The following is a 230,686-nucleotide window of genomic DNA, read 5'->3' as shown; positions in this document are numbered from 1 at the left end:
TTGTGCTCCAGCAGATCGTAGGTAAAAAAACCGATTGGCGCATCTGTAAGCTGCGTTTTGCCTATCTTTTTTCTGTTTAACCTTTGTTGCAGTATACTGAAAGCCTGCACTGTTCCATCTTTTACAGAGAGTATTTCGCCATCCAGTACCGTTCCATCCTCCAGCTCGTCCCTTAAAAAATGAAGTTCAGGAAACTGCTCGGTTACCAGTTCTTCACCTCGCGACCATATGAACAATTCACCGTTTCTTTTTACAATTTGCCCGCGTATGCCGTCCCATTTCCATTCGGCTTGCCAGTCGCCGGTCGGTCCCAATGCTGCAGGTTCTGCTTCCAGGGCATAGGCCAGGCAAAAAGGATAGGGCCAGGAGTTGTCGGTATTTACATGTGCACCTGCCATCAAATCATGGTATGAGATCTGTCCAGGCTCCCATTTGCCCATAATACTGTGCATAACCTTGCTGCTTTCCGTTCCGCTTAATTTGGCCAGTGCATTTACCAGCATCTTACCGGATACCCCAATGCGGAAATTCCCTGAAATCAGCTTATTGAAAATGAAGCGTTCAGGTATTTCCAAGCTGCTCCAGGCATGAAGGATAAATGTCTTTTTATCATTGTCATCCTGTTCATTGAGCAAAGCAAGGTCTCGGATCCATTCATGCAGGTTGCGATTGTTTGAGGTGATGGGAGCGGGCAGTACCAATGCAATGGTTTCGCTTAAATCGCCCACATTGTGGTAACACTCTGTAAAAAGCCAATCCGGAATGCCACTTAGTTCAATGGCCCATTGTTTAAGAAGTACAGTGTTTACAGGCCTTCTGGGGCGCTTTCCTGTAAACATGGCAATTACATAAGGTTTATCCAGATCGTCGGCCTCTTCAAAATAAGCGGTAAGGGCTGCAATTTTATCGTTGGTCTTATTGCTCAGTTCCAGTTGCTGTATCAGTTCTGCAAAACGTTTCAAAGCTGTTCCTCCTCTTCCGCTTCATCACCATATTGTGTTTTTACCTCATGGGCTGTTATACCGATCTCATTCAGGTACCTGGAAAACACGGCACTGTACCCATGTGTAACAAATACTGTTTCGGCTGCTGTAGCCTTGATTGCTGACAACAGGCCCGGCCAGTCTGCATGGTCGCTCAGGGCGAAACCTGCATCGGCACTTTGCCATCTTCGGCCTGCTCTAACCTGCATCCAGCCGGAACAAATTCCTGTCGCAGCATTTGTCAGCGATTTTATCCATTTTCCATCGGCAAGGGCGGGAGGCACAATTACAATTCCCCGCTGGAGTTCTTCTTTTTTGAGGTCGGTGTTAATCCGGATCGTTTCGGGCAAATTCACACCTGTGGCTATAAGCGTTTCGTTCAGGTTGGCAATGGAATTGTGTACATAAATAGGCGCATGGCCACTCAGGCCTTTAATGAGACGTTGTGCTTTGCCCAGGCTATAGGCAATCAATACGCTGGTTTTGTGCTTTTCCTGGTTGGCTGAAACCCAATTTTTAATCTGATCGAATAAGACCTGCTGCGGCTGCCATTTGTAAATGGGCAGTCCAAAAGTGCTTTCTGATACAAAAGTATGGCATTTTACGGGTTCAAATTCAGTGCTGATACCATCGTATACCGTTTTGTAATCGCCAGAGACCACACAAACCTCTCCCTTATATTCCAGCCTTACCTGGGCCGATCCGATGACATGCCCTGCCGGAAAAAGACTCAGTTTGACGCCATTGATACTGATCTCCTTACCGTAGGGAAGTATTTCTATTTTTAAGCCAGGGCCCAACCTTTGATCAAGGATGGGCCTGGTCAGTTCATGGCAGAGGTAAGCCTGGTTGCCCCATTTTACATGGTCTGAGTGCCCGTGGGTTGTTACGGCCAGGTTAACAGGTTTCCAGGGGTCTATATAAAAATTGCCCTGTTTACAGTAAATGCCTTTATGGGTAAAGCTGATCAGTGTCATCTGGTGATTAACACGATTTAAGTCTATATAGTTTTAAATCTGATTACCTATTCGGCTTTCGCTCCAGCTTTTGCTTCGAATTCTTTTTGTTTGTTGATGTTGAATTTGAAAAGTTCCTCAGTTGATACGAGTTTTCGACTGCATTTTTCTATGTCCATACCGCCCTCTGTCCATAAATACGGACGGAAGCTATAAGACTTGTTTCCATCCAGGTTAGTTATAAACTGGTTCCAGGTAGACCACCTCAGTCCCTTATAGAAATCGGTCAGGTTCCCATCAAAACAAAACCGGATAAATTCTGTGTAGCCAAGCTCAAGCGCCTCCCATTTCAGGCTGTTGGGGCCCAGGTAATAAATAGACTTCAGGTCCTGACCAAAGGCGCCGTAGTTAATCGCAAAAAAACCGCCCACAGCATCGTCGGCAACCAGCAGGTAAGCTGGCTGATCACCATATTCTTTAATGGTTTTTCCTTTGTTCCAGCCCGGAACTGAGCGATTGAGCTTTGTACTGCCAGAACCCAGTATCCTTAACCAGCCCTGGTCTACCATAATCCCGCCGGTATTGTAAATTACCGCCCCAAGCGTGGTATAAGTCGAAACCTGGGTGTTAAACAATGCCTCTTTTGCCTGAGCTGAATCAACTGTCAGGACTTCGACTTTGTTTTTTGCGGAATCTATCCATTTCAAAACAAGGGGCCACGCAGGATCGGTGGTATTGATCAGTTCATCCAGACGCTGCATTTTTTGCTGGGCAAGGCATGTTAAGGTTAAAAAATTGAGGAACAGTATAAAACTATATTTGATGGTGCATTTCATAGATTTGCAGGTTTAGCTGTTACAAATTACAGATATCTGCCAAATATAAGGGACAATAGCGTAAAATTTCTATTTTTACAATTCACGTTGTAATTATGCCAAAGCTTACGGGGATTGTTCTGATGCTCTTCTTTTTAATAGGTCAATATGAATTTATAAGTGCCCAAACTAAAAAAACACTCAATGGAAATGTAACAGATGCCAGAACAGGTGAAACATTAATAGGCGCAAGTATTAAACTTACAGGCAGTATCCAGGCGGGAGGGATCAGTAATGCTTATGGTTTCTATTCTATTAGTGTTGCTGAAGGTAATTATGAAATTTCAGTTAGTTTCATTGGTTATAAAACATTTAAACAAAGCATCGTTATTGCAAAAGACACCCGGCTTAATTTTATGATGGAACAAGATAATCAGTTAAATGAGGTCGTAGTTTCGGCAATAAAACGCAACGAAAATGTAAGCAGCCCGCAAATGGGCCTGCAAAAAATAGCAGTTCGCGAGATCAACAATGTCCCGGTGCTGTTGGGCGAACGTGATGTGTTAAAAACCATTCAGCTGTTGCCAGGCATTAAATCGGCGGGTGAGGGGAACAGTGGCTTTTATGTGAGAGGAGGCTCAACTGATCAAAACCTGATTTTGTTAGACGAGGCCCCGGTTTACAATGCATCTCATTTACTTGGTTTTTTCTCCACGTTCAATTCCGATGCCATTAAGGATGTTAGCGTCTACAAAGGTGGAATGCCGGCTCAATATGGAGGACGGCTGGCTTCGGTGCTCGACATCAAAATGAACGACGGTAACAGAAAAAGATATACTGCAGAAGGAGGCATAGGTCTTATTTCCTCCAGGCTAAAGGTGGAAGGGCCGATAGTAAAAGATAAAGGCTCTTTTATGGTTAGCGCCCGAAGAACTTACCTGGATGCTTTCCTGGCCTTATCGCCAGACAGTTCGATAAACAGCAATACCCTGTTCTTTTACGATTTGAATGCAAAGGCCAACTATCAGCTGGACGAAAAGAATACTTTATACCTGTCCGGCTATTTTGGCCGCGACAAACTGGGACTGTCGGATACCTTTGGCTTCAACTGGGGAAATGCTACAGTGACGCTCAGATGGAACCATTTGTACAGCAACAGACTTTTTTCCAATACTTCTTTAATTTACAGCAACTACAATTATGTAATCCAGAATTTTATGGAAGAAAATAATTTTGAGGTAAATTCTTCCATCAGGGACTTTAACCTGAAGCAGGACTTTGAATACAGCCTGAGTAATGCGCACAGTTTGAAGTTTGGTATAAATGCCATACACCATACCATTGCCCCGGGTAAGCTTACTGCAAGTGCAACTTCGAGCGTAAACGAGACGAATTACGAAAACAGGAATGGGATGGAACTGGCCGCTTACCTGTCGGATGAATGGACAGTAAATGACAAAATGAACCTGGTTTATGGGTTGAGGGTAAGTAGTTTTTCCCTGATTGGCCCCGGAAACATCAAAAGTTATGATACGGACGGAAATACAGTCAGCACTGTAGCTTATCAATCCGGTGAATTTGTGAAAACCTATTTTAACCTGGAACCCCGTATTTCCGCAAGTTACCAGCTCACAAGTTCCAGTTCATTAAAAGCAGCCTATACCCGCAACATTCAAAATGTACACCTGATGTCCAATTCGACTTCAACTTCGCCTACAGACCTGTACATTATGAACAGCAATAACGTGAAACCTGAAGTTGCCGATCAGCTTGCTGCAGGATATTTTAGGAATTTTAATGACGATAACTACGAATTTTCGGCCGAGGTCTACTATAAGTGGATGCAAAACCAGATCGAATACCGTAGCGGAACAGATTTACGTGGGAATGGTAATGTTGAAGCAGATTTATTGTACGGAGATGGCCGGGCATATGGGATTGAGCTTTTCTTTAAGAAACGATTTGGCAGGTTCAATGGATGGTTAGGCTATACCTGGTCAAGAACAGAACGCCAGTTTGATGCCATTAATGATAACAGGTGGTTTTATGCCAGGCAGGACAGGACTCACGACCTTTCGCTGGTTGGCATTTACAAAGCGGGCAAACGCTGGACCTTTTCCTCGGTATTTGTTTACAATACCGGAAATGCCGTAACCTTTCCAAGTGGTAAATACCAGGTGAACAGCAGGACGGCTTTTTACTATACCGAGAAAAACGGGTACCGGACCCCGGCATACCATCGTTTGGATGTTTCAGCCACCCTGGAAGGCAAGCCCGGCAGGAGATTGCAGTCCAGCTGGTCTTTTGGTATATACAATTTGTACAACCGGCACAATGCATTTTCAATTGATTTTAAGGATGATCCGGATGACGTCAGCAGAACACAGGTAGTACGTACTACATTGTTTGGTATTATCCCTTCGGTAACCTGGAATTTTAAATTTTAATGAATGATGGACTTAAAAAGAAACAGGGGTTTAAAACAGCTGGTGATCTTAACCATTTTTCTTCCCGGGATGGTGTTGCTGGGCTGTGAAAAGGTAATTGAGCTGAAATTGGCTAATGCCGAACCGGCTGTTGTTATTGAAGGCGGGCTGAGCGACCAGAATGAAAATCAGGTAGTCAAAGTTTCCAAGACCTATAATTTTACTGAACCCAATAAGTTTAATGGATTAAGCGGGGCAAAGGTAGTACTGACCCGGCCTAACGGCAGTACCGTTAATTATACCGAAATAACACCAGGTTTCTACCAGACCGTTAAATTTCGTGGCATTCCAGGCGGACGTTATACTTTGGATGTTACTGTTGAGGGGAAAACGTACCGCGCAAGTTCTACCATGCCCGCAAAGGTAATGCTGGATTCGCTCTCCTTCAGGCAGTTTGATTTTTTTGGTACTACAAATACCTATATCGCTGTAAATTATAACGACCCCCGGGAAGTGCAGAACCAATACCGGTATATTTTAAAAGTTAAAGGAAAAGTGGAGAAGGATGTGGTAAACGAAGACCGCTTTAACAATGGCAATAAAGTGTCGGACGTGATTTTTCATGACCTGGGCGATTTGGTTTCAGGCGATAGCCTTCATGTTGAATTCCAGTGCGTGGACCGCAATGTTTACAGGTATTTTTACAGTCTGGGACAAAACTCCGGTGAAGCAGGTCCGCCTGTTTCACCGGCCAATCCGGTTTCCAATTTTAACAACGGGGCTCTGGGTGTTTTTAATGCCTATACCTCAAGCAAAAGGACTGCTGTGATCAGGTAAGTGCACAATTTGTTTTCCGGCAGAACAATGTTAACTTTATGCTATCTCTATTAATCATCTCATAAAATTAACACCATGGCTCCATACACAGATCAGGACCTGTCTTCAACTGAAGAAGAAAGGATTAAGGCTTTGCGTAGGTATGATGTGCCCGATACCCTTCCGGACGAATCATTAGATAGATTAACAAAACTGGCGGCTAATCTGCTTAAAGTACCCATTGCCATGATTTCTATGGTAGATAAGGATGAAATATGGTTTAAGTCGAAATATGGCACTGATATGCAGCAATTGAAGCGCCATGATGGCTTATGCGCCACGGTAACTAAGACCGGTGATTTTTATCTGGTAGAAAATGCAGCAACTGACCCCAGAACAATGGCTCATCCCCTGGTATCAGGAGAATTTGGGCTGAAATTTTATGCAGCTTATCCACTTACTACAATTGAGGGGCATCACCTTGGTGCTTTTTGTATAATGGACAAAATGCCCGGAACACTCAATAAAGAGGAAACAGCGCTGTTGAAAGACCTCCGGGATATTGCGATGGACCGTATAGAACTTAAATTCGCTTCAAGAACACTGGCTTCCCGTCACAATCAAATATTAAATACCACTGCTCATGATCTTAAAAACCCACTGACTACCATTCCTGTCCGTGCAGATCTGATCAAACTCAAAAAGCATGATCCCGAAACCGTCGATGTCATGTGCGATCAGATAAAAATGGCCAGTTTAAGCATGGTAGGTATTATCGATGAGCTCCTGCAATCGGGAAGCATGGAAGCAGGTCAGGTCCGGTTGCTGGTCATGAAAGTCAGCATTCCATCTTTGGTAGCCAATGTTGTAGCGATGAACCAGCCCCTTGCAGAAAGAAAAGGGCAGTCCATAAATTTTAGCGCCCAAACAGAGGCAATTATCAACGGCGATGAAGGGAAATTGAACGAAATAGTAGACAATCTGATCAACAATGCCATTAAATATGCACCCGTTGATACCCACGTCCATGTCCGGGTAACAAGCTCCGAAGGTCAGGTAATTATTGAAGTAGCTGATGAAGGACCGGGACTAACCGCAGAAGATAAAAAGCATTTGTTCCAACGGTTTACCCGTTTAAGCGCCCAGCCAACAGGCGGTGAACATTCCACAGGCCTGGGGCTGTCCATTGTCAAAGTCCTTGTACAAGCACATGGGGGTCAAATACATGCGGAGAGCGAAGGGGCCGGCCGCGGGGCCAAATTTATTGTCAGACTTCCTCTGAGCAAATAAGTTAAAAGCATTCAACAGCCCAGCTGCCGGTCCACTGCCTGCCGGGGGGCAGGACTGTAATGCCTTCTTTATGCTCCAGATGCTGGTTGTGATCAATTCCGTCGGCAATTCCCTGCCAGGGTTCAAGGCAAACAAAATCTGCATCTTTAGCTGCCCATATGCCAAAGAAAGGAAAATTCTTAAAACTGAAATGAATCCCTCTGGTGTTCTTATAGTTTCTCAGACTGATACAATCACTTTTTAGTGTTTTAAGTATCAGTGCATCATCATAAAAAAGTTCATGTGCTAAAGGCAGTTTTCTGCCTGATAATGCTATAGTTGCAGTTTGATGGTCAACCAAATCCTCCCGGATCTTATGGTAGGTTAAGGTCTCCTCCTTATTGAATTGCAGGAAATAATCGGTATAGGCAATGTCCGCATTTACTTCAGTTGTAAAAGCCGGGTGTGCACCAACAGAAAACAGCAAATTATCTTCAGCAGGGTTTGACACCGTATAGCTGCACGAAAGTGTTGCGCCTGTCAGCGTGTAGCGCAGCTGCAGTTCAAAAGGAAAAGGATAAACCTTTAACGTTTCTTCGTCATGTTTCAGTGAAAATACCAGGGTTGTGCTGCTGATCTGGTTCGGCTCAAAGTTTTTGTCCCTTGCAAAACCATGCCTGGGCAAATGATAGGCTTTGTTTTTATAGTAGTAAGTGTGCTGTTTTAAACCACCTACTATTGGAAATAGAACCGGGCTGAATTTGCCCCAGTAGTCCGGATTACCCGACCAGAGGTATTCAGTATTGTTTTTTTTATTTTTTAAACTCTGCAATTCTGCACCTTTAATTGCAAATGAAGCTTTTAAGTACTCATTCTCAAGGAAAATCATATTGGATAAAAATAAAAAAATCCTTTTTGTTATATTAGAACTCAGCTAAAAAACTACAATGTTTTTATTCAGGTCGGTATCCGGTAATTTATATGAAGTTTGAAAACAGGTTTTCGGAGATGATAAACCGGCTTCTGGAACGTCCCAGGTTAGCGGGCATCCTGGTTTTTCTGTTTTTGCTCCTGCTCATTGGTTTCATTACCAATCAGAAATACCAGATTGTTAAGGAGAATGAACGTCAGGAGATGCTGGGCATACTAAATGTGGTAAAACAAAATATAGATCAGTCGCTGAAAAATAGCTATACATCTGCTTTTCTTCTTGCCCTTACATTGGATGAGGAGGGGAATCCTGTTGATTTTGAAAAAATAGGGGCAGAGCTTTTGGCGTCCAATTCTATGTTGCAGGCAGTAGAACTGGTGCCCGATGGGATCATAAAATATGTTTACCCTTTAAAAGGAAATGAGAAGGTTCTGGGAATGAATGTATTTAAGGAACCCAGGCAGGTAGCCATAGGAGCCTATAAAACCGTCAATTACAAAAAAATGTATTTTTCCGGCCCTATTAAACTCAAACAGGGCGGTACAGGAATTATAGGCCGCATACCTTTGTTTATAGATCATAAATTTTGGGGCTTTTCTGCCGTAGTGATTAAACTGGATGCCTTTCTGCAGCAGGCAGGGTTGTACAATAACGCCAATAAGAAGTTTTATTTCCAGTTTTCAAAACGTGACGCTGCAACGGGAAAAGAAGAGTTTTTTCTTTCAGGCGAAAAGGACTTTAGCAAAAATGCCTATGAGCATGTTTTTTTTCCGGATGGTGACTGGAAACTTTACCTTGTGGTAAAAAGCAGGTATGCCTTATTTGCTCAACTGCTTTTTACCTTATTGTTAGGACTTGCCTTTGCCCTGGTTTGTGGAGTGCTGACCATGAAAGTGTTTAAGAAGCCTGCTGAAATCAAGGAACTTGCAGATCAGCAAACCAGAGCTTCTGAACAACGGATGGGCTCATTAATAGATACCATTGACGGCATTGTATGGGAGGCCGATCCCGTTGATTTCCATTTTACATTTATCAGCAGGAAAACGGAAGAAATATTGGGCTATACTCCCGAAGAATGGCTCAATTCTCATTCTTTCTGGGCAGATCATGTACATCCTGATGATAAGGACTGGGTAGTCAATTATTGTGACGTATGTACGAAAGCGCTCCAGGCCCATGATTTTGAATACCGCATGATCGCTAAAGATGGGAGCGTAGTATGGTTAAGGGATATTGTAAATGTAATTGCTGAAAACCAGCAGCCTGTTTTGCTGAGGGGAATTATGATCAACATCACTAAACAGAAAAAGGCCGAAAAGACGTTAAATGATTCATTTAGCCTGGTAAATGAACAAAACAGGCGTTTACTGAATTTCTCTTATATTGTTTCGCATAATCTCCGTTCCCATACCAGTAACATAGAGGCTATTTCAAATCTGATGGAGCTGGCAAACTCTGAAATGGAAAGAACAGAATTGCTGGACCTGCTAAAAAGGGCTTCCTCATCCCTGAACGAAACACTGCTCAATTTAAACCAGATCGTAAATATTCATACCAGCATCAATATCAAGGTTGAGGCCTTGAATGTGAAGCAATATATCGCCAAGACCCTGCGCGCTTTACATGCTGAAATTGCTGCAAAAAATGTACAGATCCTGGAAAGCGAGGCCTGCGATATGGTTGTAAACTATAACCCTGCTTACCTGGAAAGCATTCTTCTCAATTTTATCTTCAATGCCATCAGGTATAGTCACGCAGAGCGTAAGCCTGTAGTCGAACTGAGCTGTTATCTGGAGAATGAGCAGCAAGTGCTTCAGATTACCGACAATGGTGTTGGCATAGATCTGGAAAAGTATGGCGATGAGCTGTTTGGTATGTATAAAACATTTAATGGCAATGCGGACTCCCGGGGGATAGGCTTATTTATTTCCAAAAATCAGATTGATGCCATGGGCGGAAAGGTTACGGTAAGCAGTGTATTAGGAGAAGGCACAACCTTTAAAATCTACTTTAAATAAAAAAGCAGCTCTTAAAGCTGCTTTTTTATTTTCTTATTTTCCTCCGGGAGGACAGTTACGTTTTAGAAACTCAGTATAAGTTAAAGCCAGGTGTTCTGAAGTGCCCTGACCTTCATTGATGCTGTGTGTCCTGTTGGGGTAAGACATCAGTTGAAACACCTTTCTGTTTTTGATCAGCTCATTGATCAGCATCTCTGCATTCTGGTAATGCACATTGTCATCTCCGGTACCATGAATATAGAGCAGATTTCCTTTGAGGTTTTTTGCATAGCTGATCGGCGAACCTTTGATATAGGCCTCTTTGGTAAGTAGGGGAGATCCCATGTAGCGTTCCTGGTAGATGTTGTCATAGGTAAGCTGATTGGCTACAGCAGCAATGGCAATCCCTGTTTTGTAAATTTCCGGGTATTGGAACATCAGGTTCAGGGTAGAAGAACCACCACCGCTCCAGCCCCATACTGCAACCCTGTTTTTATCTACAAATGGCCATTGTATAATTTTTTTTGCAGCCATGGCCTGGTCGCGTATATTCAATACACCTATGTTTTTGTAAATGCTTTTGCGCCATTCCCTGCCTTTAGGAGCAGGAGCACCCCTGTTTTCAAGAGAAATATAGATATAGCCATCTTTTGGCATATCGCCTGCATAGAGCCAGTTTACGCCCATGCCGTAAGTATCTGTAACGGTCTGGGCAGCGGGTTCACCATACACATAAAATACCACCGGATATTTTTTTGTCTGGTCAAAGTTATCTGGCTTTTTCATCCAGCCATCCATTTCAACACCGTCTTCTGTCGTAATTTTGAAGAATTCCACCTTGTTTTTGGGAGGCTTTATCCGACCCAGCTGATTGGTAATACTGCCTTCCATGGTAAGCGGGTTTAAAGTGGTCAGTTTCATCCACTCGGTAATTGGAGGTACGCTTGCTGTGGTATAAGTATGGCGCGCAAATACTGCATTGGGCGAGATTTCATAGGTATGCGTACCTGGCAGAATAGACGGGGTTACCATTTCAGCTTTGGCACCACCGCTCAGTTTAACCTTGTACAGATATTTTTGTGTGGCATTGGTAGGCGATGCCATAAAATACATCAGGCTGTTTTTTTCGTCTACCAGCGATTTTTCAATCACATCAAAATCCCCTTTGGTAATGAGGGTTTGTTTTTTTCCGTCTTTACTGATACGGTAAGCATGGCGCCATCCGTCTTTTTCGCTCATCCATATAAATTCTTTTCCGGCATTGATCCATTCCCAGGTTTGGGCACCCGCGTCTATCCAGGCCTTATCGGTTTCAGTATAGATGTTTTCGGCTGTACCGGAAGCTGCATTTGCTACAAAAAGCTTACTTACGTTTTGTTCCCTGTTCAGCTGCTGAAGGATTACTTCATTGGAATTTGGAATCCAATCCATCCTCGGGATGTAATGCTGTACCTGATCGCCTGGGATGTTCAGCCATTTGGTTTGTGCTGTAGCTATGCTTACAACACCGATTTTACAGGCCGAAGGATTTTCTCCAACCTTAGGGTATTCTACCGGAATTACATAAGGGTAAATGGAATCCGTGTTGTCTATCATTAAAAAGTTTTTGATTTTAGTAGCATCAATCTGCCAGTAGGCGATGGATTGTCCATCAGGGCTCCACCTGAAGCCATCCCTACAGTCAAATTCCTCTTCATACACCCAATCGAACGTTCCGTTGATCATCCGATCGGTACCATCTGTAGTAAGTGCCTTGCTGGTTTTAGCCTGCAGATCGTCTACGTACAGGTTGTGTTTGCTCACATAGGCCACCTTGCTGCCATCGGGCGAGAATTTGGCAAACATGAGCGATGAAGCAGGTTTGTCTTTGCCTACCTGCGTTAGGGTATTGGTCTTTAAATCCGCAACAAAATAATCGCCCCGGGTTTCATAGCGCCATACTTTTTTGCTGTTGGTATAAATCAATGCTTTGGTACCATCCTCAGAGAGTTCAAAATCTTTAATACCACGGATGTTGTTTCCTCCACTGTATAGCAAATCCCGACCTATAATCGTTTTGCGGTCATTTTGGGGCAAAGCAACGGTTACGAGCTCTCCATCCATAATCTGGTAATAAGCATTTCCATCTTTGGTCCACCTCAGCTCAGGTTTATTTTGTGCATTTACTTTTACCGTTAAGCCGATGATGGCGACTAAAGCAAGTTTAAAAACGACATTTCTGAAATTCATTTTATTAAAGTTCTATAAATTGACGATATACATTTTGCAGATAGGCTTTGGCATGGTCAACTGTTTGACGTGTTTTTGCCTTGTCTTCTGCATTACTGTTAAATAAAATCATTTTTCCTACGTTGTCAAATGTAACGCATTGCTGCTGATCAATAAAGCCCATGCCGTTGTCCCAGCTAAAAAACGCAAAAGGTTTGGTATAAGGGTTCAACAGGTTTTTGCTCCAGGTAAATTGCTGTGCAGGAATGTCCAGTTGTGCAAGAAGGGTGGCCGCAATATCGGTCTGACTGCCTACCTGGTCAAATCTGTGCCCCTTGAATTCATCTTTGATCACCTCACCATAAAACAGCAGCGGAATATGATAACGTCCTGGTGTAGAGATGTCATGTGCATTTTTTGGAAGCAGATGACCATGGTCTGCCACAAATACAAACAGCGTATTTTTATACCAGGCTTGTTTTTTTGCATTGATTAAATAAGCATTGATACAGGAATCTGTATAATAGGCTGTACTCTTAAATTTTGCCGTGTTGTCGGAATTTCCGAATTTAGGTGTACCCGGGAGCTCATAAGGCTCATGATTCGTGAGCGTAAGGAGGGTAGAGAAGAAAGGCTGCCTTTCCTTGTTCAGGTCGGCCACCTGTCTTTCAAACACAAGTTCGTCAAATTTCCCCCAGCGGGATTTCATTTCATTGCCTTTGAAGTTGTTTTTGTCTACCAGTTTCTGGTAATCATGGCTCAAGATGAAAGCTTTGTAATTGTCGAACTCAGATTCTCCTCCATAAAAGAAAGAAGTATGGTATCCGTTTTTAAAGAATGCCTGTGAAAGGGCAGGGATTTTCTGCATTTTTTCCGGCCATTTTACAATGCTTCCGGCGGCAAGGGTAGGAAAACCTGCAAGGGTGGCAATAAGTCCCTTATCTGTTCTGCTTCCCGCAGAATAAATCTGACTGAAAAGTACACCCTTCTTCATCAAGGTATCAAAATGAGGGGTAATGCCATCCTCGTTACCAAGGGTTTTAGTGAGGTCAGCCGTAAAACTTTCCACAATTACCACTACTACATTGGGACGTCTGGTTGTCAGAATACGCGTAGTTGTATCTTTTTCAGTAGTATACAATGCTTTGATATCCCGGTCTGCCTGCTGGTTATCCAGATAAACATAAGGGTTCTTTTTTGTCATTTTTGACGCAAGTATACTTGAAAGCAGGTTCCATTCTGTATTTACAGCAGCATGGTTCAGTAGCTGCTGTTCCGAAAAGTAGGCCATGCTTTGTGTGATGGGCGATCCCCGGAGGCCGCCTCTGATCAGCAGAAAATTTCCCGCTATCAGGGCCAGACAAACAATTGTCCGGATCCAGATTGGGCTGCGGCTAAAACTCAGTTTACGCAGTACCACATAACGCTGAAGGAATAAACCCAATGCAAATAGCAGAATGAGCAGGGACACGGAGAGGCCGATAGGCGAGGAAGCACTGGAAGCCGTTGCCTCTCCGGGCGACAGGAAAGCAAATCCAAGCGCTTTAGCGTTTATTTTGCTGCCCCATTCTCTGTAGATGTTAAAATTAACCACAGAAATGATACTGAAAAGCACGATCAGGATTTTGTTGTAAACCGATACCCATTTCAGTTCCACTATTTTTCTGCCGTTTAGCAGCCAGTAAATGTAGCTAAATAGCGGTATAACGGCCAGATAGGCTGTCATAGACAGGTCTAATGGGATCGCATGGTAAAAAGTTGCTGTGGTTTCAGCTAAAGGAACAGCGGCAACTTTTTGGTGGTAGATCAGTATAAATATCAGCCGGTCTAAAAAAAAGAACAGTAGCCAGAACAGGAAGAACCGTAAAAAAAAGAGCAGACTTTTCAGCATTTTATTCCAGGCTTATTGTCCGCCCCGCATTGCTTTTAATTCGGCCATTGTTTTTTGCTCATATCCTTTAGGAATATCCAGGGAGAAAGGTCCTACTTTACCTTCTTTAACATTTTTTAAGGTAACCATGGTTTTGAAGCCGTCCTGGCTATTCGAATATTTAATAGGTGTAGCATTTAAGGCGTTAAAGCCCGGAGGGTTGCCCCCTTTAGGTAATTTAAGTTCTGTAGTGGCCCACAATTCGTAGGTTACCCCATTGTTGTCTTTGTAGGTGTATTTTTCAGCATTGAAACCGGCGATCACCTGTTTTTCACCGGTTGCTTTAAAGTCGCTGAAGGTTAAACCACCCCTTTGCTGTTCTACTTCTTCTTTGGAAAGTTTTGCAGCATACTGCTTTTGCATGATCGGGATGTCGACCAGTACCAATGAATTGCTAAGTTCTCCATCATTGATGACCTTCAACATGGCAGCACCCATATCAACCTGTATTTTAGATAGGTTTCCATTAAATTCTACTTTGCTTTCAGAAGGCAGCAGCGAAGGGTCAATCTGTTTTTTCTGTTCATCTGTAAGTAAATATTCTATCCCATAGGTAATCGTTCCCGAATCCATAACTTTTTGGGCTTTAGCTATAATAGCTGTTCCGATTAAAATAATTGCCAGAACTCCGGTTTTAATAGATTTAAACATATCTTGAATTATAAATTTTTACCAGTTTATTTTCTCTTTGCTGATAAAGGCAGCAACACCTTTTTTGAAGTCTTCACTTTCCCTTACCAGGGCATTGAGCTGTACCGCTTCTGCTAAACTCTTGTCAAGCCCCGGATTTGTGGTCTGCCCGATCAGCCGTTTGGTTACCATTAAGGAATTGGCTGAAGCTTCAGTACACAAACTTAATGCAAAATTCTTTACATTAAGACTGATATCTGTCTTGTTTGTTACAAAAGTAATCAGTCCGTAATTTAAGGCTTCCTGTGCAGAGAACAATACCCCAGTCAGTAATAGTCTCTTTGCAATGCTTTCACTGGTTTTACGCAGCAAAAAACAAGCTACAATAGCCGGTACAAAACCAAGTTTAACCTCGGTATAACCAAAATTGGCTTCAGGAACGGCAAAGGTAATGTCACAGACGGTGGCCAAACCACACCCCCCGGCAATGGCATGCCCCTCAACCTGCGCAATTACCACTTTTGGAAGATCATAAATTGTGGTAAATAGTGTCTTCAGGTTTTCAGAATCCGCCAGGTTTTCTTCGTATGAATTTTGCTGAAGCTGCTGAAGATAGGCGAGATCAGCCCCCGCACTGAAGACCGGGCCATTGGCTTTCAGGACAACTACCTTAACAGCTTCATCCTTTGAGGCCTTGTTAAATGCAGCAGTCAGTTCAGCAACAAGTTCAGGGTTCAGTGCATTCCGTTTGTCGGGCCGGTTGATGCATATGGTCGCTATACGCTCCTCAACGCTATATAAAACCAGGGCTTCAGTCATACAAATATTAAGTTGATCCGGCCAAATATAAGAAAATAACCCGCTCTATCTGGTGTTGATCCAGAACAGGCTTAATTACATACTTAAAGGGTTTACTACCGGGATCAAGGTCGGTATACAAAACAGCGCTATGTGCAGAAATACAGGCAATGGCGTAATTGTGTTTCAATTTAAACCTGATGATCTTCTTTTGTTGTGTCGCTTTTAATTTGTGGTAGCCTCCAAAGCATTGAAAACTTAAAAAAGCAAGTAATGATACAAATAATAACCTTTTTTGGTAATGCTGCATGGCCATTACAAAGCAGATTATTGTAACGCAGAGTAACAGCAGCTCGGTTTTACTGATCCAGATGCCAGAGATGCCTGAAAACGGCAATTCGGCAATTTTATTAAGGCCGGTATTGGTAAACCTAATGAGTGCTTCCAACAAGGGGCCCAGGCATTCAATTTTAAAAAGAAGAGTAATTATACCAATGTATAAAATTAAAGTAACCGGTATCATGATAAAGAGGTTACTGATCAAAAAGCAGAGCGGGAACTGATGAAAGTAATATATGCTTAATGGATAGGTCGTCAGCTGAGCTGCGGCAGACATTGTTGTTGCAGCCCAGATTTTATCCAGCAATGGGTTTTTAAAGGCCAGCCAGGCATAGATATCAGGCTGCAGGTACATTAACCCCAGCACCGCCAGGAATGAAAGTTGAAAACCAATATCCCATATCAGGAATGGGTTGTAGAGCAACAGGCAAAAAGCCGCAAATGCAATAACGTTATAGCTGTTCGCACGTTTGTCAAATAACCTGGCTATAATAAATACCGAAAGCATAATGGCCGATCGAAGTATAGAAGGCGAGAAGCCGGTTAACAGCGAATAAGCCCAGATCAGTATTAAGATCAATAGTGTTTTAATATACTTTAAGGTCCGGCTGCCATTGAGAAAAAACAGCATCCAGTTCAATACAAGATAAATCAGTCCCACATGCATCCCTGATACGGACAGTGCATGTATGGTGCCGGTTTTGGAGTAGATATTTAAAGTTTCGGTACTCAGGTCGGATCGGTAGCCAAGTATAAGGGTAGCTACAAGTGCAAAGGCTTCCTCGTTCTTAATAATTTTCCGGTAAAAAGCGACTTGTTTTTCCCTAAGCTTCAAGGCGTATCTGATTAGGCTGTGGCCATTGTTGCTGTTTAGTTTAACCAGGTCTGTTTGTTTTAAAAAAGTTTGATGATAAATATTCCTTGAAGCCAGCCAGGATTTAACATCAAATTCTGCCGGACTGCCCGGAGCATCGGTTGCCATAACTGCAACAGGAATCAGCAACTCGTCGCCGTATTCCAGTGAAATGGAAACAAGAGAATCAGGCCTTACGGCCACCCTTATTTTTCCCGAGACCCTTTCTGAAATTACCGGACATGAGGAACCCAAAAAATGATAGCCATTTGTCACCATTCCCTCAAACCAAATATTATTTGGTTTTATTTTCGGCTCGTCGATAATTTTTAATTTTAGGTATTTTAAATTTTTAAATGCATAATAATCAGTATTTAATTTATGATTATATAAAGTAGAAGATAAACATCCTGATAGGTAAAAAAAGCAGTGTAGCAATAAACCTGCTTTTCTGATATACTGATGTGATGCAAATCGTTCTTTTTGAAAAGCCAGGCTAAAGAGCAGCAAGAGCAGGCCGGCATTGAGGCCTGACAGTACTTCTGAAAGGTAGGGTAATTTTACCTGGTAGGTGCTCACGATACCTAATGAGAAGGGGAGCAGGATTCTTATAAAGGGGAGTCCTTTAATTGGATTCTGGTACACAAGCGTCATAAGAACTGGTGCCTTAGCTGAAGTTTAACCTCCGCTTTTTTGTTTCCGGCTATTTCATCCAGTCCCGAACCAATAGTTCTTGTTTGCCGGTATACCGATACTGCATACCTGGCCCAAATATCCATTTCCTTCATTGGCCTGTATCTGGCATTGATAAAAATACAAACCCCTTTTCCCGAATAGAAGCCTGCGCACTGCCGCTTAAATACCCTTTCCAAGGGTAGCTTCTCTTCATCCACGAGTGCCTTGCAGTAAGGATAGGGGCAGGGAAAAAATAATAATATTTTCTTCATTGTGATCGGCATAAATTGGCCAAATCACAACAAACACAATCAAATAAAAAAATAATTTAAATAGTAAGTTAAATCTCTTCGTTTAACTTCAGTAAGAAGTCTTTTAGTTTTTCCAGTGAGGCAATGATCTTCTGGTTTTCTTTTACTTCGCCACTGTTGTTTTTGAGGTGTTCTTTAGCTCCTTTAAGGGTAAAACCTTTATCATCTACCAGGTGGAATATGATTTTCAGATTTTCGATATCTTCAGGTGTAAATAAGCGGTTTCCCTTTTTGTTTTTTTTGGGTTGTAACACGTCAAATTCCTTTTCGTAAAAGCGGATCTGGGAGGCATTTACACCAAACATTTCGGTGACTTCTCCCATGGTATAATACATTTTATTAATTTCCCGTTCTTTGTAAGGCATATTTTGGTGTTGATTATGAATTGATTACAGGTTTTATTTAAAGCTTTCAAACTTAGTTAAAGTTAAGCAAGTATCCATGGACACCCGAAAAAAAAATAATTTTATCTAAGTTTGCTCAAAATAAATCAACAGAAGGATGACAGCTAAGGAAATCAGACAGGCCTACTTAAAATTTTTTGAATCAAAACAGCACCATATCGTTGCATCTGCGCCTATAGTAGTTAAAAACGACCCAACCCTGATGTTTACCAATGCAGGGATGAACCAGTTTAAGGATTTATTTTTAGGGGAGGCGCCCATTAAATTTCCCAGGGTTGCCGATACCCAGCGCTGTCTGCGTGTTTCCGGTAAACATAACGATCTGGAGGAAGTAGGTATCGATACTTACCATCATACTATGTTTGAGATGCTGGGCAACTGGAGTTTTGGCGATTACTTTAAAAAGGAAGCCATCGCCTGGAGCTGGGAGCTGCTTACAGAAGTCTATAAAATTCCTAAAGACAAGCTTTATGTTTCCATTTTTGAGGGAGACGAAAAAGAAGGTTTGCCAAGGGATAACGAAGCATATGAATTATGGAAACAATATGTGCCGGAAGACCGTATCATATTGGGCAATAAAAAAGACAATTTCTGGGAAATGGGAGATACCGGTCCATGCGGTCCATGTTCGGAAATTCATGTCGACTGCAGGCCTGACGACGAGCGTAAAGCCCTGGCTGGAAAATCCCTGGTTAATGCCGATCACCCCCAGGTGATTGAGATCTGGAACAATGTATTCATGCAGTTTAACCGCCTTAAGGATGGTTCTTTGCAGCCTTTGCCGGCACAGCATGTGGATACCGGGATGGGCTTTGAACGCCTGGTACGCGTGTTGCAGAACAAAAGCTCCAATTACGATACCGATGTATTCCAGCCGCTTATTCAGTTTATCGCTACCAAAGCGGGGATACACTATGGGGCTGATGAGAAAACGGATATTGCTATGCGTGTAATGGCCGATCATATCCGGGCCATCTCTTTTGTTATTGCCGATGGACAGCTGCCTTCAAACAACAAAGCCGGCTATGTGATCCGTCGTATCCTGCGTCGGGCAGTAAGGTACGCCTATACTTTCCTGAACCTGAAAGACCCTTTCCTGAATGAACTCGTACCGGTATTGGCCGAACAGTTTAAAGGAGTTTTTGATGAACTTTTCATTCAACAGGATTTTGTACAAAAGGTAGTACTGGAGGAAGAAGTTTCCTTCCTCAGAACTTTAGCTACAGGTATCCAACGTTTTGATAATTACATAAAAAAGCAGGCAGATTTCTTAATGTCTGAGAATGCAATAGAACCCGAAAAGTCTTTTGAAGATCCATGGGTGCACAGCATACTGAAAGACCAGATGGTCATCTCAGGAGAGTTTGCTTTTGAACTTCAGGATACCTATGGTTTCCCAATAGATTTAACTGAACTCATGGCCCGCGAAAAACGCTGGTCGGTAGATATGGATGAATACAACAAAGCCCTGCTTAAACAGAAAGAGCGATCGCGTGCCGCTACAGCTGTAGATACGGGCGACTGGATATTGGTGAACCCGGAGCTTGAAGTTGAATTTGTGGGCTACGATGATGTAGAAGCAGAGACGGAAATCATCAAATACAGAAAGGTAAGTGCAAAAGGGAAAGACCAATACCAAATTGTATTGAGCAAAACGCCATTCTATGCGGAGAGCGGCGGTCAGGTAGGAGACACCGGTCGCCTGGAAGACCACAGTCGCCTTTTCTTCGTTGAGATTACAGATACCCGGAAAGAAAATGGCGTCATTGTCCATTATACTGATACTTTACCGGAAGATCTGGAAGGTCAGTTCTGGGCGGTGATTGACGAAAGAAAACGTTTGCTTTCCCAGGACAACCATACCGCAACGCATTTGTTACATGCGGCCTTAAAAAAGGTACTGGGCAGCCATGTAAGCCAGAAAGGCTCGCTGGTAAACCCGGATTACCTGCGTTTCGACTTTTCGCATTTTGCAAAGGTTACAGATGAAGAACTGGCGCAGATTGAACATCTGGTAAATCAAAAGGTAAGGGAAAATATTCCTTTAAAAGAGCAAAGATATGTACCCTACGAGCAGGCCATCTCAAGTGGCGTAACTGCCTTGTTTGGTGAGAAATATGGCGACCTGGTGCGCATCATTACTTTTGACGATCATTATTCGAAGGAGCTTTGCGGAGGTACGCACGTTCAGGCCACAGGGCAGATCGGTTACTTTAAAATCACTTCAGAAAGCGCGGTGGCAGCTGGTGTAAGGCGTATTGAAGCCATCACTGCCGATAAAGCAGAAGCCTTTGTATTGGATCAGAACCGGGAGCTGAATGAATTGCGGAACCTGCTAAAAGGTAACAAAGACCTGAGCAGTGCTGTTGCTGCATTAATTGAAGAAAACAATAAGCTGAAGAAAGAGGTAGAAAAGGCTGTTCTGGAGCAGTCTGCCAACCTTAAACATGAAATCGTTCATCACCTTAAAACCATAAACGGTATTAACCTGATTGCTACGCATGTGGACCTGCCCAATGCAGATGCCGTTAAAAACCTGGCTTTTGCAGTAAAGGACCTGGTTGACGATTTGTTCCTGGTTTTCACCACTTTAATAGACGATAAGCCGGGCATTACCGTTATGCTGTCTGAGAACCTGGTTAAAGACAAAGGCTTAAATGCTTCAAACATTGTGAGGGAATTGGCTAAGGACATTCAGGGCGGGGGTGGCGGACAGCCTTTCTACGCAACTGCCGGTGGTAAAAATAAAGAAGGATTGTCGACGGTGCTGCATAAAGCAGAAACACTGATCCCGAAATGACATTTGTTATTGGGTGCTTATTTAAGCACCCAATAACCTAAAGCAAGCCATACCAGCCCCTTAGCCAGGAAAAATAAAAATCCCCATACGCCAACTCTTCTCAGCCATTTTAAAATGGCTGCTTTTTTTTCTGATGTGGGTTTGGTATTCATGCGGTAGGCCAGGTAAATGGGATATCAGGCAAAATTAAGGAGTTTTTCCTAATCTTTGCTCAGTTTTTTTATAGGTTTTAGCGTGACCTTTCTGAATTCCACTTCCGAACCCTCTGCCTGTATGGCAATCTGTCCGCTTTTAGCAGTGCAGTTGTAGCCGTAGTTTACCAATTTATCGTTCACCCATACTTTTACTTTATCGTCCAGGCATTCCACAACCATTTTGTTCCATTCGCCAACGGGCTTTTCAACGTTGTCAACCATTCTTTTTATCCGGCGCTGTTTGTTGCCGTTTACCCCCCAGTTTTCTTTCGGGCCGCGCCTGGTTTCCATATCGGGTACGGTAATGTCTTCTTCAATACACCAGAAATCACCAGCATTCTGGTTTTGCATCTGAACTTCCAGGGATTTCGGGAACATTCCGTAAAGGGCCCTTGGCGTTGAGGCATGTACCAGCACGCCGCAATTCCCGGGTTTGGCCGAAAAGCGGTATTGTACTTCGATACGATAGTTCTGGTAGGTCGCATCTGTGATCAGGTGACCTTTTGGGTTGCCCATGCTTACTAAAAGTCCGTTACGAACAAGGAAAGAGGGTTGAATATCCGGGTTCTTGTCGTGATCCGGCACATCGCTATGCCAGCCGCTGAGGTCTTTTCCATTAAATAACGACTTAGACTGCGCTAAGGATGCGATGCCGCAGCATAAAAATGCGAGGATTGATAATGTGGTAGTTAAAGATTGTTTCATGCACTAAATATAATTTTTTTTTAATCCACGCACAATAATCAGGATAAACCAGCGTCTATATTACTGAGAGCGTTAATTTAGATGAGCGGGAATGGTCGGAGGATTATTCCCGCTTTTTTTATCCCGATTCTTTTTGTACAGGTTAATTTAATATGAAATCTTAACCTCGCTGCCTGGTCATTGCAATAAAACAAAAATATTTAATTAACATTGAAGCAGATTATAGGTAGCTTTAAATAAGGAACAGCGCAATGACTTCTTGTGATATACTTAGCGACACCGAACTGGCTGTTTTGTTAAAACAGGCAGACAAGAATGCCTATACAGAAATCTACAACCGTTACTGGAAAAAGATGCTTTTGCTGGCCTGGAACCATTGTAAGGATAAGGCACAGGCTGAAGATATAGTACACGAAGTTTTCATCGCTTTGTGGAACCGCAGAACAGAGGTATTGATAGAAAATATTCCCGCTTTTTTAACAACCGCTATAAAATTCAATATTTTTAAGCACTACCAGAAGCTGCTGCATAGAAGACAGCTTGCGCTGCAGAATTATGATTTTAAAGAAAGTAGTCATGATGAAGCCAGGCTGGATGCCCTGTTTCTGAAAGAATACATAGATGGAATTGTAGAACAGTTGCCAGAGAAGTGCCGTTTAACTTTTAAATACAGCAGGGAAGAAGGGCTGAGCAATGCCCAGATCGCCGAAAAAATGAATATTTCGGAGAAAGGAGTGGAGGCCAATTTAACACGTGCACTCAAGACCATCAAAGGTAGTCTTAACGATTCCGGATTGCTGCTGTTGCTGTCGATACAGGTCTGGAAAAATTTATTTTAATGCTGATGTAGGGTCAGCCTCCTTTTAACGTACATCCTTATCAAAGCCCGGAAAAAAGGATGGAGCAAGATCAGATCAACAACTTAATAGCGAAATATGTTCAAGGAACCGCCACTGATGCGGAGCTGGAAGAACTGCGTAACTGGTACCGTAATACTGCCTATCAGGATGCCCTTTATCCCGACGAAGAGCAGGCTGTGCATAGGCGGATGTTGGCGCGTCTCGAAAAGGAAATTACCCCTGTTCCGGTAAAACGAAGGTTGTTGAGCCATATAACGGTAGCTGCCTCAATTTTACTGTGCCTTGGCATAGCTTTTTACTTTTATGGCAGGCGCCATGAAATGCCGGCTGAGGATAAAAACCGTTTAAGTCAGGACATCAATCCCGGGGGTAACAAGGCTGTTTTAACGCTTGCCAATGGTGATAAGGTGGATTTGAGTGATGCCCAAACCGGAATTGTGATCAATACCCGGGACCTCATGTATAATGACGGGACTAAGATCAATTTACAATCAAGCTCCCTTCAGCATACAGTTGCAAATATGATGGTAAGTACACCTGAAGGGGGGACTTACCAGGTCATTTTGCCCGACAGTACCAGGGTCTGGCTGAATGCGGCTTCTGCATTAAAATTTCCTTCTACATTTGCTGAAGTACAGCAGAGAAGAGTTGAGCTTAGTGGGGAGGCTTATTTTGAAGTGGCCAGGATAAAAAAAGGCAGCGGGCATTTGCCTTTTGTGGTAGTGAGCAATAACCAGGAAGTAGAGGTACTGGGCACACATTTTAATGTCAATGCCTATCCCGGGGACGCAGATACAAAGACAAGTCTGCTCGAAGGGCTGATCCGCATAAAAAATGGAAAAGGAAATTCATTGCTTAAACCAGGGCAGCAGGCTATCAGCAATAGGCGGGGAATTGAACTGGTTGATGGCGATGCCGAAGATGCCATCGCGTGGAAAAACGGATATTTTATGTTCGATAATGAAGATCTGGCCAGCATTATGGTCAAGGTATGCCGCTGGTACAAGGTAACGGCCAGCTACGAAGACGAAGCGGTTAAAAATGTTAAATATTACGGTACCATAAGCCGCTTCGAAAAAATATCAAAAGTACTCAGCAAATTGGAGGTTACAGGCAATTTAAAGTTCGAGGTAAAAGGCAGTACGGTTAAAATATCCCATAAATAGTCCTACAAAACAACCAATTCATAACCAAACAAAGGATCAGAAATGAAAAATTCAGAAAAAAAGACCTAACAGAAGCTATGGTACAGCAAATAAATAAGAAAGGAGTGCGGCAAACACCCCTTTCAGTTCTGCTGCCATTCCGGTAATACCGGACGAACAATTTAAAAATTATTCATGATTCATTGCGGTTGCTACTGAGGTCTTAAGTCAAACAGCAATCCGCACTAACACAGACAATCAAATGTATAAAATTTATACTAAAATTTTATGTATGCCATGCGGCTGCATACCTAAATTGCTATTAATGATGAAGTTGACCACTGTCATATTAATTACTACATTGCTGCAGGTCAGTGCTGCTTCTTTTGGACAAAAAATGACCCTTGAGCGAAAGGGGGTCAGCCTTCAGCGTATTTTTAAGGAAATCAGGAAACAGACAGGTTATGATGTCCTTTTATCAACCAACCGCATCCGGATCAGTTCGGCCATAGATGTCAGCTTCAATAATGCGTCATTGGCAGAGGTTATGGAAAAAGTGATCCGTGGCCGTGGTTTAATCTATACCATAGAAGACAAAACGATCCTGATTAAACCAGAAATTGTTTTGCAGGATAAATCAGGGGTCATACTCAACACCATCGATATCCGTGGTACGGTTACAGACGAAAAAGGAAAACCGCTCCCCGGGGCCTCCGTAAAAGTAAAAGGCGGCAGCAACAGTACCGTTACGGACCGAAATGGCGGGTTTGCTTTAAGGGGAATTGATGGCGATGCAGTTTTAATTGTTTCTTACCTGGGTTTTATTGTAAACGAAACCAGTGTGAACAACCAGGTTGTGGTTAATGTAGTTTTAAAGGAAGACCAGAAAGGTTTGAACGAAGTGGTCGTAGTAGGCTATGGCACGCAGAAGAAGATTAACCTTACAGGGGCGGTAGACAATGTAGGAAGTGAGTACTTTGAAGACCGGCCGGTACCTAATGTAACGAAAGCATTGCAGGGTGTTATACCCAACCTGAACATTAAAATGACGGATGGAAAACCTATCCGTAGTTCAGCTTATAACATTAGGGGAATAACCACGATAAACTCAACAGGTGCCGATGCATTGATCATCATAGATGGCGTTCCGGCCAACGATAATGGTTTGATCAACAACCTGAACCCAAACGATATTGCCAGTGTAACCGTGCTTAAGGATGCAGCATCAGCCGCTATCTACGGGGCAAGAGGTGCATTTGGTGTAGTTTTAATTACGACGAAAAGTCCGCAGAAAGGTAAAGTTCAGCTCAACTACAGTGCAAACTTTTCAAGAAACGAACATACCGTAAGGCCTGATTTTGTGACCGACAGTTATACCTGGGCAAAAACATTTAATGAAGCCTTTGCAGGATGGAACGACTATAACGTTTATCCGACAGACATCAATGGGGTTTACCCTTTTTCGCAAAGCTATCTCGAGGAGATCAAACGCCGTTCAGAAGATTCTTCTTTGCCAAAAGTGGAAGTGAATGCTGCCGGCAACTATGTTTATTACAATAGCGATACCGACTGGATAAAAGAACTGTATAAAGACAGTAATCCGGGCATGGAACATGCCCTAAGCGTTACCGGTGGAGGAGAGAGCGTAAATTTTGCGCTCTCCGGCCGTTTGTACAACCAGGATGGTGTGTATCGTTACAGTCCGGATAAATACAACCGGTACAACCTGAGGTTTAAAGGGGATATTAAAATTAATGAATGGCTTTCTGCCAATGCCATATCCGATTTTTCGAGTTACAGCTATAAGTATCCGCTCACTTCATTCGGGGGGAGAAATGCGATATTAAGGCTCCTGGCGGTAAGTGCATTCCCCATCGCACCGGTATTTAACCCCGATGGCAGTCTGACAAGAGTAGGGGCTACAGGTGTAGGCGACTTCTATTATGGCAAGAGCTTTTCCTTAACCCAGCAGAATTTTTTAAGAAATACAGTAGGGTTAAATGCGGCCATCATTAAAAATAAATTAAACCTAAAAGCCGATTTCTCTTACCTGTACACCAATACCAAAAACAATTTCAAATATATTCCAGTACCCTACAGCAATGCTCCCGGAACAATTATCCGTTCAGGAATCAATGATTATACAGAGAATACAGCGAACAGAAGTTACTATGTAGGCAATATCTATGCAGATTTCTCACAAAGCTTTGGCAACCATAACCTGAAATTGCTTGGAGGCTGGAACCTGGAATATGACAAGCTAACTAACTTAAACATTTCAAGGGATGGCTTGCTGTTGGATGACCTGTCCGATTTTAACCTGGCCACAGGCACAAACTTCAGGCTTACCGGAGGCGGACAAACCTCGGCACTTTCAGGCGTGTTCTTCAGGGCCAACTACGATTTTAAAGGTAAATACCTGCTTGAACTGAATGGCCGTTACGATGGCTCATCTAAATTTCCGGTAAACAAACAATTTGGCTTCTTCCCATCGGCATCTGCCGGCTGGAGGGTTTCTGAAGAGAATTTTATGCAGCAGACCAAGGGATGGCTGGACAACCTGAAACTGCGGGCTTCCTATGGATCTTTAGGAAATGGAAATATTGCGCCCTATACCTTTCTGCAAACCATAAGCGCGTCCCGGGGAACCGTGCTGGTAAACGGGGCTTATCCAAGTTATATCCAGCAGCCTGGCGTGGTATCCCAAAATCTGACCTGGGAAACTGCAACCACACTCGATTTCGGAATAGATGCATCACTTTTAAAACAACGTCTGTCTGTGACATTCGACTGGTATGAACGCAAAACAAAGGGAATGATCCTTGCAGGAACGCCACTCCCTGCCGTATTCGGTGCTTCAGTTCCCAGAGAAAATAATGGCGACCTGTCTACCAAAGGTTGGGAACTATCCCTGGCCTGGAGAGATCAGATCAACCTCAGAAAACCATTGAGTTATGGTATCAGGCTTACTTTGTCTGATAATGAGACTTATATTACCAAGTTCTATAATCCTACCGGGACCCTTTCCTCAAGTTTTAAAGGGCAGAAATGGGGAGATATTTATGGCTTTATATCAGATGGCCTGTTTCAATCGGAAGAAGAGGTATTAAACCATGCCGACCAGTCCTTCATCAAAGTTTCTATCCTCAATAAATTCCTTCCGGGGGACGTTAAATTCCGGGACATCAACGGTGATGGAAAGATCAACCGGGGACTGAATACATTGGAAGACCCGGGCGATATCACTGTGATTGGAAACTCACTGCCACGTTATGCCTATGGAATTACAGGTGATGTATCCTGGAATAATTTCTCATTGAGCGCCTTTTTTCAGGGAATCGGAAAGCGCGATTGGTGGCCTTCGGTAGAAGCCGCCTATTTCTGGGGACCCTACAATCGTCCGTATACCTTCCTTCCTAAGGCAATAGACCAGAACCACTGGACCCCTGAAAATCCCGGTGCCTATTACCCGAGGTTAAGAACCTATACCTCTATCGGTAGTACACCTCAGCTGGCTGTTCAGCAAAGCCGTTACCTGCAAAATGCCAGTTACATCCGTTTAAAGGACCTTACTATTGGTTATACATTGCCCAAAAGTCTGATCAGCAAGGTTAGGTTAACCAACGCAAGAATCTTTGTAACCGGCCAGAACCTTTGGACATGGTCGCCCATGTACAGGATAACAAAAGATTTTGACCCTGAAGTGATTGAGGGGTCAGATCCTGAAGTTGCTAACGGACAAGGAGATGGGTTTTCTTATCCCTTGCTTAAAACCTATACCGTTGGTCTCAATTTAACCTTTTAACCTCATACAGATCTCATGAAAAAGATATTCATATACCTTGCAGTTGTGCTCACACTGGCATCCTGTAAAAAGATACTCGATCAGGACCCTCTGGATAAGCTGACCCAGGATCAGGCCTTTTCTACAGAGCAGAATCTTGAACTTTACACCAATTCATTTCTTCAAACGATGCTCCCTTCAAACGATGTCCTGTTTAAGGGCGATCAGCTGTCTGATATTGCCGTTACTGCCGGTGTACCACAGTACCTTACCCCGCAATTTACAGTGCAACAGGCCAGCGGCTGGGGCTGGGGCAATCTGCGGAACGTCAATTATTTTATACAAAACAATAAAAACACAGCCATAGCGCCTCAGATAAGGGCACACTATATGGGAATTGCCAGATTTTTCAGGGCCTGGTTTTATTATGGTATGGTAAAAAGATTTGGTGATGTGCCCTGGTACGGAAAGCCGCTGGATACAACGGACCCTGACCTCTATAAGGCCAGAGATCCGCGTAGCCTGGTGATGGATTCTGTGCTGGCCGATCTCAATTATGCCGTTGCCAATATTAACGATACAAAGGATGCTTCCAGCAGTCGCATTACAAGATCGGTGGCGCTTGCATTGAAGTCAAGAATCTGTTTGTTTGAAGGTACTTACAGAAAATACCACACAGAATTATCCTTAATCGGTTCTGCCGCTGCCTGGCTTACTGAAGCTGCTGCAGCGGCCGATCTGGTCATCAAAGGTGGTAAGTACAGTTTAAACACTGCCGGGGCTACTCCGTACAGGGCTTTGTTTACGAGCGAAAACCCAGTAAACAATGAAGTGCTGCTGGCTGTTGTGTACAACAATAACCTGAGCAAGTGGCACGATGCCAATTACTGGTTTACAAGCGCCACCTATGGAAATAAGCTAAGTCTGGATAAAAGCTTTGTGAATACCTATCTGAATGCAGATGGTAGCCGCTTTACCGATCAGGCAGGTTATAACTCCATCGTATTCCAGAATGAAGTGAAGAACAGGGATAAGCGGTTGTCGCAAACCATACGAATGGCGCCTTATAAAAGAAGCGACGGATCTGCAGCAGCTCCCGATTTTGCCTTTACCAGTACCGGTTATCATATCCTGAAATTTACGCTCGACGATAAAGCACTGGACAACCGCTCGCCCGTTGCAAACTACAATTCTATTCCGGTTATCCGCTATGCGGAAGTTCTGCTGAATTATGCAGAGGCAAAGGCAGAGCTGGGGACGCTGACAGCGGGCGATTGGAATACCAGCATTGGCGCTTTAAGGACACGTGCCGGAATTACCAATACCGCAATGCCTGCCACCATAGATATTTACATGCAGGCCAATTTTTATCCAGACCTCAATAATGCGGTTTTAATGGAAGTGAGAAGGGAAAGGGGGATTGAGCTTGCAGTAGAAGGCTTTCGTTACGATGATTTGCTGCGCTGGAAAGCGGGCGCTTTACTGGAAAAACCTTATAACGGACTGTATGTGCCGGCCAAAGGGCAGGTGCTGGACCTGAATGAAGATGGGCAGGGGGATGTGGCCTTTGTAGACGCCGTGCCTGCAACAAAGGTACCTGGGGTATATTATTATCTGCTTAATGGCATTTCGGCCAGACTTTCCGGAGGTACCAGCGGAATCCTGATCTGGATGGGGAACATCAGTAAGCAGTTCCCGGATAAAAAGTATAACCAGCCTATACCGCTTGGTGAAATTGTATTGAACCCAAACCTTAAACAAACAGAAAGCTGGCAATAGCCCTCTCCTAAAAATATCGTTATGAAACTAAAAAGATATGCAAGCTTGATGGGCCTGGGGCTCATCATCCTGACCATGTTTGTTTTGTCCTGCAATAAACTGGAACCAGCTGATCAGGAAGTGGCCGGCAACCAGAAGGAGTCTGCACCCGCCCCGCTTTCTGCGGCTGCATTTACATCTATCAAAGACAGCTGGGTAGCTGTTTTGGATGTCACCAATGATAAAATCAATGTTTATGATTGTTATGCAAAAGAATGGTATCTCCCTGCTAGGAAAATGAACTGGAGCCCCACTACCGGCAGGTCGTACAGCGCTGCGGAAGTCAGCGCCTGGGGTGATCCTAGGGATGTAAGGATCAGGCAAAGTCCATGGGGTGGGGCCTGGGCCGCGGTTGGCGGTAACATGGCTACAATTGCCATCCAGAGTACCGGGCACCGGAGATGGGCGCTGGATCTGGGAGCCGGAACTACTCCGCATGGGGTAGAGCTCCTGCCCAATGGCAATATTGTAGTGGCAGCAAAGGATGGAAACTGGGTAAGAGTCTATACTTCTTCACAAAGTACAACAAGTACGAGTTACGCACAATTTAACATTACCGCACCCACTGCAGTGCTCTGGGACCCCATAAATAATGTAATCAGGGTTACAGGTTCAATTGGCGGCAACGCGGTATTGGCTGCTTTAACTGTCGGGGGCACTGCCGCTGCACCTACACTTACCGAAGATGTGTCTTTAAGAAGTACCTTGCCAACAGCAGGGGGACAGGACGTGAGCGATTTTGCAGGTGACCCCAATAAGTTGTGGGTCTGCACCAGCACGGGTGTGTATACCTACAATAAAACCACCAAAACATTTAGTGCCATCGGAAATTATGCTTTCAGGGCTGGTGTGAAATCCTGTGTAAACCAGATCTCAGGCAGATTGATCCAGGCCGATCCGGCTACGGGCAACCATATTGATTTTTGTTCCAGTAACGGCACCTGGCACCAATGGCAAAATTTGGTGGGAACCTCCAATTACAGGGCAAGGATCTGGAAATATGACTATGTGATTGAAGCACAAAGTCCGGAGATCAAAGTGATGACTTACAACATTCAGCTGGCAAATGGCGGATTGCAAAATGTGGCCAACGTAATTAAAGCGCAAAACCCCGATCTGGTCAGCCTGCAGGAAGTAGATAAATTTACCAACCGCTCGGGTAGCAGTATCGATCAGGCAGATACATTGGGTAAGCTAGCCGGGATGTATTGTTATTTCTCTAAGGCCATGAACTGGGATGGTGGTGAGTATGGGGACGCCATACTTTCAAAGTGGCCGTTGTACGAGATTACCCGCTATGTATTGCCGGCAGGCACAGGAGAACCCAGACAGATGGCCGTTATCAGAACGGAAAAAAATGGGCTGATGTTTAAATTCGGGGGTACACACTTAGATCATCTGGGCCCTGCTGCAGGCAATAGTTTATTGCAGGCCATAGCGATTAATAATATTGCCAATGGAATTACACATCCCTTTATACTGGGCGGGGATTTCAATGAAGTGCCAAGTTCGGTTACTATAACCAAGTTAAAGGAGAAATTCACGCTGGGATGTATGGGAAGCTGTCCGGCAACACACCCGGCCAGTGCGGCAACCCGAAGCATTGATTATTTTATGTATAAGCCCGGAGGTTTTACCATGAACAGCTACAATACAATAAGTACACTGGTGTCAGACCATCTTCCTGTGGTGGCCACGGTAACACTTCAGTAACTGGTATTTTTTAAGCGCATTCTGCCTCAAAAAACGGCAGAATGCCTTTTTTGGTCTGAATGCTGGAAACAGGCTATATTTGCCGCTCCAAAATTAAATGAAGATGCATGTAAAAGCCCTTATTTTACCGTTACTGCTACTTTTTACCACATTAACTGTTTATGCACAGCAAGATACGACCAGGAAACTGAATGAAATTGTGATCAAAGAAAACAGGATGCAGCTGCCCTTTTCCAAACAAAACAGGAACATCTGGATCATAGACGCTGAAAAAATCAAAAGCCTGCCGGCCCGATCGGTAAGTGAGCTGCTCAGTTATGTTTCAGGCTTGGATGTACGGCAGCGTGGTCCCGGCGGCTTACAGGCCGATATCAGTATAGACGGCGGAACTTTCGACCAGTCGCTCGTCCTTCTCAATGGAATTAAGGTTTCTGATCCGCAAACCGGTCATAACATGATGAACCTCCCGATCAGTATCGATGACATTGACCATATTGAAGTATTGCGGGGCTCAGCATCAAGAATTTATGGCATTAACGCCTTAACAGGCGCTGTTAATATCGTAACAAGGGATGCCGGAAATACCGGTGTTGCAGCTAATGTATTTGCAGGAAGCAGCTTTAAGGATAACATTTCAGGAGATAAGTACTACAATTACGGTCTCAGGGCGAGCGGAAGTCTTGTCTTAAATGGCTCCAGACACCTTTTGTCAGCCGGCCTGGAAGCAGGGAACGGCTACCGCTACAATACCGCATTCAACAACCAGAAAGTATATTACCAGGGAAATTACCGCGTAGGAAAAACAGACGCCTTAGAGGTAATGGCAGGGTATGTACACAACAATTTTGGTGCAAACAGCTTTTATTCTGCACCGGGAGATAAGGAATCTGAAGAAACCATTAAAACGGCACTTGCTTCGGCAGCCTATACTACCCGGTTAAGCCAGAACTGGACCATCGTACCCAAGGTCAGCTATAGGAACAATGTGGATGACTATCTGTACATCAAACAAACGCCGGATAAGTTCCATAACCATCATCAGACCCATGTTCTGGATGCTGAACTGAACAATACGATAACAACCAGTATAGGTACATTTGGGATCGGACTGGAAGCCAGGACCGAACGCATTAACAGTACTAATCTGGGCAAAAGCAACCGCAACAATGCGGGTTTGTTTACAGAGTACAGATTTGAGCCTCTAGCCGGATTGCTGGCCAGTCTTGGGGTTTATACCAATTACAATTCCGACTTTGGCTGGCAGGCTTTTCCCGGACTGGATGTTGGCTATAACTTTTATGGGAACTGGCGGGTATTTGCCAATCTGGGTACCGGACAGCGCCTGCCAACCTATACAGATCTTTATTATAAAGGACCTACCAATATAGGGAACGACCAGCTGAAACCTGAAAAATCAAAATATGCAGAAGGCGGATTGAAATTTAACAGCGAAAGGCTCCAGTTAAATGCAAGCTTTTTTATACGCAGGATCGATAGTTTTATAGACTGGGTTAAGGCCCTGCAGACCGACCCATGGCAGCCACAGAACTTTGGGCGTATCCATACCAAAGGTTTAACCCTTGCGACAGATTATACCTTAAAAACCAGCAGCACAATTTTGGATGATATCCGTTTGGGCGCGTCTTATACGTACCTTAACCCCAATCTTAAAAAAACACTGGCTAGCGCAAACTTTTCCCGTTATGCATTGGAAAGTCTGCGCAACCAGTTGAGTACCAATTTAAATGCCAGTCTTTTCCAGATGTTTGCTTTAACACTGACCACCCGTTACTGCGAACGCATCAGTTATAAAGATTACATGACCATGGATGCCAGGCTGGCCTTTAAAAAGCAGCATTACAGCATTTATGCTGATGCCGCCAATATATTTGACATACAGTATATAGAAGCAGGGGCTGTTCCGATGCCCGGCAGCTGGTTTACACTGGGGCTAAAGACTGCTTTTTAACAGCCGTTATTTCTGCTACAAGCTCGTCAATCTGGTTTTTGCTTATATTAGGCATGCAGATGATGTGTGACCAGGAGTTTTCGGCGGCAAGCTGCCATTTCTGACGGATCCTGATATCAGGTTCCGGAAAATTTACTGTAATGCTATTGGGGTTTCTCCAGGCCGGTAATCCGATGGCTTTGAATTGCTGTTCGGCATAAGCTGCTACTTCGAGGCAATGGCGGGCACGTTCCTTTAAACCTTTAACACCGAGTTTTTTGATTGTATACCATAAAAAAAGAGGACTATGCCCGTTTCTTGAGCCGGAAATGGTCGTGTCCATACTGCCGATATAGGCCACAGAGCGGGCTATCCTGTCGCGGTTGGATTTTTTGGCCACCACGACACCGCAGGGGATAGGTGAACCGATGAATTTATGACCGCTTATGGCAATGCTGTCTGCACCATCTGCAAAATCAAAGGCTGGCCGGGGCTCAATTAGCGCGCTGTAACTGCCAGATAGTGCCCCATCTGCATGGATGTAATAGTGTTTGATGGCCAGTTTCTTTAAGATCTGCCTGATCTTGCTGATGTCGTCCCGGGCTTCGGTCATCGTAGTGCCGATGTTGGCCATAATGATCACAGGCATGTGCCTGTTCATACGGATGGTATTTTCCAGGTCTTCATAATCAATTTCTCCGTTATCCTGTGTACTGATAACGATATTGGACATATTTAACAGGTGCAGGTTCTTTTGTACGCTGTAATGCGTGGCTTCCGAATAATACACCATGCCTTTAGGGTGCAGTTCCCTGGCCAGGTACAGACCATAAAGGTTACCTTCCGAGCCCCCGTTGGTTACATATCCCCACCAATCATCTGCCTGCGCCCTAAACAGTTCAGCAAAAAAACGTACCACCTCTTTTTCAATTTCCCTTGAACCTACTGCGTAGGTAGAAGGTACAAAAGGATCTCCCAGATTATTCATCGGATACTCCATAAAAGGCATCAGTTCGGCATAACTAAAGTCTTTTGAGACCGGATAACCCATAAAATAACGGGTGTTTAATTTTACTTCTTCCAGTAATTGGGCTAACAGTTGTTCTTCGTTTGTTGATAAGGAATATTTACTCATTTTTGGTACTAAGTTTTGAACTACAAAGTTATATCAACTAAAATAATGTGTGGTAATATTTATTTAATTAAAAACATTATATTGTTTTGTTGTTTATTTTGAAATAAAAATCTTATTTAATGTCTTTTTATACGAGCCGACCTCAAACAAATTTGCCTGTTCCGTGTTTTTTTATTTAGAACTCAACGCAGGTTTAAGTACTTTAGAGCGCTTTTAGTTAACGACAGATTAAAATGACGGAAGAGAAAATCACCATACCTTTCTATAAAAGAAGAGAATTCAGGTATCTTGCCATTGCCTGTACCGCACTTATAGTTACAGCTATTGGTGCTCTTTTCTATAACAAACATCCGCGGCCGGCAAAGAAGAAAAAACATACCGCAGTTCAAACGGAGACCTTACCGGCAGCACCTCAGACGGATACGGTCAGGACAGACAGCCTAAACGATCTATTGCAGGATTCCCTAAGCGGCGGCAGATAGCAGGCCTTGTTTCATCATAACTTATAAATGGTTATGTTTGTATGTAAAATACATCAGGAACTAAGAAAACTATTGCCCATAAATGAGTACGAAAACTCCAGTTTCTCCATCAGAATTCGAATTGGTATCTGGTTTAGAGATCCACGTACAGCTAAATACACAATCCAAAATATTCTCATCAGATAGTGCTGCTTTTGGTGCAAAACCCAACGAACACATTTCTGCAGTTTCACTGGCATTGCCGGGTGCCCTGCCAAAACTGAACAAAGAGGTAGTAGCTAAGGCTGTACGGATGGGCCTTGCCCTGAACTGCAGCATCAACCAGGTCAATTATTTCGACAGGAAGAACTATTTTTATGCCGATCTGCCCAAGGGGTACCAGATTACACAGGACAATAAGCCCATCTGCCAGAATGGCTTCCTGAATGTTACCCTGAGTACAGGTGAAGAAAAAAGAATTGGCATTAACCGGATTCACCTGGAAGAAGATGCCGGTAAAAGCATGCACGATCAGGACGATAAATATTCTTATGTAGATCTGAACAGGGCAGGAGTGCCTTTAATTGAAATCGTAACTGAACCTGATATCCGCAGTGCCGAAGAAGCATCATTACTACTTACCGAGATCAGAAAACTGGTGCGGTACCTTGATCTAAGTGACGGCAATATGGAAGAAGGCAGCCTGCGTTGCGATGCCAATATCTCCATTCGTAAAACGGGTGTGTCCGAATTCGGGACGCGCTGTGAAGTGAAAAACCTGAACTCCATCCGGAATGTACGCCGGGCAATAGAATTTGAATTTGGCCGTCAGCAACAAGTGATCAGCAGTGGCGGAAATATTGTACAAAGTACGTTAACCTTTGATGCCGACCAGGGTACTACGGCACCTATGCGCAGTAAGGAAGAAGCTAACGATTACCGCTATTTTCCCGACCCTGACCTGGCACCGGTCCACATTTCCGATGAATGGCTTGCCCAGCTGAAATTTGATATGCCGGCCCTGCCACAGGAAATCGCCAAGAAACTAGCGGCCGATTATGGGGTAAGCGGTTCAGAAGCAACCATGTTATCTGAAGACCAGGACCTGCTGCTTTATTTTAACCTAGCGCTGGAGCATGTAAACAACAAAAAGAACCTGATCAACTGGCTGGCCGGGCCAATAAGGGCCCTGCTTAATGAAAAGGAAACCACCATAGCGGATTTCAAGGTTACACCGGAACAACTGGCCGATGTCATCAACATGGTGGACGATAAGAAGATCAGTCAGCAGGTGGCTCTGCAGCAGCTATTGCCCGAACTGCTTAAAGTGCCTGCAGCGGATGTGATGGCATTGGCGGCAAAGCTGAATTTACTGATTGAAGACAATGGAGATGCATTATCTGCGTTTGTAGATGAAGTACTGGCTAAATACCAGGCTCAGGTAGAAGCCTATAAAAAAGGAAAAAAAGGGGTGTTGGGACTGTTTGTCGGGGATGTGATGAAGCTGGCTAAAGGTAAGGCAGACCCACAGAAAATAAATCAATTGTTACAGGATAAGTTAAAATAATAGATATGATCAAAAAGATTGGATACCTGCTGGTACTTTGTATTGCATTTGCTGCATGTAAGGACAAAAGTGGTTTTGTAATTGAAGGACAGTTTAAGAATGCTGCAGCTGGCAGCAAGGTGTACCTGTTTGGTTTGCAAAAGGATCAGGCGAAACCTCTGGATTCTACCGTTTTTTCAGAAAAAGGCGAGTTTAAGTTCAGCCACAGCACACCGGAAGCAGATTTTTTCAGGATCTCGTCCGGACATAGTGAATACATGATCATTGCGAAGAACGGTGATCATATCAAGATCGAAGCCGATCTGTCCGATAAAAATCTTTCCTATACCATTTCCGGTGCTGACGAGGCAAATAAATTGCAGGAACTCAATAAAACCAAAAACCAGTATATGGTTAAAATAAATGAGATCCAGCGTAAATTTGATGAAGCTGTTGCTGCCAGATCCGATCAAAGGGATGTGATAATGGAGCAGATGCGCCCGCAATACACCCAGGAAATTGAAGGCTTAAATAAGGCAGTATTGAAATTTGCCCAGGAAAATACCAGTTCACTTGCAGGTTTTTACGCTGTGAACCTGTTAAATCCGGCCGAGTATGAAAAAGAACTGGTTGCTTATTCCGATAAAATAAAAAGTGGTTTTAATAAGAATCCGGCCGTAACCGAGTTCCTGATGAGAATGGCCAAATTAAAGTCTGTTCAGATCGGGCAACCGGCACCTCAGTTCAGCATCAACAGTGTTGATGGTAAGCCGCTTAAACTGTCGGACTTTAAAGGTAAATACGTAATGCTTGATTTCTGGGCCTCATGGTGTACACCATGCCGTCAGGAAAATCCAAATGTAGTAAGAGCTTACCAGGCCTATAAAGACAAGAACTTTACCATTTTAGGCATCTCTTTAGACAAGGATGTAGCAGCCTGGAAAGCAGCCATTGCAGCCGATAATTTAACCTGGGTGCATGCCAGTGACCTGAAGGATTTTGACAGTCCGACTGCCGTGCTGTATTCGATTGAAGCCATTCCAAGCTCTTTTATCATTGATCCGGAGGGTAAAATCATTGCTAAAAACCTGCGTGGCGCAGCGCTGGATGATTTTTTAAATAAAACTTTACGCTAACCCTAAATTCATGTTAATATATAGGATGTTCTTAACAATTTGTTAACTTAGGTTTAACGCTATATTATAATTGATTACCTAATTTCGTAACAAATAATTAAAGCTATGAGCACCGTAAAACAGAAGATACTTATTGTTGATGATGAACCAGATATTTTAGAGTTGATAGAATACAACTTAAAAAAGGAAGGTTACCAGGTTTTCCTGGCGGGGAACGGACAGGAGGGTATTACTATTGCGAAGAAGGTGCACCCCGATCTGATCATCCTGGATATTATGATGCCGAAAATGGATGGTATAGAGGCTTGCCGCCTGATGCGTGCCATCCCTGAATTTAAAAATACATTTATGGTGTTCCTTACTGCCCGCAGTGAAGAATACTCTGAAATTGCCGGTTTTAATGTAGGAGCAGACGATTATATTGCCAAGCCGATAAAACCCCGTGCGCTGGTAAGCCGCATCAATGCCATCTTAAGAAGGAACTCAAGCACAGACGAAGTATCCGACAATAAAGTAGAGATTGGCGATCTGGTGATTGATCGTGAGGCTTATCTGGTTTACCAGAACGGACAAAAAGTAGTGCTGGCCAAAAAAGAATTTGAACTGTTATACCTGCTGGCCTCAAAACCCGGAAAAGTATATACCAGGGAATCCATCCTTAAAAACATCTGGGAAGACTCTGTAGTAGTTACCAACCGTACCATTGATGTGCATATCCGTAAACTACGTGAAAAGCTGGGCGAATCCTATGTGGCTACAGTAAAAGGAGTGGGCTATAAATTCGAACTTTCTTAGTACTTTTGTAGCTAAGAAATTCGTATTATATTGAAATATCCCTCTTTTAAAGATCTGATCCTATTTGAAAACGATGATTATATCGTAGTAAATAAACCACCATTTGTTGCATCATTGGATGAACGTGGCGGTTCAGGAGAAGTTAATATTCTTCGTCTCGCCAAACAATACTGTGCTGATGCACAGGTTTGCCACCGTTTGGATAAAGAAACCTCTGGCGCAATTATCATTGCCAAAACACCCGAAGCTTACCGTCATGTTTCCATACAGTTTGAAAAGCGGAAGGTCAATAAAACCTACCATGCGGTGGTAGATGGACAGTTTAGCTTCAATGCGTTGTTTATAGACCTGCCGATTCTGAATGATGGTAATAAAAGTGTAACCATTGACCGCAAGGAGGGAAAACGTGCGGAGACTATTTTTAATACGCTAAAAAACTACAGACACTACACACTGGTAGAATGTAAGCCCATCACCGGACGCATGCACCAGATCAGGATCCACCTGGCCACACAGCGTGCTGCAATTGCCGGCGATGACATGTACCGCGGTAAACCTGTATTCCTTTCCAGTTTAAAAAAAGGTTACCGGTTGGCAAAAGATGAAGAGGAGCAGCCCATTATGAAACGCTTTGCGCTGCATGCCTGGCATGTGGTATTTAAGGGAACCGATGGGCAGGACATCGTAATTGAAGCACCATACCCTAAAGATTTCGCAACGCTCATCAAATTATTGGATAAGTTTGATGCATAAAACAGTTTAAAATGTATGTAAGGGCGGTAAATTATATAGATAGCATTAATCAATACAGGAAAACAAAAATATCGAATAGGAATTTCCTGGTCATAGCTGCACTGATCGTGGGCATACTGGCCGGACTGGCCGCTTCACTGCTCAAAACCTTAACCCACCACATCGAAGATTTTTTACAGTCTGGTTTTCACTGGCAGTACAAGTACTATCTCTTTTTCTTTTTTCCTTTCATCGGTATCCTGCTGTCGGTCATGTATGTGCGCAGGTTCATCAGAAAAGGGAAGTTTGAAACCGGCTTAACGCCTATATTATATACCATTTCCAAAAAATCAAGCAAAATTGAACCGCACAATATTTATTCGCAGGTGATTACCGCGGCGCTTACAGTTGGTTTTGGCGGTTCTACGGGACTGGAAGCCCCTATAGTAACCAGTGGCGGTGGTATAGGTTCTGTGGTAGGTCGTTTTTTTGGTTTATCCTACCGGGAAACTACCTTGCTGCTGGCCTGTGGTGCAGCTGCAGGTATTGCAGCGGCCTTCAATAGCCCCATTGCAGGTATTGTATTTGCCATAGAAATTCTGCTGCCGGAGTTTACCATTCCTGCATTTATCCCCTTGCTGCTGGCTTCGGCCACAGCCGCAGTGGTATCCCGTTTGTTTTACAACGAACAACTCTTCTATCTGGTAACAGAAGGCTGGGAAATAAATGCACTCATCTATTATGTATTGCTTGCTGTGCTGATCGGCCTTTTCTCCATCTATTTCAAAAAGATAAACGGCTTTATCAAATCGGCTTTTTATAAAATCAAAAACCCCTACAAAAAAGTGGTATTGGGTGGTTTAATGCTGGGGCTGCTGGTATTTTTATTCCCAACATTATATGGCGAGGGTTATGTCACCATTAAAAACCTGCTTGGGGGCAATTATGCCGCAGTGGTTTCAAACAGTATTTTTTCAGGCTACAGCAGCCTGCCCTGGGTAATCATTGTGTTTACCCTGATTACGGTATTCGCCAAATCGGCCGCAACGCTGATCACCTTAGGTGCCGGGGGTAACGGAGGGATTTTTGCGCCAAGTTTAATCATGGGCGGTTTAATAGGTTTTGCCGTTGCCTTTACGGCCAATACGCTGGGCATCGCCCATTTAAACGTTGCTAATTTCATCGTTGCCGGTATGGCTGCCTCCTTGAGTGCCATTATGCACGCTCCGCTTACAGGGATTTTTCTGATCGCGGAAATTACGGGGGGATATATTTTGATGGTGCCCTTAATGATCACTTCGGCCATTGCTTACCTGATTAGCCGGGGCAGGCATAAATATTCAATTTATACAGAACCCCTGGCCAAAAGCGGCGAACTGCTTTCCCATGAGGATAAAGACACTACGGTTTTGAACATGATGAGGCTAAGGTACCTGGTAGAAAAAGATTACCTGGTGCTCGACCAGAACGAACTGCTGTCTGCAAGATGGAATGAAATGCTGCAGTCTAAACGGAACCTCTTCCCGGTAGTGGGGGAAGGATTGGAATTTAAAGGACTGTTATACGCAGAAGACATGCTGAAAAAAGGCATACATACCGGTGAAGAAATGCATGTGAACGACCTGATGCAGGAGGCACCCGGACTGGTATTCATTTCTGACCCTTTAAAACTGGTGCTGGAGAAGATGGAAAAGGAAAATGCATGGTTGCTTCCCGTGCTGGATGAAGAAGGAAGATATATGGGCTTTGTTTCCAAGACCAGCATCTTTAACAAATACAGGGCTTTGTTAAGCAGGCAGGCCGACTATATGGAGTAGGCTGAATTTTACGCAAACGTTTGTGTAGCATTTTTGTTATAAATTATTTATAGCTTTAGCTTCACACAACAAAAAAACTGAACGGAGAATATTTAATAACCACCTGGACGGCGAAACAAACGAAGGAATACTTCTTTGCGCCCAGTTAAATATTTGTATGAGTAGACTGCTACATTTAGAGGACGATGATTTGCTGACTTTATTTCAGCAGGGCGATGCTTGTGCCTATAAAGCCATATACGATAAGTATTGGGCATTGCTGTACCGACATGCCCGTAAAATGCTGCAGAATGATGATGAAGCCAAAGATGTGGTTCAGGAAGTTTTTACAATGCTTTGGGTAAAGGCACAGGACCTTGCCATAAAGACTCCATTGGCCGCCTTTCTTTATACAAGTACCAGGAACAGGATATTGGATCAGGTTAAGCATTCAAAAGTAAAAGCCAGGTATATGGCCTCACTGAAGGTAGAAATGGAAAGTGAGGCCTCAGCTCCGGATAGCCTGGTACGTGAACGCGATCTTGCACGCCGGATAGAGGCTGAGATCCAATCCTTACCTCCTAAAATGCGGGCAGTTTTTGAACTGAGCAGGAAGGAACATAAAACATACAAAGAGATTTCCGATTACCTGAACATCTCTGATAAGACGGTCAAAAAGCAGATGAACAATGCGCTGCACATCCTGAGGACCAAACTGACTTCACTTTTGATGTTTTTTTAATTTTTTTTTTAGCGCATCTACTACCTGCCGTCCCTTAAATCGTTATACCCTTAAATCGCTCTTAAGAACGGTTTGTAAAACGATGAAACATACACATTCAGAACAGGAAGAATTAATCGATAAATTTAATAAAGGATTATGTACACCCGAAGAAATAGCTATTGTTGAAAACTGGTACAATAAACAAAGCCTCATTTCGAAGGATGAATTGCCTGAACCTGATCTGCATGATGCAAATGATGCCATCTGGAAAGGGATATCCGGCAAGCTCACAGCTGCAGGGTATCAGGCTCCTTCAGCCGTCCCGATTTTTAGCATAAAACGGATGCTGATTGCCGCTTCTTTGTTTGTAGTGCTGGGAGCAGGCTCGTTTTACTTCGGCAGCCCATACCTGAATAACCATAACGATAGCCAGGCTGCAACACAACCACACATTAAACCCGGAACAAACAAAGCCTACCTTACCCTGGCCGATGGAAAACGAATTGCACTAACCGATAGCACAACAGGTACGCTAGCTTTGCAGGGGAGTGTCAAAATTACCAAAACGGCAGACGGACAGATTGCCTACCAGGTTGTTGATGAAGGTAAGGAGCAGCCGGGGAAATACAATACCCTTGAAGCCCCTAAAGGCGGCCAGTACCAGATTACCTTGATAGATGGTACTAAAGTATGGCTAAATGCCGCCTCTGCCTTAAAATACCCTACAAAATTTAATGGTACCGAAAGAAAGGTAGCGCTTACAGGTGAGGCTTATTTTGAAGTTGCAAAAGATAAAAAGAAGCCTTTCAGGATTATTTCCGACAACCAGACCATAGAAGTATTGGGCACGCATTTCAATGTGAACGCTTACAGCGATGAATCTGCCATTAAAACCACGCTCCTGGAAGGCAGTGTGAAAGTATTCCGCACTGCGGAAGGCAGTAATTATAAAATATTAATACCCGGGCAGCAATCGGTACTCTCTTCATCGGCATTAAATGTAAAAGAGGTAGATACAGAAGAAACGGTGGCATGGAAAGAAGGCTTTTTTATTTTTGAGAACGATAACATTAAAATCCTGATGCGCAAATTGGAGCGCTGGTATGATGTGGAGGTGGATTACACAGGAATTGCCGACAACAAGACCAAAATAACAGGAACACTTTCACGGAATACACAGCTCGCAGAAGTATTGAAACTATTGGAAGAAACAGATAAGTTTAAATTTAAAACTGAAGGAAGGAGGATCACCATTATGCGTTAAACTTTACCCTGCGGTGATCTGGTGAATTAAAAAAGGGGTGTTGTAGCACCCCTGTAGAATAGTCCGGATCATCCTTCTCAAAACAGTCTGACAAAACAATTAATCGAATCTGATTACCCTTCGGCACGGAAATGCCATGCGTAATCGTTGACCAAAACTAACCAAATGTATGAAAATTTATTTGTCTGGTTTATATAGGAGCCTCTGTATGAACAAGAAAATTCTATTAGCAATGAAGTTGACCATAATTTTGTTAATATCGGCATTACTGCAAGTCAGTGCAGCCAGCATAGCGCAACGAAAAATTACGCTGAATGTTAGCAATATGCCTTTGAACAATGTGCTCAAAGCCATCCATAAACAGTCTGGCTACAACATCATCATCCTGTCTACCGATATGGATAAGATAAAACCGGTGACATTAAGCCTGAAAGCGGTAACGCTGGAAGATGCACTGGAGAAAGTACTGGACAAAGGTCCGCTGACTTTCACCCTGATGGGAAAATCTATAGTGGTCAAAGAAAAGGCTGCAGAACCAGTGTACCGGCTCAAAAACAGTGCAAAGCCATTGAAGATTTCAGGTACTGTAAAAGATGAACTGTCCAACCCGATTCCTGGTGTGAGTGTAAAGGTTAAGGGCGAGCAAAGTGGAACGGTAACCAACAATGCAGGTAAATATACAATCGAAGTAGAACCTACTGATACCCTCGAATTCTCTTATATAGGTTATAAAAAGCAGGCTGTACCTGTTAGAAACAGGGTAGATCTGAACATTACCCTGGAACCTGAAGAAGGCAGTCTGGCGGAAGTAGCTGTTGTTGGTTTTGGCAGACAAAAGAAAGCCAGTTTGGTTGGTGCCCAGGTAACCTTAAAGCCGGAGGAGTTGAAGCTTCCTGTACGCGATTTAACCTCTGCCATAGCAGGTCGCCTGGCGGGTGTTGTAGCCTACCAGCGGAGTGGGGCACCTGGTGCAGATGGTTCCGATATTTTTATTCGAGGTATTGCCACATTTACCAATAGTCCTTCTTCACCTTTACTGGTAGTGGATGGAGTGCCGGATCGTTCTATCAATAATATAGATCCGGAGGACATAGAGAGTTTTACGGTTTTAAAAGATGCTTCCGCGACTGCCGTTTATGGAACAAGAGGGGCTAATGGCGTCATCATAATCATTACTAAAAAAGGTAAAGCAGGCAAGCCAACTATTAATGCCGAGGCCAATCAGGGTGTCAGTAAATTTACAGAACTACCCGAATTTCTGGATGCGCCGGCTTTTATGACTTTATACAACGAAGGGCTTACCATGCGGGGACGGACGCCTTTGTATACTGAAGATCGTATCGCCAAGCACATATCCGGCGAAGATCCGGATCTCTATCCAAATGTTAACTGGTACAATACCCTGTTCAATAAATATGGAAGAAACAACAGGTTTGGCCTAAATGTAAGGGGTGGTTCAGAAAGTGCCAGCTACTATATTTCAGCAGGTTATTATGGTGAGGTGGGAATGTTTAAGCGTGATGAGGTGCAGTCGTACAACTCTACCTTAAAACTTGATCGTTTCAATTTTACCAGTAACGTAGGGGTAAACATTACAGGTACTACCAAGCTCGATTTTGGTATCAATGGTTATATCTCCAATGTAAACCAGCCGGGCTATGGTGTAGACCTGCTTTTTGCATTGGCCACCAGTTCTGCACCGCATATTATTCCCGCAAGGTATTCCAATGGTCAATGGCCGCAACTGCCTGGAACTTTGTTTAGTCCCTTAATGGGCCTCACGCAGTCTGGAGTAACCAATACTTATAACAATTCGGTTCGCTCCAACCTTAAAGTGTCGCAGGAACTGAACTTCATTACCAAAGGTTTAAATCTTTCAGCACTGTTTGCTTTTGATGTAAACGTAACCAATAACCTCGACAGGAAAAGAACTTTGCAGACTTATTTTGCCAGCGGCAGAGATGCAAATGGAAACCTTATTACCTCTATAAGTACCGCCGGCACTGCAGACCTTGGTTTCGATTATTCAAGATTTGGCGACAGGCGCTTCTACAACGAGGTTTCCTTAAATTATTCGCGGAAATTCGGTGATCATGATGTCTCAGGTCTGGCACTTTTTAACCAGTCAGATTATTCTGATGCCACCAGAAGGGTAAATGATTACGGCTATAAGGCCGCCATTCCTTACCGTCAGCGTAATTTTGTTGGGCGGACTACCTATGGTTATAAAGACCGGTATTTTGCTGAAGCTAATTTCTCTTATTCTGGTTCAGACAATTTTATACCAAGCAAACGCTACGGCTTTTTCCCTTCTATCGGTGCGGGCTGGATCGTATCTAACGAGAGTTTTTTTGAACCTTTTAAAAGTGTATTCTCGCATTTTAAGTTGCGTTATACCTATGGGAAATCCGGAAACGCTGCAGTCGATCGTCCTGACCTGAGGTTCCTTTACCTTAACACCCTGGCCAATACCGGTTATGATTATACCTTTGGAGACCCAGGTTCTACGAGGAATTATGCAGGTTATGGTGAAAGCCGTATAGGTGGTGACGTGAAATGGGAAAGTTCTTACCGGCAGAATCTGGGTATTGAAATGAACTTCCTTAAAGACGACCTTCAGCTGATTGTAGAGTTGTTTAATGAAGAGAGAAGAGGAATACTATTGCCTACTTATACCATCCCATACAATTCTGGGCTTACGGTAGGCAATATTCCCTACAACAATATAGGCGCTACCAGTAATAAGGGGATAGATGCAACATTGAATTATACCAGGAATTTTTCTACTGAAAGCTTTTTCAGTTTTAGGGGAACCTTTAATTACAATCAAAACCTGGCCGAATTTGACGGTTTACCACCTTGGCGTTACGATTATCTGAATCGCATTGGTCAGCCCATCAGTCAACGTTTCGGTTATATCGCTACCGGTTTATTTAAAGATCAGGACGAGGTAGACAATGCTGCTGTACAGAGTGGGGATGTAAGACCGGGCGACATTCGTTACAAAGATCTGAATGGAGATGGAATTATCAACTCAAACGACCAGACTGCAATTGGTTATGGTGCTGTGCCACGCATCATTTACGGACTAAATCTGGGCGGTGGTTTTAAAAAGTTCGACATCAGCTTGTTTTTCCAGGGGGCAGCCCTCGTAGATTTTAGTTATGCCAGTGGTTTTGGTACTACTCCTTTTTCTCAGGGGCCGTCTTATGGAAACGTATATACCACTATTAATGATCGCTGGACACCGGAAAACCCTAACCCAAATGCATTTTATCCGCGTTTATCTACCAACCAGGATATCACAACCAATTATAACACCAGTACCTGGTGGGTAAAACGTGCTGATTATATCCGCCTGAAGAGCGCTGAGATCGGTTATACATTTAACAACAGACTATTGCAGAAAATAGCCATAAAACGCCTGCGGTTATTTGCCAACGGCACCAACCTGCTGACATTTTCCAAGTGGAAATTCTGGGATCCTGAACTGGGCGATGGCAGGGGCGCCAGCTATCCCAACATTACAACTTACAATATGGGTTTACGTGCTAATTTTCAATAACAGAAGCCATGAGAACTAAGAAGATAAATAAAATATTTGCCGCATTGTTATGTGTGGCCACAATTTTACCATTGGGCTGTAAAAAGGGATATTTTGATACTGTTCCTGACAACCTGATCAAGGTAGAAGATATTTTTGCCAACCGGGGACAGACAGAAAACTGGCTTGCAGGCTTGTATTCGATGATTCCTGATCCCTGGAATCTGGATAACTTTGGTTATGTATTTCATACCACCACCGATGAGATGGATGCTTCCAACTGGAACACACCGGCAATAGTAAGTGGGGCCTTATCACCCAGCAATACGCCAACAAGGTTTGCTTCCTATTACGAGCGTATCCGCGCGGCTACTATTTTTCTGGAAAGGGTAGATGGCAATCAGGAAATCCTAAACCTGGTTAATGGCCCTGAACTGATTAAACAATATAAAGGCGAGGCACGTTTTTTACGCGCATTCTACTATTGGATGCTGATGAAAGAGCTGGGGCCTGTAGTGATCATGCCTTTAAAATCTGCAGCGCCTTCGGATGATTTTCAGATTCCAAGAAGTTCATGGGATGAATGTGTGGCCTTTGTGTTACAAGAAATTGCTGCCGCTAAGGCCGACCTGCCGCTAAATAATTATGTAGTAGGCAGTACCACCGATCTGGACGCTACACAGACAGGTAGGATCAATAAGATTATCGCTACAGCTTTGGAATCTCAAATCCTGCTGTATCACGCAAGTCCGCTTTACAATGGTAATCCCGAATTCTCCGATTTTAAAAACCTGGATGGCAAAGTACTGATCAACCCGGTATATGATGCAACACGATGGAAGAAAGCTGCAGATGCAGCGAAACAGGCCATAGATATTGCTTCTTCTAATGGTAAAGGGATTTATAAGGCAGCAGACAATGATCCTTTTAGAGCAGCTTTTCTTTCCTGCAGGAACCTCTACTGGGATGGCTGGAAAACAGAAGGCATATGGTTAAGACCATCAAGCGCCAACGGTTCATGGGAAATCCGTGTTGCACCCCGTTCTACACAAGGTACAGGGTATAATGGCTTAGGTGTAGTGCAAAGTCTGGTGGATGATTTCAGGATGGGTGACGGCTCACCGATAGCTGGCAACCCTGCTTATAATGAAAATACCTATAATAAGCCAGCCACTTTATATTATGTTGCCGGAACAAATACGATGTACACCGGTCGTGAAGCACGTTTTTATGTAGATATTACTTTTAATGGCGCAGTTAACCCGGGTGTCGCCAAAACCGGAACGAACAATGCCAGGGTAGAATTTTTCAATTCCGGTACTTCCGGAAAGGCGGGGGCGCCGAGAGACTGGCCGAAAACAGGTTATGTAGCTCGTAAGAACATACATCCCACTTACAGTGTAAACCCAGCAGCAAACGTTGCCAGGCCTGCCATGCTCATCCGGCTGGCAGAATTGTACCTAAATTATGCAGAGGCATTGAATGAGGCAGAACCAGGGAATCCGGATATTTTAAAATATCTGAATGAAGTTCGTGTAAGAGGGGGCTTGCCTGGGTTACTGGCCGGAGCAGACCAACAGGAAATGCGTAAGCAAATCCGCCTGGAAAGACGTATTGAATTGTGTTTTGAAGGAGCACACCGTTATTTTGACGTGCGCAGATGGAAGATTGCCGATCAGGTAGGTTCTAACCAGGGCGGGGCATTTTTTGGAATGAACATGGATGCCGGAACCTCGCTTTCAGATCCAGCCTTTCATAAACGTACTCCGGTAATTAACAGGGCACCATGGCAAAGAAGATATTATTTCATGCCCTATGGCCAGAACGAAGCCGATAGAAACAAACAATTAGTCCAGTTCCCAGGCTATTAACCATTTATTATAAAAACATGAATACTAAAAAATATAACCTGTTTCTGCTGTTTGCTGTGCTATGCCTTTGTGCATGCAAAACAAATGATGCCTATCAACTCGAAACCGATTCCAAGGAGGGGGCGCAGATATTTATTGGCCGGGCAAACAAAGGTGTGCAGAATTTAACCATATTCCCCTATACCGATGACGCCCGTGAATTTACTTTTGGCGCAGGCTTCGGCGCATTGGGACTTCCTGCAAACAGTATCGGTGTCAGATTCTCTGTTGATTTAAAAGCCCTGGATAGCATCAACGCCATCCGTGTCAATTCGGCCCTGCCACCCTATGAGAAATTTCCGACAGATGCCTACCAGATGGGCAAACTGGAAGTTACCATTCCGAAAGGTGGAATGTCGTCCGATCTGGTCAGCATCAAATACTTCTCCAAAAAATTCAGTTCCGACAAAAGCTATTGTCTGCCTTTAACCATCACCGATGCTTCAGGATATACCATCAGCCCTTTGGCAAAGACCATTTTTATCGTCGCACCAAAGCTGGAAGAAATCCCTGCCACAACCACAGGCTGGATTGCCACAGCATCGACAGAACAGGTTACAGGCGAATCTACAGGTCTGGCTTCTGCACTAATAGATGGCAATCTGGCTACCATATGGCATTCCAGGTATTCGCCATTGCCAAGAAGCAGTTACCCGCACTGGCTGAATTTTGATATGCTTCAACCCATATATGTAACTAAAGTAGCCATTGCAGCAAGGCAGAACAATGCCAATGGCTTTACCAAATTCAAACTTGAAGGTACGTTGGATGGCACGAACTGGATCCTGCTCGGCGATAACCTGGCTTTTGATCCAGCTGTAAAAAGCTTCCAGGAATATCCCATCACCAGGCAGTACCTGAGGCAGATCAGGGCAACGCTGCTCGAGGGTAAGCAGGATGTAACCTTCATGGCAGAGTTTACCGTTTACAGGTATTGATCATAATCCTATGAAAAACCAAAACCTGATCATAGCCCTGATGTTGTTCATGGCTATGATCACCCTTTCCTGTAAGAAGGCCGGGGCATCAAAAGGGGATAAGGAAAAGCCGCTTCCTGTCGTACCCACACCGGTTAATCCTAATCCGGCAGGGCCATCATTAATTGTGCCGATGGCAGGAAATGCCTTTGTTACCACGCTTGGCACAGGTGGCTCGGAAACTGTAACTGGTACCAAAATGGCTGGCTGGACCAATCCAAATAGTATTTTTACGGCCTATTTCAGGTTAGGGATACCAGGCAGCTTAAGCGTTAAAATGAAGGCCAGTGTACCTTCCGGCAGTAGTGTGGTAAAACTCAGTATCAATGGCACACCTTTTACTATAAATCTTTCGGGAGCAACTTATACTACCTATGATGTAGGCACGCTGAACGTTACCAGTGCAGGTTATGTAAAGGTCGATTTTCAGGGGGTATCCAAAACATCTACCTATTTTGCCGATGTTTCTGACCTGGAAATCAGCGGTACTGCCACAGCCTCAAACGTGCTGTATGCCAACGATGCGAATAACTTTTACTGGTCGCGGCGTGGCCCTTCTGTTCACCTGAAATACCCCGTTCCGGCAAATACGGAATGGTTTTATAGTGAACTTACGGTACCTGCCGGACAGGATAATATCGGGAGCTACTTTATGTCGAATGGTTTTGATGGCGGTTATTTTGGTATCCAGGTAAATTCTGCAACAGAAAGAAGGGTGCTGTTTTCTGTATGGAACCCGGCCAATGGAACAACAACCTGGACCAGGAAAGGAGCAGACGTAGTAGCAACTACCTTTACCGGGGAAGGAGAGGGTGGACAATCTTACCTTTTGTTTAACTGGGTAGCCGGGAATACTTATAAATTTCTTACCCAGGCTAAACCGGACGGACAAGGAAATACGTTATTCTCGTCCTGGTTTTTTGCACCTGAATTGAACCAGTGGCGATTTATGGTCACCTGGAAACGACCAAATACCAATACCTATTTAACAGGCGTTTATTCTTTCCTGGAAAATTTCAGGGATGTAAACGGCTATATGGGCAGAAAAGCCGAATACCACAACCAATGGGCAAGAACTGCTTCAGGAATGTGGACGGAACTTACCAGTGCCAATTTTACAGGCGATGCTACCGTGAACAATGGGCAGCGAAAAGATTATGCGGCCGGTGTTTCCAATGGCCGCTTTTATATGCAGAACGGTGGTTTCTTTGCTGATTTTGTAGAAGTTAAGCAAACTTTTACCCGTACAGCTACAGGAACTGCGCCGGTGATCGACTTTAACTCACTGCCTTAGAAAATCATAAAAAAAGCCTCCTGGAATACCGGGAGGCTTTTTTACTATTCTGCGGCCCGTTTAAGGCCAAACTTCTCTATCTTGCTGTACAGGTGACTGCGCTGAATGTCAATGTCATCTGCTGTTTTGGATACATTCCAGTTGTTCTTCTCCAGTTTAAACTTGATGAACTCTCTTTCTGCATGATCTTTATAATCCTGGAAATTGCTGAATTTATCGTAATCAACAGCTGCTCCCGAAACAACACCCGCATGTCCGTTGGACGAATTTGCTGAACCAATGTTGGTGCCTCCGCCCGGATTTGCAAAGGCAATTACATCATTTTCAGTAATGACCTTATCACTCAAAATGATCAGACGCTCTATCATGTTGTGCAGTTCACGTACGTTACCCGTCCATGGCAATGCCTGAAGCGCTGTCATAGCACCATCACTGATCTTTTTAACCGGCATCCCGTAATCCCTGCAAATCTCTTCCAGGAAGTTGAGCGCAATTTCAGGAATGTCTTCCGTACGTTCTGTCAAATGCGGAACATGGATGTTAATCACATTCAGACGGTGGTACAAGTCCATTCTGAAGTTCCCTGCTTCAATCTCTTTTAGTAGGTCTTTATTTGTCGCGGCAAGTACCCGCACATTCACTTCAAGCTCTTTTTCGCCACCAACGCGGGTAATTTTATGTTCCTGCAGGGCACGCAACACTTTTGCCTGTGCAGAAAGACTCATGTCCCCAATCTCATCCAGGAAAAGTGTACCACCATTGGCCAGTTCAAATTTACCAATGCGTTGTTTTACCGCCGAAGTAAAGGAACCCTTCTCATGACCAAACAGTTCGCTTTCGATCAGTTCTGATGGTATAGCCGCGCAGTTTACTTCTATCAGCGGACTTTCAGCGCGCTGCGATTTTTCATGCAGCCAACGGGCAACCAGTTCTTTACCACTACCATTTGCGCCGGTAATCAGTACACGTGCTTCGGTAGGGGCCACCCTTTCAATGGTCTCCTTAATTTTACTGATGTTTTCAGAGCTGCCCAGGATATCCCTGGTTTTGCTTGCTTTCCTTTTAAGGACCTTGGTTTCGGTAACTAAAGTGCCTCTGTCGAGTGCATTTCTAACCGTGATCAGCAGTCTGTTCAGGTCAGGCGGTTTGGAAATGAAATCAAAAGCTCCCTTTTTACTGGCCTCAATGGCAGTTTCAACTGTGCCATGACCGGATATCATGATAAACGGGAGGTCCGGACTATAGGCAAGTGCCTGTTCCAGCACTTCCATTCCGTCCATCTTGTTCATTTTTATGTCGCAAAGCACCAGGTCATATTTCTTTTTCCTGATCAGGTCCAGCCCGTCTATACCATTGTCAATATCTTCAACCTCGTAGTTTTCGTATTCTAAAATCTCGCGGAGCGTATTCCTTATTGCCCTTTCATCATCAATTATCAATAGTTTTGCCATAGGTAATGCCAATCATTTTTGTGTTTGGGTACTAATATAATTTTTATTATCAATAACCCATTTATAAAATAATAAAAATGCAAGCCTGTAAGCCGGGTTCTGTGTCCGTAAACGGGATTCTACCATTAATCTACTATAAATGTTACCATTTATCTCTAACGACCTACCCACTAACATCGGACGAGCAGCCCTACATGCGTTAGCCTATTTGGTCTTTCAACTCCCGGGGTTTACCAGTGTCCCGGTTACCCGGAACAATCGTGAGCTCTTACCTCACGTTTTCAACCTTACCTGTGCCTGAGCCATTGGCGGTGTATTTTCTGCGGCACTTTCCATAATTCAGGCATTCATTCCTGAACCTCTTCCCGTTAGGAAGCGGGATGCTCTGTGTTGCCCGGACTTTCCTCTTTTCCTGTAAACAGGAACAGCGGTAGAACAGCTTGCATTTTATGCAAAGATACCATTTTCTTCCGGGACATTTTCTACAAGCTAACATTAGCTAAACGAAGTTTGTCATTATGACTTCATATAGGATCTGGAAGGCATTCGTGATGGTGCCAACGCACTTACGTAGAGACCTATATTGCATTTGTTTCCAACGACAGGGCCGATGTATCGGACAGTCTTTATCTGGGTAGGGTAGCATTGGACTAAATTCTTTTCAAGTTTATTTGGACTTGATCTAAATAGCGTTATATTTGCGGTGTAAAAAAAGCCACACGGTTCGGACCCGTGCGGCTCAACCCGGGAAAACCCGGTTCACCTTTAATCGTAGTTAAAAGTAATGCAAATTAAGAAATTTTTGCTGCTGGGCATAGTATGTGCCAATGTTTTTTTTGCAAATGCCCAGGCACAGCTGGCAGGCATTAGCGGAAAAGTAAAAAGCAGTAGTGGCGCAGCAGTTCCTGCAGCAACAATCAGGCTCCAGAATTCCTCATATGGGGCCGTCTCTGATGAAAACGGAAATTATAGCATCAGCAATGTAAAGCCCGGTAGTTATACACTAAGTGTTACTGCAATTGGCTTTAAAACCCGGAAGAAGACCATAAAGATGGAAGCCGGTCAGCCGCAAAATGTTGACTTCAGTCTTGAAGAAGATGCGCACAATATGGAAACGGTTAATGTAGTTGGCCGCACCAAGGCGCAGGAAGTGAACCGGCAGGCATTTAATGTCACGGCTATTGATGCAAAAAAGTTATACAATACTACTCTGGATATATCTGGTGCGCTTGACCGTGTTGGTGGCGTACGGGTGCGTGAAACGGGAGGTGTAGGTTCCAGTTTCAATTTATCTATCAATGGTTTTTCCGGGAACCGTATCAGGTACTTTATTGATGGGATTCCTATGGACAATTTTGGGTCCTCTTTTCAGATCAATAACATTCCGATCAACATTGCCGATCGTGTAGAGGTTTATAAAGGAGTGGTTCCAATGTGGCTGGGCTCTGATGCTTTGGGAGGAGCCATTAATATTGTAACCAGTGATTACTACCGTAACTACGCAGACATTTCTTATTCTTATGGTTCTTTCAATACACATAGAACTGTTATTAACGCGGCTGCTACCACGAAAAATGGATTTACGGTACAATTGAATGCTTTCCAGAACTATTCTGACAACAATTATAAGGTACATATAGAAGCTGCTGACGTCAATACCGGTGCTTATGCACCTGAAGCTGTCTTAACGCGATTTCACGATACCTACCATAATGAAACATTGATTGCCAATGTGGGCCTGGTCGATAAAAGTTTTGCAGATAAACTTTTATTGGGAATGACCATGGGAAAAAACTACAAAGAAATGCAGACGGGCGCGCGTATGGCAGTGGTATATGGAGGCTGGCACAGACGGGGCAGCATCATGATGCCCAGCCTTAAATATAAGAAAGAAAACCTGATAAAAGGGCTTGACCTGACCATCAATGCCAATTATAACCTGGGCTACGAGCAAAATATCGATACCGTAAGCGGGAGGTTCGACTGGTATGGAGTGTTTAAGCCAAGTGGTTCCAGCGGGGAGCAGGGACGTACCATGACCAAATACAGAAACAACAATGGATTGGCTACTGCTATGGCCAGTTACCGCTTTAACGAAAATAGTTCCATCTCTCTGAATAATGTTTACAACACCTTTAACAGGAAGGTGAATGACAAAGAAAACCCTGCAAACCCTGATAACAACCGCGTGAAGAAACTCAGCAAAAATGTAATCGGTTTAGGTTATTCTTACGATCTGAAAGACAAATATAGCATCTCGGTTTTCGGAAAGTTACTGACACAAAGGTCGGTCAACAGTGACAATGGAGGCGGCCAGCCAGGAATTGATAGAATAGGGTATGGCGCTGCGGTAAGCTATTATTTAAGGCCTGGGTTCCAGCTGAAGGCTTCTTATGAATTGGCTAACCGCCTGCCGGAATCGAACGATATATTCGGGGATCTGGAAAACCTGATTGGTAACCCAGGTTTGAGACCAGAAAATAGTGATAACCTTAACGTAGGATTCAGCTATGGATTTGCACTCAATAAAGATCACCGGTTTTCAATTGCCGCAAATGGAATTTACCGGTATGCCCATGACTATATCATGATGACATTTGCCCCCAATCAGAACAAAAACATCCTGGACAACAAGGAGGCGGTAAAAGCCTGGGGTGGGGATGCTGAAATCAGGTATTCTTATAAAGGCTGGTTAAGCGCTGGTGCAACATTTACTTATCAGATGATCAAAAACCTGGAGGAATATGTGAACGACAACAATGGTAACCGCACAAGCACCCTGAGCCCGGTATACCTCGACCAAATGCCTAACATTCCTTACTTGTTTGGGAATTCTGATGTATCTGTTGCATTGAAAAATGTATGGAGAAAGGGCAACAACCTGAACATAGGCTATAACCTGATGTATGTGCACGAATTCTGGCTTTACTGGCCAAGCAGGGGACAAAGAGATATGACGAGCAAATTTGTTGTACCTGCACAGCTTTCCCACGACCTGAACATTGTGTACAGCATGGCCCAGGGAAGGTATAACATCGGCCTGGAGGCACGTAATATTACCAATGAACGTATGTACGACAATTTTAGCCTGCAAAAGCCAGGTCGCGCTTTCTATTTAAATCTTAGATATTTCTTTAACAACAAATAACATGAAAACAAATTTTACAAAAGCGTTAACTGCGCTCAGTCTGGCTGTGGTGATAACCTCATGCTCTAAAAATAATAAAGATGTCCCTGAAAATCCGGGTAATTTTATTCTGGCTGTTACACCTGCTGCAACAACGGGTGTGGCCGATTACCTGCTGACGGCAGGAAGCCTGGAATCCGGAATAATTTCTACCGCCGGAAATGGAATTGAGCAGGACGGTTCTTATCGCTACTATGTAACCAGCAACAACAAGTTTTTTAGTATGCTGTATGGTCAGGGTAATCCGGGCGCAGTTACTACCTATAACATTACCAATGGTAAATTGACTAAACTGTCTAATTTCCAATCGGAAACCGTGCAGGCTTTTGCGCCGGTAAACGATGATATATTAATGTTTAAAGTCCCAAGAACAATTGCTGCAACCGGTAATACGCTGGCTACCTGGTACCGGGTGAATACCAATAGCTTACTTATTGTAGCTGATGGTAGTGTAAATGCAATTGAACCTACAGGTAATGGCGAAATTGCCCACTTCAGCTGGATCAAACAGGTAGGAAATAAAGTTTATGCCCCTTTCCTTGGAATAAAGAACAGATCATTTGATACCGATTATCCTGATTATGCAGGTATTGCGGTATATTCTTACCCAGATATGAAGTACGAGAAAACGATCAAAGATACACGTACCAGCTTTATCGGAAGGTATTTTGTAGATGGTCTTGGTATTGTTGAAAACGGAGACGTATACGCTTTCTCCAGCGCTGTTGCACAATCAGGAGGGGTAATGACTTCTACCAAACCTTCTGCAATTACCCGTATTAAATCTGGTACTGAAGTATTTGACAATACCTATTTTATGAATTTTGAAACAGCTTCAAATGGATATGTGATCACTAACTGGTTGTATATAGGCAACAATAACTTTGTAGCTCATGTACAGCCTAAAGCTGCAAAAGGTGCCTATGCAACAGGCAGACAACTGGCCATAGTAAATGTGGTGAACAGCACAGTAAAACCGGTGACCGGCTTACCTGAAGCTACCGACATCTCAAGCATCACTACCAATAACTATACACCTAAAGATGGTAGAACCGCTTACTTTGGTCTAAACCTCACAAATTCAGCTGGCAGTTATGTGTACAAAATTGATGCAAGCACGGCAACAGCAACCAGAGGTTTAAAAGTTGAGGGGGGCGTCATCACTGCTATTCAACACCTGCAATAAGTTAGCTCATTGTTTTAATGCGCAATACTTATTTATCTGGAATAATTATAAATAAGTATTGCGCTTACGCTAACATTTGTTTTACTTTGCGACTTAATTATATTCAATCTAAATAAATACACCAATCTATATTCAAATCAATCTTCAGAATGGTACCGGCAAACAAAAATACCCCAGCAAAAAAGAAGAGCAAGGATTCTCTTTTTACAAGGATCAACAAATGGCTCCACTTATGGCTGGGGCTTGTATCGGGCATCATTGTATTGATTGTCTGTTTAACTGGCTGTATCTGGGTTTTTAACGATGAGATAGAAGGTTTACTGGAACCTGAAACCAAAGTAGAACGGCAGGATAAACCTGTAATTACCCCGGCGCAATTGTCGGCCCTTGTGGCGCGCGATTATCCAGATAAGCTTCCTGCTTATGCCAGTTACCAGCAGGGGCGTACCGTCAACCTTAACCTTAGGGATAAGGTTGAGAAAAAAGAAAAAGGCGAACGCGGCGGTGGAAGAAGGGGTGGCGGTGTTACGCTCAAAATCAACCCCTATACTGGTGAGGTCATCAGCAAAGAAGTGCGCAAAAAAGGGGAAACTGATTTCTTCAGGTTCATCTTAAACGGACACAGGTTCCTTTGGATGCCCTACGAAATTGGCAGGCCGATTGTAAATTATGGAACCATGGTTTTTGTGGTGCTCCTTATTACAGGTCTGATCTGGTGGTACCCAAAAAAATGGAGCAAATCTACCCGCGATAAAAGCTTTAAAATTAAATGGGGCGCATCCTTTAAACGGGTAAACCTGGACCTGCACAATGTGCTGGGCTTCTATTCCCTGCTTTTCCTGCTGGCCATTGCACTTACCGGAATGGTATATGGTATCAAGTGGTATAGCGAAGGTTTGTACTGGGTAACTTCGGGGGGAGAAAAACTGGCCGAATTTAAACGTATGGAGTCTGATTCCCTGCAACTCAATAAACATTATACACCTGAAGTGGCAATGGACCTGGCCTGGAACAAGGTAATTGCCCAACACCCAAAGTCTCAGGGTTTCTATTATAATTTTCCGGATACTTCCAAGGCTAAAGCTACGATAGGGATTACCGTATATCCAACAGCGGGGCAGTTTTACAACAGCAAGGGTTATACTTTCGACCAGCATACCCTGGCAGAACTTAAAAGAGCAGATGCATATGCCGTAGATTATGCAGATGCGAGTGCTGCGGTAAAGCTCCGTAAAATGAACTATGATATCCATGTGGGCAGTATCCTGGGGTTCCCGGGTAAAGTGCTGGCATTTCTGGCTTCTTTGATCGGCGCGAGTTTACCCATTACCGGTTTTCTGATCTGGTACGGGCGGAAGTTTAAAAAGAAGAAAAAGCCTTCGGGGCAGGATAAGCCTTTGCAGAAGGCTGTGAAAAAACAGGAAGCGGTTAAGCCGGAACTGGCCGAAAGCTTATAAAAAAAGGAGATTTTTACTCTCCTTTTTTTATAAATGATTACTTACACTTTTTGAGTGCCGCCTCCACTTCTTCCTGTGTATACATACCCTGCTTATTTCCAAACGAATTGCTGATGTAAACCAGGAGCTGGGCAATGTCAATATTGTGCAGCGAAGCAAAATCAGGCATGGTACCTTCATACACCTGTCCGCCTACAGTAATGGGTTCCTTAATTCCATTTTTGATGAAACAGGCCAGTTTCTGCCGGTTTTGTTTTAAAAAGATGGTATCTGTAAGCGGGGGCGTCAATGTACCCAGACCCTCACCATCGGTGCCATGGCAGTTCTGGCAATGTCTGATGTACAGATCGCGGCCGTTTACGTAATAAACATCCTGTTTTACCTGGGCTGCATCCTGGCAGGAAAATACAACAAGACCAATGGAAAGCAGGAATAAAGTGCCGATGAAGTACCTGCGCATAGCTTACTTTTTACTTTTTATATTCTGCCAGTAAAACCGGAATGTCTTTCATCAGTTTGGCTACATCCTCGGTTTTTGTGCCGTCATAAGTACCGCGAAGACGTTTTTGTTTGTCTATCAATACCAGCCAGCCCTGGTGGATATAGCCGTCCCTGTCGGTTGAATCTTCGGCTACGGCAACCAGGTAACTCTTTTCCGCGATGCTGTACACACTGTCTTTCGTGCCCCATACAAATTGCCATTTACCATTGTCGACACCCAGCTTCTGTGCATATTTCTTTAATACAGAGGGTTTATCGTATTTAAAATCAATGGTATGCGAAAGGTACATTACATCCGGGTTGTCCTTAAACTTATCGAATATGGTTTTCATGTTGCGGTGCATGGTAGGGCAGATGCTGCTGCAGGAAGTAAAAAAGAAATCGGCAATATAGATCTTATCCTTAAAATTATCGTTGGTCACATATACACTGTCCTGGTTTAAGAAACGAAACGCCGGGATGGTCTGGTACACCGTGTCTACACGGCTTGTACCATCAGCATTTTTAACCGTTTCGGCATCCCTGGGGCCTAATATAGGCAGTTTCTTTGCATCCTGACAGGAAGAAAGCATTAAGACAGGAACAATTAAAAAACTCAGTGGAAAGAAAAATTTTAACTTCATGATGTTGTGTTATTGGAAGATGGGCAAAGGTAACTAAAATGAAATTAACCCTCCCATTTTGATAAGGTCTGCTATTGCCATAAAACGGTCATGAAATAAATAAGAGATAATTTTATGGGCATAGACTGCACTTTTTGGCCTGAGGAAAGAAACAGGCACCTGTTTTGAAACGCCCTGCTGAAAAATTGAATTTAATCATGGACAATCAAATGATATTTGTTCGCATAGCGAATATAGACGACAGCAGGTATGCACAGGAAATTGTGGAGGAGACAGCAGCCTCGGCGATAGCGAGGGGCTCGGGCATTTCCAAACGGAGTGTGGAAAGTATTATCGGGAAAATGAAAAACGGAAAAGCGGTTATTGCGGTTACAGGTACAGGAGAATGGGTAGGGTTCTCTTATTTTGAGGTTTGGGAAAACAATGCCTTTGTATCCAATTCCGGATTAATTGTTGCGCCCCGATTTCGGAATGCAGGGGTAGCCAGGGCGATTAAAGAGCGCATTTTCCGCATGTCGCGCCGCATGTATCCGGAAGCCAGGATTTTCAGCATCACCTCGGGGGCCGCAATCATGAAATTGAACAGCCAGCTTGGCTTTGAGCCGGTTAGCTTTGCCGAGATCACACATGATGAAGGTTTTTGGGAGGGCTGCAAAAGCTGCATAAATTACAATATCCTTGAAAACAAACGCAAATGCAATTGCCTGTGCACAGCCATGCTTTTTGATCCGCATAAGCAAGATACGACTGCGCCCCAAAACAAAAGTAATGAGCAGCGGCTGATGGTGTTGGATTGTGTGGCTTATCCCCGCAACAGCCTGGTGCCTTTTGCTGAGGGCACAAATGCCCTATGTACGGCATTAAACGACATCAAATGGTTTTCAGCATATGTTTTTCCTATTGAAAGGGACCTTCCAAATCCGGTAAGGATGGAAGTTGTTGAAATTCATACCGGTTTGTATGCGCCTGAACTGGCCGGGCAATGCCGCTTTACGGTGGAGATCCATTACGATCAAAGCTATACGGTAAAGGAAATTTTAAACACCATAAAAAACCATGTTCACTGCAAGTTTACCCTCAGGGCAGAAGCCTTTAGCTTTAACCTGGCAGAAGAAAGCACACAAGGCAGCTTTGTCTCGAATAATTACTAATATTGTTGAAATTTTTAGCCATGCAGTATACCGTTCTAATTATTGATGATGAGCAAAAGATCAGCAGTCTGCTGGCCAGGATCATAGAACTGGAAGGTTTTAAGGTTTTTCAGGCTGCTACAGGAAAGGAAGGACTTAAAATCCTGGCCGCACAAGAGGTGTATGTGGTACTCAGTGATGTAAAATTGCCTGACATTAACGGTGTCGAGCTGGTGAAGGAAATTAAAAAAGTTAAACCATATGCAGAGGTAATCAACCTTACAGCATTTGGTACTATTGCCGATGGGGTAATGGCCATGCGCAATGGCGCCTTTGATTACATTACCAAGGGCGATGATAACGATAAGATCATTCCGCTGGTATATAGGGCGCTGGACAAGGCAAAACTACAATACAGGGTAAACGAACTTGAAAACAGAGTAGCTAAAAAATATAGCTTTGAAGGTATTCTGGGGCAATCTAAGGCCATTTTAGCTGCGGTAGATCTGGCGCGTAAAGTCGCATCAACAGATACGACCGTGTTATTGCTGGGCGAAACCGGTACAGGAAAAGAAGTATTTGCACAGGCCATACACTATGAAAGCCCCAGAAAAATGAAGCCTTTTGTAGCTGTAAACTGTAGTGGCTTCAGTCATGAACTATTGGAAAGTGAGCTTTTTGGGCATAAACAAGGCGCCTTTACCGGAGCTGTTAAAGATAAAAAAGGCCTGTTCGAAGAAGCCAACGAAGGTACCATCTTTCTGGACGAGATAGGAGAGATGAACCTCGACCTGCAAGCTAAATTGCTGAGGGTATTGGAAAACCAGACTTTTATTAAAGTGGGGGATACGCAGACCACCAGGATAAATGTACGTATTATAGCAGCTACCAACAGGGATCTGAAAACAGAATCAGAGGCCGGCAAATTCCGGCTCGATCTGTATTACCGCCTTTCTGTATTTTCTATAGAACTGCCGCCATTGTCGCAACGCAGGACCGATATATTGCCCATTGCCAAACACTACCTGAAGGAGTTCTCAGCAAAAGTTAATAAGCCTGATTTTAAAATGGACGAGAGCTTTGCAGCGCTTTTAATGAAACACGCCTGGAAAGGGAACATCAGGGAATTGAAAAATGTGATGGAACGTGTAGCCATTCTGGCGGATGGGCAGGAACTCAGCAGCAGCCTGCTGCCTTATGAGTTTCATATTGGCGGACAAATCCCAGAGGCTGATGCCTTAAAAATGGAAACCGTGGAAAAACAGCACATCATTAAAGTACTTAAATACACCCGCGGCAACAAAACAGAAACTGCAAGATTGCTGGGAATTGGCCTGACTACCCTGTACCGCAAAATTGAAGAGCTGAAAATCAGCACAGTGATTTGAACGATTTCATTTTCTTAAAAGAGAGGAAACATTCCGATCTACAACGTGTTTATTAGGGAATGAAATTTATCTAAATCCTATTCCTATGAACAGCATTAATAAAAATCAACCGGAAGATACTATAGAAAATTTAGGCCGCGAAGAAGCCGTAAAAAAAATAAAGGCGCTAATAGCGCAAGCTGAGACCTGTTTTTTTTGTACAGAACCGGCTTCCGGACCCTCTGGTGGTGTAAGACCAATGACCATCCAACAGGTAGATGATGAGGGGAACTTATGGATCATCAGTGCAAATGACAGCCATGTAAATGCAGAAGTAGCACTTGATTCAAAAGTTAAACTCTATTTTCAGGGCTCAAAGCATTCTGATTACCTGTATCTTACCGCGGAAGCAAGTATTCACGATGATAAGGCCAAAATAAAGGAACTCTGGAGCCCTTTCCTTAAAGTGTGGTTTACAGAAGGGGAGAATGATCCCCGCATTTCACTGTTAAAAGTAGTACCATTTTCGGGCTATTACTGGGATAACAAGCATGGCAACCTCGTTGCAGGTGTTAAAATGATGATCGGGACTGCAATTGGTAAAACACTGGATGATTCAATAGAGGGACAGATCCATATTTAACGCGCATTTCCTTAAGCTTCCATAATGATAAAAACCCTTCCAAAATGGAAGGGTTTTTTGTTATCTGGATGTTTCGTAAATCTTTTATTGTATTGATTTTCAGTTGTTTATGTTGTTTTTGCTTCTTGTGGTATGCCAATTGGCTATAGGCATGTAAAAACGAGACAATTATGTTAACAATTCTTTTGCTCCTTGCCCTGCTGATCTTATGCTGGGTGTTTTACAAATCAATCGACTGGTTCGAAAAAATCTAAGAAATTATGATCGCATTATTCCTTATCGCTATTGCCGTATTCATTTATATGATCTACGTGCTGATTAAACCCGAAAAATTTTAATTACAAAATGATGAACACTGAATTACTTGGAATTGTTGCCACCTACCTGCTCACGCTGGCTATCGCTATTCCGCTGGGCAAATACCTGGCAAAAGTTTTTGCCGGAGAGCGGGTCTGGACAGACTTTCTGAAACCTATTGAAAACGGCATATTTAAACTGTCGGGTATCAACCCCAAAGAAGAGATGAATTGGAAGCAGCACATGAAAGCGCTGTTGACCATTAACCTGGTTTGGCTGGTATACGGCTTTTTTGTATTGATGTACCAGAATAAACTACCCATGAACCCCGACGGCAACCCGGGCATGTCTCCCGATTTGTCGTTCAATACCATCATCAGCTTTGTGGTGAATTGTAACTTGCAGCATTACTCAGGTGAATCTGGCGTTAGTTACCTTACCCAGCACTTTGTACTGATGTTCCTGCAATTTGTAAGCTGCGCTACAGGTATAGCTGCTGCAGTGGTATTCTTTAAAGCTTTTAGAGATAAAACGGCAGTTAAACTGGGCAACTTCTGGGATTTCTTTGTAAAATCCATCACCCGTTTGCTTTTGCCTTTATCGCTCATTATTGCCCTGATCCTTGCCTTTAATGGTACGCCAACCAGTTATGAGGGCAAAGACCAGTTTATTTCGGTACAGGGCGATACCGTAAATGTATCACGTGGCCCGGCTGCAGGTTTTATTGCCATTAAACACCTGGGGACAAATGGCGGCGGATGGTTTGGTGCCAACTCTACACATCCATTGGAAAACCCGAATTACCTGACCGCAATGGTAGAACTGATGGCTCAGGTAGTGATTCCCATTGCTATGGTCATCGCCTTTGGTTATTTCATCAGGCGTAAAAAGCTGGCCTGGACAATATTTGGTGTAATGACCATCGGCATGCTGCTACTGCTCATACCGACTATCAGCAGTGAGCTTGGCGGTAATCCGGCTCTGGCAAAAATGGGCATTTCGCAAACAAATGGTGCCATGGAGGGGAAGGAGGTCCGTTTTGGTCCCGCGCTTTCAGCCTATTGGAGCACCGTAACCACCATCATCTCTACGGGTTCAGTCAACAGTATGCACGACAGTACCATGCCGCTGAGCGGTACCTGGCAACTGCTGGGTATGATGATCAACTCCTTTTACGGAGGCTGTGGGGTAGGTGTGTTGAATTACTTTATATACCTGATCATCGCCGTATTTATTTCCGGATTGATGGTTGGCCGCACACCCGAATTTTTGGGACATAAGGTAGAGGCAAGAGAAATAAAAATAGCTGCGCTTATCACTTTATTGAGTCCCTTCCTGATCTTGTCAGGTACGGCAATAGCCAGTTATGTATTCAGCAATTACGGGGATGCGGCATGGGCAGTACAACCTAAAAACTGGTTGAATAATCCTGGTTTTCACGGCTTCTCCGAGATGCTGTACGAAATGACCTCTTCCAATGCCAATAATGGTTCTGGTTTTGAAGGCCTGGGCGATAACAATGTGTTCTGGAACGTGTCCACCGGTTTTGTACTGATGCTTGGCCGTTTTTTACCTATTATAGGCCCGATTGCGATTGCCGGTTTGCTGGGCGCTAAAAAGTACATCCCTGAATCGGCCGGTACTTTAAAAACCGATACGCTGACTTTCAGCCTGATGACCTTTGCCGTAATCATTGTATTAAACGCACTCTCTTATTTTCCTGCATTGGCCCTGGGCCCACTGGCAGAATACTTTACCATGCTTAAATAGAATAGAATAATGAAAACTTCCAATAAATTATTTGAACCCGCTTTAGTGCAGACTGCATTAAAACAGTCCTTTATCAAACTGGATCCAAGGGTGATGGTACGTAATCCGGTCATGTTCACGGTTGAAATTGGTACAGTCATCATGGCCTTTGTTACCATTTATTCAATGAGCAACGCCGGACAGGGATCAGCCTTATATAACTTCTTTATTTTCCTGATCTTACTGCTCACCGTTCTTTTCGCCAACTTTGCCGAAGCTATCGCCGAGGCAAGGGGCAAAGCGCAGGCCGACAGCTTAAGAAAAACAAGGGAAGAGACACCTGCAAAGGTATTGTTGGGTAAAGGGGATATCGAAATCCGCTCTTCCAGTCAGCTTAAAAAAGGTGATGTTTTTGTTTGCGAGGCCGGGGATACCATTCCAACAGATGGGGAGATCATAGAGGGGATTGCGACCATTGATGAATCAGCGATTACCGGTGAATCCGCACCCGTTATCCGGGAATCCGGAGGCGACAAATCATCTGTAACCGGGGGCACAAAGGTTTTGTCCGACCAGATCAAGGTGCAGGTGAGCACCCAGCCTGGTGAAAGTTTCCTGGATAAGATGATTGCACTGGTTGAAGGTGCATCACGCCAGAAAACACCCAATGAGATTGCCCTGACCATTTTGCTGGCCAGCTTCACCCTGGTGTTCATCATTGTATGCGTAACCTTAAAGCCATTTGCAGATTATGCCAATACGCCCATCACTATTGCAGCTTTGATTTCACTGTTTGTTTGTTTAATCCCTACCACCATCGGGGGCCTGCTTTCGGCCATTGGTATTGCGGGGATGGACAGGGCATTGCGTGCCAATGTGATCACCAAATCGGGTAAAGCAGTAGAAACTGCCGGCGATATTGATGTGCTGCTGCTCGATAAGACGGGGACCATTACCATCGGTAACCGCAAGGCCACCAATTTTTATCCCACCACAGGGCTGATGATCAAAACCTTTATGGATGCCTGTGTCATGAGTTCACTGGCCGATGATACCCCCGAGGGCAAATCCATCATAGAGCTGGCGAGCCTGCAGGACAGCCATATCATGACCCAGGCTCCTGAAGGGTCAAAATTCATCAGGTTCACAGCCGAAACACGGTCGAGCGGTATAGATACGCCCGATGGCAAACGTATCCGTAAGGGAGCCTTTGATGCCATCCGCGATATCGTTTTGACCGCAGGAAACCCCTTTCCTATGGATATTGAAGATCAGGTAAAGGCCATTGCAGGCAATGGGGGCACACCCCTGGTGGTGGCGCAGAATGAGCAGGCTTTGGGGGTAATAGAATTGCAGGATATCATTAAGCCGGGCATCAGTGAACGTTTTGAACGCCTGCGTAAAATGGGTGTGAAAACGGTGATGGTCACCGGGGATAACCCCTTAACTGCCAGGTTTATTGCCGAAAAAGCCGGTGTTGATGATTTCATTGCAGAGGCCAAACCGGAAGATAAAATGAACTACATTAAAGAAGAACAGGCCCAGGGTAAACTGGTGGCCATGATGGGTGATGGTACCAATGATGCACCGGCACTGGCGCAGGCGGATGTGGGTGTAGCCATGAACAGTGGAACACAGGCTGCCAAAGAGGCCGGAAATATGGTCGACCTCGACAACGATCCAACCAAACTGATCGAGATCGTAGAGATCGGCAAACAATTGCTGATCACACGGGGCACCTTAACCACCTTTTCCATTGCCAACGATGTGGCCAAGTATTTTGCTATTGTACCGGCCCTGTTCATTGCTTCTATCCCAGCTTTACAGCACCTGAACATTATGGGGCTGCACAGTCCGGAAAGCGCCATATTATCGGCCGTGATCTTTAACGCCATCATTATTCCTTTCCTCATTCCGCTGGCCTTGAAGGGGGTGGCCTACAAACCCATAGGTGCAAGTGCCTTGCTGCGCAGAAATCTGTTTGTTTATGGCCTGGGAGGGGTGGTTGTGCCTTTTATTGGCATCAAGCTTATCGATTTATTAATTGGATTATTTGTTTAAAAATAGAAATCATGAAAAAGTACCTGTTACAATCTATACGACTTACCGCAGTGCTGATGTTACTGCTTTGCGTAATATATCCTTTAATTGTGGCCTTTGGGGGCGGCTTTTCCAAAGGAAATGGCGGGGGCGAAAAAATCACCCGGAACGGTAAAGTAGTAGGCTACGCCTTATTGGGACAATTGTTTACCAAACCCGGATACTTCTGGGGCCGGCCCTCGGCAGTAGGCTATAATGCTGCCGGATCGGCTGGCTCAAATAAAGGCGCTTCAAATGCCGATTACCTGAAAGATGTAGCCGGCAGGATAGATACGCTTTTAAAATACCATCCTTATCTGAAAAAAGCGGACATCCCGGCCGACCTGGTTACAGCCTCAGGTAGTGGTTTGGATCCTAACATTTCTGAGCAGGCCGCCCTGATCCAGATCAAGCGGGTAGCTGCCGAACGTGGCTTCAGTGACAGGGCAGTTGCTGAGCTGGTCGTAAAAAATACAGCAGATCCCTTGCTGGGTATGTTTGGTCCTTCGACTGTGAATGTCCTGAAATTGAACCTTGCCCTTGACGAATTAAAAAAATAAGACGAATTAAAAAAATAAAAATATCATGAAGAAACGCTTAATATTAGCACTTGCCCTTTCGACAGGAATATATGCACAGGCACAGGAAACACCGGTAATTAAAGTTAGCGGTTACCTGGAAACCTATTATGGATATGATTTTAACAAACCGGCCGACAATAATCGTCCTGGTTTTATTTACGCACACAACCGGCACAATGAGGTAAACCTGAACCTGGGTTTTATAAAAGGTAGTTTCGACAATGGAAACATCAGGGCAAACCTGGCTGTTATGGCGGGAACCTATACCAATGCCAACCTGGCTGCCGAACCGGGGGTGCTCAAAAATATTTATGAGGCCAATGCGGGATTAAAGCTTTCCAAGTCCCTCAATTTATGGCTGGATGCCGGAGTGTTTGCTTCACATATCGGTTTCGAAAGTGCAGTATCAAAAGATTGCTGGGTACTCACGAGGAACATCTCCTCAGAGAACACCCCTTATTATGAGTCGGGCGCCAAATTGGGCTATGCTACCCATGATGGGAAATTTGCGGCTACTTTGTTGTATTTGAACGGGTGGCAGCGCATCAACCGCCAGAACGGCAACAGCAAACCGGCAGGAGGGCTGCAGCTAACCTGGAAGCCTACAGATAAGATCACAGTTAACTACAGCAATTACCTTGGAACAGAAGGGGCCGACTCTATACGTGTAAACCGTTTTTATCACAATGTGTATGGCATATTTGAGTTTACAGACAAGTTTGGTCTGACCCTGGGTTTTGATTATGGGACCCAGCAAAAGACTAAGGGTAATTCAGCGCATAATGAGGTTTTTTCGCCCGTAGCCATAGTCCGGTACATCCTGACCGATAAATGGAAAGTGGCTGGCCGGGTAGAGCATTACCAGGATAGGAAGGGTGTTTTGATACCTGCTGGTACAGCAAATGGTTTTAAAACCACAGGTTATTCATTAAATCTCGATTATGCGCCCATCAGCAATGCCGTTGTGCGACTGGAAGGAAAATTGTACGACAGTAAGGATAAAATATTTGTAAAAAATGAGGCTGCGGTAAATACCAATGCCGCGGTTACGGCCAGTATTGCCGTTTCTTTTTAAGGTTTGTTTTTACAGGGCTGGCGTTGGTGTGGCTGGTCCTGTATTGACATTGACCGGCTTATAATAAATAATTAAATATGGTTAAACTGATTCCTTTGTTAAGTGTTTGTCTGTTGTTACTTGCAGGCATATGGTACCTTGTTAAAGAAGCGTACATTGTGATTAAATGGTAATGGAAGAAGAAAATAAATCGGGCTCTGTACGGAAGTTTCTCGATCTGGTCAAGAAATCAAGGAGAGGGAAATTTAAAGTCTATATTGGCATGAGTGCTGGTGTGGGGAAAACTTATCGTATGCTGCAGGAAGCTCATGCCTTACTCAAAAACGGTATCGACATACAGATCGGGTATGTCGAGACACATAACAGGGCCGAGACTCACGCACTGCTGGGCGGTCTTCCGCTGATTCCCAGACGAAAGCTGTTTTATAAAGGAAAGGAGCTGGAGGAAATGGATGTGAATGCCATTATCAGTCTGCATCCGGAGGTGGTGATTGTGGATGAACTGGCCCATACCAATGTTGAAGGCAGTAAGAATGGCAAACGCTGGCAGGATGTAGTGGATATACTCGAGGCAGGTATCAGTGTGATCTCGGCGGTAAATATCCAGCACCTGGAAAGTATGAATGAGGAGATCGAAAAGATTACCGGCATTCCGATTACAGAACGGATACCAGACCGGGTACTGGAACTTGCAGATGAAATTGTAAATATTGACCTGACGGCCGATGAGCTGATAGACCGTTTGAAGGAGGGTAAGATTTACGATCAGAGCAAAATTGCACGTGCTTTAGGGAATTTCTTTCAGTCGGAAAGGATTCTGCAGCTGCGGGAACTGGCGCTGAAAGAAGTAGCACACCATTTGGAAAGAAAGATCAGCCTGGAAATCCCGAAACAGATTAAGCTGCGTCCCGAGCGTTTTATGGCCTGCATTTCCACCAATAATACCACTGCTAAGATTGTGATCCGTAAAACAGCCCGGTTGGCTTCCTATTACCATTCGCCCTGGATAGTTTTGTACGTGCAGAACAACCATGAAAGTGGCGACCGGGTTAAGCTGGACCTGCAAAGGCACCTTATCAATAACTTTAAACTCGCTACAGAACTGGGCGCAGAAGTGATTAAAGTAAAAAGCAACCAGATTACCCAAACCATATTAAAAGTGGCAGAAGAAAAAGAGATTACAACTATATGTATTGGAAAGCCGCATTTAAATTTATTTCAGATTATAATGAGAACTGCGATTTTTAACCAACTTTTGCGAAGTATTTCGTCGACCGAAACGGACTTGGTGATTTTAAGTTAAGTACAGTAAATAAGAACAGCATTAAAAAATAAGATCATGAAGATAAAAACAAAACTTCGCCTCGGATTCGGGTTCCTGTTCGTGGTGATCCTCTTTTTTGGAGGTATTTCTTTATACTACATGAATGAAATCTCCAAAAGATCGAAGGTGATTCTTAAAGACAATTATGAAACGCTGAGCTATACCAGTAAAATGCGCAGCATACTGGATGAGAATGTACTTCCTTTGCCTGCCAAAGCCATGGCCACCTTTGATGAGCAGCTGCGGTTGGAAGGGAAAAATGTCACAGAGGCAGGTGAGGGTAAAGCTGTTCATGCACTAAAGCTGGCTTATAACGAGATGGTTAAGCCGGCGGCATCTTTAATAGAAAGGCAGGAGGGGCTGAGCAAAGTTAGGTGGCAGTTAAAGACCATCGACGAGTTGAATATGAACGCCATTGTGCGGAAAAATGCAGCAGCGCAGGCAGCTGTGGAAAGGGCTGCCATGTATGTGATCTTTGCAGCTTCCCTCTGCTTCCTGATCCTGTTTTCATTCATTGTTAACTTTCCGGGCTTTGTGGCCAATCCATTGCGCGAATTTGCCGATGCCATTCGTGAGATCAGCAGAAAAAATTACAAACAGCGACTGGAGTTCAAGGGTTCAGATGAGTTTGCTGAACTGGCAGATTCTTTCAACGTCATGACTGCCGAGCTCAATAAATGGGAGAGCAGTAACCTGGCCAAGATTCAATCAGAAAAACAGCGGATCGAGACCATTATAGAACAGATGCAGGATGCCATCATAGGGTTAAATGAAAAGCAGGAGGTGCTTTTCATGAACAAGGTTGCCGCACAGCTGATGAACCTTGAACAGCAGGATGTATTGGGTAAGGATGCGGGTGAATTGAGGAAAAGAAATGACCTCCTGAACCGTGTTTTACAGGAAAATGATACCGACAAACCCATGAAGATCTACGCCGACCATAAAGAATCTTATTTCCAGCTGGAACGCAGGGAAATTATGGTGCCGAATTACGACGACAGTGGCGATAATGCTATGGTGCAGACAGGCAAAGCCGCCGGTCAGGTCTATATCCTTAAAAACATTACCCAGTTTAAGGAACTGGATGAGGCCAAGACAAATTTTATCGCAACGGTGTCCCACGAGTTAAAGACGCCCATTTCTTCCATTAAAATGAGTTTGAAACTGATGGACGATGAAAGGGTAGGAAGCATGAATGCTGAGCAGAAGGAGCTGGTACAGCACATCAGGGAAGATTGCGGGCGTTTGTTAAAGATCACCAGTGAGCTGCTGGACCTGGCGCAGGTAGAAACCGGCAACCTGCAGCTGAATTTCGTGAAATCTGATCCCCGTAAAATAGCCATCTATGCTATGGATGCGGTAAGGTTTCAAGCCGAACAAAAGGCCATAGAACTGGACCTGGTTTCGAGGAATAACCTGCCTCAGGTATATGTGGATATAGAAAAAACGGCCTGGGTGCTGGTTAACTTTTTGTCGAATGCCCTTCGGTATAGTCCGGAAAAGTCGAAAGTGGTAGTACAGGTGATAGAAAAGGGGGATGACATAGAGTTTTCAGTACGTGATTTCGGCAAAGGCATAGAAAAAAAATACCAGGAAAGATTGTTTGATAAATATTTCCAGGTGCCTACAGATGGGAACAATAAGTCGGGATCCGGACTGGGACTGGCCATATCAAAAGATTTTATCGCAGCTGAAGATGGGCACATATGGGTAGAAAGTGAGTTGGGGGAAGGCAGCAGGTTCTGTTTTTCTTTACCCGTAGTTGCGCAGGTATTACCATAATCGCTTTTTTTAGTTTACCTTTGTAAGGATAAGTTCTTTAAATATTTCTTTCATCAACCGGTAATGGTTTTACTTAATTGTAGATTAATAGGGAATCGTGTGCAAATCACGAACTGTCGCGCAACTGTAAGTAACACAAAAAGTTTTTACCCTTAGTATATCCACTGTTCCTTTTTGGGAATGGGAAGGATGGTAAAAATGTTACAAGTCAGGAGACCTGCCTTTACCGCATTGACATTGCTTTCGCGGTTTGAAGCAGAGGTTATTTGATGTAATGGATTTCGGGCTCATGCCGTCATATCGACGTTAGGAGATATCTCTGGTTTATAGAAATAAGAGATACCGTTATTCTATATGTCCTTTTTTCCTTCTTTTTCTTATCGCAACAGCATTGAGATTTCAGCAAAGAGCTTTTAACTGATTTTTTCATCAATTAAAAAGCAAGAAAATGCTAACAAACAATCTGGGCTACCCGCGCATTGGTAGCAAAAGAGAACTCAAAAAAGCCTGCGAGCAATATTGGTCGGGCAGTTCTTCCATACAAAGCCTGGTACAAACCGGCAGGGAGATCCGTAAACACAACTGGGAGCTGCAGAAAGCAGCGGGGATTGACCTGATCCCCTCCAATGATTTTTCATTCTATGACCAGGTACTGGACCTTTCGCTAACGGTTGGTGCCATCCCTAAGCGTTACCACGAGGTGATCCTGAACAAAGGCAATTCAGAACTGGACCTGTATTTTGCCATGGCCAGAGGCTACCAGAAAGACGGACTGGACATCACGGCCATGGAAATGACCAAGTGGTTTGATACCAATTACCATTACATTGTTCCAGAATTTACCAAAGATCAGCAGTTTAAGTTGTTTTCGACAAAAATACTTGATGAATATAATGAAAGTAAAAGATTGGGGATCAACACCAAACCTGTCCTTATAGGCCCGGTTTCCTACCTGCTGCTGGGTAAGGAAAAGGAAGAGGGCTTTGAACGTATAGACCTTATAAAAAACCTTTTGCCGGTATATCTGGAAATCCTTAAAAAACTGGAAGAACAACATGTGGAATGGGTACAGTTTGATGAACCATTCCTGGTATTGGACCTGACAGAGAAAGACCGGGCAGCTTATACTTACGTTTATACGGAGATCAAAAAGCAATTCCCTAAACTGAAAACCATACTGGCCACCTATTTTGGTACTTTGAAAGAAAATACCAAACTGGCCGTTTCACTGCCTGTGCATGCTTTGCATATCGATCTGGTCCGCAGTCCGGAGCAGCTGGATACTGTGCTTACTGCATTGCCTGAGCACATGAAACTGTCGCTGGGACTGGTGGATGGCAGGAACATCTGGAAGAATGACTTCAAGACTTCTTTGTCTCTGATAGAAACTACCCTTGCCAAAATAAAAGAAAACAGGCTGCTCATCAGTCCCTCCTGCTCGCTGATCCATTCGCCATGCGATCTGGAACTGGAAACCAACGATCAGGTGTTAACACCCGAAATTAAACAATGGCTGTCTTTTGCCCGCCAGAAGGCAGATGAAGTGGTTATACTGAAACAGCTGGCCCTTAAGGACCCAGCCGCAGAAGTAAGCCTGAAAGCAAATGAAACCGCCCATCAAAGCCGGGCCACTTCGGCCTTAATTCACCGTTCCGCTGTAAAAGCACGCATGGCTGGAATTTCGGAGAAAGATGACCAGCGGGGCAATTCTTTTGCGGTACGACAGAAACTACAGCAGGAAGTGCTGGGGCTACCCTTATTTCCTACCACAACTATTGGTTCTTTTCCGCAGACCCCGGAGGTACGCAGCTGGAGGGCCAGGTATAAAAAGGGAGAGCTGAACCTTGCCGAATATGATGCCTTGATTGAAAAGGAGACGGAAGAAACCATCCGTTTCCAGGAAGAAGCAGGTATTGACGTATTGGTACATGGCGAATTTGAACGGAACGACATGGTAGAGTATTTTGGAGAACAGCTGGCCGGCTTTACTTTTACCAAAAACGGCTGGGTACAAAGTTATGGCAGTCGCTGTGTAAAACCACCTGTAATTTACGGGGATGTTTTCCGTCCGGAACCCATGACAGTGCGCTGGTCGGCCTATGCGCAATCGCTCAGCAAAAAATGGGTAAAAGGCATGCTTACCGGTCCCGTTACCATCTTGCAATGGTCCTTTGTACGCAACGACCAGCCCCGGTCTGAAACCTGTACACAGATTGCTTTTGCGATCAGGGATGAAGTGAACGACCTGGAAAAGGCAGGGATTAAGATCATCCAGATTGACGAACCGGCCATCCGGGAGGGGCTGCCGCTGCGCAAGTCGGATTGGCAGAAATACCTGCAATGGGCGGTTAAGGCTTTTCGCATCTCTGCAAGCGGTGTGAAAGACGATACCCAGATCCATACACACATGTGTTATTCAGAGTTCAACGACATCATTCAGCACATTGCCGATATGGATGCAGATGTGATCACCATAGAATGCTCGCGTTCGCAAATGGAGCTGCTGGATGCTTTTGCTGATTTTAAGTATCCGAATGAGATCGGACCGGGCGTTTATGATATCCATTCTCCCCGCATACCCGCTAAGGAAGAAATGGTTAGCCTGTTGGGAAAGGCCAGATCGGTTATTCCGGCGGCACAGCTGTGGGTAAACCCCGATTGCGGCTTAAAGACCAGGCACTGGGCCGAAACAAAAAAAGCTTTGACAGAAATGGTAGCAGCTGCAAAAGTACTGCGGGAATCTGTGGAAGAAGCTGTAACTTTGTAAAAAAAAGAGGCAGGCGGCATGCCTGCCTTCTTTTACAGAATTACGTACGCACAAATGAGAATAAGGAAAAATGCGGTGATTACCGCGGTTGGGGGTTATGTTCCGGATACGGTTTTAAGTAACCATGACCTCGAAAAAATGGTGGATACCAATAACGAATGGATTGTTGCCAGGACAGGGATAAAGGAGAGAAGGATTGTGAACGACCCTGAAATTGCGACCTCAGATATGGCAACTTACGCGCTTAAAAGACTGATGGAAGACGGCAATGTAAGTCCGGATGAAATTGACTGCGTAATCGTGTCTACCTCTACACCGGATTATGTAATGGTGAGTACGGGGAGTATGGTATGCGAGAAGGCCGGATTAAAAAATGCCTGGGGTATTGATACAAATGCCGCCTGCAGTGGCTTTTTATATGCACTTACACTTGGTGCCAGCATGATTGAAAGTGGCCGTTGTAAAAAAGTAGTCGTGATCGGGGCCGATAAAAACAGCTCAATTGTAAATTACACCGACCGCAATACCTGCATCCTTTTTGGAGATGGTGCCGGCGCAGTTTTACTGGAACAGACCGAAGAACCGGTAGGCTTAATGGACAGCTTTTTCAGAACAGATGGTTCGGGTAAAGAAAACCTTATCGTTACCGCCGGAGGCTCTAAATTTCCTGCTTCACAGGCTACGCTTGATGATAAATTGCATTATGTTCGTCAGGACGGCCGCGTAGTGTTTAAAGCTGCCATTCAGGGTATGACAGATACCTGCAATGAGGTGCTGAAATCAAACGACCTGGTGAGTTCACAGATCGATCACCTGATTCCGCACCAGGCAAATTTAAGGATCATTCAATCTGTAGGAGAGTACCTTGGTTTATCTACCGAGCAGGTAAAAGTAAATATCGATCGTTATGGAAATACCACCGCCGCGACCATTCCTTTGTGCTTATGGGATTTTAAAGATGATTTTAAATACGGTGATAAAATGATATTGACTGCATTTGGCGCTGGTTTCTCATGGGGGGCTACTTACCTGAAATGGGGCAAGCTCAGAGAGAAGTAGAAATTAACCGTTCTCTTCTGAGGCTGGAAACCTTTGTCCTGAAGAAGGACAAAATTTTCCTATGCCTCTTCTGAGAAGGTAAATTTCTTGAATAAAATGGCTCAGAGAGTTTCCTTTGTAGTTCAGTTATTTTATCGCATAATAAGATAATAAATGACAATAGAAGATAAAATACAGGAATCCGAGACCCGGATTTTTAAAGCAGTTTTTCCAAATACGACCAACCATTACGATACACTGTTCGGGGGTACAGCCATGCACATGATGGATGAAGTGGCTTTTATTACAGCCACCCGCTTCAGCAGACAGCGTATGGTTACGGTAAGCAGTGATAGGATAGATTTCAATAAGCCTATTCCGGCAGGTACCATTGTAGAACTCATCGGCAGGGTAAGTCATATTGGCAATACCAGTTTGAAAGTTAAAGTGGAGATCTATATCGAACAAATGTATTCAGACGTCAGGGAGAAAGCCGTGACCGGTGAATTCTCTTTTGTGGCCATAGATGAGCATAAGAAGCCTGTTCCTGTTTTCAGGGGATAGGCTTCCTTTTTTAGGAATTCTTTTACATTTATAAGGAATCATCGGCCATGATGATTACCTTTGCAGCAAAATGCTGTTGAAACCACTTTCCATATTGCTTTTGTTCAGTTTGCTCAGTGCAAATTGCAGCAATCTGTTTGTTTATCTGGGTTTCGAAGCCAATCGGAATTACATTTCCAAAGAACTGTGTATCAATAGGGATAAGCCCGAGATGCATTGTAACGGGAAGTGTTATCTGATGAAAAAATTAAAACAGGCCCAGGAGAAAGAAGAAAAACAGGAGCGCCAATCGCAAAAAGTACAGATACAAGATGCGGTTGTGTTTCAGAAATTGGTTTGTACTTCACCTGTTAAGCACCTCAGGCCATCAAGGGCAGCAGAAATCCCCTTTGCTTTGCCAAGGCATGAAGCTGCGATATTTCATCCGCCAAAGGAAAATTAACCGTTCTCTTCTGAGGCTGGAAACCTTTGTCCTGAAGAAGGACAAAATTTTCCTATGCCTCTTCAGAGAAGGTAAATTTTCTGCCGAATTGCGTACTTTGCAGGTTTAAATTGTTAGGTATTTTTCAGTTTATGTTGTGTTCTTGCAAGCATGTGTCAGCGCCCGGCAGATCTTCTCAGTTAATTTTTCTTGAATTCCCGTTTATTCCTGTTTTCTCTTTTTGAGGGAAGGGGATAGATGTATCAATTTTAATAATGAACCCTTTCAGATATTTAATTTTATCAATAGGGCTGGTTATGCTTTTTTTGCAGGCCAATGCCCAAAAACAGGTCGTAAATGGCCATATATACGATTCCCAGACCCGGCAGCCACTGGCTGGGGTAATACTATTTAATATGGATGCCCTTCAGCTTGGAAAGTCTGACAGTAAAGGCTTTTTTGAAATAGCAGCACTACAGCCAGATAACAAATTTACCGCTGTGCTGCCAGGCTATAAGACCCAGCTGGTTAAAATTTCAGGACCTGAAAATGAGCTCAACATACAGCTGGAAGCCGATGGCCTGAGCCTGAATGAAGTGCGGGTTGCCGGTTACAATGAAAACAAGACCAATAAGGAAACCGCAGGCAGCATTGCCCTGATTACCGCAAGGGACATCAATCGTGGAAACGCAGTGTCGTTACAGCCCGCGCTGAATGCCATTCCGGGGGTACGTATGGACCAGAGCACGCTTTCTGAAGCCCGCATTTCGATCCGTGGAAACGGGGTGCGCGCAGCTTATGGCATCCGGAGCGTAAAGATCTATGTGAACGAAATTCCGGTTACCGAGGCCGATGGTACCACACGTATAGAGGCGCTGGATGTAAATAGCATTGGCAGGGCCGAAGTGATTAAAGGCCCTGCATCAAGCATTTACGGCGCGGGAACTGCAGGAGTGATCAACTTCCAGCTGCAGCGTGCGCCATACCAGGAGCAGAGCCTGGAAGCGTCAGGGCTGTTTGGTGCCTATGGCTTGCACCGCCTGGCCAGTACCTATCGCAGCGGGGGCAACAAAGTCAATAGCTATGTCTCTTATGGCTGGCAGGAATACGATGGCTACCGTAAGCATAGCAACGATATGCGCAGGTTCCTGACCGGTAACTTCCAGCTTTTTCCAAGCGACAAGCGCATCATTACGCTGATGCTGAACAGGACTACTCAACATTCCCAGATTCCGGGATCACTTACTGCCGATCAGATAGCTGCCGATCCGCTGCAGGCAAATGCAACCAATCTCGATAAGGCTGCAGGAAGGTACCAGACCTGGACCCGCATTGGTCTGGGACAGCAGTACCGCTTTAACGACAGGTTTTCCAATTCAACAAGTGTATTTACCTACTTTTACGACCTGGATCATCCGCTTCCATATGCCTATATCCGGAATTTTTATCAGAGCTATGGCGGCCGGACCCGCTTTAGCTATGCCCCCGGTTTTACAATGTTGCCTACCCGTTTTACCATAGGCGCAGAATTTAACGAAGGCCTTACCAAGGGCTCACAATACGTAAACAACCAGGGTAAGGAAGGGACCATAAACTCCAATATCGATTACCGGAACAGGCAATATTCCCTTTTCTATCAGTCGGAAACCAATCTGGGGCCGCAAACTACCTTAATCCTGGGCCTCAGCTACAACAGCATGCGTTATGCCGTGAACGATTATTTAAAGCAGCAGCAAAGCGGCATTAAAAAGTTTGATCCACAGGCTACACCACGCATTGCATTGAGCCATACCTTTAGCGATGCGCTTAGTCTGCACGCCAGTGTAAGCTCCGGTTTCTCTCCGCCATCCAGCTCCGAGATCAAGAATGTAGACGGGACCATCAACCCAAAACTGCAGGCAGAAAAGGCCATGAACTATGAACTGAATGCAAAAGGGAATGTATTGCAATCCAGACTGGCCTACGATCTGGCTGTCTTTAAAATGGAGATGAAAGGCGAATTGATCGCACAATCTGTACAACAGGGCATTACGGTTTACAACAATGCCGGAAAAACCAGTCACAATGGGGTAGAACTGGCCTTGTCATACCAGGCATTAAAGGCCGGTGATGGAGCAGAAATCGTAAGCCTGCGCCCCTTTGCTGCGCTTACATATTCCGATTTTAAGTTCAAAGATTACCAGACCCTGAACGCTCAGGGCCAGTCAACGGCTACTTATGACGGCAATAAGCTGACCGGTATTGCACCTTGGGTGCTCAATGCCGGGATAGACCTGGAAACCAAAACGGGAATCTACTTTTATGGCAACTACTTTTATAGCGACCGCCTGCCCTTAAATGATGGAAATCTGGCTTATAACCCCGCATACCAGGTGCTGAATGCAAAATTGGGATACAGGAAGCAGGTGTTAAAATGCCTGGAGCTGAATGCCTACGCCGGTTTAGACAACATCCTTGATGAGAATTATAGTTCCATAGTCTCTTTAAATGCTGTAGGATATGGCGGCGCACAGCCGGCCTACTTTAATCCATCTCCAAAGCGGAACGGTTACGGAGGATTAAATATTAAATACTTATTTTAAACAATCATGCTGATGAAGAAAATATCATTGATCGTGTTAGGGATGCTGGGCCTGCTGAATGCCTGTACCACAAAGCCGGATGTACCGGACGTACAGGTGTTAATTACAGAGGGTATTGAAGCTACTGCACCTTACTTTACAAAAGACAACAATGGAAACGCAGTGTTGTGCTGGACCGAAAAAGATGGTCAGGATTCCTTGTACCGCCTGAAATATGCAGTCTTTGATGCAGAAAAAAAACGTTTTAACACAGCAGTTACTGTTCCCGCTTCGGCGGGATGCAGTAATTCTGCCGAAAGCATGGGTAAGGTGGCCTTTAAAGCTGATGGTACTGTTTTCGCGGTTTTTTCCAGGCGTTTCCCTAAAGAGCAAAACCCCTATGCAGGTGCCATATATTACAGCCTGTCAGACGATGCTGGAAAGAGCTGGTCGCCCGCCCGTTTTTTACACAGCGATACTGCCCATACCTATGGACGTAGTTTCTTTGACCTCGCTACCTTAAAAAACGGGGAACTGGGCGCCATCTGGCTGGACGGACGCTATGGAAAAAGTATAAAAGGTTCGGCATTGTTTTTTGCCCGTACTGAAAAGGGGAAGGGTTTTGCGGCCGACAGCTGTCTGGATAAAGGTACCTGTGAATGCTGCCGTACAGATATATTTACTGACGATGCCGGTAAGATCCACCTGGCTTACCGGAGCATCACCATGCCTTCTGCACTTGCGGCCAAACAGGTACGTGATATGGTCTACAAGGTTTCGGCAGATAATGGACAAACCTTTACTGCAGCCAGAGCGATTAGCAATGACAATTGGGAAATAGAGGGCTGTCCGCATTCCGGTCCATCACTGGCAGCAGATAAAAATGGACTGCAGGCGGTCTGGTTTACCGCCGGCGGAGGTGCCGGGTTGTACCATAGCTCCGCAAAAACTCCCGAAACAGGGTTCGGCAGGCGAACGCTGCTTACCGCTTCCGGCAGGCACCCTCAGCTGGTTGCCCTTTCGCAGGGCCGGGCCGCAATGGTCTGCGAAGAGCCCCTTAGTGCAGAACCCGCCCACGAGATGAACCACTTGCATGGCACAATGAAGATGAGCCATGCACCGGCAGGGGCTGCAAAGATTACTTTAAGTTTGCTGAAGAATGGCAGCCTGGAAAAAACGGCAGTTGTTACCGACGGAAAGGAAGCAGATAACCATGCGGTGTTGACCCCTGTTCAGGATAAGCTGCTGCTCGCCTGGGTAAGGGAAGAAAAAACAGGTACAAAACTATGTTATACCTTAATGAATTTAAAAGAGTAAATTATAAAAGAATGAAAAAGTTAATAGGAATTTTACTGGTAACGATAGCAGTAAGTGCTTGTATGCAAAGTGCAGATTATAAAACGGTACGCGATGAGGTTATGAAATTTCATGACGTGGTGATGGCCGATCAGGGTGTAGTGGTGAACAACCAGATGAAACTGGATACTTTATTAAAAGACCTGAAAGGCCTTAAAACCAGGTTCCCGGATGTGGATACCCTGAAGGAAAAAGAGAACTTAAAGGCTTTAATCGGCGATCTGACAAAGGCAGAAGACAGCATGAACGATTGGATGCATAAGTTTGAACCGGATGTAAGCGGCAAATCCAATGAAGAGGCGGTACGGTATTTTAAAGATGAAATGGTAAAAATTAAAGCGGTAGACAGCCTTTATAAAAAGGAAATCAAATCCTCGGCCGCTTACTTAAGTAAATTCGGGAAATAATGAGAGTTACAGCAATACTGGTTTTAGTATTATTTACAGGGCTTTATGGCTGCCAGAACAAAGCCAAACGCCTCCCTTTTTTACAAATGGAGGTACAGGAGAAAGTGGTCGATGGTAAAACACTTACCGATACCGTGTTCAGGACAATTCCTGCCTTTAAACTTTTAAATCAGGACAGTACGCTGGTTACTGAAAAGGATTTTGACGGGCATATTTATGTTGCCGATTTCTTTTTTACCTCCTGTCCGACCATTTGTCCGGTCATGCACCGGAACCTGCTCAAAGTATATAAAAAATACCTGGGCAATCCGGAAGTAAAACTGGCCTCGCATACCATTGATGTAAAGTACGATACCCCTTCAAGGATGAAAGCCTATGCTGCCAAGCTGGGCGTTAAGGGCACCCAGTGGGAATATTTATGGGGTACCAGGGACGAGATCTATGCCCTGGCCGAGCGCAATTACCTGGTTTCGGCACAGGAAGACAAGAACGCACCCGGAGGGTTTATTCATCAGGGTTACCTGGTGCTGGTAGACAAGGAAAAACGTATTCGCGGAGCTTATGATGGCACCCAGGACAAAGAAGTGGCCCAGCTGATGAAGGATATGGATGTGCTGCTTGCGGAATATCGGCAGCAATAAAACCCTGCATACTGCTTCTTCAGGTGATAGAAGCAGTATGCTTTTATAATTTACAGGTTTCTAGTTTTTGCTCTGCCAGCAATAACTGGTTGTACACTTCGGTTACCGGAATTGAGGTATGTTGTTTGAGTACAGGCAGCAGTTGTTTGTAATAGGCAATTCCTTCTTCCAGTTGCGCTTTGAACTTATGGAAGTACTTTTCTTTTTTGCTGTTCAGTTCCGTGAGTTGCGTACTGATGTCTTTCTTTAAATAATCGATATACAGGTTCAGCTCATTAACGAACAGGTTAGGACGGTTCACGCTGGCCAGCAGATTTGTTTTTCCGTAAATGTGCTGCACCATTTCCTTTAAACTGTATTTTCCGGAAAAATAGGCCAGGTTAGGGCCCGGACAAATGCTCACCGCCTTGCTTTCCTTTGGTTTTAACATGCCGTTTTTCAGGTAAACTGATGCGCAAAGCCCCTCGCACAGGCATACTTTTTCGGTAATCCGTTCAAATTGCTGCCGGTATGCTGTATCCGGTAAAGCCTGCGCCTGGAGTTCTTTGAGCTTCAGATGCTGGTACTCCCTCGATGCGGTACAGATGGGCAGTTCCGTAAATTCAGTATTGGTACACAGGAATTTTTTGGTGCAGGGACTTCCGGGCCTCCCTTTTTCTATCCGTTGCAGGCGCTGCTGTTCTATACTGCCTTTTCTGAAACTGTTAAAAAGCACGCCAAGCGGCGATGAGTTGCTCAGGTAATAATCGTCCTGTTGCGCATTTACCAGGTCGCTCAATGTATCCTCATCTACATTTGTAGCTTCCGGCACCAATAAAAACGGGCTGCCCCAGCCTGCAGCATCCAACTGGTAATGGTTCAGCAGAAACTGATGTTCCCCTGCCGTACCTATACCGCCCTGTGCCGTAATGCGCTGCAGGGGCCTGGTAGCTACAGAAATCTGTTTTGCACTTAATGCGGCTGTGTAGATAACAAAAAGTTCTTCCATCAGCCCGGGCCGCTTTTCCTTAAATTCCTCCAGTATAGGACCCAGCAGAAATCCTTCCGTTGCAAAGGCATGCCCCCCACAGTTCAGACCAGATTCCACCCTGAACTCTGAAACCCATAGTCCCTTTTTAGCCAGCATTTTTGCCTGGATCATGGCTGATCGGAAATCACTTACCTTAAGGATGATCTGTTTATTCAATGCCCCCGATTGGTCAGGGTAAAAACTGTTGCATTGCTCCATATAGCTATACAACCTTGGATTTAAGCCGGCCGAAATGATTACAGAGGCTTTAAGTTCGCTGTTGGCAAAGCCGCGCATGGCGGCAAGGGCATCTGTAAAATCATCGCCCAGGTATTCATTACCTGCACCGTAATTGGCTTTGTCTACCTTAGACATGATGTTTACATCAATTTTTCCGGGCTGCATCCTGCTTTTCAGGGCTTCAAGCGCCAGGCTCTTCTTTTCCGGATCAGTTAATTTCTGTAAGTCCTTGTACAGGCGCTTCAGGACAGCATAATCTGGCAGGAGCTCGAAGTATTTGTTGAAGTCATCTCCGTTCTCATTCAGCAGCTCTTCAAACTGCCTGTTCACCAGCTTGTTCAGTAAGTTCAGATAGGCCGTGATCCGTTTAGCCCTGCTGTCGGCTTCCTTTTTACCGATCGGTAGATAACTTTCCCCCTGTTTTGCCGAGTGAAATTCGCGCATGCGCTCAGTGAGCTCATCGTCGACTATAGAAACAACCGAAGAAATACCGTATCTGGCTACTTTTAGAGGGGTATCAATGGAATAGCCCAGGCCCAGAACAGGAATGTGAAATGTGTGATGCATGGCTCAAATAAAGTTCAGGCCACAAAATAGCGGAGTATTTTCAGCATAAAATATGATCTGGGTCATGTTAAAATATGACAGGGGCGATAAATCGGGTAACGACAAAATTTATATATTTGTGAAAAGACATTATGGAGCAAGTCCGATTATTAGAGGCCATTATTGAAACTGCTATCGACGGGATCATCACTATTGATACCAGGGGACGTATAGAAAGTCTGAACCCAGCTGCGCTGAAGCTTTTTGGCTATGGCCTGGATGAGGTAAAAGGCCGTAACATCAATATGCTCATGCCTGAGCCCGATAAAAGCGGGCACGATGGTTACCTGCACCGCTACCAGACTACGCACGAAAAGCGCATTATTGGCATCGGACGAGAAGTGAGGGGACTGCGTAAAGACGGGACTACCTTTCCTTTTCGCCTTGCGGTAAGTGAGGTTCAGTACGATGACCGCATCATTTATACCGGCTTTATACACGATCTTTCTAAAGAAAAGGAAGCGGAGGAACGTTTACGTGAATACGCGGCTGAACTGGAGGAACTGGTAGAGGAAAGGACCAAGTCGCTTAGAAAGACAGTGCGGGCACTAAGCGAGGCCAAGGAAGAAGTGAGTTTGTCGCTGGAAAAGGAAAAAGAACTGAACCAGATGAAGAGCAGGTTTGTGTCCATGGCCTCTCATGAGTTCAGAACGCCGCTCAGTTCCGTACAGCTTTCTTCCTCGCTCATTGAAAAGTATGCGCAGCCTTTCAACAATAAGAACATCACCAAGCACGTTGGAAAGATAAAAAATGCGGTTGGGAACCTGACCACCATTCTGAACGACTTTTTATCCCTGGAAAGGTTGGAAGCCGGTATCGTAGAACCGACTTTTGCACCTTTTGATCTGGTGAAGCTTTCAGAGGAAGTAACTGAAGAGATGCAGATGATTGCCAAACAGGAACAGCACATCATTTATCAGCATACGGGCCTGGAAAGTATGGTAAACCTGGATCAGAACCTGATCCGGAACTGTATGATCAACCTGATCTCCAATTCCATCAAATACTCCGGAGAAAATACCTTCATAGAATTCAATACGGAGATCAATGATAAACAATGCTTCATTACCATTAAAGACAATGGTATTGGTATACCCGAGTCTGACCAGAAGCATCTGTTTCAGCCATTTTTCAGGGCCAACAATACCGGCAATATCCCTGGTACGGGGCTGGGCTTAAATATTGTACTCCGGTATGCTACCTTAATGCAGGGCAACCTCCATTTTGAAAGCAGCATTAACAAAGCAACAACCTTTAAACTTTCTTTTAATAAATAGATGAAGAAGACGACGATACTGATTATAGAAGATAACGAAGACATAAGAGAAAGTACTGCTGAAATACTGGAACTGGCCGATTATGAAGTGTTGCAGGCAAAGAACGGAAGGATAGGGGTTGAAATGGCTACCACTCATCTGCCTGATCTCATTCTTTGCGATATCATGATGCCCGAGCTGGACGGCTATGGGGTATTGTACCTGCTCAACAAAAATGCCGCCACTGCAGCTACGCCATTTATATTTCTGACTGCGAAGGCGGAGCGGATCGATATGAGAAAGGGAATGGAAATGGGGGCAGATGATTACCTGACCAAGCCTTTTGATGACGTGGAGCTCCTCAATGCCATCGAAAGCCGCCTGAATAAAAAAGGCAAACAGGAACAGTTTTACAGCCAGTCGCTCGATAAACTCAGCCATCTGCTTAGCGGAACTTCCGGTATAGAAGAACTTCAGAAAGTGATTGCCGACCGTAAGGTCCGTAATGTCAAAAAAAGACAGGTTATTTACTACGATGGTGATATGGTTTCGGGTATATACCTGGTTCTTACCGGAAAGGTAAAAACCCTTAAATTAAGTGAGGATGGCCGGGAATTACTAACAGGGATCTATACCGCCGATCAGTATTTCGGAATTCCGGCTTTGCTGAGTCATGAACCTTATGCCGAAACAGCCGAAGCCCTGGAAGACACGACCATATGTTTGCTGCCAAAGGAAATGGTAGAAGAACTGCTCGATAAATACCCGGATGTAGCCAGGCAGTTTATCCAGATCCTGTCTAATGACCTGCTGGATAAGGAAGAGCAATTGCTGCAGCTGGCCTATCATTCTGTAAGAAAAAGAATGGCCGAAGTGCTGATCCGCCTCTGTAAACAGGAAAAGGAAGCTGCGGTTTCCAACTTAAAGGTATCGAGAGACAATCTTGCCGCAATGGCAGGCATGGCCACAGAAACGGTGAGCCGTATCCTGAGCGATTTCAAAGACGAAGCGATCATCGAAAGAAAAGGCAGTCAGATCATCATCCTTGATGAACAGAAACTGCGGAATATGAAAAACTGATCAAGATCACATTTTTGCTTGATTAAACTCATTCTCTGAGTACTGACATACCACTAATTTTGATGCATCAATAATAGGATGCATGAAAGTAGTAGCGTATAGTATAAAGTCATTCGAGAAGGAACCCCTGGCAATAGCCAATCATAAAAAACATGATATCACTTTAATATCTAATGTTTTAAGTGTTGACTCTGTAAGCTACGCTGAAGGTAAAGAAGCGGTAATAGTATTTGAAGAGGATGATGTATCAGCAGCTGTAATCAACAAACTGGCCGATCTGGGCGTGAAATACATAGCTACACGTTCAACCTCCGCTGCACATATTGACCAGGACGCTGCGGCCCTCAGGGCCATCCGTATTGCCAGCGTCCCCTTAACTGCTCTGATTGGGCTTAGCTACGCTGATATGCCGATGGCATTGGCAGAGGAAACCATTCTGAATCTGGATAAATGGCAAAATAAACGTTGCCTGGGCAATGCCTGTGTCTGTTCAAGAGCGTGTGATCAGGTAAAACAAACTTCATCAAATAACCATAACGTTCAAACGCATGAACACTAAACCACTGACCAGTAAATACCATGTTGCCGCACCACGTTACACCAGTTATCCAACAGTTCCATATTGGGACGAAGCCGGGTTCAACGCAGAGAAATGGAGTAAATCTGTAATCCATGCCTTTAAGGAAAGCAATACCAAGGACGGGCTCAGCCTATATACACCTGCCTTTTTGTGAAAGCCTGTGCACTTACTGCGGCTGTAATACCCGCATCACCAAAAACCATGGCGTAGAAGAACCTTATATCGAGGCCTTGTTAAAGGAATGGCAGCTCTACTGCAGACTTTTCGAAAGTAAGCCTGTAATCAGGGAAATTCACCTTGGGGGCGGCACACCTACTTTTTTCAGCGCCGGTAACCTGGAGTTTTTAATTAATGGTTTACTGGAAAAGGCCATTGTTCACCACGAGGCCGAATTTAGTTTTGAGGCCCATCCTGCAAATACCACTGCAGCACATTTGCTGACTTTAAATAAGCTGGGTTTCAGAAGGCTAAGCCTGGGTATCCAGGATTTTGATCCGGAGGTACAACTGATGATCAACCGGGTGCAGAGCGTTGAGCAGGTGGCAGAAATTTCTGACCTGGCCAGGAAAAACGGCTATCATTCTATCAATTACGACCTGATTTACGGCTTGCCGCACCAGACTTTTTACGGGCTGGCCAATACCATTGAAGCTGTGCTGAGGCTAAAGCCTGACCGGATTGCCTTTTACAGTTATGCCCATGTGCCCTGGGTTAAACCCGGTCAGCGCCGGTATACCGAAAGCGACCTGCCTTCATCTGAATCCAAACAGGAATTGTATGAACTGGGCCGCAAACTCCTAAAGGAGGGTGGATATACAGAGATCGGTATGGATCATTTTGCGCTGGTTAGCGACAGTCTGTACAAAGCTGAACGGGATGGAAGCCTGCACCGCAATTTTATGGGCTATACCCATCAATATAGTAAACTGATGATCGGTTTAGGGGTATCGTCGATCAGCGACAGCTGGAATGCATTTGCCCAGAATGTAAAAACCGTAGAAAACTATATGGAAATGGTTAACAATGGAGAATTTCCGGTTTTCAGGGGACATATTTTAAATGAAACGGATCTGCTGATCCGCAAAAATATTCTGAACATCATGTGCCGGGGATATACTTCATGGACGCTTGAAGAAGCGGAAAATAAGGCCCTGGCAGAAGGATTGCTCAGAATGCGCTGGCTCGCTCAGGACGGGTTAGTGCTTTTATCGGCCGGTGAATTGCGTGTCACAGGCTTTGGTAAACGTTTCCTGAGGAATATTTGTATGACGTTGGACGCACGCTTATGGGAAAAACAACCCGAAAAGCAGGTGTTCAGTATCGCAGATTAATGCTCAATTACAGGCTGGTTGTACGACCGGCCTGTTGAATTTTATAGCTCATCAGCTGGGCAATAGACCTGGCCCTGATCACCGCTTTTTCCGCAAGCGGTCCCTCAAATTTAAACTTTACTGTTTCTTCCCAGATCTGCATCCAGCGCTCAAAGTGCGGGCCTTGAAGGGGTACCCTCTGGTTCAGCTCCAGGTGCTTTAGCATAGGATTTCCGCTATAGGTGATCACATCAAAAAGGATGGTTTCCCAGAAAGCGATCATCACCGGGATGTGTGCCTCCAGTTCAAAATCCGCCTGCTTAAATACCGGCCCGATCAGCGGATCGCTGAGTGCAGTGCCGTAAAATGTCTCTACCAGGTATTGTATGTCTTTCTTGTTTTGTATGTCTTTCATGAGTTATCGGCAATTGCTGATTTCGTTGGTGTTGGCCGGACTTAAATAGGGGATGTTTAAGGTCATGCCCCTCAGTATGAACCATATCCCGATGCACAGCATCAGGTAAGGGACTATCCGGTTAATTTTTCTTCTGAACACCGTTCCGGTAAAGCCCAGGCCAAGTGTCGCTATAAACATCAAAGGTAAGGTTCCTAAACCAAACCAGAACATATAACTAACCGCATTTTGTATCCCATTGGTATTCAATGCGCCGGCAAGTGCCAGGTATACAAAACCGCAGGGTAAAAATCCGTTGATAAAACCAATGATCAGGTGATTGGCCTTGTGTTTCAGTGCATAATGGAATGCCCTATTGAACGGGCCCAGAAGGAAGGCCTGGTTTTTGAAAATACTGAACTTAAAAAGCCTGGAACAGGCAGCCAGCACAATTAATATTCCGCTTAGAATGCTGATACCCTGCTGGAAGCCAGCCAGCCAGATCTGCCGGCCAATGAGCCCTATCATCAGTCCTAAGCTGCAGTATGCAGCAATGCGCCCCAGCTGGTAAAGTAATTTATCGGTCACCAGCAGTATCCATCCCCGTTTTTGAACAGGAACAGCAAAAGCCAGCGGACCGCACATGCCTATACAGTGTATGCTACCCAGTAGGCCAATCATAAATGCCAGTTTCTCAGTACTCATTCTATGCTAACCTCCTGTTCATCTAAATATGCTTTGCCATTGCTTTCCCAGGAAATGATGATCCGCCATGACCCTTTTGCAATTCCCGCGAGCGGTATGCCGACCTGGTGCTGTGGATTGGTGTTAATGGCTATCCGCCTATCCATTTTTTTATCCGAGTTGCGCAGCAGCCTTACTTCTCCTGCAGCAGCTGCTTTAAAAGAAAGGATAAGATGGTCAGGAGACAGTCTTATTCCAGGCCTGGCATTGTCGGCCTGCACCTGTGCCTTCCTGTTGTAATCCTTATCGTAATCCAGGCCCTTTTCATAGTAGTCGGTATCTACAAGGGCATCCGTCTTACTGTTGAACATCAGCACGCCCAATACCACAATAAAGCTCATAAAACAAAGCATTCCGATCATTAATTTTGTTCCCCAGTTCATATTTTTAAGGATTTGGTGCTGCAATAAATGTAGTTTCGAACCGGTCTAAAACTTTGTTGCCTGATACCAGTTTAAAGCGCAGTTCAGATTTGTATTTATGAATTTCATCCTGTGGAAGGATGAGGAAAAATGTGAGTTTTACCACTCCGCCGTAGGCAATCGAATCCTGTTTCTGAATGTATTGTATCCTGGCCCTTGGATTTTCAGGAACCAGCTTGAAGCGGATGCTGCTGTTGGTTTTGTTGATGAGTTCTGCATTGTATAAATTACTGACAGTTTTATCTTTATCTCTCAACTGGTACAGTGTTCCTCCAGCCCTCAATATGGTGGTCTTTACTTCGCTCCGGGTAACCAGCAGGTACGACAATACACTCATCAGCACCAGTAAAACGGCACTGTAAGCATAAATGCGTTTGTTAATGTGAAATGGCCGTTTGGTGCGGATTTCCTCTTCGGATTTAAATCCGATCAGCCGGATCGGACGGTTTATTTTCTCCATCACCATATCGCAGGCGTCAATACAGGCAGTGCAGTTTACGCATTCCATTTGAGTGCCATTGCGGATATCAATGCCGGTAGGGCAAACCTCTACACATAGTTTACAGTCTATACAGTCGCCATTCTGATTTTCCTGTTCCTTTACCCGCTTCGCCCTGGGTTCGCCACGCTCATCATCATAAGCTACAACAATGCTCTGGTTATCGAGCAGCACTCCCTGTAAACGGCCGTACGGACAGGCAACGGTACATACCAGCTCTCTCATTTTCGAGAATACCAGGTAAAAGACCAGTGTAAAAACAGAAATCGACAGGAAGCCGGAAAGATGCATACTTACCGGTTCCGTGATGATCTTGATCAGCGCAGCGGAACCAATGAGGTAAGCCAGAAAAGTATTGGCAATCAAAAAGGAAATGCAAATGTAAATGCCATGCTTTAAGGCTTTTTTGAAGAGTTTACCAGTGGTAAGCGGCGCTTCGTCAAGCTTTTTACGTTTGTGCTGATCGCCTTCTATCCAGATTTCAATTTTACGGAAAACCATTTCCAGAAATATGGTTTGCGGACAGGCCCAGCCACAAAATACCCTGCCAAAGACCACTGTAAACAGTACAATGAATACCATAAAAGTAAGCAGAGCCAGTACAAACAGGTAAAAGTCCTGCGGCCAGAAGATCACTCCAAAAAACACAAATTTCCGTTCCAGTATATTCAGCAGCACCAACTGCTCGCCATTCAGCTTTAAGAAAGGCGCTGCAAACAGCAGGACCAGGAAAAAATAGCTGAGGACGGAGCGGTAACGGTACAGCTTTCCCTTTACCACTCTTGGATAAATCCATTTACGGCTTTTTCCATCGTCGGTCAGCGTAGACAGCTGATCCCTGAAATGAACCGGGCTTTGCGACATAATTATTCTTCTTTTTTGCCTTGTGGCGCTTTAGCACCCGCAGGATTACTTCCTTTTAAGGATAGGATATAGCTGGTAATGTCGGATATCTGCTTGCCATTCATGGATTTTTCCCAGGCTACCATTCCTTTTTCAGGAACGCCGTGTTTGATGGTTTTAAAGATATCCTTCACCTTTCCACCGTGCAGCCAGTACGCATCAGTCAGGTTTGGCCCAACTGCACCCTCTCCATGTTCACCATGGCAAGGCGAACATACGTTTTTAAAGAGTGCCCCACCGGCTTGCAGAACAGCTTTATCAGTCGATTGTTCCACATTGTTTTCATTGATTTTGTTGGCGCCACCAGCACCCGGTTTTTGCAATAACGCAATCCGTGCTTCCTCCGCCTGCTGCAGTTCAACAGTATATTCCTCTTCCTGTAATTTGCCCCAGCCAATAACATGATAATTGAATAGGTAGATGATGGCAAAAATGATGGTGCCATAAAACAATACCATAAACCAGGCAGGGGTAGGGTTGTCCAGTTCTGCAATTCCGTCAAACTCATGTTCCATTACCAGTTCTTTTTCTTCAGCCAGTGGCCTAAGGCTTAGTATCCTGGTCCAGATGGTCTTCTTTTCCGGTTTTTCGGCTTCAATCCCAGCTTGTTCCAGTGTATATTGCTCTCTTATATAACGTTCTCTTTCTTCGGCAGAGGCGAAAGTTACAGGATGTAAAGTTTGCTGAATAAAGATCCGGATTACCTTTAAAACCAGGATAGAAACCACCAGTATGCTTACTGACATGAACAGTAAGGCCCAAATTAAAATATCGCTCATTTTACATCATCATTTAAGGGGAGTTCACTCATATACTTTACTTCATCTTTTTTCATGGTGACCAGCAAAATGGCCACAACCAGGAAAAAGATCATGAAAATGGCCAGGGAGGTAATGAGGTACCCCTGATGTCCTGTGGCCTGATCTAAAAATTGCTTGAACATGTCTGTATTGTTTTAATGTTTTACTTCGCTTTAATGTCTGTTCCCAGGCGCTGCAGATAGGCAATAAGCGCAATAATCTCTTTATCGCTTTTCACTTTTACATTGTTCTTCTGCAGATCTTCTGCTATCTCCTTAGCCTGTTGGTCCAGGTCGCGGTTGGCGTGGTCTTCATAACCTTCTGTATAAGGAACACCCAGCCTTCGCATTGCAGTAATTTTGCTTCGGGTTGTGGTGGTGTCCAGGGTCTGCGTGATCAGCCATTCATAGGGTGGCATAATGCTGCCGGGCGACATGGTCTGCGGATCGAGCATATGGTTAAAATGCCACACGTTTCCATATTTTCCACCTTCACGCTGCAGATCGGGCCCGGTACGTTTGGAACCCCACAAATGCGGGTGGTCGTATACAAATTCCCCGGCCTTGCTGTACTCGCCATAGCGCTCGGTTTCGGAGCGGAAAGGACGGATCATTTGCGAGTGGCAGCTTACACAGCCCTCTTTAATGTATAGGTCGCGGCCCTGCAGTTCGAGCGGGGTGTAAGGTTTTACACTGCTGATGGTAGGGATATTGGATTTAATCGTAAATGTAGGCATCATCTCTACCATACCGCCAATCAGGATCACAATCAGCGAAAGCACCAGGAACACCATAGGTTTGCGTTCCAGCACGCGGTGCAGCTTCTTGTCTGAACCCTGCGGATGGTATACCTCAGGCAATGGCTGGGCGTCAGCAGGCTCATTGGCCAGTAATTTACCGGTGCCTACGGTTTTGATCAGGTTATAGGTCATGACAATTACCCCGGCCAGATACAAGGCACCACCTATGGCTCTCAGCACATACATCGGGATGATCTGCAGTACTGTTTCCAGGAAATTCGGATACCTCAGCATGCCCTCTTCTGTAAACTCTTTCCACATCAGACCCTGGGTAAATCCGGCAAAGTACAAGGGTACAGCGTAAAATATAATGCCCAGGGTACCGATCCAGAAATGAAAGGATGCCAGTTTCTTGGAATACAGCGGAGTTCTGTAGATTCTTGGGATCAGCCAGTACAGAATGCCGAAAGTTAAAAATCCGTTCCAGCCCAATGCACCCACGTGTACGTGTGCTACGATCCAGTCTGTATAGTGCGCAATGGCATTGATCTGTTTTAAAGCCAGCATAGGGCCTTCAAAAGTAGCCATGCCATAGGCGGTTAAGCCCACTACCATAAATTTAAGGGTAGCATCTTCACGTACTTTGTCCCAGGCTCCGCGAAGGGTCAGTAAACCATTGATCATACCGCCCCAGCTTGGTGCAATGAGCATGATAGAAAAAGCAACCCCCAGCGATTGTGCCCAGCCCGGCAGTGAGGTATATAAGAGGTGGTGCGGACCTGCCCAGATGTAGATGAAAATGAGCGACCAGAAGTGCAGGATACTCAGCTTATAGGAATAGACAGGCCGGTTTGCCATTTTTGGCAGAAAATAATACATCATGCCCAGGTAAGGCGTGGTTAAAAAGAAAGCAACTGCATTGTGCCCATACCACCATTGTACCAGCGCGTCCTGCACCCCTGCAAACAGGTAATAACTTTTAAATGCAGATACAGGTAACTGAAAGGAATTCACGATGTGTAGTACAGCTACCGTTACGAAGGTGGCAATGTAAAACCATATGGCTACGTACATGTGCTTTTCCCTGCGTTTGATAATGGTACCAAACATATTGATGCCAAAAGCTACCCAGATTAACGTAATGGCAATGTCAATCGGCCATTCCAGTTCTGCATATTCATGCGATGAAGTTAATCCCAGGGGCAATGTAATTACAGCTGCTACAATAATGAGCTGCCAGCCCCAGAAATGTATTTTACTCAACACATCACTAAACATACGCGCCTTCAGCAGTCGCTGTAAAGAGTAATAAACGCCCATAAATATGGCGTTTCCTACAAAGGCAAAGATGACCGCGTTGGTATGTAATGGTCGGATCCGGCCAAATGTGGTGTATTGCGAGCCCATATTCAATGCAGGTTTAAAGAGCTGCATGGCAATGAGCAATCCGACCGTCATGCCGATAATGCCCCATACAATGGTGGCTATGGCAAAGTTTCTGACGATCTTGTTGTCGTAGTAAAATTTTTCAGTCATGTGAAAATAATGAATAGTTTATAGCTGTAAAATTAGCCCGGTACAGCTGCTCCGGGAATGATGGACATTGTGGTTAAAAGTGATCCTGGTCACTTTTTTCCGGGGAGCTTTCCTCTCTTATTTCATCGTCAAAAAGAATGCGTACACCAGGGGTATAGGTGTCGTCGTGCTGTCCTGTTTTGCTGGCCCAGAAAAAGGCTGCAAGGAAAATAAGCGCCAGTAAAATACTGCAGCCTATTAAAAAATAGATCATGTTCATAACAGCTTGTTTTTGCGTGCATACAGCCTTGCGGCTATACTGGTAAACAAAATGATGGTTACGGTGCTAATGGGCATCAGTATGGCTGCAAACAAAGGTGAAAGCAGGCCCTGTACAGCAAAATATAAACCCAGCAGGTTATAGCTAAGGGAAATGGCAAAGCTGATGTGGATAATTTTAACGGCGTCTTTTGCCTGCTGAACAAATTGGGGCAGCATGTGGAAAGCAGCACCATCCAGTATCGCATCACAATCGGGGGAGAAGTTATTGATATTGTTGGTTACTGCTACCCCCACATTGCTTTGTCTTAATGCTCCCGCATCATTCAAGCCATCACCCAGCATCATGACCTTTTTCCCGTTCAGCTGAAGTGTTTTGATGTAGTCCAGCTTATTTTGCGGGCTTTGCCTGAACTGCATCTGCTGCGCTCTCGGGAAGAAAGGTACCAGGCTTTGTTTGTCGTGGTCCTCATCACCCGATAAAAGGTGCAGGTCGGCCTGTTTTCCCAGTTTAAAGGTCAGCTCTTTAAAACCCTCCCGCCATTGCTGCGGGAAAGTGAAATAACCCAGGTATTCGTCGTTGATCATCACATGCACATTGCTGTTTAAAGAAGAGTTCGTCAGCGGCAGACCAATAAAAGCGGAACTTCCCAATTTCACTTTATTTCCATTGATCTCTCCGCTGATCCCTCTTCCAATTTTTTCCGAATAATTATCGGCCGGATAAACCTTATCCAGGTTCAGGTGTTTCGTCAGTTCCCTGCTCAAAGGGTGGCCGGAGTTGCGTGCCAGGTCGCTCAGCAGTTGCTGCTGCTGTGTGGTAATCAGACCGGCAAAGCTTAGTCCCGACGCCTCCGGACTGGTAATGGTACCCGTTTTGTCGAACACATACGTATTGATGCGTGCCAGCTCCTCTACAACCTCTGTGCTTTTCAGGTAAAATCTGTTCCTGTCAAATATGCTCAGCACTGCTGCAAGGGTAAAGGGAGAGCTGAGGGCCAGGGCGCATGGGCAGGCGATGATCAGCACTGCAGTAAAGGCTGCAACGGCTTTGGTCGTATCCCCTGCGCTCAGCATCCAGAAGGCGGCCGAGCCCAGGGCAATCAGCAGCAATACAACGCTGAAGTATTTACTGGCAGTGGCACTAAAAGTTTTGATGTGGTCCTTTTGGGTGTAAAAGGACTCGTTGTTCCAGAGTTGGGTAAGATAGCTTTGTGAAACCGGTTTTACCACCTCCAGTTCTATGGCACCCGAAAGTTGCCGGCCACCTGCATACACCACTTCTCCTAGTATTTTTTTGACTGGTGCCGATTCGCCGGTCACAAAGCTGAAGTCGATTTCCGCTATTCCTTTTAATAAAATGGCATCCGCCGGAATGATCTCATGGCTTCTGATGAGCATACGGTCGCCCACCAACAATTCGTTCAGGGGAACAGGTTTTTCTTTTCCTGCTTTGATGAGCGTTACGGCTACCGGAAAATAAGAACGGTAATCCCTTTCAAAAGAAAGGTGATGATAGGTACGCTGCTGCATCCACTTCCCAATCAGAAGGAAAAACACCAGTCCGCATAAAGTATCCACAAAGCCTGCACCGGTTTGGCCTGCAATCTCTGCAACGGATCGGATGAACATTACGGCAATGCCCAAAGCCAGTGGAAAATCAAGGTTTAATACACCCTTTTTCAGGTTATGGTAGGCAGATGTAAAGTAATCCCTGCCACTGTAAAATACCACCGGAAGGGCAAAGGCCAGATTCAACCAGCCAAAAAACAATTTAAACCGGGATTCCAGGTCAGATAAACCAAAGTACTCCGGAAAGCTAAGCAGCATTACATTGCCGAAACAAAAACCGGCAACGGCTATTTTGCTAACCAGTTTTCGCTGTGAAAAATCCGATATCTGCTTTTTGACCACGTCCTGTAAGCTGATCTGTGGTTCATAGCCAATCGCAGCGAGGGTTTCCACCACCAACTTTAAGGTAGTTTCCTGGTTCTTAAAAGTAATGGCTACCTGTTTCTTCAGGAAATCGATCCGCGATTGTACAATTGCAGGGTTAATTTTGTAAAGGTTTTCCAGCAGCCAGATGCAGGAACTGCAATGGATGGCAGGGATATACAGGGTAATGGAAGTGATTTTATCGTCGGTATAATCAATCAGGCCGGCAACAATTTTTGGCTCCCCCAGGTATTCAAAATGGCTGTTCTGTTGCTTTTGCGTTTGTCCGGGCACATCATTGTAAGCATAGTAGTTGCAGAGGTTGTGTACCGACAGGATCTGGTAAACACCCTTGCATCCCGCGCAGCAAAAATTCCTGTTGTCGAGCTGATAAGGTGTTGCGGGCAAATCATCTCCGCAATGGTAGCACTGCGTTTCTGTTTCTACGGTCTTCTGTTCAAACATGATCCTGATCAATTTGTAAGCAAAGGTCGGCCCGGCGGCCGGATCATAATATGACGCTTGTCAGGAAAGGAAGTGATGTTGGTCACCTGAAAGATGCTGAATGTCATCGTTTGAATATCTTTTAAAGAATTTTAAATTTTAAAGATTAAAACCTGCATATTTATAAAATGAATTGATCATGGAAACATGAAAGTTTGTTTAATGAAAGAATATTATCAGAGATGCAGTACCGGGAAATATTAGATCAGCTTCGTGCCCATGTTGCCAGCCTTTTTCATGCCCACAACGATGAGCGTTTCATTTACCACAACCTGGAGCATACCGAACAGGTAGTTGAAAACGCAGTTAGAATTGCCAATCATTATCAGCTGTCCGATCAGGATTTCTTTATTGTGGTGGCTGCAAGTTGGTTTCATGACATGGGCTATTTGTTCGATTGCAGGCAGCACGAAACCAAAGGTGGGGCCATGGCCGTAGAATTTTTAACCGGGAAAGGGGTGGAAAAGGAAGTGGTAGACCAGGTATATGGCTGTATCATGGCCACAAAGATGCCTCAGAAACCAGATGGATTACTGCAGCAGATCGTTTGCGACGCCGATCTGTTCCACCTGGGCAGTGATAGTTTTAAAGAACGCAACAAACTGATGCGCAAAGAAGCCGGGGCGTTTTGTAACCGGCCTATTGATAAAACAGAGTGGAGGATCAAGACCATTGCTCTGTTTAAAGCACATCATTACCATACCGATTTTTGTCAGAACCTGCTCAACGAGAGGAAAGCACAGAACCTGGCTGAAATGGAACATAAGCTCAAAACCGAACAAACCGTGGAGACAACAGCAATTGTAAAAGAAGAAAAAAAGAAAAAGAGCGACAGGCCGGAGCGTGGTGTAGAAACCATGTTCAGGATCTCCTCAACCAACCACCAGCGCCTGAGCGATATGGCCGATAACAAAGCGCACATCATGATATCGACCAATTCCATTATCCTGTCGGTAATCCTGAGTTTGCTCCTGCGTAAGCTGGAAGATAACCCGCACCTCATTATCCCTACTTTACTACTGCTCATCATTTGTGTGGTAACCATGGTCTTTTCTATCCTGGCTACCAGGCCTTCCATCCCCGAAGGGGTATTTACTCCAGACGATATCAGCCAGAAAAAGGTGAACCTGCTTTTCTTTGGAAATTTTTACCGCATGAGCCTTTCAGACTATCAGGATGGTATGATTAAGATGATGGATGACAGGGATTTTCTTTACGGTAGCTTAATTAAAGATGTATATTCGCAGGGTGTGGTTTTAGGACGTAAATACCGTTTGCTGAGGATTGCCTATAGTGTATTTATGTTTGGTATTGTGGCCGCTGTTCTGGCCTTTATTGCAGCTTCTGCCTGGGTAACCATGTAATCACTTTATGGAGAAAGCTGTTTTTTACAACAGGGACTTAAGCTGGCTGAGCTTTAACGGACGTGTGCTGCAGGAAGCTGAAAAAGCAAAGGTGCCGCTGCTGGAACGCATTAAATTCCTGTCCATCTATTCATCCAATCTCGACGAGTTTTACAGGGTAAGGATCCCTGTTTTAATGGCGCTGAACGAACACCTGAAAACCACCGGTGAAAGCAGTAATTACGAACTGGCCAAAGCTGAGATCAATAAACAGCAGCAGCAGTTTGGTGCCATCATTAAAGAACAAATCCTTCCTGAGCTTTTAAAACATCACATTCACTGGATCTACAACGAGCCTATTCCCGACAGTATTTCAGCAAAAGTGGCAGCAGTCTTTTTTACAGAAGTACTGGCCTATATTTACCCGGTTTGTATAGATAACGACCTTGCCGATTTTTTTGCGGAGAACAATAAGCTTTACCAGCTGGTCATCCTGGAAGACAAAGACGGGAAGGAGCGCCTGGAACTGATCAATATCCCTTCTGAAACCCTGCCAAGGTTGTACCCGGTCACAGAAGGGCATAAGCAGTACGTTGTTTTTCTTGAGGACATCATCAAACACAACATCGGCTATTTATTTCCTGCCGATACGATCAAAGGGGTATTTAACCTCAAAATCACCCGGGATGCGGAACTGAAAATTGAAAACGGAACAGAGGCCGATCTTACAGAGGCCCTGGAACGTCAGTTGGAAGCCAGGGATTTTGGCTTTGCCACGCGCTTTCTGGCCGAACCGGGTATTCCTTTAAGGAGCCTGTACCGCATCATTTATGCCTTGAAACTGCACAAGGCCAGTATGGTTGAAGGGGGAACCTATCACAATCTAAAAGATCTGGGCAATTTTCCGTTGCAGGGGGATGAATTCAGCTATCCCAAATGGCCGGCATCCACAGCTGTTCAGATAACTGAAAAGGAGACGCTATTTGAGCTTATTCCCGAAAAAGATATTCTGGTCAATGTTCCCTATCAGCGCTACGATCCGGTACTTCGCTTTTTTAATGAGGCTGCAAACGACACCCATACGGAAGAAATATATACCACACTTTACCGGGTAGCCAGTAATTCCAGGATTGTAAGCGCGCTGATGACTGCTGCAAGGAACGGTAAAAAGGTAGTGGCACTGGTCGAGTTAAAGGCCAGGTTTGATGAAGCAAACAACATCAAATGGGCCAAACAGATGAAAGCTGCAGGTGTAAAGATCATTTACAGCAGCATCGACCTGAAGGTACATGCCAAGGTTGCCCTGGTAAAAAGAAGGATGGATGGGGAGGTTAAATACCTCGGACTGATGGCTACAGGAAACCTGAACGAAATTACGGCCAGGTTCTATACCGATCAGATTTTGCTGACTGCACATCAGCCGATGCTGAAAGAACTGGAAGCCCTGTTTGGATTTCTGAGTAAAAACAAAAAGGCCCCTGCTGCCGAAGACATGATTAATTTTGAGCACCTCCTGGTCGCACAATTTAACCTGCAGCAAAGGTTTCTGGAACTGATAGAAAGGGAAATTGAGCATGCCCGTAATGGCAGGCAAGCAGCAATTACCATAAAACTAAACAACCTTGAAGAACGCACGCTGATCACCAAACTTTATGAGGCCTCGCAGGCTGGGGTAAGGGTTAAACTGATCGTTCGGGGCATCTGCTGCCTGATACCCGGGGTTACCGGCCTCAGTGAAAATATTTCAGTTACCAGAATCGTAGACCGGTACCTGGAACATGGACGGATATTCCTGTTTGAAAACAACGGCAGCCAGGAAGTATATATGGGCTCGGCCGACTGGATGAACCGTAACATTTACAGCAGGATAGAGGTTTGTTTTCCTGTTTATGATAAGGAACTGCAGCAATTGCTGATCAAAATTATTAACTTACAGCTAAATGATAATGTTCAGGAATCAATTTACCTATTTTTGCAGGACAAACAAGGCTAACCAGAACTGCTTATGAAACCTTTTTACAGGAATTTTTTATACGTTGTGCTGCTGCTGTCCATTTTAGGGGCATGTGCATGCAAATACCCGGGAGGAAAGAAGTATACCAGTCCCAAAGGATATGACTTTACCAAACCCGATAAATTCAATATGCCCTCCAGTTTGCTGGAAATATCCGGAATAGCTTTTTACAAAGGCAACAGCGATACCGTTTACAGCATTCAGGACGAAGATGGCAAATTGTTCAGACAGGGCTGGGATGTTAAAAAGCAGCACAACATGAAATTTGCCCCGAAGGGCGACTACGAAGACCTGGCTATTTTTCATGAGCGGGTATTTGTGCTGAAAAGCAATGGGAGTATTTATTCATTCCCTTTTTCAGAAACCGTAAAAGAGGAATCTGATCAGGTTAGGGAAAGGAAAAAACTACTGCCTAAAGGCGAATATGAAGGAATGTATGCCGATCCTGAGACCAGCAAACTCTATGTTTTATGTAAAAGCTGTCCGCAGGACAAAAAGACCAAACAGCTTACAGGTTATGTTTTTGATTATAATGCAGCTACCGACAGCCTTACCGGCCCAGTAACTTTTAGTGTTGATCTGAACCAGATCAAGGCATTAAACCCTAAACTAAAAGCCAGCTTAAGTCCCTCGGCATTGGCTAAAAACCCTGCAACCAAAGAGTGGTACATTCTGTCTTCTGCAAATAAACTCCTGCTGGTGGCCGATGCCAACTGGAAGATCACTGCCGCACATCGCCTCAGTTCAACCACTTTTAACCAACCTGAGGGCATCGCTTTCGATAACAAGCTGAACCTCTTTATTTCTAATGAAGGAGATGAGATCAACGATGGCAACATTATAAAATTCAGATATTTACCAGCTAAGAAGAAATAATTACCTTCTTTTTACTGATTATGCCGAAACAGGTAGTAAATTTGAAACGCAGCTGCCAGGCTTCCCTAACAAAACATATAAATGCAGGCAATAACGCTAGATTTAAATAAGAGTATAACCCAATCAGGACGACATATTGTTGGTGCTGATATTAAACTCTCTTTGCGTCCTTTTATTGAATATGTTGAGCAGAGGGCTGAAGAGGAGAAGACGGTAAAAGTTAATTTTTACAAATACATACTCGGACAGTTTAATGCTTATCCTGAGCTTAAAGATCCGATACTGCCTGAAAATGCAAAGCACTACAGCCAGCTTTTTGAACTGATCTATACCGCTTTATCACCCATCATTAACGAAGAAAAACAGCACTACTGGGCACTGGGCACACCGGTTTCCCCATGTTTTCATTATGGGACCAATGCTTTTTACAACGTTTTTATGAATGAAGACCGGTGTGGACTGAAATCCGGTATCGACCTGCCATCCGAAAAGGAAATGGAGAAAAAGCTTCTTTCTGCATTCTACAATATCGTGATGGAGAAGTTTTACAACTTCTCGTTAACGGGTGATCAGCTGGTGATCCATTCAGTTGTAGACCCTGAGACCCATTTGCTGAAATATTACCGCTTAAATGTGGACACCCGCTTTCTGGATGTGACCACGAGGGTTAAATTACCAGAGTTTAACCTGAAGGACGTAAAAGACTACATCAAGGACGAACGGAATACTTTAAAAATGCTTACCAAAATCATTCCGCCTGAGATATTTAAGATTGAGGGGATCACTATTGTTACCCTCACAGAGGTAACCAGCGAGTATGCTTTGGAAACTGTCAAAAACCTGGTTATACATCACAATGAGTCGCAGCAGGGAATGCATACAGCGGAGATTGCTACAGCGCTCAAAACGCTGGTTGGAACAGATCAGATTGATTTCGGGCTTATCCCTTACATCAAACTGAACAATAAGCTTCAGCTCAACGAACTTTCAGGTTTCAATAGCGTCCTGATTACGCTGGCCAAAGAACAGGGGCTTGACGAGCAGAACTATAACCGGTTGATCGAAGATTATGTCGGGCAGCCCCGGACATTGATATTCCCTGAAATAACTGCAGAGGAGCAGGTTAAATACCCGATGTTAAAGCTGCTGGGAACAGAAGGCATCACCTCCTATGCTTTGTTTCCTCTCTATTACAATGCAAGGATGGTAGGCTGCCTCGAATTGTATACCAAAGATTCCAGCCAGTTTAGCGGGCATACACTCAGTAAGATAGAAACAGCTTTTCCTTTGCTTGCGCAGCTGTTTCATACGGTTATCATCGATTTTAACAACGATATCCAGGATGTCATTATGGACAAGTTTACGGCCTTGCAGCCTTCCGTCCAATGGCGTTTCCATGAAGCCGCCTACAATTACATACAATCTGGGGCAAGGGACAGGAACTTTCCAATTGAACCGGTATTCTTCAGAGATGTTTACCCATTTTATGGCGCTGTGGACATCCGTAATTCCAGTATACAGCGTAATGCCGCCATCAGGCGAGACCTCTATGCACATTTCGAAATCCTCGAAAAAACATTGGGAGGTATCAGGGACCAGGCCAGTGGCTGTACCGAAAATGAAATTCCGAAAGGGGCGGCGGTGTGGAACTACAAACACCTGGATGAACTTTCAGACCGGGAAATATTTAAGACAGAAGATTACCTGCAGCGGCAGATCCCTGCCACCTTACTGCACCTGAAGGAAACCTATCCGGAAGTTGCCGGGGTGGTCGACAGTTATTTTAAGCTGACGGGCGATAAAGGCAGAATCTTTGAAAACAGGGAACGCTACGAAAAGAGCATGCAAATGATCAATGTAGCGGTAACCAGGCATCTGGATGAGTTCAATGCCGAACTGCAAAGCATATATCCATGTTATTTCGAAAAGTTCAGGACAGATGGTGTGGAATTCGACATGTACCTTGGTCAGTCTATAGCCCCTGGCATCGCTTTTCCTTCTGGTATTCTGCATGATTTCAGGTTAAGACAACTGCGTGTGCTTGCCGAAATTGCCCGTACAACCAATAACCTCGGGCCATACTTTTCAACCCCGCTGGAAACCACACAGCTGATCTTTGTTTATGAGAAACCGATCGATATCAGTTTCAGGATCGATGAACAGCGGTTTGATGTAGAGGGGAGCTACAATATCCGTTACCAGATGGTAAAGAAACGTATCGATAAAGCCCTGATCAAAGATACCTCAGAACGGCTTACCCAGCCCGGTAAAATAGCCATTGTTTATTTTAACAGCGCTGAAGCCAAAGAATACATTGGATATATCAAAAAACTGCAGGCCAGGCGCTTATTGAACGATGACCTGGAATACCTTGAACTGGAAGAACTACAGGGAGTGGAGGGACTGAAAGCCCTGAGGATAGGGGTCAAATATCAATAGCTACGGTAATACTGTAAAAACAATAAATATGCACTTTAAAAAAGTATTACTATTTACACTGGTTGTCGTTGCTACCTTTTCAGCTGCCAAAGCGCAGTTGTCGCCAGCCAAAGATTCCATAACCATAGCAGTGGCGCCAGAGTATAACAGTGTAGGTGCATTTCACCGCTTCTGGCTCGGCGAAAGCTACCGCAGGATCTGGGCTACCCCGGTAAAATTACGCATCATAGATCTTCAAAAAGAAAAGGGTGGGTTAAGTATTGTTAAACTTGGAGGAGGAATGCAAACGCGTTCCTTGCGGCTCGTAGATCCTACCGGTAAGGAATGGGCCTTACGCACCGTTCAAAAGTACCCCGAGCAGGGCATGGCCGAAAATCTAAGGGCCACCATTGCCAAAGACATTGCACAGGACCAGGTTTCTACCAACCATCCCTTTGCCTCATTGGTGGTTCCAACCTTGGCTACAGCCCTCGGCATTCCGCATTCCAAACCGGAAATTGTGTATGTAGGGGATGATCCGGGCTTAAAGGAATACCGGAAAGACTTTGCCAACGCGGTTTACCTGATCGAAGAGCGAAGCCCTTTTGAAAAAGAAACCGACAATACAGAAAAAGCGCAGCGTAAAATACAGCAGAACAACGATACCAGGGCCGATCAAAGGCTCACATTAAGGGCAAGGATGCTCGATTTCCTTTTGGGCGACTGGGACCGTCATGAAGACAACTGGCGCTGGCTAGCAGAAAAGGACAAAGGTGAAACCACCTATATTCCCGTGCCGCGCGACCGCGACAAAGTATTTTACAAAACCACCGGTGTGTTTCCATGGGTGCTTACCCACCAATGGTTAAAAACCCATTTACAGCCTTACAGCGATAACATCAGGGATGTAGACCACTGGAGCTTCAACGAGCGGTATTTCGACCGTTACTTTTTAAATGAACTCAGCGAAAAGGATTGGAAGGAAGAAGCCGTTTATGTACAGCAAAAGCTCAGCAACGAGCTCATACTTCAGGCATTCAAACAAATGCCCGATACCATTTTTAAGCTGGATGGAGCAGAGCTGATCCATAATTTTACCTCCAGGAAGAACAGGCTGGACTCACTTACGCAACATTATTACCGTTTCCTGTCCACTCATGTAGATATACCTGCATCCGCTAAAAAGGAAATCTTTAAAGTAAAGAACCTGGACAACGGAGATGTGGAAATCAGTATTCATAATATCAATAAAGAGGGTAAACAGGGGCGTTTGGTTTACAAAAGAATTTTCGATCAGCACATCACCAAAGAGCTGCGGCTGTTTGGTATTGATGGTGAAGATACTTTTACCGTAGAAGGCGCTTCCTCTTCTAAAATCCGTGTCCGCCTGATAGGTGGTGCGGCCGCAAACCAATACCAGGTAGCAGCAGAGGTGAAAAACAAACCCTTTATTTACGACCGGCCCGACAGTGCCAACCGCTTTCCGGCGCGTTCTGCCGCAAAATTCAGGCTCTCCAATGATTCCCTGGTGAACCGTTTCGATAAAAACAGCTTTTTGTACGATCGCACCGGTGTGCTTTTTAACGGGGGCTATAACATCGACCAGGGCATACAGATCGGTTTGGGTTATGTGATCGAAAAGCAGGGCTTCAGGAAATCTCCCTACGCACGTAAACATGAGTTCTGGGCCAATTATAACAGTGGCCGCAGGTCTTTTATCCTCGATTATGTGTCTGACTTTAAAAAAGCAATCGGCAATAATGACCTGACCATACATGCCAATCTGCTCGGTCCCAATAACCTCAGCAATTTCTTCGGCCTGGGTAACAACACCGAAAATATAGATCACGATTTTGATGAGGAGGAGGGGGACGACCATGGAGAGCGTGAAGAGCGTGAAGATGGCATTTCTTACTACCGCAACCGTTACGATTACCTCAACGCCGATATTAAACTGGGCCGGCAGCTGGCCAGGCATTTAAGATTGGAAGCCGGGGTATTGTTGTCTTATTACACCAGTACAGCTTCTGGCAATAGGGAAAGGTTTTTTAATGAATATAATGCGGCAAATCCTGAACAGGATATATTTGGCGACAAATGGTACGGTGGTTTTGTTGCCGGCCTGGTTTACGACAGCAGGGATAATGTGGCGATACCTAAAAAAGGAATATTCTGGAAAACAAGCCTGATTGCCCAGCACAGGCTGGATAAAACAGGTGATAAGTATGGGGCCATTACTTCCGAATTGCGCTTTTACATTAATCCCGGTAAATCAGGTTTTGTAATTGCCAACAGAACCGGTGGCGGTACCACCATTGGTGATCCGACTTTCTTTCAGCGTATGCAGCTGGGGGGTGTAAACAGCCTCAGGGGCTTTAACAGCAAACGTTTTACCGGAACATCCATGTTCTATAATAACCTGGATCTGAGGCTCAAACTCTTCAATTTTACCTCCTATCTCGTTCCGGGTACGGTGGGGATGCTGGGTTTTACCGATGTTGGCCGTGTTTGGGAAAAAGGAGAGCAGTCGGGCCGCTGGCACCAGGGCTATGGTGGCGGACTCTATGTAATGCCCGGCGAAGTGATCCTGCTGCAGGCCAGTGTAGGCGCCTCCAAAGAAACCAGCATGCTGTACCTGTCTGTAGGCTTTAATTTTTAACGTTGATTTAATATTAAAATAACCTTGTCGGGCTAGTTTCGCGGTCTTAAAACGAGCTTCCTTTTAGGATTTGATTTTTTAATTTGTAAGTTTATATCTTGCAGCCGGCAATACCTGTGCTTGCCAGCCTACAGATATGAACCAAATAAAACTGCCTTTGTATGCACAGTAAGGAGATCCCGATCTGGACTGATGAACAATTGCTGGAACTGATCCAGTCAGACGACCAGCGTGCATTTAAGCATATTTACCATAAATATGCTGCTAAGCTGTATGCCTCTGCTTACAACTTATTGAGAGATAAGACAACATGTGAAGATATTGTACAGGAGCTCTTTATTCACTTGTGGTTAAACCGGGCTACCTTAAAAATTGTGACCTTACGTTCCTATCTGTTTATGGCTACAAGGAACAGGGTTTTGATGAAACTGCGTACAAAAAAAGTATTGCTCGACAATGAAGCACTTGATTTCCTGGCTTCCAATTACAGCACGGACACCCGGGTGAGAGAAAAGGAACTGAATCTCGCTATAGAAAATGCCATCAAAGCCCTGCCCGATAAATGTCAGGAAGTATTTATATTAAGCCGCAAGCAACAGCTTTCCAACAGGGAAATTGCCGATAGAATGCAGATTTCCGTAAAAACGGTAGAGAACCACATTACCAATGCCATTCACAGGTTAAAGGCTTCCATAGGCCATTTCATCTTTCTTGTTTCTATATTTTCAGACTTTTTGTAAAAAAAATCAAATTCATTTAGGGGTTGGTCGCTTTTTCTGCATCGTACATCATGAAGCGATATGAAAAAAAGACCAAATACAGAAGAGCAGATCAGGCGCTATTACGATGAATTGCAGCAGGACGACCGGATACTGGATACCACAAGTGCAGAATTTGATCAGGATACCCTGTACAGTAACATCAGTTCCGGAATAGAACGTGCTGAAAAGAAAAAGCTTTTCTTTAAGAGATTCCTGAAAGGCGCAGCAGCTGCGGTGCTTTTTGTTGGCATTTCAATGTTTGCTTATCTGCAGCTGAACAGGGAAGCTCCGGTTGAATCGGTAAAAATGGCGACGGCCACGGCCGCGAATGGTAAGGTCATTAACCTGGTCCTGGCCGATGGAACGACAATATGGCTCAATTCCGGTAGTACGCTTACTTATCCCAGCAAGTTTACAGGCAAAACCCGGACGGTCAGCCTGGCCGGAGAAGCTTATTTTGAGGTGGCACACCGCAAAACACAACCTTTTCTGATCCGCACAGGCCAGCTTACCACTACGGTGTTGGGTACCACCTTTAATATCAATGCTTATAAAAAACAGGAAAATATCAGAGTTTCTGTACTTACCGGTAAGGTAGGGGTCACCGATGCTGGTGCTAAGCCAGTTTTTCTGACGCCAAACCTGCAGATGGTCTATAACCGAAGCGGCCGATCCATGAAGGTTAAGACCGTTGATGCTGCCACATTGATCGCCTGGCGCGAAGGAAAGCTGATCTTTAAGGGGACAGCGTTGACTGAGGTACTTGCCGCCATCGAAAGAAAATATGACGTCAGCATAGCTACCGACGCCGCATTTAAAGATTGCAGGATTTCTGTAGATCTTAACAACGAATCCATAAATAAGGTGATGGTTGTGCTTTCCCAGGTGCTCAATGCCCGGGTGGTCAGTACACCCGGAGGTTACCTGCTTAAAGGCAACGGCTGCAAATGATGAACACACATAACCAGATAAATAAACGATTACTTACCGTATTTAAACATCAAAATATGACATAAAAGGTGCCTCAAAAATAAACCCTGTCTGAATGAACAGGACAGGGAGTAATTAAAAATAAGCCAGATGCCAAATTTGCCTGGACTTCGAAATCATAGGGCAAATAAGGTATAATTTCTTACCATTAATTCTACTAATTTATGAAAAAATCTCTATATGAACGTAGAGTACTTTACCATGTTTTACTATTTATGAAATACAGTTCTGCTGTTTTTTTAATCATTTGCAGCTTCTTTTCTATTGCAAATGCAAACCGTTCTTACGGACAAAAAATCTTAAACATTCCGGTCACTGTTGTACTCGACAAGGTCAGGCTTCAGGATGCCATAGAGCAGATTTCCAGGACGGCCAATGTAAAATTGGCATATCAGGCGGAAGTGATCAACCCCATGGCATTTGTGAATACCAGCTTCAAAAAAGAAAAACTTGGCAAAGTGCTGGAACAGATCCTTTTTCCCAACCAGATCAATTACAGCATTGTAGGGAATACCATCATTCTTAAAAAACAGCCGCAGAAGTCCAGGCAGGCAGTTCCGGAAAAGAAACCAGACCGGATCATCAGAGGGACTGTGCTGGATACAGCCGGTATGACCCTGCCGGGTGTATCGATCCGCGTGGCCGGACATAAGGACCTCGGAACGGTTACCGATATCAACGGTAAATACCAGTTGCAGGTGCCCGACGATGCCCATACCCTCATTTTTAGTTATGTCGGTTACGTAAGCAGGGAAGCGAAAATAAACGGTGCCACCTTAAATGTAATATTAAAAGAAGTCAAATCCGATCTCAGTGAGGTCGTAGTTGTAGCCTACGGAACCCAGAAAAAGACCAATGTTACCGGTTCCATCGCAGCCGTTACCACCAAAGACCTGCTCCGGACGCCAACCGCCAGCTTAACCAACAGTCTGGCTGGCCGTTTACCCGGACTGGTAACTATACAAAACAGCGGCGAGCCCGGAACCGATGGCTCTACTTTATATATCCGTGGCTTTGGCACTTACCAGGGACGCAGTCCGCTGATCCTGGTCGACGGTATTGAAAACGCCATCGACCGCATCGATGCCAATGAAGTGGAATCAGTTAGTATTTTAAAAGACGCCGGGGCAACAGCAGTATACGGCATGAAGGGCGCAAATGGGGTAGTACTGGTTACCACCAAACGTGGTAAGATCGGAAAGCCTGTCATCTCACTCACTTCACAGCTTTCCAGCCAATCGCCTGTACGTTTGCCTGAATACCTGGATTCTTTTGATGCCCTGACTCTGTTTCGCGAAGCGCTGAACAACGACGGACTAAACGCCAATTTATATACGGATGAGTACCTGAATAAGTTCCGCGATCGCAGTATGCCTGCCTATGAATACCTTTATCCAAACGTAGACTGGCATAAGGAACTTCTGAAAAAGAATTCCCTCATGAACCAGACCAATCTGAATGTAAGTGGTGGATCAGGCTCTGCCAGGTATTTTGTTTCCATGTCGTACCTGAACCAGGATGGCCTCTATAAATATGAAAATCTGAACGATTATAACATCAATGCCACCATGAACAAATACAATTTCAGAAGTAATATTGATGTCGACATCACCAAACACCTGAGCATGGAACTGAACTTATCGGATGTGGTGCGCGATAGGAACTATCCGAATGAAAGTGCCAGCGACTTCTGGCCGCAACTGCGCAATACGCCACCTTACCTTTACCCCCTCACCAATCCTGATGGTTCTATACCGGGACAAAAAGACTCGCCTCCAAGTCCTTACGGCAGATTAACCCAGTACGGCTACGCCAGGATGTTTGAAAACACACTGAGCGCAATAGCAGGTTTTAAACTAGATATGCCTTTTGTGACCCCGGGCTTAAGTTTCAGGACACGTTTTGCATTCGATGCACAGAGCTACCGCAACATTACGCGGCAAAGGAATTATTCTACTTATAAGTTCAGCATGGCCGATGATCAGCAAATGGACCTCACAAAAGGGCAATACACCGAAATTACAACCGGCGACGGTTTGCTGGGTTTTACGGTAAATGCAAACGGAAGCCGCAAATCTACTTACGAGGCCTATCTGAACTACGATCGCGTTTTTAACGAAAAACATGCCTTTACCGGAATGATCCGTTACAACCAGTCACAAAGCTTTACCAATGGTGCCGATGCCATTGCGGCATTGCCTTATAAGCAGCTTGGTCTGGTCGGACGCGTCAATTATTCGTACGACCGTAAATATGTGCTGGAATTCGATGCAGGCTACAATGGTTCTGAAAACTTTAAAAAAGGACATCGCATGGGCTTCTTTCCGGCGGTATCTGCCAGCTGGATCATTTCAAATGAGGCCTTCCTTAAAAATTCCAAAACATTTAGTCTGGTTAAGCTCCGCGGATCGATAGGTACGGTAGGAGTTGACAATAGTGTAGGACGTTTTGCTTATTTAAGTACCTGGCAGATCGGGAATACCAATGGCTATAAGTTTGGTGCGGCCAGCGATGGCAATGGCTATAGCGGCGCACAGGAAAGTGCCACGGGAAACGAATTCCTGACCTGGGAAAGGGCGCGTAAAACGAATATCGGTTTGGATCTGGAGTTGTTCAACAGCTCCCTGGTATTTACCGGGGATGTGTTTCAGGAAAAACGCAGTCAGATCCTGACTACGGCCCTGATCATTCCGGAAGTAATTGGTGTACAGAGCCTACCGGCCATCAATGCCGGCCGGGTAAGCAATAAAGGCTTTGAGACAGAATTGACCTGGCGCAAAAAGATAGGTAACCATAACCTGATGCTGCGGGGTGCTTATTCTTATTCGACCAATAACATTGATTATGCCGCCGAACCGAATTATAAACTGGCCTATAAAGGGAAAAAAGGCACCCAGATCTTTGAAGCTTATGGTTTAACAGCACTAGGCCTGTTCAAAGATCAGGCTGATATTGACAACAGTGCCGTGCAGCAGTTTGGCAAAGTACAGCCAGGGGATATCAAATACCTCGACCGTAACGGCGACGGTGTTATCAATTCGCAGGATGAAGGCTACCTTGGTGCACCTACAGCGACTAAATCTATCCTTAGCTTTACGGCAAGCTATACTTGCGGACAGTTCGACCTGAACGTATTGTTTCAGGGGGCAATAGGCGGTAAAAGATGGTTGAATGGTGTATCTGCCTGGGCTTTTTCCGACAATACCGCAGTGCTGGCCGATTACATGACCGGTCGGTACAGTCCGCTAAATCCTGATCCCAATGCAAGGTACCCGCGTTTAACTTCGGCCGACAATGCCAACAACAACCGGAATTCTACCTTCTGGCTTAAATCTTCCGATTACCTGCGTCTCAAAAATGTCGAGGTCGGTTATACACTGCCGAAGTCACTGCTCACAAAAATAAGGTTGAACAATATAAGGGTATTCGCCAACGGAACAAACCTTTATACCTGGGACAAGCTCAAAGTTTTTGATCCTGAACTTCCTGACGGTTTTGGCAATTACCCACAGCAGCGCGTCATCAATTTTGGTTTAAATATAGCAATGTAATAAAATGAACAAGATCAACATAAAATATACTTATGCCCTCCTTTTACTGGGAATGCTCGTCGCAGGAAGTTCCTGTAAAAAATACCTCGATGTAGTCCCTTCTGAATACACCACAGGAGATGATGTGTACGGCAATATCAACCTGGCAGAACAGGCTCTGGCGCGCCTGTACAACGCTTTACCCAATGAGATTACCTCTGATTATACCGCCTATACAGACGAATCTTTCCACCATTGGTATGATGCCGCAGGAGGGGTTACCGCTTATAAGTATAACCTGGGCAGCTGGAGCGAGAATGACAATCCTATGGGCAACTGGGGCGGAAAATATCAGGACATCCGGCGCGCCAATATCTTTATTGAAAAGATCGAAGGTGTACCTATCCCTTTGAACAGGGCAGATTATTATGCGCTTTGGGTACCCCGTTACAAGGCTGAAGCCAGGTTTATCCGTGCGCAGTTCTTTTTTGAATTGTTTAAACGTTACGGAGCAGTCCCGCTGTTAACAAAAGCCATTAATGTTGATCCGGGTAACCTGGAAGAAACACAGGTTTCCAGGAATTCGGTTGATGAAGTAGTCGGTTTTATCACTTCCGAATGCGACGAAATTTTAAATACACTTCCATTAACGCAGGAGGATGCACAGATGGGCAGGGTAACCAAAGGGGCTGCGCTGGCTTTAAAGGCACGTACATTGCTGTATGCAGCCAGTCCGCTTTTTAACGGCAACCCCATGTACAGCGGCATCAAAAACCATGATGGCAAATCTTTGTTTAACCCGGTATACGATAAGGAGAAATGGAAAAAAGCAGCCGATGCCGCAAAGGCGGTAATGGACCTCGGAATCTATAACCTGTATAGCCCTTTTCCCAATAACCCGGTTCAAAACTACGCCGCCCAGTTTTATACCAGGGATTATACGGAAGCCATTTTTTGCCGTATCATGGCCAATGCCACAACTATAGATGGACAGCTGGTACCCAATGGCCCGCCTTTTAAAGGTAACGGTAAGTTTACTCCCCTGCAGGAAATGGTAGATGCTTATGAGATGAAAAATGGATATCCCATCAACGAACCGGGATCGCAATATGCAACTACAGGGACCTGGAGCGGACAACTTTGGGATGGCATCAAGAACCAGAATGTAAGCAATATCTCCAATATGTATAAAGACCGCGATCCGCGTTTTTATGCCAGCATCTTTTTTCAATATGCCGTATGGCGTTTTGACGCCATGAAACGACCGGTGAAGCTGGCCTGGTGGGGCGCAGGAAACGGGCAGACGGATGGCTGGGCAACCAGTAAGGCAGGTACCAATCCATGGGGTTATAATGTGCGTAAATGGATCTCGCCAGAGGTAGACCGGAATGCAAATACCGGTACCGGCAAAAGAAACTTCCCGATTTTCCGCCTTGCGGAGATCTACCTCAATTATGCAGAGGCGATGAACGAATACATGGATGTGCCTGATGCCAGCGTATACCAGTACATCAACCTGGTCAGGAACCGTGTGTCTATGCCGGCCTTGCCTATACTGTCGGCCGACAATACCAAAGATGGCATGCGCAGGCGCATACAGAACGAACGCCGCATCGAGCTGGCTTTTGAAAGTCACAGATTCTGGGATGTGCGCCGATGGTTGATCGCTAAGACGGTAGACAACGGAGAAGTCCACGGTCTGAATGCACGTCCTGCTGCCGCAGAACTTGCAGCAACCGGACTGAATGTGACTTCCGAAGCTGCGGGTGTAGCGGTATTTTATAAGCCAACCGTAATCCAGACCCGTACTTTCGTGGACAAACATTACCTTATGCCTGTCCCGCAAACCGAAATAGATAAGGATCCTAATTTAGTTCAGAATTATGGCTGGTAACATCATCGGAGAGCGTTTTTTTTGCTGCTCAGGACCTTATTGTAAAAGTTACAATAACTACTTTGAATTGCTGTAATTATCTGCTATTTTCAAGGCTTGATTTTAAACACAAATTAACCAAATACACAAATCAACCAATTACCAAATGAACAGAAGAGAAGCGCTTAAAAATACCGCTGTCTGGTTGGGTACGGCAATATCTGCAACAACCTTTGGTGTTTTATTTGAAAGTTTTACCCTTCCGGAAAATGAGAAGAACACAGTCTCATTCTCGGCAGGGCAGGAGCAGGTCCTGGCAGAACTCGCAGAGATCATCATCCCGACAACTAAAGATATACCCGGTGCCAAAGCCGCTGGCTTAGGCAGTTTTATACCGATGATGGTAACAGATTGTTTTCCGGCAAAAACGCAGCAGGCATTTGCCGAAGGTCTGAAAGCTATGGAAGCCACGGCATTAAAAGATTTTAACAAAGATTTCCTATCCCTTTCCAGCCAGGAAAGGGAACAACTGGTCAACAAATTACGTCTGGAAACTATTGCGCAACAGAAAGCCGACAGGGCCGCCAAAAAGAATGTACCTTACTTTTTCGTGATTGCAAGGGATCTGACCGTTCTGGGCTATTTTGCTTCCGAGATCGGTTGCACCCAGGCACGCGAATACCTGGCCATCCCTGGCCGTTACGACGGTGCTACAGCGCTCAAACCCGGACAAAAATCATGGGCCAGTTAATGTTTTAAAATAAGGAATCCGCAATCATGAATATAAATACCGATTTAAAGAAAGAAAATACATACGATGCTATAGTTATAGGATCGGGGATTAGTGGCGGCTGGGCTGCAAAAGAACTGACAGAAAAAGGGCTGAGGGTGCTGATGCTGGAACGTGGAATGAACGTGGAGCATGTGAAAGACTATGATACTGCCATGAAAGATCCATGGGAGTTCCAGCATGCCGGGCGTTTAACCGAAGAAATGAAACGTACTCATCCCGTTCAGAAGAGAGATTATCCTTATTCGGAGTACAACCAGAAATGGTGGGTAAATGACCTGGAATGCCCTTATACGGAAGACAAGCGCTTTGACTGGTACCGCGGTTTTCATGTTGGCGGTAAATCCCTGATGTGGGGACGGCAGAGTTACCGGTTCAGCGATCATAACTTTGAAGACAATGCCAAAGACGGTCATGGCAACGACTGGCCGATCCGTTATAAGGATTTAGCCCCATGGTACGACTATGCAGAGCGTTTTGCCGGGATCAGCGGACAGGCAGAAAACTGGCCCTTATTGCCAGACGGACAATTCCTGCCACCGATGGACCTGAACTGCGTAGAAAAATCTGTTAAAAAGAGGATAGAAGAACACTATAAAAGAACACGCATCATGACCATCGGGCGTGTGGCCAATTTAACAGTTCCGCATAAAGGCCGCGGCAATTGCCAGTACCGGAATTTATGTAGCCGCGGTTGCCCTTTTGGAGCTTACTTCAGCACACAGTCTTCTACCTTGCCTGCGGCCGAAGCTACCGGAAGGTTAACCTTAAGGCCGTACTCCATCGTGAACCACATCATTTACGATAAGAATACGAAAAAGGCCAAAGGGGTAATGGTGATTGATGCCGAAACCAACAAAACAATGGAGTTTTATGCCAAAATTGTTTTTGTCAACGGTTCTACACTCGGTTCAACGTTTATTCTTCTGAATTCCACTTCCGAAGCACATCCTAACGGATTAGGCAATGGAAGCGGACAACTCGGACATAACCTGATGGATCACCACTTCCGCTGCGGGGCCTCTGGCGAAGCACCGGGCTTTGAGGATAAATACACTTTCGGCCGCAGGGCAAATGGAATTTATGTGCCACGTTACCGCAATGTGGGAACCGATAAACGTGATTACCTGCGTGGGTTTGGTTACCAGGGCGGAGCAAGCCGCAAAAACTGGCAAAGTGATATCGCTGAGCTGGCGATCGGGGCCGACTTCAAAGAAAAAATGAGCAGACCAGGTGCCTGGACAATGGGACTTGGTGGTTTCGGCGAAATGCTCCCTTATTACGAAAACAGGGTATATATCGACAAGACCAAGAAAGACAAATGGGGTCAGCCCGTTTTGGCTATCGATTGCGAGTATAAGGAAAACGAGAAAAAGATGCGTATCGATATGATGAATGATGCTGCTGAGATGCTGGAAGCCGCAGGGATGAAAAACATCAAAACTTACGATAACGGTTGTTATCCGGGAATGGCCATCCATGAAATGGGTACCGCCAGAATGGGTAATGATCCTAAAACATCGGTGCTCAACAAATGGAACCAGATGCATGAAGTGAAAAATGTATTCGTTACGGATGGCTCCTGTATGCCGTCCATCGCTTGTCAGAACCCATCTTTAACTTTCATGGCATTAACAGCCCGTGCATCTGATTATGCGGTTAAGGAATTGAAGAAAGGTAATATCTAGTTTTTTAAAGACTGGTTGTTTAAAGAGTTTAAGAAAGTAAAAAGCGCTGCTGTTCTGAGGCTGGAATAAATTTTTTCTTCTTTAACAGAAGAAAAAAATGAATCCTATGCCTCTTCACAGCACGCATTTTACTTTCTCAGCATGATGCATACCAAATGCGTTATATAAACAAGAACTGTAATAATTATACCTTCTATGAATTGGCCTAGGCGCTGTTTTCCAGCTTTTCCAAAAAACCTGGAAGGCAGATGCCAGACAATGAATAGAATGGTTTATTTTTCCTATTACTCGGCTTCTTCGTCAATATTCAGCCTGATCTCATGATCAGAAACAATGATCAAACGATCTTTATACAAGCCGCCTATGGCTTTCTTAAATGCGCTCTTGCTGATTTTAAAATACTGATATATGGCTTCAGGTGAGCTTTTATCACCAAGGGCAATTACACCCCCACTGTATTTCAGGTCTTCCAGGATCACGTCCTTGGTTTCCAGGATATGACCATAACCCATGGGCTGCAGGCTCAGATCTATTTTACCTTCAACACGTATCTTTTTAACCCAACCTTTACGTGTTTCACCAGGGTTCAGCTCATCAAAAAGCTCATTGGTATACAACAGGCCTATGTATTTATTGTCGATAATGGCATTGTAGCCCAGGTCGGAGCGGTCGGCAATCAACAGGCTTACTTCATCACCTTCTTCCAGGTCAATTTCTTCTTCCTCTACATAATTGATCAGCTTTGAAGAAGCGAGCATGCGGTCGTTACTCTCATCCAGAAATACATAAACCACATGCTTGTCACCCCTGAACATAGGACGTTTCTGCTCCCGTTTAGGTACATATATATCTTTACCAATGCCAATATCCATAAATACACCCCCATCTTCAGTTTCATCAACTACGGTCAGACAGGCAAAATCTCCTACGCAGGCCAGTGGCCTTTTAGAGGTGGCCTGCAGCCTGCCATCTTTTTGCATAAATACAAAAAGGTTCAGGTTGTCGCCAATCTCAGCATTTTTAGGTACATCAACATAAGGCAGAAGGATCTCTTTTTCTCCTTCAGTTAATACGAGGCCTTCTTCTGTTTTTCTTATAATCCGGAGATCGTTGTATTGTCCTATTGCTATCATTTTGCAAAGGTAGCATTTGATTTCTATGTTCCTCCAAAATTTGGGTGTAGTGTTTGCCTACGGTTTTTACATTTTCCAGTTCACCTGCTTCCAGTCCGAACAGAATTTCCAGCTTTCGGGCAATCTTATAAGGAATATCCTCCCGGTCGGTGATACGGAGGTCACGGTAATTGTAAAAAGTGGTCATGCCTTTGCCAATGATGCCAGGTATCGATTTGAGTATGACTTTGTACTCTTTTCGTTTCAAATTATCAATACATTCCTCGATCCTGTACTTTTTAAGTGTTTCTTCCGTTTTTTGAACATTTGTTTTCATAAAGAATTGGTTTATTGATGAATAATTACAAGTCTATACAGAAACAGATATTCGCTGGTTAAAAAAATATATCTTTTATTTAAAATATTTTTTAGATACAATAAAATAGCGTTTGGAATACCGTTATTGTGCCTGCGGAACAACGAGGGTATACAGGTTTCCCCGAAAGCTATCCTTGAGCAAATTTAGCGCAATCCTGCTTCGGGTACCCGCGGAACAGCAAAAAACAAGAGTGTGATAAGGCAGGAGCTCCGGAATGTGTTGGCTTAAATCATAAAGCGGAATATTCATTCCTCCGATATTGTGTTCTTCATATTCATAAACTTCACGTACATCAATCAGCAGATAACTGATATCCCTTTCGTCCATTTGCTGCAGTTCATCCAGGCTAAGGGATGATGAAGGAGTGGGTTTGTTTTTCTGTGGCTGTGTACCTGCAGGTTCTTCAGCAGGCTTTTTAGTGCTTTTACTGAAACTGAACAACAGGCTTTCATTATTGAGCGCATTGTAAGTCAGCAGTTTTCCGGCCAGTACCTCTCCAAAACCGCAGATGACTTTAATGGCCTCATTGGCCATCATGCTGCCGATGATCCCTGGCAAAGTGCCAATTACACCGCTTTCTCCGCAATTTGGTACTTCATCGGCTAGTGGAGGTTCGGGGTACAGGGAACGGTAATCGGCACTTCCCTGATAATTAAAAACGGTTACCTGACCTTCAAACTGAAAAACAGAACCAAATACCAGTGTTTTATTCAGCAATACACAGGTGTCGTTTACCAGGTATCGGGTAGGGAAGTTATCCGAGCCGTCGATCACCAGGTCGTACCGGCCAATCAGCTCAGCTGCATTTTCTGCGGTTAGCCGGAAAGGATAGGACACGATTTCCAGCTCCGGGTTCAGCATGCGCAGCCGCGAGGCAGTAACTTCGGCCTTGGGTAGTCCTATATCTCTCATCTGGTAGATGACCTGCCGCTGCAGGTTGCTTTCTTCTACCACATCACCATCTGTAATCCCTATACGGCCAACACCTGCAGCTGCAAGGTAAAGCAATACGGGGCAACCCAATCCGCCTGCACCAACAACCAGTACCGATGCTTTCAGCAGTTTCTGCTGACCGGCAAGACCCATTTCCGGCAACATGATCTGTCTGTCGTATCTTTTCATATCACCCTGTCCCAATCCTTCCACACGGCCTCGTAACCTTGTTTGTCAATCATTTCCGCAATTTCAGCTGCGCTGCGTTCATCCGATATTTCAAACTGTTCCAGCGATTGTGGTTCTACTGCATAGCCACCCGGATTGGTCCTGGAACCGGCACTCATTGCAGTTATGCCCAGTTTAATGATGTTGTTCCTGAAAACCTGCGATTCCCTGGTAGAGATGGAAAGTTCCACTTCCTCATTAAAAAGCCTGTAGGCACAGATCAGCTGTACCAGCTCCCGGTCGTTCATGACCACTTTTGGTTCGAGTCCACCACTAAAAGGCCTTAACCGCGGAAAAGAAATGCTGTATTTGCTCTGCCAGTAAATTTTTTCCAGGTAATCCAGGTGCACGGCCGTAAAAAACGAATCCGTGCGCCAGTCCTCCAATCCGATCAGCACGCCCAGCCCCATTTTATGGATACCCGCCTGGCCCAGCCTGTCGGGTGTTTCCAGCCGGTACTTAAAGTTTGATTTTTTGCCTTTTGGGTGGTGTTTTTTGTAATCTTCCTCGTGATAGGTCTCCTGGTACACCAGCACGGTATTTAAGCCATAGGGCCTTAAGGCCTCATAGTCGGACAGGTCCAGTGGCTGCACTTCCATAGAGATATGCGCAAAATGGGGGCGGATCAGTTCCAGCACCATTTTAAAATAATCGGTATGTACAGACTGATTGGCCTCGCCTGTAACCAGCAACACGTGGTCGAAGCCCATTTCCTTTAGGACAGCTACTTCCTGCATGATCTCTATGGCAGAGAGGGTTTTGCGCTTCACTTTGTTGTCGTAGCTAAAGCCGCAATAGGTGCAGATGTTGTTGCATTCATTAGAAAGGTAAAGCGGTACATACATTTGTACCACTTTGCCAAAGCGTTTCAGGGTCAGTTGCTGACTCAGCTGTGCCATCTGCTCCAGGTAGGGAGCGGCGGCAGGGGAGATGAGTGCTTTAAAATCCTCCAGTGTTCTTTTTGATGCCGATAAAGCCCTTTCTACATCGGTACTGGTTTTGGCATAAATGCTCCGGCTGGTATTTTCCCAGCTGTAGCTTTCAAAAATGTCATTAAAACTGCCCATAAACGGTTAATCTAAAAAGGAAGTAAGGGGACTACTGGCAATGGCCTGCGCACCTGTTGCTACTGCAGCCAGCCGGGCTTCGAAAGCCATTCTGCCGGCTTCAACTGCCATTTTAAATGCCCGGGCCATGGCAACCGGATTTTCCGAAACGGCAATAGCTGTATTTACCAGCACGGCATCGGCGCCAATTTCCATCGCTTTTGCGGCATCAGAAGGAGCGCCTATTCCGGCATCTACCACCACAGGAACTTTACTTTGGGCAATGATGATTTCCAGGAAATCTATGGTCTTTAAGCCTTTGTTGCTGCCAATTGGCGATCCAAGGGGCATTACTGCCGCTGTACCTGCATCTTCCAGTCGCTTGCAAAGCACCGGATCGGCATGGATATAGGGCAGTACCACAAAGCCCAGTTTTGCCAGTTCTTCCGTAGCTTTCAGCGTTTCAATAGGGTCGGGCATCAGGTATTTAGGATCGGGATGTATTTCCAGTTTAAGCCAATTGGTTTCCAGGGCTTCTCGGGCCATCTGGGCAGCAAAAACTGCTTCTTTTGCATTCCTTACCCCTGAAGTGTTGGGCAGCAAACTGATCTGCGGGTGCCTTAAATGCTGCAGGAAGTCATCATCCGGTGCATGCATGTCCACTCTTTTCAGTGCTACGGTAACGAGTTCAGTGCCTGAAGCCAGCAGGGCGTCTTCCATGTTAAGGGCCGAACTGAACTTCCCTGTGCCTGTAAACAGGCGGGAATTGAATATTTTGTCTGCTATTTTTAACATATGCTTAAATATTAGAATGAACCACCTGTAAATTGCTGTACATTTCCCCGATGGCTAAAGATAGTTCCGTATGCCGGGTCAGGGCGCCTGAGACTGCCACACCATGCAAACCTGCCTGCATCAATAGTGGAATATCTTTGGCTTCAATACCACCGATAGCAATTACCGGCAGCCGGATACCCGCCTCCTGCATCTGCTCTATCAATCGGATATAACCTTCCAGACCAATAACGGGGCTCAGGTTCTGTTTTGTAGTGGTAAAGCGATAGGGGCCCAGTCCGATGTAATTTACCCCTTCAGCTGCCCGGAGCTGTATGTGCTCAAAGGTATTTGCGGTGCCGCCTATGATCATATCCGGACCAACGATGGCCCTTGCTTCAGCAACAGGCATATCGTTGAGGCCAAGGTGCAGTCCGTATGCACCTGCGGCCAAAGCTACCTGCGGGTAATCGTTTACGATCAGCCTGGCCTCATGTACCTTGCAGAGCCATGCTGCCTTCAGGGCAAGCGCTAAAACCTCATCTTCAGTCTGGTTTTTTACCCTTAGCTGGATCCATTTTGCTCCTGCAAGCAATACCTTTTCTATGGCTTCCAGGTGAGAGCCGCTGGCCGATGGCTGCGATATGTAATGTAAGCTGTCTATCATAACTGGTGGTGCCCCAACAGACTGGGGCTGCTGTTTAAAAATTGTTCAATGTATTTCTTGCCAAAAAAGCAGGCGGTATACAGATCCTGGCCTTTTGCCAGTGCTGCAGTTATGGCGGCAGACAGCACACAGCCTGAACCATGTTTCTGGTACACCTGCTGCACATCTGGCTTAAGTATCCTTAAACCTCCGGCTTCAAATAAGTAATCGGTACCGGCAGCTGTGCTGTTGTGCCCGCCTTTGAGTAAAACCGGGCAGTATGCCGACCAGGCCCTTGCTGCCTCCTGTGCAGCAGTGTTGCCGGCCAGAACCTGCATTTCGGGGTAATTGGGGGTAATCAGGTCCAGCTGACTTAAAACGGGCGCCAGTTTTTCCAGTGATTCCTCCCAGTTGTGAAAGGTGTAACCTGCACTGGCTTTTAATACCGGGTCGAGCACGATTTTAATGCCGGGAGCTTTTAATTTCAGAAAGGCCAGCACCTCCAGGAGGGTATCCTGATCTTTGATCAGCCCGATTTTGCAGGCCTTAACCTCAAATTTACCAAGCAATGGTGCCGCCTGATCGATAATCTGCCCGGCATCCAGCCAGTCGTTCTTTAAAAATACATCGGCTGTTTGTACCGTAAGTGCCGTACAAACCCCGAACCCATATACCTGCAATTGCTCAAAGCATTTGATATCGGCCAGAATACCAGCACCCGCACTCGGGTCAAATCCCGCAAGGCTCATTACATATGGTCTTAGCTGCTGCATATCCTCTTTATTTTATTGAAATTAGTTAAAGCCTGTTCCTTGTCGTTCCATAGCGCACCCAGAACCGCGGCGCCCTCAAATCCCATTTGTTTAAGGGGCTCAATTTTGTCTGCATCAATGCCGCCAATGGCGATGATTGGGGTAGTGTTTTCCATTACAGGTACTTTAAAATCCCCGGCAAGCCTGCTCTTGTATCCCGGCTTTGAAAAGCTGTCGAATACCGGCCCGAAAAAAGTATAAGCGAAACCCTGAACTTCGTTTAATTCATTTAAATTATGAATAGAGGTGCTTCTTGTAAATTCATCATTTTTAACTGTTTGTGTTGGTTGTTTTCTCATCCATTCCGGATAATGAAGTCTTTTTACGCCCGGAAAATCTGCGCTCAGCTCATGAAACTGGTGCAGGGCAATCCTATGGTGGAAACATTCATCTACAGCCGAAATCAGACCGGCATATTCCTGCCGGTCCGGGTTTTCTTTACGCAAATGGAGCACCGGCATACCGGCTTCGAACAGTTGATTGATCAGCGCTGCTTCTCCTTTAAATAAATGTGCAGAAGAGATTACAAACAACTTCATGGTCTACAGGTAAATTTCGCTGCCTTTTTCTGTAAACTCTTTCGATTTTTCGGCCATGCCTTTTTCCAGGGCAACCTGTTCGTCTACGCCTTGCTTTGCCGCATATTCCCTTACGTCCTGCGTAATTTTCATAGAACAGAAGTTAGGGCCGCACATGGAGCAGAAGTGCGCAATCTTGGCGCCATCGGCCGGAAGGGTCTCATCGTGAAACTCACGGGCAGTATCCGGATCCAGCGCCAGGTTAAACTGGTCTTCCCAGCGGAACTCAAACCTTGCTTTGCTTAGTGCATTGTCGCGGTATTGCGCTCCAGGATGTCCTTTGGCCAGATCGGCCGCATGCGCTGCAATCTTATAGGTAATCACCCCGTCTTTTACGTCTTTTTTGTTTGGCAGTCCTAAATGCTCTTTAGGGGTAACATAACACAGCATGGCGGTACCAAACCAGCCAATCATGGCCGCGCCGATGGCCGAAGTGATGTGGTCGTAACCCGGTGCAATATCTGTGGTAAGCGGCCCTAAAGTATAAAAAGGGGCTTCAGCACAATGCTCCAGTTGTTTTTCCATGTTCTCCTTGATCAGGTGCATCGGTACGTGGCCCGGCCCCTCAATAATGGTTTGTACATCATGTTTCCAGGCAATTTTGGTCAGCTCGCCCAATGTCTCCAGTTCACCGAACTGCGCTTCGTCGTTGGCATCTGCAATACATCCTGGTCTTAGCCCGTCGCCCAGAGAAAAGGCCACATCATAAGCCTTCATGATCTCACAAATCTCTTCAAAATGTGTATACAGGAAGTTTTCTTTATGGTGTGCCAGGCACCATTTGGCCATAATTGAACCACCGCGCGATACAATTCCGGTTACCCTTTTTGCCGTTAAAGGCACGTAACGCAGCAATACGCCAGCATGAATGGTAAAATAATCCACACCCTGCTCGGCCTGCTCAATCAGCGTATCCCTGAACAGCTCCCAGGTCAGGTCTTCGGCCTTGCCATTTACTTTTTCCAGGGCCTGGTAAATAGGTACGGTACCAATTGGTACGGGTGAGTTGCGGATGATCCATTCGCGGGTTTCATGGATATTTTTACCGGTTGATAAATCCATGATCGTATCGGCGCCCCATCTGCAGGCCCATACCGCTTTTTCCACTTCCTCCTCAATAGAAGAAGTAACGGCCGAGTTACCGATATTGGCATTGATCTTTACCAGGAAGTTGCGGCCAATAACCATAGGCTCCAGCTCCGGGTGGTTGATGTTGCAGGGGATGACTGCACGGCCTGCGGCCACTTCAGCACGTACAAATTCGGGGGTAATGTATCCCTTAGGGGTATTGGCACCAAAGCTATGGCCTTTGTGCTGGTGGTTCATCACCTCATACTGCTTGCCCAGCTGCGCATTCAGCAGGTCTATCCTTTGGTTTTCGCGGATGGCGATGTATTCCATTTCGGCGGTAATGATGCCTTTTTTTGCATAATGCATCTGCGAAACATTGGCTCCTTTTACCGCACGGTAGGGCTTATTGAGGTGTTCAAAACGCAGGGTATCCAGTTTGCTGTCTGCCAGGCGCTGCTGTCCGTAATCAGACGAGATCTGCTCCAGCTGCTCCACATCCTGCCTGCCGGTGATCCATTTTTCCCTTAACCGGGGCAGTCCGGCTTTGACATCAATATGCATATCAGGATCGGTATACGGGCCGCTGGTGTCGTATACGGTAACAGGGGGATTTGGTTCGGTAAGGTTAGAACGCTCTCCAAAACGTTCTCCAAAACGCTCTCCAAAGCCATTATGGATTTTGGTGTCTGTTAAAGAGATCTCGCGCATGGCGACTTCAATCTCATGCAGTTGTCCCTTTACATAGATCTTGCGTGAGGCCGGAAAGGGGGTACGGGTAATGATTTGTTCGTTGGGAATTTTTTCAGTTTTCATCCGTTAAGTTTTAAGGTGTGAATTATCCGCCCTGCGTGGCTTTGATGAGGGTTACCTGGTCGCCCTGCCTTAGGGTGTGCACAGACCAGTCTGTTTTGGCTACAATGTTCTGGTTAATGGCCACAGCCATTCCTTTGGCCTCCTGCCGGAGCACCAGGGCAAGCAGCTGTTCAACCGAACAGGCTTCATCAACAACATAGGTTTTGTGGTTTACAGTGATATCCATATTTTAAAAAATTGGAAAACTGTAGGGGATAGCCCATAACGGGTCGAAAAGACAGCAATAGATTTGCTTCTACTTTTCCCTTCGGCAGTACTAACTGCATCAGGTTCAAAGGGTATATCTCAGCGCAAGGCACCCCTAAAGTTTTTTGTAAAGCTAGGTTATTTAATTTGTAAAAAGCAAAAAAGACCTGCAAAATTTAAATTGCCAGGCCTTTTTTATCCTTTTAACGCAATTTGTGCGCTATTTTGGCAATTCCGGTGCCCTTTCTTTCCATGGAATTACCGAGATACTTTCCATAAAGGCGATGATGGCATCTTTTTCTGGTTTAGAAAGCCCCAATGGCTTTAATAACCTGTCGTTTTTAGGCAATAAAGGGTCATTTACCTGTTCTGGCCTTACCCGTTGTACCGGCATCCCTACATTGTACATGTTCATTACACCATCCATATCGCTGAACAGGCCATTGTGGAACCATGGGGCAGTGCGCATTACGTTGCGCAGACCAGGGGTTCTGAATTTGCCCACGTCTTCAGGTTTTTTGGTGATGTTGTACAGGCCAAGATCTTCATATTTGCGGCGGAAGTAAGTTAAACCTGCGTTGTGGAATTCCCCGTCACTAAACAAGGGACCATTATGGCAATTCAGGCAACGTGCTTTTGTACGGAACAAGTGGAGGCCCAGTATCTGCTGATCTGTTAAACGTTTCTTATCACCCAGCAGAAAATGATCAAAATCGCTTTTGCGGCTTACAATTGTTTTCTGATAAGTAGCCAGGGCCGAAACAATACGTTCTACAGTTACTTTCTTATCGCCAAAAGCTTCGGTGAACAGGGGCTGATAGCCTTTGATCTTCTGCAATTTGGCCGGTAGTTTTTTCAGGTCCTGGTGCATTTCAATGGGGTTGCTGATGGGGTGTGCAGCCTGATCTTCCAATCCATTGGCACGTCCGTCCCAGAAAAGTTTTTTAAAGAACCATACATTTTCAAGAGAGGGGGTGTTGCGTTTACCGGCGCCATGATCGTGGCCTATGGCCTTTTCCCGTCCATCCTGCCAGTTCAGGTCTGGTGCATGACAACTTGAACAGGAAATCTGGTTGGAGCCCGAGAGGCGGGGATCAAAGAACAGGTTCCTGCCCAGGGTAATCACCCCTTTCAACTGCTCTTTTTGGTCTTCAATGGGAGAGAGGGGCACTACGCCCAGTTCAACAAATTTAACTCCCGAATCCAGGGTTGGTACAGGCCATTTATCCGGCGATTGGGAATAGATCTTCCTGAGCGAATCAACAGGTAATGCATCACCAGTAATGAAGTCGAAAGAACGGAAAGAAACAAACAATAAGATAAATAGCAGCGTACTCAACGCCAAAAACACCCGTTTCATACTGTCAAAAATAAAGATTTAAAGAGAGATTTGCAGCTAATCTGCGATTTCCTGGTAGCGTTGCTGCAGGCACGGTAACTTCCTGTTTTTGTATTGCCTGGATATAAGTTGTATTTAACGTTATTCCGGTTTTAAAATCTTTGCTTAAGGTATTGCTGACGTAACCTAGCTTTAGGTTTAATATGCCTTTTTTCATTCTTTGATAGACATAATCCGGATACATCACGGTTAAAGTAAATGCATTTTGCTGTGTCAAAGGAGCACTGGCACTTACATCAAAAGGCAGCAGCAGTGAAGGAGCAAGGCCAACTGAATAGCTGTTTCCAGATGCAGTAGTGTGGTACCAGTTTCCACTAATGCCCGGACGGAAATTTGCATACTCAAAAAGATGCGCAGTTACTGCATCTTTTTTGTAATTGTAGAGGTAATTTAATGAAGCTCCCCATTCAAAAGTATTGCTGCCGTAAGTGTCAGCATTGTTAAATGCGACACCACCAGACTTGTTGTTTGCAGTATAGTTTTTCCCGAAAAATCCGGCTACATCATCCGTTCCATCCAAATCCGAATAAACGAGTTCGAGTTGCTTCAGATTACGTTTATGTTTTCTGGTTAACAGCAGGTGCCCACTTAAAGTCTCGCTGGTATAGGTGCTGTAAACTATGTTTTTTAAAGACTGATCAAGTTCATTTTGGTTTTTATCAGATGTATTGATGTATTTAAACTCTAATAAGATATTCCATGTGCCGGTTTTTCCTGCAGCATAGATACTCCCTCCCTTATATTGTTTTCTTCTGGAAAGTTCATCATATGAAATCGGTGCATAACCATAACCATAATTCAAGTAGGTAATCCTTTCCGGATACTGCAAGCCAGTTTTGTATTCTGTCCTCTTGTAGGCAATACTGGTCTCTTCTGTACCATAACCCCATAGTCCCGATGCGCCCAAGTTCCAGTTTTTAGTAATATAGGTTAGTTCCGGTTGCATTTGAAAATCAAACCAGTTTAAGGCCATGCGGGGATCTACAGATCTGTCAGCCAGGTAATAGATGTAATTAAAACCAGACGAAAAATTAAGCTTTTCTTTCAATAATTCATAACTGATGATACCTTTTGCATGGTACTTCTGTCTGCTGAAATTACTTTCCTTAGCCACAATGTGATAAAAAGGCTGGTCATCTGTACCTTCTCCACGCAATACATTGCCAAGGTCTTTTTCCTGTAGCTTCGAGTATTCAAAATTACCGTAAAGCTTAAAGCGGTTTATTTTTTTTATGCCCTCAGCTTCAAAAGAAATTCTGTTGCTGCTTCCCGGAGTTTGCGGACCTTTGAAAGCACCCTCACTATACTCATAATGCAGGCTAACCTTGCTCAGTTGTTCTGATGGATACCTGAGCAGTGCTGTTGCACTTTCTTTTGCTACCCTAAGTTCCCTTTCGGCCAGATTAAATAAATATAATGAATCTTTCGGCCTGATTTCCTGGGAAAACAAGCCTAAAGACAAAAACATCAGGGATGCCAGTATTTTAAACCTCATTGCTATTTGAAAACACTTTTTGTAGGATCGGCCATCGGCAGATAGTCAAAATCCTCTGACGAATTATTGGAGTCTTTTAATATTCGCCTGCCATTTGCAATTTTACTGGTTTTTCTAATTACGGACTGAGAAGAAAAAGAGCCGCCAGGCACAAAAGTAAAACCTGCATCAAGCGCCGCCGGTAACCTGTGTGGTACACGTTTGGTGGCAACGGTCTGTGCCATTTCTACAGCATCTGTAATTATAGAATTTGGTAGCTGCACAAACAATTCCGTGGTTGTAGTAATCGCTTTTACATCTGGGGAAGGATATTTATTAAATTTTGTTACATCATCTTTAGTTTTAAAGATTACAATGGCCTCCTGACCCCGGGTATCTAAAATAAGATCTCTGTCGTCCAGGTGAATCACCTCAATGTTTGGTACATCTGCGTTTTCCAAATCTGTAGCCAATGGATTAATACCGGGGATATTCCCAAAGTAACCCTCGAAATCAGCTTTGCTGAGATCAATAGTTAGTGCGGGGTTTTTAACAGTATATTGTTTTCCACCACTGGTAAACGATGCTTTGTGGTTCATCGCACTTTGGGCAATAATGATGCTGCCACCTGGCTGTATGGGATATTGCTTGCCGGTTCCGGGAATACGGTGTATGGCTTTTGCATAAACATAATCTGTATTCGCCTTGGCATTATTCATACCTATAGATTTGGTCCAGTCAAATTGTCCTGTGGGTAAAAAATGAGGCTTACTCAAGTCAGAAGTAGTATTATTGACGCCGATGATTAAAGCAAAATAAAGACTGTCCGCATACATTACTTCTGATGAATTGTTATAAATCTCAAAAAACTGGTCTCTGATACCGGCACCATCCGATGCACTCGACCCCCCGTAGTAGACTTGTTTAATTACCCAATCGCCTAGTCTTCCGGCTGTCATTACCAATTCCAGTGTTCCCGAAGTATTGTTAATCCCTGCGTTCATATTCGCGTTAAACACTACGTCTTCAGTAGTCATAACCCCTGTTGCAACTGAATAGTCTACTGCGGGTATTTTTAATGTAGAAACAACCGAATAGTTGCCTGGTATAATGCTATTAAATTTTACCACGCCACTCTCATCGGCTACAGCCTTATTTATTTGACCATTTACCTGGTTGGTTATGGTAACCTCTGCTTTTGCCGGGGAAAGTCCTAATCCGGAAGTCTTATCGTCAAATTTTACCTGAAATGTTACCGAAACCGGTTGCACTTCGTTTTTGTCCTTTTTACAACCAGAGAACATATAGCTGAATGTTAAGATTGTAAATAAAAGTTGAATTTGTTTCATATTTAATAGTTGTTAAAATTTAATAGAAAGATCTGCACTTACACTTACCGGAAAGGTATAAGTGGTTACCTTATCCGTTATCCAATTATAAGAGCTGTTTCTAATGTTAAATACGTTATAGGCATTTACCGACATGCGCATGGCTTTACCAATATCCTTTGCAACCCTTAGTGATAGGTTAGCATACACCAGAGGCTGTTTAGTTATGTTTGCTGCCGCACTGTTAAGGGCAAGGTAATTATAGGTTGCGTCATCGGGATCAAAAACGGGAATCTCATAACGTTGAAAATCTTTGTCTAGGTAAGCAACAGGCAAATAGGCCTTGTCCAGTATTTTGCTCTGCTTCAGCCAGAAAAAATCAGTTAATATACTCACCACAAAACCCAACTTAGGAATATGGGTAGAGGTAGTTAGTTTACTCATAACCTGATAACTTTCCGTAGTGCTGGGGCCGTATACTCCAAACCAGGCTTTGTAACTGTCTGTTATAAACTTATCATCAGCTTTCTGGGTCGAAAACCCATCTCTTTTAAAAGTGCTATAGGAAAAGGACGTGTTCAGGTTAAAGCTGGTTTCAATTACTTTGACTTTTTTTGTAGCGATAAACCATTCCAGTCCGGCATTATTACTGCTCAATCTGTTTCCGGTACTATTGTAGCTGGTTATCCACTTACGTGTCCCGCCACTAGCCACATAACCTGGTTTGCCTTCGGCATCCAAAATATAACTGTACTCTGGCAAAGTGTATCCCTTATAAACGGTCTCGTTGCTGAAGCCATCCCTGCTGGTCTTATAGTACCCAAAAATGGAGGAGTCAAAAAACTTATCTTTATAGGAAAGACCAATTTCCACCTGAGAGGATTTAGAAGCTACCATGGCCGAATTGTCTGGTGTTATTTTATCAGTGTACACCAGGAACAGGCTTTTGGAAACATCATTGCTGTTAAAAACGTTAAGTAGAGGCAGATCAAAATATATCGGACCTGGGTATCTGTGAGACAAGGTGGGAGCTTTAGAAGCCATACCGAATGCCAGACTAAACTTCATTTTGCTGGATAGCCCATAGGTGGTATTAATCCGTGGCTGCAGGTTTACACTGCCGTTCTGATTGTCGTAACGCAAACCTGCATTTATTTTTAAGGGCATACTGAACAGGTTAAAACCAAAATCGTCCTGTATATATATCCCATAATTAAAAATAGCAGGGAGCAGTTCATAGCTATAAGGTCGCTCATTTTGAAAGCCTACATTTGCCCACCTTGGTGCATCAGGATCAATTACAATACCTTCTCCTTTGTTGTCCGAAAAATAAATATTGGTACCAATACTCAGGTGATGCACCAGTTCTCCCGTATAGAACTCATTGTTAATACTCAGGTTTCCATTCAAATTGCCAGGTCTGCCCAAAAGGTGTTCAACCGCAAGAAATGTTCCCGGAGTATAATAACCTACATAAAGACCGGTGGTATCTTTATCTGCCATTGCCTTGGGCGCATTGTTAAAACGGCGCTGATTGTAGGTTTCCTGATAACCTTTGCTGTAGCCAATACTCATGCTGACAGACTTCAGCACAGTGTGGTTCACATTCACGGAAGACCTGTTAGAAATAGAGAAATTTCTGGACTTAGCAAAGGTCATATAGTCTTCACCTACATCAGGATCAAGTTTTACATCATCAAGCCTGGTGTTGTAGTCTAATGAGATCGTGTTTTTAAAACCCTTAAATAGGTAAGAAGTCCATATCAGGCCTGTACTTACCCTTTTATAGGACTTAATAGGATCACTCGGGTCTTCCTCACTAAAGAGATAGTTCGCGGAAAAATTTATTGCTCCCGTTTTTTTTCCCAATACATAACCTTTTGAAAGTGAAAAATTGGTGGAATTAGCATTGATTCTGGAGTTGAACTGGTATTTGGTCCTGCCTGCCTGCCTGTTAATGATTACTGCACCATCGGTCAGGTCGCCATATTTTGCTGGTGCAACGCCAGAGATCACCTCGATACTTTCAATGTTGTCGGCTGGAATTTCCCTCAGATCCAGGCCAGCAAAGGTAACATCAAATCCGCCGTTTGAGCGGCTCCCAATAGCTGAACCGGCTAAGCCGAACTTACCTACGTTCCGGTTTTGCATATTTGCATTGTTAGACAGCTGGATGTCATCCATTATAATCGCAGTTCCCAATGCATTGTTCATTGAGTGCAAACCTTCGGCCTGGCTTCTTAAAGTAATGTTTGTTGGATTTTGCAATTGGGGAGGGGTTACAGTTTTCCCCGGAAGATTGTTTAATATATCAGTCAGACTAAAAGCCTGAACCTGTTCAACTGCCTGCCTGTCAAACAAAATGGAAGAATTAGACGATCTGGTTTTACGTACCTCGCTTACCTCAACTTCGTTTAAACTCAGGTTCAGGTCAAGAAGTATAAATTTCAGATTCTTAAGGTTTGAAGTGGTGTTAAAAAAAGTTTCTATGTTTTTTTTTCCAACCATTTTAATGGTTACATCGAAATTTCTGAACCGAACAGTATCCACACCAAATTCAAAATAACCATCACTAGTAGTATAAGTTGATATTGCAAGCACTTCAGATTGCACGGTTGCAAATGGAATGGCTTTTTGTTTAACATCAACCACGCGCCCTGTTACAAGTACCTTTTTCTGCGCGTAAGCATTACTTGTAATCAACAGTATTATTAAAATGTATACTTGTTTCAATTTAGACTTATTCTAATATCCCCTGCAAAAGTGTAATTATTACACTAATTATCCAAATTATTTAGAATAAATCTAATTAGTCGAATTCCTTTACCGCTTTCTGACAGTTTTTCCAAAAATACCAGCAAATGAATTCCTAAATTTGCGGCGCAAACCGATTGCAATGATCTCTAATTTAAAACACCGTTTCTTTCTCAGCCTTTTTTTCTTCATGTCGGGCTTAAGTTTTTCTACCTGGGCCTCTCGTATCCCTACCATTAAAACTATTTTTGGCTTTAACGAAGCAGAACTGGGCAGTATGCTGCTGGCCTTGCCTATCGGTTCTTTACTGGGCCTGCCCATTTCGGGCTGGCTGGTTTCCAGATACAATAGCCGGGTGCCCTTAACGGTAGGGTACGGGCTCAATGCATTTGCCCTGGCACTTATTGGTTTTGCACACAATACATTTACGCTGGTTGCGGCAGTAGTGATATTTGCTTTCACCACACGGATTTTTAACATTTCTGTAAACACCCAGGCCATCACACTGCAAAAGCGCTTCGATAAAAAGATCATGGGCTCTTTTCATGGCTACTGGAGCATGGGCGGTATCGGCGGAATTCTGATATCGACGCTTTTAATCGGATTGAACGTTTCTATCCAGATGCATTTTGTGGCTGTAGCAGTCGTTATGCTCATCATAACCCTATATTCATATCAGTTTTTATTGAAAGGCGACCGCTCCGAAACAGGGAACAAACTGAATTTAAAAAAGCCAGATCCTTATATCGCGTATCTCGGACTGGTGGTTTTTCTTTGCGCCATATGTGAAGGCGGGATGTTCGACTGGAGTGGAATTTACTTCCAGGAGATCATTAAGGTAAAAGTGTTTACGTATGGGTACCTGGTGTTTATGACCTTTATGGCAGCTTCAAGGTTCCTTTCAGATCTTATTGTTGCCCGTTTTGGAATGCCGAAATCTTACATTATGAGTGCGGTATTTATTGTATCAGGAATAAGTTTGGCTATTATTTTTCCATATTTCTGGACGGCTATGATTGGTTTCTCACTGGTGGGCTTCGGTACGGCTGCCATTATCCCTATGTCTTATGCGCTGGCAGGGGCGTCCAAAAAGTATTCTGCAGGTATGGCCATATCCATTATAGCCACCTATTCTATAACCGGGATGCTGCTTGGACCACCGTTAATCGGCTATCTTGCCCATGCTTTTAACTTAAGGGTTTCCTTTGTCATATTTGCCATTTGTGGTATTCTGCTGATCCCGATTACCCGAATGTTCTTTAAACACCAAAGGCTTTCAGATCAAACTGCATAACAGCCGATCCAAAAGCCTTTGGCGATTTCAACATTGTTTTTATTTAAATATCCTGCAGGGCATTATCAGGATCATAGGCTGAATCCTGTGCTGCCGATTTGCTTTTCTGCCTTTCAGTTTCCTTAAACTCTTTGAATTCCTGGGATACTGCTGCTGCCTTATTTTTTACATTATCCACCACGCGGTCTTTCAGGTGAGCAAGCTCTTCTTTGCCTGTCGACATGCGCTCCCTTACCGAATGGTAACCATCTTTAATGTTATCTGTTAAATCCAGCGCTTTGTCAGAAATCCGCTCCCTTGTTCTTTTACCGCTATCTGGCGCAAATAAAACGCCCAGTACGGCCCCAACTGCCAGTCCGGCCAATAAACCGATCACAGCAGTGGAAGTATCAACCGGTCTGTGTGACATGCCTGTGAAACGATTGGCCATTAATTTCTTGTAATTCATAATGCTCTCCTGTTGATTAATATCTTATGATAAACAGCACACTGCCAATATTGTTTTAATTCACATTGAATTTTATTTGAGTACGGGTAGAGCTTGGTATGAGTTACCTATTTTTAGGTTTTTTTTAGGGCCTTTCTAGGTCGTTCCTAGGTCCTTTCTAGGTCAAATGACCTTAATCTGATTTAGAAAAGATTTAAAAATGATTTAAATAACTTTTAAAAAACTAAAACACAGTTTAAACTGTTATGTAACTCAGCGTTAACCGCTGCACACCAGATATAAACAGTATTTATGAATTTAAACTTAACAAAATGGGAAAATTATTAGGCGGAATCTATGGCCCTACAACCGGAACAACAGGAAACCTCACCAGCTACGTTTTAAACGGGCAAAATATAATCAGGATGAGGGCACATTCAAGAACAAGATCCAGTGAAAGACAGCTGGACAACGAAATGCGGATGAAAGTAATCAGTGATTTCTTTTTCCATATGAAACCCATCCTGAAGGCAGGCTTTGGCCCGGCCGCAAAAAACACGACCAAAAACTATTACAATATTGCAGTTTCCTACAATAAAAAACATGCATTGAAAGGCTTTTACCCTAACGTTGAGGTTGATTATCCCAATGTATTGCTTAGCGATGGTGATTTATTGCCTGCTGAGAACCCAGTCGCAAAAAGGGTATCGGGTGGTATAGAATTTACCTGGGATACCGACGGTTTTGCATGGGGCAATGGTGCCGATCAGGTAATGGTATTGGCTTATTTTCCTGAATCAGGCAGAAGAGAAATGTTCTGCTACGGTGCCCGGCGCATGGAAGGCAGAGAATTTTTGCCCCTGCAGGACAATCAGATGGAGCAACCTGCGGAGACCTATATTTCCTTCATATCACCAGACCGTTCTGAAGTGGCCAGAAGTATTTACCTGGGGCAGGTGTAAATTAAACATCACTTTGTAAAAATTACCTCAATTAGGTAAAATAAAGGCACTTTATTGTCTATTTTTGTATCGTGTATTTTTTACACTAACTACGGTACGAAAATGAAGAAAAGCTTACTCACTTTAACCCTTGGCGGACTGGGCATTGGCATCACGGAATTTGTGATGATGGGCCTGCTACCTGATATCGCAAAAGATCTGTCCATCACCATTCCGCAGGCTGGGCACCTGATTTCTGCATATGCCCTTGGGGTAGTGATCGGCGCACCTGTATTGGTAGCCATCGCCGGGAGTTACCCTCCGAAAAAGATATTGATGGCGCTGATGATGATGTTTGTGGCATTTAATGCCATGTCGGCTTTTTCTCCTGATTATACCACCATGTTTATTGCCCGTTTACTGGCAGGCCTGCCGCATGGTGCATTTTTTGGTGTTGGATCTGTAGTGGCCAGTCGCATTGCTGATAAGGGTAAGGAAGCTTCGGCCGTGTCGCTTATGTTTGCAGGTTTAACCGTAGCCAATGTAATCGGCGTACCGCTCGGAACTTTCATCGGGCATAATTATTCCTGGCGTTATACCTTCGTAATCATCGTAATCGTAGGTTTAATTACCCTTTTAAGTCTGAAGTTATGGATGCCGGCTTTACCGGCAACAAAAAACAGGGACCTGAAAAAGGAACTGGGTTTCTTTAAACTACCGGAAGCCTGGCTCATCATTCTGATGATTGCCATTGGAACAGGAGGGCTGTTCTCCTGGTATAGTTATATTGCACCTTTGCTGACCGATGTAGGCGGTTTTTCTGCTGATTCCATCACGTATATTCTGGTGTTGGCCGGCCTGGGGATGCTGGTGGGGAACTTCATAGGTGGTAAACTCGCCGATAGGTTCTCGCCTGCAAAAGCTTCTGTTTCGTTACTGATTGCGATGGCTGTGACCTTGTTTATTGTGCATTATATTTCTGCAAATCAAACACTTTCACTGCTCATGACTTTTGTAACCGGTGCTGTAGCCTTTGCACTGGCTGCCCCTATACAGATGCTGATGATTACCACGGCTAAAGGATCTGAAATGCTGGCTGCCTCGGCAAGTCAGGCCAGTTTTAACATTGGTAATGCCCTGGGTGCCTTTCTGGGCGGTTTGCCGCTGGCAGCCGGCTACGATTATACTTCACCCGTATGGGTGGGTACATTGATGGCTTTAACAGGGGCCATGTTTGCCTGGATGCTGATTGCCCGGAACAAGAGACTGGCGCTGGCCAGCTAGTTTTTTGCTTTTACCGGCATTAAATTCCCCGGCAGTATTTTGAAATCCTTAAATCTTTGTCTAATTTAGATTCCAACCAAATATTCAGGCAAACCTGTCTTTAAAAGCAGGAAAGGGATTGCTGTATTTACCATGCAAAATCTGAACATACTCCAGGACGAAGAATTGCTGCAGCTCTTGAAACAAGAGCAGATGGCTGCTTTTGAGGAGATTTATAACCGTTACTGGGATAAACTCTATGCTGCTGCTTATAAAAGGCTGCAGTCAAAAGAGGTGTCGGAAGAGTTGGTACAAGACCTTTTTACCTCCCTTTGGATAAACAGGAATGTGTTGAACATTCATACTTCAGTTGCCGGATATCTTTTTACATCGGTAAGGTACCTGGTGCTCGGCCAAATCCAGAAGGAAATGGTGAGGGCCAGTTATAAGGAATCTTTATCCCTCAACAGGATCGATAATTCGACTGAAGAAACGGTGCTGTTGAACGATCTGGTAGCTAACCTGAACGTCGCGGTAGAACAATTGCCGGTAAAATGCAAATCTGTATTTGAACTGAGCCGTAAGGAATTTAAGTCAAACAAAGAGATTGCTGCCGAACTGGGGATATCTGAAAAGACCGTAGAAAACCAGCTGACCAAGGCTTTAAAGCGTTTAAGGCTGGGGTTGAATAGCCTGCTGCTGAGCTTGTCGATGTTAATGATCACATTATTTTAATTTTTTTTCTTTTAGCGTAGGGGTAGAGCCGTAGCTGGCTCACTTACTATTATAACCTAATATAATAGACCTGCAATGAATAAGAATATTTCGCCGGAACTTATCCGTAAATATATTGGCGGGAACTGTACACCCGAGGAGATCGAGAATGTGCACAACTGGTATGCATCTTTCGAAAATGAACCTGATCCGCTGATCGATCTGGAACTGAAAGAACAGCTGGAACTCAAAATGCGTATGCTTGGCCGCATCAGGACAAATATTCAATCTATTGGGGCCGATCGCAGAAACAATCGCATGAAACCGCTTTTGTACAGCTGGGTGGTAAGTGCAGCTGCAATTTTTATTGTAGTGCTGGGAATTGTTTTATACCAATCTGATTTTAAATCCAAATACTTTACGCGCAAAAACGATAATGCGGAGATTATATCGCCTGTTGTGGTTCACAATAAAACGTCAACGTTACAGAAACATATCCTTCCAGACTCAAGTGTAATCTGGCTGAGGCCTTTAGCCATGATTATGTACAGTAAAAATTTTGTACAGGATACCAGGAAAGTATCGATGAAAGGGGATGCTTTCTTTGAAGTAACCAAAGATAAAAAGCACCCTTTTGTGATCTATAGCGGAGGGCTGATCACTAAAGTATGGGGTACCAGTTTCAGTATATCCTATAATTCTGAAACCCGGAGTACCGAAGTGGCGGTGCTGACAGGTAAGGTTTCCGTAAGCCCCAATAAACATTCAGAAGAGCGTTCAGGAGAGCGTTTAGAAGCGCGTTTAGCAGAGCCTTCCGATGAGTTGATGTTATTGCCGGATCAGAAGGCAGTTTATTCTGAATCGCACAAATTAAGCAAGGCTAAAATTACACAGAACTCAGCCGTAAGCATCTGGAAAAAGGAGGATGTATTGTTTGATAACATTACTGTAAAAGAGATCATAAAGGTGCTTAATATAAAGTTTAACGTAAACATAACAACAACCGATCAGGCCTTGAACGATTACGTGCTGAAAGCAGATTTTTCAGGACAGAGTTTACCAGAGATCCTGCTCATCATGGAAAAATCACTGAACATTACCTATAGTATTGAGGGTGCAGATATCCTATTGAAACAACAACAAAAATAACCAGCTAACCAAATTTTAAACCAATAGTATGAATAGAAAAACAGGATACATTTTTTAAGGAGATTAGGGGCGCTTGCAACACCCCTAATCATAAAGGACCATAAATAAACACCTATGTAGGGCATAGGTGAACGGTGCCATTTTGTCTCATTTTTAACCAACGAAACAATCAAATTTATGAATTTTTATTTACTAAACTCCATTGACTGGCGTAGAATTATGAAGATCACACTGAGTCAGCTGATCATAGCTTTAGTACTTACCGGCATGTCTTATGCCGAGAATATTAAAGCACAGGCCCTGTTAAACCGGCCTGTGAAATTTAAGATCGATAATTCGACCTTAGGTCAAACCCTGCGGCAAATTGAAAGGTTTGCCCATGTGAAATTTGTATATAGCCGCAACATCATAGAATCAGATCAGGAAGTATCTGTAGTAGCGAATGATGAGCGGTTGGAAAGTATACTGAATAAGCTGCTCAAACCTATAGGTATTGCCTACGAGGTGATCAACGACAGGATTATCCTGAGCAAAGCAACAGCTCCGGCAATACCGGCAATCGGCAGTGCCGGGCAGCAAACGGTAATTAAAGGTCAGGTTACGGCCGCCGACGGGCAACCTATTCCTGGCGTAAGCATCAAATTTAAAGGGACTGAGGGGGGGACCACCACGGATACGAACGGAAAATACAGCATTACCATACCGGCTGCTGATGGGGTACTGGTTTTTTCCTATATGGGCTTTAATACGAAAGAAGTGATCATCAACGGACGTCAAACCATCAACGTACAGCTGGAAGAGCAGTCTAAAGACCTTTCGGAGGTAGTGGTGGTAGGTTATGGTACGATTAAGCGGACAGACCTTACCGGTGCCGTGGGTACCGTAAGTTCGGCCGACCTGAATAAAGCTACTTCTACCAATCTTGGGCAGGCTGTTCAGGGCCGGATGAGCGGTGTGCAGGTTACACAGACTTCCGGGCAGCCTGGTGCCGGTGCCGATATCAAGGTGCGCGGTGTCGGTTCCGTAAAATCGGGGAACAGTCCGCTTGTCCTGGTAGATGGTTTTGTGGGCAGTACGAACGACCTGGATGCTGATGATGTGGAATCCATTACTGTGTTAAAGGACGCTTCTGCGGCGGCAATTTATGGTTCCAGGGCCGCAAATGGCGTATTGCTGGTAACCACAAAGCGGGGTAAGGCAGGCAAAACCAATGTAGAGTTTAAATCGGAATATGGCTGGCAGTCGCTCACCAAACAACCCAATTATCTGAACGGACCAGACTGGGCCAGGCACCAGAACGAAGCCAGGATATATAATGGCAAATCGCCGTTCTGGATTGATGCCCAGGCCCCGGAAACCATTACGGAATGGACAGACTGGTCGGACTATGTATTCAGTACGGCACCTGTTCAGGACTATCATATTGGTGTAAATGGAGGCAATGAGAAAACAAAATTTGCTATTGGTCTGGGTTATATCAACCAGAAAGGTACCATTATAGGAACAGATTTTAAAAGGGCAAATGTGCGTATGAATTTCCAGCAGGAGCTAAGCAAGCGCATTCGTGTGGGTGCAAACATGAGTTATATCCGTTCTGGCTATGCTACTACCATTACTGCATTTTCATCCTCTCAACCGGCGGCGCTAAACGGAATTACCGCTGCGCCGCCTACTATTCCTGCTTATAACCCTGATGGATGGCCGGGAGCGCCGCGTCCGGGCTACCCTGGAGAGGCCTTTATTACCAATACCACCTGGAAAACGCCTTCTATTGCCAACAACATGCTGGATAATTATGCGCGTACCAACCGTACTTTCGGGAACCTGTTTGCCGAGGCCGACCTGATACCGGGTTTGAAGTACAAACTGGCGGTGAACGGATCGGTAACACAGAATTTTAATGAGGAGTGGACCGGAAAATGGGCCATTTATTCGCCTACAGACCTGGAACACCTTAATCCGCTTGCACAGGGTGCAACAGCCAGTCTGCGTAACGTATCCAGGGAAAGTTATGTGTGGGAGATACAGAATTTGCTGACCTACGATAAGGTTTTTGGCAAGCACAGTGTGAATGCCTTACTGGGTTTTTCAGCTGAAAAAGGCGATGGCTATCAGTTTGATGCCTCCAAAACAGATTTTCCTAATGAAGACCTGAGGGCTTTGGATGCCGGTAATACACTGGGGGCCATAAACGGTGGTTTTGTGAGCCCATATTCCCTGATCTCACAATTTGCAAGAATCAACTATTCGTACAACAGCAGGTATCTTTTCCAGGCCAATGTGCGCCGCGATGGTTCTTCGGTATTTGCACCAGGCAGACAGTATGGGGTATTCCCGTCCTTTTCTGCCGGGTGGAGGGTTTCTGAAGAGCCTTTCATGAAAAATGTAAAGGGCATCAGTAATTTAAAGATCCGTGGTAGCTGGGGGCGGCTTGGAAATGCAAACATCCCGGCTTACTCCTGGATCAGCACCATTGATGTACGTGGCGGTGCAGTGTTTGGCAATCCGCAGACCCGTCAGCCAGCTTATTATACCACGCAGATGGCCAATGAGCGGGTGAAATGGGAAACCACAACCTCTACCGACCTGGGGATCGAAATAGGGCTTTTTAAAGATCGCCTGACCTTTGAAGGGGATATTTACGACAAGCGTACCACAGATATGCTGCTGGATGCCACCATTCCTTTTACTGCAGGTTTTACATCTGGTCCGGTAGTGAACATTGGCGAAGTGCAGAACAAGGGCTGGGAAATGATGCTGAGGTATCAGGACACAAAGGGCGATTTTAGTTATGGCGCATCTGTTAACCTGTCGCACAACAAAAATAAGCTGATTGACCTGGGTGGGGTTAAGCCATTGATCAGTGGTCCGTTAAAGTCGGATGTTGGCCTGCCTTTGTATTCGTACTGGGGGTATGAAGCCGATGGCATCTGGAGGACTGCGGCAGAGGTAGCTGCAAACCCGCGCATGACGGGCGACCGTCCGGGTATGGTGAGGTTTAAAGACCGTACGGGTGACGGCCTGATTACAGAGGCTGATAAAACTGTGATCGGCAGCAATATTCCTAAATATGTTTACGGCTTTAACTTTGAGTTTGGCTGGAAAGGCCTGGACCTGTCTGTTTTATTGCAGGGAGAGAAAGACAAGGATATGCTGGTTGAATCTGTTTTTGGTGGAAATGGCGAGGGAGAGAATAACAATATCGACAAATATTACTGGGACAACAGGGCTATCCTGGATGCGAGTGGTAACGTAGTCAGCGGTACTACACCGGCTGCCGGCGCTGTAAAAGGAGATATGATATGGAGTAGTTTCCTGGTTCAGGATGCTTCGTACCTGAGGGTAAAGAATCTGCAGCTAGGCTATACTTTCCCTAAAAAGCTGATGGCACCGCTAAAGATAGAATCGCTGCGCTTGTATGTAAATGCTACCAATTTGGTTACCTGGACAGATTTTATTGGCTATGATCCGGAAATGAAGCCTTCGGAACCATCGGGTGTGGAGGCTTATTCGCGGGGAGGGGTAGATGCCTATCCGGTTGCAAAATCGATCACCATTGGTGCCCGTCTGGTTTTTTAATCATTTAATCGTAAAAGACATGAACAAATTTAAATATACAATAGCGCTGGTTGTTCTTTTTATGGCGATGAGCCAGCAGAGTTGCAAAAAGGGCTTTCTGGATTCTTATCCTAAGAACAGCCTTTCGGCCGAGACTTTCTATAAAACTGAAGCCGATTTTACCAATGCCGTGAACGGCATTTACGATGCATTGCAGGCCGACAGGGAACTCAGTTTTTTTCCTATGGCTGATATTGCTACGCCTTTTGCAGGTTTTGGGGAGAACCGTTTCGGACAATACGACAATGGTATTTTTGGTATCAATGCAGGCTGGACCATGGGCCAGACTTTATGGGCTGCCTGGTACAAAGTGGTTTTCAGGGCAAATGTGGTGCTCGACCGTATCGATGCCGATGGAGTAACCATGACGGCCAAGGCGCACGACCGCCTGAAAGGGGAAGCTTTGTTTTTGCGCTCACTGGCTTATTTTTACCTGACTTACCTGTACGGAGACGTGCCTCTGATCCTTAAAGAACAGAAATATGAGGAAGCGCTGGTTCCGCGTAATCCGAAAGCAGAGATTGTTGCCCGTTTAATTGCTGATCTTAAACAAGCCGAAATACTTTTGCCTTCAGTAACAGAATACCGCAATACCAAACCTTTGCTTGGCCGTGCCAGCAGGGGCGCGGCAAAATCCTTACTGGGTAAGATCTATGTATACGAGAAAAAATGGCCTGAGGCAGAAGCTAAATTAAATGAGGTGATCAATGTAGATAAGGATTACGACCTGGAGCCTAAATTCCTGGATCTTTTCTGGCCTTCGACCGAGAATGGTAAAGAATCGATATTTGAGATCCAGTACCATGGGGGTGTAAAGGAAGGAAATTCCTATGTGCGTTTTGCAGCGCCAAATACATTGTCGCAGATCTCTACGGCAGGTTTTGGTTATGTAACCCCGACAGAAAGCTATACCGATCTTTTTGAGACGACAACGGGTTATACCGTAAGCAGTACTTTTGTGAGCCGTACGGCATCAGGCCCTGCCTACAGGTTTAAATTTAACTACCAATCTGCCGATCCTGCATTTAACCAGGCACAACCTTATGCCAACCGCGATCCGCGACTGGCCTGGACCGTTTGGTACGAAAATACCCCTTATATCGCTGAATTTCAATCGCGCGCCGGACAAACCGGGGTAAAGTACCTGCAGGAATATTCGGGAGACAATGGCCACAATACGGTGAAATACATCATAGGTAAGCTGGACCTTACTGCTGGCGACAGTCCGGGCAACATGATCGTGATCCGCTATGCGGATGTCTTACTGTTGTATGCGGAGACATTGATTGAACTGAATAGGACAGCCGATGCAGCAGTTTACATCAATAAAGTAAGACAGCGCCCAAGTGTGCTGATGCCAACGCTGCAAACCTTGCAAACGGTAAGGGGAGAAACGATCATTTCCGATCAGGCAAAGATGCGTAAGTTTTTAAGGGAAGAACGTTACAGGGAACTCGCCTTCGAATGGGGGCATATGTATATGGACCAGATCAGGTGGGATGTATTTGCCGATGAGATGGTGAAATACTGGACCGCAAATAAGAATGGCGGTACAAACCCTGCCCTCGGAACTTTTGATAAGCGTCATTATCTATGGCCTATTCCGGCGGAGGAGCGTACCAGGAACCCTCAGCTGTCGCAGAACGACGGATACAATTAGTACAGAAGAGCTTGTTCAAATCGATGAACAAGCTCTTTTTATGATTTCAGTAAAGGGTTTGTTGAAAAAAATAAAGGGATATGATTAAATTTGCTGCATAATTATGAGCGAAGCACTTAAAAGAATACAGGACAATATTGAACCATTACGCCAGCAGATCATCAATCACAAAGTTTATGAGCTGATCAACAGCGTGGAAGACCTTAGGATTTTTATGGAATACCATGTGTATGCGGTGTGGGACTTTATGTCGATTTTAAAGGCTTTGCAGATTAACCTGACCTGCACTACCATTCCCTGGTTTCCGGTAGGGTCGGCCAACACAAGGTACCTCATCAACGAAATTGTGGCCGGGGAGGAATCAGATATAGATAGTACGGGGCAACGCAAAAGTCATTTTGAGATGTACCTGGATGCCATGGAGCAATGTGGTGCATCGACTGATGAAATAGGAAATTTCTTAACTGCGCTGAAAAACAAAGGCGATTTACATACAGCTTTTGAACTCGCCGGAAGTCCGGAACATGCACGTGATTTTGTAGACTTTACCTTTAAGATTATCCGGAGCAACCAGGCGCATTTGCAGGCAAGTACTTTTACTTTTGGCAGAGAAGACCTGATCCCGAATATGTTCCTGTCTATTGTAAACGACCTGAACCAGAAATTCCCTGAGCAACTGTCACTTTTTAAATATTATCTTGACCGCCACATAGAGGTGGACGGTGACCACCACAGCTATCTGGCCCTGGCCATGACTGCCGAACTTTGTGGCGACGATGCCGCCTGCTGGCAGGAAGCGGAGCAGGCCAGTATCACTGCACTTCAAAAAAGGATACACCTTTGGGACGGCGCTTATGAGGCCATTTTACGCCGTAATGCCGATTTGAAATAGCCCCGGTTTTACAGTTATCTTAGTGTAAAATTAGCTCGCTTTCAGGCCTGGATAACGCGTATTGAAAAAGGTTATGGTTAGATTTACCGGACTCAAAAACCATTAGTAATGATGACGATAATTGTAGCGACAGACTTTTCGGAAGTAGCGGAAAACGCAGTGGAATATGCGGCAGCTATAGCAAAACATAGCAATGCCAGGCTGATCCTTTTTAACTCATTTGAAATGCCGGTACATGCCGCCAATACACTTTTGCCTGCCTCCAGTATTCAGAAACTGCTGGGCGATAATGAAATCAGATTGATTGAAAGGGCGCTCGCGCTCTCTCTGGATTACGACATTGAGGTAGGTCATGAATCGGCTTTGTCGTTTGTTGAGGATGAGCTTAAAGCATTGTTGGTGAAATATGAGGCCAGTCTGGTGGTTTTGGGCATGCGTACAAAAAGCCTGGAGCAGGATCTTTGGGGCAATACCACTACTTCGGCCATTAAACAGCTGAAATTCCCTGTGCTGGCGGTACCCCTGGGCGCCAGATTTGAGGGTGCCAGGAAAGTATTGTTTGCCTGTGATGTGCTTAGCGGGGTATCTGAAAAGGTACTGGCACAAATTAAAGAACTGGCTTTAAGTCTGAATGCGGAAGTGGAGGTTTTTAGTGTAAATGAGGTGCTGGAAGAACTGAAGCCGGGAACTGGAAACCCACTGTCAACCAATGCAATAGATGATGCGTTGGAGGGGGTCAGTTATTACTATAAAAATGTGAAATCCTATGCCGTTATAGCTGAAATTGAAAAGGAAATAGAGATATTTGGAGCCGATATGCTGATCATGGTACCCAAGAAATATGGTTTCTGGGCCTCATTGGTACATCGGAGCAAAACAAGGATGATGGCCTCGGGATTGCATATTCCTTTGCTTTCTATCCCTATATAAAATATAAAACACCTGCTATGAAAAAAAACACAAAAGGCCTGATTGCGATGGCCGTACTATCGCCGCTGTTTACCATGGCACAAATGAACAATCCCTCACAAAAATCTGCAATGACTTATCCTGAAACCAAGAAAACAGCAATAACCGATAATTATTTTGGAACTGAAGTAGCCGATCCTTACCGCTGGCTGGAGGACGACCGCTCTGCAGAAACGAAAGCCTGGGTAGATGCGCAGAATGCGGTTACCCGTAAGTTTATAGATCAGATCCCTTACCGCAACCAGATCAAGGACAGGCTGACCCATCTGATGAATTACGAAAAATATTCACAGCCATTTAAGGAAGGTGCTTACACTTATTTTTATAAGAATACAGGGCTGCAAAACCAAAGTGTGCTTTACCGCCAGAAAGATGGTGCGGAGCCGGAAGTTTTTCTGGACCCCAATACTTTTTCAAAAGATGCAACCACAGCTATGGCCGGCATCAGTTTTAGTAAAGATGGCAGTTTACTTGCTTACCAGCTTTCAGAAGGCGGATCGGACTGGACCAAAGTGGTGGTTTTAAAAGCATCAGACAAAACTGTAGTTGGTCAGACACTTATAGATGTAAAGTTTTCGGGTATTGCCTGGAAAGGGAACGAAGGCTTTTATTACAGCAGCTATGATAAACCAAAAGATGGCAGCCAGCTTTCGGGCATGACCGATCAGCATAAATTGTACTACCATAAACTGGGTACTCCCCAGACGGCCGATCAGTTGATTTTTGGCGGAAGCAAAACGCCCAGACGTTATGTAGGGGCGGGGCTAACCGAAGACGAGCGGTACCTGGTCATCACCGCTGCAAATTCTACATCCGGAAATGAATTGTACATCCAGGACCTGTCGGTAACCAATGCACCGATCGTTAACGTGGTAGATAACTTTGAAAAAGACCACAGTGTCATCAGTAATAAAGGCAGCAAACTCTATATTTATACCAATCTGGAGGCACCAAATGGCCGTATTGTAACTGTTGATGCCGCAAATCCGAAACCTGCAAACTGGAAGGTGCTGATTGCAGAGACAGCTAATGTATTGCAGCCCGGCACAGGTGCTGGAAAACTGTTTGCCAATTACCTGAAAGATGCAGTTTCTATGGTATTGCAGTACGACATGAACGGAAAACTGGAACATCAGGTCAGCCTGCCCGGGATTGGTACAGCAAGTGGTTTTTCTGGTAAAGAAAAGGATGCAACACTTTATTATACCTTCACTTCCTATGTTTACCCGGCTACCATTTTTAAGTATACCGTAGCAAGCGGGAAATCGGAAGTATATAAAAAATCAGGGGTGGATTTTGATCCTGCTGCGTATGAATCCAAACAGGTTTTTTATACCTCGAAGGATGGCACAAAGGTGCCTATGCTCATCACCTATAAAAAGGGTATAGTGCTGAATGGTAAGAACCCAACGGTGTTGTATGGTTACGGCGGCTTTAATGTGAGCTTAACCCCTGCATTCAGTACGGCGAATATTGTATTGATGGATCAGGGCGGGGTATATGCAGTAGCCAATTTGCGGGGAGGAGGAGAGTATGGAGAGCAATGGCATGTTGCCGGAACAAAGCTGCAGAAGCAGAACGTGTTTGATGATTTTATCGCAGCGGCAGACTATCTGATTGCCAATAAATATACTTCCAGTGACTACCTGGCCAGTATGGGCGGTTCTAACGGAGGGCTATTGGTTGGTGCTACGATGGCGCAGCGCCCTGATTTGTTCAAAGTGGCCTTTCCGGCGGTGGGTGTAATGGATATGCTGCGTTACCATAAGTTTACTGCAGGCGCGGGCTGGAGCTTTGATTATGGTACAGCTGCAGATTCGAAGGAGATGTTTGAATATTTATACAAATATTCACCCGTACATGCTTTAAAGCCAGGAGTAAAATACCCTGCGACCTTGGTTACTACGGCCGATCATGACGATAGGGTAGTACCAGCACATTCGTTTAAATTTGCGGCTACCTTACAAAAAGATCAGGCTGGGGATGCACCGGTTCTGATCAGCATTCAGACCAATGCAGGGCATGGTGCAGGTAAGCCTACAGACAAGGCGATTGAGGAAATTGCCGATCGCTGGGCTTTTATGTTTTACAATATGGGACTGAAATACCGCAATTAAGGATCAGGGCTTCATTTATTTGGATTTTACCCTGCTGATGAAACGTGGAACATCCTTTTCATTGGCAGAATAAAGTTCCAGCTTTTTGTCTTTTCCATACAGGTACATGGAAGGATATTGCTGGGGATGGAACAGCGGAATAAAAATACGGTTGCGGTCCTGCAGCACCATAACATTTTTCATGGTTTTAAGCGGCTTGCCGAAATTGTCCATAAAATAGTTAATGGAACGGTATTCATCCTGCGAAACGAGGTAAAAATTGGCACCCTCCAGTTCCTTGCTCCGTTTTGAAAAATTAGATATCACTTTCTGACAGTGTTCGCAGGTAGCATCGAACAGCATGATGAAGGATTTTGTACCTTTCGGAATCTGTTCTGTGGAAAATACAGAACCATCGGCACGGTAAAAGCCGGCTAAAGGCATATCAGTCCCAACAATGGGTACTGCTGGTGCCTGAGCAAAAACAACTGTTGAAAATAAACTCAGGATGAAGGCAAAAAATAGTCGTTTCATAATCTGTTTTGAAATTGCTAATATCTGATTCTATTTGAAAAATATGGTCACACAAGTCAAAATTAAAGCGTTTGTTACAGAAAAACCAAAATACAAGGCAACAAAATGCACTTTTATTTGTTAGTTCAATAGCGTAAATCAATTTTTATGAAACAACAATTATTATTAGCACTTGGACTGCTATTCTCGGCCGCGAGCCATCCACAGGATATTGCCGTGAAAGATGTGCCTGCAGCCGTAATGACTTCATTTAATAAGGCTTTTCCTAAGGCGGTACACGTAGAATGGGAAATGAAAGGCAATTTGTATAATGCGGAGTTTGACCTGGGTAGAAGAGACCATGAAGTATGGTTGAACAGCAAGGGTGCCATTGTAAAACATAAGGAAGAGATCAGGGGCCGGGAACTTCCGGAAGCTGTTTCAAGAACCATAAAACAAAATTACAAAGGTTACTGGATTGATGATGCAGACAGGTATGAGGAGGGCAAGCAGTTCTTTTACAAAGTAGAACTGAAAACCCTTACTGCCGAGAAGAACCTGGTGCTTGACCGAAACGGTAGGATTGTAAATAAAGTGTTATAAGGACGGTTTGGGAAAGTGGAGTTCAAATGTGCTTCCCTTTTGTACTTCTGAATTTACATTAATGGTGATGCCGTGGTATAAAGCAATGCTTTTTACGATGGAAAGACCCAGTCCGTAGCCAACATTCTGGCCCAGGTTGGCCTTTCTGAAACGGTCGAAAATGAAAGGAAGTTCTTCTGGCGGGATTCCGATTCCGGTGTCTTTTATGGTTATGGTGTAATGGCCCTTGCCGGATTCTTCGTCGCTGATGCTGATACTTCCATTGTTTACATTGTATTTGATGGCATTATTGATCAGGTTATAAAACAACTGGAATAGGAGATCGTGGTTTACACCTTTTATCGTCTTGCTTGCTTTCAGGTTAATGTTGATGCTGAGTTTTTTTTCTTCCAGCCGGTGACTGATTTCATCGGCTACTTCGTTTAACAGCTGTACGGGTTGAATGTTGTCTGATTTGACAAACTGTTCATTCTCTATCCGGGAAATAAGCAGCAGGGAACCGGAGATCTTTTTTAACCGGTCGAGTGTTTTCATCATGTCAGCAATTTTCATGACGGCATCGTCGTTGAGCTGCTCATCGCCCATCATATTTTCCAGCTTATTTTGCAGGATACTGATGGGGGTCATGAGTTCATGCGAAGCATTGGCGGTAAATTCACGCTCCTTTTCGAAGGCTTCATTGATCTGTTCCATGAGCAGGATCAATGACTCATCAAGGTATTTAAAATCCTGCGTAGAGGTAGGTACTTTGCTGGGCTGGTCTTTAAAAGGAAATTTCCTGTTGATCAGTTTGGATTTGATGATTTTACCAAGCGGGCGGATGAGCACACGCGTGAAAAACAGGTCGAACAGCAGGCTGAGCACAATAAGTCCCATCAGGACGTACAATGCAATGCGCTGTAAAGGCTTGCTGTATTGATTGATGCTACTGGTGGTTTTGCCGATTTCGAGCAGGTAGTTTTTATGCTCAAAATTAAAGGTATGCATCAGGATGCGGTAATTGAGGGTATCGCGCTCAACCACACGCCGGGCTGTTTTTATGGTGTCTATCCTGCTGTTGGCAGCTGCGGGTTCGAGGGCAATGTATTCTTCCTTCAGCATGGTGTAACTGCCGTAATTGTTGTCGCCCTGCAGGTAATAATCTATTCCGTTTTTATGAATGATCCTGATGACTTTGTCTTGCTGTGTGCGTAAAGAATAGGTAATGTATTGTGAGACAATTTCATTGACCAGGAAGGGCAGGGAGATAATAAAAAGTAATACTATGGCCAGTTTTGAGCCGGTGATGAAGAGGATCAGTTTGGACGACAGTTTCATTTATTTTTTTATTCTGTAGCCAACCCCGCGTACCGTCTCCAGAAAATCTGTAGCTGCCCAGGCATTGAGCTTTTTTCTGATGTTCTTGATGTGCGCATCTATATAATTGGAATCGTAGTCATCATCGGCAAAGGTGCCCCAGATGTGTTCACTCAGCTGCATCCTGGTAAGTACCCTGTTGCTGTGCAGGAAGAGGTAGCTCAGGATATCGAATTCTTTTCTTGACAATTCAATCTGGTTTTGTTCAAACAGGATGAGCCTTTTCTGAAGATCTATTTTAAAATCGCCTAAAGGCAGTAATTCTTCTTTTACATTAAATTTTCGCCTGGCTATGGCCTGCATTCTCGATTGCAGTTCCAGGAGCGAGAATGGTTTGGGCAGGTAATCGTCGGCCCCAAGGTCGAGCCCTGTAATGCGGTCTTCGAGGTTTCCTCTTGCGGTAAGGATGATGTAAGCTGCATCGGGATTATATTTTTTTGCTTTGGGCAACAAGGTAAGGCCGTCGCCATCGGGTAGCCCAAGATCGAGCAGTATGAAATCGTAACTGTTCATTTCCATCTTTTCGAGCCCGTCTTTGATGTTATGGGCCAGGTCGCAGATATAAAAAGCTTTTTTCAGAAAATCCCTCATCTCATAGGCCATGGTTTTTTCATCTTCAACAATCAGCACTTTCATTAGTCATTCCTTCTTTTATTGTCCTTAGGCTTTTCTCTCTTATCGGATTTTACTTCTTCTGGCTTGCCTTGTTTTCTTGACTGTGGGACTTCTTTGACCTCTTCTTTTCGGCCTTCTTTACCTTTTTCCTGTTTTTTGCCTCGTCTATCCTGCCAGTTGTTTTCTATTGAAAATGAAGGTGTTGCGTGTTTGTTGCCGGCAAAGGTGCCAGATGGAAGCCAGGCGAGGAGGGTGGCAACAGTAAATAAATATAAAAGACGAAGCGTGCTCATGTTGTAAATATAAAGAAAGTTTGCCTCTTGCGAGGCAAACTAACATTCCCCCTCAACTTAAAACTTTGTGTGTTTTAATTTCCGCGCCACTGTAATTATAGATCAAAGGTGGTCACCCAACATGAAATTAAGATGAAAAATAAAAAAAATAATAATCTGAAAATTTCATGTTGATTTCATGTTGGGTGTAGAGATTTGAATTAATAACACACAAATGAAACATTAAAATAATAAGACTATGAAAAGGTTAGTATTGACAGGATTGCTTGGATTATTGGTTTGGTTACCCTACCAGGCATCGGCACAAGTGAGTATAAGTGTAAATATAGGTTCGCAACCAGCCTGGGGACCGCGGGGTTACGACTATGTAGATTATTACTACCTGCCTGATATTGAATGCTACTATCATGTGCCAAAACGCCAGTTCATTTATATGGAGGGCAACAGGTGGAGATATTCGAGATCTTTACCATCAAGATGGAGAGGATACGATCTTTATCACGGACGTACAGTAGTGGTAAATTCCAGGAATGCTTACAGGGATTTCGACCGTCATAGGGTAATTTATTCCGGACACGGACATGGAAAGAAATATTATTCAAGGGATTACGACAGGGATGATCACAACTGGGGAGGCCGTGACAGGGGCAGAGATAGGGAGCATGACAGAGGCAGAGGACATGGTCATGGACGCGGAAAGCATTAGGTAATTAAACCAGCAAACCAAAGGGCGCTATACATATATAATGTATGCGCCCTTTCTGTTATATAGTAATTATTACTGATTGGTGATGACGTGGCCTTTAAAAGCCTGCTCCGTATCGGAGGCAGGGCTAAGCATACCAACTGCCATTACAGTGTACGATTTGCCAGCTTTGGCGTCCAGGTTAAAGGTAAGGCCTTTGTCTGCTCCGCTTGCTTTATCTTTAATCTGAAGAACATAGGCTTTGGCCTCCACTTCAACAAATTCGCTGCTGGCTTTATAGGCTTTGTCGGTTACAATAGCATTGCCATCTTTGATTGTAAGGTTTAATGCTGCTGCATCGGGTGAGAGGTTGATGAACCGGACAAATGCTTTGTCGGATGTCAGGCTACCCAGCTGGTCTTTAATGACCAGGTAGTCGATAGTAGTGCCTTTACCAATTACAAAAAGTGATTGCACAGCATTTGCTTCAAGGTTTACGTTTTTAGTGAATACGCTTTCAGTGCTGCTTGCGGTAGTAAGCTTAATTGCACTTGCGCCCGGAATATATTGTCCGTACTTGAGGTTACTGGCAAATCCTAATGCATCCGTATTTATTTTGCTTGACCCAACATATATGTTGTAACTATTTAACGTCGGAGATGCATTGGTGATGTTTAGGTAAGAGATTTCGGGTGTGGGAGCCGGATCTTTGGAGCAGGAATTTAACAATAATGCACCAAGGGTTAGCGCTGCAGCGGCTGTAAAAGTTTTAAAGTAAGTTGATTTATTCATAATTATTTTTTAGAGTTTGTGAATGTAACTTTATTGGAAACGTGTTCTGTCATGGAAACGCTACAATAAAAAGCATAAATCGGTTTTGTACAAAGTTATTCTTTTGGCTACATTAGAACATTTTATCAAATATACGTTTCCACGTATTAAAAAACAGAGCAATGAAAGTAATTATTGGGTCGGATCATGCGGGTTTCAACTATAAAAATATTTTGATTACTGCCTTAAGCGCTGCCGGATACGAGGTGCTGGATCTGGGGACGCATACAAACGAGGCAACAGATTATCCTGATCATGCTGCGGATGTGGCGAGGGCAATTATTGCCGGGACGGGCGACAGAGGGATATTGGTATGCGGAAGTTCGGTAGGTGTAAGTATTGCAGCGAATAAATTTAAAGGAATAAGAGCCGGTGTTTGTCATGATACTTATTCTGCACATCAGTGTGTTGAGCATGATGATGTAAATATATTGTGTATGGGCGAGCGGGTGATAGGGATAGCGCTGGCAATAGATATTGCCTTTGCATTTTTAAAAGCTGCATTTACCCATGAGGAGCGCCATGTAAAAAGATTGGCAAAGATAACCGCGATAGAAAATCAGGAGCTGTAGATTTTATGAAATTATACATTTATATCGCTCTGGCAGCGTTGGTATTTACCTTGTATCAATGCCAGACCTATAAAAAGACAAATACAAATGTTGCAGGCAGCAAAGTTGTTCCGGATACTACCGGATCACCGGTGATCAATGCCGCTGAGGCGATTAACCTGATGAAGGTAGAAGAGGGTTTTGAAGTAAAGCTGGTTGCAGCTGAACCCCTTGTTGCCGCTCCTGTGGCGCTGACATTTGACGACAGGGGGCGGATTTGGGTGGTAGAAATGATGGGCTATATGCCGGATGTGTATGGAAAAGGAGAAGATAAACCCAATGGGAAAATCGTGATCCTGGAAGACAAAAACGGAGATGGTGTAGCTGATGAAAGAAAAGTGTTTTTAGATTCGTTGGTGCTGCCCAGGGCCATTTGTCTGATCGACGGGGGCATATTGGTAGCCGAATCGCCGAACCTTTGGTATTATGAAATTCATAACGACAAACCCGGAAAGAGAATACTGGTAGATGGTAAATACGCAGATGAGGGTAACGTGGAACATCAGCCCAATGGCTTGCTGAGGGCTATGGACAACTGGATCTACAATGCCAAGTCGACCAAACGCTACCGTAAGAAAGGAGCACAGTGGATCATTGAGGAAACCCATTTCAGGGGACAGTGGGGGATCAGTCAGGATGACTATGGACGTTTGTATTATAACGACAACTCAACCAACCTGATGAGCGATTATTTTTCCCCGGGCTATGGGGCCACCAATCCGCACCAGAGAACAGTAGAGGGCTTTTCAGAACGGACAGTTAAGGATAACCGCGTTTATCCGGCAAGGCCGACACCGGGTGTAAACAGGGGATACATGCCAGGTACATTGGACGACAGTTTGCGTTTGAGAAATTTTACTGCAGCCTGCGGCCCCGTAATTTACAGGGGCGATTTATTTGGGGACGACTATCGTTTTAATGCTTTTGTAGCAGAGCCTTCTGCGAACCTGATTAAACGGGATATACTTAACGAAAAAGGCCTTGTGGTAAGTGGTAAACAGGCTTATCAGGGCAAAGAGTTTCTGGCCAGTACCGATGAGCGTTTCCGCCCGGTGAGTTTGTATAACGGCCTGGATGGTGCATTGTACGTTGTAGATATGTACCGGGGGATTATCCAGCATAAAACTTATGTAACCCCTTATCTTAAAAGTGTAATAGAACGAAGAAAACTCTCGGAGCCATTGGGATGCGGTAGGATTTATAAAGTAGTACCTAAAAACAAAACGGCTGCCAAGGTGAATTTTAACCGGGATCCTAAAAGCCTCGTCGCCTTGTTGGGGCATACAAATGGGCAGGTACGTGATATGGCCCAGCAGATATTGATTGACAGCCATCATAAAGCTGCTGTACCTTATTTACGCGAAGCGATCAGAAACGGTAAGCCTTTGCAGGTCATGCATGCAGTGTGGGTGCTGGAAGGTTTATCTGCACTGGAAACCAATGCGGTACTGACGTTGTTGAAATCGGAATCATGGCCGGTCAGGATGCAGGCGTTGAGTGTCTTACCTTCTGTGATCAATGGAAGTTCTTATCCGTATTATGTGAAGGCCTTGCGGGAATTGGTTTCGCAGAGCGATGCAAGGACAGCAGCTTATATCGCATTTGCGGCACATTATATCAGACCATTTGATGGAGCAGCTGCACAGCATTTGTTGATGGAACTGGTTAAGAAATATCCGGATGATGCTTATGTGGCTTCGGCAGTGTTGAGCAACCTGGCCTACCGGGAAGAAGGGGCTGCAGAAGAAGTGCTGGCCCTGAAGCCGGATACCAATCTGACGGTTAATAAACAACTGAAAAGCCTGGTAAACAGAATAAGGAGTTCGCGTAAAAACCAGGATCCTTTAATGCTGGCGAAGGAATTTCCGAAAGGAGCAGCCTTATTTGCCTCGAGTTGCCAGACCTGCCACGCTACTGATGGAAATGGGATCAAATCATTGGCCCCGCCATTAAACAAATCGGAGTGGGTGACAGGAAATAAAGAAAAACTCATTTCCATCGTACTATACGGTCTTACCGGTCCTGTAAAGATTAATGGATATGTTTATGAAGCACCTGAAATATCGGCCGATATGCCTGGTATTGCACATAGTGAAGAAATTTCTGACGAGGATGTTGCACAGGTCCTGAGTTTTATCCGTGGTTCATGGCAAAATAACGCGGCTAAGATCAGTGCAGCTGAGGTTGCAAAAGTACGGCAAAAGCTGAAAGGGCGCCAGAAAGCTTTTACAATAGAGGAATTGGGAGTGGATTAGTGCTGCTGTGTTTATAACTTGTTAAAAACCTGTTAAGAACTTGTGAATAAATACATTTAGATATATTTGCTTAAAGTAATAATTCCCCGTATATTAGATCTATCAATTACGAAGTACTTTGACAGCCTGAAGAAACATTCCAAAAAGAAGCACTTGGCCTCCGGGCAAAAGGTTCTGGGATTTTCGAAGGAACAGCATAGGATCGGATTCAAAGGAGACAGAGAAGAAGACCTGCATTACCTTAGGCCGAGAGGCAAAAAGGAATCAGCTGAACCGGAACGGGCCTTGCGGCAGATGAACGATTTTACGGAATTGTCTACTAAAGTGAGCATAACGGATTTCCAAGTTCGTAGGAACTGAAGAAACACACGTATTGTAAAGTAATGAAACGGATTGATGCTTTTTTTACGGCTACGGCTGTAAGAGAGGTGAAAACGGAGAACTTGAATCGAAAGAAGAAAGTCTCCGTTTTCTTTTTATTCGGTTTTTTTGCCAGATCAAAAATGCTCATATGGTTTATTATCAGGTTAGTAACGCATAATTATGCGAGCTATATATCCGCTATATTCGTGTCACTGATTTTTTAACCTCTTAATTTCAAAGCATTATTAACAACATTGAGAGGTTTAGGAAGACCATGTTGAATACAGATAATGATGAGAAGGGTTTTTCTGAACAGACTCATTGTTATTGTAAAACCTCTTAAACCAATTCAATGAAAAACAAATTAATCATGGCAGCATTATGCGGTGCCTATGCCTTTCTTTTTTCGGCCTGCAAAAAAGAAGGTAGAGCAATTACTGAAACCTTACATAATGAAAAGACTACGCTAAACCATGCCCTGGCAGCTGATGTGGGTATTCAATCTATATTATGGGATGGAGATGCAAATCTGGGCACCGGGATTTTTAAAGTGCTAAATGTAGATGCTCCTGCAACACTGGCGGCTGTAAACAACGCGACTTACGGAAAAATATGGAGATTTACCAAGGAGATTGGCAGCAATCGTTGTGAAGTTCATGCTGCACAAGGCTTTGATGCTGTAGAGGGAGACGATATTTACCTGGGCTGGCGCTCGCAATTGAGCATGAGTGCTACGGGCTTAACGACTAATGCCCTTTTTCAGTGGAAGGCCTATGGTGCCAATATGACCCAGAACTTTCCTATAGTGATCAAAACGATCGGCGGCGATTTTAAACTGATGCATACCGCCTCGGGCGGAACCAGTACCTACATATGGAATAGTCCGGTAACGTTAAATAACTGGAACACTTTTGTAGTAAGGATCAAGGTTTCCCGTACAGCTACAGTTGGTTTTATCGAATTCTGGTTCAACGGTGTAAAACAAACTTTGCTTGGAGGGGCACAAAGGTATTACGGGCGCACCCTCGACGCCGACTATTGCGATCCTAAGTGGGGTGTATATGGGGCCAGTTCAGCGCTGATCACGAACAGGGTTCATGGGCTAAAAATAGCATCTACCTATGCTGAAGCCGCACCCTGAGCCGTAAGCTCCTGAATTTGCTTTTAAATGCGGGTAGATCAGGGGAGTGTGTTAAAAAAACAGTACAATCAGACCGGGTTCATCCGACCGGTAAATCCGGTCTGATTAAATTATGTGATTGATAATCAATTGTTTTGTTGTTGGTCTTAATTATGTTACACAGACTGAGAAATAATTTTTTCATTGTGATATGGTTTGTGCTTATCTTGTGTTAACACACACAAAAAACAAATACACAAATGAAAAAACAAATTCTAACTGCTATTGCAGTGTTGGGATGCCTGTGCGGCTATGCCCAAACCAAAGGAACCAGCGCGCTCGGCTTTGGGGCAAATGTACACTCCAGCAAAACAAAAAATGAAAATTTGCCGGAAAACACTAGCAATACCACGAACCGTAATTTTTCTTTAAGCTATGGGCTATTCGTAAAAGACAATGCTAAATTAGGTGTTGAGTTAAACTATGGTAAAAACAAGAATAGCAATACAGAGGGGTTCGAATCTTCAACGAAATCTTACGGTGCTAACGTGACCTATCAGCAGTATTATCCACTGATCAAGAAGCTGTATGCTTATGCAGGTGCAAGAGCAGGCTATGGTGAAACTAGGCAGGAATCCTCTCCTGACCCAACTTACGGTAATATAAAAGGTAACCAGTATACAATTGGCGCTTATGGGGGCGTAACCTGGTTTGTATCAAAAAGATTCGCTTTTGAAACCAGTCTGTTGTCGGCTAATGCTTTTTATGCTACTTATAAGCAGAAGACAATAGGAACATCAGTTATTGAACATAAGCAAACTAACTTTGATTTGAGTACTTCCGGTGTTTTTCGTGACCTTGGCTTCAAGATCTATCTCTTATTCTAAGCATTAATTTCCCCCAAATTAATATCCATGTTAAGGCACTCTTTTTAGGGTGCTTTAATTGTTTTTGGCCTATCCAATACAAATCTTTTCGCTATTTTTATGCATCATGAGTAAAGTAGCCAAACATCCCGTTGTAGAAAAAAAGATCTTCGTTCTCGATACCTCTGTAATCCTTTACGATCATATGGCTTTTAAGAATTTCCAGGAACATGATGTGGCCATTCCCATTCAGGTATTGGAAGAGCTGGACAATATGAAAAACGGAAATGAGACACGTAATGCAGAGGCGCGGAGTTTTATCAGGCTTATGGACAAGGCTTCGGGCGACAGGATCATGAACAAATGGATTCCCTTAAATGGCCATAAAAGCGGGCGTTTTAAGGTGGTGATGGACAACAAACCTGATAACGTAGATGCAGAGGCGGTGTTTGGAAAAGGTAAGTTTGATCACCGTATACTGAATGCTGCCCTGAGTCTTAAACAGGAGTTCCCTGAAAAAAAAGTGGTGCTGGTCTCTAAAGACATCTGTCTCAGGTTAAAGGCAAAATCGCTGGAACTCTACGCAGAAGATTATGAAACAGGCAAGGTTAAAAATGTCGACGAACTGTATACCGGCAAGGCGGTATTGAACAATATTACCGATGAAGTTTTTAAAATCCTGAAATCCGGAGGAAGTATGGAGGCCGGTTCACTGGATATTTCAGATCCGCAGGCCAATCATTTCTGTGTTTTAAAAGGTAAACGTAAAACTGCCAATACCTGGTATAATGCTGCAACAGGCAGGCTTTCATTGATCAGCAAACGAAGCACATTTCATATTTCGCCCCGTAATGACGAGCAGACATTTGCGATGGATGCTTTGCTTAATCCGGAGATAAAGCTGCTCACCATACAGGGAAAAGCCGGAACCGGTAAAACCCTGCTTGCCATAGCCAGCGCTTTGGAGCAGCGTAAAGACTACAGGCAGATTTATGTAACCCGTCCTATAGTGGCTTTGAGCAATAAAGACATAGGCTTTTTACCGGGAGATGTGAAATCGAAGATCGACCCCTATATGGCACCTATATGGGATAACCTGCGGTTTATAAAGGAGCAGTTTAATGAAGACCCTAAAATGCAGGCCCGGATTGACGAATTTGTAAGTACAGAGAAGATTGTGATTACGCCACTGGCTTACATCAGGGGGAGGACGCTGAGCAAAATCTTTTTTATAGTAGATGAAGCACAGAACCTGACCCCGCATGAGATTAAGACCATCATTTCGAGGGCGGGAGAGGAAACCAAAATCATCTTTACAGGAGACATTTACCAGATAGATACGCCCTATCTGGATGCAGAAAGTAACGGACTTTCGTACCTCATCGAGCATGCTAAAGATCATCCGCTTTATGCGCACATTACGCTGGATAAAGGAGAACGCAGTGAGCTGGCCAATCTGGCCAATGACCTGTTGTAGTTTGGCTGTTTGCTGAAAAAATTTATAGATTGCGGTTATAAACTAGAATATGAAACAATTTTTCTTATCTGTTCCACTACTGATGCTATTGGCGTGTCAGTCGCCAAAGCCTAAACCGGGAACTACTGCAGAAACCGTTGAAACGGCCGATCCGCATTCTTTTTCAAATCCTGCGCTCGCTTCAGTGCAGCACCTGGACCTGGACATTGTTGTTGACTTTGATAAAAAGCAGCTTGGCGGCAAAGCCAGCTGGAAGATCGAGAACAAGGGAAAAGCATCAGAGATCATTTTTGATGATAACGGGCTTTCTGTTTCAAAGATAACGCTTGATGCGGATGAAAAGGAAACCAGCTTTACCTACGGAACCGGTCAGGAATATCTGGGAAAAGCATTAAAAGTAGCCATTCTACCAGAAACCAAAACAGTGCATATTTACTACAGCACGGGCAAAGATGCCAGCGCCCTGCAATGGCTGAACCCGCAACAAACTGCAGGTAAAAAGAAGCCTTACCTCTTTACCCAATCGCAAAGTATAGCTGCAAGGAGCTGGATCCCTTGTCAGGACAGTCCAGGTATACGATTTACCTATAATGCAAAAGTGACCGTACCCAAGGACCTTTTGGCATTAATGAGTGCCGAGAACCCACAGGAAAAGAACAATACCGGCGTATATGAGTTTAAACAAACGCATGCCATACCTTCTTACTTAATGGCCCTGGCCGTTGGTGACATCGTATTTAAAGCGGTAGATAATCGTACAGGCGTGTATGCAGAACCATCGGTGCTGGAGAAGGCTGCCTGGGAGTTTGCGGATATGGGCAAAATGGTACATGCTGCAGAAAAGCTGTACGGTCCTTACAGGTGGGGCAGGTATGATTTGCTGGTATTGCCACCAAGTTTCCCTTTTGGGGGAATGGAAAATCCGAACCTTACTTTTATTACGCCGACCATTCTGGCAGGCGACCGCTCTCTGGTGAGCATTATATGTCATGAACTGGCGCATAGCTGGAGCGGTAACCTGGTAACCAATGCTACCTGGAACGATTTCTGGCTGAATGAAGGCTTTACCAATTATTTTGAGCGTAGGATTGACGAGGAGATATTTGGCAGAAAGGAGGCGGAAATGCAGGAGGTATTTGCCAGGCATGCGCTGGATGAGGCCATCAAAGATATGGGGGCCGACAGTAAGGATACCCATTTAAAAACTGATTATACTGGCCGCAACCCAGATGAGGGCACAAATGACATCGCTTATGAAAAAGGCTTTTTCTTTTTACGCAGCATTGAACAGGCCGTAGGCAGAAAACAGTTTGATGCCTTTTTACGTGGTTATTTTGACAGCCATGCTTTTGGCTCGGTAACAACCGCGCAGTTTGTTGATTACCTGAATAAACACCTCATAAAAAATGATACGGTATTGGCTGATAAAATAAGGATTAACGATTGGGTATATGGTCCGGGTATTCCATCGAATGTTGTTTCGGTAGGAGCTGAGCGTTTCAGGGCTATCGACGGGCTGTTGGCTGGATGGCGAAGAACAGGAGTAGCAACAGGGCTGAGTAAACAGATTGTTTCGAGTAATGAGAAACGTTATTTCATTAGTCAGCTGCCGGCAGAACTAACGGTTGCCCAAATGGCTGCGCTTGACAAGGAATTCAATTTTACAGCCTCACATAATACCGATGTACAGCTGGCCTGGTACACACTGGCGATCAGACATCAGTATACAGCAGCTGATGCCCGCATCAAAGCTTATTTGCTGGAAAATGGAAGGATGTGGCACATTATTCCTTTATATAAAGAGATGATGACTACGCCGGAGGGCTTGAAAAAGGCTAAAGCTATTTATCAGCTGGCCAGGCCAAATTATCATCCTATGACTTACCTGGCGATTGACAAATTGCTGAAATAACGTTTTATAAGTTTTGCTTTCCTTTGCTGAGGGTTGCACCTGCACTGGCAATGATGACCAGGGCTACTGCCAGCCATTCGTAAAAGGAAAGCATTTCTTTTAAGAACAGGAGCCCGCATAGAGCCGCTACGGCAGGTTCAAGGCTCATCAGTATGCTGAAGGTACGTGCCGGCATTTTTTTTAGTGCGCTCATTTCCAGGGTAAAGGGAATGGCGCTGGACAGTAAGGCAAGTGTTATTCCCGATAGCAGCATAACCGGACTAAAATGATTGAGTATGCCGCCTGCAATCCCAAAGGGAAGTACAATAGCCGAGGCGAAAATCATGCCGATGGCTACGGCCTGTCCACCATCCATTAATTTGGAAATGCGGCCTCCAAGTACAATGTATCCGGCCCAGAATGCGCCCGCAAGCAGCGCGAGGCACATGCCCAACAGGTCTGCACCCTGATCGCCCCAGGGTGCTATACAGGCTATACCCAGGGCTGCAAGTGCTACCCACAAAAAGTCGATAGCCCTCTTTGAACCAAATACGGCCAGAAGCAGGGGGCCAATAAATTCGAGTGTAACCCCAAGGCCCAGTGGTATTCTTTCAATGGCAAAATAGAAGATCACATTCATGGCACCCAGTGAAATTCCATAGGGAATAACGGCTTTCCATTGTTGCGGGCTGAGCTGTTTCAGATTTGGTCTGTAAGCGGTAAGAAGGATCAGGGCAGAAAAACCGATTCTTACCGAAGCGGTACCCGCGGCCCCAAGTAGAGGAAAAAGCCCCTTGGCGATTGCAGCGCCACCCTGCACACTGATAATGGCAAGCAGTACTGCCGGGAGAGGGGGAATTTTTATTGTTTTCATATGGGTTTACGGGGGCGTTAACTATTCTGGACAAAATTATGATTTTATGTTTAGTTATCTGACATTTATTTGTTATGCCAGGCCGAAAGAAAGGCTTTTTTACAGCTTTAAAATTATTGGCATACTATTTGTAATTAACACATCGGTTTAGTTTGGTTTAGGTTGATCTGTGGTGGATCGACCTTATAAACGGGAATAGTCTCTCCGACTTCATTCCCGTTTCTCTTTTAAAGCCATTTTTTATTTCTGGTCCTTTCTTTAAATACCTGAGCTATATGTGCTATCCCTGCTGCTTTTTGCTACAGTTTATAAAAAAGTGCAGTGTCTGTTTTTTGATGCAGCGACAAAAAACATGATTTCTTTTGGACACAGATTTCTTACAGCTCAGGTTGAAATATCTACGGCTCGTCTGTTATTTATTTTTCTTTAGCTAACATATATACAGCTTTGTGATATACAAATAAACACATTATGTTAAAAGGATGTCTTTTTGAAAATGGATCAGGCGTTAAATTATTGGGAGAGTTGTCGGACCTCAACGCTTTACATTGCACAGTTAGAAAAATTACAAGTGTGATGGTTGATTACGGGTTAACTGATACGGCAGCTTCGACTTTACTGGTCGATTTCCTGGAGAAGATAGAAACTGCGTATTCCGGTAAAGGACTTACAGAACAGGCTGTTTTTCAGCATACGGTCTTCACGTATTATGGTTTTTCCTGTACCTGGATGGAATTGCTTATGATCAACAGTTTGCTCAGGTCGCTGGCCGATTATACAGCTACTGATGAACGGGACGATGTGAATATGCTTTTGCTGGAATACCTTATCCGGAAAGCGGTATCCCAACTGGACAAGGAAGAGTTGTCTGGCATCCACCATTATATAGGCAAGCCCTTTGTATGCCTGAACATCAGGCATTTTATTGCACAATTTAATTTTAACAATGCCGATTTTGAGGATAGCGCTGACCGGGATTCTTTGAATAGGATACAGGAATACCTGAGTGCTTATTTTGAAGGCAGTAAACAGCATAATTGAAACATATGGAAAGTACGAGGTATACCTTGATTACAGGAGCAAGTGCCGGCTTAGGCCGGGAGTTTTCTATACAATGCGCAGGGATGGGCATGAACATCATCATGATTGCACTTCCTGGCAGCAATACGGCATCACTGGCAGCGCATTTAGTGCTGGAGTTTGGTGTTAAGATCAGTGTCTTTGAGTTTGACATGACAGACAGTATCCTGCTTGTTGAAAAGCTGAACTACATTAATGAACATTTTGAAATAGATTTTCTGATCAATAATGCCGGTATTGGAGGGACAGTAGCTATTACTGAAAGTCCGCTTACTGCAATTGACAGGATTTTGCAGGTAAATGTGAGGAGCATGGTATTGATTACCCAGATCCTTTTGCCGGGTTTGCTGAGACAGGAGAAAGGGCACATCCTGAACATTTCCAGCATGGCAGCTTTTACACCCATCGCTTATAAAACGGTTTACCCTGCTTCCAAGGCATTTATATCTTCATTCTCGCTGGGACTAAGAGAAGAGTTGAGTGATACCAACTTATCGGTAAGCGTAGTTTATCCAGGGCCTATTATGACCAATTCCGGGGTATCAGCGAGGATAATCGGACAAGGCATGAAAGGCCGCATAGGCCTGCTGGCTACCTCAGAAATTGCCAGGATAGCACTGAGTAAATGCCTGGCTGGTAAAGCAGTGATCATCCCTGGTTTCTGGAATAAGATCAATCATCGCATTATGGGCATTTTGCCGGTAGAAACTAAGCTTAAGATCGTATCTAAGGCTGTTAAAAAGGAAATGGCAATAAAATGATTGGAAAAATGAGTAAAGTTCTCGTAACGGGAGGAAATGGTTTTCTGGGTGCTAATGCTGCCAGGGAACTGTACCGGAGGGGGTATGAAGTAAAACTGATGATGAGGGCATCTGCCGATACGATGGCGGTGGCTGATATTCCATGTGAACTGTATTACGGTGATATCAGCAGGGAAGAGGATGTATTTAATGCAGTTAAAGGTTGTGACTATGTTGTGCATACCGCTTCTGTAACCGGACAATGGGGCATAAGCTTTAAAGCTTATGAAGAAATTAATGTCAAAGGAACAATCCATATTGTAAACGCCTGTCTGAAATATAACGTAAAAAGGTTGATCCATATCAGCACCGCAAATACAATTGGTCATGGCAATAAAATTAAACCCGCAACGGAACTCAATTCTTTCCGGCTTTCGCATTTGGGATCAGGATACATCAGCAGTAAATATATAGCGCAGCAATATGTTCTGGAGCAGGTGGTGAACAAGGGACTTCAGGCAGTAATTATCAATCCTACTTTTATGATTGGGCAGGGAGATGCGAAGCCCAGTTCCGGAAAGATCATTATGCATGGCATCAATAAACGGGTAGTGTTTTATCCGCCCGGGGGAAAGAATTTTGTTCATATCAATGATGTATGTACCGGCATAGCCAATGCAATTGAAATGGGGAAAAATGGTGATTGTTATTTGCTGGCCGGCGAGAATTTAAGTTATGCAGCATTTTTTAAACTGTTGAACAAGGTATCGGGACAAAAACCGGTTATGTTTCGTATCCCGCAGTTTGTTTTAAAAATGATCGGAATAATGGGTACATTGCTTGGCTTATTGAGCAAAACTTCGGTAAAGCTGAATTATTCCGCAGCCTATATGCTGTGCATATACAATTACTATTCAGGTAAAAAATCTGAACGGGAGCTAATGGTAAAATACACGCCTGTAGAGAAGGCCATCAGCAATGCACTGACCTGGTTTAAGGAAAATAATTACTGTTAATTGCCGGAGGATGTTGATTGGTTCGCTTATAATAATGCTACTTAGAATGAATACAGCACAAGTGGAGGCGGTTTTTCAGAGTAAACTGTTTAAATATAGCATCAGGATATTTGTGCTGTTGATATTCAGTATTATTTTTAAATCTTTTGACCTTACTTTTCCGAAAAATTCCAGCCCCTATTTTTTCAGGGCGCAGGCTTTCAGCCTGATGTTTGTGCTGGTTGGATTGGTGGTATGGGAAGGCGCGGTAAGGCTATCCAAATATGTGGAACGGTATGTTTTCAATAAAAACCTGTCTTATAAACTGTTGTTCCTGTGTTTTAGCCTTATAGTTTACGGTTTGCTTTCCAGTTTTTTGTTTGGCTTCTCTTATTCGGTATTCGATATTTTATTGTATCAGAAGTATGAGGCCTGGATCAGCTTTTCTTCTTTGAGTTACGACCTGTATTTTGGTGCATTTATGTTTTATCTGCTGATTCTGGCCTATAGCGGGATTGTTTTTTATTATAAGAACTGGAAAGAAAGTCAGCTAAACGCAGAGCGGCTGATGCGGGAGAATATACAGGCAAAGTACGACGTTTTGAAAAGCCAGATAGATCCGCATTTCTTCTTTAATTCATTGAGCGTATTGACCAATCTGGTATACAAGAGTGCAGACCTGTCGGCAGAGTACATTACCCAGCTTGCAAAAAGTTACCGCTACATTCTGGATAAGAAATTTGAAAACCTGGTTTCTATACGGACGGAACTGGAATTTCTGGAATCTTATTCTTTCCTGATCCGGATCAGGCATCAAAGCAGTATAGTTTTTAATATTGATATTGAAGAGAAAACCATGAATACCGGAATGGTGCCGCCTGCAACCCTGCAGATGCTGGTGGAGAATGCGGTAAAACACAATCGTTTTTCGGCCAATGACCCCCTGCACATCAACATCAGGGATGAAGGGGACTCACTGATCGTTTCCAATGATCTCAGAAAGCGATCGGGCCTTCATAATTCGATTGGTGTAGGGCTGGACAACATCAGTAAAAGATATGAATTGACCAGCGACAAAAGGATCGAGATCACAGAGACCGGTAATGAATTTATTGTTAAAGTCCCTATAATTAATACCTATGAAGATTATCATATTCGAGGATGAGAAGCACAATGCGGAGCGCCTGGTACAGCTGCTGCAGAAATGCCTGGAGGCGGTTGAAGTTTTAGCCATTATCGAATCTGTAGAAGAGGGCGTACGGTGGTTCAGCAATAACGAAAACGCTGCAGAGCTCATTTTCATGGATATCCAGTTGTCGGATGGCAATTGCTTTGAGTTATTTGAGAAAATGGAAATTCAAACTCCGATTGTATTTACGACTGCCTACGATAGTTTTGCATTGCAGGCCTTTAAGGTGTATAGTGTAGATTACCTGATGAAACCTATCGATATCAAAGATTTGCAGCGCGCTATAGAGAAGTACGAGTACTTTAAGGTTCCGGCTAATCCCGCTCTGAATATTTCAAAGATCGCAGAAGAATTTTTTAAAAGAGAGCATACGCGTTTTATTGGTAAGATAAACAACCAGTTGGTGTATGTTAAGGCCAGGGACATTGCTTATGTTTATTTTCTGGATGGACTTACCTGGGCCATTACCATGACAGACCAGAAGATCCCGCTGGATTATTCACTGGACCAGATTGAAAAGATGCTGGACAGGAGTTTGTTTTTCAGGATCAACCGTAAACTCATTGTACATATTGATGCCATCAGAAAAATTACTACCTATTACAACAGCAGGTTTATTATACAATTGTTTCCGGCAATAGATACAGAAGCGATCATCAGCAGAGAAAGGGTAAGCAGTTTTAAGGCATGGCTGGAAGGAAGAGGGACAGTTTAGATGATAGCGGTAACCTGTGCAATTATAGTTGATGAAGAAGGTCGAGTATTGGTGGCGCAGCGAAGCGCAGCCATGAAACTGCCTTTGAAAATGGAATTTCCAGGTGGAAAGGTGGAAGAGGGGGAAAGCCCTGAAGCTGGGCTAATAAGGGAGATAAAGGAGGAATTGGGTATTGATATAGCAATTACATCTGAAATAGAAGCGAATGAACACCATTATCCTGACTTTTCCATCCGGTTGATCCCCTATATTTGTCGGATTTTAAGTGGTGAAATCTTTTTAAAAGAGCATGCAGCTTATTTCTGGCAGGCCCCCCACAATTTGATGGAACTTGACTGGGCAGCTGCTGATATTCCTGTGGTTTACAATTACCTGGCCCATATAGGCCGGAAAGGTCACTGAACCTACCAGCTGCTACCGGCACCGCCACCACCCGAGGAGCCCCCACTGCTTGTTGAAGAGCTGCTGGAAGAGGAACTGCTTGAAAAAGAAGATGAACTGGAAGAAGAGGAGGAACTGCTGCTTGAAGGCGTTGGAATCTGTGCAATTTCGAAGCGGGTAGTTTCCACAAATTTGCAGTTGGCGCAAAGGTAATATTCATTACCATAACCAGGGGCATACCTGGTAGCCCTTTTTACAATCTTCCTGTCGTGGTATTTAAGTGTTTTAAATTTACATTCGGGGCATTCTTTTACTTTTGATTTTAAGTTGCTATAGTCAAGGATCATGGTGTTTTTACAGGATCTGCACTCCCATACATCGTAATCTATTGCATCAACCTTTTCTTCTGCCAGCTGACCTTTGGAAAGGAACCGGTCTTCTTTTTCATCATCCAGGCATTCCATCGGATTGCTGCAAGCCTCGCAATTGTAGCCGGCATATCTTCGCTGGTATTGCGCATCTGCATAGTTTTTCCAATACGATTTGAGGAAGGGGAAAGAAAAGAATTTTAAAACGGCATGTTCTGCCGGTTCATGGCTTTTGCGCCAGCTGAGGTATTGCTGGTGCCGGCTTTTTCCATTCAGGGAAGCTTTTAACAAGCTGCTCAGGATCAGGAAATGGAGGTTTACGTATAGCCAGATAAAAGCAAGAAGGATCAGTATGGCCCTTACATTATACCAGTCGCCCGGATGGTACAAATTCAGGTAAATGACAAAGGCAGGAGGACCGAATGTCATAAAGTATGCAAATGGGTTCAGCCATTGTCTTTTAAACTGATAACGGTACAGAACCGAGGCAATTGGCCAGGCAAAGACCGCATATGCAATAAATATGCAAATGGTAAGCCAATCTGCAACAGGGCCAGAACGCTGTTGTATCGGTTGCTGTTGCACCAGGGGCTGTACAGCTTCTGTTTGGGAACTGGCTGCTGCGGCACTATCGGCAACAGGTTCCTGTACAGGTACTGCCATATCAATTGGTGGCGGTGGGGCAATGTCAACTGCAGGTCCCGGGTCATCAGCGGCAGGACCCGCATAAGGCGCTGATGATTCGCCGTTAAGCCTCCTGATCAAGGCATCGACCCCTTCAGTAATGGCCAGGTCGAAATTGTTGTTGCGGGCATGCGGGATCATGTAATCTTCCTGAATCCTTTTACAGATCATATCGGGTAATATGCCTTCCAGTCCGTAGCCGGTTTCAAACTCAATTCTTCTCTGGTCTTCTACGACAAAAACAAGCAGGCCGTTATTGGTTTCGCTGCTGCCGATTTTCCAGGCTCTGAAAAGTTCGTGGGCAACATCTTTCGGAACATGGTCGCCGATGCTCTTTACAAAAACCACATCAATATGTGCAGTTCCGGCCTGGTCTAAAGGACTTAGTTTGCTGTTAAGAGCGGCAACCGTTTCTGCAGAAAGAATTCCATCGGGATTGCTGACATAGGTTTCGTTAAGACTTTTGGGGTCAGGGATTTTTGAAAGGACATCCTTTTTTGACTGCTGGCAGCCCGAAATTGTAAAAGCTGAAAGGAATAAGAGGATTAATGCATATTTCATAGGTAATCAATAGGTGCGTAAATATAAGGTTTACCTATTGATACACAAGTTTTCGCTGCCCTATTGCCGCCTTACTTTTTCGTGGGGGCAGCAAAATTGTTCGTGCCAACAGCAACAATTTCTTTTGACTCTATGGCAGGTTCCAGTTCAATTCTAAAGTCCTTATTTCCTTCCGCCGCAACAATTGCAAAGAAATGCTGACCTCTTTTTTCATTTCCCTCTACCTTAAATTTAAGTATGCGTAATTTTTTTCCGGCAATAGGTTTGGCTTGTGGCGAAAGTTTATCCGTTAAGGCGGTTAGCTTTGCCGCCTGGCTGCCGGTTTGACTTAATCTTGCACCTGTTTTGACTGCTCCCAGACTTCCGGCATCGTAGCCAGTGGATACTACCTGGGCGCCTACATCACTGAGATCTCCGGCCAGTTTACCCAGTTTTTTAAATCCCTTAAGGTGTTCTGCAATATTGCTGAACTCGGTGCCGTTAGCAGGCATTCCGATGGTAATGTTATCGCCCACCTTAAACTCAATTCCTGTTGAGGATGTAAACACTTCATTTTCTAATTTTTGAGCGTAGCTTTTGCTACTCATTAATATTGCCAGGGCAACAATTAATGTAAATGCCGATGCTTTCATAGCTATGTTATTTGTTTGTTTTATATGTACTTATACAAAGTACGCCAGCAGCACAGGGAGTTACAATAGCTTGAAACAGGTGTTTTTTTGCTACCTGTTTACGGGTATTTTATTTTAATATTTCGTGGGCTTAAAAAATGTCTGCATTTTTAAGGGATATGATCAGAGCACCCTTCTTATCGTTTTTTTTAGTTGTGCTTGCCTTTAGCTCCAGCGGGCAGGATTGGAAAGCAAGGAGGAACAAAATTGAAATGGATAGCCTTAAGCGTGTTGTTAACTCGGATAGACCGGATAGCATCAGGGCCAGGGCCAGTTATCTGCTTTCTTCCAGATTGGCAGGAACGGATAAAGTCAAAAGCAGATACTACCTGGAAAAAGGGCGGATTCTTTCCGGGAAAAGTGTTTTTATGCAGACGCTTTATCTTTATTACCAGGCACAAAGTTATATGATTGCAGATGATAAACGGGCATCGCATGCTTATGAAAAAGCAAGAATAGCCCTCTTGCCTTTTAAGACCAGGGAGGCATACCTCTTTCAGGCGGGGGCCTTATCGGGAAGCATGTTGACCTCTGAAAACCTGGACAACCGGGCGTATGTTGAACTGTTGATACATAAAGTGCTGCCCCTGGCCGAAAAGAGCGATGACTCTACCATGATTGCACAATACAATTATAGAATCGCGACCTATTTCATGTTTGAAAAACAGCATAGAACAGGAGCCGCATATTTTAAACGCGCCGCTAAGCTGTTGAGGGGCAATCCAGCTAATTTTCGTGTTTTTTTGATGGCATATTTATGGGCGGTAAGCAACCATATTGCTGTAGATGAGTTTGAACAAGCCAAAGAGATGCTGGATGAACTTGAGCTGATATTGTGGCCATATCCTTCCTGGAGCGGGGGGAGACACTATTATTACAATGAATCCTTGTATTCTGACAACGACCATTCGGGTAAGAAACTGGATAGTCTGCTAAGAAAGTGGGAAGCCAGTGGCCATACAAAAGGGAATGCAGTAAAACGTATGTTACTTTCCAGAAAGTACGATATGCTGATTGAAGCCCGGTATTATGAACTGGCAAAGTTTTTTTTGGAAGACATGCTGCAATCCAAACTTTTTTATGCTGATGCCGAGAGTAGAAAAATCATATATGACCAGTTGGTAAAAGCGAATTCCGGTATAGGGATGATGGATGAGGCTTACCATTGGTCAAAGGCCTATAGTAAACTGAACGATAGCATACATGCCAGCAGACTTGAAGAGCGGCTTAGCGAGATGGAGATCAAGTACAGAAATGCTGAAAACCAACAAAAAATTGTGCAGTTGGAGGCAGAGAATGAACGGGCAGTATTGTATTCAAAAAACACCAGGCTGGTCATTTTGTCACTTGTGATCGCCATAACGCTGTTACTGGTACTGGCGGCTTTTGGGTTTTATTATTACAGGAACAGATCCAGGCTGATGACCACCAATGCCATGCTGGAAGGGGAAGAAAGGGAGCGGGAAAGGGTGGCGAGAGAATTGCATGATGGCCTTGGGGGAATGCTGGCTGGTGTAAAGATTAAATTATCAGCCTGGGGAGCAAGCCAGGTGGATAAGGGTGGTAATTTTGAGTTTAACAGGATAGTATCAGAACTTGACAACTCGGTGAAAGAACTTAGGCATATATCGCGCAACCTGATGCCCGAGAGCTTATTGCGTTTTGGTCTGGAAACCGCTTTAAAAGACCTTTGCGAGTCTGTGATGACGGAGCCAAAATATATAGATTTTCAGTCCTTTCAGATTCAATCCAGTCTTCCGCTAAAAACCCAGCTGAATGTATATCGGATTGTTCAGGAACTGCTGAATAATGCCATCCGGCATTCGGGAGCCAGCCATATTATTATCCAGTGCAGCCAGAACCAGGAAACCTTTTTCATTACAGTAGAGGACAATGGAAAAGGTTTTGAAGTAGATTTAAATGTCAGGGCTGATGTGAAGGGCCTGGGCCTGGCCAATGTGAAGAAACGCGTTGACTTTATGAAAGGCAGGTTGCAGGTAGAATCGGTCATTGGCAGCGGAACTACAATACACATTGAACTGAATGTAGCTGCATAAAAAAGCACCACTTATTTTAAGCGATGCTTTACTTTGGGAGCGGGAATGTTTACCGGGATTTATTGAAAGCCGTAAGACACAACTTCATAAATTGAGGAGGTTGAGGATGGTGTTTTGCTATCTACAACTTTTCCATCTACCAAAAGCTCAAGTTTTACACTTCCGGGAGTTGAGGTGTAAAAGGAAAGACGGATTACATCACCTGCCTCTACTTTTTTTGTTATTTTTTTCGAGAAAGGCAACGCTGCGTCGTCAATTGTAGCCGATGAGCCGGTCTCATTTGTGTAGTCTACATCTCCAAATGTTACATTGGCCACTGAAGTGACACGATATTCAATATTAACGTTTTTCGGATAACCGCCTGGGCCATCTTTTTTGTCTTTACTACATGATGCAAATAAAACCACTCCTAAAAATAAGGCTGCCAATTTCAATGTGTAGCTTTTTAATGTTAAAGTTTTCATAGATCTCTTTCTTTTAAAATTCATATTACCGGCAAAATTATTTGATGCGGTGCTGACTGGCAATCACCTTAAACATGGGTTTTGTTCTACTGGTTTTCCAGTATTTTTGTCATAATTTGGGATGATCATAAAATGATGCTTATTTTCCGCCTATGTATCTACCTAAAACCCTTGCTATTGTAGACGATCATCCGATTGTGATCCAGGGCCTGCAAATGCTGCTGATCAACAATAAAGATATTGAAGTAGCCGGCTGTTTTACTACCGGGGCCGAATTTATGGTCTTTTTAAAAGGCCATAAGGTTGATGTGGTATTGTTGGATGTGATGCTGCCGGATTGTAATGGACTCGACCTCTGTAAGGAGATTAAGCTGGTTTCGCCCGAAACGAGTGTGCTGGCCTTAAGTAATCATAGCGAGCGTAGTATGGTAATGCAGATGCTGCAAAACGGGGCCAGTGGCTACCTGCTTAAAAATGCGGCAGTTGAAGAATTGCTGGAATGCATTTATGAGTCGCTCAAAGGTGAGGTTGCCTTTAGTAAAGCCGTAAAAGAAATCATAGCCCGTCCGTCTGCAAATGATCTGAAAGGTATTCCTCAGCTTACCAGGCGAGAAAAGGAAATCCTGCAGCTGATTGCTGAGGGAAAGACCACGGCTGTTATGGCCAAAGAACTTTTTGTAAGTCCGTTAACGATAGAAACCCATCGCAGAAATTTACTGCAAAAGTTTGAAGTGAAAAATGTGGCGCTGTTGATTAAAGTAGCTGGGCAGCAGGGACTGCTACAATCTCAATAATTATTTGTCCAACAACTTCCTTTTTAGAAAGTCGGCGGTAGCCTTACTGACTTTAACTGCATTTGAGTGTTTCATCCAGTGATGTGTATCGTCGGGGATAGCGAGTAACTCAAATTCGAATTTTTTATCTTCAAACCGTCTGGCCAGATCTACACTCTGACTGAAGCTGACATTTCTGTCATCATCTGCATGGATAATGAGTGTCGGGGAGGTCCAGGTATCAAGGTAAGTTACAGGTGAAGATGCAATTGCTGCTTTGGCTGCCAATAAAGCGTCGGGGGCAGGTTCTTTTCCTTCGCTGGCATAGTTGCTGAAGCGGTTGTTTACACCATGAATATCTACTCCTGCAGCAAATAGTTTGGAGTCACGCCCGAGTGCAAGCGCGGTAAGGTAACCTCCATAGGATCCCCCGTATATGCCAATACGTGTAGCATCAATTCCGGGATGGGCTGCGAGCCATTCAGCTGCGGCTTTAATGTCCTGGTATTCTGAAGCACCCAGTGGACCTCCGTTTTTAGGTTTATGAAAATCAAATCCATAACCGATACCCAGGCGGTAATTTACGGAGAGTACTGTAAAACCCAGGCTCGTGAGATACTGATTTAGTGCATAATCTATGGAATAATAATCCATAAAATGCCATCCCAGGACCATTTGACGCTGCGGACCGCCATGAACGTAAACAATTGCAGGTTTATTTTTTGAGGCGCTTTTGGGTTCGAATAATTGGGCATGAATGGTTTTTCCGTCGGGGGCCTTAAATGTTACCTGTTTGGGTACTACGAGTTTTTCACCGGGAAAACTGGCCGGGATCATTTCCTCCGCCAATAACTTGATCTTTCTGTTGCTTACAGACATCACAGCTGGTAGCAGCGGACGCTGCGCTGTTGAACTTAACAAGGCGATGGTAGAATTATCTCCGGTAAATACGGGATAGGTTTCGAGACCTGTTCCAGAACTGAGAATTTCCATTGCCGGCTTATCGGTAGGGACCTTTACAATGTGCCGGCGGTCTATATCCTGGGGATCTTTGCCGGTATTGGCGGCAAAAACCAGCCATTTGCCGTCGCTGCTTATATTTACCTGTTCTACCATGAAATTACCTGGAGTAAGCAGCTGTGCGGGCTGTCCGCCAGAAGCTGAAACAGCATAGAGGTGTTGCCATCCGTCCTGATAGGATATAAATACCAGTCTATTGTTTGCGGCCCAGTTTAAGTTGATGTTTTTGTCGTTACCAGGCAACGAACCCTGTACTGTTTCGGGTGCTTTCCAAACCTGTATGCCGTTACCAGTACTCAGGTCAACATTCCAGATGGCCCAGGGCTGATGTTTTCTTGCGAATAGTGAATCTGTAGCGCCACCCTGGCCCTGCATTCTGATGAAGGCAAGGTTTTTTCCGTCGGGGGACCATCTTGGTGAAAAGTCGCGCGAAAAGGCCGGGGTGATCCAGTTGATCGGGCGGGTCTCATCTGTATATACACCAATGAAGGAGTGGTCTCCCCGTGAGGATACAAAGGCGAGTTTTGAGCCATCCGGCGACCAGCTGATGGCCCCGTTTTGCCCACGCGCATGAAACATTTGCTTTGCAGGCAAAGATCCGTCGAGTGGTGATATCCACACCTGACTATTTTTAAGAAAGGCAACCTGATGGTTGGCTGGAGATATTGCCGGATGGTCAGCCTCTGCAAGTATAATGGGTTTGCCACCTTCAAAAGGAATGCTTATGAGTTCTACTTTTGCGCCGGCAGGATCGGAAGAAGGGTTGACAGACACACTGCCTTCGCGGGAGCTGTGGTCACCGCCACGGACGAAGACAACCCATTTGCCGTTGTTTGAGATAGACAGGCTGGTGATTTCCTGGCCGTCATCTTTATCGTAGCTGGTGAGTTTTCTTGGATTGAAATCCGGTCCTTCAGCAACATATAAATTTCTTCTGCCTTGTTCGTTCATTGCCCAGGCTATTTTTGAACCTGTGTTAGCGGCGGTCAGTTCGGAAGGGAAGGGATAACTTAAAACAGATTCCAGTGAAAATGTTTGTGCCCTGAGCGTGAAGGCCGTTATAAAAATGAATATCAGAAGAAACAGGAATGATCTTTTCATACATCAGAAGTTGTGATAAAAACAAGAAAAAGCTCTAACTGTTAAGGTTAGAGCTTTGATTTTCAAAGATAGGTTTAAGTTATTGATCCCACCATAATTTAGTTGTTCTTGGCACTTCGGCAGGAACGTTAGCACCGTTTTTGCTTCTTTCATCCTGAGGATAATCAAGACGGCGGATAAATGTTGGTAGCGTTACGTTAACCGGCAGGGCAAAGTCTTTGTATTTATAATCGTAACGTCTGGCATCGTTCCATGCTTCAGGGTTCAGATAGGTAGCTACATATTTCTCTTTAAAGATAAGATCTATAGTTAAATTGGCTGAACCTACAGAGGCAGCTGCCAAGTAGGCAACACGTTGAACGTCGGCTACAGGAATCTGAAGTTTATCCATGTTGGCATTGATACCTGCCAGATATGCGTTATATGCCCTGGTTTTGTCTGTCGTGAAAGCTGCTTCTGCCTCAATAAATTTCAGTTCGGCATAGGTCGCGAGCAATATAGGGGAGGTATCACTTGTCCAGGGGGAATTTCTGGAAATGTAGCATTCGTCTTTGGTCGTGTTTGCGCCAGGAGGACGGTTGCCGGCTCCGTTTGCCGTACCGATATAAACGTTATTTACAGTTTTGTCTGTAATTTTAGCAATTCTTGGGTCAAATATACCATAAGTAGTACCATTTAACTGATCAATAAGCTGTTCAGAGAGCCATCCGCCCAATGATTGGTTTGCGTTGCTTAAAGCTACACCGGCCCAATAGTTTCGGGTAAGAAACGTGGCCATGCCGGCATCATCGGCATTTGAAGTAAATGAATTGCTGACGGCAGTTAATACTGCTGCGCGGTCATATCCTGATGTTTTACTTATTTTATTCAGCAGCCGTGCTTTGATAAAATAGGCAAATTTTAACCAGTTGGCACGTTCATTTGCTCCAGCCGCTCCGTAAATCATATCGCTTGTGGCTGCAAGTTTTACTGTTGCATCTGTTTTAGATAAATCTGTAATTGCCTCATTAATTAGATTTACACAGTAATTATAGACATCCTGTTGTTTGTCGTATTTAGGCCTGAAATTTTTGGCGTCAAATGCTTCGGAAAAAGGGATGTCGCCCCACAAGTCATTTGCTAATGTCAGGTTGTAGGCCAGGATTGCGTTTGCGACACCTTTGTATTCACTTGAACCTGTTGCAATAGCCAGTTTTTTCATTTCATTGGCATCAGCCATACCGAAATATAGTGCATCCCATGTTGTACTGAAATCTATAGACTGATAGGTGTCTGAAAGGGCAGAGGCTGAAGGATTTGCCGTGTACTGCACATAAGGTGCGGCTATACTGCCGGTATTGTAATTGTTAACACCAATTCTGTGTGTTGTAGAGGCCATTAAAGAAGCCAGGGTTGGCGTATTTACCTGATTTGGATTTTGCTCCAGTTCTGAAAAATAACTGTCTTTACATGCTTGCAGTCCTAAAGATAGTGCAAATGCAGCTATCAATATGTGTTTTATTGTCTTTTGCATCTTCTTTCTTTTTAAAAACCAATATTAAGCGTGAACATAAAAGTACGGGCGGTAGGGTAGGTAAAACCTGCGGAGCCATCGTTATTGCTGTTGGCATCATAAGAACTGGACTCCGGATCCACACCATAGAATTTGGTCCACAACCATAAATTATTACCTGTTACAGAAACAGATGCATTTTTAATTGATCTTTTTGGCAACCATTCTGCTGGTAAGGCATAAGTAAGGCTTGCTGATCTTAAGCGTACCCATGAGGCATCGGTTACAAATGGCTCGGAAACGTTCCTGTAATATAAGCGGTAATATCCTTCTCCATAATCAACCGGGTCATTTGGCGCAAATTTTTGGCCCATCCATACCGATTTGGTATTACGGGTACCATCCGCCAGAACTCCGTCAAATACCCTGTACGATCTTCTGTCGGTTGTATAGGTTGGCAACCCGAAAGCTGAATAGAAGTCTTCCAGTCAGTTGTATTTTTCAAAACCAAGTCGGGCATCAAATAGCATATTCAGGCTAAAATTTTTGTAACTGAAAGTATTGCCTAATCCTAAGATCCAGTCGGGCTGCGAATTTCCCAGTATTTTTTGTTTTCCTCCGGATATGCTCGGAAAGCCATTGGTACCGATTAGCAAGGGTAGAGATTTATCCAGGAAATTTTGGTCTTCAGGCTGCCCCCCATAATATCGGTTCCAGTAACTCCCGTATATATTGCCAAACGATTCCCCTTCCACCAGTTTCATTGTTACTCCTGCGTTTCCATAACCCCTTGCTGATCCGTAAACAATTTCAGAAGGTAATGAAAGGATTTTGTTTCGGTTTGCAGAAAAATTAAGATTCATATCCCATTTAAAGTTGTCGGTAACGATCGGCTTTCCGTTTAACACCAGTTCCACACCTTTGTTACGAATATTTCCGGCATTAATGGAGGTCGTTACATAACCTGTTGCAGAACTGACCTGGGCACGTATGATCTGGTTTTTGCTTAAGGAATAGTAATAAGTAAAGTCGAATCCCAGGCGATTATTCAGGAAAGACATTTCCAATCCAGCTTCATAAGTGTTCGTAAATTCAGGGAGTAAGCCTGGATTACCAAGATTTGAACCTATTGTTAATCCGGTAGTTCCCGCTGGCAATGCCAAATATGGAGTAAAGCCAGATGAAGGCGAGTATTCAGCTGCATCTTTACCAATCTTTGCATAAGATAATCTTAGTTTACCCTGGCTGATGTATTGTGGTAATTTAAACTGATCCGAAAATACATAACTCAAACTTGCAGATGGGTAGAAGAATGATCTGTTTTCTTTTGTAAGTGTAGAGGTGATGTCGTTTCGACCGGTGAGGGTTAAGAACAAATAATTTTTATAATCAAATGTTGCTTCACCAAACAGACCATTTAATCTTTTTTCGACAATGTTCTGAGTAGGTGTCAGGACTTTTGCATTTCCAAGGCTAAAAAAGTTATAAATCGTAAGCTGACTTCCCAGCACACCTATACCCCTTGAACGTTTATTGTACATTTCATGACCTATCCTTAGGGTTCCATTTAGATCCTTTGCTAGTTTTGAAGTTAGGGTTGCAATGAAAGTACTGTTGTAGGCTCTAAATTTCGTATTGAATTCGCCAACAAAACCCTGATCATTATCATACACCCTTTCACCGGTTATTCCCATTGGGCCGGGTGCAGTTCTGAAGCGGTGATCATTATAGGTATCGAGTCCGAAACGATAGGAGAAATTTAACCATTTAGCAGGGTCATAACTTAAACTTGCGCCGCCAACAAACCGGTTGACATCACCTTTTAGTTTATTGGTTGCTGTACCCCATATTGGGTTGTTGGTTCCGATATATTTTTGGGTACCATCTGGATTAATGTAATCTGCAACATCGTACCTTGGCGACCAATAGGCAAGACCTTCACCAAATCTGTCGGCACTATAAGTGTAACCGCCTGAATTATTGAAACTCATGTTTACGCCTACTTTAATTTTAGGACTGATGGTTGCATCTGCATTTAAACGCCCGGAATTGTTTCTGTAATTGGTATTGGGCATCATACCTTTTTGGTAATATTGTGACACAGAAGAAAAGAATTTGATGACGTCACTTCCACCTGTCATTGAAATCGAGTTTCTAACCTGTTGTCCTGTTTGGAATGCTCGGTCATAGTTATTAAATAATTTATCGGGGTGGGTTGGGTCGATCGCTTTTGCTTCCTCAATGGTAGGCCCCCATGCAGGTCCGATACCTCCCGGAGGGTTGGTGTAAACACCCAATACACCTTGTGTGTATGTTGTTTGCACATCCGGACTTTTTAATACATTGTCAATACCATAGCTACTATTAAAATTGATATTGAAACCGTTTTGCCTTCCTTTTTTTGTGGTGATCACAACAACCCCATTTGCTCCTCTAAGTCCGTAAAGGGCTGTAGCAGCACCTCCTTTCAATACATTGATCGTCTCAATGTCATCGGGATTGATGTCCGAAGCCCTGTTACCTACGCCACGGGCCCCATAGTCAGTTACAGTTGCCTGATTGGCCCCAAGTGTCGAGGTTGAATTGTCTATCTGGATGCCATCTATCACATATAGCGGATCGCCAGAAATAGTGGGGTCAATAGAGTTAACGCCTCTGATGCGTATATTGGCTCCCTGCCCTGGGCCACCGCCCATACTGGAGACTGTAGCCCCTGCAATTTTCCCTTGTAAAGCATTGATTAAATTTGGCTGATGGTTAAAATTCAGATCTTCAGATTTCACCCCCTGTGCAGCATAACCGAGTGATTTTTTTTGCCGGGTAATGCCTAATGCAGTTGAAACGACGACTTCTTCCAATTGTTTGCTATCTACATCAAGCACAACATTTACCGATGAGCGGTTTCCAAGTGGCACTTCCCTGGTAAGGTACCCGATAGAACTGATAATTAATACCTGGTTGTTGCCTTGCACCTGAATTGTGAAATTACCTGTTGAACTGGTTGTAGCACCCGCAGATGTTCCTTTAACTTTAATGCTTACACCCGGTAGCGGGTTGCCATCGTCAGAAGCGGTGACCCGACCGCTAATGGTTTTCACCTGGGCTGTAACTGACATGCAGATCAGCAGCAGGAATGGTAAGAAGAATACGGTAAAAGTTTTTCTCATAGTGTTTGGTTGTTTAGGTTTGAACTTTTATAGTGATATAGGGAGCGATTATATCTTTTCCTCTTGAAAGAACGTTGTTGCACTGAATGACAGGCTGTAATAAATTTATATAATTTTTTTGATTTTTTTTGAAATACTACTTAATTAATCAATTATTTTTTAATGGTTGATTCACATTGACTTAACTTGAGGCAGTCGGATTTGACTTATTCTATTTCTTATATTCGAAAAAAAAAGAAATGATAGCACATCACGTTTTATTCTGGCTAAAAGCCGATACATCAGCAGATCAGAAAACCGCCTTCCGTAAAGGCTTACAGTTATTAGAGCAAATAGAAGTTATTAAAACCTTTCATATTGGTACTCCGGCACCTATTGAGCGCGCGGTGGTAGATACCACTTATACCTTTTCTCTGGTATTGTTTTTTGAAGATCTTGCTGCGCACGACGCCTATCAGGTACATGAAATACACAAAGCGTTTCTGGATGAGTTCAGGGTACTGTTCGAAAAAGTGATTATTTATGATGCAGAATAAACCGATATGATAAGGCAGGCACAACCGGAAGATGCAGCTGTGCTTGCCAGGTTAATTATCCTGGCAATGGATAGTCTGGCAGCTAAATTTGTTGGCGGTTCAGCACCTGAGGAATCCCTTCCTTTATTTGAAAAGTTTGCCGCATTACCCGGTAACCAGTACAGCTATGAAAATGCATTGGTTTATTTAGATGAGCAGGGTGTTTGCGGAATGATCAGTGCGTACGACGGACGTGATCTGGAACTATTGAGGTCGGACTTCCTGAAGTACATTGCTTCGGAATACGGCATTACACAAATTCCGGATCACGAAACGCAGGCCGGAGAGTATTATATCGACTGTGTAAGTGTTTTTCCGCGGACACAGGGAAAAGGCATTGGTAAAAAGCTGATCCAGGCTTTGATTAAACAGGCTGCCGGTACCGGTCGGGATAAAGTTGGTTTACTGGTCAGCAAACAAAATCCCAATGCTGAAAGATTGTATTCTGGCCTCGGTTTTCAAACGGTAAACGAGCGTAAATTCATGGGCAGTGATTATTTTCACATGCAATATACCATTTAACAATTCATCCGTTTGCGGTAGGCTTCGGGTGAGTAGTTTGTTTTAAGCTTAAAAAGCCTGGAAAAATAAAAAGAAGATTCAAAGCCCAGTTCATATGCAATTGTTTTAATTGGCTTTTTTGTTCCACTTAGCAAGCCCCTGGCGCGCTCTATTTTAAGCTGTAATAAATATTGAAGAGGTGCTATTCCTGTAGATGATTTGAATGCCTTGCGAAGCCAGGAATAACTTACCTGGAGTTCAACAGCGATTTTTTCTATGCTGATGCGCTCCTTTACATTTGCCCTTAATAATGCCTTTGCTTTATTGATAATGGCTTCAGAGATGTCCTGTTCTTTAAGCTGCTCCTGCTTTTTTCTGGTATAAATATCGCCCAAAAGATGCAATACCATACCGGCCACCAGGGGCTGATAGCCCGACTGTTCATCCCTGGTTTTTTCAATGATATCTGTAAAAAGGCCAATGAGGTGTTCATGTATACCGATTGGCAAAAAACTCTGACTGGGCGACAAAAACCTGTTCAGGGCAATGTTATTGATAATGTCTCCATTAAAACCAACCCAAAATTCGTCCCATCCTGTATTTTCATCTGGTTTAAACCTATGCCATTCATTTGGGAAGAGCAGGATAATAGTTCCTTCCTTAATCCTGGTTTGTTTACAGTTTTTTGATTCAAAGACGCCCTTACCCCTGGTGATATAAATAAGCTGGAATTCTTCCAGAATTCTACCCTTATCCCAGCTGAACTGGTGATCTGAAGGATGACCTGCAGAAGGGTACTGAGCAGCCGGGCCGATGCTGTTGTAACCTACATTGAGTACATACAGTCCCCAACTGGCATCGTGCTCACTTACCGGAAGGTATTTAAAATAGTTATTCATCCTGTTTTGATATCAATATGTACATGCGGTATATCAGAATATACATTGATCTGGTAAAGTTTAATGTCAAGTTTTGTGATGACCTAAAAGTATAAATCTTATGATGAATAAAGAAAAAGTATCCGCACTTAGAATTGGTTTGTTTGGTATAGGACTAGATACCTATTGGCCACAGTTTAAAGGGCTAAAGGAGCGTTTGGAGGGATACCTCGATATCGTGGAAAAGCGTCTTTCGGCTATTCATCCCGACATTGTAAATGCAGGATTGGTGGACAATCCCGATAAAGCGTTTGAAGCGGGTAAGCTATTTAAAACGGCAGACGTGGATGTGATCTTTTTATACGTAAGCACATACGCTTTATCGGCTACGGTGCTGCCGGCAGTGCAACGCGCAAAGGTACCTGTAGTTATCCTTAACCTTAGTCCGGATGCTGCGATTGACTATGCAGCTTTTAATGCAATGAATGACAGGACGAAGATGACCGGAGAATGGCTGGCTTATTGTTCGGCCTGCCCCGTGCCGGAAATTGCGAATGTATTTAACCGGGTGGGTATCAGGTTTCATCAGATTACAGGTATGCTGCAGGATGATCCGGAATGCTGGAACGAAATCGCAGAGTGGGTTGAAGCGGCGAAAGTAGCCAGTATTATGAGTTATAACCGCATGGGCTGTATGGGCCACTATTACAGCGGCATGCTGGATATTTATGCTGACCTTACACTGCAGTACGCCCATTTTGGTGGGCATATAGAATTGCTGGAAGTAGAAGAACTGGCAGCGCTGAGAAAGCAGGTGACAGCTGCAGAAGTAAAGGCAAAACTTGAGGTTTTTGCAGCTGTTTTTGATGTACAGCAGGATTGTCCGCAGGAAGAACTGGCGAAAGCAGCGATCACCTCTGTAGCGCTGGATAAGCTGACAGCACTGCATCAGCTGGGGTCTATGGCTTATTACTACAAGGGTACAGGAAACCCGGAAAATGAAGAGGCCATCAGTTCCATTATCCTGGGTAACTCTCTTTTAACGGCCCGGGGTATCCCTGTTGCAGGTGAATATGAAATTAAAAATGCTCAGGCGATGAAAATTATGGATGCTTTTGGTGCCGGAGGTTCATTTACTGAATATTATGCCATGGATTTTAAGGATGATGTGGTATTGATGGGACATGATGGTCCGGGCCATATCGCCATTGCTGAGGGTAAAACCAAGGTACGGCCATTGGGCGTTTATCATGGTAAAGTAGGAAAAGGACTGTCCGTGGAAATGTCGGTGAAAAATGGTCCTGTGACCTTACTGTCGGTAGTAGAGCAAAAAGGCGGGCGACTGATGCTGCTGGTTGCAGAAGCCGAATCTGTACCCGGGCCGATCCTGCAGATTGGCAATACCAATAGCCGGTACAGGTTTGCTATAGGGGCCAGGAATTTCGTTAACAAGTGGAACAGTTACGGGCCGGCACACCATTGCGCAATAGGTGTGGGGCATATCAGCTCAAAAATTGAAAAGCTGGGGCAGCTGTTAAATATGGATGTGATAAAGGTTTGCTAGCTATTTTTGCTTAATTTTAAGTAACAATAGTGGTTTATGAAATATTTGTTCACTTTATGGATTACAGGGATATGTAGCTTATCCCTTTCAGCACAACAAACCCAGAAGCCGGTTTTGCATGGACGCAACTGGATGGCCATTACCGGAAAGCCCCTGGCTGCAACTGCAGGGGCGATGATTTTTCAACAGGGCGGAAATGCTGTTGATGCCTCTTGTGCTATGCTTGCAGCCACCTGTACCATGTGGGATACCTTGAGCTGGGGCGGAGAAACACAGGTATTGATCTATAATCCAAAGACCAGGAAAGTGATTGCCATCAATGCGATGGGCATAGCGCCAACTGGGGCTACAGTAGCATTCTTTAAAAATAAAGGCTATGATTTTCCCCCTGAATTTGGTCCGCTGGCTGCTACTACGCCCGGAACCCCGGGTGGACTGATATACATGCTGATGAATTACGGAACCATGAGCCTGAAACAGGTACTGGCGCCGGCCATGGAAATGGCTTCAGGATATCCTATTGAAGCACAGGCCGCGAATACCATTGAGCGACAGAAAAACTTAATTAAAGAATGGCCTTACAGCAAAAAGATCTTTTTGACCCACTCCGGAGAAAAGAGGGAAGCCCCTGAAGCAGGAGAAATTTTTGTGCAGAAAGATTTGCTGGGCACTTTAAGCAAAATCGTAGCCGCCGAGCAGCAGGCATTGCAGCAAGGCAAAACCAGAAAGCAGGCATTAATGGCTGCCTATGATCGTTTTTATAAAGGAGATATCGGACAGGAATTTGTTCGGGGCTGCCAGGAACAGGGAGGATTGATTACAATGCAGGACCTCGAAAAATGGAAGCCTTTGGAAGAAGAACCACTCATGGTAAATTACAAAGGCATAGACGTTTATAAATTGCAGCAATGGACACAAGGACCGGTGCTGTTGCAGGCACTGAATATTCTGGAAAATTTTGACCTTAAGGCTATGGGGTATAATAGTACAAAGTATATCCATACCTTGTACCAGGCTATGAACCTTTCTTTTGCAGACCGTGATTTTTATTATGGCGACCCTTATGCTGCACCTGCTGAACCGGTTAAGGGTTTACTGAGTAAAGCTTATGCAAAGGAGCGGGCCGGATTGATACAGTTCGAGAAAAATAATCCTGATATCGGCCCGGGTGATCCTTATCCGTATGAAGGCAAGGTAAACCCGTACCGGGCCTTACTTAAAAGCAGAGGATTTGAACAGGACACCGGGAAAAGGAATTTTGCACCTAAACACGATATGGGGCTGAATCTACCGGATGAAGCTTATATGGACAGGCTATGGCGGGGGACTACTTCGATAGAGGCGGCCGATAAAGAGGGCTGGGTAGTTTCTGTTACGCCCAGTGGGGGCTGGCTGCCGGCCTGTATTGCAGGTAATACCGGAATAGGAATGAGCCAGCGTATGCAGAGTTTTGTGCTGGATTCTACGATAAATCCTTTCAATGTAGTTGCGCCCGGGAAAAGACCAAGGGTAACCTTATCACCCTCACTGGCATTAAAGGATGGTAAACCCTTTCTGTCATCGGCAGTCCAGGGAGGCGATACCCAGGATCAAAACCTGCTGCAGTTCTTTTTAAATGTAGCAGAGTTTGGGATGAATGTGCAACAGGCAGCGGAGGCCGCCAATTTCAATACCAACCAACTCTGGCTTTCATTGGGTGGCACAAGAATGGACGACCGCAAGCCCAAGGCCGGTCAATTGCTGCTCAACAACTCAACGGGTGATGCTGTGCGAAGGGAACTCAGCAAGATGGGATACACCCTGAGTTTTGATGACCGCACCAGCGGACCAGTCAACGCTATTTATTTCGACTGGAAACATGGTTCTTTATGGGGAGGTTCCAGTAATCATGGCGAAGATTACGGTATTGCCTGGTGAGCTGGCTTTTTACTCATTCTGTAGATCGTAAACATGATCAGGGCAGAAAGTATTGTCAGGATCAGGTAGCTTTCGGCAAGGTGGTGTTCATCCTTTGCCGGCAAAACTGAAATGATGCTGTAGCTTAAAAAAGATACGATTACATAGGTAATGCCACCGGTCAGGCCACTGGCTATTCCGGCATTTTTGGGGAACTGGCCAAGGCAGAAGGTAAAGTAGTTGTTAAAAATATAACCTGCTGTAACGTGGATCAGAAAAGCAAATAAAACCAGCGTATAGAGGCTGGAGATAAACTGGATACTGATGAGCATCATCGCTACAAATGCTACCTGTAGTATCAGGTTGGTACTCATCTTTTTAAAGAAAGGACGGTTGATGGTTGCTTTACCTATAAAACCGCCTGCCATCCATGCAAAACCCAATACCAGCGAACTGTAACCTGCCACTACCGGTGTAAAATGCAGATGGTGCTCTACAATAAAAGGACCGGTCATGTTATAGATCATCACCATGGTATAGGCCAGTCCAAGCATCACAATGCCTAAACTAAAGCTTAAGGTTTTGATCATTTTAAGATAAGTACAGGCAATTTTCTTTAATGAGAATTCCGAAAAATGGTTTAGGGTCTCACCGCTGTAAATGAATTCGAGTATGGCCAGTACAATGGCCAGTAAAGCCAGAAAGTAGAAGTTAGACTCCCATCCAAATGCGGTTTGGAGATAGCCGCCAATAAAAGGGGCAACAATGGGGCCGGTAGACCATATGATAGAAAAGAGGCTCAGGTAGTGTTTTAACTGATCGCCGGTAAAAAGGTCTACAAAGTAGGCCCGTTTGGCTACTATAATGGTGCCCACAGTAAAGCCATGAATGATCCTCATGAAGTAGATCAGGTAAATGTTATGGGTATTGGCAATGATAATGCTGGCTGCGGCGAAAATAACAAGGCAGATGAGGCTTAGGCGATAACGGCCAAAACTATCCAGCACGCTACCGATAAACAGCTGTGAAATGCCATAGCTGATCAGGAATAAACTTAATGTAAGTTGTACCTGAAGACTGCTTACATGCAGGGTAGCAGCCATGGTAGGCAGCGAAGGGATATAAATGTCTGTAGCGAAGCCAGATAGGGGTAAGAGGGCAAATGCGAGCAAGGTAGAAATGCCCTGGTGCTGTTGTGATAATACTTTTGTAGTGCTCAAAACGGGTACGATGTTACTTTAAAAAGCACAAAGTTAGGCTTTCAAAAAACGGTAGCCGTCCATTTTGAAACATGAAATTGTAATAAAAAAGCAGTTGGCAGGCTAATTTTACATTAACCTGAAATACCCAGATGGACGATTTATGCCAGCCAGGATTTTAATGTTTTCAGGTCGGCCTCCATATGCCGGATGACCTCCTGTTCTGACATGCTGAGTTTAGTCGCACCCGATTCGGCACCTCCCAGCGGATATTCATAATGAAGGGAGATAGGTTTTGCGATGTTGTATTTTTTCAGCAGCTGAAAAAATTGTTTGAAGTCGACCATTCCCTCACCCAGAGGGACATTGCGCGTGATCCATTTTTCATTTTCCTTTAGCCAGTAAAAATCTTTGATGGGCATAGAACCGATATGCCTGTGCAGCAATTTAAAGCCGTTTGGCCAGGCTTTAGCACCATCCACAGTTGCATGTCTTACATCAAACTGGCAGCCAATCCATTTTGGATCCAGGTCTTTGATGGCCAGCCACAGGTCCCATAACGAGCCGCCAAACAGGCCGGTATGATTTTGATAATCGCCATGAATGTTATAGCGTTCATTTAGGACCGCAAGCTCCGCCAGTTGTTTTTTAAACTGTCCTATGCTAGCTGCAGGATCCCCATCATTGGGATAGGGATACCAGCCCATCCTGTAATTTTTGATGCCCAGTGCAGAAGCCGTTTTTAAAACATCTGTTGTATACTTTTCATCTGCAGCCTTGATATCTGTTGTCATGGTGAATACTTCCAGACCTTCATTTCTTATGGCCTCAACAGCAAGCGGCAGGTCGGTTTTAACCTTTTCAGGTAATACATGGCCCTTCGGCCTAACGGTGAGGTCTATCCCATCAAAGCCCATTTTTGCTGCAAGCTTTGCCATGTCCTTATAGTTCAGCCAATGCAGGTTCTTTGAAAATATACTGATGCTCAACTTGTTGTCGGGCAGACTTTTTTTTATCGGTGCGCCAAAGGCTGAGAGACCTGTTGGTAAAGCCGCCGCGGCGATAAGCGAATACCTGATGAAATCTTTACGGGAAATAGTTGGGTTCATTTCCTAAAGATATCAAAGAGAACTTAGAGTGGCAATATGTCGGCCTAATTAATGATCTTTGTTGGTTTAAAACTACAGATTTTGTATTCAAAAGATCAGGCTTCGCAACTCAGACAGACATTCTGGACTACATTTGGGCAGTATATCGCGCCGCAACCTTCGGCAGAGGGGGTAAAAATAAACTGGATCAATTACAAGACCGGCATCAAACATATTTTTTTTAAAATGCAGGCCGATGGCCGGGGTGCTGCTATTGCTATAGAAATTGCCCATCCGGATGCAGGTATGCAGGAATTGGTTTTTGAGCAGTTTAAAGAATACAGGAAGATGCTGGAGCTTGAATTGGGAGAAGTGTGGAGCTGGGAACTGCATGTAACCGGGGAACATGGGAAGATGGTAAGCAGGATTTGCCAGAAAACCGAAGGTGTAAGTATTTTTAGAAAAGAAGACTGGCCCGCACTTATTTCTTTTTTTAAACCCCGCATCATTGCGCTTGATGAGTTTTGGAGCGATGCAAAATATGGCTTTGATTTGTTTAATTAGAAGGGGCGGCTGCTCAGTTTTTAAGGTTAGTTATAACGTTTCTAAACTAAAATCATATGCTAAACTGTTTCGGTATTGTTCTAGTTTTGCGGGAAATTAAAAATCAAATGTCAAAAACAAAACTTACAATTAACAACAACGGATCGGTAAAAATAGAAGGTGATTTCGAAATCGTGGATAGAAATGGCAATGCCTATGGATTACAGGGAAGAACCGTGTTGTCTATCTGTCGTTGCGGACTTTCTAAAAATAAGCCTTTTTGTGATGGTTCCCATAACGGCCACTTTGAGCATGAAGCCATTGCTTTTGAGCTTCCACCTAAAAAGGTTTAACTTCCAAACATTCTCGCATTGTTTTTGTAGTTCTAATAACTAATAAATGTACAGTTATGAAGCGTTTTCAGCTATTCACCGGTTTGAGCCTTGTTATTTGCCTGTTTGGTTCCTGCGCATCCAGGAACCCCTCAAGAGATGGTGAGCAGAAACGTAAGCCGGCAATAACCGGCGTTACGCCTACCATCAAGAACCCAAGCAGGGGAGTGATCAATGCAAGTGGCGATGGACTTACCCCTGGGATTGGCCGGTCGAATGGGGCAGGTTCTGAAGAAAGTGCAACCAGTATTGCCAATAGCGCAATTGCAAAAGCAAATGTAGCTGTCAAAATTTCCGAGCGTAAGCTTTCGGGTTTAAGCGACGAAGAACTGATGGACCGGATTTCGGAGCGACAGAACGGAATCGTAGGTATGAGCGGCAGCATCGTAAAAAGCACGGGAAAGGAAAAGATCAGGAATTATGCTGAGGCGATTTTAAAAGAATATGAGGGAGCCCAAAGTCAGCTTAAGAAGCTCCTGGCAGCGCAGGCAGTCCGTAGTCAGAATGGTCCTGAAGCCGGATCTGCAGTAGCAAAAAGTGATTTCGACTATGTTCAGGCGATGATAGCAGGTCATCAGGACCTGATATTGCTGCTTACCGTAGCGGGGGAGTCTAAAGACGATGGCCTGAAAAAATTTGGAACGACCTACCTGCCCCTGGCGAAGAAACAGCTGGAAGATGCCCGTGAGCTGACAAAAGTGGTTAGCCCAAAGCAGAAAAACTGATTTAAAACCTTCTATTTTCGGCATTATGCCAATGATTTGCTAGCTTTGTAAGGTAATTTACAACTTTATGAAAGCAGGGCGTTTTACTATTGAGGAGGGTGATAATGCTATAAAAACTACGATAACTGTGGTATCTTCCCCCGCCGGGAAGATTTTTTTATATGCATTGAATATTTTATTGATCGCTGTGGTGGTACTTTTCTTTATAGGGAATATAGGTGTAATTACTTTATTCATTGCTGTAATGGAGGTTTTGCTGTTCCGATACTCACTCTGGAACCTTTATGGATCGGAAACGATCATTTTGAAAAAGCATACTTTAACATATCAGCAATTTTATGGCTTCATTAAAATGCCTTTAAGAACTGTAAGTATTACCAAAACCCTGAGGGTGATACCCTTCCATGAGAATTTTCAAGCCGGTAACCAGGCCATGAAACTGATATTTGAGTCTACTGATGAACGCTTACAACCTGTTAATCTTTACCAGACTTCGCTTCCCGTTTCCAATCAGGACTACAAAATATTTATGAGCGCCTTTAACCGGTTTAATAAAGCCCATATGGAAGAATATCTGTTGCCGCTTCCGCAAATGAACTAGCAGAAATTTAGAATTATGAATGTATTAGTTGTATTGTTTATTTCAACGGGTATTGCAGCGCTTGTGATTAAAATCATGAGCCGTGAATATCATCTGCCGGCTGGTGCAAGAATAGGAATGTCGGTTATGTTGTTGTTTACAGCATTGGGGCATTTTATGTTTGCCCGGGGGATGAGTATGATGGTTCCCGATTTTATCCCCTTCAAAATAGAGATGGTTTATCTGACCGGGATTATTGAGATTGCAGCAGCCATTGGCCTGCAGCTCCCAAAACTAAGGGTGCTTACGGCCTGGCTGCTGATCCTCTTTTTTGTACTTATCCTGCCTTCAAATGTTAAAGCTGCCATGGAGCACATCGATATGTACAAGGCCAACTATCAAGGCACTGGTACCGGATATCTATGGTTCAGGATTCCTTTACAATTGTTTTTTATCGCATGGATTTATTTTTCGACGATAAAAAATCATAAAAGAAGCTCAGGTTAATTCAATAGCCTGTTCTATATGGATGTCTTTCAGGAAATGTGCATCATGAGATACTACAAGTAGCGCACCCTGGTATTCATTAATTGCTGTGGTTAGTATTTCAATGTTCTGAATATCCAGGTTGTTTGTAGGTTCATCCAGTATGATCATGTCTGGGGCCTTGTTGCTGATGGTGAGTGAACAAAGCATCAGCCTCATTTTTTCACCTCCGCTCAGTGCGCTGCAGGGCTTATCCCAATAGTCTGATGTAAAGAGAAACCTGTTTAAACGGATTTTTATTTCATGCTCCTGAAGTACGCCGGTATTGTATTTTTCGGCCTGCTGATAAACTGTAAGCCTGTTGTCTATTAAAGAATAATCCTGATCAATATAAACCGCATTGAACATTGCCCGTTGAATGGTGCCGAAGACCGGTTGTAGCTGAGCCAGCAGTATTTTAATTAAAGTAGTTTTTCCCGAGCCGTTTAAGCCTTTAATAAGGATGCGTCTGGCAGCATTGATTTGAAAGTTTAAGGGTTTTTTCCAAAGAGGGCGGTCGGTATATCCAAAATTAATGTCTTTTGCATCGATCAGGATCTTTCCGGTATGGAGGGCCGAATTGTCGAAGTTCATTTTCATTTTTCCACTCTCCGCACGTGTACTACGCAATTGGGTAAGTTCCGAGGCAATATTGTTTACCTTTTCAGCATGGACACTTTTCATTTTAGAAGTACTGTTCTCGGCTTTGTTTCTTAACGTATTCATTACTATGGTTGGAAGACCGGCTTTTTCCTGCTTTTTCTTTCCCTTTGCATCCAGTTTCTGCTGCCTTTCCAAAGCTTCTTTTTCTATTTCCCTGGCGCTGCGCAGGGACTTTTCTTTGCTTTTTAAATCCTGGTTCAGTGCTGCAGTTTCTATGTTTTTCTGTTCAACATAGAAATCATAATTTCCGCCATATATGGTGACCCCGGATTTACCCAGTTCATAAACCACATTCAAAAGGTTTAGTAATGTGCGGTCATGACTTACTGCAATTAAAGTGTTTTTTGTATGGTTGATGTAATCATACAGCATGTTTCTGGCGGCGGTATCCAAATGATTACTTGGCTCGTCCATCAATATGGTTTCGGGGCGGTTTACCATAATTCCTGCCAAAAATACTTTTGTTTTCTGACCGCCGCTCAGCGTTTCCATTTTCTGGGTTAATTCCAGCCCCTGAAGGCCCCAATAGTCAAGGGCTTTCTGACAGCGTTCTTCCAGAGCCCAGTCATCATTGAGCAGGCTCAGGTTTTCTTCGGTGATGTTTCCATTCAGAATAGCATGCAATGCCTGAAGCTTATCGTTAATCTGGAGCGCATGGGCTACGGTGTAATCATTAAACTGACCATAAACCTGCGGGATATAATAAGGTTTAGGATTATTTTTTACCAGTCCGGCCGAGGGGTATAGCTCTCCAGCCAGAATCTTCAGCAGTGTAGATTTTCCGGAGCCATTGTTGCCTATTAAGGCAATTTTATCTTGCTTGTTTACGATAAAATTTAAATCAGTAAACAATAAATCTTTATTGAGATGTATATAGGTAAGGTCTTGAAGAATAAGCATAATTTCTTTCTTTAACAGGTGAACAAATGAAAGATTGCCTGTTATGGGCAATCCTGTTTATTTTTCTGAAAGAAATTATATCCTACATTTAGTTTTGTATTGTTTACGGGGCAAAGATAATAAAAGTTAAACTTATGTTGTACTATTTCTGGATTTCAGCAATAAAATCAGGTTTTCTTTCACCTCAGGCCATTCTTCTATGATAATTGAATAGCGTGCCGAATCCCTGGATTTAAAATCTGCGCTCATTTTTTGCGCCCTGAGTATTCCTTCCAGTTTTCCGCCTATGCGCTCAATGGCTGCACGCGAACGCTCGTTACGGACGTCTGTATGGAGGCAAACACGCAATACATTCCAGGTTTCAAAAGCATGGGTCAGCAGCAGCAATTTGGCCTCTGTATTGATGCCTGTGCGTATTGCGGTATGAGTTAGCCAGGTATGACCGATTTCACATACATCAGGTTTTTTGTTTCCATGTCGCGGATGTCCTTCGGGCCAGGCCCAGTACTCCATGTTCCAAAAGCGGGTAGAGCCTTTTATCATCCCGTCGCTTCCTATAATAGCGAAGGGTTCGGAAGTACCGGAACTTTTCATTTTTAACGCAGTATTGATATAATCTGTTACAGCCGCCTTGCCTTGCGGAACCGGAGTCCATTTAAACAACAATTCGTTTCCGGCCGAAGCTTCGGTTAAACCATCTGTGTGGCTATGGTTCAGGGGCTCCAGCCTTACAAAATTTCCTTGTAATATTTTCATATTCATACCTCAAAGCTAGTAAATTTGCGCTTATGAAGATTTATGCAGAAACCGATCGTATTCTGTTGCGGGAAATTGTTTTGGAAGATGCCGCGGCGATGTTTGAAATGGAGGCCGATCCGGAAGTGCACAGGTATCTCGGTTCTGCACCGGCCAGGACAATAGCCGATGCTATCGACAGCATCAATTTTATCAGGCAGCAATATAAAGAGCTTGGTATTGGCCGATGGGCTATTGTAGATAAGACCACCAACGAATTTGCCGGATGGGGCGGATTGAAGTTCAGGACTGACAGGGTAAACGGCTATACCAACTATTATGATGTAGGGTACCGGTTATTGCGGAGATTTTGGGGTAAGGGATTGGCAACGGAGTCGGCAAAGGCATCTTTGAAATATGCATTTGAACAACTTAATGTAGAGGCGGTTTATGCCATGGCTAATGTAGAAAACAAGGGTTCGATAAATGCGCTGCTCAAATCGGGGCTTAAGATAACAGACCGTATTACCCATGAAGGAATACTTTGCGACTGGTTTGAAATAAAGCGGGAAGACTGGAGATGAAAGCTTATTTTAACCTGTTCGACTTTAAGCAAAAAATCAATTATAAAAACGAAATTCTGGCTGGGCTCACTGTAGCGATGACGATGATGCCGGAGTCTTTGTCTTTTGCCATACTCGCTGGATTTCCCCCACTTGCGGGTTTGTACGCGGCTTTTATCATGGGGCTGATTACTTCTGTTTTTGGTGGCAGGCCGGGTTTGATTTCGGGAGGTGCCGGTGCTACGGTAATTGTACTTATTGCATTGATGAAGTCGCACGGCATTGAATATGTGTTTGGGGCAGTAGCTTTGGCTGGTATGATCCAGATCCTGGTGGGGGCATTTAAACTGGGAAAGTTCATCAGGCTGGTACCGCAGTCGGTGATGTACGGCTTTGTGAACGGACTGGCCGTGGTTATTTTTATGGCGCAGCTGGAGCAGTTTAAAACATGGGTAAACGGCGCGCCAGTCTGGCTTAGCGGCAGTCCTTTATATATCATGGCTGCGCTTGTGGCGCTTACCATAGCTATCGTAATTGTTTTTCCGCGTATCACCAAAGCAGTGCCACCGTCACTTGTAGCCATTATCATTGTTTTTTTGCTGGTACTTGGCTTTAATATTGATACCAAAACGGTGAAAGACATCGCATCAGTTAATGGTGGCTTCCCATCATTTCACATTCCGGCCATACCTTTTAACCTGGAGACTTTACAGGTAATTTTTCCCTACGCACTGATTATGGCCGGGGTTGGGCTTACGGAAGGCTTACTGACATTAAACCTAGTAGATGAGATTACAGCTACAAGAGGAGATGGCAACCGGGAAAGTATTGCGCAGGGAGCTGCTAATATTGCCAATGGTTTCTTTTTGGGCATGGGCGGCTGTCCTATGATTGCCCAGACATTGGTTAACCTGTCTGCAGGGGCAAGGGCCCGGCTATCAGGAATCATTGCTTCAGTTACCATTCTTTTAATAATTTTAATTGGGGCCCCTGTCATAGACCGCGTCCCAATGGCTGCATTAACAGGGGTAATGATTATGGTAGCCGTAGGTACCTTTGAATGGGCAAGCTTCAGGATCATCAATAAAATGCCGAAGCAAGATGTATTTGTAGGCATCCTGGTTGCACTGATTACCATTTACCTTCATAACCTGGCACTGGCGGTACTCATTGGTGTTATCATTTCAGCATTGGTGTTTGCCTGGGAAAGTGCCAAAAGAATCCGTGCCAGGAAATATATAGATGAAACAACAGGTATTAAACACTATGAAATTTATGGGCCGCTGTTTTTTGCTTCTGTTACCGCTTTCAATGAAAAATTTGATGTAGCTGAAGACCCCTTGCTTGTTGTTATTGACTTTAAAGACAGCAGGGTTGCAGACATGTCGGGTATCGATGCTTTGAACAAACTTACGGAGCGTTATGCCAAAGCCGGAAAAAAGCTGCAGCTGAAACACCTGAGCCCCGATTGTAAAAGGCTGCTGAAAAATGCTGAATCAGTTATTGAAGTCAACATCATTGAAGATCCTCAATACAATGTGGCTGGCAGCTGATTAAGCCTTACGGTCCAGCACGTTTCTGATCTTGTTTGCGTGCTCCATCAACTCAGAAAGGTAAGCCCAGTTTTCTTTTTCTATGCATGACTTGAATTTCCTGAGCTGGGTGATGTGTTCATTCAATACATCGAGTACATTCTCTTTGTTTTGCTGAAATATAGGTACCCACATGGCCGGGCTACTTTTTGCCAACCTTACTGTACTTTCAAAACCGGCACTGGCCAGTTCAAAAATTGCGTTTTCTTCTTTCTCCTTTTCAAGAACGGTGTTGGCCAGGGCAAAAGAGGTGATGTGTGAAATGTGGCTCACATAAGCTACGTGCACATCATGATCTTTCCCATCCATATACACATTGTACATGCCCAGCAACGCATACAGCTGTTCTACAGTTTCCAGTGCGTCTTTATCGCTTTCGTTTGCATTACAGATTACGTTGGCCCTGCCAGTAAAGGCCAGCTCAGTTGCAGCTTCGGGTCCGCTAAACTCGGTACCCCACATCGGGTGGGTGGCAATGTATCTGCCTCTTTTGGCATGGCCACTGGCTGCCTCAAGCAGCGACATTTTAGTCGACCCTGTATCCAAAATAATCTGGTGCTGCACCTGATCAAGTATACCAGGTAACAACGCAGCACAGGCACTTACAGGAGCGCTCAGAATGATCAGATCGCTTGCTGCAACCGCCTTGTCCAGATCGGCTATTTCATCTACAATTCCCAGCTCCAGCGCTTTCTGTGTGTGTGCTTCCTGATTATCCACACCATACACCTTTGTGGCAAAGCCTTTCTGCTTCAACACCAAAGCCATGGAACCTCCTATGAGTCCGAGGCCGACTACTGCTATTTTCATTATGTTATGCGTTTAATATTATTTACTGATGCGCTTCATCGCCTCTTCAAATCTCGACAGGTCGCCGCAAAGACTGATCCTGATGTACCTGTTGCCCTGGCTGCCGAATATACCTCCGGGGGTCAGGAAAACATTCGATCCATAAAGAACCTCATCGCTAAGGGCGTAGGCATCGGCATAGTGTGCCGGTATTTTTGCCCATACAAAAAGGCCTACCTGATCTGATGCATAGCTGCAGCCCAATATATCAAGAATATGGTATACTTTGGTTCTGCGTTCGGCATAAATGCTGTTGATGTGTTTGTACCAGTCACTACCCAGCCCCAGTGCTTTTACTGCTGCCAGCTGCATCGGCATAAACATACCGGAATCCATATTGCTTTTAAACCTGAGTACTTCTTCAATCCGTTCTTTAGCTGCACAAAGCATTCCTATGCGCCAACCGGCCATGTTGTGCGATTTGCTCAGGGAGTTCAGCTCCAGTACTACCTCTTTGGCACCGGGCAACTCCATCAAACTCAGGGGACGGTCATTCAGGATAAAACTATAGGGGTTATCGTGTACCAGCAGGATCTGGTGTTGTTTGGCAAAGCCGATCAGTTTTTCGAATAAACCAGGGCCGGCTTGTCTGCCGGTAGGCATATGCGGGTAATTCACAAACATCAGTTTTACTTTACTCAGATCACTGGCCGAAAGGGCTTCCAGGTCTGGAGACCAGTTTAGCGCTTCGTGCAACTGATAGGGAACAGCTTTACCGCCCGCCAGTTTAACTGCGCTGGCATAGGTAGGGTAGCCCGGATCGGGGATCAGCGCTTCATCGCCTTCGTTCAGGTAGGTCATGCATATGTGCACTATACCTTCTTTTGAACCGATAAGCGGTAGTATTTCTGTATCCGGATTAAGGTCAACCCTGTACCATTGCCGGTACCAATCGGCAAAGGCCTGCCGCAATGCCGGAATACCTTTATAGCCCTGGTAGCCATGCACAGTTGGTTTTACAGCCTCTTCCTGCAGTGTCCTGATCACCTCAGGATGCGGTGGAAGGTCGGGACTGCCAATGCCCAGGTTAATGATGTTTTTTCCTTCTTTATTGAGGGAATCTATCTCCCTCAGTTTTTGGGAGAAGTAATACTCGCTAATACCCTCCAGTCTTTTTGCAATCATGATTAAACTTTGTTATCCCTCGGTATGATATTCGTAATTATCACGGAAATAATTTTCTAAATTTATAAAATATTGAACAATTAGATAGATTAATGTCAAATATTTTCTGTGTTTAGAATTTAACGGCATTCAGCCTGCTGTCAACCAGAATCCCATCCGTTATTTTAAGCTCAGATTTTAGGTTACGCTTTGCTTTTAATTTTAAGATAAACAGATCATTATCACCAGATAAGGTTTCCTTTTTGCCCAGATTTACGAAAGTAGGGTATAATGCCCTGGCGCCGTTTGTGTGCAACCTGTCATAGGTCAGGTTTTCCATCTGTTTCATGTTTAATGACTGTAAAGACACAAATTCATAATCCTGCTGGTTGTAAGGCAGGGCAAAACTTAGCGCATTTACAGAGCTAAGGCCAATTCCCTTCACTTTAACCTCAATAATTTCACCTTTATTGTAATTTTGCAGGGCAGTGCTTATTTCCAGTTTACCAGCTAGCCCATCGGTTTTATTGTTGCCTGTGCCTCCTTCAAGCTGAGTAGCCACCACCGAAATATCGTAGGCATCAATCAGGTTGTTTTTATTGATATCACCATTGCTGATATAACCTTCAAAATCGGCATCACCTTTTCTTAAACCAGTATAGTTGGTGTACGATGTGAGGTCATTTTTATCAATCATCCTGTCGTTATTGATGTCTCCCGGAAGATAGCTTTCTGTACCTGGTACTTTAAAAACGTACAACTCCCTGCCCGAACCAAAGCCTCCTACGGCACTGTCAATAGCAATTTTAACATATCGGGCAGATGGATGATTGCTGAAATTGAACACTTTAACCTTATCATTGGCCTGCCATTCGAAGTCGCCCGCCGCGGTCCAGTCTGTCTTGTTGTTGCTATAAGAAACCTTTCCTTTTTGCAGGGTACCGTTGCCTCTGCCGGTACGTGGCAGGTAATGGAATTTATCCAGCTGGCTGATGGCTTTCAGGTCTATAACCAGGTCAAAAGGAACAGATTTGGTACCCCATTTGGTGTGCCACAGGTTTCCTTCATCAAAGTCGAACAGTTTATCAATTTCTGACGATGACTGGTTTTGTGCTGTTGTTTCGGCAGTAATGCCCTGAATGGCAAATTCAAGCGGATTGGATTTTGTCGTAGCTTTAATTTCAGTCCATTCAGAATGTCCATCTTTATTTACCGCCCTCAATTTGAAAGTATATCCGGTTTCGGCAGCAAGCCCATCAAATAACAGGGCAGTATCCTTAATTGTAGTATAATGCATGCCATTGAAATCTATTTCGTAGAAATCTGCATGCTCAACCTTTTCCCAGCTGGGTTTCAAAGTATAGGCCTCGGTATTGTTGTCCGGAACGCGGGCATTCGTAGGGGCTGTCAGCTTTCCTGAAGAGTTACGCTGCCGGTCTGCCGGCTCATATTTGAAACCTGCTACGGCAAGGGTAACGCTATTTACGGTAATGTCCGTTGGGCCCAGTTTTACCAAAAGCTGAGGGTTTTTGGTGATGGCCACTTTTTCAAATTCACTACCTTTTGTTGCAAAGTTGTTTAAATCAGGCGCGGCATCGTAGAAATAGGTGTTTTCTTTCCTCAGGAATTCGGCCATTGATCTGGCTTCTGTAAGGTTAACTTTGGCTTTACCTATTTTAGCTGAAATGCTTGATGGTTTTGCTGTTAAGTTGATTTTAAAAGCTGTAGTTTTCTGTTTTACAAAGCCATTGAAGTTACCTTTAGCCGTATGTATGGTAATGGTTGCAAGGCTCTTTTGGTCAACTTCAGCGGTAATGAAGGTCGATACCCCTTTCCCAGAACGGTATTGCTCAGTTGTTCCGTCATCGTCGTATTCCGTGAATGCGCTTTTCCCTAAGGGATAGATTTCATAAGTACGGAGCTTTTTATTGATCCCGGTGACATTATTATTTGGGTTTGCCATTGGAATAATGGCACCTGCTTTCACAAAAACAGGTAGTTTCCACAGGGGTGCATCAAAGTTATTCAGGATGCAGTTGCCTTTATATTTTTCTCCGGTAAAGTAGTCGATCCAAACTCCTTCAGGTAAATAGATTCCATCACGGATGTCATTGCCTTTATCGTCTGCCTTGGTAGCCTGGTATATCGGTGCTACCAGAAAATAAGGACCATAGAGGAATTGGTATTGGGTTGCCGTACCCATGGTGTAGGTATTTGGGTAGTGGAGGAACATCGCTCTGATCATCGGTAAACCCGTAACCGCTTCTTTGGCAATGCTGTAGGCGTAGGGCATCAATTCCGATTTGAGTTTTAAATAGGTACGGTTAATAGAGGTTACAGGTTCGCCCAATGCCTGAGGATACTTTTCGTTACTTCCCCAGCCATCCATATTGAGCTGCATAGGGGTAAAGGTTTTCCACTGAAAATCCCTGGTATTGATGACCGGGTTTTTACCGCCAAAAATGCCGTCCATATCGGAGGTGATATTGGGCTGCCCGGATAAGCCGGAGCCTAAATAAGTTGGAATGTGGAAGCGTATGTATTCCCAAACGCCTCCGGTCTGGTCGCCAGACCATATACCTGCATACCTTTGTGTACCTGCCCAGCCGTCCAGTGAAATGATGAACGGCCTGCTGTTGTTTCCATACTGTGACATGATCTGGGCCACATCGCTTACACCGTTAAGCCCAAAAGAATAACCTGCGCCTACCCAGGCCACGTCGGTTTTCAATACCCTTACACCTGCATCCTTTACTTCTTTAATGATATCCCGTTGCAGGAGTGCACTGATGCCGGCTTTAGGGTGAAGATCGGACTGGGTCCATAAACCAATTTCAACCCCGTTTTTTCGGGCATAGTCGCCCAGGCTTTTAAGGTTCCCGATATTTCCATCCAGCGTTTCCGTTTGTCCGTATCCGGCTCCATAGCCATCGTTAGGCAGCAGCCAGCCAAAAGGCATGTCGTTCTTTTTATAGCGGTCTATCACTGCGCGGGCAGAGAACTGGTAATTGTTTTTCTCACCGTTTAAAGATTCCTTTATACCGCCGTTGTCTTTCTGGCTTTCCTGGTAACGTTTCCCGTCTTCAAATAAAATCCCTTTTTCATTTTCCTTCCAGAAATCCCTGTTGTAAGCGTTGAGGTGCCCCTGGTAAAAACCAAACTTAGGCAGCAGCACCGGGTTCCCGGTAAGCTGATAAAAGTCGTTCAGAAGTGCTTTTGCACCGTTGTTTATCATGATGAACACATCAAGGTAGGCTGTCTCATGTGACAGTTTAACCGTTCCTTTTTCTTTGGTCCCAAAATCGTACCTGCCTTTTTTAAAGGTATTCCATAAGATAGCATATCCGTTAGACGACCAGTAATAAGGAGTAGGCGAGGCTACACCACCATCTGTCCAGCTGTTCTGGTTTTCTATGGCAATAGCCTTTCCTTTATGAGAAAATCGGCCATTTTGCACACCACCGCCATAAAAATATTCCTGTGGGTTTTCTTTTAAGGTTAGCGCGACTGCTTTTGTGTCAAATTTAACCGGAGCAATACTCTCTATGGCAACAGTATGGCTAAGCGGATTAATTACTTTAAGCAGGGTGGTATTTTTGTCTATCTGAATATTAACCTTAGGTGTTGTTATGGTAATCAGACTGGCATCCTCCGACACGTTTAGTTTAGCAACAGGTTTTCTCGGATCAGCTACCAATATTTTTGCTTCGGGTTTTGCTTCCGGATCTCTCATGGCTCCGCCCGAATTGTCCTGAAACAATCTGAATATGTTATCACCATAAAAATCTACCAGCATTTTCTGCTTATTGGAAAGCAATACTTCAATTAGGGTCGGACTGATTTTCTTTGCACTGATTGCCTTCTGGCTTTCCGGTGTGGTATGTTGTGCTGCGGTTGTTTTTTGCTGAGCAATGCTGCTTGTGCCTGCCATTATTAAAGGAATCGCCAGCAATAGCGTAGCGGTACATTTTAGTTTAGGTCTAAAAAGTGGTTTCATGTTGATTGTGTTCTTCTGAGGTAAAGTTATACAATACAGAAAGGAAGCATTGTCGGAAAATTGTATAAATAGCGCGCAAACGTTTGCAAAGCCGGTCAGGAGCAGGAATAATCCATCTTGTTTGGCTAGATTTGCATTCCTGAAATTGAATAATGCTTAAACTTATACTCCATACCTATAAAACTTCCTTTAGCGGTTTAAGTCGCGAGACCTGGCTGCTGAGTATAGTAATGATGTTTAACCGCTGCGGAAGCATGGCGGTGCCTTTTATGGGGTTATATGTAACCCAGAGCCTGCACCGTTCTGAAGTAGATGCCGGGTTAATCATTACGCTGTTTGGTATAGGTTCCATTTTGGGTTCTGCAATGGGGGGGAAGCTGACAGATCTCATTGGTTTCAGGCCCGTACAGATCCTTTCATCCATAATCGGGGGAATTCTGTTTATCCTTTTTTCTACCATTACCCATTTTTCTACCCTTTGTGTTTTAACTGTGGTCATCAGTTTTTTTTCTGATGCTTTCAGGCCGGCAAACTTTACTGCTGTAGTTTCCTATGCAAAAGAAGGTACCACCACACGGTCCTATTCCTTAAACAGGCTGGCTACCAATATAGGCTGGTCTGTCGGGATTAGTATGGCCGGAATCATTGCCTCTATAAATTACAAATTGCTGTTTATTGTAGAGGGGGCGGTAAGTATTCTGGTTGGACTTTCCATTCTGTTCTTTTTGCCTAAAGTTCAGGGTTTCATTAAAAAGGCTAAAGACAACAGGACCAGGCAGTTTATTGCCAAGCCCTGGCAGGACATTTTCTATGTGAAGTTCATTCTGCTGACCACCATATTTATTACCTGTGCCTTTTTGATGTTCAGGGTTGTACCCGTCTTTTTTAAAGAACAATGGCATATAGATGAGTTTGCTATCGGAATTATTATGGGAATAAATGGGGCTGTCATTGCACTTTTCGAAATGATCATGATCAACAGGATCGAAAAAAGACGTTCGCCCATGTTCTTCATTATTATTGGTGCTGTTTTTTTTGCAAGTTCATACCTGTTGCTGAGCATCCCGCTTATTTTTCATATAGGTGTAGCTGTGCTGGTGATGATTGTTTTTACCGTAGGAGAGATGCTGGTGCTGCCTTTTATCAATACCGTGGTGGTTAGCAGGAGCAACGAGTATAACAGGGGATTGTATGCCGCAGGTTATACCTTAAGCTGGTCGGTTGCCCAGGTTGTTGGGCCGCTAACAGGCTTTTACATTGCCAGGCAACTGGGCTATAACTGGCTTTGGGCAGGAATTGCTTTTCTTTTGTTGCTGTGTGCCTACGGATTCAGGTTGCTGGATAAAAGACATTGATTAAATTTATAGCAGCAAATTATGTATGGATTTAACAAAAGACGCAATGAATACTGATATACAAGCTTATAATGATGCCCAGTCTGAGGTATATAAAGAAATCTGCAACAAATTGGCTGTAGCGATAAACCGAAACCTTACTGAAGCAGAAAGTAAAATATGGCATGCACATCCTGTTTGGTTTTTAGATGGAAATCCTACAGTAGGGTACAGTAAATTAAAAGCGGGTATCCGTTTGATGTTCTGGAGCGGGGCCGATTTTGATGAGGAGCAGCTTAAAATAAACACGGGTAAATTTAAAGATGCTTCCATAACCTACACCAATGCCGAAGAGGTTGATATAACCGATCTGAAGCGCTGGCTTGAAAAATCCAGGGCAATACAGTGGGATTACAAAAACCTCATCAAAAGAAAAGGTGCGCTGCTACGTTTGAAATAGCAGCAGGTCAGCATTAAAAAATTGCTTTTACGGCCTTTACGATTCCCACTGCAACCAGTCCTGCTATTAAACCCAGCAGGGTCTCTTTAATTATTGAGGGAACATTGGGCAGTAAATGGTGTAAAAAGTCGATGTTATGCGCAAATATACCACCAGCAACCAAAATCAAGGCTATTGTACCTACTACGGCAAGTATCCTGATGATGACAGGCAGTGATTTTACCAGCATATGGCCCATACCGGCTAATATGCCTTTGTCGCCCGAGCTCTTGATCAGTTTGTAGCCTGCATCATCCATTCGTACAATTATAGCAACTATACCATAAACACCAACTGTAGCAAGCAAGGCAACCACAGATACGGTGAGGATTTGCAGGCTCAGGCTTTCAGTAAGGACTGTTCCCAGGGCGATGATTACAATTTCAATAGACAAGATGAAATCAGTCATGATGGCCGATTTTACTTTTGCTTTTTCAGCATCCTTACCGTCCTGTTTAATTTCAGCCACTACCTCATGGCCCTCTTTCTGACGGTGAAAGAAGTATTCAATTATTTTTTCTACACCCTCATAAGCCAGGTAAACCCCTCCCAGGATCAGAATGACCTTAATGGCAATCGGGAAAAATGCATTTAGCAGCAGTGCAATCGGAACAATAATCAATTTATTGACGAAAGAACCTTTGGTAATTGCCCACAGTACAGGTAATTCCCTTGAAGAGAGGAAACCGGTTGCTTTCTCTGCGTTTACCGCTAAATCATCTCCTAAAATTCCCGCTGTTTTTTTTGTTGCAATTTTAGCTGTTACCGCAACATCATCCATTAAGGCAGCTATATCGTCTAAAATCGCAAAAATGCCTGAAGCCATATGTTATTTCTCTAATAAGGCCGCAAAATATCCTTTAAACCTGATATTGGGAAAAAAAGATGATAATTTATGATGTGCCGGGTTTGGTTTTTTTCTTTGAGGACCTTGCTTTCGGGTTAAAGGCCAGGCAAAGGTCTACCCAGTATTTTAGTTTGTTCTGGTTATCAAAGGCTGTATCTTCAACATAAACATAGTCTTTCATCACGCGGCCGTTGCTCATCATATTCCTGCAGTTGCCTTCTTCCAATACTGTTTCTACTTTTTCTGCACCAATGCGGCATAATAGTTCTGTACCTGAAACGCAGATGCACATTTTATCATCCACCATAAAACATATTCCGCTAAACATTTCCTTTTCCGTCACATCCTCACGGTTGGAGAGCAGGATGCGTACACGATCAGCTAGTTGTTCATTGTAGGCCATAGTTTTGAGTTAAGCTATGCTTCAAATGTAATAAATTTGAGCCGATGTGTAGCGTTTGCGTAATTTGTTACGTATAGCTATTAAACAAACCACTACTCGTATGATCAAACCACTAACTATTATTCTGGCCGTAACCGTTTTATTTTTTGTAAGCTGTAAAAAGAAAGAAGGGCCTACAGTTACTGAACTGGGAAATATGGCCGAAGCCAAGCTGAATGAAATTAAAATACTGAGTACAGGTATACCCTGCGCCCAGCTAAACGATGTTGCTGTCAAAGAAATTTCTGAGGGCTGTTCTGCATCTTATTATCTTGTTAAGCCGTCAGACCTGGACCGGTTTGAGCAGTTAAAAAAAGATTATTTTGATTTGCTGAGGAGACAAACCGATGCGATGGTAAAACAGGGGGTTATTATTGATCCCTGCTTTGAGTCTTACTGGATAGCTGAGCAGCCTATAAAAACAATCTGTAATTCCTCTGACCTGAAACTGATCACTTCCCAAAATATCAGTATTGAAGAGGCGAAACCACTTGCCGATCAGACTTACCAGGAAATAAAAACTATGATAGACGCGCAGACCTGTACTGGTGCAGCAGACTGGACTTATACCGTTTTAATTAAAGAAAGAATAGGAAACGTAGAATATGTACCCTATCTCAGGTCAAAGGACTATTCGGTACTTAAGAAAAAGATATCGCTTTATAACAGGTTAAGAGCGAGGATTATTACCGAGCAAGCGCCGGCTGATTATGTTCCGAACAAAACGCAGGTAGAAAAGATAGAATGTGTGAACGGCAAGCCTGTGATAAAACTGAAGAGTTAAATCAGGCTATATTGGAATAAGAAAGGGGCTGTATCATAGGTAAATGATGCAGCCCCTTTCTTATTCCTTAAGTTATTTAGTGGAAAACTGTAAGGTTAGGGAAATAGATCTTGGTAAAATCAGTAGTAACCCCATCTCCGCCATATTTGATTTTCTTAACCAGTTCGCCGGTCGAAGCATCATAGATCAGCAGGAAATTAACAGTTGATGCAGCGCCATAGCCTTGTATCCCGTTTACAACAATATAATCTTTGTTTTTATCATATCTGATAGCGCCATACACCATAAAGGAATTTTCCGCAATGGTAATAAAAGGCTGTGCCAGCGATGCGGCATTGCCATCTACATATTTGTAAATGGCTTTTCCTGAATGGTAAAAAACAGCATTTTCTTTTGTAGAAGCGGTAAGGCGGGTTGGCGCATCCAGGCCAAATGAACCAACACTTACTTTAAGGGCTACACCAGTTGTATCCAGGTTGTTGTCTATAGCAATAAGACGACTGCCGGTAGATGCCCATACTTTACCGTTAGGCGTTTGTGCAAATCCGCGGTTGATATTGGAGAAGCTTTTTACCAGTGAATAATTACCGGCATTCACAATTTGAGCGCCATTACTTTGCAGTAAATAAACATAATTGCCATTTTTCCACATGTCGCCGGTATTTACAGCTCCTACGGTGGTTAATTTGTTTTGTAAGGCAAGTGAGCCCAGATCTACCTGGTAAACACCATCGTTGGCACTTACCAGTCCGCGGTTACCATCTACCTGTATCAAGCTTCTCCAGTTGCTGGTTTCTGGTGCATAACGGGCTTCTTCTTTCAGGGTTAATGCATTCACTTTCACAATGGGGCCATTCATTTTACACATCAGGTAAATGCTGCCATTGATTACTGAAGCAAATTGCAGTGTACTTGTTTTAGCAGTATTGGATAATACTTTATCAGGGTTTTCTTTCTCATATGCCCTTATTGCTACGGTATCATCCCCATATCTGTAAAAATTAACAGCGCCAGAGTTTTTTCCCAATGATCCTTCACCAATGATGAAGAAACCGTTTTCATATGGGGCAACTTCCGGATCAACAGGGGTGGGGTTAGTGTTTTCCTTTTTACAGGCTTGTAGGGCGGCAGTTAAGAGGAGCGCGGCTGCAAAAAGTTGTTTAATGTTTAATTGTTTCATGTATTTATTTGTTGTTTGTTACAGTTTGCGCTGTCGGAAAATGGGCAAACGAACGGGCATGCAATAAATACAGTACAATAACGCCTCAATAGGTTACTATTCGTATCAATCGTATTCTCATTCCAGCTTCAATCCCCGAAAGCTATGAAATCATTGATGCTGAAGGCAGGTCTCCTGACTTGCGCCCGGTTTTCTGCCTTCCCATTACACCTTTTGTGGAACAGTGGCCAGATTAGAAAACCGTTTAAGCGCTTACAGTTGCGGGACAGTTACGGATTCTCACCGTATTCCCTTTTAATCCCGGGTGTAGATCCGGGAACCAAAAGCGTTGCAAAGGTAATAAAATAAGGGAGAACTAACCAGGGAATTGGTTTGGTTTGATGAAGGGTGGGGAATTGTGTGTATTTATTTCGCCATAAATAAATTATTGAAATCATTAAGTCCTTGAAAACAGCCTGTAAATGAAGATTTAAGAAATGGCATTTCTTCTGCATACAGGAAAGCAAACAAACCAAACATGAAATATCTATCAAACGCTTTCTCAAACGCTTTCTCAAAAGTTCTCTTAAACATTCTCGCATGCGTTTTCCTGCTGCAGTTGGGCAGCTGTGTCAAACAGGAGATGGAACCGGAATTACTTTCGCCGGAGTTGAGTGATTTCAGTATCGGAGCAAAAAGAATGGGAGAAGCGGCTTTTACACTGGTTAACCCAAAAAGTAAAAGCGACGGAAGTTTTATGTTTAAAACAAGCGATACCAGTGTAGTGAGTATAAAAGGTAACGTGGTTACGATCAGGAACAATGGCAATTGCACCATTACAGCAGTACAGCTGGCTACCACTACCTTTAAAAGAGACTCTATAAAGGCAACTTTTCAAATCAGTCAGAAGATTGGACCTGTAACCAGTGTTTTTACCTTGCCGGAAAAGAAAGTGGGGGACGCACCGTTTGAGATTGCAGGCCCGGTTACCAATAGCAATGGGGCGGTTTCCTACACCAGCAGTCATCCGGATGTTGCCAGTATAGTTGGAAAAACGGTGTATGTTAAATCTGCGGGAAAAACAGTGATCACCTGGTCTCAGGCCGAAAGCGGAACCTATCGGGCTTGTACGCTTAGTGCCGAACTGGTGGTTATTAATCCGCCTGTTATGGAAAATACGGTAACCGATATTGATGGCAATGTGTATAAAACCATTAAAATTGGTACGCAAACCTGGATGATGGAAAACCTCAAAGTTACCCGTTATAGAGATGGAACAGCCATAACGCTTACTACAAATGGGGCAGCCTGGAGTTCAAGTAGTTTTGCTGCCTATTGCAGTTATGAAAATAAAAAGGAAAATGCTGATATCTATGGCTATTTGTACAACTGGGAAGCTGCACATAACTCAAAAATAGCCCCGGCCGGCTGGCATGTTCCAAGTGATGCTGAATGGCAGGTATTGTACAATTACATCGGTGGGAGAAGAGAAGACGGTGCAAAAATCCAGCAGCCTGGCACTAACTACTGGATAAACAATAATATTGCTACTAACATTACTATGTTTACAGCTCTTCCTGGTGGTCAGCGAAATGAATCAGGCGTTTTCTCAAGTCTGGGATGGGATGGGATCTGGTGGACCTCAACAAGAACGGGAGGAGTACCGGCTATTTGTTATGACCTTTACGTAAAAGGATATCTTGAACGGCAGGAAGCATCTAAAAACTCAGGCTTCTCCATCCGTTGTGTTAAAGATTAACCACTATCTGTTATAGGGGACTTCATTGATCCAACGGAAGCCCCTTTCGGTAAGTTCAAATGATTTCTTTTTAAGAATCAGGGTAGCCGGTTTACCGAAAAAATCCCCTTTCAGTACTATCCTGTCGTGATCTGCCAGGGTATAATTTAAGGTATGACTTACATTAGGATCGTCGGTAAAGCTGATCTGAACAGATTTGGTAAGGGTATCCAGTTTATATTTATACCAGGCTTTTCGGCCATTTGCAGCATTGGCTAGTCCATAATTGCGTTCTTCAAAAGTAAGCTGTGTCCATTTGGGCTGTAAATCTGCGCTGTCGGCTTGTTTCTGATCTGCCCAGGTTACATCTTCAATATCAAAAATCCCGTTCATAGCATGGTGTTGAGTCGACTTGGCGCCAAACCATTCTAATTTTAAAGCGATAAATAAGGGCAGCACGGCATACAGCAGTATTATGGCATATTTTACAACCAGTTTTGAAATACGCATCCACCTGGTTTTAAACACAGGAGCCTTAAGGAAATTTAGCCCAACTGTTTCGCCCTTAAAAAAGAACCTGAACATTTGAATGATGTTTGGTGAAAGTATGGTGAGGCACATCAGCATTAAACCTGTACTTAGAATTTTTACAGGCACATCAAAGCAATAATTGATGGCCACAATGTTGGCTGTGGTCATGAGGCATAGAAAAGCACCGATGGTGGCTGTTCTCCTGAAAAACAACAGAAAACCCATCAACTCGGCCAAGCACATAAACCATTTATAGCCTTTTGAATAGCTGAGAAAGCTCCAGGCAAGGCCCATAGGCGATGAATCGCCATAGGTAGAAAACAGCCGGTAGGAACCGAGTGCAGGAAATTGCCCGTCGTTAAGTTTGGCAAGGCCGTAAGATACCAGCATAAGGCCTACATAAAACCTGAGCACCGTTATAAGCCAATAAAAAAGCTGGTCATAGCTTTTCCTTTTGTAATCCAATGCCGACCAGATCAGTGTTCCTACGACCGAGCAGATGAATATGCAAAGGAGCAGTACATAATGGTAGGTAGTATCGCCACTGCCGTTAATGGTGGTGCTTACCGGCCCTGAAACGTTTAAAAACTGAGCAGCAACCCAGGGGATAAATTTATGTAGTACAGGTGTTGTAAATTGTTGAATGTAATAAAGAAAGGGAAAAGCACCGTTAAAGCAGTAGACAAAAAGCACCCAAAACAGGAAAGCAAACCTTATGGAAATCAGTGCTGCAGTTTTTGTAATATTCATTTATGAAAAGGTTAATCAATTAAAGATATCATAAATTGATTGATGTGTCTTTTCATTTAACATAATTTAGCTTTTCACCTGCAATCATTAAAAACGTTATTCTCTCTTGTAAGTTGTTTCTACACCGTCAGCAGCAATAATACCGATGAAAATAGTAAGCTTATTGCCTGATAAGTTGATATAGTACTCATCCTCAGAGGGGCTAAATCTGATCCTGGCATTGGCTTTACTGGCATTAATGGCTGCGTCGGCTTTCTCAATGGTAAAGGTTCCGCTCTCGGTAATTTCTCCTTTCTCATAACGGGTATAGGTTTGTCCTTCAAATTTATACTTATTGCCATTGCCCTTTTTAAAATTCGGATCAAGACCTGCTATTTGTCCTCCGGCTAAATGTCTTAATTCCCAGGTGCCCTGTATGCCGTCTTTGCTGACTACCTTTTTGCAGCTTAAAGCAGTGAATAAAAGCAATACCATTAGCGTTAAATTCAGAATCCTTTTCATACTTTGTTTGAGTTTATACCTAAAACGAGCTGGAACGCGAAAATGCTACAGAAGATAGGGCAGGTAAAAGAAAGTACATTGCCGGGCAGGGAAGCCAGGAGTTTTAAAAATCAGTAAATTCATTTCAATTATGTTGAAAATAGCCCCTCTAGCTTATCGGGGGCTTGAAATCTTTGTACATTGAGGTTATGAAATATATTATATAGATGAAAAAACAGCTATACTTATTTGCAATCCTGTTTGTTGCTTTTGCAGCAAAGGGCTATTCCCAGGCCAAAACTGATGTGGTTTGGAAAGAAGTGGAGGGCGTTTCGATGCCCGTGCCGCCCAAGGTACACCCACGGTTATACATTCGTGATCAGCAAGTACCTGATCTGAAAAACAGAATGAACGACCCTGAACTGAAGAAAGTCTGGGCCGATATGATTAAGATGCAGGAAGACTGGAAACCAGAGGACATTCCTGAGGTTAAAGACTTTCGCTTTTACTTTAACCAGAAAGGACTTACTGTAAGGGTTGAACTTATGGCGCTCAATTACCTGATGACCAAGGATCCTAAGATAGGTCGTGAGGCCATCACCTCTATTATCGATACCCTTGAGATCGCAACTTTTAAGGAAGCAGGTGATATATCCAGAGGTATCGGCCTGTTTATGGTAACAGGTGCTATTGTATACGACTGGTGTTACGATCAGTTGAAACCCGAAGAGAAAACACGTTTTGTAAAAGCCTTTGTAAGGCTGGCCAAAATGCTCGAATGCGGCTATCCCCCTGTAAAAGACAAATCTATTGTAGGCCATGCTTCGGAGTGGATGATCATGCGCGACCTGCTCTCGGTGGGGATTGCCATTTATGATGAATTTCCAGAGATGTATAACCTGGCAGCAGGCCGCTTTTTCAAAGAACACCTGGTGGCCCGAAACTGGTTTTATCCATCGCATAACTATCATCAGGGTATGTCGTACCTGAATGTAAGGTTTACCAACGACCTTTTTGCGCTCTGGATATTAGACCGTATGGGCGCCGGCAATGTATTTCATCCCGGACAGCAGTTTGTGCTTTACGATATGATTTACAAACGCCGTCCTGATGGACAGATCATGGCAGGCGGCGATGTGGATTATTCCCGTAAGAAACCCAAATACTATTCTTTACCAACTTTTCTGGCAGGCAGCTATTACAAAGATGAGTACCTGAATTACGAATTCCTGAAAGATCCTAATGTTGAACCGCATTGTAAGCTATTTGAATTCTTATGGCGCGATACCAAACTCGGGGCGCGTAAGCCCGATGATCTGCCGCTATCCAGGTACTCTGGTTCTCCATTTGGCTGGATGGTTGCCCGTACAGGCTGGGGGCCAGAAAGTGTAATTGCGGAAATGAAGATCAATGAATATACATTCCTGAACCACCAGCACCATGATGCCGGAGCTTTCCAGATCTATTATAAAGGTCCGCTGGCTATTGACGCAGGATCGTATACAGGTTCTGCAGGCGGATATAATAGCGCGCACAACAAGAACTTTTTTAAACGGACCATCGCCCACAACAGCTTATTGGTTTACGATCCAAAAGAGGTTTTTAATATTCATGGATACGGCGGAAAAGACCAGACAAACTTTGCTGCCAATGATGGCGGACAACGCTTACCCGGAAAGGGCTGGACTGCCCCGCGCGACCTTAAAGAAATGCTGGCAGGCGATTTCAAGACCGGTAAGATCCTTGCACAGGGATTTGGCCCTGATAGCCAGGCGCCTGATTATACTTACCTGAAGGGCGACATTACTGAAGCCTATTCAGCTAAAGTGAAGGCCGTAAAACGCTCTTTTATGTTTCTGAACCTTAAAGATGCTAAAGTTCCTGCGGCTATGATCGTTTTTGACAAGGTGGTATCTTCAAATCCTGATTTCAAAAAGTTCTGGTTATTACACAGTATTGAGCAGCCAGAGATCAAAGGCAATCAGATTACCATAAAACGTACAAAGAACGGGGACAGTGGGATGCTGGTGAACACCGCCTTACTGCCGGATGCAGCGAATGCCGATATCCAGTCTGTAGGAGGCAAGGGCAAAGACTTCTGGGTATTTGGAACGAATTATACCAACGATCCAAAACCAGGTACCGACGAAGCGCTGGAGCGCGGCGAATGGAGGGTTGAAATCAGTCCTAAAAAAGCTGCTCCCGAAGACTACTACCTGAATGTAATGCAAATTGCTGACAACACCCAGCAAAAGCTACATGAGGTCAAACGCATTGATGGCGACAAGGTAGTGGGGGTACAGCTGGCAGACAGGGTAGTTACTTTTAGCCGTACTTCTGAAACCCTGGATCGTGGTTTTACTTTTTCTGTTACCGGAAAAGGGACATTCCAGTTTGTAATTACTGATCTTTTGCCGGGCACCTGGCAGATCCTGAAAGATGGTAAGGTATTTAAGCCTGCGCTTTCTGCCAAAGCTGATGATGGGGCCCTTTATTTTACAGGCACCGAAGGAAGCTATCGCTTCTTAAGATAAACCCTGCGGATTATAAAGGATATATAAAAATAAAGGCATCTACCCCAGGGTAGATGCCTTTCTCAATTTATGAAGGAAATCTAATTAAGCGATTTTAACATTAATTGCATTCAAGCCTTTTTTACCTTGCTCGATGTCATAGCTTACAGTGTCATTCTCACGAATGTTATCTAATAAGCCAGAAGAATGAACAAAGATTTCGCTATCGCCATTAGTTGGCACGATAAATCCAAAACCTTTTGTTTCATTGAAAAATTTTACTGTTCCTTGTTGCATTGTATTTTATTTAATTATATACAAAGGTAACAAAAATATTGGTAATCAAAATTTTATTTTTTAAATAAATTGATAGTAAAATATTATTTTATTGATGTAATTGTTTTTGTAAAATTATTTTGTCTGTTTGGATCGATTAAAACCGCATTACATCGGTATCCGGTGGCACATGCCCCAGCAGGCGGCTCATGGTCATCATTTGTCCTTTGTGATGAAATTCATGGGTAATCACATGTGTAAAGATGCCATAAGCATCGGTTTCAATGTACTTATCTGCCCATTTATAGCCTTTAACAGCACTGCCAGGATCTTCTGCAAATTTGCTGATGAACTGCTCCATCACCTGGTTTACCTCTTCAAACATCAGCTGTAGTTGTTCCAGTGTACCAAAATCGCTTTCTTCATAATAAGGCTTTTGCATGGATAAAGCGAAATTACCGGCCCAGGCAACATAGGTATTGGCTACGTGCACCAGCATATAAACAATGTTTTTATCGTTAAATGTATCAACATTTTTCAGGATGTCCTGTTTTACCTCATCCCTGAGGTACCGGAACACTACCGCCCGCGATTCTTTTATGTGCTGATATTGAAGTGTGAGCAAGTTGATCATAGGTTAAATATAGGAAAAAGGAGGCTTTCTTAACCGAAATCAAGCAATTTGTATAAAACAATCTGTTATTTTGCAGCCCATTAGTTAAAACAATACTATGAAGCCAGCAGGCAGCGATGAGCAACATTTGATGAAAGCAGCAGTAAGATATCGGTACTGTAGCCCGGATCAGTTGAAGGTTACGGCTATACCAGTACCGGTACCGGCTAATGATGAGATTCTGGTTAAGATAAAAGCGACTACTGTAAACCGTTCAGATTGCGGTGTACTCAGTGGTAAGCCCTGGATGATCAGATGCTTTATTGGGTTGTTTAAGCCCCTGCGGCCTGTTACAGGAACCGATTTTGCAGGTATAATAGTGGAAAAGGGCACAGGAGTGCGCAACTTTAACATTGGCGATAGCGTGTACGGTTTTTTTGATGAAGGCTTAAATTCCCATGCCGAATATGTAGCGGTACCTGTTCAAAAAGCCCTGCTTAAAAAGCCAGGCCATATAAGTTACGAACAGGCTGCAGCAAGCTTGGAGGGCGCTCATTATGCATTTTATTTCCTGGATCCGCTAAAGGTTAAGGCTGGTGATAAAGTATTGATCAACGGTGGCACCGGCGCTATTGGCAATGCGGCGTTGCAATTTTTAAAACATTTTAAGGTGCAGGTTACCATAACCTGCGAAACCGCTTATACAGCCATACTCAAGTCTCAGGGCGCAGATCGGGTCATTGATTATCAGAATGAAGATTTTACCAGGCTCAATGAGCAGTTCGACTACATTTTTGATGCTGTTGGAAAAAGTACTTTTGCGCAATGTAAGCCACTGCTCAAGCCAAAAGGCATTTATGTCTCATCCGAGCTGGGCCCCAACTGGCAAAACCCGCTGCTGGCTTTGTTAGCTCCGTTTATGCCAGGTAAAAAAGTAAAATTCCCACTTCCTCATTCCATACACAGGAGCATGCAGTTTATTGACGGACTGATTCAAAAAGGAGAATTTACTCCTTTAATAGACAGGCGGTATAGTCTTGACGAAATTGCCAATGCCTATAGCTATGTCATGAGCGGACAGAAAAAAGGAAACGTGATACTTACTTTCGATTGAGTTGCCGCAATTGCGCTTATTCATCATCTAAGGTTAAGAGATATTTCAGATTTCTTTTAACTTTAGTGGATATTTATAATGATGAGCCGCAACCATAACCCTTTACTGCCCAATATGCCCGAACCAGATGCTGAGGTTTTGGAGATCATGAAATCTCTTGTAAGTTCAGATTATAATACACCGGAAGAAAAGGACTTCTTTGCCGCAAATATTGCTGTTAAGCGGGTAAAAAAAGGAATGTTTTTGTTGAAAGAGGGCGAGGCCATTAAAGCATCATACCATTTGTTTAAAGGTTGTGTCAGAGAATACTATTATAAAGATGGCGAGGAAAAGACAGTTGCATTTTATACCGCTGGCGAAAGTTTAACTGATGGTGGGAATAACTTGAATAGGGTACCCAGCATCGTAAACTGGGAATGTGTTTGTGAATGTATTGTTTCGGTCTTTCCATTTGAAGTGGAATACGAAATGTACAAGCGTTTTCCAAGACTGGAGTCTATGTGCAGGGTTGAAGTGGAAAAGCAGTATTCAAACTATAAATCAGCTGTAAATCAATTTCTATCTTCAAGCCCCATGGAGCGTTATGAACATCTGATCAGGACCCGGCCAGAGCTTTTTCAATTGGTACCGCTTTACCATATTGCAAGTTACCTGGGCATTAAACCAGAATCTTTAAGCAGGATAAGGGGCAGGATGCGTTCATCTGCAGCCACAAAGTAAGCTGTTCATTTCCTAACCGAAGTCAAGGAGTCCGGGCTTTCCCGATTTTATTTTTGTACCCAGATCATATCAACGTATAAAAATTAAAAATCTAATTATGAAAAAGCTAGCCCTTGCATTTATTGCGGTCCTTACAGTTTTAGTTTCCTGTAAAAAAGATGAAAAGAAAAACCCTGAGCCTTCATCGCGGACCCTCCGCTACGAGATTACCGGGAATTTTACCGGTTCACTTGTTGCTTCCTATACCACTGCCTCGGGTGGTACATCTAATGATCAGGTAACCTTACCGTGGAATAAGGAAATCAATTATGCCCAGAGTGTAACTGCAGCTATCCTGGCTGTGTCCGGAAGCGGGGGTACTGCCGGACAAAAAGTTACCGTAGTGATCAAGAGAGGTGGAGTTCAGGTAGGCGAGACTATAGAGGCCACTGCCGGTAGTGCAGGCAGTTTTACAAAAGCTGCTGCACCTATTGTCTTTTAATTTTTTTCGCTTCAAAGGGCTATGCGTTAATCATAGCCCTTAAAAATGCATAAATTAGCCGCTTATGCATAAAGACCCCTGTATTTTTAATTGGAGCGGCGGCAAAGACAGCACTTTGGCCTTACACTATGCGCTGCGCAGCAATCGTTTTGATATACGCTATTTGCTCACTACTGTTAACGATGCTTACAACCGCGTAAGCATGCATGGGGTAAGGGAAAGCCTGTTGATTGAGCAGGCCGAAAGTCTCGGAATCCCATTGTATCAGATCAGGCTGCCGGAATCACCCGATATGGCTACTTATGAGCAGCAAATGAATGAACACCTCACATTTTTAAAGTCTGAGGGCATTACCCATTCCTTATTTGGCGATTTGTTTTTGGAGGATTTGAAGACTTACCGGGAAAAGAAGCTTGCAGAAGTAGGTTTAAAGGCCGAATTTCCGATATGGAAACGAGACACAACGGAAGTTATAAAGGAGTTTATCACTTTAGGCTATAAAACTGTGGTGGTCTGTGCAAAGGAAGGCCTGGAAGATTTCTGCGGAAGAATAATAGATGAAGGTTTTATTGCCGATCTGCCGCCGGATATAGATCCTTGTGGTGAAAATGGCGAGTTTCATACTTTTACATTTGAAGGTCCGTTATTTAAAAAAACTATTGATTTTACCTTAGGAGAGAAGGTTTTCAGAACCTATCCATCTCCTGAAGGCGATAAACCCAGTGGGTACTGGTATATGGATCTTATTGGATAAAGGAACTAAATTCTTAAATTGTAACCCTCAAACACAAAAATGGAAAAGAAAGAGCTAGCTACGGAACCGGTATTGGACAAGGGACCGTTTTACCATGGAACAAAAGCTGATTTAAAGATCGGAGATTTACTAACCGCAGGATATAAGTCAAACTATCACCCTGAGGTAGTGATGAACCACATTTATTTTACAGCTTTAAAGAACGGGGCGGGGCTTGCTGCTGAACTGGCCAAAGGAGAAGGAGAGGGGCGCGTATATATAGTGGAGCCGATGGGAAGTTTTGAAAATGACCCAAATGTTACCGATAAAAAATTCCCGGGTAATCCAACCCGCTCTTTTCGGAGTGCAGCACCATTAAAAATTGTTGGCGAGGTAACCGATTGGGAAAGATTAACACCAGAGCAGCTCCGGGAATGGCGCGAAAAACTGTCTAAATTAAGGCAGAACCCTGATGCAAAGATTATCAACTGATCCAGTAGGCAAACCCTTATACTTTCCCTGCTTTCCAAATCCGGTAGGCTTCAGGAAGGCAATGTCCGCAGGGGCGATAGCCATGGCTGATCGCCTCCCCAATGTCTTTGAAAAAAACGCGGTTTTCTATTTTCATTCGTTTACCGGAACTGCAGTTTAGCCGCCCGTAAATCTTAGCTTTTTTATAACCTCCAAGGGTAATTTCACCAGATCGGATCAGACTGTTTAGTTTTCTTTTGATATCGTCGGTTGTTTCGCCAAGGTGTAGGTGATGGTACATGCTTTATTACTAAACGGTTTTAGAATGCCGAAAATTATACACAGTTTTGGAGGAAACAAAGTGTAATCTGAAAAAACCAGATGGATAGCTATGAGTCGTTAACAGATCAGGAGTTGCTTGTATTGTTGAAACAGCGGGATGAGCTCGCTTTTGCTGAAGTGTACAGCAGGCACTGGGATATACTTTTTCAGCATGCACGTAAAGTATTGCGCGATACCGATGAGGCAAAAGACCTTATTCAGGATTTGTTTATATCGTTTTGGGCCAAATCAGATAACCTGGATATCAGGACCAACCTTAAGGGGTATTTTTATCGTGCCGCACGCAACAGGATCTTAAATCTTATACGCCATAAAAAAGTAAATCATGATTTTATTGAATTGATTGCTGCACAGATGGACGACAGTGACGATACGATTTTAGACGGCATCAACGAGCGCGACCTGGTGAAACTCATAGATGAGGAAATTGCCAAATTACCGCCTAAAATGAAGCGCGCATTTGAAATGAGCAGAAAAGATTTCATGAGCAATAAGGAGATCGCAGCACAGCTTGGCATTTCAGAAGATGCAGTTAAGCAGCAGATATCACGTTCCATGAAGCTGCTCAAATCCAGGCTGGGTAAATATCCGGGCCTGTCTATTGTTTTGATTACTTTGATGCACCAGCAAATTTAGTTTAAAAAAAATGTCACCAGCGCTTTTGAGAAGTGTCTTGCATATAACAGGATAACTATGGATACTTCAAAAGATAAGGCGGAAAGACTAATAGATGCTTACCTTTCTGGCAGAGCAAGCGAGCGGGAGCGCAATGCACTTGAGCATAAATATGCAGGGGCTTTATTGCAAAGCGAATACATTGATGATCTGGAACCAGAAGAAATTAATGCGCTACGCAGAGAAGGCTTCCTGAAGGCTATTGCTGCTATCCGTGAAACCGATCAAAAGCCCGCAACCAGGAAATTATGGCCCCGTATTGCTGTAGCGGCCGCTGTATTTACCGCAATTACTTTAAGCATATGGCTATATACCTTTTACAATTCGGTTCCCGGCGGGCAAGCTGAACGTGGGCAGGGGTATAGGTATACAAATGACATTGCGCCTGGAAAACACACAGCCACCCTTACAACTGCAAACGGCCTTACAGTTCAGCTTAGTGACAGTAGAACAGCAGTCATTATGAAAGAAGGAAAGGCCTTCTACAATGACGGCAGCCCTGTTCAGCAAGTTCCGGCCAGCTTTGGTAAAACCCTGAAAATTAGTACACCTCGTGGTGGTACCTACCAGGTTACGTTATCTGATGGTACGCGTGTATGGCTTAATGCTGCTTCCAGCCTAACCTATCAGACCAATCCGGATGCCGGGGGGCGGCGCAGTGTACAACTTGAAGGAGAAGCTTATTTCGAAGTAGCCAAAGATAAAACCAGACCTTTTATCGTAAATAGCCGCAACCAGCAGGTACGGGTGCTTGGAACGCACTTTAATATAAACAGCTATGAAAATGAGGCCGAAACCCGGACCAGTTTGCTGGAAGGCAGTGTGGTAGTAACTGCCGAAGGCAAGCGTTATCAACTCAAACCCGGGCAGCAGGCTGTAGTTTCAACAGACAACGTAGAGATCGGCGTTTTTGATACTGAAACAGCCCTTGCCTGGAAAAACGACATGTTCATACTCAACAATCAGAACCTGGAAAGTATCCTGAGGCAAGTAGAGCGATGGTACAACGTAGACGTCGAATACCGCGATCAGGCACTTAAAAAGCAAACCTTTGATGGTGCCGTATCCAGGTTCCAGAATATTTCGCAACTGCTTGAAGTATTGGAATCTACCGGTGCTGTTCATTTTAAACTTGAAGGAAGGAGGTTAACTGTGACCAGATAGCACAACAACAACAACAAATGAACATATAACCGGAAGTGCGCTAACACTCCCGGCTAAATCAGGTGTTCAGCAGAGACGTATCGAAACATATCAACTAAACCACTAAAAACAAATGTATGAATTTTAATCAACTGGTTCGTGCAATGAAACTTACTATACTATTGATTACGGTAATTGTTTTGCAGGCTGCAGCTTCAGGCTTTGCCCAGAACGTCACTTTTGATAAAAGGAATGCCACTTTGAGGCAGCTTTTTAAAGAAATCAGAAAGCAGACGGGGTATAATGTATTGTGGCAGCGCGAAAAAGTAAATGCCGACGTTAAGGTCGACATCACATTCCGGAACACACCGCTTGTAGAAGTACTGAAAACTGCACTCGAACCCTGCCTTTTAACCTATTCTATAGTGAACAAGACTGTAGTAGTTAAGCCCCAGGAACCATCTTTAATCCAGAAAATAACACGTTTCTTTTCGGCTATAGATGTAAAAGGCAGGGTTACAGATGCGGAAACAGGTAGAGCCATACCTGGGGTAACCATTACCTTGAAGGGCACCAAACGTCTTGTTATTGCCGACGAGCAGGGCGGCTTTATTTTTAACGATGTACCAGAAGATGGTACACTGGTGTTTTCCAATATCGGGTATGTAAGTGCTGAGGTAAATGCAGCTGCACAGCTGACGGTAAAACTGGTACCCTTTAATCAGACGCTCGAAAATGTAGTGGTCTCTACTGGTTACCAATCGCTTCCCCGCGAACGTGCGGCCGGCTCTTTTGGAGTAATAAAGCAGGCTACGCTCGATAAAAGAAGCAATGTAAACATCCTGTCATACCTGGAAGGGCAGGTACCCGGATTACTTACCGGTGCCGACGGCAGGATCACCATCAGGGGCCAAAGCACCCTGGTAAACGCCAATAAAGATCCGCTGATTGTGTTGGATGGTTTTCCTATAGAACGTTCAGTAGAAAGCATTAATCCGAATGATGTAGAAAGCATTACTGTTTTGAAAGATGCTTCTGCGGCCTCTATATGGGGGGTAAGGGCTGCCAATGGTGTAATTGTAATCCAGACAAAGCGGGGGCAATCTGCTGTTAAGCCACTCGACATCAGTTTTTCCTCTACCTTATCGCTTACGCAAACTTCTGATCTGGGTAAGCTGCCTTACGCATCAACGACCTCATTTATTGAGCTGGAAAAGTACAAGGTAGACAATAACCTTACTTTCTTCACCGGTAAACCGCGCCCGGCAATCACGCCCGTGGTAGATGCTTATTTAAACAATTCTTCTGGTGCCGCTGCACTGGTAGGTCCACTTAAACAGATCAATTCTTACCAGGAGTTTAAGGAGTTGTTTATGAGCCCAGGCAGCAGGCAGCAATACGCCCTGAACATTGCTGGCAAAGGAGAAAAATCCACACATCGTGCTTCGTTCAGTTACGATAAAGTAAATGCCGAATTTAAACACAACAGCACAGAGCGTCTGTTGGGCGATCTGTTTGAAACCCTGACGCTGCTTCCTTCCTTAAAGGCTGAACTGGGACTGAACTTTGTGCTGAACAACACCAGGAATAATGGTATGGGCTTTGGCGATCTGCGGACACTACTGCCTTATCAGCGCATTGTTGGAGACAATGGTGTTTACCTGCCCCAGCCGCAAACCTTTTACCAGGGAGATAAGGATGCCCTGGTGGCGTCGGGCTATCCCTATAACTGGAATTACAACCTGATGCAGGAGTTTAACAATAAGGACAACAAAATAAACAGTACTGGCTTAAATGCAACAGCGGGACTGAATTATAAGATCATGGACGGACTTCATGCCCTTGCAGCGTACCAGTACGAATCGGGAACTTCTACTGCTACAAACCTGTACAATGAAGAAAGCTATTTTACGCGTAATGCCGTTAACTTCTCTACTTCGTTTAAAAACAATGTCATCACTGTGGGCATTCCCAGGGGAAGTATCTATAAAGAAAGCATCGGCAGGACTTATTCGCATACATTCAGGGGCCTGCTGCGGTTCGATAACGAACTTAGTCCGCAAAAACATTACCTCTCGGCCATCGCGGGTATGGAAGTAAGGGCAGTGGGCAGCAAGCTCTCTAACCAGACCAAATATGGCTACGATCCGCAGAGCCTGCAGTTTGCAAGGGTAAATTACAATACCATGTATACCGATGTAAGAGGTAGTCAGCAGCTCATTCCCGATGAAACCATTTTCCAGGACAACCTTAACAGATTTGTTTCTTTTTACTCAAATGCAGGGTATACCTATAACGACAGGTATACTTTAAATGCCAGTGCCAGGCTGGATAAGACCAATCTTTTCGGCTCCAGCGACCAGTACCGAAATGTATGGTTATGGTCTGCCGGACTAAGCTGGCAGCTGCACAAAGAGGCTTTTTTGCAGCATTCGGTGTTCAATAGCCTGGTTTTACGTGCCAGTTATGGCATAAATGGAAATGTAGACCGCAGTACCAGCCCTTACCTGATTGCCAATGTAGCAACAGACCAGCAAACCAATCAGCCTTATGCTTATGTAGCCAATCCCCAAAATCCACTGCTGAGGTGGGAAAAAACTACAGTTACCAATCTGGGGCTGGATTTTGCCCTGCTTAACGGAAGGTTAAGCGGTACGCTTGAGTATTATCATAAATTAAGTGACGACCTGCTGGGCAATGCTACGGTTAACGGTACTTATGGTTTTAACAATGCCTATATCAATTATGCCAGCATGAAAAACAAAGGGGCAGATGTACGTTTGTCGGGTCAGATTTTAAACCGCAATTTTAAATGGAATGCCACTCTGAATTACAGCTACAACCAGAATACCGTTAAACACGTAGATTTTCCACAGAAAACCGTGGGCTCATACCTTGCAGGTGTGGCACAGGAAGGCAAGCCGCTTGACTACCTTTACAGCTACAAATGGGCAGGGCTTTCAGCAAATGGCTGGCCGCAGGTATTCAATGAAAACGGGCAGGCTGTAGATTATAAAACAGATATGGCCAGTACGCTGGCACTGATTTATCAGGGCACAGCAACGGCACCTCATTATGGTGCGCTGATCAATGAATTCAGTTACAAAGGTTTCTCTGTACTTACCAATTTTACTTTTAAAATGGGCCATAAATTCAGAGTGCCGGTAATTCAGTACGAGCCTATCGGAGATGCGGCACAGGTGCACAAGGATTGGGACCTAAGATGGAGGAAAGCAGGAGATGAGGCCTTTACCCATGTACCAGCCGCGCCAACAAGTATTACCGGGCTTAACGTATACGACAGGTATACCAGATATGCCGATATCCAGGTAGAAACAGCGTCGCTTGTCCGCTTCAGGGAATTGCTGATCAACTATGCTTTTGATGCAAAGCTTTTTAGAAAAACGCCCTTTACCAGGCTAAACCTTGGCTTACAGGCGCGTAACCTGGCTACCTATAAATTCAACAAGGCAGGTTTGGACCCCGAATACCTGGTGCAGGACAGGAACAATATTGTGCTGCCGCCAAACCCGGAATATTCATTAATCATCAGAGCCAACTTTTAATGTCAAACAGGATGAAAAATATAAAATACATATTGCTGCTTGGGGCCGTACTTGTAAGCCTGACCTCATGCAAAAAATACCTGGACGTTGTGCCAAAAGGAAAGATCATTCCTAAAACAACAAACGACTATCGTTTATTGCTCAATCAAACTACAGCAAAGGGTAGTTCTGTAGGATTTGTAAGCAGTTTCAGTAATGATTTGCTGATGAGTGATGACATCGAGGTCAATGCTTTTTCGGCCAGCTTTTACAAAGCTTCTGATCAGAACCTGCTGATGTTCGCTGATCACATTTACCAGGATTTTGAATCAGATCCAGATTGGGAAGCGCTTTATAACCAGGTTTATGTGGCCAATCTTGTCATCAAAGAAGTCATGGAATCGGAAGGGGGTACGGAGGCTGAAAAGAACAAGCTACAGGCCGAAGCAAGGGTGCATCGTGCATATGCCTTTTTGATGCTGGTAAACCTTTATGCCAAACCTTACAGTACCTCGGGTGCATCAGCCGATATGGGGGTGCCCTTGCGTACCGGGCTCGATTTTGAGGAGAAGCTGAACAGGGCAACGGTGCAGGAAGTATATAACTTTATACTGAATGATCTGCAGCTTGCCCTTGGTAAATTGCCGCTTACGCCAGAAACCAACTACAATTACCGGCCCGTTCAAGCCGGTGCCGAGGCCTTGCTGGCCAGGACATATCTCTATATGAACAACATCGCCGAGGCTTTCAAATATGCAGATGCAGCTTTGAAGAGTTATAATACCTTAAACAATTACAATAGTTTGCCTGCCAGTGTTGTATTTGCGGGTAACCTCCAGTTGCCGCTTAATCTGCAGAACAAAGAAATATTGCAATTGAAATCGACTGTTTCCAGTACCTCATTGTTTTATGCAAACGCCGCGCTTATTGCTTTGTACGACAAACAGAACGACCTTCGTTTTAAAACTTTGTATGCCAGCGACGCGATTTTTGGCTTAAATAATGGCTATATCAGTACCGACTGGACAGGGAATACACCTGCAAAAGGCCTATCTACCGCCGAGATGTATTTAACACGCGCCGAATGTAATGCAAGGAACGGCAAAACTCAGGAAGCATTACAGGACCTGAACACACTACGGGCCTCAAGATATAAAACCGGCAGCAGCTATACCCTTAATGCAGGCAGCCCTGCAGAGGCACTTAGCCTTGTTAAGGCAGAACGCCGCCGGGAACTGGCTTTTCGGGGCTTCAGGCTGTTCGATATCAAACGTTACAACGCGGTTGATGGTGATAACATTGCCATCACCCATACCATTAACGGCAAGACTTATACACTTGCTCCGGCAAGTCCGCGTTCGGTACTGCCCATAGGAAGAAAATACATAGACCTTAATCCCGAAATCTTACAAAATCCACGTTAATCATGAAAACAACTTATATCCAAAAAATAAAATACCTGCTGGCCATTGTGCTGCTGGTATGCACTTCGGCGGTAATGGCCGCCAATCAGTTTGAAATTAGCGGAACTGCCGTAGGCAAAGACGGGCAGCAGGTAGAGCTGATCAGGTACACCGAAGGGTCAATTGATAAACTGGCCACTACTACTGTAACAGGCGGTAAATTCCATATGGCCATTCCTGTTGATGAACTCAGCCTTGCTGTTTTGCAGATCAACAGAGGCTTTGGGGGTACTATAATTGTTGAACCTGCAGTAGTTCAGTACCGCATAAATGCCGATGGTACCTTCGAAATTAAGGGTGGCAAATATAACCCGGTTTTATCGGGCTACCTGAGAAATAAGGCCTATATAGCAGCCGATGAATTGTTCCGAAAACTGACCAGGGGCGGAAATGTAGCAGCAATTAAAGGCACAAAGGAGGAGTGGGAAATGATTCAGCCGTTTTTAGAAAAAGAAGAGCTGAGGAGCAGCTACCTGGCGGCTTTGGTAAAAAACAATCCGGATCCGAACGTTAAGGTAATGGCGGCCCTAATGTGCGAGCTGCAGCCGGATGCAGCTAAAACCATGGAGATTATCGATAAGGTAGCGCCAAAGGTAGGAGAAAATACCATTATGATGCGCAGGGTAAGGGCAATGGCCAAACAACAGGCCGAGGCATTGGCCCGCAGGCACGCGGGAATGCTGGGCGAACAGTTTGCAGATTTTACTGCGGCCAATCTGAAAGGGGAAAGCATGAGTCTTGCCCCTATAGTGAAAGCCAATAAATATACATTGGTCCAGTTTTGGGCATCCTGGTGCGGACCTTGTCGTAAAGAAATCCCTTTATTGAAACAATTGTATAAACAATACAAAGCCAAAGGAATGGAAATTGTGTCTTTCTCTATGGACGATAACCGGTACAACTGGGAGAAGGCATCCGAAGTGGAAAAGCTGCAATGGATAAATGTATCTGACCTGAAGGCCTTTAAGAGTAGTGTGGCCAAAACGTATCCAATAGCGGGTATCCCGGCAAATGTAATCATTGACCAGCAGGGGAAAATTGTGGCCAGTAACCTTACCGATAAGGATCTTGAAAATAAAATAGAAAACCTGTTTAAGTAGCATGAAAAGATTTCTTTCATTATGGTATGCCTTACTGGTGTATACAAACGTATCGGCACAGGAAATAACAGCACTAAAAGATGTGAGACCTGTTGCCGGTAAGCCCTTTCAGGTTAGTTACGATGCAGCTGGCGGCCCCTTGGCAGCTGCAGAGCGGGTGAGTGGAATTGCCGTTTTTTATGTGGGGGAGCAGAAGGCACGAACCTTGGTTTTCCAAATGAAAAAACAGAAGGCACGCTGGGAGGGAGCTATAAGGGTGCCAGATAGTACACTATTGGTTTACCTGGTATTTACAGACGGGCAGCAGAAAGTGATGGATAACCGGGATGGAAAAGGCTATCTTTTACCTGTTTACAGCAAGGGCAGGCCGGTTCAGTATGCTTATGCAACAATGGCGTTGCTTATAGATGGCGGGCCACCCGACCCTTATGGGTTAAAGAAGGACCAGGACCGGGCCCTGCAGTTCATGAAGCAGGAAATGTATTCCCATCCGGAAAGCGAAGCGTCCCTGCGCCAGCGATTTTACAATATGCTGGCCAACTCCCCTGGACGAGATGATAAAGCCGATCTGGTAAAAAGGCTTACCGCCTTGAAAAGCGACAAAGAAAGTGATTTAATGATGGCGCAGCTATACCTTTCTTTTTTAGGAACAAAGCAGCAGGCCGATTCGCTGGATAAGTTATTGGAAACCAGGTTTCCGGATGGTGAATATGTGAAGCAAAAGAAAAGCAGAAAACAGCAGCCCAGAGAAGACCATAAACCCATAGAAAAAAAGGCAGTGGATACCCTTCAGCTCATTACCGAACTCAAGAAAAACATGTTGAAAGAACCTGTGGGCGAGATGGTCTTGAAGAATATCAATGGCGAACCGGTGGTTTTAGGCGGGGCAGGAATGAAAGGCAAAGTAATGGTTATTGATTTCTGGGCAACCTGGTGTGGGCCCTGTGTACGTTCCTTTCCTGCGATGCAAAAGGTGATGGATAAGTATAAGGACAATCCCAACGTGAAGTTTTTTTACATCTGTACAATGGAAGAGGGCGATGCGTTGAAGACCGTAAAGGATTATTTGAGTAAGAACCCCCTGCCTTTTAACATTTTGATGGACGAAAAGACCAGTGATATGAATTTGTATAAAGCCTTTACTCATTATAAAGGAGGGCGGGGTATCCCTTATAAGCTGGTGATAGACGGTGACGGGAATATACGTTTCAGGACTTTGGGCTTTTCAGGCGATGATGGGCTTCTTGAGGCAGAATTATCTGCTATGATCAACCTATCGCTATGAGTTTTATCGTAATTCTAATCCTGATTCTCCTGGTAGCAGGAAGAACTTTACTCAGGCTGTTCTCTGATAAATAACCATTATAGCAAGCCATAACCTGCAAACTATGCGGTTATGGCTTTTTTATATCGCAAACTATTCCCTTTATTTGTAAATGCCAATTGTAAAACTAGAAACCGATATCAAAGCACCCAAAGCCATTGTGTTTGACTTTGCAAGGAGCATTGATCTTCACCAGATTTCAACGGCCCATACCAATGAAAGGGCCATTGCAGGAAGAACTTCCGGGCTTATTGAACTTGGGGAAACCGTAACCTGGGAAGCAAAGCATTTTGGTGTAGTCCAGCAACTCAGCTCTAAAATTACCGCAATGGATGTTCCCGATTATTTTGTGGATGAAATGATCTCAGGGGCTTTTAAATCCATAAGGCATGAGCATATCTTTGAGGAAAAGAATGGAGGTACACTAATGACTGACATTTTTAATTATGCTTCGCCACTTGGAGTTCTGGGTAAACTGGCCGATGTACTTTTTCTAAAACGTTATTTGACCAGGTTGCTGATACAGCGAAATCAGGTAATTAAGGAACACGCTGAAAAAAGCGAGACGATTTTATAAACAACTGGATTTTGAAAACAGGCCTTAGGTTTCGGTATTTACTTTTAACACTTGTTGTTATTGCTTTGGGTATTTTGTCCCGAAAGGTAACGGTTATCCCGTTAATAGTGGGCGATATACTGTATGCAGTTATGATGTTCCTTTTGGTTAAAACGCTGCTGATCAGGCTAAGCTATCGAAAAGTAGCTTTGATTAGCCTGTCGGTTTGTTTGCTTATAGAATTTAGTCAGCTCTATAACGCAACCTGGATCAATAACATTCGAAATACGACCCTCGGGGCATTGGTATTGGGCCATGGTTTTCTTTGGAGTGATATTATAGCTTATACCATCGGGACAGTAATTTGTATGCTGATTGTTACCGCGCAAAGGATAGTATAAAGTTATATTTGATGCATGAGTTTTTTAACCGCTGAGTGGCGAAAACTGGCAATTGCCAATTATGCAATTGACCCAAAGGTATTGCAACCCTTTGTACCTGCAGGCACGGAGCTGGATTTGTGGAACGGTACCTGCTACGTGAGTTTAATAGGGTTTTTGTTTAAGAACACGCGGCTTATGGGCATCCGCGTACCCTTTCATACCAATTTTGAAGAGGTTAACCTCCGTTTTTATGTGCGTTATCCAGATAACGGCAGCTGGAAAAGGGGAGTGGTGTTCATTAAAGAGATCGTCCCTAAATTTGCCCTGGCTTTTGTGGCCAATACCATGTACAACGAAAACTATGTGGCTACGGCAATGAAACACAGCTGGAATGAAACGGAAACAGCGCGTATGGTAGCCTACGCCTGGAAATGTAAAGGCAAATGGCAGCACATCAGCGTTGCGGCCGGGAAAGAACTGCAGGAAATATCAGCAGGACAGGAAACAGAGTTTATTACCGAGCATTATTGGGGTTACGCCAGATGTAATGACCTTAAAACAAATGAATATGAGGTTAAGCATCCCAGATGGGGACATTACCCGGTAACAGATTTTAGTATTGATGTAGATTTTGGATTGAACTATGGCGAAAGCTTTGCATTTCTGAACCAGCAGCAGCCGGTTTCTGTAATGCTGGCCGAAGGATCTGAAGTTGCTGTAGAAAAGAAGACTTTAAAAATTATAACTTTATAAAATGATGAAATCTGTTTCTATACTTCTTTTGGCATTTTTGCTGATCAGCAACACCAAATCTTCGGCACAAAAGGCCGCATTAAATCAGGATGCATCCGGTAAAAAGGAAATCATTACGGGTGCAGACCAGACTGAAAAATACCTGTCTTATTTGAAAGGCAAACGAATTGGCCTGGTAGCCAATCAAAGTTCTATAATAGGCAAGAAAAGCAGCGTAGACAGCTTGCTAAGCCTGGGAATTAAAATAGTAAAGGTGTTTGGGCCAGAGCATGGTTTTAGAGGCAATGCCAGTAATGGGGCTGTGGTGAACAGCGAGGTAGACGCCAAAACCGGCATTCCTATCATCTCCTTATATGGCCGGAACGAGAAGCCGACAAAAGAACAGCTGGAGGGCATAGACCTTATGGTATTCGACATCCAGGATGTGGGCTGCCGCTACTATACCAATATCAATACACTGGAGCATGTGATGACAGGCTGTGCAGAAAACAACAAAGAACTGCTGATCCTGGACAGACCTAATCCTAATGGATATGTGGTCGACGGGCCGGTAATGACGGAAGACAGGTTTAAATCTGCCATAGGCATACATTATACGCCCATGACCCATGGTATGACCATAGGAGAGTTTGCCCAATACCTTAATGGCGAAGGCTATCTTAAGCAACCCTGCAAAATCAAAATTATAAAGGTTGCCAATTACAATCACGACATGCCCTATGTACTGCCGATCAATCCTTCGCCCAATTTGAACACGCAGCAGGCTGTGATGCTTTTTCCAAGCTTATGCATGTTTGAGGGAACAGCCATCAACGAAGGTCGTGGAACCTATATGCCATTTACCATATTGGGCGCACCTGCGCTGAAAGGCAAATATGCATTTTCCTACAAACCGGTAAGTATTCCAGGCATGAGCGAGCGGCCAAACCATAAAGATGTGGTCTGTTATGGGCTAGATCTTCGCAATTACGACATCAACCAGCTTAAAAAGAGCCGTCAAATTGATTTGTCCTTATTAATTGAATTGTACAAAGCCTATCCGGATAAAGCCAATTTCTTTACTCCAGGAAGGGCAAACCAGGATATTTCGGCTTTTGATCTGCGTATAGGTACCGATAAATTGAGAAAACAGATCATAGCGGGGGTATCAGAAGCAGACATCAGGAAAAGCTGGGAACCCGGATTGCAAAAGTTTAAGGCCATACGGGCTAAGTACCTGTTGTATCCTTAATCGTATCGTATGTGATACGATTTTTTCTTATTATTGTATCTTGTGTGATACGTTTTTGACTTAATTTTGTATCTTTGGTGAAACGATGGAAGTGTTAATCAATAAATTTCGCCGCTTAATCAGTACAAATCGCACTGAATTCAGACGAGGGCTTAGTTACCAGATCAACTGGAAAGCACGGGGGATTTGCATAGAAGGTGCACGTGGTACGGGTAAATCAACCATGATGCTCCAATATATTCAAGCAAATTTGCCTTTAGAACAGACATTGTACACCTCTCTGGATGATCTATACTTTCGACAAAATAATCTGGTAGAAGTTGCAGAACGTTTTTACGGACTTGGCGGCCGGCATCTCTTTTTGGATGAAGTACATAAATATGATGACTGGCAAACGGCAGTAAAGAATATATATGATTTTTTGCCCGAAATGAAATTGGTGATTTCAGGGTCTTCTATCCTGGCTTTACAGCAATCCAGGGTTGACCTCAGCAGACGTTTATTAAATTATCATTTGCCTGAATTGTCACTTCGGGAGTACATTTCCATAAAGGATTCGTTAGAGGTTCCGGCTTATAATTTTGATGATATACTGACTAATCATGTCGAAATAGCACAAGAGCTGCATAAAATTATTCCCTCACCACTAAAATCACTTAACGATTATTTCAGTTATGGTGCATATCCCTTTTTTGTGGAAGGTGAATCCGATTATTTTATGCGTATCAACCAGTTGATCAACGTAATTATCGATTATGATTTGCCCGAGGCAAAGGCAATCGAAGTTGCTACATTAGCTAAACTCAAGAAACTTTTGTATGTCATCTCTACTTCTGTTCCTTTCACACCTAACATCTCTAAGCTTGCAGAGCACGTAGATACATCCAGAATCCGCTTATTGGAAATGCTACATATATTGGAACAGGCGCAACTGATTAATAATTTGCGTTCAGCTTCACATGGAATAAGCCTGATGAACAAGCCCGAAAAAGTTTATTTGCACAATACCAGCCTTATTGCTGCCTTAGCTGAGGGGAAACCTGAAACCGGCAATGTAAGGGAAACATTTTTTCTGTCGCAGGTCCAAAATTCGGGAGCTACAGTGACTTATCCAAAGGTGGGGGATTTTATGGTGAACGGAAAATTCCTGATGGAAGTTGGGGGCAAAAATAAATCTGGCAAACAAATACAGGGAGAAGCGCAAGCTTATATTGTAGCAGATGACCTGGAATACGGTTTTGGTAATAAAATTCCACTGTGGCTTTTTGGTTTTCTATATTGATTAAGCTATGAATGTTATTTTAGATAATCCGATATGGTTTGCGCTGAATTCGGTAAATGCCCATCTGGGAAGCGGTAATGATAGCGTAAAGCTATTCAATACTGATGTAGCTCCTTTTGCGGGGCTTAATGCATATACGCCCGGGAATTTTCAGCAGCTATTTGAGCTGGTCCAGCCAGATCAGGTTGCGGTGTTATTTTATCCAAAGGAAGATCTTGATCCTGCACCGTTTGATGTGGTAGCTAAGGTGCCCGGTTACCAGATGGTTTTTGAAGGAAAAGAACCGGAAGCTGTACCGGGAGAAGGCCTGGTGCATTTGACAGAAAAAGATGTGGAGGAGATGCTGAGTTTGACTAAGCTTACCCAACCCGGACCATTTGCCAGGCGAACGATTGATTTTGGAGGTTATAAAGGTATTTTTCAAGATCAGCAGCTGGTAGCTATGGCTGGGCAGCGGTTGCAGGTGCAGGGTTTTACGGAGATCAGCGCTGTGTGTACACATCCTGATAGTGCTGGCAAGGGTTTAGCCAGAAAGGTACTCAATGAACTGATCCGCGACGTCATAGCCAGTGGTAACATCCCTTATTTGCATGTAAGAGCAGACAATACCAGGGCTATAAAACTATATGAGCATCTGGGATTTGTCATTCGTACGGAGATGTATTTCCATGTGATAAAAAGAAGCTGAACGCCTATTTTTTCTTAGCAGTAGCCATTATAATTACACCCGCTACCAACACGATACCGCCAACATAAGGCGGCCAGTTTACCGTTTTCTCTTTGTCGGCAGAGATTTCAATAGGGCCTGCATCCAGTACTTTTTCCTTTTTAGTATAAGAAAAACCAGTCCATACAAACATTATTATACCAATTACAATGAGAATTAATCCGAAAGTCCTGTTCATGATTTAAGGTTTGATGCTATATTAACATAACCCAATGCAAAATGTTTTGCCACATTTATTACCTTGCATATTGATTTTACGTACCGTTATTACACTTACCATCAACATATTACTCTGATATTTATGAAACAGCTTTTGGTAATTTTATTCAGCAGTTTTCTTTTGCTCACAAGCGTGTCTGCAGTCATAGATCCGGCAGGTGTTGGATACCAGGAAACATCAAAAAAAGGCATGATATTGGTTAAAGGGGGTGTTTTTCAAATGGGACTGGATAGTAACCAAGTTAGCATGCTAGCCGCAAAATTCAATTTACCTGAATCGTCATTTTCACAAGAATTTCCGGGTAATGGGACAACGGTAAGATCTTTTTATATAGACAGGCATGACGTTACTAATGCTGAATTTAAGAAATTTACAGATGCCAATCCTGATTGGGCCAAGCGCTATATAGCCGATAGCTTACATAATGGGAACTATCTGAAAGATTGGAATTTGGACAGCTACAAAAAGGGAACAGAAAACCAACCGGTTGTTTATGTAAGCTGGCGTGCAGCCAAAGCGTACGCAAAATGGAAGGGTAAGCGCTTACCAACGGAAGCAGAATGGGAATATGCTGCAAAAAATGCCCCTCAGCTTTATGATATGCAAGGCAGTGTTTCAGAGTTTTGCTTAGATCAGTGGAGGCGGAATAATTATGCAGAGTTGGCAAAACTAAGAAAGGAATGGCTTGCGAATGGCAAAAAAATCATTTATCCGATTATAAGGAAACCTTACAACGCGGATAGTATTGTTATTCGTGGCGCCAGTGTTAATAGCCCAATATCAGCTATACGTCCTACCTGGCGAGAGGGTTATCATTATAAAGATTGTTCTGCAACTGTAGGGTTTAGATGTGTGTTATCCTTACCATATAAAAGAAATTGAAAGTAATAGCAACCTATTACCCAAAGCGCCCGAGCTATACAAAACCTTTTCTTTACAGCATTTGTTCTATTCCTGGTTTCAAGGCGAAACTGCATTGATCTTATCCTAAAAGATATGGCACATTTAGAAGTAGAACCAAAACCGTCCAGACCACTGTGGTTATGGGCATTAATTGCATTGTTAGTTATACTGCTTGCTGGTATGTTGATAAAAAACTGTAATGAGCAAATTCCGGTAAGTTCTGCAGATTCCGTTCCGGCCGATGCCCGCAAAAACTAAGTATTTGCAAAAACATCCTAAAATTTAAAGAAAACAAACCATGGGAGAACATACCTACAACTATCTGCAGGAATTGAGCCGCAGTAATTTTCAGATTGTTAACGGAGAACCCGATATAATTGGCTGGGAGGTCAAAAATGAGACGGGGGTATATATTGGTGAGGTGTATGAATTACTTTTCGAGCCTCAAACCAAGGCGGTAAGGTACCTGGTTATTAACCTGGAAGATAACGGGATGAACCTTGGGGCTAAAAAAGTGATGATCCCTTTGGGCATTGCCCATCTGCACACCAGCGATGATGAGGTGGTGTTACCTGGATTACACATTGACCAGTACAATGCGCTGCCTGATTACAATAAGGATGAGATCAGGCCGGAAATGGAGGTGCATATCCGGAATATCATAGGAAGCCCTGCTGCTTTAAGAATGGAGGATGCAATCAGTGAGTTTGATCAGCATGCATTCTATGCACATCATCATTTCGACAAAGGACGGTTTTATCAGCGTGGGGGTGCTTTGAGAAGAATTATTGTTTGCGCTTTTTTAACTATGGATGGCGTTATACAGGCGCCCGGCAGCCCAGATGAAGATCGCCGTAACAATTTTAAATGGGGAGGCTGGAGCTTTCCGCACTGGGACGAGGTCATGACCAACTATATGGCCAAGATAACCCGTTCGCCTTACGATCTGTTGTTGGGAAGGCGTACCTACGAGATCTTTGCTGCTTTTTGGCCGCATCAGGAGAACAATCCAACCACCGAAACATTTAATCGCATTCAAAAAATTGTGGTAGGTGGTACCGATACAGATATTTCATGGAAAAATTCATCGCTTATTTCTGCAGATGTGGTACAGGAACTGAAAAAGCTGAAAGGGCAGACGGGGCCAGACTTGCTGGTTTACGGAAGCGGGAAACTCTGCCAGACTTTGTTTCAGCATCAACTGGTTGATGTGCTGCACACCTTAACGTTTCCGGTTACCTTGGGTAGCGGTGAACGACTTTTCCAGGAAGGTACACAACCTATGCAGTGGAAATTAAGTGATTCAGCAGTATCTGGCACAGGCGTGTTCCTGGCCAGTTATTTACCTGACGGCAATGTAAAGACAGGGACAATGTAGCTATACTCACTATTATTTCTCTGATCTGTTGAGATTAGGTTATACATAATGATATTTATGGAATAGTTACATTTTCAGCATCCGTAATTAAAACAACACGATTATGGAAAATAAGATCACAAATGCCCGCTTAAATTTTAGCTGTAACCAGAACTGGGAAGCTATGGAGCCGGTTGCTGAAGGCCGGTTTTGTAATGCCTGTCAAAAGAAAGTATACGATTTAAGAAATGAAAATGTAGCCTATTTTGCCAGGATCTTACAGGAGAACAATAACAGCATTTGTGGAATGTTTAACAGTGATCAAATGCTTAAAA

General features: G+C 44.1%; 196 protein-coding genes, 1 other RNA gene and 3 riboswitches (2 of these 200 cut by a window edge). Of the genes, 123 read left to right on the top strand and 74 right to left on the bottom strand.

Annotation, left to right across the window (positions count from 1 at the left end; all coding sequences use genetic code 11):
• The 3 genes in view from ABIE26_RS09050 to ABIE26_RS09040 are tightly spaced (at most 47 nt apart) and all read right to left on the bottom strand, a layout consistent with a single transcriptional unit that may run on beyond the window.
• A protein-coding gene (locus ABIE26_RS09050) for an ATP-dependent DNA ligase (protein ID WP_310137700.1) crosses the window boundary here: on the bottom strand, positions 1–962 show its 5' portion. Its footprint begins 646 nt before the window's first position; only the first 962 of its 1,608 coding nucleotides appear in the window; its start codon is at positions 960–962; the stop codon falls past the left edge of the window.
• Positions 959–1,960 (bottom strand): ligase-associated DNA damage response exonuclease, encoded by a 1,002-nt coding sequence (locus ABIE26_RS09045; protein WP_310137702.1) that lies wholly within the window; start codon positions 1,958–1,960, stop codon positions 959–961. Before ABIE26_RS09045 ends, ABIE26_RS09050 begins: the two co-directional genes overlap by 4 nt.
• 47 nt (positions 1,961–2,007) lie before the next feature.
• Entirely contained in the window at positions 2,008–2,775 is a 768-nt protein-coding gene (locus tag ABIE26_RS09040; protein ID WP_310137704.1) for a DUF2625 domain-containing protein, read from the bottom strand.
• Positions 2,776–2,870: 95 nt separating this feature from the next.
• On the opposite strand from ABIE26_RS09040, the gene ABIE26_RS09035 reads away from it, so the two are divergent.
• The 3 genes from ABIE26_RS09035 (at position 2,871) to ABIE26_RS09025 (ending at position 7,286) form a co-directional block, all read left to right on the top strand.
• Positions 2,871–5,201 (top strand): TonB-dependent receptor, encoded by a 2,331-nt coding sequence (locus tag ABIE26_RS09035; RefSeq protein WP_310137707.1) that lies wholly within the window; start codon positions 2,871–2,873, stop codon positions 5,199–5,201.
• Between the two features lie 3 nt (positions 5,202–5,204).
• Complete coding sequence (locus ABIE26_RS09030) at positions 5,205–6,017, top strand: DUF4249 domain-containing protein (protein ID WP_310137709.1); 813 nt, start codon at positions 5,205–5,207, stop codon at positions 6,015–6,017.
• Positions 6,018–6,092: 75 nt separating this feature from the next.
• A complete protein-coding gene (locus tag ABIE26_RS09025) occupies positions 6,093–7,286 on the top strand; it encodes a GAF domain-containing sensor histidine kinase (protein WP_310137712.1) in 1,194 nt (397 codons plus the stop codon).
• Between the two features lies 1 nt (position 7,287).
• Here ABIE26_RS09025 and ABIE26_RS09020 read toward each other — a convergent pair whose 3' ends face one another.
• On the bottom strand, positions 7,288–8,154 hold the full coding sequence (locus tag ABIE26_RS09020; RefSeq protein ID WP_310137714.1) for an aldose 1-epimerase family protein: 867 nt from the start codon (positions 8,152–8,154) through the stop codon (positions 7,288–7,290).
• Between the two features lie 92 nt (positions 8,155–8,246).
• Between ABIE26_RS09020 and ABIE26_RS09015 the strand changes: the two genes are divergently transcribed.
• Positions 8,247–10,214, top strand: coding sequence for a sensor histidine kinase (locus tag ABIE26_RS09015; RefSeq protein WP_354375422.1), 1,968 nt, complete (start codon positions 8,247–8,249; stop codon positions 10,212–10,214).
• A 33-nt stretch (positions 10,215–10,247) separates the two neighbouring features.
• Here ABIE26_RS09015 and ABIE26_RS09010 read toward each other — a convergent pair whose 3' ends face one another.
• The 7 genes from ABIE26_RS09010 to ABIE26_RS08980 all read right to left on the bottom strand — a co-directional run bounded on the left by ABIE26_RS09010 (position 10,248) and on the right by ABIE26_RS08980 (position 18,302).
• A complete protein-coding gene (locus ABIE26_RS09010; RefSeq protein WP_310137720.1) occupies positions 10,248–12,422 on the bottom strand; it encodes a S9 family peptidase in 2,175 nt (724 codons plus the stop codon).
• Positions 12,423–12,426: 4 nt separating this feature from the next.
• A complete protein-coding gene (locus tag ABIE26_RS09005) occupies positions 12,427–14,292 on the bottom strand; it encodes an LTA synthase family protein (RefSeq protein ID WP_310137723.1) in 1,866 nt (621 codons plus the stop codon).
• A 12-nt stretch (positions 14,293–14,304) separates the two neighbouring features.
• Positions 14,305–14,982: a hypothetical protein gene (locus ABIE26_RS09000; protein ID WP_310137725.1), complete on the bottom strand. Its 678-nt coding sequence runs from the start codon at positions 14,980–14,982 to the stop codon at positions 14,305–14,307.
• Between the two features lie 18 nt (positions 14,983–15,000).
• Positions 15,001–15,780 (bottom strand): enoyl-CoA hydratase/isomerase family protein, encoded by a 780-nt coding sequence (locus ABIE26_RS08995; protein ID WP_310137727.1) that lies wholly within the window; start codon positions 15,778–15,780, stop codon positions 15,001–15,003.
• A gap of 7 nt (positions 15,781–15,787) precedes the next feature.
• Positions 15,788–17,605, bottom strand: a complete 1,818-nt coding sequence (locus ABIE26_RS08990) for a ComEC/Rec2 family competence protein (RefSeq protein WP_310137729.1) — start codon at positions 17,603–17,605, stop codon at positions 15,788–15,790.
• Positions 17,602–17,898: a hypothetical protein gene (locus tag ABIE26_RS08985; RefSeq protein ID WP_310137731.1), complete on the bottom strand. Its 297-nt coding sequence runs from the start codon at positions 17,896–17,898 to the stop codon at positions 17,602–17,604. Before ABIE26_RS08985 ends, ABIE26_RS08990 begins: the two co-directional genes overlap by 4 nt.
• 68 nt (positions 17,899–17,966) lie before the next feature.
• A complete protein-coding gene (locus tag ABIE26_RS08980; RefSeq protein ID WP_084239758.1) occupies positions 17,967–18,302 on the bottom strand; it encodes a MerR family transcriptional regulator in 336 nt (111 codons plus the stop codon).
• A 136-nt stretch (positions 18,303–18,438) separates the two neighbouring features.
• Here ABIE26_RS08980 and alaS point away from each other — a divergent pair, with 136 nt between their 5' ends.
• Positions 18,439–21,141, top strand: a complete 2,703-nt coding sequence (alaS, locus tag ABIE26_RS08975; protein WP_310137737.1) for an alanine--tRNA ligase — start codon at positions 18,439–18,441, stop codon at positions 21,139–21,141.
• 17 nt (positions 21,142–21,158) lie between these two features.
• Here alaS and ABIE26_RS08970 read toward each other — a convergent pair whose 3' ends face one another.
• A complete protein-coding gene (locus ABIE26_RS08970; RefSeq protein ID WP_084239760.1) occupies positions 21,159–21,293 on the bottom strand; it encodes an alanyl-tRNA synthetase in 135 nt (44 codons plus the stop codon).
• Between the two features lie 48 nt (positions 21,294–21,341).
• Positions 21,342–22,040, bottom strand: a complete 699-nt coding sequence (locus tag ABIE26_RS08965) for a 3-keto-disaccharide hydrolase (protein WP_310137740.1) — start codon at positions 22,038–22,040, stop codon at positions 21,342–21,344.
• Positions 22,041–22,291: 251 nt separating this feature from the next.
• Here ABIE26_RS08965 and ABIE26_RS08960 point away from each other — a divergent pair, with 251 nt between their 5' ends.
• The 6 genes from ABIE26_RS08960 (at position 22,292) to ABIE26_RS08935 (ending at position 33,329) form a co-directional block, all read left to right on the top strand.
• The gene (locus tag ABIE26_RS08960; protein WP_310137743.1) at positions 22,292–22,879 is read left to right on the top strand and encodes a sigma-70 family RNA polymerase sigma factor; all 588 of its coding nucleotides are present in this window, start codon (positions 22,292–22,294) and stop codon (positions 22,877–22,879) included.
• Positions 22,880–22,938: 59 nt separating this feature from the next.
• Positions 22,939–24,066, top strand: coding sequence for a FecR family protein (locus ABIE26_RS08955; RefSeq protein WP_310137746.1), 1,128 nt, complete (start codon positions 22,939–22,941; stop codon positions 24,064–24,066).
• A gap of 304 nt (positions 24,067–24,370) precedes the next feature.
• Positions 24,371–27,850 carry a TonB-dependent receptor gene (locus ABIE26_RS08950; protein WP_310137751.1) on the top strand — a complete coding sequence of 1,160 codons (3,480 nt, stop codon included), beginning with the start codon at positions 24,371–24,373 and terminating at the stop codon, positions 27,848–27,850.
• A gap of 15 nt (positions 27,851–27,865) precedes the next feature.
• The gene (locus ABIE26_RS08945; protein ID WP_310137753.1) at positions 27,866–29,608 is read left to right on the top strand and encodes a RagB/SusD family nutrient uptake outer membrane protein; all 1,743 of its coding nucleotides are present in this window, start codon (positions 27,866–27,868) and stop codon (positions 29,606–29,608) included.
• A 21-nt stretch (positions 29,609–29,629) separates the two neighbouring features.
• Positions 29,630–31,360 (top strand): DUF6528 family protein, encoded by a 1,731-nt coding sequence (locus ABIE26_RS08940; protein WP_310137756.1) that lies wholly within the window; start codon positions 29,630–29,632, stop codon positions 31,358–31,360.
• A 97-nt stretch (positions 31,361–31,457) separates the two neighbouring features.
• Positions 31,458–33,329, top strand: a complete 1,872-nt coding sequence (locus tag ABIE26_RS08935) for a TonB-dependent receptor plug domain-containing protein (protein ID WP_310137758.1) — start codon at positions 31,458–31,460, stop codon at positions 33,327–33,329.
• On the opposite strand, the gene ABIE26_RS08930 is transcribed toward ABIE26_RS08935, so the two are convergent.
• Positions 33,301–34,443 (bottom strand): histidine decarboxylase, encoded by a 1,143-nt coding sequence (locus ABIE26_RS08930; protein WP_310137760.1) that lies wholly within the window; start codon positions 34,441–34,443, stop codon positions 33,301–33,303. The two genes, ABIE26_RS08935 and ABIE26_RS08930, sit on opposite strands and share 29 nt — an antisense overlap.
• A gap of 233 nt (positions 34,444–34,676) precedes the next feature.
• Here ABIE26_RS08930 and ABIE26_RS08925 point away from each other — a divergent pair, with 233 nt between their 5' ends.
• From ABIE26_RS08925 to ABIE26_RS08870, 12 genes are all read left to right on the top strand, one after another.
• Positions 34,677–34,925: a hypothetical protein gene (locus ABIE26_RS08925; RefSeq protein WP_310137762.1), complete on the top strand. Its 249-nt coding sequence runs from the start codon at positions 34,677–34,679 to the stop codon at positions 34,923–34,925.
• Between the two features lie 82 nt (positions 34,926–35,007).
• Positions 35,008–36,471: an Asp-tRNA(Asn)/Glu-tRNA(Gln) amidotransferase subunit GatB gene (gene gatB / locus ABIE26_RS08920; RefSeq protein ID WP_310137763.1), complete on the top strand. Its 1,464-nt coding sequence runs from the start codon at positions 35,008–35,010 to the stop codon at positions 36,469–36,471.
• A gap of 5 nt (positions 36,472–36,476) precedes the next feature.
• Positions 36,477–37,586, top strand: coding sequence for a TlpA disulfide reductase family protein (locus tag ABIE26_RS08915; RefSeq protein ID WP_310137764.1), 1,110 nt, complete (start codon positions 36,477–36,479; stop codon positions 37,584–37,586).
• Between the two features lie 105 nt (positions 37,587–37,691).
• Entirely contained in the window at positions 37,692–38,381 is a 690-nt protein-coding gene (locus tag ABIE26_RS08910; protein WP_310137767.1) for a response regulator transcription factor, read from the top strand.
• A 30-nt stretch (positions 38,382–38,411) separates the two neighbouring features.
• Positions 38,412–39,134 (top strand): RluA family pseudouridine synthase, encoded by a 723-nt coding sequence (locus tag ABIE26_RS08905; RefSeq protein ID WP_310137770.1) that lies wholly within the window; start codon positions 38,412–38,414, stop codon positions 39,132–39,134.
• A gap of 11 nt (positions 39,135–39,145) precedes the next feature.
• Positions 39,146–40,930, top strand: a complete 1,785-nt coding sequence (locus ABIE26_RS08900; protein WP_310137772.1) for a chloride channel protein — start codon at positions 39,146–39,148, stop codon at positions 40,928–40,930.
• A gap of 157 nt (positions 40,931–41,087) precedes the next feature.
• A complete protein-coding gene (locus tag ABIE26_RS08895) occupies positions 41,088–41,651 on the top strand; it encodes an RNA polymerase sigma-70 factor (protein WP_310137773.1) in 564 nt (187 codons plus the stop codon).
• Positions 41,652–41,733: 82 nt separating this feature from the next.
• The gene (locus ABIE26_RS08890; protein WP_310137775.1) at positions 41,734–42,897 is read left to right on the top strand and encodes a FecR family protein; all 1,164 of its coding nucleotides are present in this window, start codon (positions 41,734–41,736) and stop codon (positions 42,895–42,897) included.
• Between the two features lie 232 nt (positions 42,898–43,129).
• Positions 43,130–46,462: a TonB-dependent receptor gene (locus ABIE26_RS08885; RefSeq protein WP_310137778.1), complete on the top strand. Its 3,333-nt coding sequence runs from the start codon at positions 43,130–43,132 to the stop codon at positions 46,460–46,462.
• 8 nt (positions 46,463–46,470) lie between these two features.
• Positions 46,471–48,312 carry a RagB/SusD family nutrient uptake outer membrane protein gene (locus ABIE26_RS08880; protein WP_310137780.1) on the top strand — a complete coding sequence of 614 codons (1,842 nt, stop codon included), beginning with the start codon at positions 46,471–46,473 and terminating at the stop codon, positions 48,310–48,312.
• 17 nt (positions 48,313–48,329) lie between these two features.
• Positions 48,330–49,289 (top strand): discoidin domain-containing protein, encoded by a 960-nt coding sequence (locus ABIE26_RS08875; RefSeq protein WP_310137782.1) that lies wholly within the window; start codon positions 48,330–48,332, stop codon positions 49,287–49,289.
• Between the two features lie 10 nt (positions 49,290–49,299).
• Positions 49,300–50,622, top strand: a complete 1,323-nt coding sequence (locus ABIE26_RS08870) for a DUF3472 domain-containing protein (RefSeq protein WP_310137785.1) — start codon at positions 49,300–49,302, stop codon at positions 50,620–50,622.
• Between the two features lie 44 nt (positions 50,623–50,666).
• Here the strand turns inward: ABIE26_RS08870 and ABIE26_RS08865 are convergent, their stop codons facing one another.
• Positions 50,667–52,073 carry a sigma-54-dependent transcriptional regulator gene (locus ABIE26_RS08865; RefSeq protein WP_310137788.1) on the bottom strand — a complete coding sequence of 469 codons (1,407 nt, stop codon included), beginning with the start codon at positions 52,071–52,073 and terminating at the stop codon, positions 50,667–50,669.
• 72 nt (positions 52,074–52,145) lie between these two features.
• Positions 52,146–52,520: RNase P RNA component class A (gene rnpB / locus ABIE26_RS08860), an RNA gene on the bottom strand.
• A 337-nt stretch (positions 52,521–52,857) separates the two neighbouring features.
• Here rnpB and ABIE26_RS08855 point away from each other — a divergent pair.
• The 3 genes from ABIE26_RS08855 to ABIE26_RS08845 all read left to right on the top strand — a co-directional run bounded on the left by ABIE26_RS08855 (position 52,858) and on the right by ABIE26_RS08845 (position 57,903).
• Positions 52,858–55,221 carry a TonB-dependent receptor gene (locus ABIE26_RS08855; protein WP_310137790.1) on the top strand — a complete coding sequence of 788 codons (2,364 nt, stop codon included), beginning with the start codon at positions 52,858–52,860 and terminating at the stop codon, positions 55,219–55,221.
• 1 nt (position 55,222) lies between these two features.
• Complete coding sequence (locus ABIE26_RS08850; RefSeq protein WP_310137792.1) at positions 55,223–56,446, top strand: DUF4374 domain-containing protein; 1,224 nt, start codon at positions 55,223–55,225, stop codon at positions 56,444–56,446.
• 149 nt (positions 56,447–56,595) lie between these two features.
• The gene (locus ABIE26_RS08845; protein ID WP_310137795.1) at positions 56,596–57,903 is read left to right on the top strand and encodes a PepSY-associated TM helix domain-containing protein; all 1,308 of its coding nucleotides are present in this window, start codon (positions 56,596–56,598) and stop codon (positions 57,901–57,903) included.
• Between the two features lie 37 nt (positions 57,904–57,940).
• On the opposite strand, the gene ABIE26_RS08840 is transcribed toward ABIE26_RS08845, so the two are convergent.
• Positions 57,941–58,363: a c-type cytochrome gene (locus tag ABIE26_RS08840; RefSeq protein WP_310137798.1), complete on the bottom strand. Its 423-nt coding sequence runs from the start codon at positions 58,361–58,363 to the stop codon at positions 57,941–57,943.
• 10 nt (positions 58,364–58,373) lie between these two features.
• Positions 58,374–59,027, bottom strand: coding sequence for an SCO family protein (locus ABIE26_RS08835; protein ID WP_310137801.1), 654 nt, complete (start codon positions 59,025–59,027; stop codon positions 58,374–58,376).
• A gap of 197 nt (positions 59,028–59,224) precedes the next feature.
• On the opposite strand from ABIE26_RS08835, the gene ABIE26_RS08830 reads away from it, so the two are divergent.
• The 18 genes from ABIE26_RS08830 (at position 59,225) to ABIE26_RS08745 (ending at position 80,809) form a co-directional block, all read left to right on the top strand.
• Entirely contained in the window at positions 59,225–60,178 is a 954-nt protein-coding gene (locus tag ABIE26_RS08830; protein ID WP_310137803.1) for a hypothetical protein, read from the top strand.
• A 20-nt stretch (positions 60,179–60,198) separates the two neighbouring features.
• Positions 60,199–61,545: a sigma-54-dependent transcriptional regulator gene (locus ABIE26_RS08825; RefSeq protein ID WP_310141475.1), complete on the top strand. Its 1,347-nt coding sequence runs from the start codon at positions 60,199–60,201 to the stop codon at positions 61,543–61,545.
• A gap of 85 nt (positions 61,546–61,630) precedes the next feature.
• Positions 61,631–62,167 carry a pyridoxamine 5'-phosphate oxidase family protein gene (locus ABIE26_RS08820; RefSeq protein ID WP_310137806.1) on the top strand — a complete coding sequence of 179 codons (537 nt, stop codon included), beginning with the start codon at positions 61,631–61,633 and terminating at the stop codon, positions 62,165–62,167.
• A 260-nt stretch (positions 62,168–62,427) separates the two neighbouring features.
• Positions 62,428–62,505: a potassium-transporting ATPase subunit F gene (locus ABIE26_RS08815; protein ID WP_084240239.1), complete on the top strand. Its 78-nt coding sequence runs from the start codon at positions 62,428–62,430 to the stop codon at positions 62,503–62,505.
• 10 nt (positions 62,506–62,515) lie between these two features.
• Positions 62,516–64,234, top strand: coding sequence for a potassium-transporting ATPase subunit KdpA (gene kdpA / locus ABIE26_RS08810; RefSeq protein ID WP_310141477.1), 1,719 nt, complete (start codon positions 62,516–62,518; stop codon positions 64,232–64,234).
• A 9-nt stretch (positions 64,235–64,243) separates the two neighbouring features.
• Complete coding sequence (gene kdpB / locus ABIE26_RS08805) at positions 64,244–66,274, top strand: potassium-transporting ATPase subunit KdpB (RefSeq protein ID WP_310137809.1); 2,031 nt, start codon at positions 64,244–64,246, stop codon at positions 66,272–66,274.
• A gap of 11 nt (positions 66,275–66,285) precedes the next feature.
• Positions 66,286–66,852, top strand: coding sequence for a potassium-transporting ATPase subunit KdpC (kdpC, locus tag ABIE26_RS08800; RefSeq protein ID WP_310137812.1), 567 nt, complete (start codon positions 66,286–66,288; stop codon positions 66,850–66,852).
• Between the two features lie 25 nt (positions 66,853–66,877).
• Entirely contained in the window at positions 66,878–67,948 is a 1,071-nt protein-coding gene (locus tag ABIE26_RS08795; RefSeq protein ID WP_310137813.1) for a porin, read from the top strand.
• Between the two features lie 172 nt (positions 67,949–68,120).
• Positions 68,121–69,251 (top strand): sensor protein KdpD, encoded by a 1,131-nt coding sequence (locus ABIE26_RS08790; RefSeq protein WP_310137815.1) that lies wholly within the window; start codon positions 68,121–68,123, stop codon positions 69,249–69,251.
• 36 nt (positions 69,252–69,287) lie between these two features.
• Positions 69,288–71,054: a HAMP domain-containing sensor histidine kinase gene (locus ABIE26_RS08785; protein ID WP_310137816.1), complete on the top strand. Its 1,767-nt coding sequence runs from the start codon at positions 69,288–69,290 to the stop codon at positions 71,052–71,054.
• 47 nt (positions 71,055–71,101) lie between these two features.
• Positions 71,102–71,293, top strand: a riboswitch (cobalamin riboswitch).
• 209 nt (positions 71,294–71,502) lie between these two features.
• Complete coding sequence (gene metE, locus ABIE26_RS08780; RefSeq protein WP_310137820.1) at positions 71,503–73,821, top strand: 5-methyltetrahydropteroyltriglutamate--homocysteine S-methyltransferase; 2,319 nt, start codon at positions 71,503–71,505, stop codon at positions 73,819–73,821.
• Positions 73,822–73,875: 54 nt separating this feature from the next.
• On the top strand, positions 73,876–74,880 hold the full coding sequence (locus tag ABIE26_RS08775; protein WP_310137822.1) for a beta-ketoacyl-ACP synthase III: 1,005 nt from the start codon (positions 73,876–73,878) through the stop codon (positions 74,878–74,880).
• Between the two features lie 153 nt (positions 74,881–75,033).
• Complete coding sequence (locus ABIE26_RS08770; RefSeq protein WP_310137823.1) at positions 75,034–75,423, top strand: acyl-CoA thioesterase; 390 nt, start codon at positions 75,034–75,036, stop codon at positions 75,421–75,423.
• A gap of 70 nt (positions 75,424–75,493) precedes the next feature.
• Positions 75,494–75,865 carry a hypothetical protein gene (locus tag ABIE26_RS08765; protein WP_310137826.1) on the top strand — a complete coding sequence of 124 codons (372 nt, stop codon included), beginning with the start codon at positions 75,494–75,496 and terminating at the stop codon, positions 75,863–75,865.
• A gap of 296 nt (positions 75,866–76,161) precedes the next feature.
• Positions 76,162–78,426, top strand: coding sequence for a TonB-dependent receptor (locus tag ABIE26_RS08760; protein ID WP_310137829.1), 2,265 nt, complete (start codon positions 76,162–76,164; stop codon positions 78,424–78,426).
• Positions 78,427–78,438: 12 nt separating this feature from the next.
• A complete protein-coding gene (locus ABIE26_RS08755) occupies positions 78,439–79,722 on the top strand; it encodes a hypothetical protein (protein WP_310137833.1) in 1,284 nt (427 codons plus the stop codon).
• A gap of 11 nt (positions 79,723–79,733) precedes the next feature.
• Positions 79,734–80,168, top strand: coding sequence for a hypothetical protein (locus ABIE26_RS08750; protein ID WP_310137846.1), 435 nt, complete (start codon positions 79,734–79,736; stop codon positions 80,166–80,168).
• Positions 80,168–80,809, top strand: a complete 642-nt coding sequence (locus ABIE26_RS08745) for an SCO family protein (protein WP_310137847.1) — start codon at positions 80,168–80,170, stop codon at positions 80,807–80,809. The genes ABIE26_RS08750 and ABIE26_RS08745 overlap by 1 nt, the downstream gene beginning before the upstream one ends.
• Positions 80,810–80,852: 43 nt before the next feature.
• Here the strand turns inward: ABIE26_RS08745 and ABIE26_RS08740 are convergent, their stop codons facing one another.
• The gene (locus ABIE26_RS08740) at positions 80,853–82,625 is read right to left on the bottom strand and encodes a hypothetical protein (RefSeq protein WP_310137848.1); all 1,773 of its coding nucleotides are present in this window, start codon (positions 82,623–82,625) and stop codon (positions 80,853–80,855) included.
• Positions 82,626–82,756: 131 nt separating this feature from the next.
• Between ABIE26_RS08740 and ABIE26_RS08735 the strand changes: the two genes are divergently transcribed.
• The 5 genes from ABIE26_RS08735 to hemN all read left to right on the top strand — a co-directional run bounded on the left by ABIE26_RS08735 (position 82,757) and on the right by hemN (position 86,911).
• Positions 82,757–83,941 (top strand): PAS domain-containing sensor histidine kinase, encoded by a 1,185-nt coding sequence (locus tag ABIE26_RS08735; RefSeq protein ID WP_310137849.1) that lies wholly within the window; start codon positions 82,757–82,759, stop codon positions 83,939–83,941.
• A complete protein-coding gene (locus tag ABIE26_RS08730; protein ID WP_310137851.1) occupies positions 83,942–85,000 on the top strand; it encodes a response regulator in 1,059 nt (352 codons plus the stop codon).
• An 82-nt stretch (positions 85,001–85,082) separates the two neighbouring features.
• On the top strand, positions 85,083–85,559 hold the full coding sequence (locus ABIE26_RS08725) for a lactate dehydrogenase (RefSeq protein ID WP_310137853.1): 477 nt from the start codon (positions 85,083–85,085) through the stop codon (positions 85,557–85,559).
• Positions 85,549–85,734 carry a hypothetical protein gene (locus tag ABIE26_RS26545; protein ID WP_310137854.1) on the top strand — a complete coding sequence of 62 codons (186 nt, stop codon included), beginning with the start codon at positions 85,549–85,551 and terminating at the stop codon, positions 85,732–85,734. The genes ABIE26_RS08725 and ABIE26_RS26545 overlap by 11 nt, the downstream gene beginning before the upstream one ends.
• Entirely contained in the window at positions 85,673–86,911 is a 1,239-nt protein-coding gene (gene hemN / locus ABIE26_RS08720) for an oxygen-independent coproporphyrinogen III oxidase (RefSeq protein ID WP_310137856.1), read from the top strand. Before ABIE26_RS26545 ends, hemN begins: the two co-directional genes overlap by 62 nt.
• 7 nt (positions 86,912–86,918) lie before the next feature.
• Here the strand turns inward: hemN and ABIE26_RS08715 are convergent, their stop codons facing one another.
• From ABIE26_RS08715 to ABIE26_RS08675, 9 genes are all read right to left on the bottom strand, one after another.
• Entirely contained in the window at positions 86,919–87,305 is a 387-nt protein-coding gene (locus tag ABIE26_RS08715) for a group III truncated hemoglobin (protein ID WP_310137857.1), read from the bottom strand.
• Positions 87,306–87,308: 3 nt separating this feature from the next.
• Positions 87,309–87,989 carry a sulfite exporter TauE/SafE family protein gene (locus ABIE26_RS08710; protein WP_310137859.1) on the bottom strand — a complete coding sequence of 227 codons (681 nt, stop codon included), beginning with the start codon at positions 87,987–87,989 and terminating at the stop codon, positions 87,309–87,311.
• Positions 87,986–88,411 (bottom strand): FixH family protein, encoded by a 426-nt coding sequence (locus ABIE26_RS08705; protein ID WP_310137862.1) that lies wholly within the window; start codon positions 88,409–88,411, stop codon positions 87,986–87,988. The genes ABIE26_RS08710 and ABIE26_RS08705 overlap by 4 nt, the downstream gene beginning before the upstream one ends.
• A gap of 4 nt (positions 88,412–88,415) precedes the next feature.
• On the bottom strand, positions 88,416–89,813 hold the full coding sequence (gene ccoG / locus ABIE26_RS08700; RefSeq protein WP_310137865.1) for a cytochrome c oxidase accessory protein CcoG: 1,398 nt from the start codon (positions 89,811–89,813) through the stop codon (positions 88,416–88,418).
• Between the two features lie 2 nt (positions 89,814–89,815).
• Positions 89,816–90,631, bottom strand: coding sequence for a cbb3-type cytochrome c oxidase N-terminal domain-containing protein (locus ABIE26_RS08695; RefSeq protein WP_310137868.1), 816 nt, complete (start codon positions 90,629–90,631; stop codon positions 89,816–89,818).
• Entirely contained in the window at positions 90,628–90,795 is a 168-nt protein-coding gene (locus ABIE26_RS08690; protein WP_310137870.1) for a hypothetical protein, read from the bottom strand. Before ABIE26_RS08690 ends, ABIE26_RS08695 begins: the two co-directional genes overlap by 4 nt.
• Positions 90,796–90,815: 20 nt before the next feature.
• Positions 90,816–92,927 carry a cytochrome-c oxidase, cbb3-type subunit I gene (gene ccoN / locus ABIE26_RS08685; protein WP_310137872.1) on the bottom strand — a complete coding sequence of 704 codons (2,112 nt, stop codon included), beginning with the start codon at positions 92,925–92,927 and terminating at the stop codon, positions 90,816–90,818.
• A gap of 73 nt (positions 92,928–93,000) precedes the next feature.
• Positions 93,001–93,186 (bottom strand): cbb3-type cytochrome oxidase assembly protein CcoS, encoded by a 186-nt coding sequence (gene ccoS, locus ABIE26_RS08680; protein ID WP_310137875.1) that lies wholly within the window; start codon positions 93,184–93,186, stop codon positions 93,001–93,003.
• Positions 93,183–95,585, bottom strand: a complete 2,403-nt coding sequence (locus ABIE26_RS08675) for a heavy metal translocating P-type ATPase (protein ID WP_310137878.1) — start codon at positions 95,583–95,585, stop codon at positions 93,183–93,185. The genes ccoS and ABIE26_RS08675 overlap by 4 nt, the downstream gene beginning before the upstream one ends.
• A gap of 221 nt (positions 95,586–95,806) precedes the next feature.
• On the opposite strand from ABIE26_RS08675, the gene ABIE26_RS08670 reads away from it, so the two are divergent.
• The 11 genes from ABIE26_RS08670 to ABIE26_RS08620 all read left to right on the top strand — a co-directional run bounded on the left by ABIE26_RS08670 (position 95,807) and on the right by ABIE26_RS08620 (position 114,566).
• Entirely contained in the window at positions 95,807–96,988 is a 1,182-nt protein-coding gene (locus tag ABIE26_RS08670) for a Pycsar system effector family protein (RefSeq protein WP_310137880.1), read from the top strand.
• Between the two features lie 7 nt (positions 96,989–96,995).
• Positions 96,996–98,960 (top strand): polyphosphate kinase 1, encoded by a 1,965-nt coding sequence (gene ppk1 / locus ABIE26_RS08665; protein WP_310137882.1) that lies wholly within the window; start codon positions 96,996–96,998, stop codon positions 98,958–98,960.
• 12 nt (positions 98,961–98,972) lie between these two features.
• The gene (locus ABIE26_RS08660; protein WP_310137885.1) at positions 98,973–99,857 is read left to right on the top strand and encodes an SdiA-regulated domain-containing protein; all 885 of its coding nucleotides are present in this window, start codon (positions 98,973–98,975) and stop codon (positions 99,855–99,857) included.
• 81 nt (positions 99,858–99,938) lie between these two features.
• A complete protein-coding gene (locus ABIE26_RS08655; protein WP_310137889.1) occupies positions 99,939–102,296 on the top strand; it encodes a GAF domain-containing protein in 2,358 nt (785 codons plus the stop codon).
• A 28-nt stretch (positions 102,297–102,324) separates the two neighbouring features.
• Positions 102,325–104,934 carry a BamA/TamA family outer membrane protein gene (locus ABIE26_RS08650; RefSeq protein ID WP_310137892.1) on the top strand — a complete coding sequence of 870 codons (2,610 nt, stop codon included), beginning with the start codon at positions 102,325–102,327 and terminating at the stop codon, positions 104,932–104,934.
• Between the two features lie 161 nt (positions 104,935–105,095).
• Positions 105,096–105,674 carry an RNA polymerase sigma-70 factor gene (locus ABIE26_RS08645; protein ID WP_310137894.1) on the top strand — a complete coding sequence of 193 codons (579 nt, stop codon included), beginning with the start codon at positions 105,096–105,098 and terminating at the stop codon, positions 105,672–105,674.
• Positions 105,675–105,734: 60 nt separating this feature from the next.
• A complete protein-coding gene (locus ABIE26_RS08640; protein ID WP_310137896.1) occupies positions 105,735–106,646 on the top strand; it encodes a FecR family protein in 912 nt (303 codons plus the stop codon).
• Between the two features lie 203 nt (positions 106,647–106,849).
• On the top strand, positions 106,850–110,236 hold the full coding sequence (locus ABIE26_RS08635; protein WP_310137899.1) for a SusC/RagA family TonB-linked outer membrane protein: 3,387 nt from the start codon (positions 106,850–106,852) through the stop codon (positions 110,234–110,236).
• Between the two features lie 4 nt (positions 110,237–110,240).
• A complete protein-coding gene (locus ABIE26_RS08630; protein WP_310137901.1) occupies positions 110,241–112,109 on the top strand; it encodes a RagB/SusD family nutrient uptake outer membrane protein in 1,869 nt (622 codons plus the stop codon).
• Positions 112,110–112,254: 145 nt separating this feature from the next.
• On the top strand, positions 112,255–112,839 hold the full coding sequence (locus ABIE26_RS08625; protein WP_310137904.1) for a gluconate 2-dehydrogenase subunit 3 family protein: 585 nt from the start codon (positions 112,255–112,257) through the stop codon (positions 112,837–112,839).
• A 26-nt stretch (positions 112,840–112,865) separates the two neighbouring features.
• Positions 112,866–114,566: a GMC family oxidoreductase gene (locus ABIE26_RS08620; RefSeq protein WP_310137907.1), complete on the top strand. Its 1,701-nt coding sequence runs from the start codon at positions 112,866–112,868 to the stop codon at positions 114,564–114,566.
• Between the two features lie 284 nt (positions 114,567–114,850).
• Here the strand turns inward: ABIE26_RS08620 and ABIE26_RS08615 are convergent, their stop codons facing one another.
• The 14 genes from ABIE26_RS08615 to ABIE26_RS08550 all read right to left on the bottom strand — a co-directional run bounded on the left by ABIE26_RS08615 (position 114,851) and on the right by ABIE26_RS08550 (position 130,108).
• Positions 114,851–115,699, bottom strand: coding sequence for a CvfB family protein (locus tag ABIE26_RS08615; RefSeq protein ID WP_310137910.1), 849 nt, complete (start codon positions 115,697–115,699; stop codon positions 114,851–114,853).
• A complete protein-coding gene (locus ABIE26_RS08610) occupies positions 115,629–116,015 on the bottom strand; it encodes a hypothetical protein (protein WP_310137912.1) in 387 nt (128 codons plus the stop codon). Before ABIE26_RS08610 ends, ABIE26_RS08615 begins: the two co-directional genes overlap by 71 nt.
• A 123-nt stretch (positions 116,016–116,138) precedes the next feature.
• Positions 116,139–117,179 carry a HesA/MoeB/ThiF family protein gene (locus tag ABIE26_RS08605; RefSeq protein ID WP_310137914.1) on the bottom strand — a complete coding sequence of 347 codons (1,041 nt, stop codon included), beginning with the start codon at positions 117,177–117,179 and terminating at the stop codon, positions 116,139–116,141.
• Entirely contained in the window at positions 117,176–118,285 is a 1,110-nt protein-coding gene (thiH, locus tag ABIE26_RS08600) for a 2-iminoacetate synthase ThiH (protein WP_310137916.1), read from the bottom strand. Before thiH ends, ABIE26_RS08605 begins: the two co-directional genes overlap by 4 nt.
• Before the next feature lie 6 nt (positions 118,286–118,291).
• The gene (locus ABIE26_RS08595; protein WP_310137919.1) at positions 118,292–119,059 is read right to left on the bottom strand and encodes a thiazole synthase; all 768 of its coding nucleotides are present in this window, start codon (positions 119,057–119,059) and stop codon (positions 118,292–118,294) included.
• 4 nt (positions 119,060–119,063) lie between these two features.
• On the bottom strand, positions 119,064–119,705 hold the full coding sequence (locus ABIE26_RS08590; RefSeq protein ID WP_310137921.1) for a thiamine phosphate synthase: 642 nt from the start codon (positions 119,703–119,705) through the stop codon (positions 119,064–119,066).
• Positions 119,702–120,457, bottom strand: coding sequence for a hydroxymethylpyrimidine/phosphomethylpyrimidine kinase (locus ABIE26_RS08585; RefSeq protein ID WP_310137922.1), 756 nt, complete (start codon positions 120,455–120,457; stop codon positions 119,702–119,704). The genes ABIE26_RS08590 and ABIE26_RS08585 overlap by 4 nt, the downstream gene beginning before the upstream one ends.
• On the bottom strand, positions 120,445–121,035 hold the full coding sequence (locus tag ABIE26_RS08580; RefSeq protein ID WP_310137925.1) for a thiamine phosphate synthase: 591 nt from the start codon (positions 121,033–121,035) through the stop codon (positions 120,445–120,447). Before ABIE26_RS08580 ends, ABIE26_RS08585 begins: the two co-directional genes overlap by 13 nt.
• Before the next feature lie 3 nt (positions 121,036–121,038).
• Positions 121,039–122,958, bottom strand: coding sequence for a phosphomethylpyrimidine synthase ThiC (gene thiC, locus ABIE26_RS08575; RefSeq protein WP_310137927.1), 1,920 nt, complete (start codon positions 122,956–122,958; stop codon positions 121,039–121,041).
• A gap of 22 nt (positions 122,959–122,980) precedes the next feature.
• Positions 122,981–123,184: a sulfur carrier protein ThiS gene (gene thiS, locus ABIE26_RS08570; RefSeq protein ID WP_310137929.1), complete on the bottom strand. Its 204-nt coding sequence runs from the start codon at positions 123,182–123,184 to the stop codon at positions 122,981–122,983.
• Positions 123,185–123,243: 59 nt separating this feature from the next.
• Positions 123,244–123,331: riboswitch (TPP riboswitch) on the bottom strand.
• 93 nt (positions 123,332–123,424) lie between these two features.
• Positions 123,425–124,564 (bottom strand): cytochrome-c peroxidase, encoded by a 1,140-nt coding sequence (locus ABIE26_RS08565; RefSeq protein WP_310137931.1) that lies wholly within the window; start codon positions 124,562–124,564, stop codon positions 123,425–123,427.
• 4 nt (positions 124,565–124,568) lie between these two features.
• Positions 124,569–126,098: a DUF6850 family outer membrane beta-barrel protein gene (locus tag ABIE26_RS08560; protein ID WP_310137933.1), complete on the bottom strand. Its 1,530-nt coding sequence runs from the start codon at positions 126,096–126,098 to the stop codon at positions 124,569–124,571.
• 2 nt (positions 126,099–126,100) lie between these two features.
• The gene (locus tag ABIE26_RS08555; RefSeq protein ID WP_310137935.1) at positions 126,101–127,426 is read right to left on the bottom strand and encodes a DUF4876 domain-containing protein; all 1,326 of its coding nucleotides are present in this window, start codon (positions 127,424–127,426) and stop codon (positions 126,101–126,103) included.
• A 12-nt stretch (positions 127,427–127,438) separates the two neighbouring features.
• On the bottom strand, positions 127,439–130,108 hold the full coding sequence (locus ABIE26_RS08550; RefSeq protein ID WP_310137938.1) for a TonB-dependent receptor: 2,670 nt from the start codon (positions 130,106–130,108) through the stop codon (positions 127,439–127,441).
• 193 nt (positions 130,109–130,301) lie between these two features.
• Here ABIE26_RS08550 and ABIE26_RS08545 point away from each other — a divergent pair, with 193 nt between their 5' ends.
• Positions 130,302–131,453: an MFS transporter gene (locus tag ABIE26_RS08545; RefSeq protein ID WP_310137939.1), complete on the top strand. Its 1,152-nt coding sequence runs from the start codon at positions 130,302–130,304 to the stop codon at positions 131,451–131,453.
• Positions 131,454–131,496: 43 nt separating this feature from the next.
• Here ABIE26_RS08545 and ABIE26_RS08540 read toward each other — a convergent pair whose 3' ends face one another.
• Positions 131,497–131,901, bottom strand: a complete 405-nt coding sequence (locus ABIE26_RS08540) for a YtxH domain-containing protein (RefSeq protein ID WP_310137941.1) — start codon at positions 131,899–131,901, stop codon at positions 131,497–131,499.
• Between the two features lie 311 nt (positions 131,902–132,212).
• Here ABIE26_RS08540 and ABIE26_RS08535 point away from each other — a divergent pair, with 311 nt between their 5' ends.
• From ABIE26_RS08535 to ABIE26_RS08495, 9 genes are all read left to right on the top strand, one after another.
• The gene (locus ABIE26_RS08535) at positions 132,213–132,842 is read left to right on the top strand and encodes a DUF6266 family protein (protein WP_310137943.1); all 630 of its coding nucleotides are present in this window, start codon (positions 132,213–132,215) and stop codon (positions 132,840–132,842) included.
• A 102-nt stretch (positions 132,843–132,944) separates the two neighbouring features.
• Positions 132,945–134,105 carry an MFS transporter gene (locus tag ABIE26_RS08530; RefSeq protein ID WP_354375392.1) on the top strand — a complete coding sequence of 387 codons (1,161 nt, stop codon included), beginning with the start codon at positions 132,945–132,947 and terminating at the stop codon, positions 134,103–134,105.
• Between the two features lie 132 nt (positions 134,106–134,237).
• Positions 134,238–134,819 carry an RNA polymerase sigma-70 factor gene (locus tag ABIE26_RS08525; protein WP_310137945.1) on the top strand — a complete coding sequence of 194 codons (582 nt, stop codon included), beginning with the start codon at positions 134,238–134,240 and terminating at the stop codon, positions 134,817–134,819.
• Between the two features lie 75 nt (positions 134,820–134,894).
• Positions 134,895–135,947 carry a FecR family protein gene (locus ABIE26_RS08520; RefSeq protein ID WP_310137948.1) on the top strand — a complete coding sequence of 351 codons (1,053 nt, stop codon included), beginning with the start codon at positions 134,895–134,897 and terminating at the stop codon, positions 135,945–135,947.
• A gap of 177 nt (positions 135,948–136,124) precedes the next feature.
• A complete protein-coding gene (locus tag ABIE26_RS08515; protein ID WP_310137950.1) occupies positions 136,125–139,526 on the top strand; it encodes a SusC/RagA family TonB-linked outer membrane protein in 3,402 nt (1,133 codons plus the stop codon).
• 19 nt (positions 139,527–139,545) lie between these two features.
• The gene (locus ABIE26_RS08510) at positions 139,546–141,225 is read left to right on the top strand and encodes a RagB/SusD family nutrient uptake outer membrane protein (protein WP_310137953.1); all 1,680 of its coding nucleotides are present in this window, start codon (positions 139,546–139,548) and stop codon (positions 141,223–141,225) included.
• A 103-nt stretch (positions 141,226–141,328) separates the two neighbouring features.
• Positions 141,329–142,117: a DUF3050 domain-containing protein gene (locus tag ABIE26_RS08505; protein ID WP_310137956.1), complete on the top strand. Its 789-nt coding sequence runs from the start codon at positions 141,329–141,331 to the stop codon at positions 142,115–142,117.
• A gap of 108 nt (positions 142,118–142,225) precedes the next feature.
• Complete coding sequence (locus ABIE26_RS08500; RefSeq protein ID WP_310137959.1) at positions 142,226–143,047, top strand: universal stress protein; 822 nt, start codon at positions 142,226–142,228, stop codon at positions 143,045–143,047.
• Positions 143,048–143,064: 17 nt separating this feature from the next.
• Positions 143,065–145,203 (top strand): prolyl oligopeptidase family serine peptidase, encoded by a 2,139-nt coding sequence (locus ABIE26_RS08495; RefSeq protein ID WP_310137962.1) that lies wholly within the window; start codon positions 143,065–143,067, stop codon positions 145,201–145,203.
• Positions 145,204–145,218: 15 nt separating this feature from the next.
• On the opposite strand, the gene ABIE26_RS08490 is transcribed toward ABIE26_RS08495, so the two are convergent.
• Entirely contained in the window at positions 145,219–145,716 is a 498-nt protein-coding gene (locus ABIE26_RS08490; RefSeq protein WP_310137964.1) for a hypothetical protein, read from the bottom strand.
• 147 nt (positions 145,717–145,863) lie between these two features.
• Here ABIE26_RS08490 and ABIE26_RS08485 point away from each other — a divergent pair, with 147 nt between their 5' ends.
• Entirely contained in the window at positions 145,864–146,298 is a 435-nt protein-coding gene (locus tag ABIE26_RS08485) for a PepSY-like domain-containing protein (RefSeq protein WP_310137965.1), read from the top strand.
• On the opposite strand, the gene ABIE26_RS08480 is transcribed toward ABIE26_RS08485, so the two are convergent.
• The 3 genes from ABIE26_RS08480 to ABIE26_RS08470 are packed head-to-tail and all read right to left on the bottom strand — an operon-like array spanning position 146,293 to position 148,562.
• A complete protein-coding gene (locus ABIE26_RS08480; protein WP_310137969.1) occupies positions 146,293–147,615 on the bottom strand; it encodes a sensor histidine kinase in 1,323 nt (440 codons plus the stop codon). The two genes, ABIE26_RS08485 and ABIE26_RS08480, sit on opposite strands and share 6 nt — an antisense overlap.
• On the bottom strand, positions 147,616–148,290 hold the full coding sequence (locus ABIE26_RS08475) for a response regulator transcription factor (RefSeq protein WP_310137972.1): 675 nt from the start codon (positions 148,288–148,290) through the stop codon (positions 147,616–147,618). It abuts the gene before it with no gap.
• A complete protein-coding gene (locus ABIE26_RS08470; protein WP_310137973.1) occupies positions 148,290–148,562 on the bottom strand; it encodes a hypothetical protein in 273 nt (90 codons plus the stop codon). The genes ABIE26_RS08475 and ABIE26_RS08470 overlap by 1 nt, the downstream gene beginning before the upstream one ends.
• A gap of 238 nt (positions 148,563–148,800) precedes the next feature.
• Between ABIE26_RS08470 and ABIE26_RS08465 the strand changes: the two genes are divergently transcribed.
• A complete protein-coding gene (locus ABIE26_RS08465; RefSeq protein WP_310137975.1) occupies positions 148,801–149,268 on the top strand; it encodes a hypothetical protein in 468 nt (155 codons plus the stop codon).
• Positions 149,269–149,340: 72 nt separating this feature from the next.
• On the opposite strand, the gene ABIE26_RS08460 is transcribed toward ABIE26_RS08465, so the two are convergent.
• A complete protein-coding gene (locus ABIE26_RS08460) occupies positions 149,341–150,039 on the bottom strand; it encodes a DUF4397 domain-containing protein (RefSeq protein WP_310137978.1) in 699 nt (232 codons plus the stop codon).
• Positions 150,040–150,200: 161 nt separating this feature from the next.
• On the opposite strand from ABIE26_RS08460, the gene rpiB reads away from it, so the two are divergent.
• From rpiB to ABIE26_RS08430, 6 genes are all read left to right on the top strand, one after another.
• A complete protein-coding gene (gene rpiB, locus ABIE26_RS08455; RefSeq protein WP_310137981.1) occupies positions 150,201–150,650 on the top strand; it encodes a ribose 5-phosphate isomerase B in 450 nt (149 codons plus the stop codon).
• 5 nt (positions 150,651–150,655) lie between these two features.
• Complete coding sequence (locus tag ABIE26_RS08450) at positions 150,656–152,944, top strand: DUF7133 domain-containing protein (protein ID WP_310137983.1); 2,289 nt, start codon at positions 150,656–150,658, stop codon at positions 152,942–152,944.
• Between the two features lie 715 nt (positions 152,945–153,659).
• Positions 153,660–154,448, top strand: coding sequence for a heparin lyase I family protein (locus ABIE26_RS08445; protein WP_310137985.1), 789 nt, complete (start codon positions 153,660–153,662; stop codon positions 154,446–154,448).
• A gap of 239 nt (positions 154,449–154,687) precedes the next feature.
• Complete coding sequence (locus tag ABIE26_RS08440) at positions 154,688–155,314, top strand: hypothetical protein (RefSeq protein WP_310137987.1); 627 nt, start codon at positions 154,688–154,690, stop codon at positions 155,312–155,314.
• Between the two features lie 106 nt (positions 155,315–155,420).
• Positions 155,421–156,770, top strand: a complete 1,350-nt coding sequence (locus ABIE26_RS08435) for a PhoH family protein (protein ID WP_310137989.1) — start codon at positions 155,421–155,423, stop codon at positions 156,768–156,770.
• A gap of 49 nt (positions 156,771–156,819) precedes the next feature.
• Positions 156,820–158,682 carry a M1 family metallopeptidase gene (locus ABIE26_RS08430; protein ID WP_310137991.1) on the top strand — a complete coding sequence of 621 codons (1,863 nt, stop codon included), beginning with the start codon at positions 156,820–156,822 and terminating at the stop codon, positions 158,680–158,682.
• A gap of 4 nt (positions 158,683–158,686) precedes the next feature.
• Here the strand turns inward: ABIE26_RS08430 and ABIE26_RS08425 are convergent, their stop codons facing one another.
• The gene (locus tag ABIE26_RS08425) at positions 158,687–159,535 is read right to left on the bottom strand and encodes an EamA family transporter (protein WP_310137993.1); all 849 of its coding nucleotides are present in this window, start codon (positions 159,533–159,535) and stop codon (positions 158,687–158,689) included.
• Positions 159,536–160,006: 471 nt separating this feature from the next.
• Here ABIE26_RS08425 and ABIE26_RS08420 point away from each other — a divergent pair, with 471 nt between their 5' ends.
• The 6 genes from ABIE26_RS08420 to ABIE26_RS08395 are packed head-to-tail and all read left to right on the top strand — an operon-like array spanning position 160,007 to position 164,656.
• On the top strand, positions 160,007–160,576 hold the full coding sequence (locus ABIE26_RS08420) for a DUF6904 family protein (protein WP_310137994.1): 570 nt from the start codon (positions 160,007–160,009) through the stop codon (positions 160,574–160,576).
• A gap of 5 nt (positions 160,577–160,581) precedes the next feature.
• The gene (locus ABIE26_RS08415; RefSeq protein WP_310137997.1) at positions 160,582–161,376 is read left to right on the top strand and encodes an SDR family NAD(P)-dependent oxidoreductase; all 795 of its coding nucleotides are present in this window, start codon (positions 160,582–160,584) and stop codon (positions 161,374–161,376) included.
• Positions 161,377–161,384: 8 nt separating this feature from the next.
• Complete coding sequence (locus tag ABIE26_RS08410; RefSeq protein ID WP_310137998.1) at positions 161,385–162,371, top strand: NAD-dependent epimerase/dehydratase family protein; 987 nt, start codon at positions 161,385–161,387, stop codon at positions 162,369–162,371.
• Positions 162,372–162,417: 46 nt separating this feature from the next.
• A complete protein-coding gene (locus ABIE26_RS08405) occupies positions 162,418–163,515 on the top strand; it encodes a sensor histidine kinase (RefSeq protein WP_310137999.1) in 1,098 nt (365 codons plus the stop codon).
• Entirely contained in the window at positions 163,490–164,254 is a 765-nt protein-coding gene (locus ABIE26_RS08400) for a LytR/AlgR family response regulator transcription factor (protein WP_310138002.1), read from the top strand. Before ABIE26_RS08405 ends, ABIE26_RS08400 begins: the two co-directional genes overlap by 26 nt.
• Complete coding sequence (locus ABIE26_RS08395) at positions 164,255–164,656, top strand: (deoxy)nucleoside triphosphate pyrophosphohydrolase (protein ID WP_310138006.1); 402 nt, start codon at positions 164,255–164,257, stop codon at positions 164,654–164,656.
• 2 nt (positions 164,657–164,658) lie between these two features.
• Here the strand turns inward: ABIE26_RS08395 and ABIE26_RS08390 are convergent, their stop codons facing one another.
• Together ABIE26_RS08390 and ABIE26_RS08385 are read right to left on the bottom strand one after the other, a co-directional pair.
• A complete protein-coding gene (locus ABIE26_RS08390; RefSeq protein ID WP_310138008.1) occupies positions 164,659–166,248 on the bottom strand; it encodes a TPM domain-containing protein in 1,590 nt (529 codons plus the stop codon).
• A 71-nt stretch (positions 166,249–166,319) separates the two neighbouring features.
• Positions 166,320–166,880 carry a hypothetical protein gene (locus tag ABIE26_RS08385; protein WP_310138009.1) on the bottom strand — a complete coding sequence of 187 codons (561 nt, stop codon included), beginning with the start codon at positions 166,878–166,880 and terminating at the stop codon, positions 166,320–166,322.
• A gap of 137 nt (positions 166,881–167,017) precedes the next feature.
• On the opposite strand from ABIE26_RS08385, the gene ABIE26_RS08380 reads away from it, so the two are divergent.
• Positions 167,018–168,976, top strand: a complete 1,959-nt coding sequence (locus ABIE26_RS08380) for a sensor histidine kinase (protein WP_310138011.1) — start codon at positions 167,018–167,020, stop codon at positions 168,974–168,976.
• A 59-nt stretch (positions 168,977–169,035) separates the two neighbouring features.
• On the opposite strand, the gene ABIE26_RS08375 is transcribed toward ABIE26_RS08380, so the two are convergent.
• Entirely contained in the window at positions 169,036–169,440 is a 405-nt protein-coding gene (locus ABIE26_RS08375; protein WP_310138013.1) for a hypothetical protein, read from the bottom strand.
• Between the two features lie 152 nt (positions 169,441–169,592).
• On the opposite strand from ABIE26_RS08375, the gene ABIE26_RS08370 reads away from it, so the two are divergent.
• The gene (locus tag ABIE26_RS08370) at positions 169,593–170,234 is read left to right on the top strand and encodes a response regulator transcription factor (RefSeq protein ID WP_310138016.1); all 642 of its coding nucleotides are present in this window, start codon (positions 169,593–169,595) and stop codon (positions 170,232–170,234) included.
• Here the strand turns inward: ABIE26_RS08370 and ABIE26_RS08365 are convergent, their stop codons facing one another.
• The 4 genes from ABIE26_RS08365 to ABIE26_RS08350 form a co-directional block, all read right to left on the bottom strand.
• Positions 170,235–172,334: a S9 family peptidase gene (locus ABIE26_RS08365; RefSeq protein ID WP_310138018.1), complete on the bottom strand. Its 2,100-nt coding sequence runs from the start codon at positions 172,332–172,334 to the stop codon at positions 170,235–170,237. It abuts the gene before it with no gap.
• A gap of 79 nt (positions 172,335–172,413) precedes the next feature.
• Positions 172,414–173,847 carry a SusD/RagB family nutrient-binding outer membrane lipoprotein gene (locus tag ABIE26_RS08360; RefSeq protein WP_310138021.1) on the bottom strand — a complete coding sequence of 478 codons (1,434 nt, stop codon included), beginning with the start codon at positions 173,845–173,847 and terminating at the stop codon, positions 172,414–172,416.
• Positions 173,848–173,858: 11 nt separating this feature from the next.
• On the bottom strand, positions 173,859–174,287 hold the full coding sequence (locus tag ABIE26_RS08355) for a hypothetical protein (RefSeq protein WP_354375379.1): 429 nt from the start codon (positions 174,285–174,287) through the stop codon (positions 173,859–173,861).
• Positions 174,288–174,314: 27 nt separating this feature from the next.
• A complete protein-coding gene (locus ABIE26_RS08350) occupies positions 174,315–176,993 on the bottom strand; it encodes a SusC/RagA family TonB-linked outer membrane protein (RefSeq protein ID WP_354375377.1) in 2,679 nt (892 codons plus the stop codon).
• Between the two features lie 239 nt (positions 176,994–177,232).
• Between ABIE26_RS08350 and ABIE26_RS08345 the strand changes: the two genes are divergently transcribed.
• Both ABIE26_RS08345 and ABIE26_RS08340 read left to right on the top strand, forming a co-directional pair.
• Positions 177,233–177,529 carry a Dabb family protein gene (locus ABIE26_RS08345; protein ID WP_310138029.1) on the top strand — a complete coding sequence of 99 codons (297 nt, stop codon included), beginning with the start codon at positions 177,233–177,235 and terminating at the stop codon, positions 177,527–177,529.
• A gap of 6 nt (positions 177,530–177,535) precedes the next feature.
• Entirely contained in the window at positions 177,536–178,090 is a 555-nt protein-coding gene (locus tag ABIE26_RS08340) for a GNAT family N-acetyltransferase (RefSeq protein ID WP_310138032.1), read from the top strand.
• Here the strand turns inward: ABIE26_RS08340 and ABIE26_RS08335 are convergent.
• A complete protein-coding gene (locus ABIE26_RS08335) occupies positions 178,087–178,968 on the bottom strand; it encodes an AraC family transcriptional regulator (protein ID WP_310138034.1) in 882 nt (293 codons plus the stop codon). The two genes, ABIE26_RS08340 and ABIE26_RS08335, sit on opposite strands and share 4 nt — an antisense overlap.
• 100 nt (positions 178,969–179,068) lie before the next feature.
• Here ABIE26_RS08335 and ABIE26_RS08330 point away from each other — a divergent pair, with 100 nt between their 5' ends.
• On the top strand, positions 179,069–180,511 hold the full coding sequence (locus ABIE26_RS08330) for an arabinose isomerase (protein WP_310138036.1): 1,443 nt from the start codon (positions 179,069–179,071) through the stop codon (positions 180,509–180,511).
• A 36-nt stretch (positions 180,512–180,547) separates the two neighbouring features.
• A complete protein-coding gene (locus ABIE26_RS08325) occupies positions 180,548–182,428 on the top strand; it encodes a gamma-glutamyltransferase family protein (RefSeq protein ID WP_310138039.1) in 1,881 nt (626 codons plus the stop codon).
• Here ABIE26_RS08325 and ABIE26_RS08320 read toward each other — a convergent pair.
• Together ABIE26_RS08320 and ABIE26_RS08315 are read right to left on the bottom strand one after the other, a co-directional pair.
• Positions 182,410–183,627, bottom strand: coding sequence for an MFS transporter (locus ABIE26_RS08320; RefSeq protein WP_310138041.1), 1,218 nt, complete (start codon positions 183,625–183,627; stop codon positions 182,410–182,412). The two genes, ABIE26_RS08325 and ABIE26_RS08320, sit on opposite strands and share 19 nt — an antisense overlap.
• Before the next feature lie 140 nt (positions 183,628–183,767).
• Positions 183,768–184,715, bottom strand: coding sequence for a sugar phosphate isomerase/epimerase family protein (locus ABIE26_RS08315; RefSeq protein WP_310138043.1), 948 nt, complete (start codon positions 184,713–184,715; stop codon positions 183,768–183,770).
• 81 nt (positions 184,716–184,796) lie between these two features.
• On the opposite strand from ABIE26_RS08315, the gene ABIE26_RS08310 reads away from it, so the two are divergent.
• From ABIE26_RS08310 to ABIE26_RS08290, 5 genes are all read left to right on the top strand, one after another.
• Complete coding sequence (locus ABIE26_RS08310) at positions 184,797–185,258, top strand: DUF4268 domain-containing protein (RefSeq protein WP_310138045.1); 462 nt, start codon at positions 184,797–184,799, stop codon at positions 185,256–185,258.
• A 107-nt stretch (positions 185,259–185,365) separates the two neighbouring features.
• A complete protein-coding gene (locus ABIE26_RS08305; protein WP_310138047.1) occupies positions 185,366–185,590 on the top strand; it encodes a CDGSH iron-sulfur domain-containing protein in 225 nt (74 codons plus the stop codon).
• 56 nt (positions 185,591–185,646) lie between these two features.
• The gene (locus ABIE26_RS08300; RefSeq protein WP_310138049.1) at positions 185,647–186,354 is read left to right on the top strand and encodes a DUF4142 domain-containing protein; all 708 of its coding nucleotides are present in this window, start codon (positions 185,647–185,649) and stop codon (positions 186,352–186,354) included.
• 67 nt (positions 186,355–186,421) lie between these two features.
• Positions 186,422–186,955 carry a hypothetical protein gene (locus ABIE26_RS08295; protein WP_310138051.1) on the top strand — a complete coding sequence of 178 codons (534 nt, stop codon included), beginning with the start codon at positions 186,422–186,424 and terminating at the stop codon, positions 186,953–186,955.
• Between the two features lie 15 nt (positions 186,956–186,970).
• Entirely contained in the window at positions 186,971–187,441 is a 471-nt protein-coding gene (locus ABIE26_RS08290) for a DoxX family protein (RefSeq protein WP_310138053.1), read from the top strand.
• Here the strand turns inward: ABIE26_RS08290 and ABIE26_RS08285 are convergent.
• Both ABIE26_RS08285 and ABIE26_RS08280 read right to left on the bottom strand, forming a co-directional pair.
• Positions 187,433–189,022, bottom strand: coding sequence for an ABC-F family ATP-binding cassette domain-containing protein (locus ABIE26_RS08285; protein ID WP_310138054.1), 1,590 nt, complete (start codon positions 189,020–189,022; stop codon positions 187,433–187,435). The two genes, ABIE26_RS08290 and ABIE26_RS08285, sit on opposite strands and share 9 nt — an antisense overlap.
• A 132-nt stretch (positions 189,023–189,154) precedes the next feature.
• Positions 189,155–189,778: a GNAT family N-acetyltransferase gene (locus ABIE26_RS08280; protein ID WP_310138057.1), complete on the bottom strand. Its 624-nt coding sequence runs from the start codon at positions 189,776–189,778 to the stop codon at positions 189,155–189,157.
• 32 nt (positions 189,779–189,810) lie between these two features.
• Here ABIE26_RS08280 and ABIE26_RS08275 point away from each other — a divergent pair, with 32 nt between their 5' ends.
• Together ABIE26_RS08275 and ABIE26_RS08270 are read left to right on the top strand one after the other, a co-directional pair.
• A complete protein-coding gene (locus ABIE26_RS08275) occupies positions 189,811–190,341 on the top strand; it encodes a GNAT family N-acetyltransferase (RefSeq protein ID WP_310138059.1) in 531 nt (176 codons plus the stop codon).
• Complete coding sequence (locus tag ABIE26_RS08270) at positions 190,338–191,873, top strand: SulP family inorganic anion transporter (protein ID WP_310138061.1); 1,536 nt, start codon at positions 190,338–190,340, stop codon at positions 191,871–191,873. Before ABIE26_RS08275 ends, ABIE26_RS08270 begins: the two co-directional genes overlap by 4 nt.
• Here the strand turns inward: ABIE26_RS08270 and ABIE26_RS08265 are convergent, their stop codons facing one another.
• The 3 genes from ABIE26_RS08265 to ABIE26_RS08255 form a co-directional block, all read right to left on the bottom strand.
• Positions 191,874–192,722, bottom strand: coding sequence for a prephenate dehydrogenase (locus tag ABIE26_RS08265; RefSeq protein WP_310138062.1), 849 nt, complete (start codon positions 192,720–192,722; stop codon positions 191,874–191,876).
• 18 nt (positions 192,723–192,740) lie between these two features.
• Positions 192,741–193,886, bottom strand: coding sequence for a pyridoxal phosphate-dependent aminotransferase (locus tag ABIE26_RS08260; RefSeq protein ID WP_310138063.1), 1,146 nt, complete (start codon positions 193,884–193,886; stop codon positions 192,741–192,743).
• Positions 193,887–193,998: 112 nt separating this feature from the next.
• Positions 193,999–197,862, bottom strand: a complete 3,864-nt coding sequence (locus ABIE26_RS08255) for a TIM-barrel domain-containing protein (RefSeq protein WP_310138065.1) — start codon at positions 197,860–197,862, stop codon at positions 193,999–194,001.
• A gap of 152 nt (positions 197,863–198,014) precedes the next feature.
• Here ABIE26_RS08255 and ABIE26_RS08250 point away from each other — a divergent pair, with 152 nt between their 5' ends.
• Together ABIE26_RS08250 and ABIE26_RS08245 are read left to right on the top strand one after the other, a co-directional pair.
• Positions 198,015–199,217 carry an MFS transporter gene (locus ABIE26_RS08250; RefSeq protein ID WP_310138066.1) on the top strand — a complete coding sequence of 401 codons (1,203 nt, stop codon included), beginning with the start codon at positions 198,015–198,017 and terminating at the stop codon, positions 199,215–199,217.
• 46 nt (positions 199,218–199,263) lie between these two features.
• A complete protein-coding gene (locus ABIE26_RS08245; protein ID WP_310138069.1) occupies positions 199,264–199,656 on the top strand; it encodes a DUF1801 domain-containing protein in 393 nt (130 codons plus the stop codon).
• A gap of 13 nt (positions 199,657–199,669) precedes the next feature.
• Here ABIE26_RS08245 and ABIE26_RS08240 read toward each other — a convergent pair whose 3' ends face one another.
• Complete coding sequence (locus ABIE26_RS08240; RefSeq protein WP_310138070.1) at positions 199,670–200,521, bottom strand: DUF808 domain-containing protein; 852 nt, start codon at positions 200,519–200,521, stop codon at positions 199,670–199,672.
• A 67-nt stretch (positions 200,522–200,588) separates the two neighbouring features.
• On the bottom strand, positions 200,589–200,945 hold the full coding sequence (locus ABIE26_RS08235; RefSeq protein ID WP_310138073.1) for a TfoX/Sxy family protein: 357 nt from the start codon (positions 200,943–200,945) through the stop codon (positions 200,589–200,591).
• A gap of 100 nt (positions 200,946–201,045) precedes the next feature.
• Here ABIE26_RS08235 and ABIE26_RS08230 point away from each other — a divergent pair, with 100 nt between their 5' ends.
• Entirely contained in the window at positions 201,046–201,768 is a 723-nt protein-coding gene (locus ABIE26_RS08230; protein WP_310138075.1) for a hypothetical protein, read from the top strand.
• A gap of 76 nt (positions 201,769–201,844) precedes the next feature.
• Here the strand turns inward: ABIE26_RS08230 and ABIE26_RS08225 are convergent, their stop codons facing one another.
• Both ABIE26_RS08225 and ABIE26_RS08220 read right to left on the bottom strand, forming a co-directional pair.
• The gene (locus ABIE26_RS08225; protein ID WP_310138079.1) at positions 201,845–202,948 is read right to left on the bottom strand and encodes a DUF5074 domain-containing protein; all 1,104 of its coding nucleotides are present in this window, start codon (positions 202,946–202,948) and stop codon (positions 201,845–201,847) included.
• Between the two features lie 147 nt (positions 202,949–203,095).
• Positions 203,096–203,287, bottom strand: a riboswitch (cobalamin riboswitch).
• Positions 203,288–203,353: 66 nt separating this feature from the next.
• Positions 203,354–203,521, bottom strand: coding sequence for a hypothetical protein (locus ABIE26_RS08220; RefSeq protein WP_354375367.1), 168 nt, complete (start codon positions 203,519–203,521; stop codon positions 203,354–203,356).
• A gap of 49 nt (positions 203,522–203,570) precedes the next feature.
• Here ABIE26_RS08220 and ABIE26_RS08215 point away from each other — a divergent pair, with 49 nt between their 5' ends.
• Positions 203,571–204,686 (top strand): fibrobacter succinogenes major paralogous domain-containing protein, encoded by a 1,116-nt coding sequence (locus ABIE26_RS08215; RefSeq protein WP_310138080.1) that lies wholly within the window; start codon positions 203,571–203,573, stop codon positions 204,684–204,686.
• A gap of 3 nt (positions 204,687–204,689) precedes the next feature.
• Here the strand turns inward: ABIE26_RS08215 and ABIE26_RS08210 are convergent, their stop codons facing one another.
• Both ABIE26_RS08210 and ABIE26_RS08205 read right to left on the bottom strand, forming a co-directional pair.
• The gene (locus ABIE26_RS08210) at positions 204,690–205,946 is read right to left on the bottom strand and encodes a hypothetical protein (RefSeq protein ID WP_310138082.1); all 1,257 of its coding nucleotides are present in this window, start codon (positions 205,944–205,946) and stop codon (positions 204,690–204,692) included.
• A gap of 96 nt (positions 205,947–206,042) precedes the next feature.
• Positions 206,043–206,447, bottom strand: coding sequence for a lipocalin family protein (locus ABIE26_RS08205; protein WP_310138084.1), 405 nt, complete (start codon positions 206,445–206,447; stop codon positions 206,043–206,045).
• 206 nt (positions 206,448–206,653) lie between these two features.
• On the opposite strand from ABIE26_RS08205, the gene hepB reads away from it, so the two are divergent.
• Entirely contained in the window at positions 206,654–208,960 is a 2,307-nt protein-coding gene (hepB, locus tag ABIE26_RS08200; RefSeq protein WP_310138086.1) for a heparin/heparin-sulfate lyase HepB, read from the top strand.
• A gap of 84 nt (positions 208,961–209,044) precedes the next feature.
• On the opposite strand, the gene ABIE26_RS08195 is transcribed toward hepB, so the two are convergent.
• Together ABIE26_RS08195 and ABIE26_RS08190 are read right to left on the bottom strand one after the other, a co-directional pair.
• Positions 209,045–209,236 (bottom strand): cold-shock protein, encoded by a 192-nt coding sequence (locus ABIE26_RS08195; protein WP_310138088.1) that lies wholly within the window; start codon positions 209,234–209,236, stop codon positions 209,045–209,047.
• Between the two features lie 136 nt (positions 209,237–209,372).
• Positions 209,373–209,849, bottom strand: coding sequence for a DinB family protein (locus ABIE26_RS08190; RefSeq protein ID WP_310138089.1), 477 nt, complete (start codon positions 209,847–209,849; stop codon positions 209,373–209,375).
• Between the two features lie 97 nt (positions 209,850–209,946).
• Here ABIE26_RS08190 and ABIE26_RS08185 point away from each other — a divergent pair, with 97 nt between their 5' ends.
• The 5 genes from ABIE26_RS08185 (at position 209,947) to arr (ending at position 213,368) form a co-directional block, all read left to right on the top strand.
• Positions 209,947–210,942, top strand: coding sequence for an NAD(P)-dependent alcohol dehydrogenase (locus tag ABIE26_RS08185; RefSeq protein WP_310138092.1), 996 nt, complete (start codon positions 209,947–209,949; stop codon positions 210,940–210,942).
• Between the two features lie 114 nt (positions 210,943–211,056).
• Positions 211,057–211,662: a Crp/Fnr family transcriptional regulator gene (locus ABIE26_RS08180; protein WP_310138095.1), complete on the top strand. Its 606-nt coding sequence runs from the start codon at positions 211,057–211,059 to the stop codon at positions 211,660–211,662.
• Positions 211,663–211,759: 97 nt separating this feature from the next.
• Positions 211,760–212,143, top strand: a complete 384-nt coding sequence (locus ABIE26_RS08175) for a hypothetical protein (protein ID WP_310138097.1) — start codon at positions 211,760–211,762, stop codon at positions 212,141–212,143.
• A 64-nt stretch (positions 212,144–212,207) separates the two neighbouring features.
• Positions 212,208–212,897 carry a diphthine--ammonia ligase gene (locus ABIE26_RS08170; RefSeq protein ID WP_310138099.1) on the top strand — a complete coding sequence of 230 codons (690 nt, stop codon included), beginning with the start codon at positions 212,208–212,210 and terminating at the stop codon, positions 212,895–212,897.
• Between the two features lie 39 nt (positions 212,898–212,936).
• On the top strand, positions 212,937–213,368 hold the full coding sequence (arr, locus tag ABIE26_RS08165) for an NAD(+)--rifampin ADP-ribosyltransferase (protein WP_310138102.1): 432 nt from the start codon (positions 212,937–212,939) through the stop codon (positions 213,366–213,368).
• Between the two features lie 16 nt (positions 213,369–213,384).
• Here the strand turns inward: arr and ABIE26_RS08160 are convergent, their stop codons facing one another.
• Complete coding sequence (locus ABIE26_RS08160) at positions 213,385–213,648, bottom strand: Ada metal-binding domain-containing protein (RefSeq protein WP_310138105.1); 264 nt, start codon at positions 213,646–213,648, stop codon at positions 213,385–213,387.
• An 80-nt stretch (positions 213,649–213,728) separates the two neighbouring features.
• Between ABIE26_RS08160 and ABIE26_RS08155 the strand changes: the two genes are divergently transcribed.
• From ABIE26_RS08155 to ABIE26_RS08100, 12 genes are all read left to right on the top strand, one after another.
• Positions 213,729–214,325, top strand: coding sequence for an RNA polymerase sigma factor (locus ABIE26_RS08155; protein WP_310138106.1), 597 nt, complete (start codon positions 213,729–213,731; stop codon positions 214,323–214,325).
• Between the two features lie 57 nt (positions 214,326–214,382).
• Positions 214,383–215,528, top strand: coding sequence for a FecR domain-containing protein (locus ABIE26_RS08150; protein WP_310138107.1), 1,146 nt, complete (start codon positions 214,383–214,385; stop codon positions 215,526–215,528).
• Positions 215,529–215,644: 116 nt separating this feature from the next.
• On the top strand, positions 215,645–219,073 hold the full coding sequence (locus ABIE26_RS08145) for a SusC/RagA family TonB-linked outer membrane protein (RefSeq protein ID WP_310138108.1): 3,429 nt from the start codon (positions 215,645–215,647) through the stop codon (positions 219,071–219,073).
• Positions 219,074–219,084: 11 nt separating this feature from the next.
• Entirely contained in the window at positions 219,085–220,476 is a 1,392-nt protein-coding gene (locus tag ABIE26_RS08140) for a RagB/SusD family nutrient uptake outer membrane protein (protein ID WP_310138110.1), read from the top strand.
• Between the two features lie 2 nt (positions 220,477–220,478).
• Positions 220,479–221,615, top strand: coding sequence for a TlpA disulfide reductase family protein (locus ABIE26_RS08135; protein ID WP_310138112.1), 1,137 nt, complete (start codon positions 220,479–220,481; stop codon positions 221,613–221,615).
• Between the two features lies 1 nt (position 221,616).
• On the top strand, positions 221,617–222,900 hold the full coding sequence (locus ABIE26_RS08130; protein WP_310138114.1) for a TlpA family protein disulfide reductase: 1,284 nt from the start codon (positions 221,617–221,619) through the stop codon (positions 222,898–222,900).
• A gap of 151 nt (positions 222,901–223,051) precedes the next feature.
• Positions 223,052–223,516, top strand: a complete 465-nt coding sequence (locus ABIE26_RS08125; RefSeq protein WP_310138116.1) for an SRPBCC family protein — start codon at positions 223,052–223,054, stop codon at positions 223,514–223,516.
• Positions 223,517–223,527: 11 nt separating this feature from the next.
• Positions 223,528–223,896, top strand: a complete 369-nt coding sequence (locus tag ABIE26_RS08120; RefSeq protein WP_310138119.1) for a DUF2809 domain-containing protein — start codon at positions 223,528–223,530, stop codon at positions 223,894–223,896.
• Between the two features lie 15 nt (positions 223,897–223,911).
• Positions 223,912–224,631 carry a YqjF family protein gene (locus ABIE26_RS08115; RefSeq protein WP_310138121.1) on the top strand — a complete coding sequence of 240 codons (720 nt, stop codon included), beginning with the start codon at positions 223,912–223,914 and terminating at the stop codon, positions 224,629–224,631.
• Between the two features lies 1 nt (position 224,632).
• Positions 224,633–225,862, top strand: a complete 1,230-nt coding sequence (locus ABIE26_RS08110) for an exo-beta-N-acetylmuramidase NamZ family protein (protein WP_310138124.1) — start codon at positions 224,633–224,635, stop codon at positions 225,860–225,862.
• A gap of 85 nt (positions 225,863–225,947) precedes the next feature.
• The gene (locus ABIE26_RS08105; protein ID WP_310138125.1) at positions 225,948–227,144 is read left to right on the top strand and encodes an ATP-binding protein; all 1,197 of its coding nucleotides are present in this window, start codon (positions 225,948–225,950) and stop codon (positions 227,142–227,144) included.
• Between the two features lie 7 nt (positions 227,145–227,151).
• A complete protein-coding gene (locus tag ABIE26_RS08100) occupies positions 227,152–227,832 on the top strand; it encodes a GNAT family N-acetyltransferase (protein ID WP_310138126.1) in 681 nt (226 codons plus the stop codon).
• Between the two features lie 4 nt (positions 227,833–227,836).
• Here the strand turns inward: ABIE26_RS08100 and ABIE26_RS08095 are convergent, their stop codons facing one another.
• Positions 227,837–228,049: a hypothetical protein gene (locus ABIE26_RS08095; protein ID WP_310138128.1), complete on the bottom strand. Its 213-nt coding sequence runs from the start codon at positions 228,047–228,049 to the stop codon at positions 227,837–227,839.
• A 123-nt stretch (positions 228,050–228,172) separates the two neighbouring features.
• On the opposite strand from ABIE26_RS08095, the gene ABIE26_RS08090 reads away from it, so the two are divergent.
• The 4 genes from ABIE26_RS08090 to ABIE26_RS08075 all read left to right on the top strand — a co-directional run.
• Positions 228,173–228,973, top strand: coding sequence for a formylglycine-generating enzyme family protein (locus ABIE26_RS08090; RefSeq protein ID WP_310138130.1), 801 nt, complete (start codon positions 228,173–228,175; stop codon positions 228,971–228,973).
• Positions 228,974–229,087: 114 nt separating this feature from the next.
• Positions 229,088–229,252, top strand: a complete 165-nt coding sequence (locus ABIE26_RS08085; RefSeq protein ID WP_310138131.1) for a hypothetical protein — start codon at positions 229,088–229,090, stop codon at positions 229,250–229,252.
• A 40-nt stretch (positions 229,253–229,292) separates the two neighbouring features.
• Positions 229,293–230,372: a dihydrofolate reductase family protein gene (locus tag ABIE26_RS08080; RefSeq protein WP_310138132.1), complete on the top strand. Its 1,080-nt coding sequence runs from the start codon at positions 229,293–229,295 to the stop codon at positions 230,370–230,372.
• A gap of 103 nt (positions 230,373–230,475) precedes the next feature.
• A protein-coding gene (locus tag ABIE26_RS08075) for a hypothetical protein (protein WP_310138135.1) crosses the window boundary here: on the top strand, positions 230,476–230,686 show its 5' portion. Its footprint extends 440 nt past the window's final position; only the first 211 of its 651 coding nucleotides appear in the window; its start codon is at positions 230,476–230,478; its stop codon lies off the right edge, out of view.

This window comes from Pedobacter africanus (genome assembly GCF_040548825.1).
GTDB lineage: Bacteria > Bacteroidota > Bacteroidia > Sphingobacteriales > Sphingobacteriaceae > Pedobacter > Pedobacter africanus_A.
The sequence above is the reverse complement of the archived record's forward strand: the minus strand, read 5'-3'. Positions and strand labels throughout refer to the sequence as shown.

Bases quoted from the DNA above. Each gene is read 5' to 3' on its own strand.
- ccoG (WP_310137865.1), bottom strand. From the start codon at position 89,813: ATGTCGCAAAGCCCGGTTCATTTCAGGGATCAGCTGTCTACGCTGACC.
- arr (WP_310138102.1), top strand. From the start codon at position 212,937: ATGGAAAAGAAAGAGCTAGCTACGGAACCGGTATTGGACAAGGGACCG.
- ABIE26_RS08150 (WP_310138107.1), top strand. From the start codon at position 214,383: ATGGATACTTCAAAAGATAAGGCGGAAAGACTAATAGATGCTTACCTT.
- hepB (WP_310138086.1), top strand. From the start codon at position 206,654: ATGAAAAAACAGCTATACTTATTTGCAATCCTGTTTGTTGCTTTTGCA.
- ABIE26_RS08195 (WP_310138088.1), bottom strand. From the start codon at position 209,236: ATGCAACAAGGAACAGTAAAATTTTTCAATGAAACAAAAGGTTTTGGA.
- ABIE26_RS08080 (WP_310138132.1), top strand. From the start codon at position 229,293: ATGGGAGAACATACCTACAACTATCTGCAGGAATTGAGCCGCAGTAAT.
- ABIE26_RS08610 (WP_310137912.1), bottom strand. From the start codon at position 116,015: ATGAAAACAAATGTTCAAAAAACGGAAGAAACACTTAAAAAGTACAGG.
- ABIE26_RS08725 (WP_310137853.1), top strand. From the start codon at position 85,083: ATGAAAGTAGTAGCGTATAGTATAAAGTCATTCGAGAAGGAACCCCTG.
- ABIE26_RS08745 (WP_310137847.1), top strand. From the start codon at position 80,168: ATGAGAGTTACAGCAATACTGGTTTTAGTATTATTTACAGGGCTTTAT.
- ABIE26_RS08345 (WP_310138029.1), top strand. From the start codon at position 177,233: ATGATAGCACATCACGTTTTATTCTGGCTAAAAGCCGATACATCAGCA.
- ppk1 (WP_310137882.1), top strand. From the start codon at position 96,996: ATGGAGAAAGCTGTTTTTTACAACAGGGACTTAAGCTGGCTGAGCTTT.
- ABIE26_RS08140 (WP_310138110.1), top strand. From the start codon at position 219,085: ATGAAAAATATAAAATACATATTGCTGCTTGGGGCCGTACTTGTAAGC.
- ABIE26_RS08640 (WP_310137896.1), top strand. From the start codon at position 105,735: ATGAAAAAAAGACCAAATACAGAAGAGCAGATCAGGCGCTATTACGAT.
- ABIE26_RS08230 (WP_310138075.1), top strand. From the start codon at position 201,046: ATGATCAAACCACTAACTATTATTCTGGCCGTAACCGTTTTATTTTTT.
- ABIE26_RS08305 (WP_310138047.1), top strand. From the start codon at position 185,366: ATGTCAAAAACAAAACTTACAATTAACAACAACGGATCGGTAAAAATA.
- ABIE26_RS08625 (WP_310137904.1), top strand. From the start codon at position 112,255: ATGAACAGAAGAGAAGCGCTTAAAAATACCGCTGTCTGGTTGGGTACG.
- ABIE26_RS08825 (WP_310141475.1), top strand. From the start codon at position 60,199: ATGCAGTATACCGTTCTAATTATTGATGATGAGCAAAAGATCAGCAGT.
- ABIE26_RS08555 (WP_310137935.1), bottom strand. From the start codon at position 127,426: ATGAAACAAATTCAACTTTTATTTACAATCTTAACATTCAGCTATATG.
- ABIE26_RS08865 (WP_310137788.1), bottom strand. From the start codon at position 52,073: ATGGCAAAACTATTGATAATTGATGATGAAAGGGCAATAAGGAATACG.
- ABIE26_RS08770 (WP_310137823.1), top strand. From the start codon at position 75,034: ATGACAATAGAAGATAAAATACAGGAATCCGAGACCCGGATTTTTAAA.
- ABIE26_RS08590 (WP_310137921.1), bottom strand. From the start codon at position 119,705: ATGATAGACAGCTTACATTACATATCGCAGCCATCGGCCAGCGGCTCT.
- ABIE26_RS09030 (WP_310137709.1), top strand. From the start codon at position 5,205: ATGATGGACTTAAAAAGAAACAGGGGTTTAAAACAGCTGGTGATCTTA.
- ABIE26_RS08325 (WP_310138039.1), top strand. From the start codon at position 180,548: ATGAAATATTTGTTCACTTTATGGATTACAGGGATATGTAGCTTATCC.
- ABIE26_RS08835 (WP_310137801.1), bottom strand. From the start codon at position 59,027: ATGAAGTTAAAATTTTTCTTTCCACTGAGTTTTTTAATTGTTCCTGTC.
- hemN (WP_310137856.1), top strand. From the start codon at position 85,673: ATGCCTTTAAGGAAAGCAATACCAAGGACGGGCTCAGCCTATATACAC.
- ABIE26_RS08880 (WP_310137780.1), top strand. From the start codon at position 46,471: ATGAGAACTAAGAAGATAAATAAAATATTTGCCGCATTGTTATGTGTG.
- ABIE26_RS08460 (WP_310137978.1), bottom strand. From the start codon at position 150,039: ATGAATAAATCAACTTACTTTAAAACTTTTACAGCCGCTGCAGCGCTA.
- ABIE26_RS08215 (WP_310138080.1), top strand. From the start codon at position 203,571: ATGGAACCGGAATTACTTTCGCCGGAGTTGAGTGATTTCAGTATCGGA.
- ABIE26_RS08705 (WP_310137862.1), bottom strand. From the start codon at position 88,411: ATGAACTGGGGAACAAAATTAATGATCGGAATGCTTTGTTTTATGAGC.
- ABIE26_RS08430 (WP_310137991.1), top strand. From the start codon at position 156,820: ATGAAACAATTTTTCTTATCTGTTCCACTACTGATGCTATTGGCGTGT.
- ABIE26_RS08960 (WP_310137743.1), top strand. From the start codon at position 22,292: ATGACTTCTTGTGATATACTTAGCGACACCGAACTGGCTGTTTTGTTA.
- ABIE26_RS08410 (WP_310137998.1), top strand. From the start codon at position 161,385: ATGAGTAAAGTTCTCGTAACGGGAGGAAATGGTTTTCTGGGTGCTAAT.
- ABIE26_RS08225 (WP_310138079.1), bottom strand. From the start codon at position 202,948: ATGAAACAATTAAACATTAAACAACTTTTTGCAGCCGCGCTCCTCTTA.
- ABIE26_RS08850 (WP_310137792.1), top strand. From the start codon at position 55,223: ATGAAAACAAATTTTACAAAAGCGTTAACTGCGCTCAGTCTGGCTGTG.
- ABIE26_RS08500 (WP_310137959.1), top strand. From the start codon at position 142,226: ATGATGACGATAATTGTAGCGACAGACTTTTCGGAAGTAGCGGAAAAC.
- ABIE26_RS08785 (WP_310137816.1), top strand. From the start codon at position 69,288: ATGAAGATAAAAACAAAACTTCGCCTCGGATTCGGGTTCCTGTTCGTG.
- ABIE26_RS08185 (WP_310138092.1), top strand. From the start codon at position 209,947: ATGAAGCCAGCAGGCAGCGATGAGCAACATTTGATGAAAGCAGCAGTA.
- thiC (WP_310137927.1), bottom strand. From the start codon at position 122,958: ATGAAAACTGAAAAAATTCCCAACGAACAAATCATTACCCGTACCCCC.
- ABIE26_RS08495 (WP_310137962.1), top strand. From the start codon at position 143,065: ATGAAAAAAAACACAAAAGGCCTGATTGCGATGGCCGTACTATCGCCG.
- ABIE26_RS08485 (WP_310137965.1), top strand. From the start codon at position 145,864: ATGAAACAACAATTATTATTAGCACTTGGACTGCTATTCTCGGCCGCG.
- ABIE26_RS08390 (WP_310138008.1), bottom strand. From the start codon at position 166,248: ATGAAATATGCATTAATCCTCTTATTCCTTTCAGCTTTTACAATTTCG.
- ABIE26_RS08955 (WP_310137746.1), top strand. From the start codon at position 22,939: ATGGAGCAAGATCAGATCAACAACTTAATAGCGAAATATGTTCAAGGA.
- ABIE26_RS08135 (WP_310138112.1), top strand. From the start codon at position 220,479: ATGAAAACAACTTATATCCAAAAAATAAAATACCTGCTGGCCATTGTG.
- ABIE26_RS08615 (WP_310137910.1), bottom strand. From the start codon at position 115,699: ATGATAGCAATAGGACAATACAACGATCTCCGGATTATAAGAAAAACA.
- ABIE26_RS08125 (WP_310138116.1), top strand. From the start codon at position 223,052: ATGCCAATTGTAAAACTAGAAACCGATATCAAAGCACCCAAAGCCATT.
- ABIE26_RS09000 (WP_310137725.1), bottom strand. From the start codon at position 14,982: ATGTTTAAATCTATTAAAACCGGAGTTCTGGCAATTATTTTAATCGGA.
- ABIE26_RS08650 (WP_310137892.1), top strand. From the start codon at position 102,325: ATGCACTTTAAAAAAGTATTACTATTTACACTGGTTGTCGTTGCTACC.
- ABIE26_RS08095 (WP_310138128.1), bottom strand. From the start codon at position 228,049: ATGAACAGGACTTTCGGATTAATTCTCATTGTAATTGGTATAATAATG.
- ABIE26_RS08885 (WP_310137778.1), top strand. From the start codon at position 43,130: ATGAAGTTGACCATAATTTTGTTAATATCGGCATTACTGCAAGTCAGT.
- ABIE26_RS08395 (WP_310138006.1), top strand. From the start codon at position 164,255: ATGATAGCGGTAACCTGTGCAATTATAGTTGATGAAGAAGGTCGAGTA.
- ABIE26_RS08480 (WP_310137969.1), bottom strand. From the start codon at position 147,615: ATGAAACTGTCGTCCAAACTGATCCTCTTCATCACCGGCTCAAAACTG.
- ABIE26_RS08545 (WP_310137939.1), top strand. From the start codon at position 130,302: ATGATCTCTAATTTAAAACACCGTTTCTTTCTCAGCCTTTTTTTCTTC.
- ABIE26_RS08155 (WP_310138106.1), top strand. From the start codon at position 213,729: ATGGATAGCTATGAGTCGTTAACAGATCAGGAGTTGCTTGTATTGTTG.
- ABIE26_RS08470 (WP_310137973.1), bottom strand. From the start codon at position 148,562: ATGAGCACGCTTCGTCTTTTATATTTATTTACTGTTGCCACCCTCCTC.
- ABIE26_RS09020 (WP_310137714.1), bottom strand. From the start codon at position 8,154: ATGATTTTCCTTGAGAATGAGTACTTAAAAGCTTCATTTGCAATTAAA.
- ABIE26_RS08620 (WP_310137907.1), top strand. From the start codon at position 112,866: ATGAATATAAATACCGATTTAAAGAAAGAAAATACATACGATGCTATA.
- ABIE26_RS08710 (WP_310137859.1), bottom strand. From the start codon at position 87,989: ATGAGTACTGAGAAACTGGCATTTATGATTGGCCTACTGGGTAGCATA.
- ABIE26_RS08505 (WP_310137956.1), top strand. From the start codon at position 141,329: ATGAGCGAAGCACTTAAAAGAATACAGGACAATATTGAACCATTACGC.
- ABIE26_RS09040 (WP_310137704.1), bottom strand. From the start codon at position 2,775: ATGAAATGCACCATCAAATATAGTTTTATACTGTTCCTCAATTTTTTA.
- ABIE26_RS08970 (WP_084239760.1), bottom strand. From the start codon at position 21,293: ATGAATACCAAACCCACATCAGAAAAAAAAGCAGCCATTTTAAAATGG.
- ABIE26_RS08170 (WP_310138099.1), top strand. From the start codon at position 212,208: ATGCATAAAGACCCCTGTATTTTTAATTGGAGCGGCGGCAAAGACAGC.
- ABIE26_RS08690 (WP_310137870.1), bottom strand. From the start codon at position 90,795: ATGTTCAAGCAATTTTTAGATCAGGCCACAGGACATCAGGGGTACCTC.
- ABIE26_RS08405 (WP_310137999.1), top strand. From the start codon at position 162,418: ATGAATACAGCACAAGTGGAGGCGGTTTTTCAGAGTAAACTGTTTAAA.
- ABIE26_RS08715 (WP_310137857.1), bottom strand. From the start codon at position 87,305: ATGAAAGACATACAAAACAAGAAAGACATACAATACCTGGTAGAGACA.
- ABIE26_RS08840 (WP_310137798.1), bottom strand. From the start codon at position 58,363: ATGCGCAGGTACTTCATCGGCACTTTATTCCTGCTTTCCATTGGTCTT.
- ABIE26_RS08585 (WP_310137922.1), bottom strand. From the start codon at position 120,457: ATGCAGCAGCTAAGACCATATGTAATGAGCCTTGCGGGATTTGACCCG.
- ABIE26_RS08175 (WP_310138097.1), top strand. From the start codon at position 211,760: ATGAAAAAGCTAGCCCTTGCATTTATTGCGGTCCTTACAGTTTTAGTT.
- ABIE26_RS08995 (WP_310137727.1), bottom strand. From the start codon at position 15,780: ATGACTGAAGCCCTGGTTTTATATAGCGTTGAGGAGCGTATAGCGACC.
- ABIE26_RS08520 (WP_310137948.1), top strand. From the start codon at position 134,895: ATGAATAAGAATATTTCGCCGGAACTTATCCGTAAATATATTGGCGGG.
- ABIE26_RS08435 (WP_310137989.1), top strand. From the start codon at position 155,421: ATGAGTAAAGTAGCCAAACATCCCGTTGTAGAAAAAAAGATCTTCGTT.
- ABIE26_RS08830 (WP_310137803.1), top strand. From the start codon at position 59,225: ATGGACAATCAAATGATATTTGTTCGCATAGCGAATATAGACGACAGC.
- ABIE26_RS08420 (WP_310137994.1), top strand. From the start codon at position 160,007: ATGTTAAAAGGATGTCTTTTTGAAAATGGATCAGGCGTTAAATTATTG.
- ABIE26_RS08360 (WP_310138021.1), bottom strand. From the start codon at position 173,847: ATGCAAAAGACAATAAAACACATATTGATAGCTGCATTTGCACTATCT.
- ABIE26_RS08760 (WP_310137829.1), top strand. From the start codon at position 76,162: ATGCTTTTTTTGCAGGCCAATGCCCAAAAACAGGTCGTAAATGGCCAT.
- ABIE26_RS08870 (WP_310137785.1), top strand. From the start codon at position 49,300: ATGAAAAACCAAAACCTGATCATAGCCCTGATGTTGTTCATGGCTATG.
- thiS (WP_310137929.1), bottom strand. From the start codon at position 123,184: ATGGATATCACTGTAAACCACAAAACCTATGTTGTTGATGAAGCCTGT.
- ABIE26_RS08895 (WP_310137773.1), top strand. From the start codon at position 41,088: ATGAGTAGACTGCTACATTTAGAGGACGATGATTTGCTGACTTTATTT.
- ABIE26_RS08890 (WP_310137775.1), top strand. From the start codon at position 41,734: ATGAAACATACACATTCAGAACAGGAAGAATTAATCGATAAATTTAAT.
- ABIE26_RS08655 (WP_310137889.1), top strand. From the start codon at position 99,939: ATGCAGGCAATAACGCTAGATTTAAATAAGAGTATAACCCAATCAGGA.
- ccoS (WP_310137875.1), bottom strand. From the start codon at position 93,186: ATGAACATGATCTATTTTTTAATAGGCTGCAGTATTTTACTGGCGCTT.
- ABIE26_RS08580 (WP_310137925.1), bottom strand. From the start codon at position 121,035: ATGAAGTTGTTTGTAATCTCTTCTGCACATTTATTTAAAGGAGAAGCA.
- ABIE26_RS08475 (WP_310137972.1), bottom strand. From the start codon at position 148,290: ATGAAAGTGCTGATTGTTGAAGATGAAAAAACCATGGCCTATGAGATG.
- ABIE26_RS08510 (WP_310137953.1), top strand. From the start codon at position 139,546: ATGAACAAATTTAAATATACAATAGCGCTGGTTGTTCTTTTTATGGCG.
- ABIE26_RS08285 (WP_310138054.1), bottom strand. From the start codon at position 189,022: ATGCTTATTCTTCAAGACCTTACCTATATACATCTCAATAAAGATTTA.
- ABIE26_RS08980 (WP_084239758.1), bottom strand. From the start codon at position 18,302: ATGCCTTACAAAGAACGGGAAATTAATAAAATGTATTATACCATGGGA.
- ABIE26_RS08540 (WP_310137941.1), bottom strand. From the start codon at position 131,901: ATGAATTACAAGAAATTAATGGCCAATCGTTTCACAGGCATGTCACAC.
- ABIE26_RS08445 (WP_310137985.1), top strand. From the start codon at position 153,660: ATGAAAAACAAATTAATCATGGCAGCATTATGCGGTGCCTATGCCTTT.
- ABIE26_RS08255 (WP_310138065.1), bottom strand. From the start codon at position 197,862: ATGAAACCACTTTTTAGACCTAAACTAAAATGTACCGCTACGCTATTG.
- ABIE26_RS08490 (WP_310137964.1), bottom strand. From the start codon at position 145,716: ATGAAACGACTATTTTTTGCCTTCATCCTGAGTTTATTTTCAACAGTT.
- ABIE26_RS08515 (WP_310137950.1), top strand. From the start codon at position 136,125: ATGAATTTTTATTTACTAAACTCCATTGACTGGCGTAGAATTATGAAG.
- ABIE26_RS09015 (WP_354375422.1), top strand. From the start codon at position 8,247: ATGAAGTTTGAAAACAGGTTTTCGGAGATGATAAACCGGCTTCTGGAA.
- ABIE26_RS08330 (WP_310138036.1), top strand. From the start codon at position 179,069: ATGATGAATAAAGAAAAAGTATCCGCACTTAGAATTGGTTTGTTTGGT.
- ABIE26_RS08915 (WP_310137764.1), top strand. From the start codon at position 36,477: ATGATCAAAAAGATTGGATACCTGCTGGTACTTTGTATTGCATTTGCT.
- rpiB (WP_310137981.1), top strand. From the start codon at position 150,201: ATGAAAGTAATTATTGGGTCGGATCATGCGGGTTTCAACTATAAAAAT.
- ABIE26_RS08635 (WP_310137899.1), top strand. From the start codon at position 106,850: ATGAAAAAATCTCTATATGAACGTAGAGTACTTTACCATGTTTTACTA.
- ABIE26_RS08695 (WP_310137868.1), bottom strand. From the start codon at position 90,631: ATGAGCGATATTTTAATTTGGGCCTTACTGTTCATGTCAGTAAGCATA.
- ABIE26_RS08375 (WP_310138013.1), bottom strand. From the start codon at position 169,440: ATGAAAACTTTAACATTAAAAAGCTACACATTGAAATTGGCAGCCTTA.
- ABIE26_RS08160 (WP_310138105.1), bottom strand. From the start codon at position 213,648: ATGTACCATCACCTACACCTTGGCGAAACAACCGACGATATCAAAAGA.
- ABIE26_RS08950 (WP_310137751.1), top strand. From the start codon at position 24,371: ATGATGAAGTTGACCACTGTCATATTAATTACTACATTGCTGCAGGTC.
- ABIE26_RS09010 (WP_310137720.1), bottom strand. From the start codon at position 12,422: ATGAATTTCAGAAATGTCGTTTTTAAACTTGCTTTAGTCGCCATCATC.
- ABIE26_RS08205 (WP_310138084.1), bottom strand. From the start codon at position 206,447: ATGAAAAGGATTCTGAATTTAACGCTAATGGTATTGCTTTTATTCACT.
- metE (WP_310137820.1), top strand. From the start codon at position 71,503: ATGCTAACAAACAATCTGGGCTACCCGCGCATTGGTAGCAAAAGAGAA.
- ABIE26_RS08945 (WP_310137753.1), top strand. From the start codon at position 27,866: ATGAAAAAGATATTCATATACCTTGCAGTTGTGCTCACACTGGCATCC.
- ABIE26_RS08240 (WP_310138070.1), bottom strand. From the start codon at position 200,521: ATGGCTTCAGGCATTTTTGCGATTTTAGACGATATAGCTGCCTTAATG.
- ABIE26_RS08530 (WP_354375392.1), top strand. From the start codon at position 132,945: ATGAAGAAAAGCTTACTCACTTTAACCCTTGGCGGACTGGGCATTGGC.
- ABIE26_RS08560 (WP_310137933.1), bottom strand. From the start codon at position 126,098: ATGAGGTTTAAAATACTGGCATCCCTGATGTTTTTGTCTTTAGGCTTG.
- ABIE26_RS08105 (WP_310138125.1), top strand. From the start codon at position 225,948: ATGGAAGTGTTAATCAATAAATTTCGCCGCTTAATCAGTACAAATCGC.
- ABIE26_RS08740 (WP_310137848.1), bottom strand. From the start codon at position 82,625: ATGCATCACACATTTCACATTCCTGTTCTGGGCCTGGGCTATTCCATT.
- ABIE26_RS08450 (WP_310137983.1), top strand. From the start codon at position 150,656: ATGAAATTATACATTTATATCGCTCTGGCAGCGTTGGTATTTACCTTG.
- ABIE26_RS08820 (WP_310137806.1), top strand. From the start codon at position 61,631: ATGAACAGCATTAATAAAAATCAACCGGAAGATACTATAGAAAATTTA.
- ABIE26_RS08645 (WP_310137894.1), top strand. From the start codon at position 105,096: ATGCACAGTAAGGAGATCCCGATCTGGACTGATGAACAATTGCTGGAA.
- ABIE26_RS08735 (WP_310137849.1), top strand. From the start codon at position 82,757: ATGGAGCAAGTCCGATTATTAGAGGCCATTATTGAAACTGCTATCGAC.
- kdpC (WP_310137812.1), top strand. From the start codon at position 66,286: ATGAAAAAGTACCTGTTACAATCTATACGACTTACCGCAGTGCTGATG.
- ABIE26_RS08180 (WP_310138095.1), top strand. From the start codon at position 211,057: ATGCCCGAACCAGATGCTGAGGTTTTGGAGATCATGAAATCTCTTGTA.
- alaS (WP_310137737.1), top strand. From the start codon at position 18,439: ATGACAGCTAAGGAAATCAGACAGGCCTACTTAAAATTTTTTGAATCA.
- ABIE26_RS08765 (WP_310137826.1), top strand. From the start codon at position 75,494: ATGCTGTTGAAACCACTTTCCATATTGCTTTTGTTCAGTTTGCTCAGT.
- ABIE26_RS08605 (WP_310137914.1), bottom strand. From the start codon at position 117,179: ATGAAAAGATACGACAGACAGATCATGTTGCCGGAAATGGGTCTTGCC.
- ABIE26_RS08775 (WP_310137822.1), top strand. From the start codon at position 73,876: ATGAGAATAAGGAAAAATGCGGTGATTACCGCGGTTGGGGGTTATGTT.
- ABIE26_RS08910 (WP_310137767.1), top strand. From the start codon at position 37,692: ATGAGCACCGTAAAACAGAAGATACTTATTGTTGATGATGAACCAGAT.
- ABIE26_RS08370 (WP_310138016.1), top strand. From the start codon at position 169,593: ATGTATCTACCTAAAACCCTTGCTATTGTAGACGATCATCCGATTGTG.
- ABIE26_RS08875 (WP_310137782.1), top strand. From the start codon at position 48,330: ATGAATACTAAAAAATATAACCTGTTTCTGCTGTTTGCTGTGCTATGC.
- ABIE26_RS08385 (WP_310138009.1), bottom strand. From the start codon at position 166,880: ATGAAAGCATCGGCATTTACATTAATTGTTGCCCTGGCAATATTAATG.
- kdpA (WP_310141477.1), top strand. From the start codon at position 62,516: ATGAACACTGAATTACTTGGAATTGTTGCCACCTACCTGCTCACGCTG.
- ABIE26_RS08815 (WP_084240239.1), top strand. From the start codon at position 62,428: ATGATCGCATTATTCCTTATCGCTATTGCCGTATTCATTTATATGATC.
- ABIE26_RS08425 (WP_310137993.1), bottom strand. From the start codon at position 159,535: ATGAAAACAATAAAAATTCCCCCTCTCCCGGCAGTACTGCTTGCCATT.
- ABIE26_RS08260 (WP_310138063.1), bottom strand. From the start codon at position 193,886: ATGATTGCAAAAAGACTGGAGGGTATTAGCGAGTATTACTTCTCCCAA.
- ABIE26_RS08315 (WP_310138043.1), bottom strand. From the start codon at position 184,715: ATGAACCCAACTATTTCCCGTAAAGATTTCATCAGGTATTCGCTTATC.
- ABIE26_RS08335 (WP_310138034.1), bottom strand. From the start codon at position 178,968: ATGAATAACTATTTTAAATACCTTCCGGTAAGTGAGCACGATGCCAGT.
- ABIE26_RS08755 (WP_310137833.1), top strand. From the start codon at position 78,439: ATGAAGAAAATATCATTGATCGTGTTAGGGATGCTGGGCCTGCTGAAT.
- ABIE26_RS08790 (WP_310137815.1), top strand. From the start codon at position 68,121: ATGGAAGAAGAAAATAAATCGGGCTCTGTACGGAAGTTTCTCGATCTG.
- ABIE26_RS08270 (WP_310138061.1), top strand. From the start codon at position 190,338: ATGAAAGCTTATTTTAACCTGTTCGACTTTAAGCAAAAAATCAATTAT.
- ABIE26_RS08365 (WP_310138018.1), bottom strand. From the start codon at position 172,334: ATGAAAAGATCATTCCTGTTTCTTCTGATATTCATTTTTATAACGGCC.
- ABIE26_RS09035 (WP_310137707.1), top strand. From the start codon at position 2,871: ATGCCAAAGCTTACGGGGATTGTTCTGATGCTCTTCTTTTTAATAGGT.
- ABIE26_RS08130 (WP_310138114.1), top strand. From the start codon at position 221,617: ATGAAAAGATTTCTTTCATTATGGTATGCCTTACTGGTGTATACAAAC.
- ABIE26_RS08965 (WP_310137740.1), bottom strand. From the start codon at position 22,040: ATGAAACAATCTTTAACTACCACATTATCAATCCTCGCATTTTTATGC.
- ABIE26_RS08100 (WP_310138126.1), top strand. From the start codon at position 227,152: ATGAATGTTATTTTAGATAATCCGATATGGTTTGCGCTGAATTCGGTA.
- ABIE26_RS08525 (WP_310137945.1), top strand. From the start codon at position 134,238: ATGCAAAATCTGAACATACTCCAGGACGAAGAATTGCTGCAGCTCTTG.
- ABIE26_RS08235 (WP_310138073.1), bottom strand. From the start codon at position 200,945: ATGGCCTACAATGAACAACTAGCTGATCGTGTACGCATCCTGCTCTCC.
- ABIE26_RS08210 (WP_310138082.1), bottom strand. From the start codon at position 205,946: ATGAATATTACAAAAACTGCAGCACTGATTTCCATAAGGTTTGCTTTC.
- ABIE26_RS08750 (WP_310137846.1), top strand. From the start codon at position 79,734: ATGAAAAAGTTAATAGGAATTTTACTGGTAACGATAGCAGTAAGTGCT.
- ABIE26_RS08845 (WP_310137795.1), top strand. From the start codon at position 56,596: ATGGTACCGGCAAACAAAAATACCCCAGCAAAAAAGAAGAGCAAGGAT.
- ABIE26_RS08675 (WP_310137878.1), bottom strand. From the start codon at position 95,585: ATGTTTGAACAGAAGACCGTAGAAACAGAAACGCAGTGCTACCATTGC.
- ABIE26_RS08265 (WP_310138062.1), bottom strand. From the start codon at position 192,722: ATGAAAATAGCAGTAGTCGGCCTCGGACTCATAGGAGGTTCCATGGCT.
- ABIE26_RS08985 (WP_310137731.1), bottom strand. From the start codon at position 17,898: ATGAAGAAAATATTATTATTTTTTCCCTGCCCCTATCCTTACTGCAAG.
- ABIE26_RS08465 (WP_310137975.1), top strand. From the start codon at position 148,801: ATGAAAAGGTTAGTATTGACAGGATTGCTTGGATTATTGGTTTGGTTA.
- thiH (WP_310137916.1), bottom strand. From the start codon at position 118,285: ATGGGCAGTTTTAATGACATTTTTGAAAGCTACAGCTGGGAAAATACC.
- ABIE26_RS08440 (WP_310137987.1), top strand. From the start codon at position 154,688: ATGAAAAAACAAATTCTAACTGCTATTGCAGTGTTGGGATGCCTGTGC.
- ABIE26_RS08115 (WP_310138121.1), top strand. From the start codon at position 223,912: ATGAGTTTTTTAACCGCTGAGTGGCGAAAACTGGCAATTGCCAATTAT.
- ABIE26_RS09005 (WP_310137723.1), bottom strand. From the start codon at position 14,292: ATGCTGAAAAGTCTGCTCTTTTTTTTACGGTTCTTCCTGTTCTGGCTA.
- gatB (WP_310137763.1), top strand. From the start codon at position 35,008: ATGAGTACGAAAACTCCAGTTTCTCCATCAGAATTCGAATTGGTATCT.
- ABIE26_RS08085 (WP_310138131.1), top strand. From the start codon at position 229,088: ATGGCACATTTAGAAGTAGAACCAAAACCGTCCAGACCACTGTGGTTA.
- ABIE26_RS08990 (WP_310137729.1), bottom strand. From the start codon at position 17,605: ATGACGCTTGTGTACCAGAATCCAATTAAAGGACTCCCCTTTATAAGA.
- ABIE26_RS08940 (WP_310137756.1), top strand. From the start codon at position 29,630: ATGAAACTAAAAAGATATGCAAGCTTGATGGGCCTGGGGCTCATCATC.
- ABIE26_RS08275 (WP_310138059.1), top strand. From the start codon at position 189,811: ATGAAGATTTATGCAGAAACCGATCGTATTCTGTTGCGGGAAATTGTT.
- ABIE26_RS08190 (WP_310138089.1), bottom strand. From the start codon at position 209,849: ATGATCAACTTGCTCACACTTCAATATCAGCACATAAAAGAATCGCGG.
- ABIE26_RS08925 (WP_310137762.1), top strand. From the start codon at position 34,677: ATGACGGAAGAGAAAATCACCATACCTTTCTATAAAAGAAGAGAATTC.
- ABIE26_RS08415 (WP_310137997.1), top strand. From the start codon at position 160,582: ATGGAAAGTACGAGGTATACCTTGATTACAGGAGCAAGTGCCGGCTTA.
- kdpB (WP_310137809.1), top strand. From the start codon at position 64,244: ATGAAAACTTCCAATAAATTATTTGAACCCGCTTTAGTGCAGACTGCA.
- ABIE26_RS08290 (WP_310138053.1), top strand. From the start codon at position 186,971: ATGAATGTATTAGTTGTATTGTTTATTTCAACGGGTATTGCAGCGCTT.
- ABIE26_RS08855 (WP_310137790.1), top strand. From the start codon at position 52,858: ATGCAAATTAAGAAATTTTTGCTGCTGGGCATAGTATGTGCCAATGTT.
- ABIE26_RS26545 (WP_310137854.1), top strand. From the start codon at position 85,549: ATGAACACTAAACCACTGACCAGTAAATACCATGTTGCCGCACCACGT.
- ABIE26_RS08935 (WP_310137758.1), top strand. From the start codon at position 31,458: ATGAAGATGCATGTAAAAGCCCTTATTTTACCGTTACTGCTACTTTTT.
- ABIE26_RS08245 (WP_310138069.1), top strand. From the start codon at position 199,264: ATGAATACTGATATACAAGCTTATAATGATGCCCAGTCTGAGGTATAT.
- ABIE26_RS08300 (WP_310138049.1), top strand. From the start codon at position 185,647: ATGAAGCGTTTTCAGCTATTCACCGGTTTGAGCCTTGTTATTTGCCTG.
- ABIE26_RS08250 (WP_310138066.1), top strand. From the start codon at position 198,015: ATGCTTAAACTTATACTCCATACCTATAAAACTTCCTTTAGCGGTTTA.
- ccoN (WP_310137872.1), bottom strand. From the start codon at position 92,927: ATGACTGAAAAATTTTACTACGACAACAAGATCGTCAGAAACTTTGCC.
- ABIE26_RS09025 (WP_310137712.1), top strand. From the start codon at position 6,093: ATGGCTCCATACACAGATCAGGACCTGTCTTCAACTGAAGAAGAAAGG.
- ABIE26_RS08535 (WP_310137943.1), top strand. From the start codon at position 132,213: ATGGGAAAATTATTAGGCGGAATCTATGGCCCTACAACCGGAACAACA.
- ABIE26_RS08295 (WP_310138051.1), top strand. From the start codon at position 186,422: ATGAAAGCAGGGCGTTTTACTATTGAGGAGGGTGATAATGCTATAAAA.
- ABIE26_RS08900 (WP_310137772.1), top strand. From the start codon at position 39,146: ATGTATGTAAGGGCGGTAAATTATATAGATAGCATTAATCAATACAGG.
- ABIE26_RS08280 (WP_310138057.1), bottom strand. From the start codon at position 189,778: ATGAAAATATTACAAGGAAATTTTGTAAGGCTGGAGCCCCTGAACCAT.
- ABIE26_RS08350 (WP_354375377.1), bottom strand. From the start codon at position 176,993: ATGAGAAAAACTTTTACCGTATTCTTCTTACCATTCCTGCTGCTGATC.
- ABIE26_RS09045 (WP_310137702.1), bottom strand. From the start codon at position 1,960: ATGACACTGATCAGCTTTACCCATAAAGGCATTTACTGTAAACAGGGC.
- ABIE26_RS08145 (WP_310138108.1), top strand. From the start codon at position 215,645: ATGAATTTTAATCAACTGGTTCGTGCAATGAAACTTACTATACTATTG.
- ABIE26_RS08565 (WP_310137931.1), bottom strand. From the start codon at position 124,564: ATGAAACGGGTGTTTTTGGCGTTGAGTACGCTGCTATTTATCTTATTG.
- ABIE26_RS08220 (WP_354375367.1), bottom strand. From the start codon at position 203,521: ATGTTTAAGAGAACTTTTGAGAAAGCGTTTGAGAAAGCGTTTGATAGA.
- ABIE26_RS08630 (WP_310137901.1), top strand. From the start codon at position 110,241: ATGAACAAGATCAACATAAAATATACTTATGCCCTCCTTTTACTGGGA.
- ABIE26_RS08595 (WP_310137919.1), bottom strand. From the start codon at position 119,059: ATGTTAAAAATAGCAGACAAAATATTCAATTCCCGCCTGTTTACAGGC.
- ABIE26_RS08930 (WP_310137760.1), bottom strand. From the start codon at position 34,443: ATGAGTAAATATTCCTTATCAACAAACGAAGAACAACTGTTAGCCCAA.
- ABIE26_RS08090 (WP_310138130.1), top strand. From the start codon at position 228,173: ATGAAACAGCTTTTGGTAATTTTATTCAGCAGTTTTCTTTTGCTCACA.
- ABIE26_RS08380 (WP_310138011.1), top strand. From the start codon at position 167,018: ATGTCTGCATTTTTAAGGGATATGATCAGAGCACCCTTCTTATCGTTT.
- ABIE26_RS08340 (WP_310138032.1), top strand. From the start codon at position 177,536: ATGATAAGGCAGGCACAACCGGAAGATGCAGCTGTGCTTGCCAGGTTA.
- ABIE26_RS08110 (WP_310138124.1), top strand. From the start codon at position 224,633: ATGATGAAATCTGTTTCTATACTTCTTTTGGCATTTTTGCTGATCAGC.
- ABIE26_RS08795 (WP_310137813.1), top strand. From the start codon at position 66,878: ATGAAGAAACGCTTAATATTAGCACTTGCCCTTTCGACAGGAATATAT.
- ABIE26_RS08660 (WP_310137885.1), top strand. From the start codon at position 98,973: ATGAAACCTTTTTACAGGAATTTTTTATACGTTGTGCTGCTGCTGTCC.
- ABIE26_RS08730 (WP_310137851.1), top strand. From the start codon at position 83,942: ATGAAGAAGACGACGATACTGATTATAGAAGATAACGAAGACATAAGA.
- ABIE26_RS08670 (WP_310137880.1), top strand. From the start codon at position 95,807: ATGCAGTACCGGGAAATATTAGATCAGCTTCGTGCCCATGTTGCCAGC.
- ABIE26_RS08400 (WP_310138002.1), top strand. From the start codon at position 163,490: ATGAAGATTATCATATTCGAGGATGAGAAGCACAATGCGGAGCGCCTG.